This window comes from Pantoea sp. ACRSB (assembly GCF_022346905.1).
In the GTDB taxonomy this organism is placed as follows: Bacteria; Pseudomonadota; Gammaproteobacteria; order Enterobacterales; family Enterobacteriaceae; genus Pantoea; species Pantoea piersonii.
Genome location: NZ_JAKRNL010000001.1, coordinates 111484 through 337719 on the forward strand (window position 1 = coordinate 111484; position 226236 = coordinate 337719).

Consider the following 226236-nt stretch of genomic DNA (forward strand, 5'->3'; position numbering starts at 1 on the left):
AGATCTCAATTACAAGGAGATCTTATGGAAAGTAAATATGTAAAAGATGCAATTCACATTTGTCGCCTGATGTTTGGCCAGGCGGTGCTGGAGCTGCTTCAGGATAATCAATTTGTAACGAACACCGCTATTGAAGAGAAAGTAAAGAAAATGCTGCCTGACCGAAAACCAGAACTGGTTTATAAAATTGCCATGGAGTTGCTTAAACATGATATTCATTGATGCCCTTCATTTTTAAGTAAAAAAATCCCGGCAGAAAACCTGCCGGGCTATGCCCTGGTGAGGCGTGTGTAATCAGTGTGTTTACTTTTCGCGCCGCTTATTGCGAACGCTGGTAAAGTTCTCTCCCTTGATAAAGGTATTGCTAAAGCATAGTTGCAGGTAAAATATTAATTAATGAAGCATAACAATGAGTAATTATCTGCGGCTGTATCTTTGGGGCTATAAAATAGAGATCTTATATGTAGGCACTATTATTTCGGTAAAGGTGATTTTTCGATGAGGTTATCAATACGCCTGCCGATACGGAGAGAAAGTGGAGTAGCCGCGTTATCAGGTAGTAAGTTTCTGTTTAGCGCCATCTGCTTAATCCTTAAGTCAGTGTAAAGGGTGTTAACCGTTCGCCAGGCAATATGTAAAGAAATTGCCTGAGGGAGGGCAGAACGGTTAACCGCTTTTATATTAGAGAATTTGTATATTAAGTAAATGTTTGCGGCTCACGGATTGCGTCTCATTTGGCTATGAATGTGATTTGATACAATCTGAGTATAATGGCGCAAAATTTTTACTCTCTGTTTTGAAAGCATTAATTCTGGCACGCAAGTACCCAAGTCACAGGTCTCCTTTAATATCATCAGGGGCATGAATGCGGATAAAAACATAGCGCCGTTCAATCTGGTGCGCTTCTGCCAGCAACTTTTTGTTATCCGCTAAAGCAGTGCCACCAGACCAAAGGAAAGAATTTGATCAGCCAGAACCCATTGAGTTAGCGGGTATTGCGGTTATTATCATGGGCCTGCTGCTGTTGACCTTTACCTGAAGGAACATCTGTGACTGATATTACTATTTACCACAATCCGGCCTGCGGGACGTCCCGCAACGCGCTGGCGCTTATCCGCAACAGCGGCGTTGAGCCATCAGTTATTCTGTATCTGGAAACGCCACCGACGCGTGACCAGTTAAAAAAACTGATTGAGGATATGGGCATAAGCGTGCGGGAACTGCTGCGTAAAAATACTGACCCTTATGAGCAGCTAGGGCTGGCAGAAAACCGGTTCAGCGATGACGAACTGCTCGATGCCATGCTGGATTATCCCATTCTTATTAATCGACCTGTGGTGGTTACGCCGCTCGGTACGAAACTCTGCCGTCCGTCTGAAGCGGTTCTGGATATTCTGCCTGACCCGCAGCAGGGAGCCTTTACCAAAGAGGAAGGCGAAGTGGTGATTAATGCGCAAGGTAAACGCGTCTGCCTCTGATTTTGCGCTGACAGCGGTGGCTGTTGCCGCTCTGATAAACCTGCCATTCGTGAGGCGTGCGGTTATGGGTATCTCAACACCCCGTTGAAATCGCTTATACTCTCCCTCCCTTACTGTGCAGGAATCGTCACTTGACCATTGAAACTCAACGGCTGGCTAATGAACTGCGCCAGGTTATCAGCGCTTTTGTGCGCAATGCGCGCGTGGCAACCGCCACCGTACGAACTTCACAGCATGAAACCCTGGATCTGCTTGATACGCATCAGGCACTCTCTATCGCGGAGCTTGCCCGTCTGCGCGGTGTTAAACATCAAAGTATGCGTCTGGTCATCAATGAGCTGGAGCAGCAAGGTCTGGTACAGCGGCAAAAAAGTCCGCAAGACGCGCGGGCGCAGCTGATCGTACTTAGTGAAAGCGCTCGCGCATCGCTGGCAGACGCGCGGGCACAACGTAGCGAGTGGATAGCAAAGCAGATTGCCGACAAGCTTGATGCTGCTGCATGTGAGGATCTCCAGAAAGGCCTGGCGGCGCTGCGTAAACTGCTTTAATCCTGCTTGAGCTGGTTTACCACTTGCGCGAGCGTATTTAATCCCCAGTGCTCGACGTACTGCCCATTCTCAATGCGAACCATATCCATTACCGCAATGGTTAGCTTTTTGCCGGTGGGCGCCACGCCCAGCAACTCTCCGTTGTGCACGCCTGCTATCGTCTTACGCGTAGTAACCCAGTCGCGTTCGGCAATCTGATCTTCGATGCTGACCTGCAAATCAGTCAGCGCGGGAAAGAGGATCTGATTAAAGGTACGCCACAGACTTTCACGATCGTTGGCCGTACCCGCTGGGGCAGATCGATTGATGAAACGGGGCGCAACCAAATCCTCAAACGCCTGACGATTGCCTTCGGCAATCACCTGCTGGTTAAAGCGCTGCACAACGATTTTGTTCTCTTCAGACATACCAGGCTCCGCAATATATACAGTTAGACTGTATATAATTAAGCAGTACGGAGCTTTAACGCGATAGGTAAGTTGTGCGGTGGGATGAGAAGAGCCTAAACGGCCGCGCTTTTCACTTCACTATCCAGCGCATAGTTATTTCAGTTAACTCTTTCTCTGAATACTGCCCCGCAAGGCTCTTTCCGCCGCGCCGCCATCTCGCCTCTGGCCGCCGAGACGACACGCCTCACATCAGTCAAAGCAATCACACTAATCGCTGAAGCTATGGCCGCGTTAGTCGATAACCCAGGTACAGCTCATCTCTGAAGATGAGTATGGATCATGAGTTCTGATTGCGAACGGACCTGCTTTTAGCCCTCCCTTTTTTCTACACCAGCACACGCACTCCTTTTAATCGCAGAGGAAACAATAATATGTCTGCCATCAAGACAATAAGTCAGCTCTTTACAGGTTCCCGCATTACAGGTGCGTCTCAGCCTGCGGACGGCATTTTCAACTGCGGAAATCTGCCCGCTTCTCTCTCTGCAGCAGGCCTCAGCAATCGCGCTGCGGGCATTTTGTTGACGTTCGTACCGCCCGAGGCGGATTTTCAGAAGGTCAGCCAGGCATGGCAACGTTTTACCTCGGCAGATTTAACCGTCGTAACGCTCTCTTCTAACGGCGCACTCAGCGCCAGCGGCAGGCAGACAACATACTGCAAAGGGGATGGACAGGAAGGTAGCTGGCTCTGGTTGCCCCGTACTCTGATTGCGCAACATGAAACGCATATTGTCGATCTGCATCTGCAAGACACCTACACCGCGACCGATCGCATCAGCGCCATTGAGCGGGAGCTGGCAGCCCTGAAAGTGCGTATGCCGCTCTCTGCTGACCGCACCTTCGCCATGATCTACTGCGACGGACTTTCAGCATCGGAAGGCTTTTTGATGCAGGCCTGGTATAACAGCGGTCGTTTTCCCTGCCTGGCCATTGGCGGTTCTGCAGGCGGGCGCGTGACCTTTGACGGCACCTGGATCGGCGTAGGCGGCCGCGTGTTGCAGGGGAAAGCGGTAATCGTTTTCTGCCAGATGGCAGCAGGCAAATCATTTTCCCCCTTTAAGAGCCAAAACTTCGAGCCGCTTAACAAAAGCTGGTTAATTGCGGAAGCCGATCCGGTTACGCGCACCCTGACCTCGGTGTTTAATGAGCAGGGGCAGCAGCAGCCCTTTATCCGCGCGCTGACAGAGCACCTTAACTGCAACGAAACGCAGCTTAATGAGCGACTGAAAGGCCTGACCTTTGCGGTAAAGGTAGGCGAGGCGTTTTTTATTCGTTCTGTGGCGAAGATAGACAGCCAGAACGTGCATTTTTTCTGCGATCTGGAGTTTGGCGACCGGCTCTTTTTAATGCGGGAGACCGACTTCAAACAGGCGACGCTCCGTGACTGGCAGGCGTTTACACAGCGCCACGGTAAACCCGCGGCAATCCTGATGAACGACTGCATACTTCGTCGCGTGGGGAATGCCGACAAGCTGCATGATGCCCACTTTTTTAAAGGCATTCCCGCGGCCGGCTTCTCCAGCTTCGGTGAAATACTTGGCGTGCCGATTAACCAGACGCTCTCTGCGCTGGTGTTTTTTAATCACAATGTCAACGCGATGGCGCAGTTTCCCGTGGAGTATGCCAGCTATGCCGCGCATTACGCTCAGCGTGCGCTGCGTCGCTGGGAGGCACTGAACAGAGTCCAGTCGCGCGTGCTGGCTCGCGTCGTGAATTATCAGCAGGAGCTGGCTCCTATTGTTCAGGCGCTGCCGGTGCTGGAAGCGGCAACGCAGAGCCAGAGTGAGGCGCTGGTGATGGCCGAAAGCAGTATCCGCGCCATCAGCGATATCGCGAAAGAGAGCCAGCAGGCGCAGAGCCGTTTAGGCGAGGGGCTGGACGATCTGGAAGAGATCTCAAATGGCATCAACGTCATCACGCTTGGCATCAGCAATATCGCTTTCCAGACCAATATTCTGGCGCTCAACGCGGCAGTTGAAGCAGCGCGGGCGGGCGAGGCGGGCAGGGGATTTGCCGTTGTGGCGGGGGAAGTGCGCCGTCTGGCTCACTCTTCTAAAGAGCAGGCGGAAGCCACGGCGAGCAACATCAACGATGCAGTCAGCACCATTTCGCGTATTCGCGACGTGGCGACCGGTACGGTACAAACCGCTACGGATATGGCGGAGCGCAGTATTCACGCGGCCGATAAGATTGCTGAGATGAGTCATCAGACGCGGCATGAGCGGGCAGATATAACAAAACAGCTGAACAGCCTGCGCACGCTGACGGCTGGCATGGATGCCATGCAGGAAGCGGTGGCCGAACTGAAAGTGCTGCAAACCCTCTCAACAGGCCGTTAAGGTCTGTCCGGCGTGACCCGCTCAGGCGCGCCGTTCCTGGTAGTAAAGCATCCCGGTGACTCACTGTGTCATCGGGATTTTTTTAGCTAACGCCACGCAGTGACAAAGCGCGCTCATCCTGTAAAACGAGCGGGTGCGCTGTTTCAGCGCGCGCTGCACCAGCGGCGAGCGCTGCTCCTTTGTTACCCTTTTTCCCTGCTGACGCCTTTCATGCAGGCAACCGGTTGCGCACACGATACCGTTTTTCTGACCGGCGCATTAAGGCCTCATTTACATAACATATTGATATTCTATATTTTCTGGCATGCGGGTTGCAGTTTATCGCTTACTGTCCGACTGTTAATTGCGCCAGCGAGCGCGGAATCAAGGAGCCTTTATGCCGTTAACCTCTACTGCCATTCGCGCCAGCTTTTTCGATTTTAACGATATTGCGCACGAGCCTGAGGAGATTATGGCGCAGGCGCGCTATATCGAAGATGGCGTTCTGCTGCTGGAGGCGGGGCGTATCGTCGGGCTGCACGCCTGGGAGACGCTGCCGCATCTGCCGGGCAGCCTGATCGATCTGCGTGGCAGCCTGATTGTGCCGGGCTTTGTCGATACGCATATCCACTATCCGCAAACGGAGATGATTGGCGCTTATGGCGAACAGCTGCTGACGTGGCTGAACCAGTATACGTTTCCGGTGGAAAGCCAGTATCACTGCGTGGAGCACGCCACCGCCATGTCCGCCTTTTTCCTGCAACAGCTGCTGACAAACGGCACCACCAGCGCGCTGGTATTCGGCACCGTTCATCCACAGTCAGTCGAGGCGCTGTTCAGTGCGGCGGAAGCGATCGATATGCGGCTGATTGCGGGAAAGGTCATGATGGATCGCAACGCGCCGGAGGAGCTGCTGGAAACGCCGGAGCAGAGCTATGCCGAGACGCGGGCGCTGATTGAGCGCTGGCACGGACGCGGACGGCTCAGCTACGCGCTGACGCCGCGCTTTGCGCCTACCTCAACGCCGGCGCTGCTGAAAAAGGTGCAGCAGCTGCGCCAGGAGTTCCCCGATGTCTGGCTGCATACGCACCTCAGTGAAAACCCGCAGGAGGTCGCCTGGGTGAAATCGCTGTTTCCGCAGTACGAGGGCTATCTCGACGTTTATCATCGCCACCAGCTGACCGGACGACGCAGTATGTTCGCGCACTGCCTGCATCTGGAGGAGAGCGAGTGGCAGTGCCTGCACGAGACCGACTCAGCCATCGCCTTTTGCCCGACATCAAACCTGTTCCTCGGCAGCGGGCTGTTCAACCTGAAGCGCAGCTGGCAGCAGAAGGTCAAAATTGGCATCGGTACAGACATCGGCGCCGGCACCACCTTTAATATGCTTAAGACGCTGGGGGAAGCCTACAAGGTGGGGCAGCTACAGCAGTATCGGCTGAGCGCCGCGGAAGCCTTCTACCACGCCACGCTCGGCGGCGCGCACGCGCTCGATCAGCATGACAAAACAGGGAATTTCGCGCCGGGCAAAGAGGCGGATTTCGTGGTGCTGGATCGAGCCGTTTCACCGCTGCAGCAACTGCGCATGGGCAACAGCAAGGATATCTGGGAGCAGCTTTTCGTGCTGATGACGCTGGGCGACGATCGTAATATCGCCGAGACCTGGATAAACGGACGCGCGGTATGGCGGCGCGACGACGCTAAGAGGCAGAGCTGAGTTGTTCCGGGCGCGGCAACCTGCCAGGATAATCTTTTGTACGGTAATCAGGAGTGAGGCATGAACGTCAGACAAAATCCGTTTTTTCAGGTGAGCACGTTACCTTACCAGGCGCCACCGTTTGACCAGATTCAGGAAGAGGATTTTCTGCCCGCGCTTCAGGCGGGCATCGAGGAGAAGCGTAAAGAGGTTGAGGCGATTGCGCAAAATCCCGAGGCGCCTACCTTCGCCAACACCTTTGAGGCGCTGGAGCGCAGCGGACAGCTGCTCGAACGCGTTAATCTGGTCTTTGGTGCCATGACCTCCGCCAATACCAGCGATTACCTGCAGCAGATCGATGAAGAGATTGCGCCGCAGCTGACCGCGCTGAACGATGAGATTGTCCTGAACAGCGCGCTGTTCGCGCGTCTTGACGCTGTTTATCAGCAGCGTCAGTCGCTGGCGCTCGATCCTGAGTCGCTGCGGCTGGTGGAAGTGACCTGGCAGCACTATCAGCTGTCCGGCGCCAGCCTGGACGAAGAGGCTAAACAGAAGCTTAAGGCGCTGAACCAGCAGGCGGCGCGCCTCAGCACGCGCTTCACCAATAAACTGCTGGCCGCCACCAAAGCGGGCGGGCTGGTGGTACAGAGCGCCGACGCGCTTGATGGCCTGAGCCCGGCGGATCTCGCAGTGGCGCAGGCGGCGGCGAAAGCACGCGGGCTGGAGAATGCCTGGCTGCTGGTGCTGCAGAACACCACTCAGCAACCGGCACTGCAGGCGCTGCGTTCACGAGCGACGCGGCAGGCGCTTTTTTCCGCCTCGACCGGCCGCAGCGAAAAGGGCGATGAGAATGATACCCGCGCGCTGGTGCTGGAGCTGGCGCAGCTGCGCGCGCAACAGGCGCAGCTGCTGGGTTTCGCCAGCTTTGCCGAATGGCAGCTGAAAGATCAGATGGCAAAAACCCCGGACGCGGCGTTCGCCTTTATGCGCCATATCGTTCCGGCCGCCCGCGGGCGCGCCGAACGCGAAGCGGCCGCTATTCAGCAGACCATTGACCAGCAGCAGGGCGATTTTACCCTGGCCGCCTGGGACTGGAACTTCTACGCCGAGCAGGTGCGTAAAGCGCAGTACGATCTGGATGAGAGTCAGATTCGGCCCTATTTCGAGCTGAACACCGTACTGGAGAAAGGGGTGTTCTGGGCTGCCAGCCAGCTCTACGGCATTCGCTTCACCGAGCGTCACGATCTGCCGGTGTACCACCCTGACGTGCGCGTATATGAGATTTTCGATGTGGACGATGCGCCGCTGGCGCTGTTCTATACCGACTACTTTAAGCGCGATAACAAAGGCGGCGGCGCGTGGATGAGCAACTTCGTTAACCAGTCCAGGCTGCTGGCGACGCGTCCGGTCATCTATAACGTCTGCAACTACACCCGACCACCGGAAGGCGAACCGGCGTTGCTCAGCTGGGATGAGGTCGTGACGATGTTCCATGAGTTTGGCCATACGCTGCATGGGCTGTTCGCCACCCAGCGCTATCCCAGCCTCTCCGGCACCGCTACGCCGCGCGATTTCGTTGAGTTTCCTTCTCAGTTTAACGAACACTGGGCAAGCGAGCCGCTGGTCTTCCTGAACTATGCCCGCCACTATCAGAGCGGTGAGGCGATGCCGGAAGCGCTGCATCAGAAAATCGTACGCGCCAGCCGCTTTAATAAAGGCTATGACATGAGCGAACTACTGGCCGCCGCGCTGCTGGATCTGCACTGGCACAGCATCCGCGTTGGCGAGGCACCGCAGTCAGTAGAGGGCTTTGAGCAGCAGGCGCTGCAGAGCGATAACCTGGCGCTGGCCGCCGTACCGCCGCGCTATCGCTCCAGCTATTTCCAGCATATCTGGGGTGGCGGCTACGCGGCCGGTTATTACGCCTATATCTGGACGCAGATGCTGGCGGACGACGGCTATCAGTGGTTTGTGGAGAACGGCGGGCTGTCGCGCGAGAACGGCGACCGCTTCCGCCAGATGATCCTGTCGCGCGGCAACAGCAGCGACCTGAAGCAGCTCTATGAGAACTGGCGCGGCGGTGAGCCGCAGCTTGAGCCGATGCTGAAAAATCGCGGTCTGGAGGATTAACCATGAGCGGGCGCAATGCCCGCTTTTTTATCCCAGCGGGCCGCCCTCGATGGTTTCGCACATACCCGCCAGCACCCGCTCGCCGGTTTCCTGCCGCAGTTCCTGATACCAGGCCGCGGTCGCCTGCTGATCCTTGCCATGGGTTATGTCGCAGCGTTTGCGCGCTTTCAGCACCAGATCGCGGGTGCGGCTGACGCGTCTCGCCTCATAGCGCAGCAAGGCGTCCTCAATGCCCAGCGAGTGGGCGGCAAGAGAGGAGGCCAGCACCAGCGCGTCTTCCATCGCCGCGCAGCCGCCCTGACCAATATCGGGCGTCGTGCTGTGCGCCGCATCGCCCAGCAGCGCGATACGGCCGTTGACGAAACGGCTGAACGGCTCGATATCATGGATCTCAACGCGGTTGGTGGTAGCGGGATCAATAGCCTCAATCAGTCGCTGCACAGGCTGCGCCCATCCGTGGAAGTAACGGCGTAAATCCGCTTTGAGCGTGCTGCGATCCTCCGCCAGCCCCTTCGGTAAGGGCACGTCAAAGAAGAAATAGAAGCGGTTGCCGCTGACCGGCATTAACGAGACGCGCTTGCCTTCGCCGACGAAAGTCGTCCACTGGTCGTCGGGCGCCAGCGACGCATCGATCTCCACCAGCCCGTTCCAGTTCACATAGCCGGCATAGCGGCGCTCGACTGTTTCGCCCAGCACGCTATGACGGATAACTGAATGCGTGCCGTCGGCGGCGACCAGCAGATCGCCGTGTGCCAGCGTGCCATCTTCAAAGGTGGCGGTAACACCGTTGCTGTGCTGGGTGACCTGCGTCACGCGTTTGCCAAAGCTGACGCGTTCGCGGCCATAGCTCTCTATCAGCATCGCCTGAAGTTCGGCGCGCGCTACCGGAGAGGGATATTCGCCGACCTGGCGTACCAGCGGCTCCATACTGAAACGCGTCAGGGTCGTGCCGCTGGCGAAATCCTGGTAGGCCATATAGGCCATATTTCCGCTCAGCGCGCGCAGCTGCGCTTTCAGACCCAGCGCATTAAGGCATTTCACGCCGTTCGGCCAGACAGAGATGGCCGCGCCGACCGGCTTCATCTCCTTTACGGCTTCAAAAACGGCGGTTTCGATGCCCACTTTTTCCAGCGCGATAGCCGCGCACATTCCGCCAATACCGGCGCCAGTGATAATCGCTTTCATACCTTCCTCCTTGTTGATGGGGTAAAAGCTGCAACTTTTGTACCAACACGACAGGGGCATATAGCGGGGCGATAGCAGAAATAAGGAAGGGTGGACGCGCCAGTAACGGGCAGAGAGGCCAGTAAAATGCCTTATTCTGGTGCGTAGTGATATGGATGAATCTTTCGTTTCATACAGCAGCTGTAACCAGCAGAGGCTTTTGTATTCCGCGCACAGACATTTGCCCGTTCGCCAGCCATACTTAGCCGGTGTCGAACCCAGGGAGAGTAAAGATGAAAACTCGTTACATCATACTGATGCTGAGCGCCTTGCTGCTGGGGCAGAGCGCCGTTGCGCAACCGACCGCCTCTCAGGCGTTGTTTACCCCACGCGCGCCTGTTGTTCAGCTGACGCCTGTTGCGGCTAAATGCGATCTCGCCAGCTGCCAGCAGAACTGCTACGTAGAGCGTTCACACTGCAATACGCGCGGAAACGGCTCCTGTAGCAGCGAAGCGCAAATTTGCGTGCAGAACTGCGCCAGCCAGTGCAGATAAGGCATAAACGGCAAATCCTGCGGTTTGCCGTTTATTGATTCAGGTCAAACCATCCTGTCGCCGTTTCCCTGTCCGGCCTGCCATCACCTAAAATAGTCATTTTTCTGTCACCTGAACCGGCTTTACTGCCGGGCAGTCTCGGCGCGTTTTTAGGAATGTTATGTCTTACGTTTATCTGTTTATCGCTATAGTGGCGGAAGTGATCGCAACCAGCTGTCTGAAAGCTTCCGAATCTTTTACCCGCCTGTGGCCCGCGGTGGCAACGGTGACAGGATATGCCATCGCATTCTATTTCCTGACGCTGGTGCTGCGCACCATGCCGGCCGGTATCGCCTACGCCATCTGGTCGGGCGTCGGGATTGTGCTGATTTCCGTGGTTGGCTGGGTGGTGTTCAAACAGAAGCTGGACCTGCCTGCCATTCTGGGCCTTGGATTGATTATTGCCGGGGTGCTGGTGGTAAACCTTTTTTCCAAAACGGTCGGGCATTAAGGTACCTTATTTCACTTTCATCGACGGGAGAAGAACGTGAAAAAACAGCTCACCGAGGCGGATATTCACGAGGTACAGACCCTTTATCATAACCCCTGGTTTAGCGTGCAGAAGGCGAGTATTGCGCTTAGCGAACAGGAACGTCGTGATTTCTATGCCGTCCATCATGAACGTCCCGCGGTAGGTATTGTGGCGATGCAGCAGGATAAGATCCTGCTGATCAAACAGTATCGTTATCTGATCGACCGCGTGGTCTGGGCGATCCCTTCCGGCGGCGTTGATGTTGATGAAACGCCCTTATGCGCCGCGCGACGCGAGCTGCTTGAAGAGAGCGGCTATCGCGCGAAAAGCATCCGTGAGCTTATTCGTTACAACCCCTCCTACGGAAGCAGCGATCAGCTGTTTATTACCCATCTTGCCACCGATCTTGAATATGTCGGCATGGATGAGGATCAGGATGAAGTGATGGATACCGGCTGGTTTACCCGTGAGGAGATCCGGCAGCTCATCGCCAGCGGCGAAATGCCAGACGGCCTCTCGCTGGTACCGCTGCTCTTGTTGCTGGCGGATCCTTCTCGCTGAAAGGGCGTCGCGCTACTGCGCTGCGTGATACTCGGTTATCAGGATCTTAACCAGCTCTGCCGCGGCCATTTCCCGCGCCAGCATCGCGCCCTGGCCCGCCCACTGCGCGCCAAAGCCGTGTTCGCCCTGAGCGGCGGCCGCGGCGGCCAGATCTTTGCCCAGCGAGTAGGCCAGCGGATAATCAGGGATCGCCTCGCGAGGGATACCGCGCGTATAGCGGCAAAAGGCGTTGCTGAGACAGCGCGCCGGTCGCCCGGAAATCGCGGCGGTCATTTCGGTCCCGGCGGCTGCGTGGTTTTTTAACGCCGCGCGATAAGCGGCATTAGCGGCTGATTCCGGGCAGAGCACAAAGGCCGTTCCCAGCTGCACGCCCGTTGCGCCCAGCTTCATCATGGCGGCGATGGCGTTGCCGTCCATAATGCCGCCTGCGGCGATAACGGGAAGATCGCACGACCTGACTATCGCCTGCACCAGCGTCATGGTGCTCATTTGCGTATCCGTTTTTTGCGGATCGAAAAGGCCGCGATGGCCGCCCGCCTCAATGCCCTGTGCCACCACGAAATCGATGCCTGCGGCAGCGGCCAGGCGCGCTTCGTCAACGGAGGTAGCGCTGGCCAGCGTCACTATGCCTTGCCTTTTCAGCTGGTCGATAACTTTCTGTTCCGGCAGACCGAAGTGAAAGCTTACCGCTGCGGGAGCCGCGTTCAGGATTGGCTCAAGCAGCGGGGAGTCGGTATTAAAAGTGGGGTAGATCTCAGTCAGCGACAGAGGCGGCGACGCGCCATACTGCTCAAACAGCGGTGTAAACCGCGCCAGCCAGGCGCTTTCACGCTCAGTATCGCGCTGCGGCGGCGCGTGGCAGAAGAGATTGATATTAACCGGTCCGGTGGTCAGCTGGCGCAGACGGCTCAGCATGGCGCTGGCCTGCGCCAGATTTGACGCGCCGAGGCTAATCGAACCCAGCGCGCCAGCGTTGCTTACGGCGGCGGCCAGTTCCGGGGTGGAGACGCCCGCCATCGGGGCCTGAATCAGAGGGAACGCTAGCTGTAGCGCGCGGCAGAGCGGGTTTTCCATCATTTCTCCTGCTGGTGGAAATAACAGCGCCCAGCATCGCGTCGCAACGGCCAAAACACAACCCTGCCGCTTAACTCTGTGGCTCAGGCAGCAAAAAACCATATTGCAGCAGCATCGTCTGCGCCGTTGCCGAGTGCAGAAAACGCGCCAGCGGCTGGGCCGATGGCTGACAGATCGCATAGCCATAGTGCGCAAAAATATTGTCAGCGGCAGGAATGTCGAACACCCTGAGGGCAGGGAACATCGCCAGACGCGGCGCATAGCTGGCGTAGCCAATAAAGAGATCGGCGTAACCATTGCTCAACAGCCAGTGCGCGGCCAACGCGCCTGCGGGCAACGGAAGGCTGTCGGTGCCGCCTACCAGCGTCTGCGCGCGCTGGCGAAGATTGTCACCCAAACCTGGATAACGCCTCTCCAGCGCGGCGAACATCTGCCAGGTGTAATCGCCTGAAGGATCGCTGAGCGGCGTTGAAGTCGCCAGCCGCAGTTCCGGGCGCTGTAGCAGAGTGAGCCAGCTGTCCGCAGCATTCACCACTTCGGCTCTGGCGGTCAGGCAGAGGCGGTTAGCGGTAAAAACCCGGCTTTCGCTTGCCATCCCTTGCCGTACCAGCGCATCCGCATGCGCCAGACTGGCGGAGGCGAAAAGGGCACACGGCTCGCCCTGCTCAATACGCTCACGCAGCAGCCCGGCCGGGCCGAATAGCGTTTCAGCCGCGAGGCCGCTTTGCGCGTTAAAAGCGGTCATCAGCTCCGGCCAGACGGGCCGCAAACTACCGGCTGCCAGTACGCGCAGCATCGTCGACATAATGGGTGCGGTAGAAGCGCTGATACCAGCGATCGGCCTGCTGCTGCATGTCGATATCGCGGAACTTTTCCGGGTAGAGCTTTTTCGCCATCCACAGCTCGCCCAGACCTATTGCCTCCGGCATGGGATAACCCCACGCCTTAGCGTAGGCAGGCATCAGCCAGACGCGATGGTTTTTCACTGCGTCGATGGATTGCCACTGCGCATCCTGGTTGATTTCACCGACGACCTCAGGGTAGCGGTCCTGCACAAAAATCACCTGTGGATTCCAGGAGATAACCTGCTCCATGCTGACCTGCTTAAATCCCTGTACGGTTGCTGCCGCAACGTTTAAGGCACCGGCATGGGCCATCATCAGGCCCGTATATTTGCCCGAGCCGTAGGTGGTGAGCGACGGGTTAGCCATATAGGCGCGCACCCGCTGTTGTTGGGGCAGGGAACCCAGGCGGTCGCTGACCAGCTTGCGGCCGGCGAAAGCAGCGTCAATCAGGGCTTTCGCCTCCTGCGGCTTATTGACCACCTCGCCGATCAGCGTAATACCTTCTTTCAATCCGAGGTTATAGGCCCGTTCTTCATTCTGCATACCGGGGTTTATCTTCCCCTGCTGGCCGGGGTCGTCATGGCGTAAAGAAATCGCGATAACCGGGATGCCCAGCGCGGAAATTTTATTAATCATCTCCTGCGGGGCGTAGTTGGTGACAAATACCGCCTGAGGATGCAGCGCCACCAGGCTTTCCACGTCAACGTGGGTGAGGTCGCCGAGCATTGCTTTATGCGTCAGTTCCGGCACCAGCTGCGCATAGCTGTCGCCAAGCTGCTGTTTCCAGTTAGCGAGGATACCGACAATTTTGTCGGTGGCGTTAAGCTGAACCAGCAGGTTCAGCGTCTGATGCTGCAACACGACGACGCGGTCAACGCGATCGGGCAGGGTGACCTGACGACCAAGCTGATCGGTAATTACGCGGCTTGCCTGGCTGTTAAAAGCGCTCAGCGCGAGCAGGCCAGCAAAGAGAGAATGGCGCAAAAAGCGGGACATAATGAACTCCACAAAACGATATGTCGCGGAGTATATAGCGCTGAGAGGAGTGATGAACAGAACAATCCTTATTAGTTACATCATACAAATGATGTTTAATAAAACCAGTTAACAACAGCGCTAACACATCAGTGTCTCCAGAATGAAAGCGCCGGTTCGCTAAACTATCCGGAAGCGCAGGGCTTCCGGATGATTTTTCGCTTAAAGACCATGCTCCAGCCAGGCCGTAATCTGCGTCACCATCGCCTCGGTGGAAATACCGTAGCGGTCGTGTAGCGTCGGCAGCGCGCCAGCCGCCAGAAAGGCATCGGGCAGGGCGATCTGACGGAAGCCAGGCGTTATGCCGTGGCGCAGCAGCAACGCCGCAATGGCTTCGCCCAGGCCACCGGTAATCGAGTGGTTTTCCGCCGTAATCACCAGTCTCCCCGCGCTGGCGGCTTCGCCAGCCTCACGCAGTATGGTCGTCTCATCCAGCGGCTTGATCACCGGGGAATGCACCACGCCTACCTCAATGCCGCAAGTTTCCAGCTGTTCCGCCGCTTCCAGCGCGCGCATCGTCATTAAGCCGCTGCTGATAATCACCGCATGTTTGCCCGAGCGCAGGCGCTGCGCTTTGCCGTGTTGATAGCGGTAGCCATACTTATCCAGCACCAGCGGGACTTTGCCGCGCAGCAGCCGCATATAGACCGGCCCCTGATGTTCGGCGATAGCGGGCACCACCTGGCTGATCTCCCGTGAATCGCAGGGATCGATAATCGTCAGGTTGGGCATACCGCGAAATATCGCCAGATCTTCCGTCGCCTGATGGCTTGGGCCGTAGCCGGTTGTCAGGCCGGGCAGGGCGCAGGCGATTTTTACATTAAGGTTCTCTTCGGCTATCGCCATACAGATAAAGTCATAGGCGCGGCGCGAAGCAAACACCGCATAGGTTGTCACAAAGGGCGTAAAGCCTTCGCGCGCCATACCGGCGGCGGCGCTCATCAGCAGCTGCTCCGCCATTCCCATCTGAAAGAAACGATCGGGAAAAGCCTCGGCGAAAAGATGCAGATCGGTATATTTGCTCAGATCGGCGGTTAGCCCGACGATATCCTGACGCTGACGCGCCAGGCTGACCAGCGCATGGCCAAAGGGCGCGGATTCCGTGGGCTGGCCCTCAGCGGCAATCGAGGCGATCATCGCCGAGGTGGTCAGACGTTTTTTTAACGCAGAAGTATTCATCTTATTCTCCCTGTTCCAGCGCTGTAAGGGCTTTATCCCATTCATCGGCGTCAACGCGGATAAAGTGGGTCTTTTCCCGGGTTTCAAGGAAAGGCACGCCTTTGCCCATTCGGGTATCGCAAATAATCACGCGCGGCTGCGGCTGCGACCAGTTGCGCGCGGCATCAAAAGCGGCGACCAGTGCATCAATGTCGTTGCCGTCCACCCGCTGCGTATACCAGCCGAAAGCCTGCCAGCGCGCCTCAACCGGCTCAAACGCCAGGATTTCGCTGCTGTGGCCATCCGCCTGCTGGTTATTGATGTCGATAATGGCGATCAGGTTATCCAGCTGCCAGTGCGACGCCGACATTGCCGCTTCCCAGGTTGATCCCTCGTTCAGTTCGCCATCAGAAAGCAGGTTATAAACCCGCGATGACGATCCTTTCCGCTTCAGCCCAAGGCAGGTGCCAACCGCAATACCCAATCCATGCCCCAGCGAGCCGCCGGTAATCTCCATGCCGGGCGTATAAGCTGCCATACCGGACATCGGCAGGCGACTCTCGTCGCTGCCGTAAGTTTCGCGCTCCGCTTCAGGGATAACGCCCGCCTCCAGCAGCGCCGCGTAAAGCGCGATAGCGTAATGACCAATTGAGAGATAAAACCGATCGCGGCCTTCCCATTCGGGATCGGCGGCGCGATAGTTCAGCGCATGGAAATAGCTCACGGCGAGCAGATCGGCGGTGCCAAGGGCCTGGCCGATATAGCCCTGGCCCTGAACCTGGCCCATCAGCAGCGCATGGCGTCGAATACGGGCGGCGCGCTGGCGTAGCGTCAGCGGCGAAGTTTCAGTATGCATAGAACCTCCTGATTAACGATTAACGTCCGCTGCCCGGATGCGCAGCACGCAGAGCGCACCCAGCAGCAGAACCGCAGCGATAAAGTACATGCCCGAGGCGGGTGAACCGGTGAGCGTGGTAATCCCCCCGATAAGCCAGGGCGAAAAGAATCCGGCGAGATTGGCGATGCAGTTCACCGCCGCAATACCGGCCGCGGCAGAGACGCCACCCAGCAGATTGGTTGGCAGCATCCAGAACAGCGACGAGGCGGAGAGAATGCCCGCCGCTGCAACGCAGAGGAAGGAGAGCGACAGCGCAACGCTATGGCCCAGCAGGGTTGCCAGCGTCAGGCCCACCATGCCAAGCAGCATCGGAATGATAAGGTGCCAGCGGCGCTCGCGATGACGATCGCCGCTGCGGCCCGCTATCAGCATAAAAACGATGGCGCACAGATAGGGCAGACTGGTAAGCAGGCCAATATGCAGCGGTTCGCGGATGCCAGCGTTTCTTACCAGCGTCGGCAGCCAGAAGGTCAGGGCGTACTGACCCATCACCACGCAAAAATAGATAGCCGCCAGCGTCCAGAGTCGCTTGTCCGCCACGAAAGCCTTAATGGTGCCGTGGTGCGACTTTTGCTGGTTATCTTCTTCCAGATCGGCGCGCACCATGTTTTTTTCGCTTTCGTCGAGCCATTTCGCCTGTTCAACGCGATCCTTGAGCACCACCAGCACGACCAGTCCCATCAGGATCGTCGGGATCGCTTCCAGCATGAACATCCATTGCCAGCCCGCCCAGCCGCGCGATCCGGCGAAGGTCTCCATTATCCAGCCAGAGAGCGGGCCGCCGATCATGCCGGAAAGCGGAATGGCGACAAACCAGAGCACCGTCATGCGCGCCCGTCGCTGGGCAGGGAACCACCAGGTAAGATAGAGCAGCAAGCCCGGGGCCAGACCGGCTTCCGCCACGCCGAGCAGGAAGCGCAGCAGGTAGAACTGCCAGGCTGTCTCGACAAAGGCGAAGGCGCCAGAGATCAAGCCCCAGGTGATCATAATACGAGCGACCCAGCGGCGAGCGCCGACGCGGTGCAGGATCAGATTGCTGGGCACCTCAAAGAAAAAATACCCCAGGAAAAAGATCCCGGCGCCAAGCCCATAGACCGTTTCGCTCAGCGCGAGATCGTCCATCATCTGCAGCTTGGCGAAGCCGACGTTGACGCGATCCAGATAGGCGCAGAGGTAACAGAGCATCAAAAACGGCATCAGACGCCAGGCGATTTTTCGGTAGGCGCCGTCGCGCGCAGCGACGGCCGCACTGATATTCAGCGTTGTCATAATAATCACTCCGGGAGTGACCAGCAGCCGGGCTGCTGGCGAAAAGGGGGCCGATCAGTGGATCAGCATGCCGCCGTTCACGTCTAAGGTGATGCCGGTGAGGTAGCTGGAGAGATCGCTGGCGAGAAACAGCGCGGCGTTGGCCACATCGTCAGCCTCGCCGAGGCGTCCAAGCGGGATACCGTCAATAATGGCGTGGCGACGTTCGTCATGCAGTAGCCCGCCGGTGATATCGGTCTGGATCAGGCCAGGCGTCAGCGCGTTGACGCGGATCCGATCCGGGCCGAACTCGCGCGCCATCGCTTTTGCCAGGCCAAGCACGCCCGCCTTTGCCGCGCTGTAGTGCGGGCCGCCAAAGATGCCGCCGCCGCGCTGCGCCGATACCGATGACAGGCAGACGATACTGCCGCCGCCCTGACGCTGCATAATGGGGATCACCGCCTGCGACATCAGCAGCGTGCGGCGCAGGTTAACATCCAGGATGCGGTTGTAATCCTCGATGCCGATCTCCAGCGTTTTGACCGGCTGCGTAATGCCGGCGTTATTGACCAGCACGTCGATGCGGCCATATGCCTGCATCACCTGAGCGACAGCACGCTGAATAGCCTCACCGTCGGTGACGTTGGCGGCGAGGCCCAGGTGCCCGGATCCCAGCGCCAGCGCGGTGCGCTGCGCCGCGGTTTCATCCAGATCCAGCACCACGACGCGTGCGCCGTGGCGGGCGAAGCAGGCGGCCGTTGCACGTCCAATACCGCGCTGAGATGCGGCGCCGGTAATAATCGCAACTTTTTCTTTCAGCAACATAAATAACTCCAGTTTCTTTTTTATTAGGTTCGGTATCGCTACCGGTAGGGTTCATCTTCAGCATTAGAAAAGGCGACAACGTTGGCAATGCAAAAAAATTCATTTGATGCTGAATGAAATTGTTGGTTTGATGCAGTTAACATTTTTTATTTTTTAAAACGGATATAAATCACAAAAATGTGAGCGGAAATGTTTATGGAAAAGCCTGTCAGTCAGCTTCCTTCTTTAAAATCGCTGCGCGTATTTGAAGAGGTGGCGCAAAACGGAAATGTGGCCCGGGCGGCGGAAAAATTAAATATCACGGCGTCAGCGGCGAGCCACCAGCTGGCGAAACTGGAGAAAGAGCTGGGCTCAATTCTATTTCACCGCTCGGCGAAAGGCGTGGTATTAACTCTGGCGGGAGAACGCTATTTAGAGGAAATCCGGCCGCTAATCCTGGGGCTGACGCAGGCGACGGCGCGTCTGCGTAATGAGAAAGATCGCAGCGCGCTGCGTATTCACTGTGCGCCCAGCTTTGGGCTGTTATGGCTGCTGCCGCGTCTTCATAAATTTCGCGAGGCGCACCCGGAAATACAGGTTACGCTCTCCTGTTCTTATGAAAATCTCTCTTTTAGCCGAGATAATATTGATATTGCGGTGCGCCATGGGTTTCCAGAATGGAAGGCATTTGAAATAAAAACCATTCGCCATGAAAAAATGTCGGTGCTGGCATCGCCCGCGTATCTGGAAAAATATCCGCTGCGCGAACCCGCTGAATTAAACAACCATGCGCTGATCCTTTCCGAGTCGCCGCTTATTCAGTGGCCGCAGTGGTTCGCCACGCAGCAATTGCCGCAGCCCGCCAGAGAGTGGCTGTTTCGTTTCGATCGCTCTTATATGAGTCTTGAAGCCGCCATGCTCGGCCACGGACTTATCTTTGAAAGCGAACTGCTGGCCGCTGATTATCTACGCAGCGGCAAACTGGTAACGGTATTTGACGCCGCCCTGAGCTTGCCGGTCAGCGCCCATCACCTGGTCTATCCGCGCGGCTATGCGCAGTTTCCGCGCGTGAGTTATTTTTTGCAGTGGATTCAGGCGCAGCTGGGTGAGTAAGCGGACGGATTCAGCCGCGGTATCTGATGGCTTCCACAAAAGCGGCAAAGGCGGAGGAGGTGTTCCGTCGGTTAGGATAATAAAGGTGAAACCCTTCAAATGTTGGACTCCAGTCGGCAAGCACTTCAATCAGACGGCCCGCGTCAATATGAGGCCGCGCCATCTGCTCCGGCACATAGGCCAGGCCGATGCCGTCCAGCGCGCCGTTCATGACGTGAATAATACTGTTGGATAGCAGCGGGCCATTTACCCGGATAGTTAATTTGCGATCGTCCTTTTCAAATTCCCAGGCGTAGACGCTGCCGCCGACCGAGTGTCGGATATTAATACAGCGATGCGCCGTGAGATCCTGCGGAATAACGGGAACGGGATGCGCCTTAAAATAGTCAGGCGTGCCGACCACCGCCAGCCGCCAGTCTGGCCCCAGTCGAACCGCAATCATATCGCGGCCGATCGATTCGCCCAGCCGGATGCCGGCGTCAAAACGCTCCGTGACAATATTGGTAAAGCCGTAGTCGATACAAATTTCCACGCTGATATCAGGATATCTGGAAAAAAAGGCGGGCAGCGCGGGACGAAGCAGGCTTTCGGCGGCATCGTCGGAACAGGTAATGCGAATATTTCCGGCAGGGGTATCGCGCAATTCGCCAATGCGCGCAATTTCGCTATTAATCTGTTCAAACAGCGGTGCAACCGACTGCAACAAACGTTCGCCCGCTTCCGTTGGCGCGACATTCCGCGTGGTGCGTGCCAGCAGACGCACGCCGATACGCTCTTCCAGATTGCGAATAGTATGGCTGAGCGCGGAAGGACTCACTCCCAGGCCTGCCGCTGCTTTGGTAAAGCTCTGCTCCCTCGCCACAGCGATAAACGCCTGAATATCATTCATCTTATCCATACCTTATTAATGATTTTAATTCACAGAGAGTGGAAAATTATCTTATTGAGGCGGGCGAATCCAATCGCATTTAACCAATCGCACAGATCATTAAAACCCGCCACGCCCAGAAAAAAGCCTCTGCGCGGGCGTTTAGTTAATTACTGAATTTTATTCAGCAGCGTATGCGGCGCTGGCAGGTTAATCATTCCACTTATCTCTGTAAGGATAGAGTGAAATCGTTAGCCATTAAGGCCGGAGCTCAATGGAAATTCAAATTAACAATAAAACCCTTCAGGTCGATGCCGAAGGCGACACGCCGTTATTGTGGGTGTTGCGCGACGACCTGGGCATGACCGGAACAAAATATGGCTGCGGTCTGGCGCAGTGCGGCGCCTGCTCGGTCATGATCGACGGAAAGATAGCGCGATCCTGCGTCACCCCGATCGATAAGGTCATCGGTAAGCAGATCACTACCATCGAGGCGATCGAAGCGGATGATACGGGCAAACGTGTCGTCCAGGCCTGGATAAAGCATCAGGTGCCTCAGTGCGGCTATTGCCAGTCTGGTCAGGTGATGGCGGCGACTGCGCTGCTAAAGCAGAACGCGCGCCCATCCGACCAGGAGATTGCCGCGGCGATGGTGAATCTCTGCCGCTGCGGCACCTATAACGCCATCAGCGCAGCCATCCACGAGGTAGCGAGTCAGGGAGACCCACAGTGAAAGCCTCTTCCAGCGCACCAGATATTACCTTCGGGGATGAACCTGTCAGTTTGTCGCGCCGCCGCTTTTTGCTCGCCTCGGGCAGCGTAGCAGGCGCGTTCGTGCTGGGGATTGGTCTGCCTGTGGGACAGGCTCGCGCGCAGGCGGCTGAACAGACGCTGCCGCCCGGTACGCGCGTCCCGGCGTTTCTTGAAATCCGGCCAGACGGCAGCGTGCGTTTTCTGTCGCCGTTTATCGAAGGCGGACAGGGCATTTTTACTGCTATGGCGCAGATCGTCGGTGAAGAGCTGGATGCCGATCCCGCCACGTTCCTGGTAGAGAATGCCCCGGCTGGCGAACAGTACAAGGTGATGGATAGCGGCATGCGCATTACCGGCGGCAGCCAGTCGGTGCGAACCAGCTACGCGACGATGCGCCGCCTCGGTGCGCTGGCGCGTCAGATGCTGTTGCAGGCGGCGGCAGAAGCGCTGGGCGTGCCGATTGCGGCGCTGCGCACCGAGCCAGGAAAAGTCGTGCACGACGCCTCAGGGCGTACGCTGACTTACGGCGAGCTTGCCAGCCGCGCGCGCGATCTGCCGGTCCCGCCCGCTGACTCAGTGGTCTTAAAAGATCCTGCTCAGTTTCGCTGGATCGGCAAACCCGTTAAGCGCGTCGATGTTTATGAGAAATCGACCGGGCAGGCCATCTACACCATCGACTGCCGCGTCGACAATATGCTGCACGCGGCGGTGCAGCACGCGCCGCGCCTGGGAATGGAGGCCGGTGAGCTACGCAACGCGGCGCAAGTTAAGGCCATGAAGGGCGTACACTCCGTTCACCGGTTATCAGGCGCGGTGGCGGTAGTCGCCGAGCGTTGGTGGCAGGCGAAACGCGCCGTTGAGGCATTGCAGGTCGACTGGCAGGCCGCGACAGACGCCGATGCGATGTCGGCGGATTTCTCCTCCGACGATTTTGCCCAAACGCTGGCTAACGAGCCGGGCGAGGGCAAAGAGGCAGAGGTCAAAGGCGATCTGCCGACGGGCATGTCTGCGGCTAAAACCACGCTAAGCGCCACCTACCACAGCCAGTACCTTAACCATGCCCAGCTGGAGCCGCCTTCGGCGCTGGCGCGCTTCAACGATAACGGCACGCTGGATCTCTGGATCCCTAATCAGGCGCCGGAGATGTTTCAGGGCGAGGTAGCGAAACGCACCGGGCTGGCCGCCGATAAAATTGTGATCCATTCGCCGTTGCTGGGCGGCTTTTTCGGTCGTCACTTTGTTTACGATGGCGCGATGGCGTGGCCGCAGGCGATTGAACTGGCGAAGGCAACAGGTCGCCCGATCAAACTGATCTGGAGCCGCGAAGAGGAGTTCCTGCGCGACACCCATCGCCCGATGGCGGCGGTGCGCTTCCGCGCCGGGCTGGATGACGAGGGGTATCCGCTGGCGCTGGAAGCGGTCAGCATTTGCGAAGGCCCGACCGAAGGCATCTCAGGTAAGCAGGGCGATAAGCTCGATCCGACCGCCACCGAGGGCCTGACCGGCAAAGCCTATGATATTCCCCATGTGCGCATCGCGCAGATCTATAAAAAAGGGCCGGTGAAACTGGGCTACTGGCGTTCCGTCGGCAATTCGATGAACGATTTTCTCTATGAGAGCTTCCTTGATGAAATTGCGGATAAAGGCAAGTTAGATCCCTATGAACTGCGGCTGCGCCTGCTGAAAGGCAATCCGCGCCTGACGACGCTGCTGGAAGCGGTAGCAGAGCTGTCGGGCGGGTGGAAACCGGGCCCCTATACCGCCGAAGATGGCACCCGACGCGCCCGGGGCGTGGCGATGGCGTCGCCGTTCGGCACCGAAGCGGCCGCCATTGCGGAGGTTTCGATTGAGAACGGGCAGGTCAGGGTGCATCGGGTCTGGGAGGCGATCGATCCCGGCAGCATCATCAATCCGGCCATCGTTGAAGCACAGGTCAACAGTGCGGTTGCGCTGGGGTTATCACAGGTTCTGCTGGAAGAGAGCCTGTTTGAAAAGGGCCAGCCGGTCGCGCGCAACTACGACCTTTATCCCATTCTGCCGCCATCACGCATGGCGCAGGTTGAGGTACGCATTATCGAGAGCGGCGCAAAAATGGGCGGTATCGGCGAACCGCCGTTGCCCGCTGTGCCGCCTGCGGTCGCAAATGCGGTCTCCAGGCTGACCGGCCAGCGTATTCGCTCTATGCCGCTCTCACGCTACAACTTTACCTGAGCCGCCGATTTTTAGGGAAAACATCATGACTATAAAAAGGCTCTGCCTGTTGCTGACGGCAACGCTGATCGTTGTGGCTGGCGTGCTGCTGTGGACGCTGCGCACGCCAGCGTCGCCTTTCGATAAGGCGACCTCGACTGAGGCGTCCGCATCGCCCGATCTTATCCGGCGCGGCGAATATGTCGCCAGACTCGGCGACTGCGTCGCCTGCCACAGCACGCCAGGGAACGCCCCCTTTTCCGGCGGTCTGCCAATGGCGACGCCGGCAGGAAAAATCTATACCACCAACATTACGCCTGACAAAGAGACCGGCATCGGCCGCTATTCGCTGGCCGACTTTGATCGGGCGGTACGTCAGGGCGTAGCGCGCGACGGGCATCGGCTCTATCCGGCGATGCCGTTTCCCTCTTATCAAAAGCTGAACGACGAGGATATCCGCGCCCTTTATGCCTTTATGATGCATGGCGTTCAGCCCGCCGCGCGGCAAAACCAGCCGACGGAAATCCCCTGGCCGCTTAATATGCGCTGGCCGCTGGCCTTATGGCGCGCCGCATTCGCCGCTGGCGCGCCTTATCAGACGGTGGAGAATCGCGACGAGCGCTGGAACCGGGGCGCTTACCTGGTCGAAGGCCCAGGGCACTGCGGCAGTTGCCATACGCCGCGCGGTCTGGCCTTTAACGAAAAAGCGCTGGACGCAACCAGCCCGGACTATCTGGCAGGCGCGCTGCTTGATGGCTGGTACGCCCCCAGCCTGCGAGGCGACGCCAGTAGCGGCATTAGCCGCTGGAGCGAAGATGACGTAGTGGCGTTTCTGCAAAAGGGTCGCAACCAGCACGCCGTGGTTTTCGGCTCGATGGCCGATGCGTTTAACAACTCAACGCAGTTTATGCGCGACGACGATCTGCGTGCCATCGCACATTATCTCAAGTCGCTGCCGCCAGGCAGCAATGACAGCGGCAAAGCCTGGCATTATCCGGCGCAGAATGAACAGGGCGCGAACCGCCTTCCCGGCGAGCAGACCTTTATCGCGCGATGCAGCAGCTGCCATGGCGCTGACGGTCGCGGACAGGCGCCCTGGATCCCGCCGCTGGCAGGCGCGACCTCTATGCAGGTAGAGGCCTCTTCGGCGATCAATATCGTGCTTAACGGATCAGCCCGCATTGTTGCCGATGGCGTTCCGGATGCCTACCGGATGCCGCCATACCGTAAACAGCTTTCCGACCAGGAGACGGCGGACGTGCTTAACTATATTCGATCCTCCTGGGGCAACGGCGGCGCGCAGACAACGGCAAAGGCGGTGGGAGAGATGCGTCAGCATACCGATCCCGCCAGCAGCAACGTTATTATTCTGCAAATGCGGTGAGGCTGGCTGATGCGCGCTGTTCAGACACCTGCGGCAGCGCGCATCAGTTATTTCCGTCCTGACTGTGACATTCGCGCCAGACGGACTAATTTTTATTGTCGGCCGCGCGCCGGTAAAGCGACACTATCTTCACCAACGTGCCAGACGTTAACAGGGCATCGTTGACTCTTTAACCGCCAGGGCACACCCTGGCTTAATCGCAGCCGGAGAGATCGGGTCATGCACAACCTTGATATGCAGGTATTGAACGCAGGATTGCAGTGGGTTGAGACGCATGAGGTATGGCTCTGTACGGTACTCTCTACCTACGGTTCTTCGCCGCGTCCGCCCGGTGCGATGATGATCATCCGCAAAGAGGGGCATCACTGCGGTTCGCTTTCAGGCGGCTGCGTTGAAGAAAGTTTTATTGAGCGCATCAATCAGAACGCGTTCCCGGCATCCAGTCAGGTGGTACGCTACGGCGAAGGGGGCTTTGAACCGGACAAGGCGCTTCCCTGTGGCGGCGTGCTGGATATTCTTGTTGAAAAGCTGCCGCCCGGCGCAGCCAGCCGCGCCTATCTGCAAAAAATGTATGATGCGCTGGTCGCCGCTACGGCGGTTAAAAAGAAGATTATTTTGCCGCATCCCTGTCATGCGCTGGAGCCAGCCGCCTATACCAACAGCACGCTCACTTACCGCGATGGCGCGGCGATAACGCTGACGCTCTCTACCGCGCCCAGACTGGTGATTGGCGGACTTTCCAGCGTAGCGGTGTTTTGCGCGAATTTTGCCGTCGCGCTCGGCTTCGAAACCATTGTTTGCGAACACCGGGAAGAGGCGCTGCAGAATATGGCTGCTTCGCTGGATGCGAACGTTACGCTGATTAAGCAGTTTCCCGCTGTTTATCTGGAGCGGGAAGGTTGCCATGCCGGTACGGCGATCCTGTCGCTCACTCACGATCCGCGCATTGACGATCTCACCATGATGGAAGCGGTGAATTTGCCTGCGTTCTATATCGGCGCGATGGGATCGAAAAAAAACAGCCTCAGAAGAAAAGAGCGGCTGGGCCAGTATGGGGATGTCGCGCCTGAGCAGATAAGCCGCATTCACGCGCCGGTAGGGCTGGATATCGGCAGTAAAACGCCCTCGGAGATCGCGCTGTCCGTTCTGGCGGATATTGTGCGCTATAAAAACGGCTGCGTGGAGGCGAGTGCGCCTTTAGCTGAGCAGACGTGGGAGCAGGGAAGTTTAATATGAGGATCGCCGTTCTGGTTCTGGCTGCCGGATTCAGCCGCCGCTTCAGAGAGAGCGGCGGCGAACATAAGCTGCTGGCTTCGCTCAACGGCAAGCCGGTCTTGCAGCACACGCTGGAACATGCCGCTGCTACGGGACTGGATCTCTTTGTGGTAACGCGGCCTGAAGAGACGGAAATAGCAGCGCTTATCAGTGCGGGACGCACCGTTATCTGCAACAGTCAGGGCACTGGCGACTCTATCGCAGCGGGCGTTAAAGCCAGCGCGAATTATGATGGCTGGCTGATTACGCTGGGCGATATGCCGTTTTTAACGGTTGAGAGTTTACTGGCCGTTGCTGATGCGCTGCGTCATGCGCCGCTGGTTCGCGCTGAAGTGAATGGCACGCCCGGCCATCCGGTGGGGTTTCAGCGCACGTTTTATCCTGCGCTTATTACGCTGTCAGGCGATACGGGCGCACGCGCTTTGCTACAGCGCGCGCCGTGTCAGGCAGTAAAACTCAAGGATCAGGGGTGCGTGCTGGATATTGATACCCGGTCAGATCTTCAGCGTTTTCTTCGCGCCCCGTAAGTTCGGGAAAAGGACCGGAAGATTACACATTTTTTATACAAGTGACAGGGGTATCATGATAGAAATCGTAAGTGGCTCAAGAACATTGCGTCTTTCGTCATTCGAAAGACAAAACACCCCAGATGCCCCCGCATATGACTGGATAAGCACATATGTTGAATATCAACTTCCTGAGTTAAAGACACAATATCAGGCATCATTTTGTGCTGGGGAGTTAATTGATTTTAGGAAAAATATAGCCTCTTTATATCAGGGATTGATTGATGGGAGTAAATTGCCTGATGTGGTCTTTGACAGCACTGAAAATCAGTTAAATCTTCGTTTTATTCCTGTGCCTTATAATTCTATCGTAGTTGAGTTAACGCTCAGACCTGAAAATCCCGCTGAAAGTGTCATCATAAAAGATTCATTTGGCATAGATCAGAGCTACTTTCCGGCATTACTGTCCGGCCTTGACGAGATGATTAACTGGCAGAACTGAACAGCTTTAATCAGATTTTGATTCAGTCGCTAATGTTTGAAACCAATTGATTTAGTTCGGGAACCTGTACTATGGCCTTAAAACTAACAGGATATGAGCAGCAAGACATCTTCTAGGTAATTCATTTACTTAGAGGATTAATTATGGCTGTAAAAAGCAGGGTGCGCGATCGGCTTCCCGATGGTCGCATGAAATCTTATCGTCGTGTTGGTTCACGTTTTACCAGCTGTTCCAGATGGTTTGATAAATCTCCATCCTGGTATCGCAATATGATGATGACCCGGCCAGAGCGTCGTGAAGTAAAAAAACTTCTTAATCAGGTCTTGCGTGGCCGTGATGCTGACGGTATCGCATTTCCAGTCAGCAACAAGCCGTTTGCTTGGTGGTGGTGAACATTTTTAGCCGCTAAAAAACGCCGGGCAGTGACAAAACGTGTTTTTGTTGCTGTCCGGGATTGAGCAGGCCAGGTAACAGACTCAGCGAATCATTTACCATCATGAGTAAAAATCGTGGCAGGCTATCCAGCGATGAGATGACCAGTGTGGTGGTATCAGCGCTTGAGAAGGAGCTTAATAACCAGGGAAATGACGACCGCTAAAACTGGGTTCTTCCTGATTCTATATAGGTGCACATAATGTATATTATGTTAAATGAGATATCAGTAACAGGCAGCGTAGGCTGTTCTGGATGCTTCCCTCTCGCCTTTTCTCCCTGAACGACCAGGCCCCCGTTTCAGAGTGAGCGTAAATTTGCGGGCCGCCTCGGCTGCTGCATGCTTTTCTCTTTCGCCGCGTATTGGGCTTCTGCTAAGGTCCGGCAGACAAAACGCTGGCGGAGGCTTCAGGATGAAGACCACTCACACGCCGCACGATGCGGTGTTCAAAACTTTTCTGTCGCACCCGAAAACCGCTCGCGACTTTATCACGCTGCATCTGCCGCCCGCACTGCTGGCCATCTGCGACCTGTCGACGCTCAGGCTTGAATCCGGCAGCTTCGTCGAAGATGATTTACGCCCTTACTACAGCGACGTGCTTTACTCCCTGAAAACGCGCAATGGCGATGGCTACGTGCAGGTTTTGATTGAGCACCAGAGTTCGCCGGATAAACATATGGCCTTTCGCCTGATGCGCTACGCCGTTGCCGCCATGCAGCGCCATCTCGACGCCGGCCATAAAAGATTGCCGCTGGTGATCCCCATTCTGTTCTATCAGGGCAAGCGCAGCCCTTACCCTTATTCTCTCTGCTGGCTCGATCTATTCAGTGAAACTGAGCACGCCGCTGCGCTGTATAGCGGTACGTTCCCGCTGGTTGACGTAACCGTCATTCCCGATGAAGAAATTATGCACCACCGCAGCATGGCCGCGCTGACCCTGCTGCAAAAGCATATTCGCCAGCGCGATTTAGGCAGCCTGCTCGATCGGCTGATAACGCTGATGCGGACTGAATTTATGACCAGACAGCAGGTAATCGCGCTGGTAAACTACATGCTTCAGGTCGGCGAAACGCCGAATCTGGAATTAACCCTTAGCGAACTGGCGCGGCATGTGCCACAGCATGAGGAACAACTGATGACCATTGCGGAACAGCTGGAGCAGCGAGGCATGGAAAAAGGACGTCAGCTGGGCAAGCGTGAAGCTAGCCTGGAAATTGCCAGAAATATGCTGAAAAGCGGTCTGGATAATGCCTTAGTGATGCAAATGACCGGCCTGACCGAACAGGAGCTAAAGCAGCTCCAGCACTGATCGGGCACGGAGAAGAACCGCGAGCTTACGCGGTTCTTCTTATATTCATCCTTCCCGCTACTTATTAACGCTCACAATACTCACCCAGTTGGCATCCCGACCAACCGGCGCTTCGGCGACGCGTCGCAGCGCTCCGCTCTCTTTTGCAATGGCGTAGCTGCCAATCACCGCGCTCTTTTCGCCGCTGGCGATTAACCAGCGCCCGTCTGGCGTCACCGCGATGCCGCGCGGCTGTTTTTCTACCGGCCAGCTGTCAATAAGCTGCAACTTCCCATCCTGCTGGCTGACGCGATAGCCCGTTACCGTACTGCTGGTACGTTCCGAAACATACAGAAAGCGCCCGTCTGGCGTTATCTTGATATCGGCGGCCCAGATACGCGGCGTCGTGTCGTTATAGCTGGCCGTACGTTCCACGCCGTACTGCAAATGATATTTTTCCGCCACCGCGCTGGGATATTCCGCGATTTTCTGCAGCGCGCCGTCCGGCTGGCGGGCAAACTGGGTAATCCTGCCGCTCATCTCTCCGATGTTATAGAGGTAGCGATTATCCGGTGAGAGCGCTGAATGCCGCGGCCCGCTTTTCTCTTCCGTCGCGGCAAAACCTTCGCCAACAGGCGTCAGCTGGCCATCCTGATGCAGCGCGAGCTGCAGGACGCGATCGGTGCCCAGCACCCCAACATAGGCAAAGCGGCTGGTCGCATCGACAATCACCGAATGCGCGGCATGGCCGGTTTTAACCTCGTCGACGAAAGGCGCGACGACCTTCCCGGTCGCACTCAGGCGATACACATGCACCACGCCGCTATCGTAAGAGGCTGCCAGTAAAAAGCGCCCTTGCCTGTCCAGGCTAATATAGGGATAGCTTGCAGCGGCGGCACTCTCTGACGCAGGCGTTAACGCGCCGGTCTTGCTGTTAACAGACCAGCTCACCAGCCGCATCGGCTCGCTGCGCACAGCGGCATAGAGCGTTTTATTATCGGGGCCGATCGCCATCGGCATAACCTTGCCGCCCGCTGGCGTTTCGCCAAGGCGCTTCAGCGCGCCGGTTTGCTCGTTTAAGGCGTAACGCGCGATATTGCCATCGTCCGCTGCCGAAACGTAGACGAAGGTCTGCGCCAGCAGCGAACCGCTACAGGCCATGCCCAGCAGGAGAAGCGAGTGGCGCAGCGCCAGAATTTTATTCATTTGTCACCTCAGTAGAGTCAGGATTACCGCTCCAGATATACGCAGCCGGATGCAACGTGGTGATGTGTAGCTGCCTGAGGCATATTGTGTGTTTGCCCAAAACGCCAGCGCATTCAAAATGTTGCACAATTGTAACATTTTGCCGTTAATGCAGAAATGTGTGCTGGCTCACTGCCGGTAAATCCTCTAATCCTCTAAAAACCCTTCAATTATCAGCAATGACCAATGCGGTTAAATCTGGCCCTGCCCGAACCTGCTACTCTTAGCCTCCACATCTGGAGGATCCATGAATTCACTAATTGATATTTTTACCAGCCATAAAAGCGAACGCAGCTTTACTGAACAACCGGTTGACGACGCGATTCTGGATCGCATTATCAGCACCGCTTACCGCGCGCCGACGTCAGTCAACTCGCAGCAGGTTTCCGTTGTGGTGACCCGAGATGCAGCGAAACGAGCAGAGATTTCGCGGATCGCCGGTGGCCAGCCGTGGATCGCTAAGGCGCCGGTGTTTCTGACGTTCGTGCTGGATATGCATAAATCCCGCGTAGCGATGGAGGCAATCGGTCGCGAGCAGATCGCTCAGCAGAGTATCGAGAGCATCGTTTCCGGCTCTACCGATGTGGGTATCGCGCTTGGCTCCGTTATGGCTGCAGCGCGCGCGGAAGGCCTGGGCATTGTGCCGATTGGCGGCATCCGTCGCGAGCCTGAGGCGCTGATTGAGCTGCTGCAGCTGCCGGAATACACCTTCCCGGTGGCGGGCGTCGTGATCGGCTATGTCGATGAGCCGTCGCACCAGAAGCCGCGTCTGCCGCTGGAGACCTTCCGTCACGAAGAGACCTACCGCAGCGAAGGTCTGGCGGAGAAAATTGCCGGCTACAATCAGGAGATGGTGCAGCACTGGCAGAATATCGGCCGTTCCGACGGCGAAAGCTGGAGCGAAAGCGTCAGCGGCTATTATCAGAACATCTACTTCCCGCACGTGCTGGGCGCGCTGAAAAAACAGGGCTTCGGCACCGACAAATAATTATCGCCGCGCTCAGGCATACCGCCTGAGCGTCGCCCTCCTCTGCGCTCGCTCTTTTTTCGATCTCCGCCTTTCGCAATCATCAGCATTCTGCTACGGCAGACATGGGATTCTTAACTACGCTTAATCATTGCTATATCCCTATAAAAATGGAGAGAACCCATGAGCAATGATGAGCGTAAACCGACAACGACGGATGCTGGTATTCCCGTTGCCAGCGATGAACATTCACTGTCGGTCGGCCCTGACGGCCCGCTGGTATTGCATGACCACTATCTCATTGAGCAGATGGCGAATTTCAACCGCGAACGCATCCCGGAGCGTCAGCCGCACGCGAAAGGTAGCGGTGCGTTCGGCTACTTTATCGTGACCGATGACGTCAGCAAATATACCAAAGCCGCCCTGTTCCAGCCCGGCACGCGCACTGACGTGCTGCTGCGCTTCTCTACCGTCGCGGGCGAGCGCGGCAGCCCGGATACCTGGCGCGATCCGCGCGGTTTCGCCCTCAAGTTTTATACCACCGAAGGCAACTACGACCTGGTGGGCAACAATACGCCGGTCTTCTTTATTCGCGATCCGATGAAGTTCCAGCACTTTATTCGTTCGCAAAAGCGCCGCGCTGACAACAACCTGCGCGATAACGACATGCAGTGGGATTTCTGGACGCTTTCGCCGGAGTCCTCGCATCAGGTAGCCTGGCTGATGGGCGACCGCGGCATTCCGAAAACCTGGCGCCATATGAATGGCTACTCCAGCCACACCTACATGTGGGTGAATGCCGAGGGCGAGAAATTCTGGGTGAAATACCATTTTCACACCGACCAGGGCATTGAGTTTTTGACGCAGGAAGAGGCCGATACGCTCGCCGGAAAAGATATCGACCACCACACGCGCGACCTCTTCTTCTCCATTAAGGAAGGCAATTTCCCGAGCTGGACGCTCTACATGCAGATCATGCCGTTCGCCGAAGCGGAAACCTATCGCTATAACCCGTTCGATCTGACCAAAGTGTGGCCACACGCCGACTATCCGCTGATTAAAGTGGGCAAGCTGGTGCTGAACCGCAACCCGACCGATAACCACGCGCAGATCGAACAGGCGGCCTTCGAGCCTAACAACCTGGTGCCCGGTATCGGCCTCAGCCCCGATAAGATGCTGCTGGGACGCGTCTTCTCCTACGCTGACGCGCACCGCCACCGCCTTGGCGTCAACTATAAGCAGATACCGGTTAACGCGCCGCAGTCTCCGGTCAACAGCTACAGCAAAGATGGCGCAATGCGTATTCACCCGGTTTCCGATCCGGTCTATGCGCCGAACAGCAAAGGCGGCCCGGCGGCGGACGGCGAGCGCTATCCAGATGACGCCACCTGGCACGCCAGCGGCGATATGGTGCGTTCGCCCTACACGCTGCGCAAGGATGACGACGATTTCGGTCAGGCCAATACGCTGATCAATAAAGTGATGGATGATGCGGCGCGCGATCGGCTGGTCAATAATGTGAGCGGGCATCTGCTTAACGGCGTAGAGGAGCCGGTGCTGTCACGCGCGTTTGAATACTGGCGCAATATCGATCAGGCGATTGGCGACAGGATCGCGCTGCGGGTGCTGGAGGAACGTTCGAAGCGACAGGCGCAGGCGTAATTCTGCATAAAAAAAGCGCCCGAACGGGCGCTTTTTCGTTATCTGCGCGATGCGTTACTGCTATTTCAGGCGGAACGCCACCACGCTGTCACCGCTCTGGGTTCCCATCGAACCGTGGCCGCCAGCGGCAATCACCACATACTGCTTGCCATCTTTACCCATAAAGGTTGAAGGCGTGGCCTGCGCGCCTGCGCTCAGTTCGGTTTGCCACAGCAGCGCGCCGGTGGTGCTGTCATAGGCGCGGAAGAAGTTATCCGCCGTCGCGCCGTGGAACACAACATCTCCCGCCGTCACCAGCGGACCACCGTGTGCCACCATGCCCATCGGGAAACCGATCGGGAAACGACCCGGCAGGAAGGTGGTATTCAGGTTTTTCGTGTTGCCGACGCGGCGCAGCCATTCGGTTTTGCCGGTTTTCAGATCGACGCCAACCATACGGCCCCACGGCGGCGCGATACAGGGTATGCCCAGCGCTGACGAAAACTGCTGAATATGGATAGCGTAGTCGCCATGGAAGTTTTCGTTCCAGTAAGGCGAGCCATCCTTTGTAAACAGACGCTCGGTTTCGGTCGAGGGCGTGCGTTTAATCAGGTTGTACTTATAGGCCAGACGCACCGGCGCGGCAATCAGCAGCTGACGCTCTGGATCAACCGCGACGGAGCCCCAGTTAAATACGCCGAAATTGCCCGGAAAAATCAGTGAGCCCTTCTCTGTCGCTGGCGTCCACGGATTGCCGTCGTAGCGCAGCTCGTGGAAGTCGATACGGCAGCTCATCTGGTCAAACGGCGAAATACCCCACATCGCCTTTTCCGTCAGCGGCTGCGGAATAAAGTTCAGGCTGGAGACCGGCTGCGTGGCTGCGAACTTCTCGCCCTCGACGCCGCCTTCGGTCGATACCTTCACCTGGTTAACCGGATAGATCGGCTGACCGGTCAGGCGATTGAGCACGAACAGGTTGCCGGTTTTGGTCGGCAGGATGACCGCCGGCTGCTGGCTGCCCTGGTAGTCGATATCCACCAGCGACGGCTGAGACGGGTTATCGCGGTCCCAGAGATCGTGATTAGCGCTCTGATAACGCCATTTAAAGGCGCCGGTTTTCAGATCCAGCGCCACCAGCGCATCGCGGAATTTCTCCGTATTGCTGTTGGGGTCGCGCTCGATGCCCACTTCATCCGGCGAAGCGTTGCCGAAAGGCACGTAGACCAGGCCATTCTTCAGGTCGGCGCTCAGCGTCGCCCAGGCCACAGGCGTATCCTGCGGATAGATCGCATCCGCCGCAATCGGCTGGGTTTGCTCAGGATTGGCGGGATCGAAGTTCCACACCAGACGGCCCGTGGTCACGTCATAGGCGCGGATGACGCCGGACGGGTTGCCGCGGTTAAAGCCGTTGTCCATTACCGAGCCGCCGACAATCACCAGATTGCCTGCAACCAGCGGCGCTGACGTTTGCATCAGCGCATGCGGGCGCACTTCGCCCATATTGGCATGCAGATCGACCACGCCGTTCTGGCCGAAATCAGCGCATGGCTTGCCGCTGTCGGCATCCAGCGCCACCAGCTGCGCATCGGTTGTGGCGTTAAAGATACGCTTACGGCAGATGGCAGGCTGCGAGGCGCTGCTCTCCGCCACCGCGCTGCTGCCGTCATAAAAGCCGACGCCGCGACAGGTCTGGTGCTGCTGCATATAGGAGCGATCCTGCGGCGGCGCATATTTCCATTTCACCGCGCCGGTTTCAGGATCAAGCGCATGCACCTCGTTATGAGGCGTACAGAAGTAGAGCATGCCGTTAGCCTTCAGCGGCGTCGCCTCGAAGGTATACTCGGTAGCGTCATCACTTTTACGCAGATCGCCGGTGTGATAAGTCCAGGCCACCTCAAGGTTTTTCACATTGTCTTTGGTGATCTGATTCAGCGAAGAGAAGCGCTGCCCATTGGTTGAGCCGCCATAGGCCGTCCAGTCATTGCCTGCACCGGTCGAGGCTGAAGGCGCGCGCGCATTGGTAATGGTTCCCTGCTGCGGCAGCGGATCGTAAAAGCAGAGACCGATAACCAGGGCGATCATAATCACCACCGTGGAGCCCAGGAAAGGATGGAACTTGCGCTGGGTAAGCGGACGCACCACCCAGGGCAGCGCCAGCCACACGCCGAACAGACCAAACAGGTCGCCGCGCGGGATCCACTGCCATTTATCGAAGCCGACTTCCCAGACCGTCCAGAACAGCGTGATCCACATCAGCAGCGCGTACAGCGTTAAGGCGCTACGTTTATTGAGAAACAGCAGTATCGCCGCGAGCAGTAAGCCTGCGGCCATCAGCGCATAAAACGCACTGCCCCCCAGCAGCAGAAGCTTTCCGCCCATATAGAGCATCGCAACGGCGACAATCGCCATCACGATACTGGTTAGCTTGTTAACCATGATCCTTCTCTTCCTCATTCAAGGGTCGAAATAAAATAAATACACATAACTTCAACGTTATTTTAACTTAGGTAAATTTTTCGTAAAAACTGTTTATATACCAGATCTTAAGCAAGGCTAACGAATGAGGGACTGGCGAAGTGGGGACAAGCTCTCTGTCCAGAGGCGGGATGACCAGTACGCTACTGATATTGATAGCGCGCGGCTAATTAATTCCCCTGCTTTACCGCATCTTTTGTTCAGGCTGCTGTCAGAAAACTCACATTTACTTAACGCTGACCGGGCCTGGCAGGCATTCCCGACCTCAGAAAGCGGCTTTTTTGCACCCAGATGATGCGCCGACGCGTTTATTTCAACGCCAGATAAAGCCTCAGCCGCCTGAAACAGCCTGCCAGCCCGTTGTAAGAGATTCGGCATCAATCTTGCTTGTCTCATGCTGACCTTATTCATGCAGGAGAAGCAGTATGCAGCCGAGTCGCTATCGTTACGTTATTTTTTCACTGTTGTTCTTTGTCGCGCTGATCAACTACGTCGATCGCGGGGCGCTGTCGTTCGCCGCTAACGCCATCTCGCAGGAATATCACTTCAATAAAGTGCAGCTGGGTGCGGTGCTGAGCTATTTCGGGTTTGGTTATCTCTTCGGCTCGCTGTGCGGCGGATTCCTCGCGGATCGGCTTGGCACTCGAAAGGTGTGGCTAATGGCAGGCGTGCTCTGGTCGCTGCTGGAGATCGCTACTGCCTGGGCAGGCGATCTGGGTATGGCGCTGTTTGGCGGCTCGGCAATTATGGGGTTTGCCGCCCTGCGCATTCTGTTCGGCTTTTCCGAAGGCCCCGCCTATGCGCTGATGAACAAGGCGATCGCTCACTGGGCGCCGGATAACGAGCGCGGTTTCGCGCTGGGCATTGGCCTACTCTCTACGCAGGCCGGCTCGCTGTTAACTGCGCCGATTGCGGTCGGCCTGCTGCTGCTGACCCACGACTGGCGCATGATGTTTATCCTGCTGGGCGTTTTCTCGCTGCTGGCGATGCTGCTGTTTGCGCGTACCTTCAGCGACTCTCCCGATCAGCAGCCAGCGGTGAACGCGGCGGAGCGTGCGCTGATCCGTAGCGGCCAAGGCCAGGACGCGCATGACGATGCGCCGCTGCCCTGGTGGCGCTTCTTTACCAGCCGTACCCTGGTGTGTAATGCGCTGGGCTATTTCTCCTTTCTCTATATCACCTTTACGCTGGTGACATGGCTGCCGAAATACCTGCAGGATAGCTTCCATTACGATCTTCATTCGCTCTGGTACGTCGCCATGATCCCCTGGAGCGGAGCCTGCATTACCGTCCTGTTCGGCGGCCGCCTCGCCGATCGCCTGCTGACACGCTTTCGTAACCTGCGCGTGGCGCGCAACCTGTTTGCCGCCGTCACGCTGCTGGGCACCGCCTGCTGTTTTATGGCCATCCCTTACGTTGGATCGGCAACAGCGATTATTGCGCTGATGACGCTTGGCAACGCGCTGAATGCGATGGTCAATAACGTTTACTGGTCTGTGGTGATCGACGTGACGCCTAAAGCGTCCGTCGGCGCCTTCAGCGGCATGACGCTGGCTATCGCCAATCTTGCCTCGATTGTTTCGCCGATGCTGTGCGGCTGGCTGGCGGAGTATTACGGCTACAATGCGATGTTTACCGTAACCGCAGTGGTTGCGCTGGGCAGTATGCTGGCGATGACGCTGCTGCAGCCGGAGAAACGTCTTCAGCCGCAGAACGCGCCCGGCGTCGCGCAGCAGGCGCTGTAACAGCGGGAGCTACAGATGGTTGCGTGCGATCACGGTCTGTAGCTCTTCCCGCCTCTTGACGCGCTGCGCAATCGCCCACAGCTTCGGCGTGTTGGCCTGAAACCAGGCCTCGCGCGGTTGCCAGCTCACCAGCACCGGCAGATAAGCGTCGAGCAGCGTAATCTTATCGCCCAGCAGAAAAGCGCTCTCGCCGAGCTGCGACTCAAGCCAGCGATAGCCGCTTTCGCGATGGGCGTCAGTGCTCTGTTTCAGCTCCTCCGCGCCGGAAGCAGTCCAGCGTTGCGGGTAGTCGCCATAGGTAAAGGTGGGATAGATAGCGGCCACCAGCCACACCAGCCAGTGGTAAAAGCGATCGCGCTGCGCGCTGCCGACCGGCGGGAGCAGCGCAGGGTTGCGATCCGCCAGCATCAGCGCAATGGCAGCGCTCTCCGTCAGCACCGCGCCATCCTCTTTCTGCAAGACAGGTATCTGCCCCAGTGGATTAAGCGCCAGCAGCCGCGCGCGCGCTTCGCCTGGCTGGTCAAAACCGGACACATCCACCCAGTGATAAGGCTCGCGGCAAAGGCAGAACATCAGTTCGCTGATAGCCGATCCCCAGCCCGGTACGCCATAGAGCGTAAACATAGCGCTCTCCTGTTTGGGTTGCGATCGGTTAAGTGTAGTCAGCCGTGGCGTTCGCAGAAACGCTCAATGTCGCCAGACTGAAAATCAGCCAGGTTCGCCATCAGCTTCTCCAGCGGCCACTCCCACCAGGCGATCTGTTGCAGACGCGCGGCGATAGCGGGCGTAAAGCGCATGCGGATCGGTTTCGCCGGCACGCCGCCCACTACGCTGTAGGGCGCGACATCTTTTGTCACCACCGCGCCTGCCGCCAGCACCGCGCCGTTGCTGATCGTAACGCCGGGCAGCACGATCACGCCGTGACCAATCCAGACGTCATGGCCGACAATCACGCGTGCGGCGCGCCGGTCGGCAAAAAATCCGCTGTCTCGCGCGGCGCTGGCGTCGTAATACTCCGGGCAATAGGTGAAGCGGTGCTGCGAAGCGCGCTCCATTGGATGATTCGGCGCGCCCAGTCGCACATGGTTGGCGATAGCGGTAAAGCGGCCTATTTGCGCGTCCGCCACGTTGCAGTGTTCACCAAGGTAGGAGAAGTCGCCCAGCGTGCTGTATTCGAGATAGCTGTGCGCCAGGATCTCGCACTGCTGCCCGACAGTGGTGTCGCGCATACGTACGCTGTCATGGATAAAGGTTTGCTGCAGTCTGGCGGAAGAGATGGCGTGCAAAGACATAAAAGCCTCGTCTGGTCAGATGTCTGGATAAGCCGCGCGCCCGGCGCGCCGGAAACAGCGCTGACGGTAACGGTCGAAGATGACATCCAGAAGACAGAGAGGTAAACCCGACGAAAAAGGCGGAGTGGTCAGCTCCGCCTTTATTCAAGTTCCGGCTAGTGAGCCTGGCCGGTCAGTTGCAAAAGGGCAACGATGATCTGCAAGATGACCCGGATAAGATCCAGGAGCAATCTAATCAGTTCCATCACTTTCCTTCTCCTTCAACAGGAGCGCGCTGTTCGGCTACCGAGGCTTTGACTCTACCCGCCGGGCGCCTAAGCACATCTTGTGGAGAGCGCTGAGCGGCACTCGTTGCTAAAGCCACAGGCCAGCACCACCTGATGCCTGCCGGGATTTTCAAAACTGTGCCCCTGGGAGCCGCCAGTCAGCTGGAGGTCCGCTTCGCGCTCAACACCTGTATAACCATACAGTATTTTGGCGAAACTTGAAATATTTCTCTGCGCTATTTAGAATCGCACTTGTGGAGAGTGCTGAGCACCTCGTTCGCAGCGCGGTCACCAGCCGTTAAGCGAACAAAAAAAGAAAGGATTTGGCCATGACGCCAAATCCTTTTTTTATGCCTGCGATTTATTACTTCGCGCTAACGCGCCACACCGTATTGCCGGCGTCATCCGCAATTAACAGCCCGCCCTGACGATCGGCTGCCAGCCCTACCGGCAAGCCCCTTACCTGCTTCTGATCGTCGGTAAGAAACCCGGTCACGACCGGCTGCGGCATACCGACCGGCTTGCCATTTTCAAATTTCACCCACACCACCTGATAGCCGTTAAGCGGCGAGCGGTTCCAGCTGCCATGCTCGCTGACGAAAGCGCCGCCGCGATACTGCGGCATATTATCCGCCTGATAGAAGAGCAGGCCCAGCGGCGCGACGTGCGAGCTGAGCGCATAATCCGGCTTAATCGCTTTCGCCACCAGATCGGGACGCTGCGGCTGCGCGCGCGTATCCACATGCTGACCGAAATAGCTGTAAGGCCAGCCGTAAAAACCGTTCTCCTGTACGGAAGTCATATAGTCCGGCACCAGGTCGGAGCCGATTTCGTCGCGCTCGTTGACAACAGCCCACAGCCGGTTGCTCTGCGGCTCCCACTGCAGGCCGGTCGGGTTGCGCAGCCCGGTGGCGTAAAGGCGGCTTGCGCCGGTCGCAGCGTCCACTTCCAGCACAGCGGCGCGATGGTATTCAGCGCCGATACCGTTCTCGGTAATATTGCTGTTGGAGCCGATGCCGACATAGAGCTTGCTGCCGTCGGGGCTGGCGACCAGCGATTTAGTCCAGTGGTGGTTAATGGGGCCGCCTGGAAGATCGGTAACCCGCTGCGGCGGGGTGCGGATCTCGGTTTCGCCTTCCTGATAAGGGAATTTCACCAGGCTATCAGCATTGGCGACATAGAGCGTATTGCCGATGAGCTGCATGCCAAAGGGCGAAAAGAGATTTTCAATAAAGGTGTGCTGCTCCCATTTGCCGTTCACGTTGCGCAGCAGCGTAATGCGGTTGCCACCCTCGCCGCCTTTTCCAGAGGCTTTCTGCACGATGCCCATAATCAGCTGTTTGGGCCGCGTGGTCGGTTTAGCCGGGCCGTTTGCCTCCGCCACCAGCACGTCACCGTTCGGCAGCGTCAGCACCTGGCGCGGATGTTTGAGATTCTCGGCGATCTTCTCAATCTTCAGCCCCTGCGCGACCTTCGGCATCTCACCCTGCTTCCACGGCACCCCTTCCGGCACCTGCATCGGCGGCATAAAGAAGTTCTTCGCTTCCGGCAGCTCCGGGTTCGGCCCCGTCTGTTTCTGCGGATCGAGCTGCGCGCCACTGTCGCAGCCAGCGAGAAGCGCGGTCAGCGCCATAGCGATAAGCGTTTGCTTTTTCATCGATGCTTCTCCTTAAGCTGTGCGCTGACGCAGCGCAAGTTGAACGTTGGCGATCAGCATCAGCGCCACCACAAGCGTCGACAGCGTTACGCCGGACGGCACCACGGCGTAAGCGTCGCGGCTGTGAACAAAGGCGTTCACAATCGCCAGCGCTATCGCCAGCAGAGTGATCCAGAAATGCACCTTCTCCGCGCGGCTGCTGCCGCGAAAGAGGTCAATCAGGGCGATAAGACGCGGAACAATGGCGATGACCAGCCCGATGGCGATCAGCCAGCTGGCGGCGTGCGTCCACTCCACGACGAAACTGTTAAGGTAAATGATGTCGAAGATCCATGCCGCCACAAAAAAGCCGAGCGGCACAGGTTCGAACAGCGTGTAAAGCGCCACGGCGAAAGCCGATCGTCCCGAGGTTCTGGTCATTATCATCTCCATGTCATTGAGCGATAGAGCGCGTAAAACGCGCCGCGCCTGTAAAATATTAGTAAATATGAAGAAAGATGACGGAAAGATTCAGGAGATGATGCCGCGGCGTCCCTGCCGCAGCCTGAGACTCAGCTTTTGTCCGCGGGCAGCGTTACCCAGTAGCCCGGCTGATAAGGCAGCGGTAAAAACTTCTCGTGAAATTCGCGGAACGTGGCGTCCGGATCGAGATCGGCAAAGAGATCGGGATGCAGCCACTTCGCCAGCGCCTGGATGGCGACGAACTGGTAAGGGCTGTCATAGAACTGATGCCAGATAGCGTGCGCGTGGCCGTTATGCGCGACCGGCAGGGTTTTAAAAGCGTCGCGCATCATCAAGGTGCGCAGGCGCGCTTCGGCTTCCTTCGTGTCGGCGCCCGGCCCAACGCCGACCCATTTGCCGACGGTATTGTAGTTCTTCCAGTTGGCGCCGGTTACCACCACGACGTCGGGACGGCTGGCGATAATCTGCTCCGGGTTAAGCGTGCCGAAGGTACCGGGGATCAAATCCTTCGCAATATTGCTGCCGCCCGCGATCTCTACCATCTGGCCAAAGTTTTCATTGCCGAATGACATGCAGCATTCATCGGTATAGCCGCCTGCGCGGTCAATCATCACTTTCGGGCGCGGGCCGTGGAAATTCTGAAGCCGCGCGGTAACGCGTTCGATCTGCTGGCGGCGAAAATCGATAATCGCCTGCGCGCGCTCCGGTTTATTCAGCAGTTCGCCCATAATGCGAATGCTTTTTTCCGCGTTAACCATCGGCGCTTCGCGAAAGTCGATAAAGACGACCGGAACGCCAACCGCCTGCAGCTTCTCAATCAGCTTCCCTTCATCGGTCGCCGCTCTGGATTCCAGGTTCATCAGCACCAGATCGGGCTTCAGGGTCAGCGCCTGCTCGACGTTAAAGGTGCCGTCTTTCGCGCCGCCAAAGGTCGGCAGCGCCTTAATTTGCGGATAACGCGCCTCATAAGCCCGATAGCCATCCCAGTCCGCTTTGTGAAAGTCGTCGCGCCACCCCACTACGCGCTGAAATGGCGCGTCGGTGTCGAACGCCGCCAGCAGATAAATTTGCCGCCCCTCGCCTAAGATAATACGTTTCGACTCGGCGGCGACCTCAACCTGACGGCCCGCCACGTCGGTAATAGTTTTGGCCGCAGCCGTTCCCGCTATGCATAACAACCCCAGCGCTAACATCCATTTTTTCATTCAGCTAACCCATACAAATGATAATGATAATTATTTATGTAAAGCGCCGTTACTATCACGCAAAATGGGTTAAAGGAGAAGAGGCGAAGAAAAAATGTTTTTAACGGCCGTCGAGCAGGCCCAGCTCGCGCCGGTCATGGCTGCAAAACAGCGTCACTTTCGCGTCGGTTTGCAGAGAAAGCGCGCGCAGCCGCTGTTGATTAGTACGCCAGGCTTCGCGATCGCTGCACATCATCCACTGGTAGAACCGCAGCCCAGGCGTACAGTGACGCTCCGGCTGGCGCATCTCCTCGCGGTAAAACCAGGCGTCACCGCCGTGCAGCAGCCAGCCGTCGCCCTGGCGCACCGCGACGCCCGCGTGACCCAGCGTGTGGCCGGGCAGCGGCACCAGCAGCACCTCGTCGTTAAGATCGTCGAGCGCCCTCACCGCATCAAAGCCGAACCAGCGCTCGCCCCCGCTGGCATAGCCGCGCCAGCCGCTGTGATTGCCCCACTGCTGCGGACGAAAACGCTGCCGCTGCAGCCAGCTCTGCCGCACTGGTGCCGTATCCAGCTCCCGCTGCAGCAGATGCACGCGCGCGTGGGGAAAGTCGCTGATGCCGCCCGCATGGTCGAAATCGAGATGCGTCAGGATAATATGGCGCACATCCTCTGGTTTAAAACCGAGATCGACAACCTGCTGCCATGCGCTGAGTTTGCGGTCGAACTGAATATTGTTAAACAGCCGAAAAAAGCCTGACAGCCGATGGCCGGGACGTGCCATATCCTGCAGGCCAAAGCCGGTATCCACCAGCACCAGCCCGTGCGCGTCTGTCTCCAGCAGCAGACAGTGGCAGCTGAGATGCGCCATCGGCGAGCGGCTGAATCCGTCATAGAGCGCGCCGCCAAAGGGACACATACAGCCGCAGTTAAGGTGATGAACGCGCATTTCTTCCTCCTTGCCTTTCGCCCTGTCGGTCAAAAGCTGGTTAATGATGAACGGGTTAATTAACAATAATGGTCAGCCCTGCCGCATCTGCAAGCGTGAGCGGCACAATCGTCTGAGTAATTCTTTATTGCGTGCTTATTCTCACGTGCAAGGAGCGGGAAAATCAGGCGCGGCGCTGGCGAGGAGGTTCGGAGGAAGAGAGAGGCGCGCGGTGGACACCGCACGCCAGCAAAAGCGTTACTGCGCGATCTGACGCACGAAGTCGGCAATTTCCGGCACCTGGCCGTGTTCGAACAGGCAGTGTTGCAGACGTGGGCCGCTGAGCGCGGTGCGCACCAGTTCTGGATCCAGCGCGCGCAGCGTATCGAGATAGTTCTCTTTCAGCATCGCCGCTTTTACCTGATTAAGGATACCGGCGTTACGCACCTGCGGCTCTTTCCGCTCTGGTGGATAACCCAGCCCTTTTTCGCCGGTGAAGGCTTTTTCGAAAATAAAGCGCAGGTTAAGCTCCGCGCCCCAGCCGAAGCCTTTGGCGAACGGCAGTGCCAGCGCGTTGCCGTTGTTGATCTGGGCAAACAGGTAGGCGTCCGCCGGATCGATACAGTAGCCGCAGACCACGCCCGGATGCAGGTTAAGAGAGATCAGCGCGCCCTGTCCGGTACCGCAGCCGGCGACAACAAAATCGACCGCCTTGCTGTTCAGCAGCACGCTGGCCATGATGCCGAGGTGAATATAGGTCAGATGGTGATCCTGCTCGTCGCTCATGCCAACGTTAAAGACCTGATGGCCCAGCGGCTGCGCCACATTTTCCAGCTCCTTGCGCACAACAGCGTTTTTAGCCGCCTGGCTGTTTTCCATCATTAATGCGATTTTCATGATCTGCCCTTAATTATTTATGAAACACTGTTTCATTTTAATCAAAAGCGGCTAAAGTGCATGCGTTAATCGCACGTCGCGCCGTGAGGAAAGTCACAAAAACGGCAGGCAGCAACCTGACCTGAATGAGGAGCGCATATGTTTGTATACCGATCGCAGACGCAGCCGGAAGATTTAGGCAATGGCGTAACGCGCCGCGTGCTGGCGCATGGCGGCACAATGATGGCGGTGGAGGTCACCTTTGAACGGGGCGCAGTAGGCCCGCTGCATCATCACCCGCATGAGCAGCTGACCTTTGTTTTGAGCGGTCGCTTCGCCTTTACTATCGCTGGCGTTACTCAGGAGGTCAGTGCGGGCGATACCCTCTATAAAGGCCCGAACGTCGAACACGGCTGCGTCTGCCTTGAGGCAGGCACGCTGCTGGATACCTTTACCCCGCAGCGTGCTGACTTTTTGTTGCCGAAGTGACGTTATCAGGAATGCAAAAAACGTCCCGGGTAGTCGGCGGTTACCGGAAGCTGCGCCTCGTAGCAGCCAAACAGCCGGTAGCGGTTGACGGCGATGCGGTTGTAGAAATAGTTGCTGATAAAGTCGGGGATAATGAACCTCAGCAGCGAGATCAACCCCCAGGGAAAAGGCATCAGTCGCATAACGCGCAAAATCGCCTGGGCGCGGATCCAGTGACGGTCGCCGTCAATTAGTACGATAGTGCGTATGTTTTCATCCGGCAGTCCGGCAAAGCGCAGCAGCGCCTTACCCTCTTCGCTCTGAACAGCTGCAAAGCGGATGCGATGAGAAAGCTTCCTGCGTAGCAGAAACTTGACCCAGCCATTGCACAGTTTGCAGATGCCGTCATAGAGCACAACTTTTTCGCCTGGCTTGAGGAAGGGTGGCAGTGACATAGTGCTCTCCTTTAATGGCAATTTATTGATTAAGTACGGTCATTAATTGCGCAGACGTCAAGCGGCAGGCGGGTATAAAATAACCGACCCTGCGGCCGGTTTCAGTTTAGCCCTGCCTATACAGGGCGTTACCAGAGGTGAAAGATGTTATGCGCGGCGGCTGTAATTGCTGCTTTAGCCAGCGTTCGGCGCCCTCCGTATCCGGCATGCTGGCGTCAACCTGATATATCGGGCCAGCCGCCATCGGCCTCGCCTGCTCCGCCAGCCGCCGCAGCTCCGGCAGATATTCCGCACCAGGATGCCCTGGCATCCGGTTCGACAGCCGCGCCTGGTAGCGCGCTGCCGCCTCGTCCGGAGATATCGCCATCCACAACTCCAGCGCCCGGCTGACGCCCGCGCTCGCCAGCCCCTCCTCCAGTACGCTTTTCGGCTGAAAGCCGAACCAGGCGTCAATCAGGTAGACGCACCCTGGCGGCGCCTGCCCGACGATTTCCCATATCGCCTGATAGGCGGCGCAGCCCAGCTGGCGATTGCGCTGGCGATCCACCGGCGCGAAGCTCGCCATAAAGGGCTCTTTTATGCTGTCGAGCGTCAGTACCGGCAGGCTCAGCCGCGCGGCAAGCGCCTGGGTCAGCGTGCTTTTGCCGGAGGCGGGAATGCCGTTTACCAGCACCACCTGTTTGGGTTGGGTTGCGAGCGTCATAAGATATCCATTACCTCCGCCACGCTGTTCGCCTGGCGTAAGCGCGCCAGCGTTTCCGCATTATCCAGCAGCGAGACAATGGCGCGGATACCCTCTTCGATATGCGCGTTGCTGTCGCGCGCGCCAAACATAATGACGATATCCGCTTTGTCGCTGCCATCGAACGAGATCGGCTCCTGTAACAGGAGCAGGCTAAAGCAATCTTTAACCACGCCGCTCTCCGGCCGCGCGTGAGGAATGGCAATCCCCTCTTCAAACACATAGTAAGCGCCATGCGTCAGCGTGTTAGCGATAACCGCTTCGGGATAGGAGGCTTTCACATAGCCGCCGCGCACCAGCGGCTGCGCCGCGAGCGCAATCACCTGTTGCCAGTTGCTCGCCCTGACGCCGACCTGAATGGCGTTGGCCTCCTGTAATACCTGTTTAATACTCATCAGGTCTCCTCAGATCGACTTGCGCATAATATTGCGCAGCGTATCCATTTTGACGAACAGCGCATCCATTTCAGTGCGGTGATGTTTACTTTTGGCAAATAAGCTCAGCGCCCGGTTATAGGCCTGCATTAATTGCTTTTGCGCTTCGCCGTCGCGGGAATTTATCTCCAGACGCTGTTCCAGCACGCTTATTTCCCTGTTCACTTCGCCGGCCTGCTGATTAATTTCCGCGTCATCCACGCTTTTATCTGGCGTAGCCTTTTTCATAAATCCAAACATAGCCTCTCCTGCCCCGAATCGCGCCGGGCAATGATATTTTCATGGTGGAGAAAAGAAATTAACGGAACAGCTGGATCTTCTCGACTAACACATCCGTCACGGCGTCATTCGCCGGAACGAGAAAGTTTCGCACGCTGTCGTTCACTTTGCCTTTTTCAAACGTCTGCTTGCAACGCGCCACCCACTGCACGTTCATTTCAGTGCCGACATTGACCTTTTCGATACCGTTGCGCACCGCCAGCCGCATATCTTCATCACTGACGCCGGTACCACCATGCAGCACCAGCGGCGTGCCGGTTGCCTGGGTGATCTCCGCCAGCCGCTGATGCTGGATATGCGCTTTGCCGGTATAGAGGCCATGAACGGTGCCGATGGAGATAGCCAGCATATCGACGCCGGTTTCATTCACGAAGCGTCTGGCGTCTTCTACGGGCGTAAAGGCGATCTCCTCCAGCGCCACTACTTTGCCATCCTCCGAGCCGCCTATTGCGCCAAGCTCCGCCTCTACTGACACGTTGCGCGGGCGCGCCATATCAATAACGCGACGCGTATTCGCAATATTTTCATCAATCGGCAGATGCGAGCCGTCATACATCACCGAACTGAACCCGGCATCAATGGCGGTCTGAATTGCCGCTAAATCTGAACAGTGATCGAGGTGCAGACAGGTCGGCACATTTTTACTGGCCGACAGCGAACAAATAGCGTCTACCAGCAGCCGGTAGCCTAAATATTTCGCGGTGCCGGTCGAAATCTGGATCATTAATGGGCTGTTGGTCTTCTCCGCCGCCTTAAAAAACGCGGGCAGCATTTCCAGGCAGTGCAAATTAAATGAGCCAAGCGCTTTAAACTCGCGTTGTTTAGCCACCTGCAGCAGATCGATAAAGTTATACAGACTCATGGATATTTTCCTCACGGGGCTTAGTGGATTTTCCGTTAACAAACCAAGCGATCAGGGTAATAAAGAGCACGAACAGCGCGACGAACAGCCAGTTGCCCTGGAAGGCGTGGCCTAATACCAGGCCGGTGCTGATAACGTCGGCATCGCTGAAGGTGACGCCGGTGAAACCGTAGCTTTCCAGCATCGGCACCAGAATGGCGGGCAGAAAGGTGATAAACAGCCCATGCACCACGCCGCCGATCATCGCGCCGCGACGACCGCCGAGCGCGTTGCCGAACACGCCAGCCGCGCCACCGGCGAAGAAGTTGGTGAGCAGACCGGGCAGGATCATCGCCAGGCCAAACATGGGGAAGACGATCATGCCGATGATCGAACCGAGCGTAGTGGCGAGAAAGCCGACAATCACGGCGTTGGGCGCATAGGGAAACAGCACCGGACAGTCGAGCGCAGGCCTGGCGTTCGGCACAAGCCGCATCGCGATGCCGCGAAACGCCGGCACCAGTTCATTGAGCAGCAGCCGCACGCCGCTGTAGAGCACAAACACCCCGGCGACAAACTGCATCGCCTGCATAAAGGCATACATCAGGTAGTTCATGCCGTTGCTGTAAGAGGCGATAAACGCGGGTCCGGCGGCCAGTGCCGGGATGAGATACATTGGCACCATCACGATGCCCATCGCCAGATAGGTATCCTGCAGGAATTTGAAATTGTCCGGCAGCTTGAGATCTTCCGTAGATCGCGAGCCTTTGCCGACCACTTTCGCCACCGCCGCCTGCACCAGATAGCCGATAGTACAGAAATGGCCGAGCGCGATATCGTCAGAGTCGGTGATGCGCCGTACCACCGGCTGTGCCAGCGCAGGCATCACAACCGCCATAATGCCGCCGAAAATGCCGCCGGTAAGGATCAGCGGGAGTCCGGTCAGTCCGGCCTTATAGCCAATCACGGTGCCGATAGTGGCCATCCACAGCAGCGCCTGCCCGGTCAGGAAAATATATTTAAAGGGCGTAATGCGCGCGATGATGATATTCACGATAAAGATCACCAGCAGCGTCAGCGCCACTTCCGATCCCAGCTCGCGGTTCGCCAGTCCGGCAATTGCGGCCACATCGGTGATATAGCCCTGCATGCCGAAACCGTGGGTAAATATGGTATTCAGGAAGGTTAGCGCGCCGACAATAATATTGATACCGGCCATCATTATCAAAAAGCCCAGCAGGGTTTTAAAGGTGCCTTCCACCACTTTACCCGCCGATTTACGCTGCAGCAGCAGACCGATCAGCGCAATAAAGGCGATCAGAATAGATGCCTGCCCTAACAGATCCCTGACCAGGAAATTAATCACGCTATTCATGATTCGCGACCTTTACATTATGCTCTTTTAAAAACGCCAGGATCTTTTCTTCAATTTCGCCTTTATCGGTAAGCCGGTTAAGCACAATAACGCGCTTCATCTCTTCCGGGCTGGCGTCGGCGTTTAATACGTCGGCAAAGGCTTTTTGCGTTAAAATAATATCGGACTTAAAGGCATTCGCTTCCGATATGGTGGTGTGATCGATGTCGGCTTCAATTTCCAGCTTCTTTAATACCGCCTTTGCGCTCATTTCGATGGCGAAACTGGAACCCAGTCCGCAGCCGCAGACACATAAAATTTTAAGCATGGCTATCTCCTCAGACTATATTCAGTTGTTTAGCGAGTTTGTAATAATGCCCTTCAGTATCGACAAGACGTTTTTTCATGCTCAATAAATCAATCGGAATAGGTTTATTGCTGCCATTAATAATGACCGCTTTATTCCGCATACCCGACTGAATACAACGCACCACTTCCTCCGCCATAATGGCGCCCTGATAAATCTCCTCGCAGGTGGGAGCGCCGTTACGCAGGCCGTAACCAATAATCGTTTTACGAATGCGCACGTCCGTCAGCGGCTCCAGCTGTTTGATCAGGGTGTCGATTGCCCCCTGAAAGCCAGGCGAGTATTCGCGCGTGTAGCCCTCTGAGCAGAGGATCACTACGCTGTTCTGCCGCTCCAGCCGCGCCCGGATACGTTCTGCCAGCTGCGGTACCGGGATCTGGCACTCCGGGATCAGCGCGAAATCAGCGTTGCTTTTAATCGCCGAGCGTAGCGTCAGCTCGCCGCAGAAGCCACCCAGCAGCTCCGCCATAAAAACGCGTCCGGCGAGCGCCCGGCCGGTATTGCGCAGCTTCGCCACCTCTTTCAATACCTGCTCGCAGGCGGTGGAAAAACCAATGGTGTAATCACTGCCGAAAACATCGTTGTCGATAGTCATGCCGACGCCGAAACAGTTAATGCCGAATTCGCTCAGCGTATGCAAAAACTGCAGTGAACCATCGCCGCCTGCCATAATGACTATTTCTACGCGCAGCGCTTTAAGCTGCCTGGCTATTTGCTCATATTCGCTGCGTACTAATTTCTTTTCGGTTCTGCCTGACTGCATTAAAGGAATGGAGGCGACGGAATAATCAACCAGGTCACGCCAGGCGATCTCCTGATGATGGTTATTAAGCAGACCCGCAATGCCGCCGTTAAATAACACCATCTCCGCCTGAGACAGTCGCGCCACCTGAAAGATAAAATTATTAATTCCGGCGACATCCCCTCCGCTTATCACCATGCCAATTCTCATTGTAACAACCTCTCCGCTTAATCCGCTCTGAGGTTATTGTTCCGGTGGACGCCTTTTAAATTTGCAACGAATATCACAAAGTGAGCAGAGACAGAGCGAGGATGAGGCTTGACATGTTCCGTATGGAGGCAATATTTGGGAGGTTAATCACAGTAGCAAAAAAGAAAGAAATCTCTTTTTTTGGCTATTATTCATTAAGTTGAGATAAAAAACGCTGTGCCATTTTAGTTGCGTACGCTCAGCGAATTTCGCATTTTTCACCATGATGCAGAATTGTGATTTCTACCTCATTTTTACGGCACATTCACTTATTTAAAGGTTAATTTATGCAAGGGGTGATAATTTCTGGCGAAATGATTCTTCAGCAGAGAACAGACTTTAGCGCCAGTAAAAAAGAGAGAATATGCGGTTAACTGATAAGGCGGATTAAGGCGGGAAATAACCTCTCTCTTGTTAAAGAGAGAGGTCTGACATTATTTCGCGTAGGCTTCAGTTGAAATAGTCAGCGTCACGTCGTCGCCGACGGCTGGCACATATTTATCCAGCTTAAAGTCGGAACGCTTGATGGTGCCGGTGGCGTCAAAGCCGATAGCCTGCTTTTTCACCATCGGATGCTCGCCCTGTTTGTTCAGGGTAGCGTGCAGCGTGACCGGCTTAGTGATGCCCTTCAGCGTCAGGTTGCCTTCCACGTCGAACTTGTTATCGCCCTTCGCAACCACTTTGGTGCTGTGGAAGGTCGCGGTCGGATATTTCGCGGTATCAAAGTACTCCGCGCCTTTAAACTCTTTCGTCAGCGCAGGAACATGGCTGTCGATGTGGCTCACTGGCAGCGTAACGTCAACGCGAGAAGCCGTTGCGTTTTCACTGTCAAACACCAGCGTTCCTTTACTGTCAGGAATATCAGCGGTGGGATGGGAAAAGCCAAAATGGGTCCAGGTAACGATAACGGAGGTATGTTCCGGGTTAAGCTCGTACTGCTGAGCGGCCGCCTGTGACAGCGGGACGTAGAGAGCGGTGGCAGCCAGCAGCGGCAGCGCAAGACGTTTAATATTTTTCACTTAGGGTTCCTTTTAAAACAGCCGAATCCCGTTGAGTGTCTCCGAAACGCTTGCGCAGATATAGTGAAGAGTTTTGGTCTTAATTTTCAAATAAATTCAGCAATATCCTGGCGTGATTATTGTCAATGCGCTTAATGCGTCGCCACCACAATGGCGTGATGCCACTGGCTGAGGAGCTGCGCCTGCGCCTGATGTAGCTGCGTCAGCGTAAGGCTCTCTGTTGAGGCCTTATCAAGATTGCGCAGCCCATGTGCCTGGCGTAGCGCGGACTGCAACGCGCTCGTGGCGTCCGGCGCGGCGTTAAGCTGTGCGTTAAGACGCGCGCTCAACGTTTCCAGCGTTTCAGCATCATCAGGTATCCGCAGCTGCTGTAAAAAAAGATGGCACTGCTCCAGCAGCGCATCGGGCATCATCTGCGGCGACTGCAAGGCAAAGAGAATGCCGTCGCGGTCGACGCAGCGATGATAGCGGCAGCTGACGACGTAGCCGATCTGCTGTTCGACGCGCATACGCTGGAAAAAACGCGGCTCCATCAGCAGCGCCAGCGCGCGCAGCGCCGCCAGCGATACCTCTGGTGGGCAAGGCAGAAACAGCAGCAGTGCGCCGTCGCGGCTGTGATGTTTCACGGTCAGCCGGTTGCCCTGCACCGGCTCTGCGGCTTTTTCGTCTGTTGTCCCAGGCAGCGGCGAGAGCCACCTTGCGATAAGGTCATGCTGCGGTGGCGAGCCGCCATAAAGCGCCGCGCACCAGCCCTCCGCAGGCGCAGCGCTCGCCACAGCCTGTGGCAGGCGTCGCAGCAGCTCGCGGATCGCCACATCATCCGGCGGCGGCTCGGCGGTCAGGCTGTCTCTCTGATGCAAGGCGTCCGGCAGTGACGCCAGCCACGCTTCGCTCTCCGGCGGCAATTGCGCCTCCAGCTGCCAGATGCCTTCAATCTCTCGCCAGCTTCCTCTGCCGCCCTGATGACGCAGCAGCGCGAAAAGCGGACGCAGGCAGCGGTCGATAGCGACGGCCGCCGTACGGCTAAGCGTGGTGAAAAAAGGGGGCCGCAGCAGCAGCGTGACCGGCTCTTTGCCCGGCGCCAGGTGCAGCAGCGGCGCGCGGGCAGCGGGCGGCGTCAGATGTGGGGCGTGCGTCGCCTGGGGATGAAACCGCAGCGTCGGCAGCGCGCCGTTAAAGTGGCCAGGCGTCCAGGGTTGCAGCGCCAGGGTAAACCCCTGCGTTTCCACCGTTTCGCCCTGCACCGCGGGCGAACTCCAGAGCCTTGCCTGCGGCGCGCTCATCAGCTGGCGCAGCAGCGGGATAAAACCTGCGGTATGGGTGGGCGGCGCAAACCCGAACGCCCGCTCGCGTAGCTGATCGAGCGGCGTAAGCGCGGCGAAACGCTGCTGCGCCAGCCGCAGATAGTGGTGCTGCTGCGCCAGAGATGTCTGCGCCAGCGCGCGCAGCGCCTGCGGATACCAGGCGCAGAGCGCCTCTGGCTGTTCCGTTTCGAACTGCAGCGCCAGCCAGCCGCCTGCGCTTTCCAGGCTAAGCCAGGTAAACTCAAGCTGCTGCGCCCACGCCTGCTGGCGCAGGGCGTGCATCGCGCCACCAGGCGCCTCATCCTGTAAAAACTCGCGCATCAGGGTGACGTTGTCACGTATTGTGGCTGTATCGCCGCGCAGAGCGGCGGTGATGCGCAGTTCTCCCGGCCCCTGAGTCGCCAGCGCGATATCCGCATCCCCGGCAAAATGAATAGCTTCTGCTGGTGGCTCCGCTCTCCCCAACGCCAGTTGCCGGGCAACGCTTTGCGCCAGCTGTTCCAGCTCCTCCAGCGTCTGCGGCCCCTGCAGCCATAGCTGCGTCTGACCCGCCTGAAAGAAGCGCTGATGAAACTGATGCAGCGCCTGCTTAAGCGCCCCGACATCGTCGCCAAAAGCGTCGCGGCTGCCGATATGAAAGCGCTGAAATGCAGATGGCGCGCTGACGCGCGTATTCAGCGCGGCTTCCCGTCTGGAGGGCGTGTGCTGCTGGATCAGCCGATACTCGGCATCAATGACCGCCGACTCCTGCGCGATCGCGTCAGGCGTAAACTGCGGCGCGGCCAGCATATCCGCCAGCCGCGCTACGCCTTCGGCCAGCAGGCTCGCCTCGGCCTCGAAAAACCAGGCGCTGCTGCGCGTCAGCGTGGTGGCGTTGACCCGCCCGCCCGCGGCCTGCACCCAGGGCATCAGCCGCGCGTCGCCCTGAAACCGGGCGCTGTCGCTGAACAGCAGATGCTCCAGCAGGTGCGCCAGCCCAGGCCATGCTTCGGGTTCGTCATGGCTGCCCGCCGCAACCTGCGCCAGCGCGGCGGCCTGCCGCGCGTCGGGCTGATGGATCAGCGTCACGCGCAGGCCGTTCAGCTGCAGCTGACGGATATTCAGCACCATCAAAAGGTCCGGGTTTTATAGATAAGCTGCGAATTGGTGCGGTTACGGAACTGCAGCTGCCCTATCTTCACATCGCTGCACGCCGCCTCGCGCCTCGCCTCGAGTATTACGTCGTGGTGCGGCGACTTGCTGCACACCGGATCGGCGTTGTCGGCATTGCCGGTCAGCATAAAGGCCTGACAGCGACAGCCGCCGAAGTCTTTCTCTTTCTCGTCGCACGAGCGGCAGGGTTCAGGCATCCAGTCGAAGCCGCGGTAGCGGTTAAAGCCGAAGGAGCGATACCAGATATCCTCCAGCGACTGTTCCAGCACCGACGGAAACGCCACCGGCAGCTGGCGCGCGCTGTGACACGGCAGCGCGGTGCCTTCCGGCGTGACGCTGAGGAAGATCGCCCCCCAGCCGCCCATGCAGGGTTTGGGACGCTCTTCATAATAGTCCGGCGTAACAAACAGCAGATTAGTCAGGTTGCCAGTGCCGCTCATGCGTTCGCGGTAGCGGCTGACGACCGCTTCCGCCTGCGCAATCTGCTCGCGCGTCGGCAGCAGGCCCTGGCGATTCAGCTGCGCCCAGCCGTAGAACTGGCAGGTGGCCAGCTCTACATCGTCCGCTTCCAGCTCAATGCAGAGGTCGATAATCTTGTCGATCTGATCGATGTTGTGACGGTGTAACACAAAGTTCAGCACCATCGGATAGCCATGTTTCTTCACCGCTCGCGCCATCTCAAGCTTTTGCTGGAACGCCTTTTTCGACCCCGCCAGCGCGGCGTTTAGCGTCTCGTCGCTGGCCTGGAAGCTAATCTGGATATGGTCCAGACCCGCCTCGGCGAACGCGTCCAGCTTCTTCTCGGTCAGGCCGATGCCGGAGGTAATCAGGTTGGTGTAGAAACCAAGATCGCGCGCGGCGCGGATCAGCTCCGGCAGATCTTTACGCGTCAGGGGTTCGCCGCCCGAAAAGCCGAGCTGCACGCTGCCCATGGCGCGCGCCTGGCGAAACACCTCAATCCACTGCGCCGTGGTCAGCTCTTTCTCCTGCTGGGCGAAGTCGAGCGGATTTGAGCAGTAAGGACACTGCAGCGGACAGCGGTAAGTCAGCTCCGCCAGCAGCCAGAGCGGCGGATTGACGGCAGGTTTATTCTGGGTCACGAAATATTATCCACTTTTGTTCATGCGCCGCGCGCAGAAACTCTTTAACGTCTTCGCCGACGCCGCCCGCTTCCGGGAAGCGCGCGTCGAGGTCGGCGATAATAGCGGCCACACTCTCTTTTCCGTTTACCCGTTCCAGAATGGCGGCAGCCGTTTCATTCAGCTTCGCCATGCCTTCCGGATAGAGCACCACATGGCTCTCCTGCGCGGCTTCCCACTGCATACGATAGCCGCGGCGGAACGCGGGGATAGAGTTTTCATTCATGGGGTTATACCAGTCGTGTAGTGTGCCAGGCCGCCTTATCGGTGACCGTATGGTAAGGCGGACGATTCAGCGCGTAGGCCATGGTCATGGCGTCCAGCATGGTCCAGAGAATATCGAGCTTGAATTGCAGGATCTCCAGCATTCGGTTCTGCTTCTCTACCGTATCGCAGAACTCAAGCGCCAGCGCCAGGCCGTGTTCGACATCGCGGTTCGCCTGGCTCAGGCGGCTGCGGAAATAAAAGTAGCCCTCTTCCTTGATCCAGGGATAGTGCTGCGGCCAGCTGTCGAGACGCGACTGGTGGATCTGCGGCGCGAACAGCTCGGTCAGCGAGCTGCAGGCCGCTTCCTGCCAGTTAGCGCGGCGCGCGAAGTTAACATAGGCGTCGACGGCGAAGCGCACGCCCGGCAGCACATGGCGCTCTGACAGCAGCTCCTCGCGCGTTAACCCTACCGCTTCACCCAGCTGCAGCCAGGCTTCAATGCCGCCGTCATGGCCGTTGCTGCCGTCGTGATCGAGAATACGCTGCACCCACTTACGGCGCGTTGCGGGATCGGGGCAGTTCGCCATGATCGCCGCATCCTTGAGCGGGATGCTGGTCTGGTAGTAGAAACGGTTCGCCACCCAGCCCTGGATCTGCTCGCGCGTCGCGTCGCCGTTGTGCATCGCGATATGGTAAGGATGATGAATATGGTAATACGCGCCTTTATCGCGCAGCGCCTGTTCAAACGCCTGCGGCGTCAGCGTCTCGGTTATCTGCATCACTCACTCCTGGAGATGAATCGCCATGCCGTCCCAGCTTACTTCTATGCCCTGCTGCGTCAGGAACTGACGCTGCGGCGACTGCTCGTTAAGGATCGGATTGGTGTTGTTAATGTGAATAAGAATTTTGCGTTTCGCCGGCAGCGAGGCGAGCAGCGCCATCAGCCCCTGCTCGTCGGAGAGCGCCAGGTGGCCCATCGCCTTGCCGGTGTTGGTGCCGACGCCGGTCGCCTGCAGCTCGTCGTCTTTCCAGACGGTGCCGTCGATCAGCAGGCAGTCCGCCTTCTGCAGCCAGGGCATAATCACCGCGTCCGGCTCGCCGAGGCCCGGCGCATAGAGCAGCGTCTGTTTAGTGGCGATATTTTCAACAAACAGCGCCACGTTGTGCCCCGGTAGCGGGCGGTCGCGGTAAGGAGAATAAGGCGGCGCGTTGCTGAGGATCGGGATAGCGGTAAAGCGCAGACTGGGACAAACATCGACGCTGAAAGCCTCCAGCGGCGCGATCGGACGATGCTGCAGCCCGCCGTTCCAGTGTTTCAGCATGGTGAAGACCGGAAAGCCGCTGGTGAGATCGGCATGCACTTCTGGCGTGCACCACACCTGATGCGGGCAGCCTTCGCGCAGGCTAAGCAGACCGGTAGTGTGATCGATCTGGCTGTCGGTAAGAATAATGGCGCCGATAGCGGTGCCGCGCAGCACGCCTTTTTTTATCAGTTCCGGCGTATGGGCGATCTGCTGGCTGATGTCCGGCGAGGCGTTACATAACACCCAGTTTTCGCCGTCGTCGCTGAGAATAATTGAGGACTGGGTACGCGCGCTGGCCTGAATCGTACCGTTGCGCACGCCCTGACAGTTGGCGCAGTTGCAGTTCCATTGAGGAAAGCCACCGCCGGCGGCGGAGCCAAGAACTTTGATGTACATAGGGAAACCCGGTGTTGAAACAAAATGCCCGCGCACTGGCGGGCATAAATATTAACGGTTGGAGATGTACAGCGTTACTTCCAGACCGAGACGTAAATCAACAAATTCAGGTTTTTTCCACATAATAGTCTTCCTCTAAGGTGAATGAACAAAGCGATACCCGTCAGGTATCATTACGTAAACAATCAAATGATTATGCACGCAATTTTGAGCCGGCTGATGGTGCGCTAACGGCGCAGCGAGATCAACCCGCAAATGTTATGGAAATGAATCAGCCTCGCCAGATCGCCTGCAGCACGCGTTGCCAGTTGCCTGAAGCGAGTTTCTCCAGCCGATCCTGATCATAGCCCGCATCGCGAAATGCTGCGAACAGCCGCGGCAGACCTGACACATCTTTTAGCGCCTCTGGCGTGGAGATGCCGTCAAAATCAGAGCCAAATCCGACATGATCGCTGCCCATTATCATTATGAGCCGTTCATAATGCCTGACAATTTCGCTCAGCGGCGTGTCGCCGTCGCGTTTGCCGTCGGCGCGCAGAAACGCATTGCCGAAGTTAATGCCGACCATGCCGCCGCTGTCGCGAATGGCGATAAGCTGCGCATCGGTAAGATTTCGCGGCTGGGCGCAGAGGGCATGGGCGTTGGAGTGAGTGGCGACCAGCGGCGAGTCAGAGAGCGCGGCGGTGTCCCAGAACGCTTTTTCGTTCATATGCGATACGTCGATCAGCATATTGAGCGCGTTAGCCTGCTTAATCAGCGCTTTACCGGCATCGGTAAGGCCCGGTCCGCTGTCCGGCGAGCCGGGAAACGCGCCGGTCACGCCGACGCCGAAGCGGTTAGGCAGGTTCCAGAAAGGACCGATGCTGCGTACGCCCGCGTCGTAAAATGCCTGCAGCTGTTCGCCCTCTTCATCCAGCGCATCCGCGCCTTCAATATGGGCTACCAGCGCCAGCACGCCCTCGGCACGACAGGCGGCAATATCAGCGGCGCTGCGGCACAGGCGCGCGCGCCCCTGCGACTGTTCGGCGATCTGCTGCAGAATAGCCAGCTGCTGCCACATGATCTCCAGCGGCTGATAAGGCGTATCGGCAAGGTGCGGCGTCGTCTGGGCGATATAGGCCTGAGGCGGCACAAAGATCGCGAACAGGCCGCCGAAAAAGCCGCCCTGCTGCATGCGCGGAAAATCGAGGTGGCCGCGTTCAATACCGTTAAAGAAGGCGTCGACCGGCGCATCACGATGATTCAGCCACAGGTTGAGCAGCAGATCGTTATGGCCATCAAAAGTTAACATCGGAGAAATAAGCGCTTAAAAAACTCGACATCGGGCTATGTTACGCGCCCGCAGGGTAAACGCCAAACCAGAGGGCACGAATGGTTACTCCGACTCCGGCGTAACAGAGAAGCGATCGAAAATTTTATAGGTGGCGACATCGAACAGCGAAACCGCCTCGACCTCCGCCATGGGAATAAGATGACGGAAGTGCTGCAGGTTGAGCGGCTCAGAATCGGGAGTGATATTCTGCGCCAGGTAGAGTTCGTAATAGCGATGCTGCTCGCAGAAGCGCAGCGTCTCTTTGTCGCGGTAGCCGCTGATATAGGGGATAAGCGCCAGATGCTGCGTTTGCGTATGTTCAATGCGCGGCGCCGCGACGTAGCCGATATAAACCTTGCGCGATTTCAGCGTCACGAACACCAGTTTCTCCTCTTCTATCGCCTGCAGCAGCAGCGACTCCATACCATCTTCTCTGGCGACTTTACGGTATTCCGCCATGCTGCTTTTCCCGTCTCGCATCGATCGTCGAGCCGCCTCGCCCGCTCGCCAGGCGCGCAGGCAGGCGAGCGCCAGACCCAGCTCGAAAAAGAGCGGATAGTTCATCAGGGTGGTGCGGGTCAGCCAGGAGTAGTAATCCCGGACGGCGTAATCGGGGAAAAAGAGATGAGGAACAGAGAGAAGCAGACTCAGAAGAAACAGCGCGGCATAGATAAGCGCCACGCCGAAAAAGCCCTGAAGTGCGAATTTCGCGCCATGCATCGCCACGTAAAAATAGGCGATCCAGCCGCTTGAGCGGGCCTGACGCGTGCGCGAAGGGTAATGGTTTTCCGTATACCAGTAGCCGCAGACCAGCACGACCATAATGACCAGCGGTCCCATCGCGCGCCCTTAACGTTTTTGCGCCAGCTCTTCCATACGCGCGCGCATCGCTCTGCCCACGTCGGGGTTATTCATGTTCAGTCGGGCGTTGCCGTTAACGTCGAGGATAAGCTTGTCCTGATCGGAGTAACGCAGATCTTCATTGGTTAATCCGCGCATAAACTTATCTGGCTCGGCGAACCACTTGCCCATAAACCTTTGCAGCCTGTTCATTTTACCTCCTCGCCTTTACATCGCGCTGATGTATGCGGTTGCGCTCTGTTGAGTATACGCCAGACGCAACGAACATTCCTTGTTCAGCTTTCTACGCTGTTTTGTGTTGCCGCGCAACCGCATCCTGCTTTAACCGCCCTGCGCCACCGTCAGGCCGCGATAAAAGGTGGGTTTCACATCAAGCGTTTTCTGGATCAGGCCATATTTATGGTAAAAGTCGGCGGTCTCCTGCTGCTGTTGCACCGTATTATCGTCGATGCTTTGCCAGTGCGACCGGCGACGGGAGAACGATTTTTCCGCTGCGGTGGGCGGGAAGCCGATAATCTTCGCCAGCGTCTGCGCGTAGTCGCTGACGTGGCTGTTGGCCCAGCGATCCGCCGCCGCCAGCCGATTGACGTAATCCTGCAGCGCGGCGCGTTTATCGTCATCATTGAGGGCGGCGTCGGTGGCGGCCAGGAAGCTGTTGCCGGTAGCCAGCCCCACGCCGTTTACCAGTACGCGGCCCGTCTGCGTGACTTCCGCCAGTGCGGTGTAGGGATCCCAGGTTGCCCAGGCGTCTACCGAAGCGTTAGAGAGCGCGATACGCGCATCGGCAGGTTGTAAAAAGCGCCAGGTGACCTCTTTATCGCTTAACCCGGCCTGCTCAAGCGTTTTTAACGCCTGCAGGTGGCCGATGGAGCCGCGCCCGGTGGCGATGCTTTTTCCTTTCAGCTCGGCGGCCGTTTTAATCGGCGAATCGGGGCGCACCAGCACCGCCAGCCCGGCGGGCACCGATTTGCTTACTGCAACCGCTTTCACCTGCGAACCGGCGGCCAGCGAGAAGAGTAGCGGCGCGTCGCCGATAATGCCGGCGTCAACCGCGCCCGCGTTAAGCGCTTCCGCCAGCGGCGCGGCGGCGGGAAACTCCGCCCATTCTATGGTGTAGTTCAGATTGTCGAGCTGATGCGCTGACGCCATCTCGGCGCGCATATTACCTTTTTGATCGGCGATGCGCAGCGTGACGGCCTGTGCAGACGTCGCGGCGGCCAGCGCCAGCGCGATATAAACGGCGTGATATTTCATGCGGCTTCCTCCCGGCGCAAAACATCCAGAGTAAAGCGAACGTTGAAAATCACCGATGCCGATTCCGCATGAGGATAGCCGCCGGACGCATAAGGCTGAGGCTTTTGCGCCAGCGGTTGTCACCTCGCAGGGAAATACCGCGCCGTTACGCGCTATCCCTTCAGATAATGATGGATCGACGCCAGATCTTTTTCGCCGTAGCCTGCGTCAACCGCCTGCTGCCACAGTTCGGCGATATGCTCCAGCGCCGGCAGTTTCGCGTCGCCCTTCGCCTCTAACGCCAGCTTCGCGTCTTTCAGCGCCCAGACCAGATGCATCTGCGGGGTAAAATCTTCGCTGGCGATCATGCCGAGTTTCACTTTAGCGTAAGGGGCTGCCAGCGGGCCGCCATCCAGCACCTTCCACAGGTCCTCGGTGGTGAAGCCGAACTCCTCCGCCAGGCGCGTACTCTCCGCCAGGCTCTGCATCAGGCCGATCAGCCAGCTGTTGACCACCAGCTTCATGCGTGACGATTTCCCCGCCTCGCCCAGCCATTGGGTACCTTTGCCGATAGCGGCGAAAACCGCTTCCGCTGCCTGCGCGCGCGACTGGTCGCCGCTGGCCATCACCAGGATCTGCGCGTTTTCAGCCGGCGCTTTGGTGCCGGAGACGGGCGCGTCGATAAAGAGCACGTCCGGACGCTGCCCGGCGCACCAGGCGATCAGGGCATCGGTTTTCTGGACGCCGATGGTGCCCATCTGCGCGATAGTCGCCCCCTGCTTCAGCGCGTCTTTAACCTGGTGCAGCGTCTTTTCCGTGGTCTCGCCGTCGGCGAGCATGGCAATAACCACATCTGCGTCGCGCACCGCCTCTGCCGGGCTGTCGCTCAGCTTCAGGCCAGACGCGACCAGATCTTCGCCGCGCGCCCGCGTACGGTTCCAGCCATACACGGTAAATCCTTTTTTCAGCAGGTTGGCGGCGAAGGCATGCCCCATGGCACCTAAACCTAATACGGCGACTGCAGGTTGTTGACTCATACTGATTCCTCTGGTTGTCGTGACGGACAGATGTTTGCGGCGCTGCGCCCGGATGGGCGTTATCATTAACGCGTCCTGGAAAGTAAACATTTAAGACTGAAGGGAAAGTCAGTAAAAATCCAGCCTGGGAAAACATTTTTCGACGCTGAATTTCGCATAAAACCACCTTATTATTTACGCTTTTCAAATAATCGTAAAAAGCCTTAACATACGCGCCTAATGTTCCATTTGGTTCATTTCATCTCTTTATTACGGTCTTTCACTCATGAAAATTGCATCACTGCGTCAGGTCAGCGTGCTGTTGCCTGCCATACTGCCGCTGCCCCTGCTGGCGGCTGACGATACCGGCAGTACGATGGTCGTCAGCGCCGCGCCGGCGCAAACCGGCCTTTCCGAACTTGATACGCCCGCCGCCGTCAGCGTGGTGAGCGGCGAAGATATGCGTCAGGCCGCGCCGCGCGTCAACCTGTCGGAAAATCTCGGCAGCGTGCCGGGACTGCAAATCCAGAACAGGCAAAATTACGCTCAGGATTTACAGCTCTCGGTGCGCGGTTTTGGTTCGCGCTCTACCTACGGCGTGCGCGGGCTGCGCATGTACGTGGACGGCATTCCCGCCACCATGCCCGACGGACAGGGACAAACTTCCAATATCGATATTGGCTCCATTGACCATATCGAAGTGCTGCGCGGCCCCTTTTCCGCGCTCTACGGCAACGCCTCAGGCGGCGTGATCAACGTCGAGACCCAGACAGGCCAGCAGCCGCCGACGCTGGAAGCGAGCAGCTGGTACGGCAGCTACGGCAGCTGGCGCAACAGCGTTAAAGCGAGCGGCGCCACCGGCGATGGCACCCATGCGGGCGACGTTAACTACACCGTTTCCGCCTCGCGTTTCACCACCCACGGCTACCGCGACCACAGCGCGGCGCAGAAGAACCTCGGCAACGCGAAGCTGGGCGTTCGCATCGACGACGTCAGCAGCCTGACGCTGCTGTTTAACAGCGTACATATCGACGCGCAGGATCCTGGCGGCCTGACGCCGGATCAGTGGCGCGCGAATCCGCGTCAGGTGGTCAGCAACGTAACGCTCTATAACACGCGCAAAACCGTGGATCAGACTCAGGGCGGCCTGCACTACCAGCGCCAGATGAGTGAGAACGACGATCTCAGCGTCATGATGTACGCCGGGATCCGCGAAACTACTCAGTATCAGTCGATCCCGAAAAGCGTGCAGCTCAACCCTAAACATCCAGGCGGCGTAATCGACCTGACGCGCCACTATCAGGGCATCGACACGCGCTGGACGCATCGCGACACCCTGTTCAGCGTGCCGGTAACGCTGACCGGCGGACTCGACTATGAAACCATGACCGAGCGCCGCAAAGGTTTTGAGAACTTCAACGCGACCGACTACGGCGTGAAAGGCGATATTCGCCGCAACGAACGCAACCTGATGTGGAATCTCGATCCCTACCTGCAGACCGCCTGGCAACTGACCGACAAATGGTCGCTGGACGCCGGGCTGCGCTACAGCACAGTAAACTTTGATTCCAACGACTATTACATTACCTCCAGCAACGGCGATGACAGCGGCGACGCGCGCTATCACAAATGGCTGCCCGCTGCGTCGCTCAAGTACGCTATCGACAACAGCTGGAACGCCTATCTCTCCGCGGGTCGCGGCTTTGAAACGCCGACCATTAACGAACTCTCCTATCGCGCCGATGGCGAAACCGGCCTCAATACCGGACTGAAACCGGCGACCAGCGATACGGTGGAGCTGGGGACGAAAAAACGCATCGGCAACGGCCTGATCACCGCCGCGCTGTTCCAGACCGATACCAAAAACGAAATCGTCACCGACACCAGCAGCGGCGGCCGCACAACCTATAAGAACGCCGGAGAGACCCGTCGGCGCGGTCTGGAGCTGGGCGTGGATCAGCAGTTCGCCGCAGACTGGCGAGTGAAGGCCGCCTGGACGCTGCTCGACGCGCGCTATCGCAGCAACGCATGCGGCGATGAGAGCTGCGACGGCAAACGCATCCCCGGCATTGCGCGCAATATGCTCTACACCGGTCTGGAGTATGCGCCGGAACAGGGCTTCTATGCGGGCGCGGAGATGCGCTATATGAGCAATATCGCCGCCGATGACCAGAACGAGGTGAAGGCGCCCTCCTATACCGTCGCGGCGCTCAACAGCGGCTATAAATGGCTGGTGCAGAACTGGACGCTGGATCTCTTCGGTCGCGTCGATAACCTGTTCGACCGCAACTATGTCGGTTCCGTTATCGTTAACGAAGGCAATGGACGCTATTTCGAACCGGCGCCGGGACGCAATTACAGCGTCGGGCTGACGGTGAGCTACGCGTTTCAGTAAGGAATATCGCCCCGGCCAGCGCCGGGGCGATCGTTATTTCTCGCGCCGCGCCATCCAGCTGGCGATCCAGCGTGACAAAATCGGGCCGGTGAACATCACCACGATAAAACGCCCGGTCTGCATCGCCATCACAAAAGGCATATTAACGTTGCTCGACGCGGCAATAATCGCCACTGAATCGGCGCCGCCCGGACTGGTCGCCAGATAGGCGGTCAGCGGATCGATACCGGCAAACTTCACCAGTAAAAAGGCGAACAGGCCGCAGATGGCTATCAGTGTCAGCACTGACAGCAGCACGCGCGGGAAGGCGTGCGCCGCATAGCGCAGGATCTCGGCGCTGAAGCGCAGGCCGATACCCCAGCCGACAAAGGCGTAAGCCAGCGCCAGCAGCCATTTCGGCAAAGTAATGTCGACCCAGCCGACATCCTGCACCACTGAGGCAACAATCAGCGTCATCAGCATCGGGCCGGCGGGAATACGCAACAGCCGCGCCGCCAGCACGCCTGCGGCAATGGTCAGTAAGGTAAAGAGAAAGGATAACGGCGCAAAAGGCGCGAAGAGATTGAGCGCGGGCGACGCAGCTGGCGCGCCGTCGCCGCCCGCCCAGAAGCGCGTCACCAGCGTCGCGACCAGCGCCACCATCATGACGCGCAGATATTGCATAAAGGCGACGAGGCGCACGTCGGCACCAAAACTCTCCGCCATCAGGGTCATGGCCGTTGCCGCGCCGGGCGACGATCCCCAGATGGCCGTGGAGCCTGGCAGCACGCGAAAACGCGCCAGCAGGCCACCGAGCACCAGGCTGGCGACAATTACCGAGCCGACGCACAGCACAAACAGCGGCCAGTCGTCGGCGATTTCATGAAATATCGAGGCGGGGATCGCCGCGGCGATCATCGCGCCGACCGTCGCCTGGGCGCAGTTGAACAGCGGCCGCGATATTTTCAGCGCGCGGCCGGAGGCGGCAAAGCCGATGGCCGCGAACATCGGGCCAAGCAGAAGCGCAGCCGGAATATGCAGCCACTCCAGCGCCGCAACCAGCGCCGCCGAGCTGACAATCAGCCCGGCCCAGCGCATCAGGCCCGCCTGCGCGATAGCCATTTTAGCGCGCGTTGATCAGCGCCAGCACGTCGGCGGCGGTGCCCGTCTCGCCAAGACGCGGGAATATCAGGCTGACGCTGTTGTTGTGGGTATCGAGGTTAAGATCGGTCATGGCGTCGGTGGCCAGCGTGACGTTGTAACCTAATTCATACGCCTGACGCGCCGTGGATTCCACGCCGATGCTGGTGGCGATGCCGCATACCACTACCTGCGTTACGCCGCGCTTCTGCAGCTCGGCGTGCAGTTCGGTATTATGAAACGCGCCCCAGGTTTTCTTGGTCACGGTGATATCGCCCGGCTGCGGCGTCATCTCAGGCACCAGCGTCGCCCAGTCGGCGGGCAGCTCGCCGCTGTGGCGGCCCTGTTCGTTACGGCCCGGCGCGCCGCCGGCGACGTTCACCAGCACGACCGGCAGCTGACGGGCGCGGAACCCTTCGGCAAGTTGTGCGCACAGGTCGATCACCGGCTGCGGCTCGTGCACCACCGGCAGGCGGACAATGCCGTGTTGCAGGTCGATGATAATCAGTGCGGTTTGGGTATCAAGGGTCGTCAGAGCCATGGAAAGTCCTCTCAGGATGCGTTGTCGGCGAGTCGTTGCAGTAAGGGTATAGCGGAGAGCAGCAGTTGCTGCTCGCTGGCGCTGAGCTGCGTATCGATAGCGCGCACCAGCCAGTCATCGCGCATGGCGCGGTTAGCGGCAATCAGCGCGCGGGCGGCTGGCGTCGGCGAGTAGCGGGTTTTGCGTCCGTCGTGCGGATCCGCTTCGCCCTGCACCATGTCCACCGCCAGCAGGCTGGCGACGGTTGCGCCCATCGACTGGGTGCGTACTCCTTCCGCCGTGGCCAGCTCGGTAATGGTCATCGCGCCATCGCGCACCAGATACCCCAGCACCGACACCTGCGACCAGGTGAGATCGCCCGGCGGCGCAGATTCGCGCAGCCGGCGGCTTAGCTTGCCTGTCACCATGCGCAGCATCGCGGCGGCTTCAGTCAGTTCGCTCATCGCCTTTCTCCTTACGTTAGCGCAAGTATAGAGATACGAAGGTAAACTGTGTAGTTTACCTTCGTATCAATTTGTAAGGTCAGGGACGCTTCAGGTAGTGGATCAGGCTGTGAAAACGCAGCGGCGTGGCAAGCGGATTGCGATAGCTGTGCGCCACATCGGCTTCGAACTGCAACGCTTCCCCCGCCTGCAGCCTGCGCCAGACGCCGCGCATACCGAGCAGCAGCTCGCCTTCTATCACCACCACCTGCTCTATGCAGCCGCTTTCATGAGGGGATGAATCGCTCTGCGCCCCCGCCGCCAGCTCTACCGCCAGCAGATCGAAACGCAGCTGCGCATCGTAAGGCAGCAGCGGCCGCACCGTCATCTGCGCGTTGAGCTGGCTGAAGCGCGCGGAATCGCCGCTCTGCAGCCCGTTGCCCTGAATAAAAAAAGAGAACGGAACGTTAAAACCGGTGGCGATTTTCCATAGCGTCGCCACCGTCGGGCTGGACTCGCCGCGCTCGATCTGGCCGAGCATCGCTTTGCTGACGCCGGTGCGCTCCGCAGCCAGCGTCAGGCTCCAGCCGTTCGCCTGGCGCAGCTGTTTCAGCGCCTCGCTGAGATGCTGATGCAGATTTTCCATAGGCTTCTCCTGAAAACATGGCGGCAGTGTAGCACTTGAGCGCTATAGCGCACAGTGCTACGATGTGCGCTATAACGCACAAGGGAGGTTTTATGCAGCGCAGCATGGCGCGATCCGCCTTTTCATTTCCGATTGTGGTCTCTGGTTTCGTCGCCGTCCTGGTCGGCTACAGCAGCTCAGCGGCCATTATTTTTCAGGCCGCGCAGGCGGCGGGCGCCTCTGCGACGCAGATCGGCGGCTGGCTGTCGATGCTGGGCATTGCGATGGGGCTATGCTCGCTCGGCCTCTCCTTCTGGACGCGGATGCCGATCCTCTGCGCCTGGTCGACGCCAGGCGCGGCGCTGCTGGCAACCAGCCTGCAGGGCCTCTCCATTAATGAAGCGGTCGGCGTGTTTATCTTTGCCAACGCGCTGATTGTACTGAGCGGCGTTACCGGGCTGTTTGCACGCCTGATGAATATCATTCCGCCCGCGCTGGCGTCGGCGATGCTCGCCGGCATCCTGCTGCGCTTTGGCCTTGCGGCGTTTACCGGCCTGCAGAGCGATTTCGCGCTGTGCGGCGCAATGTGTCTCGCCTGGCTGCTGGCGCGACGCTGGCTGGCGCGCTACGCCATTTTAACCACGCTGGCGGTGGGCGTTGCGGTCGCGCTGGCGCGGCACGCGATCCATTTCCCGGCAGATGCGGCGAGCTTCGCGCTGCCGCAGGGCATTATGCCGCACTTTAGCCTGACCGCGCTGCTGGGCATCGGACTGCCCTTTTTCCTGGTGACCATGGCGTCGCAAAATGCGCCAGGCATCGCCACGCTACAGGCACACGGCTATCGGCCGCCGGTCTCCGCGCTGATGAGCTGGACCGGACTGGTCGCCCTGCTGCTGTCGCCGTTTGGCGGATTTTCCGTCTGTATCGCCGCGATTACCGCCGCCATCTGCATGGGCGAAGAGGTAGACGCCGACCCGCGCCGCTGCTGGATGGCCGCCGCGCTGGCTGGCGTTTTTTATCTGCTGGCCGGGCTTTCTGGCGCGCTGATCGCCGCGCTGTTTGTCGCGCTGCCGCCACCGCTGATTGCCACCCTTGCCGGCCTGGCACTGCTGTCGACCTTCAGCGGCAGCCTGACGCGCGCGCTGGCGGAACCCGATACGCGCGATATCGCCGCGATCACTTTTCTGATTACCGCGTCCGGCCTCTCGCTGTTCGGCATCGGCGCCGCCTTCTGGGGGCTGGTCGGCGGTCTGCTGGCACATACCGTACTGAAACGTCGCGCCGCTTAATCACCTGGGCGCGCTGCATATTTTTCATCGCAGCGCGCGAAAAACGCCCTTAATTATCGTTTTTTCCGGCGTTTGATTTGCACTTGCTCCGCGTAAAATCACTCCAATCGCCGATAACACACGATTTTCTGCCTCAGAACTCGACCGATAAGGGCCCAACAGGTGGCAAAAACTTTTCTGCGCAGCGGCAATCTTGACGCGGTGCTGGCGCTGGGTGAAAACGGCCAGCCGGTCTACGCATCCGCCCTGCAAATTCGTGAAACCCTGCGTCTGCGCCGTCAGACGGCACTGGCAAACTGCCTGGCCATTCCCCAGCCAAACGAGCGCGGTGACCGCCTCGACTGGTACGCGCCGTTCAGCGGCAAAGTGAAATCCTGGCTCGGCGCCAGCGATTATGAGCGCCGTCAGGCGCTGGATCAGCTGACGGCGACGCAGCAGGAGATGCAGGCGCTTAGCGTACGCGCGCGCGAGGCTGACAACCCGGCGATGCGTCTGTTCGGCGCGCTGCTGGCCAAAGCGCTGCAGTTTCCCGATCAGCAGTATGTCTTTCTGGTGGACGGCAAGCCGGTGATCACCTTCTGGGGATTTGTCGACGCACAGGCGCGCACGCGCGACGATGCGCTCGCCTGCCTGCGCGATACGCTCGATGAATCCCTGCCGTCGCTGCTGCCGGAACCGGTGGCGGTCGAGCCGCAGCCGGAGATGCCGCAGATTATCGCGGAGCCGGCGCCACAGCCAGAGCCAGAGCCGCAGCCTGAACCCGCCGTTGAAACGCCGCCGGTCATGGCGCCGCGTCGCGCCTTCCGCATCGGCTATCTCGCCCCGGTTGCGCTGGCCGTTGCCGCCGCGGCCGCTTTCTGGCTGCATCAGCCTCAGCCGACCCCTGTCGCCGCGCCGCAGCCTGCCGCGCCAGTCGCCGCGACTATCGCGCCACCTGCCGCGCTGATCGCCGCGCAGAAACTCGCCTCAACCCTGCCGCAGACGCCAGCAAGCGTCGCCGCGCCCGCTGAACCCTCAGCCCCTTCCGCAACGCTCGCCAGCGTAGTGACGCCTGCCGTACCTGCCGCAGACGCCGCGCTGAAAATGAGCGTGGACGATGTGCGTAACGGTGCGATTAACGTCGTTGACGGCCGCTGGCGCGTAGTAATGCAGAATTCCTTGCCGGGCGGCGCTTCGCCGGTGCTGCACTATGAGCTCAGCGCAGGCAAAGGCAGCGCCACGGTCACCCAGGGCAACAATCTGCGCTGCACCGCCGACGAGGTGACTGCCGCCATGCTCGGCAGCGGCCAGCTGTCGGTTCGCAGCCGCTATACTGCCAAATGCAGCGACGGTTCGCGCTATCGCATGCCGCAGCTGATGTGTAAACCGGGAGACGGCGCCGCCGTGTGCGAAGCGCTGTTCAGCGACAACAAATCCTTCCCGATGACGATTAAGCGTGAGAGTAAGTAACCATGTTGGCTCCCCTGATCGATGACAAACAAAAAATCACGCTGATTGAAGAGAGCGGCGTACAGTTTCTGGATTTTGGCCTGCGCATCGCCGCAGGCCAGGCGCGCCGCCAGTTTGTGCGCCAGACGGCGAATGGCCCGCTGCTGCGCCTGAACGTCGACGGCAACAGCGGCAAGTTTTTGCTCTATCCACAGGACGGTGGCGCGCCGGAAGTGGTGCGTCCGGAATCGGACGTGGCGCTGGCTGACTCGCTGACGCTGCTGGCTGACTGCTGGCTGCCGCTGCCGATGCTGCGCTGCGCCAGCGGCCGTCGTTTTATCGGCGGCCCGGAAAACTGGGCGCGTCTGCGCCTCACGGCGCTGGCGCAGCCCGACGCGGCGGGTAATACCCATCGCGTGACGCTGGCATTCGATACCCGCTGCGTAGCGGAAGAGGATGGCGGCGAGCAGCTCGGCCTCACCTCCGCCGACGCGCAAAACGGCGTAACCTTCTCTCTCGCCTGGCATAACTACGAGCTGGGCGAATTTCTCGATCATATCTGGGTCGATGGCTGGCTGCGCGAGGCGTTCAGCGACCGCGTCGGCGATCGCCGCGAACAGGCGATTGCGCAGGCGCTGCGCGAGTTTGAGTATCAGGCGCACTACCTCAATCTGCTGGAGCTGCTCGGCGAGCAGCTCAACCTCAGCGATATTCATCTTCAGGCCGCCACCCAGCAGACGCCCCCGGTAAATGTCGATATTATTCTCGACGTCGGCAACTCGCATACCTGCGGCATTCTGGTGGAGGATCATCCCGAAGAGAGCAATGGCCTGAAGCAGACTTACGAATTGCAGCTGCGCGACCTCTCGCAGCCGCATCAGGTCTACAACGAACTGTTCGACAGCCGCCTGGAGTTCGCGGAAGCCCATTTTGGCAAGGCGAGCTTTTCGCTCCAGAGCGGCCGCGAAAACGCCTTTATGTGGCCGTCGCTGACGCGCGTCGGCCGCGAAGCGAGCCGCCTGGCGCTGCAGCGCGCCGGTCTTGACGGCAGCACCGGCATCTCCAGCCCGCGCCGCTATCTGTGGGACGAGGCGCGCTATCAGCCGGGCTGGCGCTTTAACCAGCCGAACGGCGCGAACGAGCCGCAGGCCAACGCCGCGCCCTTCACGTTTCTGCTCAATGATGAAGGCGAGCCGCTGCACGCGCTCTCCGCCGACGACCGCCTGCCGGTTTTTTCCGCGCACTACAGCCGCAGCTCGCTGATGACCTTTATGCTGTGCGAACTGCTGGCGCAGGCGCTGATGCAGATGAACAGCGCGGCCCAGCGTCAGCGTATGCCGCAGAGCCACGCGCCGCGTCAGCTGCGTCACGTTATTCTTACCCTGCCGTCGGCGATGCCGAAGCCGGAGCGCGAGATTTTCCGTCGCCGCATGCAGCAGGCGATCGCGCTGGTGTGGAAAGCGGAAGGCTGGCACGCCGCCGACGAGCCGTTCGACGCCGATGCGCCGCCAGCATGCCGCAAGCCGGTGCCGGACGTGCAGATGGAGTGGGACGAAGCGACCTGCGGCCAGATGGTATGGCTGTTTAACGAAACCCAGGTCAATTTCGCCGGCCGCGCGCAGGATTTCTTCAGCAGCACCGCGCGCCCGGATCGTCCGCGTGAAACGGATGAAGTGCCGGGCAAAAGCCTGCGCATCGCCTCAATCGATATCGGCGGCGGCACCACCGATCTGGCGATCACCCACTACCGCCTTGATGACGGCCAGGGCAATAACGTCAAAATCACCCCTCGCCTGCTGTTCCGCGAGGGATTCAAAGTCGCGGGCGACGATATTCTGCTGGACGTCATTCAGCTCTGGATCCTGCCCGCTCTGCAGCAGAGCCTGCAAAAGGCGGGTCTTGCCCTTGCCGAGCCGCTGCTGAACAAGCTGTTCGGTCATGATGGCCGCCTCGACGGTCAGGCCACGCTGCGTCAGCAGGCGACACTGCAGCTGTTTATTCCGCTGGCGCAGGCGGTGCTGGAGCGTTATGAGAACTGGGACCCGCTGGAGAGCCATGCGGAGATCAACGCCCTGTTCGGCGAGCTGGTGGCCAGCCCGCCGGCCGACGCGGTGCTCGCCTTTATCAACGGCGAAATCCAGCGTGCGCTGGGTGCGGGCAGCGGTTTCGATCTGCTGGAAGTGCCGCTGATCGTCAGCCTGGCGCAGCTGCACGCCGAGTTTATGCAGCACCGCATGGCGATTATTCCGGCGCTGCGCTCGATGTGCGAGGTGGTGTCGCTCTATCAGTGCGACGTGCTGCTGCTCACCGGTCGGCCGTCGCGCTTCCCCGGCATTCAGGCGCTGGTGCGCCATCTGCAGCCGCTGCCGGGCAGCCGCATTCTGTCGCTGGAGGGCTATCACACCAGTGACTGGTATCCCTTCAACAAACATGGCCGTATCGACAACCCGAAATCCACCGCGGCGGTTGGCGCGATGCTCTGCCTGCTGGCGCTGGATCTGCGTCTGAACAGCTTCTGGTTCCGCGCGGGCGATTTCGAGCCCTACTCAACCATTCGCTACCTCGGCGTGCTCGACGAGAACCAGGCGTTGACCGACGATAACCTTTGCTACAGCGATATCGATCTCGACGATCAGAGTTTCGCGCTGGATCGTAAGAGCAGCTTCCGTATTCGCGGCAACGTCTGCCTTGGCTTCCGCCAGCTGGATAATGCCCGCTGGCCCGCTTCGCCGCTCTACAGCCTGACGCTGAACGACGCCCAGCTGGCGCGTAAAGTCGCCGGGGAGAGCGTGCTGCGCGTGAAGCTGGCGGTAGCGCCGGGCCCGACGCTGCCCGGCCCGGAGCGTCTGGTGCTGAGCGACGCGCGTCTTGACGACGGCACGCGCGTACCGCTTGAACAGCTGAGCCTGAAGCTTAATACTCTCTCGCCGACGGGCAACGCCAACGCCCAGTACTGGATTGACAGCGGAAGCCTTTGTAAACGATGAGAACTGTAAAGCCCCGCCAGCCGCAAACGCTGGCAAAACGTCTTGGCCTGCTGCAGGAGGCGCTTAACGCCAGCCTGGAGTGGGTTGCCGAATACCGCGACGCCTCGCCGCGTCTGGCGCTGGAAGCGGATACCTTTACGCGCCAGCTGCGCCGCGCCCGCGCGCAGAGCGATGCGCTGGCCCAGCAGGTGGCGCGCCCGGTTACGCTGGCGCTGTTTGGCCAGTCGCAGGCGGGCAAAGCCTGGCTGCTGAACGAAATGGTCGCCGACGCGCAGGGCCAGATGCTGACGCGCCTCGGCGAAAAAACGCTGAACGTTTTTCAGCAGATCAATCCCGGCAACCTCGACTTTGCCGCCGCGACTCGCTACTGCCACCAGCGCGAAGCGCTCTCCGGCGAATGGCCGGTAGAGCTGGCGCTGCTGAACGAGGCGGAAATTGTACGTCTGGTGCTGAGCTGCCGCGGCGAAGCGCCGCAGCCGGAAAGCGCGCATCTCGATCAGCAGCTGCAGCGCCTGCAACGCCAGCGCCTCACTACGCCGGTCGGCGGGCTCGACAGCGACGCGCTGGTCACGCTCTGGGCCTGGAGCCGCCGTCACCGCTGTCATGACGCGCGGCTCGATCGCCATTTCTGGCCGCAGGCGGTAGAGCTTGCCCCCGCGCTCAGCGTGGACGACCGGGTACAGCTTTTCGCGCTGCTGTGGCCAAACCAGCCAGAGCTGAGCGAGGCGCTGCGCGCGCTGCTGCATTTACGTCATCAGCTGCGCAGCGCCAGCCGCGTGCTTGCGCCGCTCAGCCTGCTGGTCGACGACGCGCTGCTGCCGAGCGAGCAGCTGATCGCACACGCCAGCGAGCAGGATCGCCAGATGAAGGTGGAAGTCTGCCCGCTTAACGGCAACCGCATCGGCAAGCCGCAGCAGGTGCCGCTCGGCTGGCTGGCGCTGCTGACGCTGGAGCTGGTGCTTCCTCTGAGCTCGACGCCGCGCACCGCCCTCTATGACGATGCCGATATGCTGGATCTGCCTGCGCCCGGCATGCCTGCCGATGCAGCAGCGCAGGAGGAGCGTCAGCGGCTGGAACAGCAGGATCCGCTGCGCGCCCGGCTGCTCGAACAGAAACGCGCCCTGCTGCCCGGCCTCTACGCCGCGCGCCAGGGGATCGATTTAATGCTGGTCTGTACCGCCGCCAGCCAGCGGCAGGATGCCGATCTCGCCAGCCGCGCCCTGCGCGAATGGCAGCTGCATCAGCCGCCGCGGGAAAGCGGCGAAAAGCCGCGCCTGATTTGGGCGATTACCCCTTACGACGCGCGACATCAGCAGATCAACGTGGATGAGGCGGTGCAGCGCCAGATCGGACAGCCCGGTCAGCGCTGGGGCTCGATGCTGGCGCTCGATCGCGCCGGCGTCGATCGGATGGCGGAGTGGCTTCAGGAAGAGATGCAGCCTGATGCGCGCCGCGACAGGCTGCTGACAGAGCTGCGCGCCCTGCAGCACAGCGTGCTGGAACGTCGCCTGCTGCCCTGGACCGAAGCCGACGCCAGCCCTGAGCAGGCCGCGCGCAAGCAGACCATCGCCGATTCGCTGCTGAAATGTCTGCAGCACCGCACCGGCCTGCATGGCGAACTGCTGGAGCGGCTGCAGCCGCCGCGGGAAGCGCTGCGTCAGCTCTGGCTCAGCCAGCATGACGCGCCCGCCACCGCTGCCGCGATCCGCACAGAGGCGCCGGCGCAGCACTTCGGCGTCGGGTTTGAATTCGATCTCTTTAGCGATACGCCGCTGGCAGAGCCTGCGAGCGTGCCGCATCACGTCAGCGCCGCCGGTCAGAGTTTTGCCCGTCAGGTGATGGCGCTGTGGCTCGATCACCTGCGCGAACTGCCGGAGAACCGCAGCCTGCTGACGTTGCTGAATGTGGATCGCGTTACGCTGGAGTGGCTGGTAGAGGAGTTAATTGTCGCCAGCTTCCGTCTCGATATGCTGACTTCGCTGGAGCAGGCGCTGCATGAGCCGGAAAACCCGTCCGTTAGCCATGAGTCGCGCGCCGATCGCCAGGTGTCCCGCGCGATGACGGTGCTGGGCGATTTTGTCGCCTGGCTGGGTTTTTTACAGCGCGACGACGCCGAGCGGCCGCCGAGCCGCGTCAATCGCGGTCAGCCTGTTTTTGCGCGTCCGCCCGCGCCGAGCGTCAACTTTTCCGCCGGGCAGCGTCTGACGCGCTTATCCGCCGCTCCCGCCAACCATACCGCCTACTATATTTATGACTGGCTGGTGGGACTGAATTCGGTGATCCTTGAGAACAACGGGTACGCCGGCGGCCGCGATGTCACGCCTGCGGCGCGCGAGGCCCTGGCCGCCATCCTCAAGACGCTGCGCAGCTAATCCCGCTTCAGGTGCAGGTCGCCGTCCAGCGCCTGCGCCGCCTCTTCCAGCAGTTCCAGTACGGCGGCGAACTCGTCGCTCTTTTCCAGACCCGCCGCATGGCGCAGATGAATACGCGCCGGCAGCGCCATGCCGCCGGTTAGCCAGTCCCACAGCGCATCGAGATTATTGCCGAAGGCGAACGGGCAATGGCTCTGCTGCGCCAGCGTCTGATAGAGCGCGTCGCGATTCGGCAGGCGCTGAAAATCGAGCGTAATCTTCAGCATCTTCAGGGCACCTGCTTAAAGCTGCGATAGTGATCGGTGGTGATATAGACCAGACCGTCTGAGGAGTAGACCAGCCGGTCCGCCTCACGGTGGCCGCAGCGATAGTTGACGTCCGCCTCATACCATAAGCGTCCGCTGCGCTGCGGCAGGCGCTTTTCACGGTTGCCGAAGCGATCGCCGCCGATCGCCTTGCCCGGCAGAACTTCGCACAGGTTGCCTTTGGCTGGATCCCAGCCGAGGCGCCGCGCGTCGTTTTTGCTGATGTAATAGGCTGGCAGCTGCTGATGTTGCAGCAGGTAACGCGCCACGGTGCGCGCATCCGTCAGCGAGCTGATATCGCTGGCGTTTGACGAAAGTGATGAATTCAGATGGGGTTTAAAACCGGCCCAGGCGGCCGCAAGCACGATAACCAGTGCAATCCAGAGTTTTTTCGACATGATGGCATCCCAGACAACAGGACGCTGATGATACCAGCTTTAACGTTCAGATACAGCGCGGGCCAGCATTGCTGGCCCTGCGGGGATCACTGCATCGCTTGCATCTGCGACCCATGGCGACGCCATGCGCCTGGCGCGACGCCATACTGGCGTTTAAAGCTGCGGTTGAAGGATTGCTGCGAGTCGAAGCCCAGCGAAATCGCTACGTTGAGGATAGGCTCGTTGGTGGTAGTCAGACGATCCGCGGATTTCTTCAGTTTCTTGATGCGAATGTACTCACCCAGCGGGTAGCCGGTGTGCTCTTTAAACATACGCTGCAGGTGCCATTTAGAATAGCCTGCGCGCTCCGATACGGTGTCCAGATCCAGACGTGCTTCGATGTTGTTATCAATCCAGTCGATTAGATCGTGAATAAATGCGTCGCTCATCATCCCATTTTCTCCCGTCGCCGTTGCGAACAGTATCAGTATCAGTTGCAATTACACTTTAAGGGTGACTGACTTTGCCATTTAATGCAAGTTGAATTGATACATTAAATGCCGCACTCGCCGTAAGGTCATTCTGCGCCCCGCTACGCCTGCGCATGGCATCAGCCAAAACCGCACATAAAGTGTATCAGATATTCTTGCAGTTGCTGGATACCCGAGCCTACACTCCTCGCGATAAATTGCAATCTTAAAAGTTGCAAATATTGGCCCGCCCTTGTGGGCTCTTTTTTAACGCTATGCGGAATAACAATAATGAACAGACAAACGAAGTGGGTTCGTCAGGGTTCAACCCTTCTGGGCGCGGTGCTGCTAAGCAGCATACTCAGCGGATGTGACAAAGGCGTGGCGCAAAACGCCCCGCCGCCGCCGCCTCAGGTCAGCGTCGCTGATGTGGTGGTGAAACCGGTCAGCCAGTGGGACAGCTTTAACGGGCGCATCGAGGCGGTGCAGAGCGTGCAGCTGCGTCCGCGCGTCTCCGGCTATATCGACGGCGTAAACTACCGTGAAGGCGACGAGGTGAAGAAAGGACAGGTGCTATTCACTATCGATGACCGCACCTACCGCGCCGCGCTGGAGCAGGCGAAAGCCGAACTGGCGCGCGCCCGCAGTCAGGCCGCGCTGGCGCGCAGCGAATCGGCGCGTACCGAAAAGCTGATCGGCACCCAGGCGATTTCGCGCGAGCAGTGGGAGCAGCGTCGCTCTGCCGCCAGCCAGGCGCAGGCGGACGTGCTCTCTGCCGAAGCGGCCGTGGATATGGCGCAGCTCAATCTTGACTTTACCCGCGTGACCGCGCCGATCGACGGACGCGCCAGCCGCGCCATGATCACCACCGGCAACCTGGTGACCGCCGGCGACAGCGCCAGCGTGCTTACCACGCTGGTGTCGCAGGATCGCATGTATGTCTACTTCGATGTCGATGAAACCACCTTCCTCCACTACCAGGCGATGGCGCGTCAGGGAGAGCAGCGCGGGTCGCTGCCGGTCGAGATCGGCCTGGCGGGCGAAAACGGCTATCCGCACCGCGGCATGGTTGACTTTACCGACAACCAGCTTACCGCCAGCACCGGCACCATCCGCATGCGCGCCCAGCTTGATAACCGCCAGCGTCAGTTTACGCCCGGCCTCTTCTCTCGCGTACGCCTGCCGGGCAGCGCGCAGTTCCAGGCGCTGCTGATTGACGATAAAGCGGTACTCACCGACCAGGACCGCAAATATGTCTATGTGGTGGACAAAGACGGCAAGGCGCAGCGCCGCGATATTCAGCCCGGCGCGATGGCCGAAGGGTTGCGCATCGTGAAAAGCGGGCTGCAGTCGGGCGATCGGGTGATTGTCGATGGGCTGCAAAAAGTGTTTATGCCCGGAATGCCGGTAACGGCCCAGCAGGTCGCGATGCGCGCGGCTAACGCCAACTAACTGAGGCTACTGCCGCTATGGACTTTTCCCGCTTTTTTATCGACCGGCCGATATTTGCCGCCGTTTTGTCGATTTTGATTTTTGTGACCGGCCTGATCGCCATTCCGCTGCTGCCGATCAGCGAATACCCGGACGTCGTGCCGCCCAGCGTGCAGGTGCGCGCTGAATATCCCGGCGCGAATCCGAAGGTCATCGCCGACTCCGTGGCGACGCCGCTGGAAGAAGCGATCAACGGCGTTGAAAATATGATGTATATGAAGTCGGTGGCCGGTTCCGACGGCGTGCTGGTGACGACCGTCACCTTCCGCCCGGGCACCGATCCCGATCAGGCGCAGGTGCAGGTGCAGAACCGCGTTGCGCAGGCGGAAGCGCGTCTGCCGGAAGATGTGCGCCGCCTCGGCATCACTACCCAGAAGATGTCGCCGACGCTGACGCTGGTGGTGCATATGTTCTCGCCACACGGCAAGTATGACTCACTCTACCTGCGCAACTACGCCACGCTGAAGGTGAAGGATGAGCTGGCGCGCCTGCCGGGCGTCGGTCAGATCCAGATCTTCGGCGCGGGCGAATATGCGATGCGCGTCTGGCTCGATCCCAATAAAGTGGCCGCGCGCGGCCTGACCGCCGCCGACGTGGTAACGGCGATGCAGGAGCAGAACGTGCAGGTTTCGGCTGGTCAGCTCGGCGCTGAGCCGCTGAAAAAGCAGTCTGACTTTCTGTTATCCATCAATACCGCGGGCCGCCTCGAAAACGAGCAGCAGTTCGGCAATATCATTCTGAAAACCTCGGACGACGGCTCGCTGGTGCGGCTGCGCGACGTGGCGCGCATTGAGATGGGTTCCGGCAGCTACGCGCTGCGTTCACAGCTCAATAATAAAGATGCGGTCGGTATCGGTATTTTCCAGGCGCCGGGCGCAAACGCCATCGATCTCTCTAACGCGGTGCGCGCCAAAATGAACGAGCTGGCGACGCGTTTCCCGGATGATGTGCAGTGGGCCGCGCCTTACGACCCGACGGTGTTCGTGCGCGACTCTATCAGCGCGGTGGTGCATACGCTGCTGGAAGCGGTCGCCCTGGTGGTTCTGGTAGTGATCCTGTTTCTGCAGACCTGGCGCGCCTCGATTATTCCGCTGTTGGCGGTACCGGTCTCGGTGGTCGGCACCTTTAGCGTGCTCTATCTGCTCGGCTTTTCGCTCAACACCCTGAGCCTGTTCGGGCTGGTGCTGGCTATCGGCATTGTGGTGGATGACGCCATCGTGGTGGTGGAAAACGTTGAGCGTAATATCGCGCTGGGCCTCTCGCCGCAGGCAGCGGCGCATCAGGCGATGCGCGAGGTCTCCGGGCCGATTATCGCTATCGCGCTGGTGCTGTGCGCGGTGTTTGTGCCAATGGCGTTTCTCTCTGGCGTTACCGGTCAGTTCTATAAGCAGTTCGCGGTAACCATCGCAATTTCGACGGTGATCTCCGCCATTAACTCGCTGACGCTCTCGCCTGCGCTGGCGGCGAAGCTGCTGAAAGACCACCACGCGCCGAAAGATATTCCAACGCGCATTATCGATCGCCTGCTCGGCTGGCTGTTCCGTCCGTTTAACCGCTTCTTTAACAGCAGCGCACACGGCTATGAAGGGCTGGTCGGCAAAACGCTGCGTCGACGCGGCGCGGTCTTCGGCGTCTATGTGCTGCTGCTGGCGGGCGCGGCCTTTATGTTCCACGCTGTGCCGGGCGGGTTTATCCCGACGCAGGATAAGCTCTACCTGATCGGCGGCGTGAAAATGCCGGAAGGCTCATCGCTGGAGCGTACCGACGAGATGATCCGCAAGATGAGCGAAATCGGTATGAACACCGAAGGCGTTGCCTACTCCGTCGCCTTCCCCGGCCTGAATGCGCTGCAGTTCACCAACACGCCGAATACCGGTACGGTGTTCTTCGGCCTGAAGCCGTTCAGCGAGCGTAAGCACAGCGCGGCGGAGATCAACGCTGAAATCAACGCGAAAATCTCTCAGCTGCAGCAAGGGTTCGGCTTCTCGATTATGCCACCGCCGATTTTAGGTCTTGGCCAGGGTTCAGGCTATTCGCTCTACGTGCAGGATCGCGCGGGTCTGGGCTACGGCGCGCTGCAGACGGCGATCAATACCCTTTCCGGCGCGGTCATGCAGACCCCAGGCATGCACTATCCGATCTCCTCTTACCAGGCGAACGTGCCGCAGCTGGATGTGCAGGTCGATCGCGATAAAGCCAAGGCGCAGGGCGTGTCGCTGACCGATCTTTTCAGCACGCTGCAAACCTATCTCGGCTCCTCGTATGTTAACGACTTCAACCGTTTTGGTCGCACCTGGCGCGTGATGGCGCAGGCGGACGGTGAATTCCGCGACAGCGTGGAAGATATCGCCAACCTGCGCACCCGCAACGATCGCGGCGAAATGGTGCCGGTCGGCAGCATGGTACATATCACCACCACTTACGGCCCCGATCCGGTGATCCGCTACAACGGCTATCCGGCGGCGGATCTGATTGGCGATGCCGACCCGCGCGTACTCTCTTCCGCGCAGGCGATGACCCAGCTGGAAGCGATGTCCGGTCAGCTGTTGCCGAACGGCATGAATATCGAGTGGACCGATTTGAGCTATCAGCAGGCGACGCAGGGCAATACCGCCTTTATCGTCTTCCCGGTGGCGGTGCTGCTGGCGTTCCTGGTGCTTGCCGCGCTCTATGAGAGCTGGACGCTGCCACTGGCAGTAATTCTGATTGTGCCGGTGACGATGCTGTCGGCGCTGGTCGGCGTCTGGCTGACGGGCGGCGATAACAACGTCTTCGTACAGGTCGGCCTGGTGGTGCTGATGGGGCTGGCGTGTAAGAACGCCATTCTTATCGTGGAGTTCGCCCGCGAGCTGGAGATGCAGGGCAAAGGCATCGTGGAGGCAGCGCTGGAAGCCTGTCGCCTGCGTCTGCGTCCTATTGTGATGACCTCTATCGCCTTTATCGCCGGTACTGTACCGCTGATTCTGGGCGAAGGCGCGGGCGCCGAAGTGCGTGGCGTTACCGGTATTACCGTGTTCGCCGGGATGCTGGGCGTCACCCTGTTCGGCCTGTTCCTGACGCCGGTGTTTTACGTGACGCTGCGTAAGCTGGTGACGCGCAAAGCGCCGAAAGAAACGCTGCAGACTGCGTAATGAATAAAGGGCAATCTCTGGGTTGCCCTTTATCGCTCTCTTACTGCAGAAATAAAAAAAGCCGCTGATGCGGCTTTTAATCATTTTGCATGATAAGGCTTTTTGTTACGACTTAGGACGCGTCAGGAAAACCAGGATGCCGATGATAATATCGCCGACTACCCAGAGAATACCTAGCATCATCGCTCCCATGCCCGCGCCTAAAGCAGCCCCGGCCCGCTCAGCATCAGAAGCCGCATTGTTAACTACCTCTCCGCTTGCCCCCAGCCCTTTGAAAACGGCGTAGATCATAAAAATATTGAAGACAATAAAGAGTATCTTCACGATTTTTCCAAACAGGGACCGCTTTGGCTTTTTAACCTGGTGTCCGCAGGATGGACATTTAAAAGCTGAATCGCTGATTCCCGCTTTGCATTCCGGGCAGTTGATTAACGCCATTTCTCTCTCCTTAGAAATTAATAATCAGCCGGAATAATACTATTATCCTGAATTATCAATCGAATAAAAAACCCGCCATTTGGACGGGTTATTTTGCTATAGCACCAGATTCAGCGGTTCTAACCGCAGGGCATCGCCCCGGCAGGCATAAAAAAAGCCGCATCAGCGGCTTTTTTTACAGAGGTCCTCTATCGCACCCGGCTCCAGTACCGCTGCACACTCGGTTTCATTGCCTTTTTTTAGCTCTTCGAGCGCGTCGGCAACGGTGCGTTTTTCCAGAACTTCCAGCGACGCCTGTTCGGCCTCATCCGCAATGGATTTAAAGTACCAGCAGAGATTGGCGCTGACCAGGCAGCGCGGCGCAACGTCTGGACGCGACGCCCAGAGCTTTTTGTCTTCAATCACTGAGGTGTAAATATCGCGCAGCGTGATTTCGCTGGCCGGACGACCTAAATGGATCGAACCGGTGCGGCCAAGCGTCGAGACGATAATGCCGTCGCGGGTTAGCGGAACCATTAGCTTACGGATGAAACTGGGGTTCGCCTCAAGGCCGTATGCCAGAATGGCGCTGGTCGAGCGTTTACCCATTTGCTCCGCCATCGCTACGCTAAGAACCATTTGCAAAGCTGTCGGGAAGCGGTAATCAAGCATTTCTTTATCCTGAGTTGCGGTGCATCTTATTGTTTTATTGCCGCGTAAGTGAACATTCAGTGAGCAATAAATATAACAAACACTGTTGCTTTTTAGAAGCAAGGCTACTGCGCCAGGGCACGTATTCATTAAAACCCGGCTGCCGACAGCACAAGCTGTTCAGCCCGCGCCTTACCGGCTTTCGCCCTGCCCTTAACGCGGCTCTGCCGGCGCCAACGGCAGCCGCTGCTTAAGCGCCATAACCAGCGCGACGTTAAGCAGCGCCAGCGCGCAAAGTATCCACAGCGTAGCGGAAGCGCCGAGCGTTTCAAACAGATAGCCGCCCGCTACCGGCGTCAGCGCCTGACCGATAAGCGCCGGACGCGCCATACGACCCATGACAACGGCGTACGCCTCCGGTTTGACCATCGCCAGCGGTAAAGTTCCCCGCACGATAGCGCGCAAACCATTCCCCGCGCCGTAGAGCACCATGCTGAGCAGCGCAAACTGCGGCAACAGCGCCAGCGCCAGCAAACCGAGCGCCACCAGTCCCACCGAGAAAAACGCCGTCCAGATGGGATGGCCGCGCTTAAACAGAATATCCACTACCCGCGATCCTACCTGGCAAGGCCCGAGTATGGCACTGATCCCCAGCGCAGAGGCCAGCGTATAGCCGCTCGCCTGCAGCAGAGCGATCAGCTGTACTGAGATAGCCGTCATGATCACTGAGGCGAGCGTGAAAATAGCGCATAACAGCCAGAACAGCGACGGCGCGATATCACTCTGCTGCGCACGCGCGGCAGGCGCTCTCGGCTTCAGGGCCAGAGACTTATCTGGCAGCGCATAAAAATAGGCCGGCAACACCAGCAGCAGCATCATCGCGGCAATAGCGAAACAGGCGTCGCGCCAGCCAAGCAGATGAATAAGCAACGCGGTGCCGGGCCAGACCAGCGTGGTGCAAAACCCAGAGATAAGCGTAATGCTGGTAATGGCGCTGCGTGCCTGCCCGCCGTAGCGCGTGCCCAGCGTGGCAAACAGCGCATCGTAAAGCCCCATCGCCATACCCACGCCAATAATCGTCCAGGCGCCAAGAAACAGCGGCAGCGAGTGGCTTAATCCCATAATAACGAGTCCGGCCGCCATTACTGCCCCGCTCAGCGCCAGCAGCATGCGGCCGCCGGTACGCGCGATAATGCGTCCGCTGAGCGGCGCCAGCAGGCCGGAAACCAGAATACCGGTCGACAGCGCACCATAGACCCACTGCTGCGACCAACCGGTTTCAGCGACGATGGGGGCCGCCATCACGGCCATCAGGTAAAACGACCCGCCCCACGAAAGTATCTGCACCAGTCCCAGCACCACTACCGCCAGCACGCCGGGTTTATTCTGTTGATTCACATCCATCACCGTTTTGTACAGGTAGCGGCTTTTATAACATGTTATGACATAAGGAAAAAACCGAAACGGCGCTCTACGGCCTGCTTTTCCTGTCAGGCTGGCAGACTGCACTGTTTTTATAATACATCCCATATGTATGTTGTAACTATTTAAGCAGATTGCGGAACAGGTGATCCTCTGCCACAGTAAGGTATGTTGTAACTATGGAGACAAATAATGCGTTACGACCTGATTTCCGACCTGCATGACTGCGCTAATAGCCTCGAACGTTCGCTGGCCGAGTTACGTGAGATGATCATGGCGCAGCCGCTCTTGATTGCGCGGGTGTTCTCGCTGCCGCCAGTCGAAAAAGGCCACGAACATGACGCGGTGACCGAAATCGCCGTTGAACAGCATCTGGGCGAAACCGCGCGCGAGATGGCGCTGGCGCACTTCTGTCGACTCTTTATGCAGCATCAGTCCGAGAAGCTGAGCACCAAAGCCGCCGTCCGCCTGCCCGGTGCCATCTGCATCGAAGCGGAAGGCGAACGCGAAGCCGCCCTCACCGCTCAAATCGCGCAGGTGAATCAATGCAAGGCGCGGCTGGAGCAGATCATCACGGTGGAGTCCGGCCTGCCGAGCGAGGCGCGGTTTGAGTTCGTGCATCAGCATCTGCGCGGCCTGATTACGCTCAACGCCTATCGCGCCATTACCCTGCTGCAGGCGCCGGACAGCCTGCGATTCGGCTGGGCTAACAAGCACGTCATTAAAAACGTGAAGCGAGAAGAGATTATCGCGCAGCTGGAGAAGAGCCTGAGCGCTAACCGCGCGCAGGCGCCCTGGACGCGCGAACAGTGGGCGGAAAAAGTGCAGGATGAGCTGGAGAGCGTCCGCGCCCTGCCCGCCACCGCGCGGCTGAAGATAAAACGTCCGGTAAAAGTACAGCCGATCGCGCGCGTCTGGCGCGCCGAGGAGAAAAAGCAGACCCAGCTCGCCTGCCCGTCGCCGATTATCGTGCTCTGCCGCGACCGCACTCAGGTGCCGGTGCTGGGAGAGTTGCTGAACTACAATGCGGATAACGTACAGCATCGCTATAAGCCAGCGGCGGAGCCGCTCAACCTGCTGATCCCGCGACTGCATCTGTGGGTCGACTGCCCGATATAACGCAACAAGGCCAGCAGCGCTGGCCTTGTTTGACTTTGCTGGTTACGACTTCATGCTGCCGACCATATCTTCCGGACGCACCCAGGCGTCAAACTCCTCTTCGGTAAGATAGCCCAGCTTCAGCGCCGAGCCTTTCAGCGTCAGCCCCTCTTTGTGCGCTTTTTTCGCGATTTCAGCCGCTTTGTCATAGCCGATATGGGTATTCAGCGCGGTTACCAGCATCAGCGACTCATTGAGCAGCTGCGAAATGCGGTCGCGGTTCGGCTCGATGCCAATAGCGCAATGATGATTAAAGCTGTCCATACCGTCAGCCAGCAGACGCACCGACTGCAGGAAGTTGTGAATGACCATTGGACGGAAGACGTTCAGTTCAAAGTTGCCCGAGGCGCCGCCGATATTGATAGCCACGTCGTTGCCCATCACCTGACAGCAGAGCATCGTCATCGCTTCGCACTGGGTCGGGTTCACCTTGCCCGGCATGATGGAGCTGCCCGGCTCGTTCTCGGGAATAGAAAGCTCGCCGATGCCGCAGCGCGGCCCTGAGGCCAGCCAGCGCACGTCATTAGCGATCTTCATCAGCGAGGCCGCCAGCCCTTTCAGCGCGCCGTGTGCGTGCACCAGCGCATCGGTTGTTGCCAGCGCCTCAAACTTATTCGGCGCGGTGACGAACGGCTGCCCCGTCAGCTCGGCCAGCGCTTTCGCCACGCGCACCGCATATTCTGGATGGGTATTCAGGCCGGTACCCACGGCGGTGCCGCCCAGCGCCAGTTCCGCAACGTGAGGAATGCTCTGCTCAATATGTTTGAGGTTATGCTCCAGCATCGCCACCCAGCCAGAGATCTCCTGGCCCAGGGTCAGCGGCGTCGCATCCTGCAGGTGGGTACGACCGATTTTGACGATATCTCTAAAGGCGCTGGATTTCTCGCTCAGCGTTTTTTTCAGCACTTCAATCTGCGGGATGAGCTTTTCGCGCAGCGCGATAACCGCCGCTACGTGCATCGCGGTCGGGAAGACATCGTTAGAACTCTGGCTTTTGTTCACATCGTCATTGGGGTGCACCAGGCGCGACATGCCGCGCTCGCCGCCGAGGATTTCACTGGCGCGGTTGGCCAGCACCTCGTTCATGTTCATATTGGTCTGGGTGCCGGAACCGGTTTGCCAGATAGCCAGCGGAAACTCGCCGCTGTGCTGATCGGCCAGCACTTCATCGGCGGCTTTGATAATCGCTTCGGCCCGATCGGCAGGCAGCAAGCCGAGATCGCGGTTCACGGTGGCGGCGGCGCGCTTGGTCTGCGCTAACGCATAGACCAGCTCGGTGGGCATTTTTTCTGTCGAGATACGGAAGTGTTCCAGCGAGCGCTGCGTTTGCGCGCCCCATAACTTGTCTGCGGGTACATCAATGGGCCCCATTGAATCTTTTTCAATGCGAGTGGCTGCCATGTCTACGTCTCCTTTAGCACAGGTTGTGGTGATTGTTCGTCCAGTGCGGCAAGCCTCCTGGACGCGCAGAATCCTTACATACAAGAATTTAACATTATGCGAGTCTGAGACGCTGTTTGCACTTGATATGTATTCTCTGCGCCATTTTCTGCTTTAATAGGTGTCATAACTTCCCGTGATTAAAGGGTTAATCATGCAAAAAATGGTCAATTCGCTGCAAAATTACGCGTGGGGCAGTAGAACCGCCTTAACAGAACTCTATGGCATCCCTAATCCCACCGGCGCACCAATGGCGGAGCTGTGGATGGGCGCGCACCCTAAGAGCCCCTCGCAGGTTGAGGTTAAGGGCGAGCGCCGCTCGCTGCGCGAGGTGATCGACGCAGCGCCAGAGGCGACGCTGGGCTACGCGGTGGCGAAGCGCTTTGGCGAACTGCCTTTTCTGTTTAAGGTGCTGTGTGCCGATCAGCCGCTGTCGATTCAGGTGCATCCGAGCAAAAGCGCGGCTGAAGAGGGTTTCGCGCGCGAAAACGCCGCGGGGATCCCGCTCAACGCGGCGGAACGCAACTACAAAGACGCCAACCATAAGCCGGAACTGGTCTATGCGCTGACGCCCTTTCAGGCGATGAACGGCTTTCGCGAGCTGACGGAAATCGCCTCGCTGCTGCAGCCGGTCGCGGGCGCGCATCCGCAAATTGCCCACTTTTTGCAGCATCCCGACAGCGAAAACCTGGCCACGCTCTTTACGACTCTGCTCTCGCTGCAGGGCGAGGCGAAGTCGCTGGCGCTGGACGTGCTGAAAGCTGCGCTCAACGCGCGCGAAGGCCAGCCGTGGGAAACCATCAAGGCGATCGCGGTGGATTATCCCGACGACAGCGGGCTGTTCTCTCCGCTGTTGCTGAATGTAGTTACGCTGCAGCCGGGCGAAGCGATGTTTCTTTATGCAGAGACGCCACACGCCTACCTTAACGGCGTGGCGCTGGAGGTGATGGCCAACTCCGACAACGTGCTGCGCGCCGGTCTGACGCCAAAATATATTGATATTCCCGAGCTGCTCGCCAACGTTAAGTTTCAGTCAAAACCGGCCGCGCAGCTGCTTACGCAGCCGCAGCTGCAGGATCGCGCCCTGAACTTTCCCATCCCGGTGGATGATTTCGCCTTTGCTATCCACACGCTGGACAGCGAACCGCAAACCCTCTCTCAGGAGAGCGCGGCGATCCTGTTTTGTATCGAAGGTCAGACGACGCTGACGCTGGGCCAGCAGCAGCTGGTGCTGCAGCCAGGGGAGTCCTGCTTTATTCCCGCCAGCGACGGCGCGCTGAAAGCCACAGGAAGCGGCCGTCTGGCGCGTGTTTTTAACGCATTGCGCTGATTCGGCTGACGAAACTGGCCCTAACTGCTATTATTTCAATCTATTAGCGAAAAACGCCTGCGGGCGTTTTTCTTCCCTCGCCGGACGTCGGAGAGCGGCGTAAGCGGATACAAGGATAAGGACGACTCAGCAATGAAAAAGACCAACGTTGCCGTAGGTGTGATTATCGCCCTGGGCGTAATCTGGACCGGCGCGGCATGGTTTACCGGTAAGCAGCTGGAAAGCCATATGGATGAACTGGTGCAGAACGCCAATACGCAGCTTAACGCTTATGCGCCCAACAGCCGACTCAAGCTCAGCTATCAGGATTACCAGCGCGGCGTTTTTAGCAGCAAAGCGAAGCTGGTACTGCAGGCCAGCTCGCAGACCGAAGATAACGCCTTCCTGAAACCGGGCCAGAGCATCGTCTTTAACGAAACCATCGATCACGGCCCCTTCCCGTTTGCGCAGCTGCGTCGCTTTACGCTGATCCCGAGCATGGCGTCGGTGCATACCGAGCTGGAAAATACCGATGCGCTGAAAAACCTTTTCGCCCTGACCGACAATAAATCGCCAGCCAATGCGGACACCCGCATCGGCTACAGCGGCGCGACCGATACCGCGCTGCACTTTTTGCCGGTTAATTACCAGAACGCCCAGACCGGCCAGCGCGTGGCGACCAACGGCGGCACGCTGAACGTCAGCGCAGACAGCAAAGGCGATAAAGTCTCTCTGGACAGCGATATCGACAGCATCGCCATTACCAGTAAAAACGAGATGGGTCTGCCGGTGCTCTTCACCGCCAACGGCGTCCGCGTAAGCGGCAATACCCATCTGACGCCGGAAGGCGTGCGCATCGGCGATCAGAAAGTCGAGCTGGATAAATTTAATGCCAGCGCGAACGGCAAAGATGTGCTGACGCTGCAAAAACTCAACGGCACTTCATCGTTCGATAACAAAGCGGGCAAAATCAGCGGTAACATCGATTATCAAGTCGATAACGTACACCTGCAGAGCAATGATTTTGGCGCAGCGAAGCTGAGCATGAAGCTGGCGCAGTTTGATGCCCAGGCGGTGAAAACCTTCTCCGATAACTACCATGCCCAGATGCAGGATCTGCTGAATCAGCCCGGCCTTGCCAGCGATCCGATTCGCTATCAGGCAGGCGTTAACACCATTCTGATGAACAATCTGCCGACGCTGCTGAAAGGCGCGCCGATGGTGAGCATCGCGCCGCTGAGCTGGAAAAATGATAAAGGTGAAAGCACCTTTAACCTGACCGCCAACTTTAACGATCCCGCTACCGTCACCGGCCAGCCGCAAAGCCTGGCAGGCATGGTGGATCGCGTACTGAAGGGGTTAACCGCCAAACTGGTTATCAATATGCCGATGGCGACAGAAGTGATGCGCAACGTCGGCCTGGCCGAAGGTTACTCTGGCGACGACGCGCAGAAGCTGGCGGATCAGCAGGTGAAAGGCCTGGCGGCAATGGGTCAGATGTTCCGTCTGACCCAGCAGCAGGACAACAATATCGTTACCAGCCTGCAGTACAACGGCGGCCAGGTAAATATGAACGGCGATACGATGACGCTGGAGCAGTTTATGTCGCGCTATATGCTCGGCCTGCCAACCAGTGAAGGTATGCCGCAGTAAGCAGCAGCCTGACAAAAGCGACCTGCGGGTCGCTTTTTTTATCTCCTTTCGCTGGTAATAAGGCTCGGCGTCAGGATCATATGCTGACTGGCCGTCTCCGGCGCGCTGAGACGCAGCAGAATACGCGCCGCCGCGGCCCGTCCCATCTCACGCGCCGGGCTGCAGATAAAGGTCAGCGGCGGATCGCTCAGGTTCGCCTGTGGCTCATCGCTAAATCCCACCAGCGCCATCTGCTGCGCGTAATAGCTGTCAACCGCGCCCTTGCCCAGCGTACGGCCGCTGCGCAACAGGGCAAAGTAACTGCCCAGCGCGGTTGCGCCATTAGCGGCGATAATGGCCGTCAGGCGCGGATAGCGCTGCAGGAGTTGCGTGGTCGCCTCAGCCGCCGCATTCTGGCTCTCTTCGCATTCGATAATCCATTCCGGCTTAAAGGGTAAACCGTACTGCAGCAATGTGGCGCAGTAGCCGCCGATGCGCTCGGCGCGCGTCAGCGACGCACCGCTGCCGCCCAGCCAGGCGATATGCTGATGCCCCTGGCGGATCAGATACTCCGTCGCCATGCGAGCGCCCAGCGCATTGTCAGGCCGCAGGCTGTCCGTCCCCTCCAGATAGCTGGCGCGCGACGCGCAGATTAACGGCAGCTCCAGCTCTGCGGCACGCGCCGCCAGCGCCGCGCCATTGCCCGCATCGCCGCCCAGCACTATTCCATCCACCCCCTGCGCCACCAGCGCATCAAAGCAGCGCGTCAGATACTTGCCCTGCGCGCCGCTCTGGGCCAGCACCAGCATCTTATCCTGCGTCTCCAGCGCCTCGCTGAGGCCCGCGGTCATTTCAGCGTAAAACCGCTGACTGAGATCGCGCACGATCAAACCGATCACGCCGCTGGCGCCGCCGCGCAGCGAGGCCGCCGAACGGTTACGCACGTAGCCTGACTGTTCGATCGCCTGATTAACCCGCGCCACCGTGGCGGGAGAGATGCGCCCCTTGCCGGAGAGCACCAGAGAAACGGTGGTAACGGAGACGCCAGCCGCTTCAGCGACGTCGTTAATGGTGACTTTTTGCTGCGTCATGATGCTCGCCTGCGAAACACTATCTAATCGCCTTATCATATAGGTAAAACGTTAAACCTGACGAATAAAGTTAGCTGTCACTGCCACGCTCACATTGTGACGGCCCGCTCATAAAGCGTTGGTAAAACGTTTTATCATCATTTTACCTTAATACCCGTCCGCTTTCTTTCCAGGAGAAAATATGTCTGCTCCGCTTCCTCGCCTGTCGCTCTGGGAGTTTTTTCAGAGCCTGGGCAAAACCTTTATGCTGCCTGTCGCCCTGCTCTCCTTTTGCGGCATTCTGCTCGGCATCGGCAGCTCCCTCAGCAGCCGCGACGTGCTGACGTTAATCCCGCTGCTGGACCAGCCGCTGCTGCAGCATCTGTTTGTCTGGATGGCGACAACCGGCGCATTCGCCTTTCGCTTTCTGCCGGTGATGTTCGCTATTGCCATCCCACTCGGCATGGTGCGTGAAAATAAAGGCGTCGCCGCCTTTGCCGGTTTTGTTGGCTATACGGTGATGAACCTCAGCACCAACTTCTGGCTCACGATTAAAGGCATTTTGCCCACCAGCGATGCCGCGCTGTTGAAAGCTAACAATATCCAGTCGGTTCTCGGCATTCAGGCGATCGATACCGGCATTCTTGGCGCGGTAATTGTTGGCGTTGTGGTGTTCTGGCTGCACGAGCGCTTCCATAACGTGCGGCTGCCGGACGCGCTGGCATTTTTCGGCGGCACGCGGTTCGTGCCCATCATCACGCTGCTGGTGACGGGGCTGCTTGGCCTTGTGGTGCCGCTGATCTGGCCTTTTTTCGCGCGCGGCATTGCCGGACTTGGCTGGATGATTAACGGTGCGGGCGACTTTGGCCCGATGCTGTTCGGCACCGGCGAGCGCCTGCTGCTGCCGTTTGGTTTGCAGCATATTCTGGTGGCGATTATTCGCTTTACCGATGCGGGCGGCACAATGGAGGTGTGCGGCAAGAGCGTCAGCGGCGCGCTGACCATTTTCCAGGCGCAGCTCGCCTGCCCGGAAGTGCATGGCTTCTCGGAAAGCGCCACCCGCTTTCTCTCGCAGGGAAAAATGCCCGCGTTTCTTGGTGGCCTGCCCGGCGCGGCGTTAGCCATTTATCACTGCGCGAGGCCTGAGAATCGTCACAAGATTAAAGGACTGCTGATTTCGGGCGTGGTGGCCTGCGTGGTTGGCGGCACGACCGAACCGATCGAATTTCTGTTTCTGTTTGTCGCCCCGGCGCTCTACCTGCTGCACGCCCTGCTGACCGGGCTCGGCTTTACGCTTATGGCGGTGCTGGGCGTCACCATCGGCAACACGGACGGCAATATTATTGATTTTGTTGTGTTCGGCATCCTGCATGGCCTTGCAACGAAGTGGTACTGGGTGCCGGTCGCCGCCGCGATCTGGTTTGCAGGTTATTACCTGCTGTTTCGCTTCGCCATTATCCGCTTCAATATCGCCACGCCGGGACGTGAAAGAGAGAGCGGCCTGGAGCAGCAGGTCAGCCGCGCGGGCATTGGTAAATCTGGCTACAACGCGCCAGCCATCCTCGACGCGCTGGGCGGCGTGGAGAACATTACCTCACTGGATAACTGCCTGACCCGTCTGCGTCTGCGCATCGTTGATATGGCGAAGGTCAATGACGCCGCGCTGAAGGCCAACGGCGCCATCGGCGTGGTGCATCTCAGCCCTGTTACGCTACAGGTGGTTATCGGGCCGCAGGTGCAGTCCGTTAAGGAAGAGCTGGCGCAGCTGATGAATGTGACGGTGTAACGAGTATGAGTGAATCTTTTGATTTTGACGAAGTTATCGACCGGCGCGGTAGCTACTGCACGCAGTGGGATTTTGTCGCGGACCGCTTCGGCGAGCCGGATCTGCTGCCCTTTACCATCTCGGATATGGATTTTGCCGTTGCGCCCGCTATTCGCGCGGCGCTGCAGCAGCGGCTCGATCACGGCGTCTTCGGCTACAGCCGCTGGCAGCATCACGACTTTCTGTCGGCGGTTTGCCACTGGATGCAGACGCGTTTTCACACGACGCCGGATGAGCGGTCAGTGGTATACGGCCCTTCGGTGATTTATATGGTGGCGCAAGCGATGCGCCGCTGGACGGTGCCGGGCGACGAAGTACTTATCCACACCCCTGCCTATGATGCTTTTTATGCCTTGTTGACTCAGAGTCAACGGCAGATTCTTGCCCAGCCGCTGCTGCGCGACGCACAAGGCTGGCGCTGTGATATGCAGGCGCTAGAGAGGCAGCTCGCCCGCCCAGGATGCAAGCTGATGCTGCTGTGTAGTCCGCATAATCCCACCGGCAAAGTCTGGACGCGGGAGGAGCTGACGCAGATGGCCGCGCTGTGCGAACGTTATCAGGTACGCGTCATCAGCGATGAAATCCATATGGATATGGTGTGGGGCGACATTGTGCATTTGCCCTGGAGCGAAGTTGCGCGCAGCGACTGGGCGCTTTTTACCTCCGCATCGAAAAGTTTCAATATCCCTGCGTTGACGGGCGCATGGGGGATCATTAGCGATCAAGAGGATCGAGAGGCTTTTATGCAGCAGATAAAGGCAGATGGCCTCTCCTCACCTGCAGTGCTCGCCGTGGTGGCGCATATCGCCGCCTATCGCGAAGGCGCGCCCTGGCTCGACGCGCTGCGCGCCTGTTTGCAGGCGAATCTGCAGCACGTAGCCCAGCGGCTTAATGCAGCCTTTCCTGTGCTTAACTGGCAGCCGCCGCAGGCGACTTACCTGGCGTGGCTCGATCTTAATCCGCTTGGCGTCGACGAGGCGGCGCTGCAGCAGCAGCTTATTCAGCAACAGAAAGTGGCGATGATGCCCGGCTCGACCTATGGAGAAGCGAGCCGGGGCTTTTTGCGCCTGAACGCTGGCTGTCCGCGCAGCAAGCTGGACGAGGGTCTCAACCGCCTGATTGCGGCGCTACAGGCGCTCGGCGCATAAAACCGGGCGGCTTCTTAGCCGCCCTTTCGCTTAATATCGCAGCAGACGCGGCGCAGGTTGCGCAAATGACTCGCTATGTTGCGCAAGATGTTTCTATAATGGTCTGCACTTTTATCCCTGTCAGAGAGTGCAGCATGTTCGATCCCAGCCTTCCCGTTACCGATATCCATCGCCATCTTGACGGCAATATCCGCGCGCAGACCATTCTGGATTTAGGCCGCCAGTTTAACCTTGCCCTGCCCGCCACCACGCTGGAATCGCTGCGTCCGCACGTTCAGGTGGTTGAAAATCAGCCCGATCTGGTGAGCTTTCTTAATAAGCTCGACTGGGGTGTAAAGGTGCTGGGCGATCTTGATGCCTGCCGCCGCGTTGCGCTGGAGAATGTTGAAGATGCGGCGCGTGCCGGCATTCACTACGCCGAACTGCGTTTTTCGCCGGGCTATATGGCGATGAACCATAACCTGCCGGTGGCGGGCGTGGTGGAAGCGGTAATCGACGGGATCAAGGCGGGATGTCAGAAATATAACGTCGATGTGCGCCTGATTGGCATTATGAGCCGCACCTTCGGTGACGAAGCCTGCCTGCGCGAGCTGGAAGGCTTACTGGCGCACCGCGATCATATCACCGCCGTCGATCTGGCGGGCGATGAGCTGGGCTTTCCCGGCAGCGAGTTCCTCAGCCACTTTACGCAGGCGCGCGACGCCGGTTTCCGCGTAACGGTGCATGCGGGTGAAGCGGCCGGCCCGGAAAGCATCTGGCAGGCGATCCGCGAGCTGGGCGCCGAGCGTATCGGCCATGGCGTAAAAGCAATTGAAGACCGCGCGCTGATGGATTTTCTTGCCGAGCATCGTATCGGCATTGAGTCCTGCCTCACGTCCAATATCCAGACCAGCACCGTTTCGTCGCTGGCGCACCATCCGCTGAAACAGTTCCTGGAACACGGCATTCTGGCGACGCTGAACACCGACGATCCGGCGGTTCAGGGGATTGAACTGGCGCATGAATATCAGCACGCCGCCCCAGCCGCCGGGCTGAGCGCCGCGCAGATCCGCCAGGCGCAGGAGAACGGCCTGACCATCGCTTTCCTGAGCGACGCGGAGAAAACCGCTATTCGCAATAAAGTGAAGGCGTAAAAAAGACTGAGGGTGCAGCGTCAGGCAGCTGATGAACGTAAAACGTGGGTGATAAGGACCGAAGAGCAAAGCGTCCCGCGCAAGGGAATGCGCGGGCCGAGCCGCCAGGGATGGCGCTTTTTGCGTCTTTGCGATCGGGCCTTGTCACCCGCGTCAGCACCTTGCTGACAGAGAGAGGCCCACGGCAGCCTTATGAATAAAAAGGTCGGCGCGTAGCCGACCTTTTTTGTTACTTCAGCGACAGCGTCTGTCGCTTCTCAGCCGACTGTAGCCCCAGCTCGATCAGCTCCATTACCTGGATCGCCTCTTCCGCCGTGACCGGGTTGTTGCCGCGTCCGCTAATGGCGTCGCGCACCGCCGCATAATAAGCGGGATAGTTGCCCGGCTGCGTCATCAGCGTCTCTTCTGTGACGCCGTCACCTTCCGCCAGCGTCAGCACGCCGTCGCGCATATCGTAGCCCCACTCTTCGCCCGGCGGGAAATCGCCCGCTTTCAGCCGATCTTCCTGCGGGTCCAGACCATATTTCACGTAGCTACCGCGCGTGCCGTGTACCACATAACGCGGCGACTCGGCAGCCACCAGCATACTGGCGTGCAGCACCACACGGCGTTGCGGATAGGTAAGCGTGGCGTGAAAATAGTCGGTGGTCTGCGCGCCCGGACGCATCTCCGCCATATCGACATTAATGGCGACCGGTGCGCCAAACAGCTGCAGCGCCTGATCGAGCAGATGCGGTCCCAGATCGTACCAGATGCCGCTGCCAGCGCCTTTCATCTCGCGCCAGCGCTGACGCACTTCCGGACGGAAACGGTCGAAATGCGATTCAAAATAGCGCACCTCGCCCAGCGTGCCATCCTTCAGCAGTTGCTTAAGCGTCAGGAAATCGCTGTCCCAGCGACGGTTATGGAAAACGGAAAGCAGCAGACCTTTGGCCTTCGCCAGCGCTTCCAGCTCACGCGCCTGTGACAACGTCACGGTAAAGGGCTTATCCACCACGACGTGCTTACCGGCATTCAGCGCGGCCTTAGCCAGCGGAAAGTGGGTATCGTTAGGCGTGGGGATAACGATCAGCTGCAGCGTAGGATCGTCCAGCAGCGCCTGCGGTTCGGCCACCACCTTCACCTGCGGCCAGTCGGCGTGCACTTTCGCTTCGTCGCTACTGGAGACAGCGGCCAGCTCGACGTCCGGCGTGCCCGCAATCAGCGGCGCGTGAAACGTCTTACTGGCAAAGCCGTACCCCATCAATCCAACACGAAGTTTGTCGCTCATTATCACTCCTCTTATTCGCATACCCGACTGATTTAAGACCATAGCGTCGGTTAGAACAAGCAGGATTCCCCCGAAAAATCAGGAGATAGCACTCTGCGCCATCGGCCAGGGGGTTTCAGCGAGCAAGGTATCCTGCGCATCCTGGTTGCGTCGGCGGAAGTCGCTGGGGCTGACGCCGACGCGTTTGCGGAACACGCGCGAAAAATAGAGCTGGTCGTCATAACCCACTTCCCGCCCGACGCTGGCGATAGGTTCCTGCGTGGTTTGCAGCAGCAGCTTGGCGCGGATCACGCGCTGGTCTTCGCGCCAGCGCAGCAGATTAACGCCCATCTGCTCGCGGAACAGGTGCGCCAGGCGCGACGGCGAAAGGCAGACGTGGCGCGCTACCTCTTCGATTTTCACTTCGCTGGCCAGATGGTTGGTGACGTACTGGCAGGCTTCGATGATGCGCGGATCGCGCACCTGCTGATGACTGCGCGGATCCTCTTCCACCGCGCGCAGCAGCAGACGCTCCAGCAGGTTCATCGCCAGCTCTTCGGCGAAGCGGCGACCTGAATTATGGGTTTGCTCAATGCTGGCGAACAGGCGATCAAATTCGGCGCGCAGCGTCTCGTTGAGATGCAGCCGCCCTACGCCTTCGCGCGCGTCCTGCCACTGCAGCCAGTCGTTCCAGTAGGCGCGCGGACGAAAGTAGACCCAGCGGTGATGCCATTCGGGACTGTCCGGCGCGCGCCCGTAGTAGTGCGGGGTTTTCGGCTGGAACAGCAGCATATCGCCCGGCAGACAGTCAAAGCCGTTCTCACCGTCGAAAACGCGACCTTTGCCTTTAATGGTGAGGTTAAGAATAAAACCTTTCATACCGTGGGGACGGTCAATAAAGAAGTCGAGCGGGCCATCGGCCGCGATAGGCGTCAGCCCGGCGACCAGCCAGGCGTTAAAAGGATAACCGGGCAACAGAGGATTTTGCTGCGCCGCTGTGGATTCACGGTGGTACATAACGCCCTCACTCAGTCATGGTTAATCAGTGCGCGGCGCCAGGCGCCGCGTCTTTTTGCCGTCAGGCTTTATGCTTTTGTTTATAGCGGTCGAAAATCACCGCCGCTAACAGTATCAGACCACGCACCACATACTGTGAGAATGGCGAGATATTCAGTAAATTCATTGCATTTTCAACGGTGCCGAGGATCAGCACGCCAGCCACTACATAAGAGATTTTGCCGATGCCGCCCTTCAGCGAGACGCCGCCCAGCACGCAGGCGGAGATCACCACCAGCTCATAGCCCAGCGAGGTCATCGGCTGGCCGCTGGTCATACGCGAGGCGAGAATAATGCCCGCCGCCGCCGACACCAGCCCGGAGAGAATAAAGATGATGATGCGGGTGCGCACCACCGGCACGCCCGCCAGACGCGCCGCCTCCTCATTGCCGCCGATCGCCAGCGTGTTGCGGCCAAAGGTGGTTTTGTTCAGCAGGAAGCCGAAAATCAGCATGGTCGCAATGGTGAGCCAGATAGGCGCAGGCACGCCGAGCCAGTTGGCGAAGCCAAGGGTAAAAAAGCGCTCATCCTCAATGCCGACCGCTTTACCGTCGGAGAAGATATAGGCCAGGCCGCGCACGATCTGCATGGTCGCCAGCGTGGTGATCAGCGCGTTGATTTTCAGGCGCGCAATCACAAAGCCGTTGATAAAGCCGGTGGCAACGCCGATCAGCAGGCCGGCGAACACGCCGATCCACAGGCTTTCGGTCATATTGATCACCACCGCGGTGACCACGCCAGCGCAGGCGATTACCGACGCGACCGAGAGGTCAAAATCGCCGGAGGCGAGGCAAAACAGCATGCCGCACGCCACCATGCCCGACATCGACATCGCCAGGCCCAGACCTTTCATATTGATAAAGGAGCCGAAGTTCGGCACGAACACGGCGCAGGCGACGAACAGCAGCGCGAACACCACCAGCATGCCGAAGTTATCCCAGATACGCCCAAAGCGCATGCCGCTGCGCTGCTGAACCGGCGGCGTACCTGAAGTTGTGGATGAAGACATAATATTTTCCTCTGTCAGGCCACAGCGGCCGCTTGGGTGGTTTTAGGCATCGCCAGGCTCAGCGTCTGCTGCTCCGTGGCGTCGTCATGCAGCAGTTCGCCAGCGATGGCGCCTTCGCGCATCACGACGATGCGGTCGGCAAGGCCCATGACTTCCGGCAGGTCGCTGGAGGCGAACAGCACCGCGATGCCTTTGCTCGCCAGCTGATAGATCAGGTTGTAGATCTCATGTTTCGCGCCGACGTCGATGCCGCGCGTCGGTTCGTCCAGCAGGATCACCTTCATCTCTTCCGACAGCCAGCGGCCCAGAATCGCCTTTTGCTGGTTGCCGCCGGAAAGATTCATAATCAGCTGCCCGGCATGGGGCGTTTTGATATTGAGCGAGCGAATATGGCTGTCGGCGTTGCTCGCCTCCCACTGGTTTTTTATCAGGCAGCCGGCGGTCAGGTTGTGGCGCCGCGCGCTGATATTGATATTGTCGCGCACCGAGTGCACCGGAATAATCCCTTCCGCTTTACGATCTTCCGGGCAGAGCATGATGCCGGCGCGAATCGCGTCGATAGGCTCGCGCAGCTTCACCACTTCGCCGTCCAGCAGGATGCGTCCGCCGCGCAGTCGGGTCGCGCCGAATACCCCTTTCATCAGCTCGCTGCGTCCGGCGCCCACCAGCCCGAACAGGCCGACGATTTCACCGGCGCGCACCTCGAGCGAAATGGGTTCGCGTACCCCCTTCGCCTCCACCTTCTCCAGCACCAGGCGCACCGGCCCGTGTGGACGCGGCGTATAGCCATAAATATCGCCGAGGTTGCGTCCCACCATCGCCTGCACCAGATCGTCATGATGGGTATTGGGCATATCGGTAAAGGTGCGAACGTAGCGGCCATCTTTAAACACGGTTATGGCGTCGCTCAGCGCGAAAATCTCCTCCATGCGGTGCGACACGTAGAGCACCACGCGCCCTTCCGCGCGCAGCTGGCGGATAACGCGGAACAGGTTGTCGATCTCGCGCGCTGAGAGCGAGCTGGTCGGCTCGTCAAAGGCGATAATGCGCGCGTTGCGCGCCAGCGCCTTGGCGATCTCCACCATCTGCCACTGGCCGAGCGAGAGATATTTCAGCGGCATATCGGGATCGATATCCATGCCGAGGTTTTTCAGCTGCAGGCCCGCTTCGTAGCGCAGCAGCTTGCGGTTCACCAGGCCACGCTTGTGCGGGATCTGGCCGAGATAGATGTTCTCCGCCACGCTCATTTCCGGCACCAGATGCAGCTCCTGGTAGATGATGGCGACGCCCGCATCCAGCGCGTCGCTGGTATGTTGAAAACTGACCGGCTCGCCTTTAATACGGATTTCGCCGCCGCTGGGCTGATAGCTGCCGCTGAGAATTTTCAGCAGCGTGGATTTGCCCGCGCCGTTCTCGCCCATCAGGGCGTGCACTTCGCCGCCGCGACATTCGAACGAGATATCCTGCAGCGCTTTAACGCCGGGAAAAGTCTTGCTGATGCCATGAAACGACAGAAAGGTTGGCTCGCTATTCATGGTAACTCCTCTGGGTTTACCGTTAAGGTGCCGCCGCAGGCGCGGCGACACGGTACGCGGGTTTACATCAACCCTTTCTTCGCCAGTTCGGTTTTAAAGTTGTCGCGGGTAATCAGCACTACGTCGGTGACTTCGGTGAATTTCGGCGGCTCAGCACCTTTGCTCACCCATTCGTAGAGCATCTGGCTGCTCTTGTAGCCATGCACGTCCGGGCTGGGCAGCAGCGAACCGTAGAAGCCGGTCGCTTTGTCTTTCGACAGTTCGCTTATCGCGTCGACGCCGTTGATGCCGATACCGATCACGTCGGCCGCCTTAAAGCCCTGGCCTTCGGTGGCGCGCACGCCGCCCAGTACGGTATTGTCGTTCATGCCGACGATAAGCCAGTGTTTCACTTCCGGATGCTGCACCAGCAGCGAGTTGCCTGCGTCAAACGCGCCGGGAATATCGTTGGATTTGGTAGGAACCTGATAGATCTGCGCCGCCGGGAATCCGGCTGCTTTCAGCGCCTCCATCGAACCGCCGGTGCGGCGGCGCGCGGTGTCCAGCTCGTTGGCGGTAATCGCCATCACGCCGGTCTCTTTGGCGTTCCAGCCGCGCTTCTGCATCTCTTTATACAGCTCCTGGCCCTGACGCTCGCCGATTTTGGTCGCGGCCATCATCACCAGCGGCACGCTGTCCATCGGTTTGCCTTTGGCGTTAACGAACTGATCGTCGACGGCGATCACCTTCAGATCGTAACCGCGCGCCTTGGCGACGATAGCGGAGCCGAGCTTGGGATCGGGGGTGCAGATAACGAAGCCTTTCGCACCGCTGGCGGCGAGGCTGTCGATGGCGTTAAGGGTTTTCTCGCCGTCGGGAATGGCGATTTTGATCACTTCAAAGCCTAAATCCTTCCCGGCTTTGTCCGCGAATTTCCATTCGGTCTGAAACCAGGGTTCTTCAGGCTGCTTGACCAGAAATCCCAGCTTCATGGTCTCGGCGATAGCGGAATGTGACATAACCGCTGCCAGGCCGATGGCCGCGAACGCTTTAGTGAATTTATGCATGATGCTCTCCGGCGCTAGGGTATTTTTCACTGCTGTTAACGAATCGGTGTAAACGCTACCAGTCAATTTTCTTTTTTGGGTACGGATGAAAATCAGCGCGTTAGGCGGACGATTGAGTAAAGCCTGCACAAACGCAGGGCTAGTTGTAGCGGGAAAGTCGATGAAAAATGTAGAGCGGTATCACACCCTGAAATCACGACAAAATTTTCCATATATTCAGCAATTTTAACCGAGAGGTAACTTTTGTCGGCGATCACAAAATCGCTGCTCATGGCAGAAAAGTGCATATTCTCAGCGATCGGTGAATAACGTTTCCTGCGCCGCCGCCACAGGATGTAGAGACGATTATTCATAACAGGAGATTTCCGATGCGTGCTGGAGCCATCACTCTGGGTCTCGATTTTGGCAGTGATTCGGTACGTGCGCTGGCGGTGGACTGCGACAGCGGCAGCGAGCTGAAAACCGCCGTAGTGAACTATTCGCGCTGGCAACGAGGCATGTACAGCGATCCTCATGCCAACCGCTTTCGTCACCATCCGCTGGACTATATAGAGGCGATGGAGCAGGCGTTGCTGGGCGTGCTTGAGGCGCTGACGCCGACACAACGTGACAGCGTCACAGGAATTGGCGTCGATACCACCGGCTCGACGCCTGCCCCCATTGACCGCGACGGCAACGTGCTGGCGCTTCGTCCCGACTTTGCTGATAACCCCAACGCGATGTTTGTGCTGTGGAAAGATCACACCGCTATTGAAGAAGCGGAAGCGATTAATCAGCTGTGCCGCAGCGGACGCTTCACCGACTACAGCCGCTATATCGGCGGCATCTACTCCTCTGAATGGTTCTGGGCAAAAATCCTGCACGTTTCGCGCGCCGACGCCGCCGTTCGCGACGCCGCCGTCTCGTGGGTTGAGCTGTGCGACTGGGTGCCGGCGCTGCTGAGCGGCACTACCGCGCCCGCCACTCTGCGCCGCAGCCGCTGCGCCGCCGGTCATAAGGCGCTGTGGCATCCCGACTGGCAGGGCCTGCCCGATCCCGACTTCCTGAACGCGCTCGACCCGCTGCTGACGCAGCAGCTCGACTCGCCGCTGTTCAGCGACACCTGGACCGCCGATATCCCGGTCGGTACGCTCAGCGCCGAATGGGCGCAGCGTCTTGGCCTGCAGCAGAGCGTGACTATTGCTGGCGGCGCGTTCGACTGCCATATGGGCGCGGTCGGCGCTGGCGCCCAGCCCTATACGCTGGTGAAAGTGATCGGCACTTCAACCTGCGACATCCTGATCGCTGACGCGCAGCGAGTCGGCGATCGCGCCATTAAAGGCATCTGCGGTCAGGTAGACGGCAGCGTCATGCCGGGCGCTATCGGTTGTGAAGCGGGTCAGTCGGCGTTCGGCGATATTTACGCCTGGTTCAGCCGCCTGCTCGGCTGGCCGCTGCAGCAGGCGGCGGCGCAACATCCCGAACTTCAGCCGCAGCTGGCTGAGCTGCAGCGCAACCTGATCCGCCAGCTGACCGAGGCCTGGGCCGCCGATCCGCAGCTGGATCATCTGCCGGTGGTGCTCGACTGGTTCAACGGTCGACGTACCCCCAACGCCAACCAGCGCCTGAAAGGGGTTATCACCGACCTTAACCTCGGCACCGACGCGCCCGCCCTGTTCGGCGGCCTGATCGCCGCGACCGCCTTCGGCGCGCGCGCCATTATGGAGTGCTTTGAACAGCAGCAGATCCCGGTAGAGAACATCCTGACGCTGGGCGGCATCGCGCGCAAATCACCTGCCATCATGCAGGCGTGCTGCGACGTAATGAACCGCCCGCTGGATATCGTCGCCTCGGATGAGTGCTGCGCGCTGGGCGCGGCGATTTTCGCCGCCGTCGCCGCAGGCGTTTACGCCACGGTGCCCGAGGCGCAGAAAGCGATGGCCAGTCCGGTCGCCGTCACGCTACAGCCCGACGCCGCGCGAGTTGCGCGCTATCAGCAGCTTTATGAACGTTATCAACTCTGGTGCGCGGCGGCTGAGCCGCAGTATGCGTCGCGCCCCGCCAACGCTAATTAAGGAGTGGTTTTATGGATCAGTACAACGCGCACAGCGTATGGTTTGTGATCGGCACGCAGCATCTTTACGGCCCGGAAACCCTGCGTCAGGTCGAAGCGCACGCGCGCCAGGTGGTGGAAGGACTGAACGCCTCCTCCGCCTTGCCGTTAAAGCTTATCGTCAAGCCGCTGGTGAAGTCGCCGGATGAAGCGCTGGCACTCTGCCGCGATGCCAGCCACGACGACAGCTGCGTCGGTATCATCACCTGGCTGCACACCTTCTCGCCCGCCAAAATGTGGATCGGCGGGCTGAGCGTGCTGAACAAGCCGCTGCTGCAGTTCCATACCCAGTTCAACGCGGAGATCCCGTGGGACAGCATGGATATGGACTTTATGAACCTGAACCAGACCGCACACGGCGGCCGCGAATTCGGCTTTATCGGCGCGCGCATGGGCCTGCAGCACAGCGTGGTGACCGGCCACTGGCAGGACCCGGCCAGCCAGCAGCGTATCGGTAACTGGATGCGCGCCGCATTCGCGAAGCAGAGCAGCCAGCAGCTGAAAGTGGCGCGCTTCGGCGACAATATGCGCGAAGTGGCAGTTACCGAAGGGGATAAAGTAGCCGCGCAGATCCAGTTCGGCTATGCGGTCAACGGCTGGGGCGTCGGCGATCTGGTCGAGGTGATCAATCAGGTCAGCGACGGCGAGGTCAACGCCCTGATCGATGAGTATGAAAGCCTCTATCGCTTCAGCGACGTGGCGGCCAGCGGCGGCGAAAAGCGCCAGAACGTGCTGGACGCGGCGCGGATCGAGATCGGCATCAAGCGCTTCCTTGACGACGAGGGTTGCAAAGCCTTTACCACCAACTTCCAGACGCTGCACGGCATGACGCAGCTTCCCGGCCTGGCGGTACAGCGTCTGATGGGCCAGGGCTACGGCTTCGCCGGCGAAGGCGACTGGAAAACCGCCGCGCTGCTGCGCATTTTCAAAGTTCTTGCGGGCGATCGTCCCGGCGGCACCTCGTTTATGGAGGATTACACCTATCACTTCTCGCCCGGCAATGACCTGGTGTTAGGCTCGCATATGCTGGAAGTGTGCCCCTCTATCGCTAAAGAAGAGAAGCCGCTGATCGACGTACAGTTCCTCGGCATCGGCGGCAAAGCCGATCCGGCGCGCCTGATCTTCTCCACGCCGGCCGGACGCGCGGTTAACGCCAGCGTCATCGATATGGGCGACCGTTTCCGCCTGCTGGTAAACGTGGTGGATGCGATTGAGCAGCCGAAACCGCTGCCGAAGCTGCCGGTGGCGCGTGCGCTGTGGCGCGCCCAGCCGTCGCTGGCTACCGCATCGGAAGCCTGGATTCTGGCGGGCGGTGCGCACCATACGGTGTTCAGTCAGGCGCTGACGCTGGACGATATGTACCTCTACGGCGAGATGAACGATATCGAAGTGCTGGTCATTGACGAGCATACGCGGCTGCCGGCGTTTAAAGACGCGCTGCGCTGGAATGAAGTTTATTACCGTTCGAAACGCTAAGTTTTTATTAGAAAAAATCAGCGCCGACGTTTAAAGTCGGCGCTGTTGTTTACGAAAGACCGAACTGCCCATCCCCCTCCTTGATTAACCTCTGTGCGGTTTGTTTAAAACAGCAATGCAATAGCCAATGCGTGCAAGGGTTCTGCCCCAAGAGCAACGCGTCCGAGCCATGCACAAAACGGCGGGAGCGTTTTTGAACAACGTATAGCGCTGGCCCGCTTCAGTACGTTCTCACCGCCACAAAAAAGCCGCCCGCAGGCGGCTTAGTCAACAACAAACCCTCAGGTCGCTATTCGCTTCACCGGCGCATTTTTCTGCCGGTCCCACATCACCGTCAGCAGACGCTGCAGCGCGATAAAGGCGAACAGTAAAATCCCAATGGCGATCTTGGTCCACCAGGAACTCAGCGTGCCGTCAAAGTTAATCCAGGTCTGGATCAGACCCTGAATCAACACCCCGAACAGCGTGCCGAGCACCGTACCGACGCCGCCGGAGAGCAGCGTGCCGCCAATCACCACTGAGGCGATAGCATCCAGCTCGACGCCCAGTCCCGCCAGCGCATAGCCCGCCGAGGTATAAATGGAAAAAACGATACCCGCCAGCGTCGCCAGCGTGGTCGACAGCATATAAATGCGGATGGTGGTGGCGCGCGTAGAGATCCCCATCAGCTGCGCTGAGGTCACGTTGCCGCCTATGGCGTAGACCTGATTGCCGAACCGCGTACGGTGGGCAAGCAAAATCCCGCCCGCCACCACCAGCAGCATAACCAGCGCCAGCAAACTCAGGCGACCGCCGCCCGGCACTTTCCACGCCAGGCTGGAAAGCGTGGCATAGAGCGGATGATCGATAGGAATCGAGTTCTCCGATACCAGATAGCTGCAGCCGCGCAGGAAAAACATGCCCGCCAGCGTAATAATAAAGGCCGGGATCTTCAGCGCGTCGATCAGCCAGCCCATCATCGCGCCGAACAGCGCGCCCGCCGCCAGAATAATGGCGAACGCCAGCAGCGGATGGATATGCAGATCGCCAATGGCGCGCGCCAGAAACACGCCGGTGAAAGCGATCACCGCGCCCACCGACAGATCGATACCGCCAGAGAGGATCACAAAAGTCATGCCGACGGCGATAATGCCGAGAAAAGCGTTATCAGTCAGAATATTGCAGATTACGCGCGTTGAGGCGAAGCCGGGAAACTGGCTCAGACAGAAAAGATAGCCAGCGACAAACACCAGCAGCGTAATCATCAGAGGAAGATGACGTTTAATCATTGGGAGCCTCTCCGTTTCAGCATCGCCAGAAAGCGCGGCGACTGCAGCAGCAGCACGCACATGACGACCACCGCTTTCACCACCTGATTAAGCTCCGGCGGGAAACCGGACAGCAAAATGCCGGTATTCATCGCCTGAATAATCAGCGCGCCGATCAGCGACAGCACCAGGTTAAAACGGCCGCCCATCAGCGACGCGCCGCCAATTACCACCGCGAGGATCGCGTCCAGCTCCAGCCATAAGCCGGCGTTATTGGCGTCTGCGCCGCGAATATCGGCGGTCACGATCAGGCCAGCTATCGCTGCGCAGAGTCCGCTAATCACATAGGTGGACATCACCACCAGCCAGCCGTTTACGCCCGCATTGCGCGCCGCGCGCAGGTTAATCCCTACCGCCTCGATAAACAGCCCGAGCGCGGTCTTGCGCGTCAGCAGCCAGACCAGCAGCGCCGCCGCCAGCGTAATCCATACCGGCACCGGCAGCAGCCACAGCGAACCGCTGCCCAGCCATCCCAGCGTCGCGCTGTCAAAGGTGACGATCTGCCCCTGGGTAATCAGCTGCGCGATGCCGCGCCCCGCCACCATCAGAATCAGCGTGGCGACAAAGGGCTGAATGCGCAGCAGCGCCACCAGCACGCCGTTCCATAACCCGCACAGCAGACCTGCGCCCAGCGCGGAAAAAATCACCATTGTCAGGCTGTGACCCGCCACGGTTAAGGTCGCGGCGGTCGCGCCCGCAATCGCCATCACCGCACCCACGGAGAGATCGATGCCGCCGGTGGCAATCACCAGCGTCATGCCGATGGCCAGCAGCGCGACCGGCGCGGCGCGGTTAAGGATATCAATGGGGCTGCCGAACAGGCGGCCATCCTGCAGATGCACAGCGAAAAAGTTATTCGCTACCAGGCTATCCACCAGCAGCACCAGAATCAGCGCGGCGACCTGCGGCAGCCCCGGCGGCAGACGGAATTTACGGCGTTCTGGCTTTGTCATATGGGATTCAAGCATGTTGTGCCCCTCCATCCGCGATAGCATTAACAATCGACGCCACCGACAGTTGCTCAAGCGGGATCTCCGCCACCTGTTTCAGGTCGCGCATAATCACCACGCGATCGGCATAACCCACCAGCTCCTCCAGCTCAGAGGAGATCACCAGCAGCGCCAGACCATCGGCGCAGAGGGATTCGATCAGGCGAATAATCTCGGCGTGCGCGCCAACGTCGATGCCTCGGGTCGGCTCGTCAAGGATCAGAAACTGCGGTCTGGTCACCAGCCAGCGCGACAGCAGCACCTTCTGCTGATTGCCGCCGGAAAGCAGCTCTACGGCCTGCTCGGCGTGCGGCGTGCGAATGCCGAGGCTCTTAATAAAACGCTCCGCAATCGCCTGCTGCTCGCGCCGCTTAATCGGCCGCAGCCAGCCGCGCTGCGCCTGCAGCGCGAGAATAATGTTTTCACGCACCGAGGCGGCGCCGATAATGCCGTCGGTTTTGCGATCTTCCGGACAAAAACCGATGCCGAGACGCGACGCTTTCGCCGGGGAGCGAATGGTCTGCTGCTTGCCCTTAATGGTCGCCGTACCGCGATCGGGACGGCGAATGCCGAACAGCACCTCGGCTGTTTCGGTGCGACCGGAACCGAGCAGGCCAGCCAGACCGACCACTTCCCCAGGCCGCACCTCAAGGTCGAAAGGTTCAATGGTGCCCTTCTTGCCGTAGTCGCGAAACGACGCCACCGGCTGGTTGCTGCGCAGCGTGCTGCCCTGACGCTGCAGCGCGGTTTCCAGCAGTTCGCGCCCCAGCATCAGCTTGATCAGCTCAATCTGCGGCAGCGTCGCGGTATCGCGCGTGGCGATAAACTGGCCGTTGCGCAATACCGTAATACGGTCGGTAATCCGATAGACCTGATCGAGAAAATGGGTGACGAAGATCAGGCTCATGCCTTTGGCTTTCAGCTGCGCCATCAGGCCAAAGAGCATCTCCACTTCGCTGGCGTCGAGACTGGCGGTTGGCTCATCCAGGATCAGCACCTGCGCCGACAGATCGACGGCGCGACAGATGGCGATAATCTGCTGCATGGCGACCGAGTAGTGTCCCAGCGGACGCGTTACGTCGAGAACAAATCCGTAATTGCGCATCAGCGCGTCGGCGTCGCGCACCATGCGTCGACGATCGACCATGCCGAAGCGGCGCGGCTCGCGGCCGATAAACAGGTTGTCAGCCACCGACATATTCGGCAGCAGATTGACCTCCTGATAGACCGTACCAATGCCCATCTTTTGCGCGTCGGCGGTGCTGCGCGGCGCAATGGTCTGCCCGTTCAGCGTCAGCGTGCCCGCGTCGCGGCTGTACACCCCGGTCAGCACCTTGATCAGGGTCGATTTGCCCGCGCCATTCTCGCCCAGCAAGGCCATGATCTCGCCCTTGCGCACGCTAAACGACACGTTGTCCAGCGCCTTAACGCCGGGAAAACCTTTGCTGACGCCGCTGATGGTGAGCAGCGCATCATCATTGTGCCTAATCATCTTGTCAGCTCCGCCTCAACAGATAAAAAGCCGCTCCGGAGAGCGGCTCGCGGCTCAATAACCCATGCCTTTTTTCAGATCCAGCTGTGCCTGCGCATCAGCAGGCAGATAGAGCCGGGATTCGGTTTTGGTGATTTTCGGCGGCAGCGTGCCATCCTTTTTGAACTTCTCCAGCGCGTCGAAAGCCGGGCCAGCCATATTCGGCGTCAGCTCGACGTTGGCGTTTGCTTCCCCTGCCAGCATCGCCTTATAGATATCGGGCACGCCGTCGATAGAGCCGGTGAGGATATCTTTACCCGGCTTCAGGCCAGCTTCTTTAATCGCCTGAATCGCGCCGATCGCCATGTCGTCGTTGTGCGCATAGACCATACAGATGTTCTTGCCGTTGTTTTCCGCCTTGATAAAGCTCTCCATCACCTCTTTGCCCTTGCTGCGGGTGAAGTCGCCAGACTGCGAACGAACCAGCTTGATATTGGGATGGCCAGCGATCGCCTCGGCAAAGCCTTTTTTACGGTCGATAGCGACGCTGGCGCCGACGGTGCCCTGCAGCTCGACGACGTTACACGGCTTGTTGCCAACGGTTTTCACCAGCCAGTCGCCAATCAGTTTGCCCTCCAGCACGTTGTCAGCGGTCACCACCGTCATATAGAGCGATTTATCTTTTACCACGATGGCGCGATCGAGCAGGAACACCGGAATTTTGGCATCTTTGGCCTCTTCCAGCACCGGCTCCCAGCCGGTCTGCACCACCGGCGCAATAAAGATCGCGTCCACGCCCTGAGCGATAAACGACCTCACCGCTTTGATCTGGTTCTCTTGTTTTTGCTGACCGTCAGCGATTTTTAGCGTGATGCCGCGCTTCGCCGCTTCACTTTTCGCCACGTTAGTTTCCGCTGCACGCCAGCCAGATTCGGAGCCGACCTGAGAGAAGCCGACCGTCAGGTCAGCCGCCATTACCGGCGCTGCTAACGCGGCGCTGACCAGGGTGGTCAAAAGTAAACGTTTCCACATAGTTTGCATTCCTCTGAAGGGCTTTTGCGAGTAAGGGTAAAGAGCCCGTTTAGCCTGGCGTAAATCGCTATGAATAAGGGCGACGCGCCTCACAAATTAGTTCAAATTAAAGGGGTTACGTGCAGGTATGGCAGTTGCTCGCCTTATCAGGCATGGACAAAACGACTGGTTATTTTAAAAATGCCGGTTAAATAAATGTAATAAACAGAATCGCTTATGAAATCTGCTCCTGAAAGCGATTACAATAATACGTAAACTTTGGTCATCGGACGTGGCGCAGGTGAGATGATAAATTTGTGATTTTCCGCACAGAAGCGAGGCATAGACAGCGTTGCCCGACGCGCCGCCGGACGGCAAGAGAGTGATGCAGATTTGTTAAAAGCGCTGTTATTAACCGCTTTCATTCATCTGCACCACGGGGAGCGTAATAAATAAGGTTTTATAACCCTAAGCGAAGCGGATTCAGGGCCACAAAAATGTAATGGCGGTCGCGGTAAGGCTTGAACAGCTTTAGCGCAGCGGCGAGCGGCTGACGGCGACCAAGCACTTTTTAGCCGTTTCGCTTTAGGCTTCGCAAATAGTAATAACTGGCGTTTTTAGCGCATTGATTAGAAAAAATAAATAATTTGTCTTTTTTTCAGCATAAGACGCTGGACAGCGTGCAGTTGCTCCCTATACTGACCTCTCCTCTGTTCTCTTCATTTATGGCAATCATGACCGCGCAAGATTACCTGCTCAAATTCCGCAAAGTGAATAATCTGGAAAGTCTGGAAAAACTCTACGATCACCTCAACTACTCGCTCACCGATGATAACGAGATCATCAGCATGTACCGCGCAGCGGATCATCGGCGCGCTGAACTGGCGTCGGGCGGTCGGCTGTACGATTTAGGCCGCGTGCCGAAAACCGTGTGGCGTTACGTCGTCTGATCCGCGATTAACGGGCCTGCTGGCGCCGCTTCTCTTCTGCGCAGGCAGGCTCTGTTTGAACGTGTTATTCTCTCCCGCTTTCCTTGTCGCAACAGGATCATCCTTATGACTGAATCGGTAACCCCGCCGCGTCTGGGCGGCTGGCTGCTTGTCCCGCTCGCCTGGCTGATTATGATGCTGCTCACCAGCGCTCTGGTAGTGGCGATGTATCTCAGCCCGCTGTTTAATCCGGCGTGGCGTGCGACGCTGTTTTCTCACGGCGGCATGCTGGTGACCAACTGGGCGATCTCTCTGCTGACCGCGCTCGCCGTCTGGTTTTACAGCCTGTGGGTATGCTGGATTTTCTGCAAACGTTCGCGCCGTCTGCCGCGCCACTATATTATCTGGCTGCTGGTCACGCTGCTGCTGGCGCTAAAGACCTTCGCCTTTACGCCAGTCGCCGACGGTAAAGCGTCCCAGACGCTGCTGCTGGCCCTGCTCGCCGCCGCGGTTTTTGTGCCCTACTTCAAACGTTCCCAGCGGGTGAAAACGACGTTTATCCGGCCGTAACGCCGTGAGTTTCGTCAACAATTTAATACTGAGTGCGATACAGCCTGCTGCCTTTCGCGCAGTGGTTGAGATAGCGTCACAGATCACAGATAATGAGCCGCTTTCCGAATCAATGGCGAAAAAATGACCGATTATCTGCTGCTGTTTGTAGGCACTGTGCTGGTGAACAACTTCGTTCTGGTGAAATTCCTGGGCCTCTGTCCTTTTATGGGCGTTTCCAAAAAGCTGGAGACGGCGATTGGCATGGGCCTTGCCACCACCTTTGTGATCACCCTGGCGTCGATTTGCGCCTGGCTGGTAAACCACCTGATCCTGGTGCCGCTCGATCTCGTTTATCTGCGCACCATGGCTTATATCCTGGTGATCGCCGTCGTGGTGCAGTTCACCGAAATGGTGGTGCGTAAAACCAGCCCGTCGCTCTACCGGCTGCTCGGCATTTTTCTGCCGCTGATTACCACCAACTGCGCGGTGCTCGGCGTGCCGCTGCTGAGCGTCAACCTCAACCACACCTTTTTGCAGGCGGCTCTTTATGGCTTTAGCGCCTCGCTCGGCTTTTCGCTGGTGATGGTGCTGTTTGCCGGGATGCGTGAGCGTCTGGTGCTGGCTAACGTGCCTGCTCCCTTTAAAGGTTCCTCTATCGCGCTGGTAACCGCCGGCCTGATGGCGCTGGCGTTTATGGGCTTTACCGGTCTGGTGAAATTCTGATGTCCGCTATCTGGATTGCAATTATCGTTCTGAGCGCGCTGGCCCTGGTGTTCGGCGCGCTGCTGGGCTACGCCTCTCGCCGCTTCGAAGTAGAAGAAGATCCTATCGTCGAACAGATCGACGAATTACTGCCGCAAAGCCAGTGCGGCCAGTGCGGCTACCCCGGCTGCCGTCCCTATGCGGACGCGGTGGGCAATAACGGCGAGGCGATCAATAAATGCGCGCCGGGCGGCGAGCAGACCATGCTCAAGCTGGCGGCGTTGCTGAACGTTGATCCCCAGCCGATTGATGGCGACGAAACGGCGAAAGAGCCGGTGCGCACCGTGGCCTGGATTGACGAAGCGAACTGTATCGGCTGCACCAAATGTATCCAGGCCTGTCCGGTGGACGCCATCGTCGGCGCGACGCGCGCCATGCATACCGTGTTGAGCGACGTCTGTACCGGCTGCGATCTCTGCGTCGCGCCCTGTCCTACCGACTGCATCGAGATGCGCCCGGTGGCGACCACTACCGCTAACTGGAAGTGGGATCTCGAAACCATTCCTGTACGGGTGATCCCGGTAGAAAGTCATGCTTAATCTGTTGAATATCTTTCGTAAAGAGAAGCTGTGGGATTTCCAGGGCGGCATCCATCCGCCCGAAATGAAAACCCAGTCTAACGGCACCCCGCTGAGCCAGCTGCCGCTGCCGGACCGTTTTATTATTCCGCTGAAACAGCATATCGGCCATGAAGGCGAGATTTGCGTCGCGCCGGGCGATCGCGTGCTGCGCGGTCAGCCGCTGACCTTCGGCAACGGCCGGATGCTGCCAGTGCATGCGCCGACCTCCGGCACCATTGATGCGATTGCGCAGCATATGACCGCGCATCCCTCTGGGCTGTCGGAACTCTGCATTTTTATGTCGCCGGACGGCGAGGATCGCTGGGCAACGCTGGAGCCGATGGCGGACTACCGCCAGCGCGAGCGCGCCGATATCGTTCAGCGCATTCACGACGCGGGCGTCGCCGGCCTTGGCGGCGCGGGCTTCCCGACCGGCACCAAGCTGCGCGGCGGACTGCGCGGCGTGAAAACGTTGATTATCAACGCCGCCGAATGTGAGCCCTATATCACCGCCGACGATCGCCTGATGCAGGATTATGCCGCCGAAGTGCTGGAAGGCAGCCGCATCCTCGCCTGGGTATTGCAGGCCGAGCGCGTATTGATCGGCATTGAAGATAACAAGCCGGAAGCGATTGCCGCACTGAAGCGGGCGCTGGGCGGCGAACGCGATCTGCAAATCCGCGTTATCCCGACAAAGTATCCCTCCGGCGGCGCGAAGCAGCTGACCAAAATACTTACCGGTCTGGAAGTGCCACACGGCGGACGCTCTACCGACATCGGCGTACTGATGCAGAACGTCGGCACCGCCTGGGCGGTGAAGCGCGCGGTGATCAACGGCGAGCCCCTGACCGAACGCGTGGTGACGCTGACCGGCGAGGCGATTGCGCAGCCGCGCAACGTCTGGAGCCGGATCGGCACCCCAATCAGCCACCTGCTGCACCAGGTCGGCTTTACGCCCGCTCCGCGCCAGATGGTGATTATGGGGGGGCCGCTGATGGGCTTTACCCTGCCGTCGCTTGACGTGCCGGTAGTGAAAATCACCAACTGCATTCTCGCGCCCTCCGCCAGCGAAATGGGCAACAGCGACGAAGAGCAGTCCTGCATTCGCTGCTCCGCCTGCGCCGATGTCTGCCCGGCGAAGCTGCTGCCGCAGCAGCTCTACTGGTACAGCCAGGGCGGCGATCACGATAAAGCGCGCGCCCACCATATCGACGACTGCATTGAGTGCGGTGCCTGCGCCTATGTCTGCCCGAGCAATATTCCGCTGGTGCAGTATTACCGCCAGGAGAAGGCCGAGCTGCGCGCTATCGACCTTGAGGCGAAGCGCACCGCTGAGGCGAAAGCGCGCTTTGAGGCACGCCAGGCGCGTCTGGAGCGTGAAAAGCTGGCGCGTGAAGCGAAACATGAGCAGGCGAAGCAGCGCGTCGCGCGCAGCGACGAAGGCGAACTGGCCGCAGCCCGCGAACGCGTCATGGCGAAGCGGCAGGCGGCAGGCGAAGTCGATCCGGCGGTAGAAGAAGCACAGCGTCAGGCGCGACATGCTCAGGCGCATTTGCGCCAGGCAGAGGCGCAGGCGGAAACCCAGGCGCTGAGCCGTCAGGCAGAGGATCCGCGTAAGGCGGCGGTAGAGGCCGCTATTGCCCGCGCTAAGGCGAAGAAAACTACGCAGCCTGAAGTAGTAGAAGAAACGAAAACGGAGGCAGCCGATCCGCGCAAAGCGGCGGTAGAAGCTGCCATCGCCCGCGCGAAGGCGAAGAAAGCTGCCGCCGCGCCGACGGAAGAGGCGCAGCCGGTCGAGGATGCGTCATCGGTCGATCCGCGCAAGGCAGCGGTAGAAGCCGCTATCGCCCGCGCTAAGGCGAAGAAAGCCGCCGCCGCGCAGGCTACAGCCGATGCGCCGACGGAAGAGGCGCAGCCGGTCAAGGATACGTCATCGGTCGATCCGCGCAAGGCGGCGGTAGAAGCCGCTATCGCCCGCGCGAAGGCGAAGAAAGCTGCCGCCGCGCAGGCTACGGCCGATGCGCCGACGGAAGAGACACAGCCGGTCAAGGACGCGCCGTCAGTTGAAACTGCTTCGCCGGTTGATCCGCGCAAGGCGGCGGTGGAAGCCGCCATCGCTCGCGCCAAAGCTAAAAAAGCCGAAGCCGCGCAGGCCGCTGCCGGTACGCTGACCGAAGAGGTGTTGCCGGTCGAGGACACCCCGCCGGTCGATCCGCGTAAGGCGGCGGTGGAAGCCGCCATCGCTCGCGCCAAAGCGAAGAAAGTAGCCGCGCAGGCTACGGCCGATGCGCCGACGGAAGAGACGCAGCCGGTCGAGAATACTCCGCCGGTCGATCCGCGCAAGGCAGCAGTAGAAGCCGCTATCGCCCGCGCCAAAGCCAAAAAAGCCGAAGCCGCGCAGGCCGCTGCCGGTACGCTGACCGAAGAGGTGCTGCCGGTCGAGGACACCCCGCCGGTCGATCCGCGTAAGGCGGCGGTGGAAGCCGCCATCGCTCGCGCCAAAGCGAAGAAAGCGGCCGCGCAGGGATCAGAAAAGGACGTCGTGAATCTCGACGTTGAAAACAGTGATGCGCCTCCGTCGGAAGACGCGCGCAAGGCAGCTATCGCTGCCGCCATCGCCCGGGCAAAAGCGCGTAAAGCGCAGACGCCGTCGACGTTTGAGGAATAAATGGCTTTTCGTATCGCAAGTTCTCCTTATACCCATAACCGCCGCAGCACCGGCAACATTATGCTGCTGGTGGTGCTGGCGGCCGTACCTGGCTTTGCCGCGCAGTGGTATTTCTTTGGTTACGGCAGCGTATTGCAGGTGCTGCTGGCAGTGCTGACCGCCTGGCTGGCGGAAGCGGCGATTCTGCGTCTGCGCAAGGCGCCGATTGCTCCCAGCCTCGCGGATAACTCCGCGCTGCTGACCGCTGTGCTTATCGGCATCAGCCTGCCGCCGCTTGCCCCCTGGTGGCTGGTGGTGATCGGCACCCTTTTCGCTATTGTGATCGCTAAACAGCTCTACGGCGGACTGGGACAGAACCCCTTTAACCCGGCGATGGTCGGCTATGTGGTGCTGCTGATCTCTTTCCCGGTACAGATGACCAGCTGGCTGCCGCCCGACGCGCTGCAGGTGGTTAAACCGGGCCTGCTCGATTCACTGAGCATGATTTTTACCGGCCATACCCTGGCGGGCGATACCATGCAGCAGCTGCAGCTGGGCGTGGACGGCATTAGCCAGGCGACGCCGCTGGATAATTTCAAAACCGGACTGCGCGCCGGCCATAGCGCAGAACAGCTGCTGGCGCAGCCGATCTATACCGGCGTCCTGGCCGGTCTCGGCTGGCAGTGGATCAATATCGGCTACCTGGCGGGCGGGCTGTTCCTGCTGTGGAAGAATGCGATTCGCTGGCATATTCCCGCGGCGATGCTGCTCTCGCTGGCGTTTTGCGCCACGCTGGGCTGGCTGATCTCGCCGCAAAGTTTGAATACCCCGCTGATCCACCTTTTCTCCGGCGCGACCATGCTCGGCGCGTTTTTTATCGCCACCGACCCGGTTACCGCCTCCACCACCAACCGCGGGCGCCTGCTCTATGGCGCGCTGATTGGTCTGCTGGTGTGGCTAATCCGCAGCTTCGGCGGCTATCCCGACGGCGTGGCTTTTGCCGTCCTGCTGGCGAATATCTGCGTGCCGCTGATCGATTACTACACGCAGCCGCGCGTCTACGGCCATCGCAAGGAGTGATCGATGCTTGAGACTATCCGCAAAAACGCCGTCACCCTGGCGCTGTTCGCCGTCTTTACCACCGGTTTAACTGCCGTAGTGAACTACGTCACCAAACCCACTATCGCGCACCAGACGGCGCTGAATCAGAAAAACCTGCTGGATCAGGTGGTGCCTGTGGATCTGTACGATAATCAGATCCAGCGCGAATGTTACCTTGTCACCGATCCAGCGCTGGGGACGGCCTCGCCGCACCATCTCTATCTGGCGCGTAAAGGCGATACGCCGGTTGCGGCCGCCCTTGAGACCACCGCGCCGGATGGCTATTCTGGTGCGATACAGATGCTGGTTGGCGCTGATTTTCACGGTAAAGTGCTGGGCGTGCGCGTTATTGAACACCACGAGACCCCTGGCCTCGGCGATAAGATCGAGCTGCGTATTTCCAACTGGATTAACAGCTTTAATGGCAAAGTTGTACACGGCGCTGATGATAAAGCCTTTGCGGTGAAGAAAGATGGCGGCGAATTTGATCAGTTTACCGGCGCGACAATTACTCCGCGCGCGGTGGTCAACGCCACCCGACGCACCGCACTACTGATTGAAACTTTGAGCGGCAGGCTCTCGTCGCTGCCCGAATGTGGAGATGCAAATGAGTGAAGCCAAAAATCTGCTGGTTGGCGGCCTGTGGAAAAATAACTCGGCGCTGGTGCAGCTGCTGGGGCTCTGTCCGCTGCTGGCAGTAACCTCGACGGCGACCAACGCGCTGGGCCTCGGTCTGGCGACTACGCTGGTGCTGACCATTACCAACAGCGCTATTTCCGCCTCGCGCCGCTGGGTGCCGTCGGAGATCCGCATCCCAATTTACGTCATGATTATCGCCTCGGTGGTGAGCTGCGTGCAGATGCTGATCAACGCCTACGCCTATGGTCTCTATGAGTCGCTCGGCATCTTTATTCCGCTTATCGTGACTAACTGTATCGTGGTCGGCCGCGCCGAAGCGGTCGCCTCGAAAAGCAGCATTCCCCTTGCCGCGCTCGACGGCTTCGCTATCGGCATGGGCGCGACATGCGCCATGGTCACGCTCGGCTCGATTCGTGAGCTGATCGGTAGCGGCACGCTGTTTAACGGCGCAGATCAGCTGCTCGGCCCCTGGGCGAAGGCGCTGCGCATCGAGGTGGTGCATTTCGATTCGCCGATGCTGCTGGCGATGTTACCGCCGGGCGCCTTTATCGGGCTGGGCATGCTGCTGGCGGCGAAGTACGTTATCGATCAGAAGATGAAACAGCGCGCTGTACGTCGCGCCGCTGAAGCGGCGGCGGCTGAACCGCACGCCCATGCCGGGAAAGCAGTGTGAATCAGGCAAAGCGCGTAGAAATTCTCCGTCGGCTGCGGGATAACAACCCGCACCCTACGACCGAACTTAACTTCACCTCGCCTTTTGAGCTGCTGATCGCCGTTCTGCTGTCGGCGCAGGCGACCGACGTCAGCGTCAACAAGGCAACCGCCAGGCTCTATCCCGTCGCGAATACCCCCGCCGCCATGCTGGCACTGGGCGTAGAAGGCGTGAAGGAACATATCAAAACCATCGGGCTCTATAACAGCAAAGCTGAGAACGTCATCAAGACCTGCCGTATTCTGCTGGAGCAGCACAGCGGCGAAGTGCCGGAAGATCGCGCCGCGCTGGAGGCGCTGCCAGGCGTAGGCCGCAAAACGGCCAACGTGGTGCTGAATACCGCTTTTGGCTGGCCGACCATCGCCGTTGATACCCATATTTTCCGCGTCAGCAACCGCACCCGCTTTGCGCCGGGAAAAAACGTGGAAGAGGTTGAGGCGAAGCTGCTGAAGGTGGTGCCCAGCGAGTTCAAGGTCGATTGCCATCACTGGCTGATCCTGCATGGCCGCTATACCTGCGTTGCGCGCAAGCCGCGCTGCGGCGCCTGTCTGATTGAAGATCTGTGCGAGTTCCCCGACAAGACGGAGATTTAACGGGCGCGAAAACGCCCGTAGCAAGCTAGCGGCGCGCCAGTGCCGCCTGCAGCCAGGCGATAGCCAGCGGCGAATTTTTATTTTGCAGCGCGGCCCGCTCCGACTGAAACAGCGTCGCGATAAAGAAAGGGTGATCGTTCAGTTCGATGCCGCGTACATCGCCCGATGCGTCCCAGGAAGTAATGCGCAGGTTTTTCCCTTCCAGCGCCTCGCTGAAGGCGGGGTTAACGCCGAAGTTGCAGTGGTAGCCCTCATCGCTTGACTGCGCGCCATAGGCCCCGGCAATGCGCGATCCCGGCGCGAATCTCACTTCTCCACGCTGTTCCACCAGCGAACAGCTCAACGGCGCGATCACCATGCGGCCACCTTCGTCGGTCTCGGCGTGATTCGCATCCTGCCAGCCCAGCACGTTACGGGCATACTCAATCACCGCATACTGAAAACCGCCGCAGGAGCCAAGAAACGGGTGTTGCTGCTCTCGCGCCCAGCGGATGGTCTCAAATACCGCGTCATCATTTTTATAAGGGCTGCCAGGCACCACCCAGACGGCATCACTGCTGCGTACCGCCTCTGAAACGCCAGGCTGGTCGGTAGCAAGCCAGCTGAAGCTAGCGGAAACGCCCAGGTGTGCGGCGGCGCGCTCAATAGCCAGCGGAATGGCCTGATGCGCAACGGCGCTGGCGCGGTAATCGCCCACCAGCGCCAGGTTTAAACAAGCTGTCATGGTAATGTCCTGCAAAAGGAAATTTCGAGGTTACCGGATCGATAATTTGTTGTCGAGACGGTAAATATCGCAATTTTCATCTGGCTGCGAAGGAATTTTCGCTCACTCTTCCGGCATCTGTTCCACGGCATGGCGAGGCGCGATTAACCGCTCCCGCCTGGCATTTTCAGAGCGTTTTTAACGCCCTTTTCAGCTATGCAAACGCTTTCTTCTTTTACATATTGAATTAATTAGTGATTGTGTGCGCAGGATCAACTTTCGCGCCTGGCTTATAATAGCGCGAAGCTTTTTTGCCGCTTTGTTGTTCACATTAGCTGATAAGTCGATCACATACGAAACAATAAACTGGCTAATTAACCAACTACGACACCTTGGCCTGCAAAATAAGGCAAAAGCAGCTTATATGGTTATTGTTGTTACCCATAGCTGAAAAACAAATGTTTATTCTGATAAAATCATCCGCACTGAAATTAAAATCCATTTAACAAACGCCGTTCGGGTTTTAAACCTTACGCAACCCTGGCTTTACAGCACTGAAAAAATTCTTGCCCTGATGCGCGTTATCAGCCACATTAGGCGCCGCTTTTCCCTACTAATAACAATGTCGCGCATGGAAACCTGACATGACGCGGACTTATTTCCTGTCGTAAAACAGGGTACGAGAAAAACTGAGGTACACGTGTCAACTGCAAACAAACACACTGATGAGGCCGTCAGCCTCAATGCGTTCAAACAGCCGAAGGCGTTCTACCTGATCTTCTCAATTGAGTTGTGGGAACGTTTCGGCTTCTACGGCCTGCAGGCCATTATGGCTGTTTACCTGGTGAAACAGCTGGGCATGTCGGAAGCGGACTCTATTACCCTCTTCGCCTCTTTTAGCGCGCTGGTCTACGGCCTGGTGGCTATCGGCGGCTGGCTGGGCGATAAGGTGCTCGGCACCAAACGCGTCATTATGCTGGGCGTGCTCGTGCTGGCGCTGGGTTATGCGCTGGTCGCCTTCTCCGGCCATCACGTCGGCATGGTCTATATCGGCATGGCGACCATCGCGGTGGGCAGCGGTCTGTTTAAAGCTAACCCCTCGTCGCTGCTCTCGACCTGCTATGAGAAAGACGATCCGCGTCTCGACGGCGCCTTCACCATGTTCTATATGTCAATCAACGTCGGCTCGCTGTTCTCTATGATGCTGACCCCCTGGCTGGCGGCAAAATATGGCTGGAGCGTGGCGTTTTCGCTTTCAGTGGTCGGCCTGATCATCACCCTGCTTAACTTCCTGTTTTGCAAAGGTCTGGTTAAGAACTACGGTTCTAAGCCCGATTTCGCGCCGCTGAACGTTGGCAAGTTGCTGATGACGCTGGTCGGCGTTGTGGTGCTGGTCGCCATCGCGACCTGGCTGCTGCATAACCAGACTATTGCGCGCATCACCCTGGGCGTAGTTGCGCTGGGCATTATCCTGATCTTCGCGAAAGAAGCCTTTGCCCTGCATGGCGCAGCGCGCCGTAAAATGATCGTGGCGTTCCTGCTGATGGTTGAGGCGATCGTCTTCTTCGTGCTCTATATGCAGATGCCGACTTCGCTTAACTTCTTTGCGATTCGCAACGTCGGGCACACCATTCTGGGCATTACCTTTGAGCCGGAACAGTTCCAGGCGCTGAATCCCTTCTGGATTATGCTGGCGAGCCCGCTGCTGGCGGCGGTCTATAACAAGCTGGGCGACAAGCTGCCGATGCCGTTTAAGTTCGCTATCGGCATGGTGCTCTGCTCGGCCGCCTTCCTGGTGCTGCCGATGGGCGCGAAGTTCGCTTCAGATGCTGGTATCGTCTCGGTTAACTGGCTGATCCTCAGCTATGCGTTGCAGAGCGTGGGCGAGCTGATGATCTCCGGGCTGGGCCTGGCGATGGTCGCGCAGCTGGTGCCGCAGCGTCTGATGGGCTTTATTATGGGTTCCTGGTTCCTCACCACCGCTGGCGCAGCGATGATCGCCGGTAAAGTGGCGGGTCTGATGGCGGTACCTGAAAACGTAACCGACCCTGTCGCCTCGCTGAGCGTCTACAGCAGCGTCTTCCAGCAGATTGGTATCGTTACCGGCGTGATTGCCGTACTGATGCTGCTGACGGCACCGCTGCTGAACCGCATGACGCAGACGCCGCAGGCGGAGCTGGAAAAAGCGCAGGCCTGATTATTCAGCTTCTATGCAGCCGGGCCATGCGCCCGGCTTTTTTTTATCCTTTTTCGGACCAGACAGAACGCTTGACCGCGGTCACTGGCAAATCCGCGGCGACGCATTAAGCTGCAATGATGCTGTCGCAACCCGGAGGTCCAAAATGAAACTGTTCTGTAAGGCTGGCGCCTGCTCTCTTTCGCCGCATATCGTGCTGCGTGAGTGCGGGCTCGACTTCACCCAGGTTAATGTCGACCTGATGAAGAAAGTCACTGAATGCAGCGAAGATTACTGGCAAATCAACCCCAAGGGTCAGGTGCCGGCGCTGGAGCTGGATGACGGCACCGTTCTGACCGAAGGCGTGGCGATTGTGCAGTATCTGGCGGATCTGAAGCCCGATCGCCAGCTGCTGGCGCCGGTCGGCAGCCTGACGCGCTACCATACGCTGGAGTGGCTCAGCTTTATCAGCAGCGAGCTGCATAAAACCTTCACCCCGCTGTTTAAACCCGACACCCCTGACGACTATAAACCTCTGCTGCGCGCCCGGCTGGAACAACAGTTCCGCTACGTCGATAAGGCGCTGCAGGATAAGCAGTGGCTGATGGGGCTGCGCTTTAGCGTGGCGGATGCCTATCTCTACGTGATGGTGCGCTGGGCGCATGCCCTGAAGCTGGAGCTGGATGGGCTGTCCGCGCTGGAAGCCTGGTTCCAGCGCGCCTCCCAGCGGCCCGCGGTGCAGGCGGCGCTGAAGGCGGAAGGGATAGCGTAACAAGCGGGGCCGACAGGATATCGGCCCGGTGCGAGCTTACAGAGGCTCGGCGGTAAAATGCTGGGTCGGCTGCGCGATAGCGTCCTGCGCCGCCACCAGCTGGAGTTCATATTCGCCCATGGCATGGGTCGTCAGCATCACTTCGTAGACGGCGGCGGTGACATGCTCCAGAGCGCTTTTCAGATCCTTGCCGTGTAGCAGATTCACCAGCAGCAGGCCGCTGGTCAGATCGCCTACGCCGACCGGTTGCCGCACGCCGAAATCCACCAGCGGGCGGCTGATATGCCAGGCCTCTTCCGCCGTCACCAGCAGCATCTCGAAGCGATCGCTGCGGCGTCCGGCGCGCGCCAGGTGTTTCACCAGCACCACGCGCGGCCCCTGCGCAATCAGCGCGCGCGCTGCCGCCGTCGCCTCTTCTACGCTGGTCACGCTGCGCTCGCTGAGCATCTCCAGCTCCAGCAGATTGGGCGCAATAATGTCGCTGGCGGGCATGGCGTATTTGCAGTGATACTCCGCCACGCCGGGCGCCACGATACACCCTTTTTCAGGATGGCCCATCACCGGATCGCAAAAGAACCAGGCGTCGGGGTTAGCGGCCTTTACCATACGCACGATTTCAAGGATCTGTTCGCCCTGCTCAGCGGAGCCAAGGTAGCCGCTCAGTACCGCATCGCAGGTTTTCAGGCGATCGATATCGCTGATGCCCTTGACGATATCCGTCAGGTGCGTCGCGGGCATCACGGTGCCGGTCCAGTGACCATACTGGGTGTGGTTGGAGAACTGTACGGTGTTAAGCGGCCAGACATTGGCCCCCATGCGCCGCATCGGAAACTCGGCGGCGGCGTTGCCAGCGTGGCCGAATACCACATGCGACTGAATTGCGAGAATATTTTTCATTATGTTCTGTACTGCCTTGCCCTTGCCGTCCATAAAAAAGGGCCGGAGACCGGCCCTGAAGCGCTTACTGCCAGACAATCAGGCAGTAGTGTTTTTTACCGCGACGCAGCAGCGTGTAGCGACCAAACAGCTTATCGCTCTCGCTAAAGCGGTATTCCGCGTTTGACTGCTTCTCGCCGTTGATGGTGACGGCGTTTGAGCCGATCATGGTGCGCGCCTGACCGCGTGACGGCACCAGCTCAGCATTCACCAGCGCCTGCTGCAGATCGTCTTCCGCGCCCAGCTCAACGGTCGGCATGCCATCCTGCGCCAGCTGTTCGAAGTCCGCTTCGGTCATGTCGCTCAGCGCGCCGGAGAAGAGGCTTTCGGTAATACGCTTCGCCGCGGCGAGACCCGCTTCGCCGTGTACCAGGCGCGTAACGCTCTCGGCGAGCACATACTGCGCGCGCGGCGCTTTGCCGCTGTTCTTGTCTTCTTCTTCCAGCGCGTTGATCTCTTCCAGGCTCAGGAAGGTGAAGAACTTGAGGAAACGGTAGACATCGGCGTCCGCAGTATTGATCCAGAACTGGTAGAACTTATACGGGCTGGTTTTCTTCGCATCGAGCCACACCGCGCCGCCTTCGGTTTTACCGAACTTGGTGCCGTCCGATTTGGTGATCAGCGGCACCGTCAGGCCAAAGACCTGATTCTGGTGGAGGCGACGCGTCAGGTCGATGCCGGAGGTGATGTTGCCCCACTGATCGGAACCGCCAATCTGCAGCGACACGCCGTGACGCTTGTTCAGCTCGGCGAAGTCGTAGCCCTGCAGCAGGTTGTAGGAGAACTCGGTGAAGGAGATCCCCTGGTCGTCGCGGTTCAGGCGCTGTTTCACCGCTTCTTTGTTGATCATCTGATTCACAGAGAAGTGTTTGCCGATATCGCGCAGGAAGGTCAGCACGTTCATGCCGCCGAACCAGTCGTAGTTGTTAGCGGCGATAGCGCTGTTGTCGCCGCAGTCGAAATCGAGGAAAGGCGCAACCTGCTTGCGGATCTTCTCGACCCACTCGCCTACGGTTTCGCTGGTATTGAGTTTACGTTCTGCTGCTTTAAAGCTGGGATCGCCAATCAGACCGGTGGCACCACCCACCAGCGCGACCGGCTTGTGTCCGGCATCCTGAAAACGTTTCAGGCAGAGCAGCGGCACCAGATGGCCCAAATGCAAGCTGTCAGCGGTCGGATCGAAGCCGCAATAGAGGGAGATCGGCCCTTGCGCCAGTCGCTCTGCTAACGCTTCCTCGTCCGTTACCTGGGCGATTAAGCCCCGTTCCTGCAATTGTTGTATCAGGTTACTGCTGGTCATCACTGACTCCAAATTGATCAGACTGCACCTATGCTGGTACACAGCTCTCCGCTGAGTGCGGAAAAAAAAGAGGGCTATAGCATAAAGCGCTGGCGACTTCTGTGCCAGCGCTGAGAGAGGAGAAAAACGCTGTTTTACGGGGCTAAGCGGTCGATTTTCCAGCCGTTGTCGTCGCGCTGGTAGAGGAAACGGTCATGCAGGCGATGTTCGCCTCCCTGCCAGAACTCCATGGTATGAAATTTAACGCGATATCCGCCCCAGAAACTCGGCAGCGGCACCTCTCCCTGCTGGAACTTCTGCTTCAGCTCGAGGAACTTGCCCTCCAGCACGCCGCGCGCCGAGATACGGCTCGACTGACGCGATACCCAGGCGCCGATCTGGCTGTCGCGCGGGCGGCTATGGAAATATTTCAGCACTTCCAGCGCCGACAGTTTCTCCACTTCGCCCAGCACCATCACCTGACGCTCAAGGAAGTGCCACGGGAAGTGCAGCGAAATGCGCGGATTGCCGGCAAGATGCTGCGCTTTGCGGCTGCCCAGGTTGGTATAAAACACCAGGCCGTTGTCATCGTAGTGTTTGAGCAGCACGATGCGCTGGTAAGGCTGGCCCTGCTCATCCACCGTCGCCACGGTCATGGCGGTGGGATCGGGCAGCTGCGCCTCGCACGCCTGCTGCAGCCAGGTTTCAAACAGCGCCAGCGGCTGGTCCGGCAGATCCTTGCGGCGCAGCCCGCCGCGCGTATATTCGCGACGCAGGCTGGCGATATCTTGCAGAGTAAAATTAGTGCTCATAGGGGTCACTCAACATGAACCGACTGGCTGGCAGGCTGCAGCGCACAGTCGTTAACGACGATTTTATCGTCACGCTCGATAAAGGCGGTTTCGCCTTTGCTCCAGAATACATATTTCCCGTCGCTGTAGCGCGCGCCTGAGGCGGAAATCGCTCGCTTCAGCGTTAATGGCTGGCCGTCCATAATAAAGCTGACCTGTTCGCTGGCGTTGTCGAGCGTGACGGTCAGCGGCAAGGTTCCACAGCGATAGTGCAGCGTTTGCGGCGCTTCAGCCTGCTTGTGCATCAGGCCGCAGCCCGAGAGCAGCAGCGCGGCGGCAAAAATTAACCCCTGTTTCATCATGATTCTCCTTACGGTCAAAAGAGCGGATTAGCCGGATAGATAGCGCCGAGCACGCTTTTTTCGGCCGCGCCGGTTACGGCGGGCAGATTGCCCGGCAACCCGGAGAGCGTCCGGCTGGCAAGCCAGGCGAACGCCAGCGCCTCCATATCGTCGCCGCGAATGCCCGCCGCATCGGTGGTGGTGACTTCGGTTCCGGCCAGCAGCGCGGCGAGGCGCGCCATCAGCAGCGGATTGCGGCCACCGCCGCCGCACACCAGCAGCCGATCGCAGCCGTCGTTGAGCTGTACCTGCTGGGCGATAGAGACGGCGCTCAGTTCCGTCAGGGTCGCCTGCACGTCCTGCGGCGCCAGACCCGGGAAATTCTGTAGCTGGCGTTCAACCCAGCCCAGATTGAAATATTCGCGACCGGTGCTTTTCGGCGACGGCAGCGCAAACCAGGGATCGCGCAGCATCTGCTCCAGCAGCGCGGGCACCACTTTGCCGCCGCGCGCCCAGCTGGCATCCTGATCGAAAGGCTTGCCCTGATGGCGCCAGATCCACGCATCGATCAACATATTGCCGGGGCCCGTATCGAAACCGCGCACCGGCTGGCCGGGCAGCAGCAGAGAAAGGTTGGCGATGCCGCCGATATTGAGCACCATGCGGCGCTCCACCCCATCCATCAGCAGCGCCTGATGAAACGCGGGCACCAGTGGCGCGCCCTGACCGCCCAGCGCCATATCACGGCGGCGGAAATCGCCCACCACCGTAATGCCCGTCGCCGCGACAATCTGATTATTATCGCCAATCTGCAGCGTGTTGGGCGCGTCGCTTTGCGGCTCGTGCCAGACGGTCTGGCCATGACAGCCGATCGCGACGATATCGCTCGGCTCCAGCGCCTCGCGTCGCATCAGCGTATTCACCGCTTCGGCGAACAATCGGCCAAGCCGCGTATCAAGCTGGCCAAGCTGCGAGAGCGTCAGCGTCTGGCCCTGGCAAATAGACAGAATCTGCTGGCGCAGCTCGCCCGGCATGGGATGGCAGTAGCTGGCCTGTTGCGCCACCATATTCTCATCAATGGCGGCCAGCACCACGTCAACGCCGTCCAGGCTGGTGCCTGACATAACGCCGATATAACGTCCTGATTTCATTTCGGGTCCTTAAGGCGATTCAACTTTGTTAAGTCTGGCAAATTCTTACGCCTGATTCGACGATTACCTGATGTTTTTCACCGACTTTATGTAACAGGTAACATTGCAGGGCTTTTTTTACCGTCCGGTTGAATTTTTGTTGATCGCCAATAGTCTATGCTTGGGTTCACCATGTTTTACTCAGACTAAGATTAATTTGCTTTGTGTCTTATACTGTTTGCAGGATTTCGCGATACACATGGCGCATTGCTTAAGAAAGGAGTGACAAATGATCAAGCGTTTCGTTGCGGTCGCACTGGCTGGTATTACCCTGGCCGGGTGCGCAAATAACAGTACCCTGTCAGGCGATACCTACAGTGCCAGTGAGGCCAAACAGGTTCAGAGCGTCTCTTACGGCACGCTGGTGTCGGTTCGCCCGGTTAAAATTCAGGGCGGCGATGACAGCAACGTGATCGGCGCTATCGGCGGCGCGGTGCTGGGCGGTTTCCTCGGCAACACCATCGGCGGCGGCACCGGTCGCAGCCTTGCTACCGCAGGCGGCGCTATTGCAGGCGGTCTGGCGGGCCAGGGCGTGCAGGGCGCAATCAATAAGACCGACGGCGTTGAGCTGGAAATTCGTAAAGATGACGGCAACACCATTATGGTGGTGCAGAAACAGGCGGCTACCCGCTACTCTGTTGGCCAGCGAGTGGCGCTGGCGTCTAACGGCAGCCAGATTACCGTTTCGCCACGCTGATCGCCTCAGCAAAAAAAACCGACGCCGCTGCGTCGGTTTTTTTATTTTTCCCGATTCTGTAGTTCGAGAATATTTTTTTCCAGACGGGCGATCAGCGTCACCATCTGGTTGATCTCCTCGCGGCTGATGCCGGCCAGGATATCGTCGCGGGTCGCGTCGATAACGCTTTCCACCTGCTCAATAATCGGTTCCGCCTGACGCGTCAGCTTGATGCGCTTTGCACGACGGTCGTTAGCGCAGGTCGAGCGGGTAATCAGGCCTTTCTCTTCCAGCTGATCCAGCGTACGCACCAGCGACGGTTGTTCAATGCCGATGGCCTTCGCCAGCTGGATCTGCGACTGTTCTGGCGGCAGCTGATGAATATTATGCAGCGTGACCCAATGGGTCTGCGTAAGCTCAAGCGGCTTTAAGCGCTGATCGATCAACGCGCGCCAGATGCGCACCAGCCGAGACAAATCCGTTCCAAGGGGCGTATCCATTTCATCTCCTTATAATTAGCTTGCTAGCTATCAAGCCAGATTTTACACTATTCTGCGAGTTTAAAGGACAAATTACAAACCCCAGGCGAAGCCGCAGCGCTTCATCTACGCTTTTTGAGACCGATGCCCGGGTGATATCAGAAGGACGATACGTGACAATTTCTCCCTTTCATGCGGCCAGCCCCCTGACTGACCTGGTGTTCGGCGCTTCGCTGTTTTTTCCACCGCTCTTTAAAGCTGTCCTGCTCGGCTTCTTTTTCTGGTTGATTCTCCATCCGCTGCTGCGCGGCTGGATTTACTCGGGCGATATCTGGCATCCGACGCTGCTGGATCTCTCTCTTTTCGTGCTTTGCGTCGCCGCCGCGCTTTTGCTGCTGGGACAGGGATACTCGCCATGAAATTTAACGCAGTGAAATACTTTTCGACCTTGATTGTCTTCGCGGCCGCCCTGCTGGCGGGCTGGTGGATGTGGAACTACTACATGCAGTCGCCCTGGACGCGCGACGGCAAGGTCCGCGCCGAGCTGGTGCAGATTACGCCCCAGGTTTCGGCGCGCATCGTCTCCGTGGCGGTGAAAGATAATCAGTTTGTGCATCAGGGGCAGACGCTGCTGACGCTGGATACCGTACCCTTGCAGATTGCGCTGGACAACGCCGAGGCGCAGCTGGCGAAAGCGCAGGCCGATCTGGCCAAAGCGCAGCATGAGGCCCGCCGCCGCGCCAGCCTGCCGCGCAATGTGATCTCCGCGGAAGATCTTGACGCCGCGCAGCTCAACGCCGCTTCGATGGCCGCCAGCGCCAAAGCAGCGCAGGCGGCGCTGGACCAGGCGCGCTGGAACCTGCAGCAAACCACCGTGGTCGCGCCGACCGACGGCTGGGTCAGCAACCTGACGCTGCGCGTTGGCGATTACGCCACGACGGGCACGCCGCTCTTCGCGCTGGTCGACAGCCATTCCTATTACGTCATGGGCTATTTCGAAGAGACCAAGCTGCGCCATATTCGTCCCGGCGCGCCGGCGCAGATCGTGCTCTACAGCAATGGCGCGCGGCTGCAGGGCGAAGTCGAAAGCATTGGGCGCGCCATCTATGACCAGAGCATCGACAGCGACAGCGGGCTGGTGCCGGATATCAAACCGAACGTGCCCTGGGTGCGGCTGGCGCAGCGCGTGCCGGTACGCATTCGCTTAGCCCAGATACCGGATAGCGTGCCGCTGGTGGCGGGCACCACCTGCACTATCTCCGTACAGCCGTGAGCGCGTCATGAATCTGCAATGGCTGGCATGGGATCAGCTGCCCTGGGTTAAGGCAGACGCGAACCAGTGGCGCTACGCGCTGCGTAACGCTATCGCGATGTGCCTGGCACTCAGCATCGCCTACGCGCTCGATCTGGATGAGCCTTACTGGGCGATGACCTCAGCGGCGGTCATCAGCTTTCCCACCGTCGGCGGCGCGATAAGCAAAAGCCTGGGGCGTATCGTCGGCAGCCTGATGGGCGCGGGCGCCGCGCTGCTGATCGCCGGTCATACCCTTAACGATCCCTGGCTGTTTACCTTTTTTATCGCCGGCTGGCTGGCGTTCTGTACCGGCATCGCCAACCACTATCAGAATAACGTGGCCTACGCCTTTTCGCTGGCGGGCTATACCGCCGCGATTATTGTTTTCAGCAGCGTTGATCTGACCGACGCGACGGATCTCTGGACCCTGACCCAGGCGCGCGTATGCGAGGTGATTTCAGGCATTTTGTGCGCCGGTTTTATGATGATGGTGCTGCCGAGCACCTCGGACGGCGAGGCGCTGATTACGTCGCTGCAGAAGATGCATACGCGCCTGCTGGAGCACGCCGGGCTACTGCTGCAGCCCACCGACGTCGAGAATGTGCGCGCCGCGCATGAAGCGGTCATCAGTCAGATTCTCACTATGAACCTGCTGCGCATCCAGGCGTTCTGGAGCCACTACCGTTTTCGCCGTCAGAACAATGTCCTTAACTATGTGCTGCACCAGCAGCTGCGCCTGACCAGCGTGCTCTCCAGCCTGCGCCGCATGCTGCTTAACTGGCCCGATGCGCCGCAGGCGCTCTACGACGCCATCAGCGCGCTGATGCAGGAGCTGGCCAGCGCGGAGTGCAACAAATACCGGCTGGCGCAGATTCTGCGCAGCGTGACGCCCGCTGCCGACGGCGATTACCGTCAACGCGCGTTTTGCCAGCGGCTGCGCTATTTCTGCTGGATGTATCTGAACGTCAGCCGCTGGATCCGTCTGCTCGCCCGCGCCGATGCGGATACCCGCTTTCAGCCGCCGCGCGTGCCCTCGCTGGCGCGGGAGAGCGACAGCGCCGAGGCGGGCTGGAGCGCGCTGCGCACCTTTTGCGTGGTCGTCGCGGGCTGCGCCTTCTGGATTACCACCCAGTGGTCTTCCGGAGCGGCGGCATTGACGCTCACCGCCATCGCCTGCGTGCTTTACTCCTCTGCGCCCTCACCGAGCGGCAGCGTAACGCTGCTGTTAAAAACCCTGCTCTGGCTGTCGCTGTTCAGCTTTGTGGTAAAGTTCGGCCTGATGGTGCAGATCTCCCAGCTGTGGCAGTTTTTACTGTTTCTGTTTCCGTTATTGCTGACGCTGCAGCTGTTTAAGCTACAGCAAAAGCAGCGCGCCGCGCTCTGGGGCCAGTTTATCGTTTTTATGGGATCGTTTATCGCGGTCACCAACCCGCCCAGCTGGGATTACGCCGATTTCCTCAATGATAATATCGCCAAAGTCTGCGGCGTGATGCTCGCCTGGCTGGCGTTCCAGATCCTGCGCCCCAGCTCCGACGCGCGCCGCAGCCGCCGCCATATCCGCGCGCTGCGCATGGCGTTTCTCGATCAGCTGCGCCGCCGTCCGCGTCTGAGCGAAAGCCGCTTTGAATCGCAGATCTACCATCGCATCAGCCAGCTGAGCAGTAGTCGCGATGAACAGGCGCGCGTCTGGCTGCTGCGCTGGGGCGTGGTACTGCTTAACTGTTCGCATATCGTCTGGCATCTGCGCGACTGGCAGCCTGCGTCGGCCACGCTGGCGCAGATGCGTGAGGCGAGCCTGCAGGATTTGCAGCGCATTATGAGCGCGCGCGGCGTGCGGCACAGGTCGCTCGACCAGACGCTGACGAAGCTGGATGAGATGATCCGCCAGCTGGTGGCGGATGGCGATACGGAGGCGAATACGCTGGCGGGCATTTTGTGGCGCTTGCGCTGTTCGCTGGCGCAGCTGAAGCAGGCGGTGCCGGAATAGCTATTTACAGTACTGCAGCTGCTGGCGTTCAAAATCGGCCTGCAGCTGCGCCAACGTTTTACGCTGCTCGAAACGGGTTTTATCATTGGGGGACATCGGCTCAATCACCAGCTCGCGCTCTTCCGGCGAGTAGATAAAACGACGCCGGATTTCGCTGCCGGTAAAGCTCTTGCCGACAATGCTGCCGCACACCATGGTCATGCTGGTGTGATAGACCGCCGTTTGCTCGAAGTTAGTCTCGGTTGCGCTGCGCAACACAAACTGGCAGCCCTTCTCTTCAAGCCGCTTACGCGCGCTGTGGCTCAGCCACTCACGCCCTTTCGCAATATCTTCACACTCGCCGCGCGCCGGGTTGACGTCAATGGTGCGCTGCAGCTGACGTCCTGTTTCGGTCATAAGCTGGGTCGCATTGGGTTGATCGCAGCCCGCCAGCAGCAGACAGAACAGCAGTACGCCTGTTCTTCTCATTCCTTTTCTCCTTTGACCGCACCAGATGAAAGTGTCCAGAATCAGTATCATAGGCGGTAATTTATCAGGAGAATATAGCTATAAACTAAATGATAATTAAACGGCTCTCTTACGGAGCCGTCAGCAGGCGAGCATTCAGATAACCCCACAGGCGTAGCGCCCGCCGCCGCCACCCAGCGGCTGTGGATGGTCGGCATGGTTATCGCCGCCGATATGCACCATCAACGCCTTGCCCTTGATCTCATCCAGAGATTTCAGGCGCGGCGCCAGCACCGGATAGGTGGCGTTGCCCTTATCGTCAACGTAGATAGCCGGCAGATCGCCGAGGTGTCCCTCTGCATAAGGGCCAAGGTGCTTGCCGGTTTTTTGCGGGTCGAGATGCCCGCCCGCCGCGCCTGCCGCAACCTTCTTGCCTTCAGAGACGGCTGGCTCGCAGCTGCCGTTAGCGTGAATATGAAAGCCGTGTACGCCCGGCGTCAGGCCACTGAGCTTCGGCGTAAGCTGCAGGCCATATTTTGTCTGCTCGATATCGACCGAGCCGATCGCTTCACCAGCCCCCTCGGCGCTCACTTTATGCAGCGTCACCTCTTGCGCCTGCGCGCTGGCGGCCAGCCCGCCGCCCGCCAGTAATAACAACGCTAAGACCGATTTTTTCATTATTGCCTCTTATCTTTCCCACAGGATGTGATAAGCCTGGCCGCAATTTCCGATCCCTGCTCCTGCTTGACACAGTTTTACGCTTCAGGGTACATCGTAACCCAGCGCCGCTTTGCGAATGCGGAACCACTGCTGGCGGTCCAGCCGGACGCGCAGCGCGGCCGCCGCTTCGCTGACGCGCTCAGCGTTGCCGGAGCCAATAATGGGCAGCGGCTGGCTGGGCAACATCAGCACCCAGGCGTACACCACCTGCGCCAGACTGGCGGCGCCGGTCTCAAGGCGTACCTTTTCCAGCTCATCGCGCAGCGGCTGGTAGTGCGGATCATGAAACAGCTCGCCGCCGCCCAGGCAGGACCATGCCATCGGCCGCAGGCGAAGCTGTTGACACTGGTCGAGCGTGCCGTCCAGCAGCACATTTTGCTGAACGGGCGAGATCTCTACCTGATTGGTCACCAGCGTAAAGGGCAGACGCGACTGCAGCAGCGCAAACTGCGACGGGGTAAAGTTCGATACGCCGAAGTGCAGCACCTTGCCGCTCTGATGCAGCGCCAGAAACGCCTCGGCGACCGCATCGGCGTTCATTAACGGATCGGGACGGTGAATGAGCAGCAGATCCAGGCGATCGGTGGCGAAGTGACGTAGCGAATTCTCCGCGCTCTGTACGATATGCGCTTTGTCGGTAATGTAGTGTCCGATGTGATGCTCTGGCTTAGCGCGCGTAGCGATACCGCATTTGGTCACAATTTGCAGGCGGTCGCGCAGGCCGGGTGACAGCTTAAGCGCCTCGCCAAATGCAGCCTCGCAGCGGTAATCGCCGTAGATATCGGCGTGATCGACCGTGGTAATGCCCAGAGAGAGATGGTGCTCGATAAAGCTGACGCGCTGCTGCGGCGTCATTCCCCACTCCATCAGGTGCCAGTAGCCCATGATCAGCGGAGAGAAATCGGGTCCCTGTGGCGAGACGGGTTGCGGTTGCAGCATAGTGATATCCCTGTGTGCTATCTCAGTTAGTGTCAGGGAGTATAACGAAAAGCGATCAGAACAGGGATGGCTGTTGCGGTTCCTGATCCTCATCCTGTTTCTGCGTGCGCAGCATGCGCAGACGGCGCTGATGGCACAGGCGCAGCACTTCACGCTTCTGCGCATCGCTGAATTTCATCCAGTGAAAACGTTCGTCACGGCTGCGCAGGCAGCCAATGCAGTAGCCGCGCGCATCTACCTGGCAGATGCCACGACAGGGACTGGGTACAGGAAAAAACTCAAGTTGCTCCGCCACAGCATCTCCGTATCGGTCAATATCTCCTGTAAAGATAGCTCATTCTCTGTGCCTTTTACGGCAGCACAAGCGGGTCTGGTCACTAAATGTAACTAATTAGTTTGGCTTATCTGGAAATTCCCCGCATAGTGTTGACCTTTTGTTAAGGCTTCATAAAGTTGTTGGCGTTATTCTCCTCTGGCGACTCTTTATTTTTTTACTGGATACTCATGCTGTTGAAAAAGTTACGCTGTCACGAAAGCACCTTTAATCTGGCTGTTTCTCTGTTCTTCGCGTTAGTTTTAAATGGACTGTTTGTGTTCCGCGCCTGGGAACGTATCCCTTATACCTCGCTGCACGATTACTTTTTTGCCTTTAGCCTTCCGGTGGTGCTGACGGCGGCGTTCTTGCTGATCTTTAATCTGATCGCCTGGCCTTATTTGCGTAAGCCGCTGCTGGCGGTGCTGATCCTGTCGAGCGCGGCGGCAAACTACTTTATGTATAGTTTTGGCACCATTATCGATACCAATATGGTGCAGAACGTTTTCGAAACCGATCTGCAGGAGTCCACCGCGCTACTCAGCCCTAACGCCGTCATCTGGGTTACCCTAATGGGCGTGGTGCCCACTCTCCTCATCTGCCTGGTGCGTTTTAAACGCCGCGACTCCTGGTGGATGAATCTGGCCTGGCGTGCGCTGTTAATGGCGGCGTCGCTGGGCGTTATCGTACTGATGGCGCTACTGTTTTATAAAGATTACGCGTCGCTGATCCGCAACAATAAAGGATTGGTCAAGATGGTGACGCCTGCCAACATCGTCAGCGGTACGGGTCACTACGTTAACAATCGCTGGATGAAAGGCAGCCAGGAGTGGGTGCATATCGGTCAGGATGCGCATAAGGGGCCGACTATCGCGGCGGAGCAGAAAAAAACGCTGGTAGTGCTGGTCGTGGGCGAGACCGCGCGCGCGGAAAATTTTTCGCTGGGCGGCTATGGACGAGAGACCAATCCACAACTGAAGAAGCAGAATGTTATCTACTATCCGCAGGCGACCTCCTGCGGTACTGAAACAGCCATCTCCGTACCCTGTATGTTCTCTAATATGCCGCGCGCCCATTACGATGCTAATCTGGCGCACCACCAGGATGGCGCGATGGACGTGCTGGGACATGCGGGCATCAACGTACTGTGGCGCGAAAATGACGGCGGCTGCAAAGGCGCCTGCGACCGTGTGCCGCATACCGATATGACGCTGTGGAAACTGGATGCCTGGTGCCAGCAGGGTTCCTGCCTGGACGATGTATTGCTGCACCGGCTCGATAACTATACCGACAGCCTGCATAACGACGGCATTATCGTGCTGCATCAGATGGGCAGTCATGGCCCCGCCTACTATCGCCGTTATCCGCCGCAGTTCCGCAAGTTTACCCCGACCTGCGACAGCAACCAGATTCAGGACTGCGATCATCAGGCGCTGATGAATACCTACGACAACTCTCTGCTCTACAGTGACGATATGATCAGCCGCACCATCGATAAGCTGAAAGGCCTCAGCGACCGCTTTAACGTGGCGCTGATCTATCTTTCCGATCACGGTGAATCGCTGGGTGAGCATGGTATGTATCTTCACGGCGCGCCTTATCTGTTTGCGCCGTCTCAACAGACGCATATCCCTTTTCTGCTGTGGATGTCGGACGATTACGCCAAAACCTACGGTATCGATCAGGCCTGCCTGCGCCGTCAGGCGCCTGCGGCAGAGGTGTCGCAGGACAACCTTTTCCATACGCTGCTGGGTATGTTTGACGTACAGACCAGCGAGTATCAGCCGCAGCTCGACATGATCAGAACGTGCCGTAAAACGGGCTAAGCGTTGCATTCGACCGATCGGTCTACTACCTTAAGCGCCATGAACAAGACGCTGCAACGCAATGAAACTCGTGAACATCTGCTCGCCACCGGCGAGCAGCTCTGTCTGCAGCGGGGGTTTACCGGAATGGGACTCAGCGAACTGCTGACGCTGGCGCAGGTGCCGAAAGGCTCGTTCTACTACTACTTCCGCTCGAAAGAGGCGTTTGGCGTGGCGTTGCTGGAGCGCTACTTCCTCCATTTTCATCAGCAGGTCAACGCGCAGCTACAGCATAACAAAGCGACGCCGCGCGAGCGTCTGCTGGCCTTCTTCCGTCAGGCTGAGCGGCTGTTCAGCGAACAGGGGCATATCGTTGGCTGTCTGGTGGTAAAACTCTCCGCCGAAGTCTGCGATCTCTCTGAACCGATGCGCGACGCGCTGCAGCAGGGCGCCAGCCGTATTATCGCGGCCTATGCGCAAACGCTGGAGGCGGCCCTGCAGCAGGAGAAGCTGGTGTTGCCTCATGCGCCGCAGGAGATGGCGAAAGTCATCTATATTTTGTGGCTGGGCGCAAGCCTGCAGAGCAAGCTATCGCGCGAGCCTGAGCCGCTGCGTCTGGCATTACGCACTCTCGAACAGTGGTTACAAGCCCACTGATTTTAAAAACGCCGTTTTATAGCAGACCGGTCTACTACAGGAGTTGTTATGGCAAGTACCCAGCTGTTTAGCCCGCTTAAAGTGGGTGCGATTACCGTACCGAACCGCGTATTTATGGCGCCGCTGACGCGTTTGCGCAGCATCGAGCCTGGCGATATTCCTACTCCGCTGATGGGGGAATATTATCGTCAGCGCGCCAGCGCCGGGCTGATTATTACCGAGGCAACCCAGGTCTCTTTCCAGGCGAAAGGCTATGCCGGCGCGCCGGGGCTGCATACCCAGCAGCAGATTGCCGCCTGGAAAGCGATTAACGCAGGCATTCACGAGGCGGGTGGCCACAGCGCCGTTCAGCTGTGGCACACCGGCCGTATTTCGCACCACAGCGTCCAGCCGGAAGGAAAAGCGCCTGTCGCGCCCTCTGCTATTGCCGCCGGCACGCGCACCTCGCTGCGCGCGGAGGATGGCAGCGTTTATCGTGAAGAGACCTCAACGCCGCGTGAGCTGACCGTTGCCGAGATTAAGCAGATTGTGGCGGACTTTGGCCAGGCGGCCGCCAACGCGCGCGAGGCGGACTTTGATCTGCTTGAGCTGCACTCGGCACATGGCTACCTGATGCACCAGTTCCTGGCACCCGACTCCAACCGTCGCACCGACGAATATGGCGGCAGCATTGAGAAACGCGGCCGCTTCGCGCTGGAAGTGGTCGATGCCACTATTGCCAACTGGTCCGCCGACCGCATCGGCATTCGCATTTCGCCCATAGGCAGCTTCCAGAATCTGGATAACGGCCCTGAAGAAGAGAAAGCCGCGCTGTGGTATATCGGCGAGCTGGCGAAGCGCAATATCGCCTACCTGCACCTTTCCGAGCCGGACTGGGCGGGCGGCAAGCCCTACAGTGATGCCTTCCGCGAAAAAGTGCGCGCGATCTTCCCTGGCGTGATTATCGGCGCTGGCGCCTATACCGTCGAAAAAGCGGATAACCTTATTTCACGCGGTCTGATCGATGCCGTGGCGTTTGGCCGCGACTTTATCGCCAACCCCGACCTGGTGGCGCGTCTGCAGCAGGATGCCCCGCTCAACCCGCAGCGTCCCGAGAGCTTCTACGGCGGCGGCGCGGAAGGCTATACCGACTACCCGACGCTCTAAGCGAAGCGCTGGCGTAACGACGGTTACGCCAGCGGCCGTTTTTTGCTATTTTCATCGCTATACTTAGCATTTGCGTCATCAGAAGATGACCGTTTAATACAAGAGGAAGTTATGCGTTTACTCCACACCATGTTACGCGTTGGCGATCTGCAACGCTCCATCGACTTTTACACCCGCGTTCTCGGTATGCGCGTGCTGCGTCAGAGCGAAAACACTGAATACAAATATACGCTGGCATTCGTGGGCTACACCGAAGAGAGCGAAGGCGCGGTGATCGAGCTGACCTACAACTGGGGCGTAGACAGCTACGATCTCGGCAACGCCTACGGCCATATCGCGCTGGGCGTGGATGACGTGGCGGCGACCTGCGACCGCATTCGCAACGCGGGCGGCAACGTAACGCGTGAAGCGGGTCCGGTTAAAGGCGGCTCAACCATTATCGCTTTCGTTGAAGATCCAGACGGCTACAAAATCGAGCTGATCGAAAACAAAGACGCCGGTAACGGCCTGGGCAACTAAGTTTGCCGCTTCAGTCTGTTGTTTGCGGCAGGCTGAAGCCTTCCCTTCTGCTGCACCCTCACCTTTTTTTTGCCATAATGCGCGCTGCCTAATTTCTGCTATGAGATGCTGATGTCTGAAACGAACTCCCTGAACGCGCTGAATCAACGTTTCCGAGGTTTCTATCCTGTGGTAATCGATGTCGAGACCGCAGGCTTTAACGCGCAGACCGATGCGCTGCTGGAGATCGCCGCCACCACGCTGAAAATGGATGAAGAGGGCTGGCTGCACCGCGACCAGACGCTGCATTTTCACGTCGAGCCTTTCGAAGGCGCACTGCTTCATCCGGAAGCGCTGGCCTTTACCGGCATCGATCCCAGCAATCCGCTGCGCGGCGCGGTCAGCGAATATGAGGCGCTGCACGCCATCTTCAAGATGGTGCGCAAAGGCATCAAGGATCATCACTGCAATCGCGCCATTATGGTGGCGCACAACGCGACCTTTGATTTGAATTTTATGATGGCTGCCGCCGGACGCGCCGGGCTGAAGCGCAACCCTTTCCATCCGTTCGCCACCTTTGATACCGCCGCGCTGAGCGGGCTGGTACTGGGGCAGACGGTGCTGGCGAAAGCCTGTAAAGCAGCAGGTATGGATTTTGACAGCACGCAGGCGCACTCGGCGCTTTACGATACCGAACAGACGGCGACGCTGTTCTGCGAGCTGGTGAACCGCTGGAAACGACTGGGGGGCTGGCCTTTGCCGCTGGCCGCAGCGGACGACGAGGATGAACCTGCGTCGGAGTAGTGATAAAAAAGGCCGACTTGCGTCGGCCTTTTTGTTTATTCCGCTTCTTTATGCTTTTCTGCCGTCTCTTTGATCAGAGACTGCAGTTCGCCGCGCTGGAACATCTCAACGATAATGTCGCAGCCGCCAACCAGTTCGCCGTCAACCCACAGCTGCGGGAAGGTCGGCCAGTTGGCATATTTCGGCAGCTCGGCGCGAATATCAGGGTTCTGCAGAATATCCACGTAAGCAAAACGCTCACCGCAGGCAGAGAGCGCCTGCACCGCCTGCGCAGAGAAACCGCAGCTCGGCAGTTTCGGCGAGCCTTTCATATACAGCAGGACCGGGTTTTCTGCGATCTGGCGCTGAATTTTTTCTACAGTACTCATAATTGCCTTCCTTAATTCCTTACTTCGTGTTTGTTTATTGTAGCGACTTCGCCCCGTTACTGAAAACGACAATTTCTCGCTTACCAGGCGAAACCGCCATGTTTGTTAAGTTTTTAAGTAAAGCTCTGACTTTTCCTGACGATAATCAAAACTTAAGCTGTTCATAACTGGTAATAAGTTTGCTGCTATAAGCTTCTGAAATCGCTCATTTATGAGTCAGTTGCAACCCTGTAACAGTTTAATAGAAAAATGGCTTAACTTTTGAAAAAAACCTGGCTTAGAATGGCCCCGGCGCTGATCCTCGATCAGATTTTTCTAACCTCGTTACGGCCTGTCGTCGTAACCGCTAACCCTGTAACCGGACTATGCGATTACTGATTACGCTTTTCATATTAGCTTTCGCGCAGCTGTTTCTGAACATCGCTTCAGCTTCGCCGCAAACGCCGGTTAACGCCAGCCTGCACAAGGCGGAGAAAAAAAGCGCGCGCGAAGATGAGCGACGCAAACGGCGGCCGGTTAAAAGCAGCTCGAAAAAATCGCGCCCTTCTTCTGCTACGCAAAAAATTAAACTGAAAAAACAGAAGAAAATCGAAACGGCTTCACTTTCTCATTCCGCTGGCGAACAGAAAAAATCCCTTAAATCTTCCCGCAAACGTTATGGCCATCAGCGCGAGCTGGGTACGGCCAAAACCGCAAAGCTGCAGCTGCTGGACGCCGATGACGGCACCACCATCAAAATGAGTAAGTCTCATCGCCTGCGTTACCAGAAAGCGCGCGAAACCGCGATGACCAAACTGATGGGACAGCTGGGCAAACCTTATCAGTGGGGCGGCACCTCTCCGCATACCGGTTTCGACTGCAGCGGCCTGGTCTGGTACGCCTATAAGGATTTAGTGAAATTCAGAATTCCGCGCACCGCCAATGAAATGTACCACCTGCGCGACGCCGCGCCGGTGAAGCGCGAATCGCTGGAGAAAGGCGACCTGGTGTTTTTCCGTATCAACGGTCGCGGTACGGCCGATCACGTGGGCGTTTATCTCGGCAACGGCAAATTTATTCAGTCGCCGCGCACCGGAAAAGATATTCAGATTAGCGGGCTGTCGGAAGATTACTGGCAGCGTCACTATATCGGCGCGCGCCGGATGATGACGCCGAAAACCATACGCTAAGCGAGAAAAGAAAAACCGGGGGCTTCCCCGGTTTTTTATTACTGCGTATCAGTGCATCACGGCGGTAAAGCTAAAGGCTACGATCATCAGCAGCGCGGCGCCGGTCGTCATCAGTGCCATTTTCAAATCAGTGCTCATCACTTCTCCTTATCCACACAATCATTATGGTTTTAAGGCATTTTCCCATAGTTACCGGTAAAAATCTCGTTTTATCCTGCAAGCCTTGTTAGAATCTCCGGCTTTGTTGCGCAACTGACGCAACACCGGTTCCGTTCGCACGCAACAGCCTCTGTTTTGTCCCGCCCAGTGAATATTTCACCGACAAAAACTGTAGCGAATTAACAGAAAAGTCTCTTAGCGGACGCAAACGTTTAACATTATGCTTATCAACGGGTTATTGATAAGTTCTGGAGTCTCTTTTTAATGGCAACAATCAAAGATGTCGCGAAGCGCGCGGGTGTCTCCACCACCACCGTTTCCCACGTTATCAATAAAACGCGCTTCGTTGCGGAAGAGACGCGCAACGCCGTCTGGCAGGCGATTCAGGAGCTGCACTATTCGCCCAGCGCCGTCGCGCGAAGCCTGAAGGTCAATCACACCAAGACGCTGGGGTTGCTTGCCACCTCCAGCGAGGCGCCCTACTTTGCGGAAATTATCGAAGCGGTGGAGCACCACTGCTTTGAGCGCGGCTATACCCTGATTCTCGGCAACGCCCACAACGACCTGCAGAAGCAGCGCGCCTATCTGTCGATGATGGCGCAAAAGCGCGTCGACGGACTGCTGGTAATGTGTTCCGAATACCCGGACGATCTGCTGAAGATGCTGGAAGAGAATCGCAATATCCCGATGGTCGTGATGGACTGGGGCGAATCGCGCGCGGACTTTACCGATACCGTACTGGATAACGCTTTCCAGGGCGGCTATCTGGCGGGGCGCTATCTGATTGAACGCGGACACCGCGACATCGGCGCCATACCGGGTCAGCTGGAGCGCAACACCGGCGGCGGACGCCACGCAGGCTTTTTAAAAGCGCTGCAGGAAGCAGGCATCGTGGTGCGTCCCGAGTGGATTGTGCAGGGCGATTTTGAGCCGGAATCGGGCTATCAGGCGATGCAACAGATCCTGCAGCAGAAACAGCGCCCAACGGCGATCTTCTGCGGCGGCGATATTATGGCGATGGGGGCGATCTGCGCTGCCGACGAGATGGGTCTGCGCGTGCCGCAGGATATTTCAGTGATCGGCTATGATAATGTGCGCAACGCGCGCTACTTTACGCCAGCCCTGACTACCGTCCATCAGCCCAAAGCCCAGCTGGGCGAGAAGGCGCTGGAGATGCTGCTGGATCGCATCACCAGTAAACGCGAAGAGTCGCAGACCATTGAGGTGCATCCGACGCTGATTGAACGCCGCTCGGTCGGTGATGGCCCTTTCCGCGACTACCGCCGTTAATCCTCGCTTAACCACTCCTGATTGAGCGTTTGCGCATCGCCGAGATAGCTGAGCAGCCAGCCCAGCGCCGGCGATGCGTGCGCTTCCGACCAGCTCACGCAGCAGGGACTTTCCGGGAACGGCGCAGGCAGCGTCAGCTCCGCCAGATCCCCCTTGTCCAGCAGCGGACGCGCCAGATGGCCCGGCATCATCGCCACGCATAATCCATCCAGTACGCACGCCAGCCCCGCCTGCCAGTCCGGCACCACCAGACGCCGCTGATTATCGAGCGTCCAGGTCATGCGGCGCGGCAGCGCGCGCGAGGTATCTTCCAGCACCAGCGATGGCCAGACGCGCAGGGCGTCGTCGTCGAGCCGCGACTGCTGCGTAAGCGGATGCTGGCGCGCCACGACGCAGCGCCAGTTCAGCGCGCCCATATCGCGAAAGGAGAAGCGCCCGCCGACCGGAATCGCCTGGGTTGCGCCGATAGCCACGTCTACGCGTCCGTCAGCCAATGCGTCCCAGACGCCGTTAAAAACTTCATAGCTGATATGCAGCTCCATATCGGGAAAATGGCGATAGAAGTCCGTGACCAGCTGACGGCTGCGCGACAGCTTCACGATGCGGTCAACCGCGATGCTCAGCTGACCGCGCCAGCCGTTTGCCAGCTGCTGACACTGCCTGCGGGTGGCGAGCATTTTTTTGATAACCTCACGCCCTTCGCGTACGAAATGTTCGCCCGCAGCGGTCAGCGCTACGTCGCGGTGCTGCCGCTCGAAGAGCGGTACCGCCAGCCAGGTTTCCAGCTGGCGCACCGTATAGCTGATGGCAGAAGGCACGCGATGCAGTTCCTTAGCGGCGGCGCTGAAGCTGCCGGTACGCGCAACGGCATCCACCACCTCAAGCGCATGTTCAGACCACATAATTATTCCCTTCAAAATTTTTCATAGCATTCTGCAAATATTAACGTTTCACAGTTGTGGGCGCACCCTTTTACACTTTGCCGCGTTCAACCTGCCTGACAAATATGAGAATGAGTAAAACCATGCTGTCATCAAAAGGATTTATGCCTTACCTCGCCCTGCTCAGCATGCTGGGTTTCCTGGCGACGGATATGTACCTTCCCGCTTTCGGCGCGATGCAGGAGAGCTTCGCCACGTCGCCCGGCGTCATCAGCGCCAGTATGAGTCTGTTCCTGGCGGGCTTCGCCGTGGGTCAGCTTTTCTGGGGACCGCTTTCCGATCGCATCGGCCGCAAGCCTGTGCTGCTGATGGGGCTGGCGCTCTTCGCGCTTGGCTGCGCTGGCATGCTGTGGGTAGAAAATGTGGCGCTTATGCTGGCGCTGCGCTTTCTGCAGGCGATCGGCGTGTGCGCGGCCGCGGTGAGCTGGCAGGCGCTGGTAGTGGATCGCTATCCCAACGCCCGCGCCAGGAAGATATTCGCCACCATTATGCCGCTGGTTGCGCTTTCGCCTGCGCTTGCGCCGCTGCTCGGCGCCTGGCTAATCAGCCATTTTCACTGGCGTTCAATTTTTCTGGTGCTGACGCTGATCGCCATCGCGCTGATGCTGGCGACGCTACGCCTGCCCGCCAGCCGCCGCGCGACGGCGAAAGAGAGCGCCGATCAGCCTGGCTTTTTCGCCCTGTTGCGCTCCGGGGTGTATAGCGGCAACGTCTTGATCTACGCTGCCTGCTCCGCCAGTTTTTTCGCCTGGCTCACTGGGTCGCCCTTTATCCTCGCCGACGCAGGCTTAACGCCGGCGGATATCGGCCTGAGCTATATTCCGCAAACCATCGCCTTTTTACTCGGCGGATTTGGCTGTCGCGCGCTGCTTAACCGCTTCTCCGGCACGCTGCTGCTCCCCTGGCTACTGACGATCTACAGCCTGAGCGTAGCAACGCTGTTTGGCGTGGCGCTGACCGGCAGCCATCACCTCATCGCCCTTCTGCTGCCTTTCTGCGGCATGGCGCTGGCGAACGGCGCGATTTACCCTGTTGTGGTGTCAAATGCGCTGCTGCCTTTCCCGCACGCCACCGGCAAAGCCGCGGCGCTGCAAAACACGCTGCAGCTGGGCCTCTGCTTTCTTGCCAGCCTGGCGGTCTCTGCAGGTTTACAACAGCCGCTGCTAATGACTACGCTGATTATGGTGATAACGATTGCGCTGGCGATAGCAGGCTATGTCTGGCAGCGACGCGCCTGCGCACGAATGGATATTGTTCGCCCCGCTGCTCCCTGCCAGGATCAGCACTAAGGCGACCTGCATAGTTAGCTGCCTAACAATAAGTCGTTGAATATTGACCTGGTTGAGCTTATACTCAGTCAGGCCAATAAATCTGCAACAAATCAATAACATAATTGTTTTATTATTAGGCGAAGCTTATCGCCCGGATGGTGTCTGCACGCGCTTCCCATTCCGTTGCGTCAGACCATGATTTTCAGATTCAATCCTCTGTTAAACGTCGGATATCAGGCGCACGGAGCAATCCGTGACTTTTCTCACAATCCTTGAGAAATTGACTATTCTTTTTCTCAGGTTCAAAGCGGACAGGTGATGGAGAAGCTATGAGTTCATCGTGTATAGAAGAAGTGAGCCTTGAAGAAAACCACTGGTATCGAATTGTCCACGAAATGCTGGAAAAAGCGGACATCGAAATCAACGGCAGCCGCCCCTGGGATATTCAGATTAAACATCCTGACTTTTTTAAGCGCGTGATTCAGGAAGGCTCACTTGGTCTTGGCGAAGCTTACATGGATGGCTGGTGGGAGTGCGAACGGCTGGATATGTTTTTTCACCGCGTGCTGAAGCACAAGCTGGATAAGCAGTTGCCGCACCACTTTAAAGATACGCTGCGCGTGGCCGCCGCGCGCCTTACCAACCTGCAGTCAAAAAAACGCGCATGGATAGTAGGCAAAGAGCACTACGATCTTGGGAACGATTTGTTCTCGCTGATGCTCGATCCCTATATGCAATACTCTTGCGCCTACTGGAAAGAAGCCGACACGCTGGAACAGGCGCAGGAAGCGAAGCTGGATATGATCTGCCGCAAACTGCAGCTTGAGCCGGGTATGACGCTGCTTGATATCGGCTGCGGCTGGGGCGGTCTCGCCGCATACGCTGCCCGTCATTACGGCGCTGTTGTGCATGGCGTGACTATTTCGGCCGAGCAGCAAAAGCTGGCGCAGCAGCGCTGTGAAGGGCTGGACGTGACTATCCTGCTGCAGGATTATCGCGATCTCAATCAGCAGTTCGATCGTATCGTTTCCGTCGGCATGTTCGAACACGTTGGCCCGAAAAACTACGCGACCTACTTTGACGTGGTGGATCGCAACCTGAAGCCTGACGGCCTCTTCCTGCTCCACACCATCGGCGCCATCCGCACCGATATGAATGTCGATCCCTGGATTAATAAATATATTTTCCCTAACGGCTGCCTGCCGTCGGTACGGCATATCGCGGATGCCAGCGAGCCCCACTTTATTCTTGAGGACTGGCATAATTTCGGCGCTGATTACGATACCACGCTGATGGCCTGGTATGAGCGTTTCACGCAGGCATGGCCGCAGCTGGCTGAGAAGTATGGCGAACGCTTCAAACGGATGTTCAGCTACTACCTCAACGCCTGCGCCGGAGCGTTTCGCGCCCGCGATATTCAGCTGTGGCAGGTCATGTTTAGCCGCGGTGTGGAAGGCGGTTTGCGCGTTGCACGCTAAACCGAGCAGATAAATAAGGCGCCTGGAGCGCCTTTTTTTATGCTTATTCTGCGTCTTGACTAAGCGCGGCGGCTTCGCGCTGCGCCAGCACGCGTTCGACGGTATCGACAATTGCCTGGGTGTGCGGATCGATCTCGATATTGACGCGGTGGCCAAGCTTTTTAGCGCCAAGCGTGGTGCGCTCCAGCGTTTCCGGGATTAAATAGACGCAAAATTTGCTTTTCGTCACTTCGCCCACGGTCAGGCTAATGCCGTCAATACCGACAAAACCTTTATGCAGAATATATTTCATCTGCGCGGCGTCCTGAATTTTAAACCAGACTTCGCGGTTATTTTCTGACTGAATAATTTTGCAGATTTCCGCAGTGGTCATAATATGGCCAGACATCAGGTGGCCGCCGATCTCATCGCTGAATTTCGCTGCGCGTTCAATATTGACGACATCGCCTTCCTGCAGATCGCCTAAATTGGTGACGCGCAGCGTTTCTTTAATCAGATCGAAACTGACGCGATTGCCCTCAATCGCGGTGACGGTCAGACAACAGCCGTTATGCGCCACCGACGCGCCCAGCGCCAGCCCCGGCAGCAGCTCTTCCGGCAGCTCCGCGACATGGGTGCGAAACAGATCTTTTTCTTCAATGGACACAATCTTTGCGGTGCCCTGCACAATTCCGGTAAACATAGTTTTGGCCTCTGCGAAGTTTGCCCTAGCTTATCACAGCTTAGCGCGCGGATATTATTTCCGCGTCGCGTCCGCTTTACAGCCGCAATATAACGCACAGCGTGACAAAACTTGGTGAATTCGGTTAATGCCGCTACACTAACCGCGCATTTCTTCGGGATTACTCCCCTTTCTTTTTTAAACAGGTGTTAACGTGCAGAAGTATTTAACAGAAGCGCGTCAATTGCTTGCCCTTGCGATTCCGGTCATCCTTGCTCAGGTGGCGCAGACCGCAATGGGATTTGTGGATACCATTATGGCCGGCGCAGTAAGCGCCACGGATATGGCCGCCGTCGCAGTCGGCACCTCTATCTGGCTTCCGGCCATTCTTTTCGGCCATGGTCTTCTGCTTGCATTGACGCCAACCGTTGCGCAACTCAACGGCTCAGGCCGCCGCGAACGCATTGCCGAACAGGTTCGGCAGGCTTACTGGCTGGCGTTTTTCGTCGCTATCCTGATTATGGTAGTGCTGTGGAATGCCGGTTACGTTATCCGCGCCATGCATGATATCGACGAACAGCTGGCGCTGAAGGCGGAAGGCTATCTACACGCCCTGCTGTGGGGCGCGCCTGGCTACCTCTTTTTCCAGGTGATGCGCAACCAGTGCGAGGGCCTCTCTAAAACCAAGCCCGGTATGGTGATGGGTTTTATCGGTCTGCTGGTCAATATCCCACTGAACTGGATCTTTATAAACGGCCACTTCGGGATGCCAGCGCTGGGCGGCGTCGGCTGCGGCGTAGCGACCGGCTCGGTATACTGGGTGATGTTCCTGGTGATGCGTTTCTGGGTGCGCCGGATGGGCGGCTTGCGCGATATTCGTATGCAAACCCGCTGGTCGCCGCCGTCGCGCGCTGTGCTGCAGCGGCTGTTTTCGCTGGGGTTACCGGTGGCGTTGGCGCTCTTTTTCGAGGTGACGCTGTTCGCTGTGGTGGCGCTGATGGTTTCGCCGCTGGGCATTGTGGATGTCGCCGGTCACCAGATCGCGCTTAACTTCAGCTCGCTGATGTTCGTTCTGCCGCTTTCTCTGGGTGTGGCCACTACTATTCGCGTCGGCTACCGTCTGGGACAGGGATCGGCGGAGCAGGCGCGCGTCGCCGCCTGGACCGCACAGGCGGTCGGCGTCTGTATGGTCGCCATCACCGCGCTGTTTACCGTCACCTTCCGACATCAAATCGCCCTGCTCTATAACGACAATCCGGAAGTGGTGGCGCTGGCGGCGCAGCTGATGATGCTGGCGGCTATCTATCAGTTCTCCGATTCGATTCAGGTGATCGGCAGCGGCATTTTGCGCGGCTATAAAGATACGCGTTCGATCTTCTTTATTACCTTTATCGCTTACTGGATCCTGGGGCTGCCAAGCGGCTATACGCTGGCGATGACCGACTGGGTCGTGCCGCGTCTCGGCCCTGCGGGCTTCTGGTGCGGTTTCATTATCGGCCTGACCTCGGCGGCGATCATGATGCTGTGGCGTATCCGCCGTCTGCAGCAGCTGCCTGCGCAGGTGATCCTCGCCCGCGCGGCGCGCTAACGCCCCCATGCGGAAAAAGTGCTTATCTCTCTGAACGGGCCTGTAAAGGCCCGTTGCGCCTAAAAAAACGACGCATAGCGCAGTTGCTGGTCAGTCAGACGGAAAAATACGTTTTTCCCCTTGCCAGCGTTGCTGCCTGTCGTTAATATTCGTCCCCGCTGTCGCCCTGACAGCCGTTGCGTTCTTAGCTCAGTTGGTTAGAGCACCACCTTGACATGGTGGGGGTCGATGGTTCGAGTCCATTAGAACGCACCAAGTGCGTCCGTAGCTCAGTTGGTTAGAGCACCACCTTGACATGGTGGGGGTCGGTGGTTCGAGTCCACTCGGACGCACCATTTCTTCAATGCGTTCTTAGCTCAGTTGGTTAGAGCACCACCTTGACATGGTGGGGGTCGATGGTTCGAGTCCATTAGAACGCACCACTCTCTTGCAGCATCCGCCCCTTGCGCAACTTCACCTTTTATTGATCTCCATCGTTTCCCCTTCTGCTTTTTAATTGGTTTTCGGATACTTAGCGACTATACTATCCCGCGTTGTTTCACTTGAAAGGTTTCAGCGCGGCGTGCCTATGGCGATAACTTATACTCTTTGCGCAACACGCTCCTGGCGGTTTCCAGACGTAACCGCACAACTTCCCTGCACGCTCAGCCTTCGTCACCTATTCTTATTCTGTATCGTCCGTTTCGCTATCAACCAGAATTCTCATTTCGATGCGCTGTCATCGAACTCCGACCTTTATCATCCATCACAACTTACAGATAACCTGTCATGAAAAAGACCAAGATCGTTTGTACTATCGGCCCGAAAACCGAATCTGAAGAGATGCTGACTCAACTGCTGGAAGCCGGCATGAACGTTATGCGTCTGAACTTCTCGCATGGCGATTACGCCGAACACGGTCAGCGCATCACCAATATGCGCGCGGTCATGCAGAAGACCGGTCGTCAGGCCGCTATCCTGCTCGACACCAAGGGGCCGGAAATCCGCACCATGAAACTGGAAGGCGGTAACGACGTTTCGCTGAAAGCGGGTCAGACCTTCACCTTTACCACCGACCAGAGCGTAATCGGCAACAGCGAGCGCGTAGCCGTCACCTATGCGGGTTTTACAGAAGATCTGAAAATCGGCAATACCGTACTGGTAGATGATGGTTTGATCGGCATGGAAGTAAAAGAAGTGACGGAGAACACCGTGGTGTGTACCGTCCTGAACAACGGCGACCTTGGCGAGAATAAAGGGGTTAACCTGCCGGGCGTCTCTATCCAGCTGCCTGCGCTGGCTGAAAAAGACAAACGCGACCTGATTTTCGGCTGCGAGCAAGGCGTTGATTTCGTGGCGGCCTCGTTTATTCGTAAGCGCTCTGACGTGCTGGAAATTCGTGAGCATCTGAAAGCCCACGGCGGCGAACATATTCAGATCATCTCCAAGATTGAAAACCAGGAAGGCCTGAACAACTTCGACGAAATCCTAGACGCCTCTGACGGCATCATGGTGGCGCGCGGCGATCTGGGCGTAGAAATCCCGGTCGAAGAGGTCATTTTCGCGCAGAAGATGATGATCAAGAAGTGCAACAAGGCGCGCAAAGTGGTGATCACCGCCACCCAGATGCTCGACTCAATGATCAAAAACCCGCGCCCCACCCGCGCTGAAGCGGGCGACGTGGCTAACGCCATTCTCGACGGCACCGACGCGGTTATGCTGTCAGGCGAAAGCGCCAAAGGTAAATACCCGCTGGAGTCGGTGACCATTATGGCCACCATCTGCGAGCGCACCGACCGCGTGATGAAATCGCGTATCGATACGCTGGACGATTCCCGCAAGCTGCGCATCACTGAGGCCGTCTGTCGCGGCGCAGTGGAAACCGCAGAGAAACTGGAAGCGCCGCTGATCGTGGTAGCAACGGAAGGCGGCAAATCGGCGAAATCCGTACGTAAGTACTTCCCGGATGCGACTATCCTGGCGCTTACCACCAACGAGACCACGGCACGTCAGCTTATTCTGAGCAAAGGCGTTGAAACGCGTCTGGTTAAAGAGATAGCTTCTACCGATGATTTCTATCGCATCGGTAAAGAAGTGGCGCTCGAAAGCGGCTACGCGCAAAAAGGCGACGTTGTGGTAATGGTGTCAGGCGCATTAGTACCAAGCGGTACCACAAATACCGCGTCAGTACACGTCATTTAATTACGAGAAGCATTTATTTAAAAGCGCCTTTAAAGGCGCTTTTTTTATTCCGTCACTAATACAAAACCAAAAAATTTCCAATCGATAATAACTATTCAATATCCTCTGAAATTAAGGTTAACCCGATTAAATCTCTCTGTTTTCGCTAAATATTTTTATCATATGCGGTTAAGCGCTGCTTCTTTGAGCGAACGATCAAATTTAAGCATCTTCTCATCAAAAATTTATTCTCAACTTAAAAAGCTTTGTGTAATACTTGTAACGCTACATGGAGATTAACTCAATCTAGAGGGTATAAATAATGAATCGTACTAAACTGGTACTGGGCGCGGTAATCCTGGGTTCAACTCTGCTGGCTGGTTGCTCAAGCAACGCTAAAATCGACCAGCTGTCTTCAGACGTTCAGACTCTGAACGCTAAAGTTGACCAGCTGAGCAACGACGTGAACGCAATCCGTTCTGACGTGCAGGCTGCTAAAGATGACGCAGCTCGTGCTAACCAGCGTCTGGACAACCAGGCTCACTCTTACCGTAAGTAAGAGTTCTGGTATTAAAAATGGCGCCCATGTGGCGCCATTTTTTTTGCCCTGATTTAGCGCCTAGGGCGTGTCAGCCGCCGCCTGGCTCACAGATGTCGTCTGGATACTCTGCGCCTGCTCTGGGACCGTCTCAGCCCCCTCTCCGACCGCTTCTCCGTTTGATACCAGCACAGGCATCCCGGAACGGCGTTCAAGCGCCGCTTTAATCAGCTTGCTGTCGCTGTGCGGGTTTTTGATAAACTTCTTCAGCGCAGGGCTGAGCGCTATCGGCATCGTTTGCGGATCGTCTTTGTCGCTGTGCGACAGCGGCTGATGTACCTCGACGTAGCGTTTTCCGTCCGGCTCAACGGCAAATTTTACCGGCTGGTTGATAACCTGCACGCGCGTCCCTTTCGGCACGCTGTTAAACAACGCTTCGATATCCTGCGGCCGTAAACGTATACAGCCGGAACTGACGCGCATACCGATACCAAAATCCGCATTGGTGCCGTGGATCAGGTAGTTGCCACTGCCGCGCGCCAGACGCAGCGCAAACAGCCCCATCGGGTTTTCCGGGCCTGCAGGCACCACTGCCGGCAGCGTAATGCCATCTTTGGCGTAGCGCTTGCGTATATTGACGGTCGGCGTCCAGGTCGGGTTAGGGATTTTCTGGCTGACGCTGGTCACCATTACCGGCGTTGCGGCACCGAGCTGGCCGATGCCGATCGGATAGACGATGACCTTCTCCTCTCCCTTGGGATAGTAGTAGAGGCGCAGCTCGGCCAGATTGACGACAATACCCTCACGCGGCGTGTCCGGCAGCAGCATCTGCTGCGGCACCACTAGCTGCGTCCCGGCCTTCGGTAGCCAGGGATCGGTGCCGGGATTGGCCTCCAGCATGCTCAGTAGCCCAATCTGGTACTTTGCAGCAATGGCTTCGAGGGGGCGTTTGTCGTCGGGAACGGTGGTTAACTGGTTTTCGCCGATAAGGCGGCTGTCAGCAGGAGGTAGCGGATATTCCGTGGAGAAAGCAGGTGCGGCAAGTCCAACGCTTAGCAGCAGCGCACCGGCGAAACGTAAGGCTGATTTCATGCAATCTTCTCTTTCAGATAAAAAAACAGACGCCTGTTGGCGTCTGCTAGTTTAACTCAGAGGAGATTTTGAGCGTTATGGCGAATTGCCCGAATCATCGCCTCAAGGCCTTGCGACCGCGAGGGGGTCAGATGCTGGGTCAGCGCCAGCTCTTCGAACCAGTGACGCACGTCCAGCGCGACGATATCCGCCGCAGTCAGGTTTTGATAAAGGCTAAACACTACTGCAATCAAGCCTTTAACGATCGCTGCATCGCTGTCGCCCTCAAAGGCGAGCGTACCGTCGCTCTGAGGCGTCATCTTGATCCATACCTGGCTCTGACAGCCGGAGATAACGTTTTCCGGCTGGTGCAGGCTTTCGGATGATTCTGGAAGTTTCGCCCCCAGCTCAATGATGTAAAGGTACTTCTCTTCCCAGTTGGCGCAACGGTTAAAGTTGCGCACCAGCTTCTCTTTATCTGGCAACGTGGCCATGACTTACTCCTGAACTCTGCTCAACCGCCCAGCAGACGATGAACACGGGTCAAACCAGCCGCCAGACGATCGGCCTCTTCTTCGCTGTTGTAGAAGGCGAACGAGGCGCGGCACATAGCCGGTACGGCGAAATGGCGCATCAGCGGCATCGCGCAATGATGGCCGGTGCGAATGGCGATACCGTATTGATCAAGGAAGCTGCCGACGTCGTAAGCGTGATGCTTGCCCAGGTTGAAGGCAATCACGCCTGCGCGCTCCTGTGGACCATAAATCACCAGGTCCGGCACCGAAGCGAGCTTGTCGAGTGCGTAGCGCATCAGCGCCTGCTCGCGTTGCTGAATCGCATCAAGCCCAATCTCTTCCACATAGCGCAGCGCAGCGCCGAAGCCGATAATACCGCCAGTATTAGGCGTACCCGCCTCGAATCGCCAGGGCGCTTTATTCCATGTGGTGCCAGTCGGCAGCATGACCTGATCGATCATGGAGCCGCCGCCTTCCCACGGCGGCATCTCGTCGAGCAGCGCTTTGCGCCCGTAGAGAATGCCGACGCCGTTAGGGCCGTAAATTTTATGGCTGGAGAAGACATAGAAGTCGCAGTCGATATCCTGCACGTCGACTTTGCCATGCATAACTGCCTGTGCGCCATCCACCAGCGTAACCAGGCCAGCGGCTTTCGCCTGCGCCACCAGCGCCTTGACCGGGTTAACGGTGCCAAGCACGTTTGAGACGTGCGTCACCGCCAGCAGCCGCGTACGGCTGTCGATCAGCCCCGGCAGCGCGTCGATCGCCAGCTCTCCGCTGTCGTTCAGCGGCAGCACGCGGATTTCCGCGCCGGTGCGCTGCGCCACCATCTGCCACGGCACGATATTGGCGTGGTGCTCCATCTCGGTAATGATCAGGTTGTCGCCAGCTTTCAGCTGGCTTGCGCCCCAGCTGTTCGCCACCAGGTTAATGCCCTCGGTGGTGCCTTTAACGAACACGATCTCTTCCGGCGAAGAGGCGTTAAGAAAACGCGCCGCCTGCAGGCGGACGTTTTCCATATCGGTAGTGGCCTGCGCGCTCAGGCTGTGAATGCCGCGATGCACGGCCGCATAGCCGTACTGATAAAAATGACTTTCGGCGTTAATCACCGCCAGCGGACGCTGGGCGCTGGCCGCGCTGTCAAGGTAGGCCAGCGGATGACCGTTGACCTCACGCTTCAGGATCGGGAAGTCGGCCCTGATACGTTCGAGATCGAAGTTCATCATGAGGCATCTCCAGGGAAACGCGCCGCGATACGCTGCAGAACCGCCTGACGCAGCGTCTCATCATCCAGCGCTTCGGTCAGCTCGGCTGCGAAAGCGTGAATAATCATCTGCTGCGCCGCGTCCTCTGCAATACCGCGCGAGCGCAGGTAGAACATCTGCTCATCATCAATGCGGCCGATAGTCGCGCCGTGGCTGCACTTCACGTCGTCAGCGTAGATTTCCAGCTGCGGTTTGGTGTCCACTTCCGCCAGACGACCCAGCAACAGGTTGTTGTTGGTCATCTGTCCATCGGTTTTCAGCGCGTGCTGCGCCACTTTGATGTGGCCGTTAAACACCGCGCGGCCTTTGTCGCGCGAAATTGTTTTATGCAGCTGACGGCTCAGGCAGTAGCCTTTGTTGTGCTCCAGATAGCTGCGGGTGTCCGCCACTTCTGAATTCATCGGCAGCACCAGGCTGTTCAGCGACAGCTGGGTATTTTCACCGTTGAGCTGCACGCTGGTGTTATGACGAGAGAGGCCAGCGCCCAGCAGGAAGCTGGTGCTGCTCACCTGCGCATCGCGTCCGATAACGATATCGTTATGGGCGAAGTGGTAGCTGCTGCTCTCTTCAAACGCCAGCTTGATGTGTTTCAGCTGGGCATTGTCGCCGACCGCGAAGGTAAAGCGCGCGCCGGTAAAGTGCTGCGCGCCGTTCAGCGTCACGTAGTGCTCGATAACCTGCGCCTGCGCGCTCTCTTCCAGCTCGAAATGGTGGCGATGATGCACGGTATTAAGCGCATCCGCCTGGCCGCTGGTGATATGCAGCAGGTAGAGCGGACGCGCCGCCGCCTTGCCGCGCGCCAGGCGAATCGAGGTTACCTCTTCCGCCAGGCTTTCGGTCAGGTGCAGGAACACTTCCGGCTGAACCGGCGCAGGCAGCGGGCGACGCTCGGCAGCGCGGCTGTGCTGGATCGCGAACAACTCCGTATCGGCCGCGCTCAGCGAGGGCTGGAACAGGCCGTCGACAAACACCAGACGGATGGCGTCCAGCGGCAGCGCCAGCGCATCGACCTGCGCCTGACTCAGGCTCTGCGCCTGCGGCAGTACGAACTGGTGGGCGAATAGCCCGTCCAGCGCGGTGTATTTCCAGTTTTCATGCTTACGCGTCGGCAGACCGACGCGCATCAGCTGCTGCCAGTGCTGCTGAGCCTGCAGCGAGCGTGACTCGCCGCGCGATTCAAACAGGTGGTGCCACTGCTGCAGGGCGTTATCACTCTTCGTCGGTAAGCCAGCCATAGCCTTGCTCCTCCAGCTGTTTCACCAGAGTAAAGTCGCCAGATTTGACGATCTTGCCTTTGTACAGCACGTGCACGAAGTCTGGCTTGATGTAATCCAGAATGCGCTGGTAGTGGGTAACGATGATAAAGGCGCGCTTATCGTCGCGCAGGCTGTTAACGCCTTCCGCTACGATTTTCAGCGCATCGATATCAAGACCAGAGTCAGTTTCATCAAGAATGCACAGCTCCGGCTCCAGCGCCGCCATCTGCAGGATGTCGTTGCGTTTCTTTTCGCCGCCGGAGAAGCCGACGTTGACCGAACGGGTCAGCAGGTCTTCCGGCATCTTCAGCAGATGAATTTTATCTTCGATAAAGTCCTGGAAGTCGAAACGATCCAGCTCATCCTGGCCGCGATACTTACGCACCGCGTTGACCGCAGTCTGCAGGAAGAACTGGTTGCTGACGCCTGGGATCTCTACCGGATACTGAAACGCCATAAAGATGCCTTCGCCCGCGCGATCTTCCGGGTCAAGCTCCAGCAGATCTTTGCCTTTGAAGCTCACGGAACCGCCGGTGATTTCGTAATCTTCACGGCCAGCCAGCGTTGCAGAGAGCGTACTTTTGCCTGAGCCGTTCGGGCCCATAATGGCGTGTACTTCGCCCGGTTTCACTTCGAGGTTAAGACCGCGCAGAATCTCTTTATCTTCAACGCTAACCTGTAAATCTTTAATGCTTAACATACTTATTCCTTCACATTGCTTCCGGCAACGCGTGTGACGGCATCAGCCCACACTGTGCTCAAGGCTGATGGCTAACAGTTTTTGTGCTTCCACGGCGAATTCCAGTGGCAGCTCAGAGAAAACGTCTTTACAGAAGCCGTTAACGATCATTGAGATCGCATCTTCTTCGCTGATACCGCGCTGGAGGCAGTAGAACAGCTGATCTTCGCCGATGCGCGAGGTGGTCGCCTCATGCTCCAGCTGAGCGGTGTTATTGCGGGTTTCCACATACGGGAAGGTATGCGCGCCGCAGTCAGGGCCGATCAGCATCGAGTCGCACTGGGTAAAGTTACGCGCGTTGGTCGCGGTCGGCATGATTTTCACCAGGCCACGATAGGTGTTCTGGCTCTTGCCAGCGGAGATACCCTTGGAGATGATGGTCGATTTGGTGTTTTTACCAATGTGGATCATCTTGGTGCCGGTATCGGCCTGCTGGCGACCGCTGGTCAGTGCGACCGAGTAGAACTCGCCAATCGAGTTATCGCCGCGCAGGATGCAGCTCGGGTATTTCCAGGTGATGGCGGAACCGGTCTCAGACTGCGTCCAGGACATTTTGCTGTTCTCGCCTTCGCACAGCGCGCGCTTGGTAACGAAGTTCAGGATACCGCCTTCGCCTTCGCCGCCCGGGAACCAGTTCTGGACGGTGGAGTACTTCACTTCCGCGTTTTTATGGATGATGACTTCCACCACCGCTGCGTGCAGCTGATAGCTGTCGCGTACCGGCGCGGAGCAACCTTCGATATAGCTGACGTAGCTGTCTTCGTCCGCAATCAGAATGGTGCGCTCGAACTGACCGGTTTTCGCCGCATTGATACGGAAGTAGGTCGACAGCTCCATCGGGCAGCGCACCCCTTTCGGGATATAGACAAAGGTGCCGTCAGAAGCGACCGCAGAGTTCAGCGCCGCAAAGAAGTTGTCGTTAGCCGGAACCACGGTGCCCAGGTATTTCTGCACCAGTTCAGGGTGTTCCTGAATCGCTTCGCCGAACGAGCAGAAAATAATGCCCTGCTCCGCCAGCTTGCCGCGATAGGTGGTAGCAACGGAAACGGAGTCGAAAATCGCATCAACCGCCACTTCACGCCCTTCACGCACCGGCACGCCGAGCTGATCAAAGGCTTTCTCAACTTCCTGCGTCAGGTAGTTGTTGGTCTCTTCGATGCCCGATGACTGCAGCGCGCCCGGCTCTGAAGCGCAGCTGTCGTCGCAGTTGCCGCATGAAGGCGCCGAATAGTAGCTGTAATCCTGATAATCCAGCTTGTCGTAATGCGCTTTCAGCCAGTGTGGCTCTTCCATTTCGAGCCAGGCGCGAAAGGCTTTAAGACGAAACTCCAGCATCCACTCTGGCTCGTTACGTTTAGCCGAGATCGCGCGCACCACATCCTCGTTGATGCCGTGCGCCATTTCGTCGGTTTGCAACTGGGTAAAGAAGCCCTCTTTGTAATTGAGCTTGCCTTCCCACATTTGTACATCGTCAGATGTTTCGCTGTGTCGTGACATATTTCACTTACTCGACGCCAAAGCTTTCACCGCACCCGCAGGCGTGCTGAGCTTTAGGGTTATTGAATTTAAAAATCTGGTTCAGGCCTTCGCGGACATAATCCACTTCGGTGCCGTCGATAAACGGCATCGCCTGAAGCGGCACGTAAAGCGTTGCGCCGTTATGGGTAAACTGCAGATCGTCATCGGCAGGCTCTTTCACCAGATCCATGACGTAACCGAAACCGGCGCAGCCGGATTGTTTCACACCCAGGTGCAGTCCCTTGACTTCAGGGTCTTGCGCCACCAGGTTAAGAATTTGCTTTGCCGCGGAATCAGTCAGCGTGACCCCTTTCCAGACAAAATCATCAGGAGAGAACGTTGCTGCATTTACAGATGCCATGTTGATACCTCGTAAGTCCGGACCTTTTCAGGCTATCCCCCTATGGTAAGGATCTGGGCGATCACTTCAACCTCTTGTTTTGCAGGGATAATCATCTTGTGCTGTTTTTAATCGGTGCTTTATTAAGCATAGCTGCTTCGCAGACCTTTGCGGCGAGGCAGTGCGGGCGTCAGAGGTCGCCCTAACTTGTTAAAATTACGTAAAATTTTTTTCGGCTAGTTATTAATAACTTCTTATTAATAGGTTACGCCTTTATCGCCTGTCCGGGGATTGTTCTTGCCGATTTTATTAACAGGCTAAGTAAATCGTAAAATTTTTCGCCTTACGTAATTGCAATCCTCATCCAGTTGAATATGATAATTATTATCATTAACCACTTGAGGTGGCGCCATGACGCTTTCCGTCTCCGCCTGGTTACAGCGCAAAATCGACGATTATAAATTTTCCGTTCGCGATATCACCGTTGACTTTTATCTGGCTCAGGCAAAGCTGAACCGGGCTGACTGCACCATTCATCAGCTTCGTCAGTTTAACGATACCTGTCTGGATATGGCCGAAATCTGCCAGATCAACGGAGACGATCAAAGTTATCTGCACGCCATGGGCAAACTGCATCATCGGCTGGTGCAGGAGATGGGCAACAGCGAGCGCGACAGGCTGTTCCGCATCCAGGCCTATCAGCTGGCGCGCCTCTCCCTCACCCGCCTGTGCCATCAGCTGGCGCTGGTCGGAGAGTGGGACAAAGCCACCGCGCTGCAGAGCGACTTCGTGCGTCACGCGGGCTGGATATTCTAATCCAGCCGCGCCGTGACGTCGCGCACAATTTTGTTACATCAACTCCAGCAGCGCCTGTAGCGGATGACGCATGCCGTTGCCTTCCAGCCTTTTGACCTGGCTGCGGCAGGAAAACCCGGTCGCCAGGCAGCGCTGGCGCGGCAGTTTCTGCAGCTGCGGATGCCACGACAGCCCGTAAATCCCCAGCGAGTTGTCGAGGTTTTTGCTTTCGTGCCCGTAGGTGCCCGCCATGCCGCAGCAGCCGACGTTAATATTCTCCAGCCTCGCGCCGAAGCGTGCAAAGATCGCCTGCCACTGATTCGGCGTGTCTGGCAGCGCCGTCACTTCGGTACAGTGCGCAAACAGATACCAGCTTTCGCCGCTGCCCGGCTGGACGGCGCGCGGGCTGACCACGTCGCGCAGCCACTCATGTACCAGCTGTACATGAAAGTCGCCGCGCTTCTCACCGAGCGTCTGTCGGTATTCATCGCGATAGCAGAGCACCGTCGCCGGATCGACCCCGACCATCGGCATACCGAGCTTCGCCACGCGATTAAGAAAGTCAGCGGTTTTTCCGGCGGTGCGGGCAAAGCGCTGCAGAAAGCCTTTAACATGCTGCGCCTTGCCGTTGGGCATAAAGGGCAGCAGCACCGGCCGCAGGCCCAGCTTCTCAATCAGGCGAATAAAATCAGCGATCAGCTGCGCCTCATAGAAGCTGGTGAAGGGGTCCTGCACCACCAGCACATAGTCGGCGCGCTGGTCGGCGCTCAGCGCTTCCAGCTTCTCCAGCGTCATATTCATTGCCGGATGACCGCTCAGCTCCTGCTTGAGCGAAGGCGATGACAGCAGCGGCAGATCGACCATGCCGATATGGTTTTTGCTCAGCTCGCGCATCCAGGGCTGTTTAAGGAAGAAGTTAAACGCCTTCGGCGCTTTCGCCATCAGCGGCGCATAGCTCTCCACCGCCGCGACCAGATGGTCGCTTACCGGCCGCAGGTAGCGCGTATGGTAGAGCTGTAAAAAGCGCGCGCGAAAATCGGGTACGTCGATTTTGATCGGGCACTGGGTCGAGCAGGCTTTACAGGCGAGGCAGCCGGACATCGCCTCATGCACTTCATGGGAGAAATCATACTCGCCCTTGCTGGCGTGCCAGCTGTTGCGCACGCGGCCAATCAGGGCGCGCAGCGACAGGCTGTTCTCCGGTATCTGCTTCTCCAGCTGCTGCGGATCGACCCCCTGCTCCGCCAGCAGACGCAGCCACTCGCGCGTCAGAGTGGCGCGCCCTTTCGGTGAATGGATGCGGTTGCGGGTAATTTTCATCGAGGGACACATCGGGCTGCGCGCATCGAAGTTGAAGCAGAGACCGTTGCCGTTGCACTCCATCGCGCCGCGCCAGTCGCTGCGTACCGTCAGGGGGATCTGGCGGTCATAGCTGCCGCGCTTGACCGCGTCGACCTGCATCATCGGCTCGTTGCTGTCGATGGGGGTACAGATTTTGCCAGGGTTCATGCGGTTGTCGGGATCGAACGCCGACTTGATACGCCGCAGTTCGTTGAACAGCGTTTCGCCGAAGAACGCCGGGCTGTACTGCGCGCGGAATCCCTTGCCGTGTTCGCCCCAGAGTAATCCGCCATAGCGCGCGGTGAGCGCCACCACCTCATCTGAGAGGGTTTTCATCAGCATTTCCTGCTGCGGATCGCACATGTCCAGCGCGGGGCGCACATGCAGCACGCCCGCGTCAACATGGCCGAACATGCCGTAGCTCAGGCCGTGGCTGTCGAGCAGCGCGCGAAACTCGACGATATAATCGGCGAGGTTCTCCGGCGGCACCGCGGTGTCCTCTACGAAAGGGATCGGCTTGGCGCGGCCTTTGGCGTTGCCCAGCAGCCCCACCGCTTTTTTACGCATGTTATAGATGCGCTCGATGCCGTCGAGATCGTCACAGAGCTGATAGCCGATCACGCCGCCCTGTCGCTGCGCCATCAGCAAATCCAGCCGCGCACAGAGCGCGCTTACCTGCTGCTCGATCAGCGCGCCATCGTCGCCTGCGAACTCCACAATGTTCAGGCCGAGCATCTCTTTATCCGGCACGTCGGTAATCAGCTCGCGCACCGAATGCCAGACGATATCCTCACGCGCCAGATTCAGGACTTTAGAGTCCACCGTTTCCACCGACAGCGCCTTAGCCTCCACCATAAAAGGCGCGTTGCGCAGCGCGGAGTCGAAGGAGTCATATTTGATGTTTACCAGACGGCGCACTTTCGGGATCGGCGTAATGTCGAGCCGCGCCTCGGTGATAAAGGCCAGCGTGCCCTCAGCGCCGCACAGGATGCGCGTCAGGTCAAAGGTCTGCATATCGTCGCTAAAGACATGACGCAGATCGTAGCCGGTCAGGAAGCGGTTCAGCTTAGGAAACTTCTCCAGAATTAAGTCGCGCTGCTCGCGGCATCGCGTCAGCACCTGCTGATAGATACGCCCTTCCGGCGTCGCCGTCTGCGCCAGCGTCTCCGCCAGCGCGGTGGCCATCGGCCGGGTATCGAGAATATCGCCGCCGAGCAGAACCGCGCGCAGCCCCAGCACATGGTCGGACGTTTTACCGTACACCAGCGATCCCTGACCCGAGGCATCGGTATTGATCATACCGCCCAGGGTCGCGCGGTTGCTGGTAGAAAGCTCCGGCGAGAAGAAGAAACCGTAAGGCTTAAGCCAGGCGTTAAGCTGATCCTTTACCACGCCCGCTTCGACGCGTACCCAGCCCTGCTCCGGGTTGATCTCCAGGATGCGGTTCATATGGCGTGACATATCCACCACAATGCCCTGATTCAGCGACTGCCCGTTGGTGCCGGTTCCGCCGCCGCGCGGCGTGAAAATCAGCTCGCGGAAGCGCGCCTCGCCCGCCACGCGCGCAATCAGCGCGACGTCGGCGGTAGAGCGCGGAAAGAGCACCGCATCCGGCAGTAGCTGGTAGATGCTGTTATCCGTGGACATTAACAGGCGGTCAGCATAGCTGGTGGCGGTATCGCCGGTGAAACCCTGCGCCTTTAGCGCGTCGAGGAATGTCAGCACCCGTTGAACGAGGCCGGGCGCCTGAGAAATCTGTGGGATCATTGTTGGGAGACCAGATGTTGTAAACGTTTGCGTTGTCTGTTTTGTCTGAACGTTCCGTTTTAACACATTTTTTTCGCGCTCGCTGTTTTTTCAGGAAAGGGAAAAAGCCTCTCTTCCGCCCCTGTTTAAAGCCCTGAAAATAGCTCATCATTAAGCCGGGCCTGATTGCCCCCCATGAAGGATTATTTGAGGTCGTTGTTCCTTATGAAAAACCTGCACCGCACCACGGATATGCCGCAGATGCTCTTTACGCTGATGTTTATCCTGTTGATGATCGTCGCCTGTATCTGGATAGTTCAGCCTTTTATCCTGGGCTTCGCCTGGGCGAGCATGGTGGTGATCGCTACCTGGCCGCTGATGCTGCGCCTGCAGCGCCTGCTGTGGAACCGGCGTTCGCTGGCGGTCATCGTGATGACGCTGCTTTTACTGCTGCTGTTTATTATTCCTATCGCGCTGCTGGTCAACAGCCTGATCGACAACAGCGCCCCGGTGATCGCCTGGGCGACTCAGGGTCATATGGAGATGCCGTCGCTGCTCTGGCTGAATGATATTCCGGCCATTGGCGACAAACTTTTTTCCAGCTACCACAAGCTGATTGCGGGCGGCGGCTCCGCCATTATGGCGAAACTGCAGCCCTACGTTGGCCGCACCACCGGCTTTTTCGTCGCGCAGGCGGGCCACTTTGGTCGGCTGATGATCCACCTCGGCGTGATGCTTCTGTTCAGCGCCCTGCTGTTCTGGCGCGGCGAACAGGCGGCGCATGGCATCCGTCACTTCGCCTTTCGTATGGCGGGCCGCCGCGGCGATGCGACCGTGTTGCTGGCCGGCCAGGCGATCCGCGCCGTGGCGCTCGGCGTGGTGGTCACTGCGCTGGTGCAGGGCGTGCTCGGCGGCATTGGGCTGGCGCTTTCCGGCATCCCCTATGCCACGCTGCTCACCGTCCTGATGATCCTCTGTTGCCTGGTGCAGATTGGGCCGCTCATCGTGCTGGTTCCGGCCATCGTCTGGCTCTACTGGAGCGGCGACACTACGTGGGGAACGGTGCTGTTGATCTGGAGCTGCGTGGTCGGCACGCTCGATAACGTGCTGCGTCCGATGCTGATCCGCATGGGCGCCGACCTGCCGATGATCCTGATCCTCTCCGGCGTTATCGGCGGGCTGGTGGCCTTTGGCCTGATCGGCCTGTTTATCGGCCCGGTGGTGCTGGCGGTCTCTTACCGGCTGGTTTCCGTCTGGATGCACGAGGCGCCGCCGCCGGCGGACGATCCCGCCAGCGTGGTCGATATCCTCGCCGATCACGACGAAGAACATCTGCCTTCCTGAATCCAGGCTCAGGGCGGTTAACCGCCCTGATTCATTTGCGTCACGTTAATATTTTTTTCCATTAGCGCTTTTTAAGAAAAAACGCAGTTTTTAGCCATGAGGCCGCATATCAGCGGCGAATACTTTATTTTTCGCACTGGTTTACCCGGAATTTGCGGCAAAATACGTGACAAAAGTTTACTGGCTTTAAACTAATAAGAGGATTCTTAAAGACTCAGAACGGCGCGATGAATAACATGATTCCTATGTTTGAAATCAAGCTACTGATTTTTAAACAACCTTTTCCCCTGAGTAAAGTGAAGAATTGCTGTGTGTAGTCTTTGCCCATCCCCTGTGATGGGCTTTTTTTTGTCCCAGATAAAGTAAAAAGGCCAGCAAAGCTGGCCTTTTGTCTGCATTTTAGCTTAAACAATCATGCGCTTTTGCTTAACTCAGCGAGCGACAGCCAGGTCTCAACCACGGTGTCAGGGTTAAGCGACAGGCTATCAATACCCTCTTCCATCAGCCAGGCCGCGAAGTCCTGATGGTCAGACGGCCCCTGACCGCAGATGCCGACATATTTGCCCTGCTTCTTCGCTGCCTGAATCGCCATCGACAACAGCGCTTTGACGGCCTCATTGCGCTCGTCGAACAGCGCCGACACCACGCCTGAATCGCGATCCAGCCCCAGCGCCAGCTGCGTCATATCGTTCGAGCCGATAGAGAAGCCGTCGAAATGCTCAAGGAACTGCTCGGCCAGTAAGGCGTTGGAGGGAATTTCGCACATCATAATGATCTTCAGGCCGTTCTCGCCGCGCTTCAGGCCCTGGCGTTCCAGCTCTTCGACCACGGCCTGCGCCTGCGCGACGGTGCGCACAAAGGGAACCATAATTTCGACGTTGGTCAGCCCCATTTCGTTACGCACGCGCTTAACCGCTTCGCACTCCAGCGCAAAGCAGTCGCGGAAGCTATCAGATACATAGCGCCCCGCGCCGCGGAAGCCCAGCATCGGGTTCTCCTCTTCCGGCTCGTATCGCTCGCCGCCGACCAGGTTGGCATACTCGTTCGATTTAAAGTCCGAAAGGCGCACAATTACCCGCTTCGGCGCAAAAGCGGCGCCCAGCGTCGCGATCCCTTCGGTCAGGCGCGCAATATAGAATTCTACCGGATCATCGAAGCCTTTCATCATGGTGCGAATTTGCTGCTGCAGCTCTGGCGTCTGCTGATCAAATTCCAGCAGCGCTTTCGGATGCACGCCAATCATACGGTTGATGATGAACTCCAGACGCGCCAGGCCGACGCCTTCGTTCGGCAAGCAGGCGAAGTCAAAGGCGCGATCGGGGTTGCCGACGTTCATCATGATCTTCAGCGGCAGCGCGGGCATTTCGTCTACCTGCGAGCTGGTGACCTCAAAATCGAGCAGATCGTTATAGACATAGCCGGTATCGCCTTCGGCGCAGGAGACGGTTACTTTATTGCCATCTTTCAGGCGGTCAGTGGCGTCGCCGCAGCCCACCACCGCCGGGATACCTAACTCGCGCGCGATAATCGCCGCGTGACAGGTGCGTCCGCCGCGGTTAGTAACGATCGCTGAGGCTTTCTTCATGATCGGTTCCCAGTCCGGGTCGGTCATATCCGTTACCAGCACGTCGCCTTTTTCAATGCGGTTCATCTCGCTAATGTCGTGGATAACCTTCACTTCGCCGGCGCCGATGCGATGGCCGATAGCGCGTCCTTCCACCACCACGCTGCCTTTGCCCTGCAGGTTATAACGCTCCATTACCTGCCCATTGGAGCGCACCGTTTCCGGGCGCGCCTGGACAATAAAGAGTTTGCCAGTGTGGCCATCTTTGGCCCATTCGATATCCATTGGGCGCTTGTAGTGCTGTTCGATCAGTATGGCCTGACGCGCCAGCGCTTCTACTTCCTCATCGGTCAGCGAGAAGCGGTCGCGCTCAGTTTCCGGCACGTCTTCAATACGCACCTGTTCACCATGAGACTGCGAATCGGCGTAAACCATACGAATCTTTTTCGAACCCATATTGCGGCGCACGATAGCGGGACGATCGGCGGCCAGCGTCGGCTTATGCACGTAGAACTCATCCGGGTTAACCGCGCCCTGCACCACCATCTCGCCAAGGCCGAAGGCAGAGGTGATAAATACCACCTGATCAAAGCCCGATTCGGTATCAATGGTGAACATAACGCCCGACGACGCGAGATCCGAGCGCACCATGCGCTGAATGCCCGCCGACAGCGCCACGCCGCGATGGTCGTAACCCTGGTGCACGCGGTAGGAGATAGCGCGATCGTTAAACAGCGAGGCGTAAACATGCTTCACCGCGATCATAACCGCGTCAAAGCCCTGTACGTTAAGGAAGGTCTCCTGCTGGCCGGCGAAAGAGGCGTCCGGCATATCTTCCGCCGTAGCGGAGGAGCGTACGGCGAAGGACGCTTCGGCATCGTCGGCGGAGAGCTGCTCGTAGGCCTCGCGAATAGCCGTTTCCAGCTCTGGCTGGAACGGGGTATCGACGACCCACTGACGGATCTGTTTACCGGCTTTCGCCAGCTCATCAACGTCGTCAATGTTGGTCTTGTCCAGTAAATCGTAAATGCGCTGGTTGAGGCCGCTCTGATCGAGGAACTGATTAAAGGCATAAGATGTGGTCGCATATCCGTTAGGCACTGAAACGCCCAGCGACGACAGGTTCGTAATCATTTCACCCAGGGAGGCATTCTTCCCTCCCACGCGATCGACATCATGCATGCCAAGCTGGTTATACCAGAGCACTAACGGCTGTTCGCCTGTAATGGACATCGAGATTATCCTTTTAAGAATGAATGGGCACATGGAAAATTTAGCTATTCGCAAAATTAGCCTGGCACAACGCGCAATTAATGACTAAGTGTTGAATCGTTAAAGCGCGCAAGATTTCGCAAATTAAGAATTATTCCATTAATTTGCTCAGGTTGCGCAAATGCGTTATTTTCCGCTAAGGCTATGATGGCTTTGATTTTTGAGGCTATTCATTGATTTAGCGCTGATTTTGTTGCGCAACGATCGGAGGCTTTATTTGCTCTTATCCCCTTGCCCACCTGCCAGAAAAAGATTTCAAAACGTCATTTCATTATTTCAACGGCAACCTGCATGATTAAAACGGGCAAAAAAAAATAAATAGTTCATAAATTTAAAATATGGATTTTTTATTTTGCTTTAACCGCTATTTAAAGCTGCTAACCTAAGCAATATCTCTGTACGCATAAGGTAAAAAAGCCATGAGCAGCGAAAGAAGCGTTTTTTATATTTCAGACGGCACCGCAATTACCGCCGAAGTGCTGGGACATGCTGTGCTCTCGCAGTTTCCGGTAGGTTTTAACAGCCTGACGCTGCCTTTTGTCGAGAATGTTCAGCGCGCGCAGGCAGTGAAGGCGCAGATTAACGCGCTCTATCAGAAAAGCGGCGTTCGCCCGCTGGTGTTTTTCTCTATCGTGACGCCGGAGGTGCGCGACATCATTATGCAGAGCGAGGGTTTCTGTCAGGATATCGTGCAGGCGCTGGTGGCACCGCTGCAGGAAGAGCTGGGTCTGGCGCCCGCGCCGGTGGCGCACCGCACCCACGGCCTCGATGCCAGCAATCTGGGTAAATATGACGCGCGCATCGCCGCTATTGACTACACCCTGGCGCACGACGACGGCATTTCGCTGCGCGGCCTGGAGGATGCGCAGGTTATCCTGTTAGGCGTATCGCGCTGCGGTAAAACCCCTACCAGCCTCTATCTGGCGATGCAGTTCGGCATCCGCGCCGCCAACTACCCATTTATCGCCGACGATATGGATAATCTCCGGCTGCCCGCCGCCCTGCGTCCGTTTCAGCATAAACTGTTCGGCTTAACCATCGATCCGGAACGGCTTTCCGCCATTCGTCAGGAGCGAGCGGAAAATACCCGCTACGCCTCGATGCGCCAGTGCCGGCTCGAAGTGGGCGAAGTCGAAGCGCTGTTCCGCACTCACCAGATCCGCTATCTCAACAGCACCAACTATTCGGTGGAGGAGATCGCTACCAAAATTCTCGACATTATGGGCCTGACGCGCCGCATGTACTGAACTGCCCTCGGCAACGGCTTGTAAACCGCCGCTGCCGTTGGGCAAAAATCATTTTAGTTTAGAGGGTTGCATTCGCAGACTAATAATTTATTGTGATCATCATCACTTCCCGGTATGTCACCGTTGCGAAGAAAAAGTTTTCGAGATGCTCATGAATAAAACTGATGAACTGCGTACGGCACGCATCGGCAGCCTGATCACGCCTGCCGCGTTAGCCGCTGCCCATCCTCTCTCCGCCGACGTGGCGGATAATGTCACCCGCGCGCGCCAGCGCATCGCCCGGATTCTGACCGGCGAAGATCCGCGCCTGCTGGTGATTATCGGCCCCTGCTCTCTGCACGATCCGCGTGCCGCGCTCGACTATGCGCAGCGGCTGAATGCGCTGCGCGAGCGCTACGCCGATCGCCTGGAAATCGTGATGCGCACCTATTTTGAAAAGCCGCGCACCGTGGTGGGCTGGAAAGGATTGATCTCCGATCCCGATCTGGACGGCAGCTTTAACGTTAACCGCGGCATTGGCCTGGCGCGCCAGATTCTGCTCGATATTAACCGCCTCGGCCTGCCCACCGCGACGGAATTTCTGGATATGGTCACCGGCCAGTTTATCGCCGATCTGATCAGCTGGGGCGCTATTGGCGCGCGCACAACAGAGAGCCAGATTCACCGCGAAATGGCCTCGGCGCTCTCCTGTCCGGTAGGCTTTAAAAACGGCACCGACGGCAACGTGCGCATTGCGGTGGATGCCATTCGCGCCTCGCGCGCCAGCCATATGTTTCTCTCCCCCGACAAAGATGGCCAGATGACGATTTACCAGACCAGCGGTAACCCACACGGTCACGTTATCCTGCGCGGCGGCAAAACGCCGAACTATCACGCCGACGATGTCGCCGCCGCTGCCGCCAGCCTGCGCGAGTTTAGCCTGCCGGTGCAGCTGGTGATCGATTTCAGCCACGGAAACTGCCTGAAGCAGCATCGTCGTCAGAAAGAGGTGGCGGCCGAGGTGGCGCAGCAGATCCGCGCCGGGTCACGCGCGGTCGCAGGGGTAATGATCGAAAGCTTTATCGAAGAGGGAAATCAGAAAGTGGTCGCGGGCGAGCCGCTGGTTTACGGCCAGTCAATTACCGATCCCTGCCTCGGCTGGCAGGACAGCGAAGAAGTGCTGTCGCTGCTGGCCGAGGCGGTGAACAGCCGCTTCTGAGCCGCCTAGCTGGAGCAACTCACCTCCAGCGTTTTACCCCAGTCCGGCGGCCGCTGACGATACTCAGCGGCCGTTTCGTCGCTAAAGGGTTGCTGCAGCGCCTGATGCAGCCGCGCCAGCGCCCCGCTTTCGCCCTTTTCCGCCTCGTCAATCGCCTGCTGCGCCAGGTAGTTGCGCAGCACCAGCGCCGGGTTGGCGGCCTTCATGAGCTGCTGTCGCGTCTCATCGGCAACCTCTTCCTGCAGCAGACGCGTGCGGTAGCGCTGATACCAGCGGTCAAAGGCGTCGCGATCCATAAATTCGTCGCGCAGCGGCGAGCGCGCTTCCTGCGGCTGCGTGTCGCTGAGCAGACGGAACGTCAGGGTATAGTCGCTGCGCTCCTGCGCCATCAGCGACAACAGCTCCACCAGCAGCTCATTATCGCCGCTGTCGGCCTGCGTAAAGCCCAGCTTCGCCCGCATACGTTCGCCCCATACCCGCATCAGCTCCGGCTCGTAACGACTCAGCGCCTGTTTAAGCTGATCGACGTTAAGCAGGCCAGAAAGCGCATGCGCCAGACGGTTCAGGTTCCACAGGCCGATCATAGGCTGATTTTCAAAGCTGTAGCGCCCCTGATAATCGCTGTGGTTGCAGATAAAGCCGGGCTGATAGTCGTCAAGGAAGCCGTAAGGGCCGTAGTCGATGGTGAGTCCCAGCAGTGACATATTGTCGGTGTTCATTACGCCATGCGCGAATCCCACGCTTTGCCACTGGGCGATCAGCCGCGCGGTGCGCTCAACGACGTCGGTAAACCATAAAAGATATTTATCCGCCTCGTTAACCAGATGCGGCCAGTGGTGACGCAGCGCATAGTCCGCCAGCTGCTCTACTTTTTCCTGCTGCTGGCTGTAGAAGAAATGCTCGAAATGGCCGAAGCGCAGATGGCTTTCAGCGATGCGCATCAGCGTCGCGCCGCGCTCTGGCGTTTCACGATAGACCGGCTCGTCGCCGATGGCGATAGCGAGGGCGCGCGTGGTAGGAATGCCCAGGTGATGCAGCGCCTCGGAGGCGAGAAACTCGCGCACCGTGGAGCGGATCACGGCGCGTCCATCGCCCATGCGCGAGTAAGGAGTGAGTCCGGCGCCTTTCAGATGCCAGTCAACTTTGCTGTCCGCGCTGAGACGCTGTTCGCCCAGCAAGATGCCGCGGCCGTCGCCCAGCTGGCCGGCCCAGACGCCAAACTGATGCCCGCTATAGACCTGCGCCAGTGGCTGCATGCCGGGCAGCAGCGCGGCGCCATGCCATACGCCATGGCCTTCGCCAGCAAAAAGCGCCGGATCAACGCCCAGCGTCTGCGCCAGCGGCGCATTGTGATAAAACAGACGGCCGCCCTTGAGCGGGGTCGGCATCTGAGCGGTATAGAATCCCGGCAGCTCGCGCTGCCAGCTGTTATCAAACAACATATACTCTCCCGAGCGGTAGCCCGGCGAAACCAGGGCCGCCGTCGCTGTGAAAAACCGGATATCGGGCCGTCCCGCCGCAGTCGCGCGAGACACCGCAAGTATAGTTGTGGGAAATCAAATACAACAGGCGGGCTTAATCGGGAGCGCAGCATTCGCTCGCAATCAGGCGTTTTAGCGCCTCGGCTTTAACCGGCGGAAAAAGTGCGCCCTGCAGCACAGCATTCTGCAGCGTTGCCGTTTTATCGAGCAGCGTTTTGTCGTCAATGCCGCAAATAATCATCAACTGCGTATGGCTGCAAAAGTTATCGATGATGCTCTGAATAAAAGGCTGAAAAGAGGCACGTTTCGCCAGCGCCTGAATAAATTGTTTATCGAGTTTGATGCAGTCGAACAGATTATCGTAGACAGCGCGGGTCGAAGATTTACCGGCACCAAAATGAGATAATGATAAACGGAACTGTTGTTTTAGCGCAGAAATAAGAGGATCGTTAATTCCGTTTAAAAGCTGCGGAAACGTTTCACTAAGGTCCAGTAATAAAAAAGGGAGCTGCTTAATTTTACGTATCAGCAATTCACTCGCCAGCAGCGTTTGCGCCAGATTTTCATCAATTCGCATTAATGCCAGCACATGATTTTTATTGAAGAATTCGTAATGTTGCTCCAGTAAACCAATCTGGCGCTGCAGCAGACGCAGCCGCTGCGTCTCATTAAGCTGCGGCAACAACAAGTCCTGCGGCAAGGTTACAGGCGCAGTATCATGCACGAACTGGCTAACCAGCTCGACGGCCACCAGCTGCCCGCTAATTGTACAGGCAGGATAAAACCAAATTTCCGACTGATAGTCGGCAGATAAATGAACTTTCATTTTTACAGCCAGATAAAGTGGCGACTGGCGCATCGTATATCATCGAAATCAGGCAGGCAATAGTACCAAAGCCAGGAAGAGATGGACATATTTGCCGTTAAATTTCGCTTTGCCCGCTGCGCCAGATCCCTAAGCCAAATAACGGTAGCGTAAATACCCTTTACCAGATAATTAAATCTCTGTCTTATTGATATAATTATTTTTCGGCAGCGTAAAGTGCCATTTTAAATAAGAGCTAAATTATGCCGGTTTTTTTTGCCGCTATTTACATCACTATTAGGACGAACCGCGATCCAGGCGTCCGTTAATTTGCCTTAAATGCGCCGCGCCTGCCAGAAGGCTTTGCGCCAGTAAGCGTTGTCCAGCGAGGAGCGTATCACCCCCTGGCTGGTGGAAGCGTGAATGAAGGCGTTGTCGCTGTCGTAAATGCCAACGTGCAGGCCGTTTTCGCCGCGGCCGGTTTTGAAAAATACCAGATCGCCCGGCTGCAGCTCATCCTTGCTGATACGCGTGCCGATATCGCTTTGCGCCCGCGTGCTGCGCGGCAGCTGCAGATCGAACCGATCGCGCATGGTGAGATAAACAAAGCCGGAGCAGTCGACGCCGCCGCGACTCATACCGCCGTAACGATAGGGCGTGCCGCGCCACTGGCCCAGCTGTTCGTTAAGCTGCGCCACTACCATAATGGAATCCGACAGGCGGCCGTTGACCGGCGGCGCGCGATGGCCGCTGCATCCTGCCAGGATCAAAACCAGTAAAATCACGCCTGCCCGCATTCGCGCACATCCTCTGTTAATCGCAACGGCCACACTCTAGCGTCAGGCGCGCAGCCTGGCAAGAAGTGGCCGTCAGGGCTGTGCAGTCAGCAGCGGCTGGCCGTCCAGCTCCAGCAGGCGAAACGGGATAGCATAGAGATCGCTGAGACGCTCGGGCGTCAGGATTGCCGCAGGCGCGCCTTGCGCTATCACGCTGCCCTGCGCCATCAGCCAGACGCTATCGGCATGGCGCAGCGTATGGTTGAGATCGTGGCTGCTGGCGATAATGCAGACGCCGGCGCGCTGCAGCCCGACAATCAGGCTGTGGACGGCGTTCTGCTGGGCAATATCCAGCCCCGTCATTGGTTCGTCCAGCAGCAGCACTTTCCCCTGTGGATTAAGAGCAGGGTCGATCTGGGCGAACGCCGCCGCCAGCCTGACGCGCTGCCACTCGCCGCCTGACAGCTGCGCCAGCGGACGCGCCAGCTTGTCCTGCAGCTGCAGTTTCTCCAGCAGCGTTACCAGCGGCGCATCCGACTGCGCCTCGCTCAGATGAAGACGCAAATAGTGATAAACCGGCATAAAACCCGGCGCGATCTGCTGCGGCAGCCAGGCGCGCACCCGCGCCAGCGCCGGACCGCGCCATTCGCGTAGCGGACGCCCCAGCAGCCGGATCTCTCCCTCGCCCGGCAGCATCCCCGCCATTAGCGCCAGCAGTGTGCTTTTGCCCGCGCCGTTTGGCCCTACCAGATGCAGCAGCGAGCCAGCGGCCACTTCGGCGGAGAAAGACGCCAGCCGTCCGGGAACGGCGGCGTCCCTGAGGCTTATGATCACTGTTACGCCAGCGCCTGCTGAATACTTTGCTGGATAATGGCATCGTCCGGCGTCATATCCGGTGCGAAACGCTTCACTACGTTGCCCTGACGGTCGATCAGGAATTTCTCGAAGTTCCACAGAATATCGCCCGGCGCTTTCGGCCCGCGGCCTTTGCTGACCTGACGCTCGTAAAAGCCGCTGCCTTCGGGACGTACCGCTTCCGGCTGCGCCGCGATCAGCTGCGCATAGAGCGGATGGCGCGCCGGGCCGTTGACGTCCCCTTTGGCCAGCATGGGAAAGGTCACGCCCCAGGTGGTGCTGCAGTAGGTTTTAATCTCTTCATTGCTGCCCGGTTCCTGTTCAAGGAACTGATTGCAGGGAAAACCCAGCACGCTGAAGCCCTGCGCCTGATACTGCTGCTGCAGCGCCTCCAGCTGTTCATACTGTGGGGTAAGACCGCATTTTGACGCCACGTTCACCACCAGCAGCACCTTGCCCTGCCACTTTTCCAGCGTGGTTTTTTCGCCGTCGATCGTCATCAGTTCAGTTTGATAAAGGCCCATAGAAGTCTCCTGTCGTGGATGCGGAAAGCCAGCCGAAGCTAGCGCGAAGATTTGAGTAACAGCGCGATAAACAGCGGCGCGCCCAGCGTGGCGGTTACCACGCCGATTGGCAATTCCGCCGAGGTAAGCGCCAGACGCGCAATAATGTCGGCGGCGAGCAGCACGCCAGCGCCCGCCAGCGCCGACGTCGGCAGCAGATAACGATGATCGCTGATGCCGTTCAGCCGCAGCAGGTGCGGAATAACTAAGCCGATAAACCCGATCGCGCCCGCCATAGCGACGCTGACGCCGACCAGCCAGCCCATTGCCAGCACCAGCGTATTGCGCCAGAAAAAGAGCGACAGGCCCAGCTGCTGCGCCGGGGTTTCGCCAAGCGCCAGCAGATTGAGCACGCGCGCGGTGGCGATCAGTCCAGCGGTGACCGGCAGCAGCGCCAGCATCATCCAGCCATAACGCCAGTCGATACCGCTGAAGCCGCCCATCATCCAGTACATAAGCTGGCGCAGATCGAGGCTGGTGCTGAAGTAGACCGCCCAGGTCATGATGGCGCTACAGATAATGCCCAGCGCCACGCCGGTAAGCAGCAGTCGCGTTACGGAGAGCTGCCGGTGGGCGAAATGGAGCAGGATGAGGGTGATCAGCAATGCGCCCGCCATCGCCGCCAGGCTCAGGCTCCAGAGCGACCCGCTGCCAAACAGCACGCCCAGCACCAGCCCGATGCCCGCGCCGTTAGAAACGCCGAGCAGGCCCGGCTCTGCCAGCGGATTGGTAAACAGCGCCTGCATCACGACGCCGCAGACCGCCAGCGCCGCGCCGACCAGCACCACCGCAAGGGTGCGCGGCAGACGCAGCTGCCAGACGAACAGCTGACCGCTGTCGCTCAGCCACCGGGCCGGGGCGATCCAGCTATCGCCCGCGCACAGGCTGAGAACAATTAACGCCAGCAGGATAAGGCACAGCGCCAGCAGCACGCGACGGCTGCGGCGATCCGCCTGATGAGCAAGCTGCTCCAGCAGGGACATAATTGAGGATTCGCTGAGAAAACAGAGATTTGATTGTAGAGAGATTGGCGGAAAAAGAAAGGCTGGCGTTTGCGGCGCCGCAGGGCGCCGCAAAGAGGATCAGTTGTGGTTAGAACGCGGCGGCACCGGCTCGCGGTCGTTGCGCGTCGGGTGGTCATTATGCGCCGGGTTGTCGCGCTTCGCCATCGGCTTGCCCTGCTCAGGACGCTGTGCCTGCCAGCCGTTGCCGTTCCAGTAGCCATGCGGCCCTTTCAGTCCGACATTGCGGCCATGGTGCGCCTGCCACCATTTCGCCGGACGCCAGTCATAGCCGTCCCAGTAGTAGCCGCGATGATCGCGATCGCCGATATGGACATCAGGGCCCGGCGCGTTGTCATGATGCGGAGCATGAGCGCTCGCCAGCAGCGGCATCCCCAGCAGGACGCTTAAAAGCAGTGCGGTTTTTTTCATCAGGGTAGTCTCTTGTTATCCGTGGGCGCTGTTATAACAAAAGCCTTTTGTGGGTCACTATCGGCGCAGGCGGATTTTCAGCTTATTTCCCGTATGCTTACAAAAAGCTGACAGAGTGAAGAGAGCGTGGAGAGTGAAAAACAGCGCGCGCGGCGCAGAAATGAAAAAGGCCGCTTGCGCGGCCTTTTTAGAACACTGAAATCGGTCAGTCGTTATCTTTCGGAGAAGCATTTTCGACACGGCTTTTCAGCTTCTGACCCGGGCGGAACGTTACCACGCGGCGCGCGGTAATCGGAATATCTTCCCCCGTTTTTGGATTCCTGCCTGGACGCTGATTTTTATCGCGCAGGTCGAAATTACCAAACCCAGACAGTTTTACCTGTTCACCATTTTCCAGAGCGCGGCGAACCTCTTCAAAAAACAGCTCCACCAGCTCTTTCGCGTCGCGTTTGCTCAGCCCAAGCTTCTCAAACAGGTACTCTGACATTTCAGCTTTTGTAAGCGCCATAGGTTCAATCCCTCAAGGTTGCCTGGAATCGCTCTTTTAATGCCGCAACACATTTGCCAACGGTCGCGGCAATCTCCTCTTCTTCGAGTGTCCGGCTGGTATCCTGCAAAATCAGGCTGATGGCGAGGCTCTTGAAACCCTCTTCAACACCCTTACCGCGGTACACGTCAAACAAGTTTACGCCAACTACCTGATTTACGCCAACTTTCTTACACTCGGCGATGATATCTGCTGCGGGGACGTTTTCAGCCACTACCACGGCGATATCGCGACGGTTCGCCGGGAAGCGTGAAATCTCGCGCGCATCAGGCAGGACGCGGTCTGCGACCTTATTCCAAAGCAGTTCAAAGACTAAGGTGCGACCATTGAGATCCAGCTTACGTTCCAGCTCAGGATGAACCACACCGATAAATCCGATTCGTTCATCATGCAAATAAATCGCTGCGCTCTGCCCCGGATGGAGCGCTGGATTGGCTTCGGCGCGGAAGCGAATGTCGTCCAGCTTGCCGGTTAAATCGAGCAGCGATTCTAAATCACCTTTCAAATCATAGAAGTCAACCGTCTGACGCGCCAGATCCCAGTGCTCTTCGTTGCGGTTGCCGCTCAGCACGCCCGCCAGCATAAGATCCTGACGGATGCCTAAATCCGCCTGGGTATCAGGTACAAAGCGCAGACCGCTCTCAAACAGGCGCACGCGGCTCTGCTGGCGGTTCTGGTTGTAGACCACGGCGCTCAGCAGGCCGGTCCACAGCGACAGGCGCATCGCCGACATATCGCTGGAGATGGGGCTTGGCAGGATCAGCGCCTCTTCGCCCGGGTGCAGCAGCTGCTGCATTTTCGGGTCGACGAAGCTGTAGGTGATCGCTTCCTGGTAGCCTTTATCCACCAGCAGGTTTTTCGCGCGCTTCAGCGACAGATCCGCTTCGCGATGCTGAGTCATCACCAGACCAGCCTGTACCGGCACGTTCGGGATATTGTTGTAACCGTAGACGCGCGCGACCTCTTCAATCAGATCTTCTTCAATCGCCATGTCGAAGCGCCAACTCGGCGCGACCGCTTTCCACTCGCCCTGGCCTGGCGTCACGTCGCAGCCGAGACGCGTCAGAATGTCGGTCACCTGCTCGTCGGTAACAACGTGGCCAATCAGGCGATCCAGCTTCTCGCGGCGCAGCGTAATGGTGGCGCGCGGCGGCAGCGCCGCTTCGTGCGTCTGGTCGATAACCGGGCCAGCCTGGCCGCCGCAGATCGCCAGCAGCAGCTGAGTAGCGCGTTCAATAGCTTTGTACTGCAGCGCCGGATCGACACCGCGCTCGTAGCGGTGCGAGGCATCGGTGTGCAGGCCGTGACGACGCGCGCGGCCAGTAATCGCCAGCGGTTCGAACCAGGCGCACTCAAACAGGATGTTCTGCGTCTCTTCATTCACGCCGGAATGCTCGCCGCCGAATATGCCGCCCATCGCCAGCGCTTTATGGTGGTCGGCGATAACCAGCGTATCGCTGCTGAGCTTCGCTTCGCTGCCGTCGAGCAGCGTCAGGGTTTCGCCCTCTTCCGCCATGCGCACCACGATACCGCCGTCAATGCGGTCAAGATCGAAGGCGTGCATCGGCTGGCCCAGCTCAAGCAGCACGTAGTTGGTGATATCCACCACCGGATCGATAGAGCGGATGCCGCAGCGGCGCAGCTTTTCACGCATCCAGAGCGGCGTGGCAGCCTTGACGTTGATACCTTTTACCACGCGGCCCAGATAGCGCGGGCAGGCATCGGTGGCGTCGACGCGGATCGGGAAGGTGTCGCTGATGGTTGCGGCTACCGGCTCGATAGCGGGCGCGGTGAGCGGCAGGCTATTCAGCACCGCTACATCACGCGCAATGCCGATAATGCCGAGGCAGTCGGCGCGGTTCGGCGTCACGCTGATTTCGATGGTGTTATCGTCCAGCTTCAGGTAGTCACGGATATCCATGCCGATCGGCGCATCGCCCGGCAGTTCGATAATGCCGCTGTGATCGTCGGAAATGCCCAGCTCGGAGAAAGAGCAGAGCATCCCTTCCGAAGGTTCGCCGCGCAGCTTCGCCGCTTTAATCTTAAAATCGCCCGGCAGTACGGCACCGACGGTGGCGACCGCCACCTTCAGTCCCTGACGGCAGTTCGGCGCGCCGCAGACGATATCCAGCAGACGATCGCCGCCGACGTTAACTTTAGTCACGCGCAGTTTATCGGCGTTCGGGTGCTGGCCGCACTCTACGACTTCACCGACGACTACGCCGTGAAACGCGCCGGCAACCGGCTCCACGCCGTCCACTTCCAGACCGGCCATGGTGATCTGTTCAGAAAGGGCAGCGCTGTCCAGAGCCGGGTTTACCCATTCGCGTAACCAGAGTTCACTGAATTTCATTGGATAACCTGCCCTTATTTAAATTGTTTGAGGAAACGTAAATCATTTTCGAAGAAGGCGCGCAAGTCAGTCACGCCGTAACGCAGCATGGTAAGACGCTCCATGCCCATACCGAAGGCGAAGCCGGAGTAGACTTCTGGATCGATGCCGACGTTGCGCAAAACGTTCGGGTGCACCATGCCGCAGCCCAGCACTTCCAGCCATTTGCCGTTTTTGCCCATCACGTCCACTTCCGCCGAAGGTTCGGTGAACGGGAAGTAGGAAGGACGGAAACGGATCTGCAAATCTTCCTCAAAGAAGTTGCGCAGGAAGTCGTTCAGCGTGCCTTTCAGGTTGGTAAAGTTGATGTTCTTGTCGACGATCAGCCCTTCCATCTGGTGAAACATCGGGGTATGCGTCTGGTCGTAATCGTTGCGATAGACGCGGCCCGGCGCGATGATGCGAATCGGCGGCTGCTGATTTTTCATGGTGCGGATCTGCACGCCGGAGGTCTGAGTACGCAGCAGACGCGTGGCGTCGAACCAGAAGGTGTCGTGATCGGCGCGCGCCGGGTGATGGCCGGGAATATTCAGCGCGTCGAAGTTGTGGTAGTCATCCTCGATTTCCGGACCGGTCACCACCGCGAAACCCAGTTCGCCGAAGAAGGTTTCGATGCGATCGATGGTGCGCGTTACCGGATGCAGACCGCCGTTTTCGATGCGGCGGCCCGGCAGGGAAACGTCGATGGTCTCGGCGGCCAGCCGGGCGTTAAGCGCGGCGGACTCCAGCGTCTCTTTGCGAGCGTTAAGTCGCTCCTGCACCTGCTGCTTGGCGTCGTTGATCACCGCGCCCGCAGCCGGACGCTCTTCCGGCGGCAGCTCGCGCAGCGTCGTCATCAGCTGCGTCAGATGGCCTTTTTTACCGGTATATTCGACGCGCACCGCGTCAAGGGTGGCGATATCCGTCGCCTCGTCGATAGCGGCTGTGGCGCGGGCCACCAGTTCTGCGAGTTGGGACATGGTTTCCTCTTCTTCCAGGCGGGCTGGTCAGTTCTCGTTGGGACGTTGCCGTCCAATATGCTTCGCCAGAAACACAAAAGCCTCCACGAGGGAGGCTTTCGGCGCGATTTTTCGTTTCTTTTCTATGCGCAAAAGCCCCTGAGATTCAGGTGCTAAAGTAAAAAAAGAAACGGAAAATAGCAGCATTCATGCTTGCGTTACCTTGCTGGGATTCTGAGGGTACTATTGAAAAGCCCAGCGATGAAAATGTCAATCTTTTGCTTGAGTTACAGGCAATAAAAAAGGGAGCAAGCTCCCTTTTTCATCTGACTTACGCCAGAGCTGATTTTGCTTTTTCGACCAGTGCAGTAAATGCCACTTTGTCGAATACAGCGATGTCAGCCAGGATTTTACGGTCAATCTCAATGGACGCTTTTTTCAGGCCATTGATGAAACGGCTGTAAGAGATGCCGTTCTGACGCGCTGCAGCGTTGATACGCGCAATCCACAGTTGACGGAACTGACGCTTACGTTGACGACGGTCACGGTAAGCATACTGACCAGCTTTGATAACAGCCTGGAAGGCAACGCGGTATACACGTGAACGTGCACCGTAGTAGCCTTTAGCTTGTTTTAAGATTTTCTTGTGACGTGCGCGAGCAATTACACCACGTTTTACGCGAGCCATGTGAGCTCTCCTGTATCAATATTCTGTGATGCCCTTATCCCCTGCTGGCCAGCGGCCGTTATGCAAAGGTTTCAGGCAGATTTATAAAAAAGTTAACTTATGCGTACGGCAGGCAGGCAACAACCAGACCCAGATCGCCTTTAGACACCAGGCCTTTCGGACGCAGGTGACGTTTACGCTTAGTTGATTTTTTAGTCAGAATATGACGCAGGTTTGCGTGCTTACGCTTGAAGCCGCCAGAAGCGGTCTTCTTGAAGCGCTTAGCCGCGCCACGTACAGTTTTAATCTTTGGCATTTTAAAAATATCCACTTCGCATTGTTAATAAAACGAATCAGACAGGCGAACAAAGAACCGCACAGCGCGAACGCTGCGCGGTCATTGTTACTTGAAAGCCTACTGTTTCTTCTTGGGAGCGAGCACCATAATCATCTGGCGGCCTTCGATCTTCGATGGGAAGGATTCGACTACTGCCAGTTCTGTCAGATCTTCTTTCACGCGGTTAAGCACTTCAATACCGATCTGTTGGTGCGCCATCTCACGACCGCGAAAACGCAGCGTGATTTTGGCTTTATCGCCTTCTTCCAGAAAACGAATCAGGCTGCGGAGTTTTACCTGATAGTCGCCTTCATCGGTACCAGGACGGAATTTAATTTCCTTAACCTGGATAACTTTTTGCTTCTTCTTCTGTTCCTTAGAAGATTTGCTTTTTTCATAAAGGAACTTGCCGTAATCCATAATACGGCACACCGGCGGTTCGGCGTTGGGGCTGATTTCTACTAAATCAACACCCGCTTCTTCAGCTTTTTCAATAGCTTCGCGAAGGCTGACAATACCAATCTGTTCGCCATCCACGCCAGTTAAGCGTACTTCAGTGGCACGGATTTCACCGTTGATTCGATTCGGACGCGTCGGTTGTACTCGTTTTCCGCCTTTAATAACCTTATTCCTCTAATTGGTGAAGATTGCGGCTGCGAATCTCTTGTTGCAGCTTCTCAACAAACACATCGACATCCATCGTCCCGAGGTCTTTACCGCGGCGGGTGCGAACGGCAACTTTGCCTGCTTCCACCTCTTTGTCACCGCAAACCAGCATGTAAGGGACGCGACGTAATGTGTGCTCGCGGATTTTAAAGCCTATCTTCTCGTTTCTCAAGTCTGCTTTCACACGAATGCCAGCATTCTGCAATTTGCGTGTCAACATGTCGACATATTCTGCCTGTCCATCGGTGATATTCATCACCACCGCCTGCATCGGCGCCAGCCACGTCGGGAAGAAACCGGCGAACTCTTCGGTCAGGATGCCAATAAAGCGCTCCATAGAGCCGAGAATCGCGCGGTGAATCATAACCGGCGTCTGACGATCGTTATTTTCGCCCACATATGTGGCGTCCAGACGTTTTGGCAGGGAAAAGTCTAGCTGAACTGTGCCGCACTGCCAGGCGCGATCGAGACAGTCGTAAAGCGTAAATTCAATTTTCGGGCCGTAGAATGCACCTTCTCCGGGCTGGAATTCAAACGGAATTTCGTTTTCATTCAGCGCAGCGGCTAAATCTTCTTCAGCACGGTCCCACATTTCATCGGTGCCGATACGCTTCTCAGGACGCGTGGAGAGTTTCACCACGATCTTTTCGAAGCCGAAGGTGCTGTACATGTCATAGACCATGCGGATACAGCTGTTCACTTCGTCACGCACCTGATCTTCAGTACAGAAGACGTGGGCGTCATCCTGGGTGAAGCCGCGTACGCGCATCAGGCCATGCAGCGCGCCTGACGGCTCGTTGCGGTGACAGCTACCGAACTCCGCCATGCGCAGCGGCAGATCGCGGTAGGACTTCAGCCCCTGATTAAAGATCTGCACGTGGCCCGGACAGTTCATCGGCTTGATGCAGTATTCACGGTTTTCTGAAGAGGTGGTAAACATCGCCTCTTTGTAGTTTTCCCAGTGCCCGGTTTTTTCCCACAGCACGCGGTCCATCATAAACGGACCTTTTACTTCCTGGTACTGGTACTCTTTCAGCTTGCTGCGCACGAACACTTCCAGCTCGCGGAAGATAGTCCAGCCGTCATTATGCCAGAAAACCATGCCGGGCGCCTCTTCCTGCATATGGTAGAGGTCGAGCTGCTTACCGATTTTACGGTGGTCGCGCTTCGCCGCCTCTTCCAGACGCTGCAGATAGGCGTTGAGCTGCTTTTTATCCGCCCAGGCAGTGCCGTAGATACGCTGCAGCATTTTGTTATTGCTGTCGCCGCGCCAGTAGGCGCCCGCGATTTTCTGCAGCTTGAAGTGGTGGCAGAAACGCATATTCGGCACGTGCGGACCGCGGCACATGTCGATATATTCTTCGTGATGATAAAGGCCAGGACGATCGTCGTGGCTGATGTTCTCATCCAGAATAGTGATTTTATAGCTCTCGCCGCGCTCGGCGAACACGTCGCGCGCCTGCTGCCAGCTGACGACCTTTTTCACAACGTCGTAGTTGGTTTCGGCCAGCTGGTGCATACGTTTTTCCAGCGCGTCGATATCTTCCTGCGTCAGGGTATGATCGAGATCGACATCGTAATAGAAGCCGTTGTCGATAACCGGACCGATCGCCATTTTGGTGTTAGGCCACAGCTGTTTAATAGCGTGCCCCAGCAGATGCGCGCAGGAGTGGCGAATAATCTCCAGACCCGCTTCATCTTTTGCGGTAATGATGGCCACAGAGGCATCTTCAGTGATGGGATCGACCGCATCCACCAGCTGACCGTTAACGCGTCCGGCAATACAGGCTTTCGCCAGGCCAGGCCCGATATCCAGCGCAATATCCATCACGCTTACCGGACGATCGTAGGTGCGCTGGCTGCCATCAGGAAGAGTAATTACAGGCATTTAATATCCTTAATTGCAGTGGTAAGCCACACGAAAGCTTACATACAACATTGAGTAAAATTGATTGCCTGGCGTAATGTCAGACCCACGTTGTCGGAATGACGCCAGGAATTGTAGTGCGCCGACGATGATAACAGCTTTGAGCGGCCAGCAAAACCCGTGGCCACGCCGCTAAGTCGAGGAGCAGGCGAAAAAAAACCGCAGACGGGCTGCGGTCAGGAAGCGATTTTTGCAGGCAATTACATCGCGTAGGTCAGCATAATGCTGGTTTTGGTGTCGGTGCGATCGGGCGCGGACTCCGGCGGATTGTTGTTCCAGGTGACGTTGTAGGCCAGCTTCAGCGCGAAGTGGTCGTTAATGCCAACCTGCAGCCCGGTTTCTGAGTTGATAGTGGTATCTTCGCCGAAGCTGCTCAGCACCGAAACACCCTGGATAAATTTGGTGTTATCGGTCAGCTGCCACTGATAGCTCAGCGCGCCGTAGCCCAGCGCTTTGGTTTCGCTGCCGCCGTCATGGAAATCGTCATAGCGCACACCCGGACCAAATTCAGCGCGCAGCGAATGAATGGGGCCGCTCAGGATCTGGCGACCGTAACCTGCGGTCAGCACATCGCGTGAATCGTAGCCGTTAAAGCGGTCGCTCAGCCAGCTCGCCTGACCAAACAGGTAATCGAAGCTGTTGAGGTTGTAACGCGAACGGCCGCCGATATTGTAGGTTTCCGAAGAGCGCTCATCATTAGATGAGGTGTTCGCCGCGTTGCCCCACAGGCTGTACGCCATAGAGCTCTGATACCACGTCATATTAGTCTGCGCGGTCAGCGAGGAGCTGGTGGTGTTGCCAGTCTGCGCCAGATAGCCTGCGGAGGCGCTGCCGTCAAACGGCTTCTTTGCCGTTGAAGGATCGTCCATCGCGGTAAAAACGTTGTTGTCCGCCAATGCCTGGTGGCAAAACGCGCCAGCGGAGAGCAAAAGAACGGCTGAGAGCTTGTTAAGCACTTTCATTTATTGTGACCCGTACGACAGTTTAAAAAACGAAGAGTGTGAAGGGTTTTACGGACCGATCAATGCAATTTACGGTAAGTATTGTAAATAAGTATTAACCTCCATAAAACAGGCTATTCAGACTCAATCGCGCTTGATTATTGGGAATTTTCTCATTAACGCCGCACATTATAGGGGGCAGCCAGTAAAACATCAGCTCAGTTGCGACAAAATTTTTCTGAACCCGCAAACCCCGCCTTTACCCAGCTTTACTTTTATGCCTGTGATAAATAATGCCTTTATCCTGTTCATTATTCGCGCGCTTTTTCGCCATGGTCTACGCTGTGCTCAGTCAAGCCGAACAGAGGTGAAAAATGAGCGACGGACTTAAACGTTACATTGTCACGTTTCACTATCAGGAATCGGGCCTCAGCGACGTCCAAACGCTCAACAGCGCGATGATCGCAGGAGGGTTCAGCACCACGCTTAATGACGATCAGGGTCACGCTCACGAGCTGGGCACTAACAGCTTCGGTCTGGTCAGCGCCCTGTCGCAGGAGGATCTGCAACGCCAGGCCGTCGCCGCCGGCGAGAGCGTGCTGCATCAGACGCCCGACGTCACCGTAACGACGCTGGAGGCGTTTTTACGTGACGCTGCGCAGTAAACGCACCCGCCATTCGTTCCGGTAAGCTGTGCGCAAGCGCGGGTTTTGAGCGATATTCACGCGATATAATCGTCAATGGGTCGTAGAGCGTGCTGCCCGACACCGCAGCCTGACAGGTTAAAAGAGGATCGCCCAATGTGGAACGCTATTAGTCGTTTATTAAGCGAACAGTTTGGCCATGCCGATATTACCGAACGCCACGAACTTCCTGGCGGCGACATCCACCCCGCCTGGCGCATTCGCTATGGCGAACATGACGTTTTCGTGAAGTGCAACAGTCGTGAAATGCTTACCCTTTTCGCCTGGGAAGCCGATCAGCTGGCGCTGCTGGCGCGCACGCAAAGCGTACGCGTACCGGCGGTTTATGGCGTGGGCCATCACCGCGACCAGAGCTTTTTGCTGCTGGAATATATCACGCCTCAGCCGCTGGATGCGGAGAACGCCTTTCAGCTGGGACAGCAGCTGGCGCACCTGCATCAGTGGAGCGAACAGGCGCAGTTCGGCCTCGACTTTGACAATAACATCACCACGACGCCGCAGCCCAACAGCTGGCTGCGCCGCTGGTCGGTCTTTTTTGCCGAACAGCGCATCGGCTGGCAGCTTCAGCTCGCCGAAGAGAAAGGCCTCACCTACGGCAATACGGAAGAGATTATAAACTGCGTGCAGCGCGCCCTCGCCACGCATCAGCCCCAGCCTTCCCTGCTTCACGGCGATCTCTGGCCAGCCAACTGCGCTGGCAGCGCCAACGGCCCCTGGCTGTTCGACCCCGCCTGTTACTGGGGCGACCGCGAATGCGATCTGGCGATGCTCGGCTGGTTCCCGGATCTGCCGCGGCAGATCTATGAAGGCTATCAGTCGGTCTGGCCGCTGCCGGACGGCTTCTCGCAGCGCCAGCCGGTCTATCAGCTCTACTACCTGCTTAACCGCGCCAACGTATTCGGCGGCAGCTGGTTAAGCGAGGCGCAATTCGCCGTCGGGCGTCTGCTGGATGAGGACGCGCTGGCGCAGCGTCAGGCCAGACCGGCCTGACCTGTTACAGAAAGCCGAGCAGCGACAGCACGAAATAACCGGCAACGGCGATCACCACCGGCAGGATATAGAGCGGAAAAATCTGCAGGAAGATGGTGTGGTGCGGCACGCGGATCTTCTCTTCCAGCTGCTGGCGCGTACGGGCATCGCCGCCTTTTGCCTGCTCCAGAATCAGCTGATCTTCAACACCCTCTTTTATATGGCGCGCCTGACGCGCCATTCGCGAACCGGACGCTTCCAGCGCCAGACCAACAAAAATCAGAATATAGATGATCCAGAAGCCGAGATTCATCTGACCGTGGAACTCCGGCACCGGCGAGTTCTGCCAGAAGAAGCCAAGGAAAGGCGTGTTGAAGCGGATCATATCGACGATTACATGGACAAAGTCGAGCATCACGGCGTCAATGCCCGGCTGTTTTTCACTGTGTCTGAACATAAAGCTCAGCACTGAAATCACGGTCGACAGCAGCGCGAGCAAAAAGATTGCCCAGCCAGCCACTCGCTTAAGGATGGCGATGCGGCCAGCCTGTTGATAAGTCATGGTATCTCCTGTACCTGAATCCAGATTGCAGCCAGTCTACCTGCCTGTGGTTTTTATTTCCTGTAAAAAGCGTAGCCTGCGTCCCTTTCGCGACGCGAGCCAGCCCATGATAAGGTAGCGCAAATTCTACAAGGAGCCAGCCGATGAGTTATACCCGCCCTGTTTATGCCGCCCTGTTTGATATGGATGGCCTGATAATCGACTCCGAACCGCTGTGGGATCAGGCTGAAATGGACATATTCGCCACGCTGAACGTTGATTTATCACGCCGCAGCGAGCTGCCGGACACGCTGGGCCTGCGTATCGATCAGGTGGTGCGCATGTGGTATGAAACCCTGCCCTGGACAGGCCCGGATCAGCAGACGGTCACCGCGCGTATTATCGCCCGCGCGCTGGCGCTGATTGAGGAGAAGCGCCCGCTGCTGCCGGGGGTTAAGCAGGCGCTGCAGCTGTGTCGCCAGCGCGGGCTGAAAACCGGCCTGGTTTCCGCGTCGCCGTTGATGATGCTGGAGCGCGTGCTGGCGCTCTTTGACCTGCGCGACGATTTCGACGTGCTGGTCTCCGCCGAGGCGCTGCCCTACAGCAAACCGCATCCGCAGGTCTATCTGGATGCCGCCGCGCGGCTGAACATCGACCCGCTGAACTGCGTGACGCTGGAAGACTCGTTTAACGGCATGATCGCCACAAAAGCGGCGCGTATGCGCTCCATCGTGGTGCCGCCCGCGGCGCTGCGCGATGACGCGCGCTGGTCGCTGGCGAACGTCAGGCTGGACGATCTTACCCAGCTCACCGCAGCCCATCTTCTGGGCAACTCTGCGCCCTGACTCGCGTGTGGGCCTTTGATGGCGCCTTTATCAGACCCGACCCGCCGCTGGCGGGTTTTGTTTATGGCATGATCCCCTTCGCAAAAAAAATAAAACAACGTTTCATTTTTATTGAATTGATCTTCCACTCCTCCTAAGATGCCCTCAGACGCCCTGCGGGGCACGTACGCCTTTTTTGCCAGAGGGGATCAGAATGGACGTTCGACAAAGCATTCACAGCGAGCATGCCAGACAGCTCGACACCGCCGCGCTACGCCGCGAGTTCCTGATTGAAAACATCTTTGAAGCTGACCGCTACACCCTGACCTACAGCCATATCGATCGCATTATTATCGGCGGTGTGATGCCGGTTGCCGCCAGCGTCTCTTTCGGCAACGAGATGGGCAAACAGCTGGGCGTAAGCTATTTTCTGGAGCGCCGCGAACTGGGCGTGATCAATATCGGCGGGCCGGGCACCATTGAGGTGGACGGCAAAGTCTGGGAGATCGGAACGGAAGAGGCGCTCTATGTCGGCAAAGGCGCCCAGACGCTGAGCTTTCGCAGCAGCGATGCGGCCCATCCGGCGAAGTTCTATTTCAACAGCGCGCCCGCGCACAGCCGCTTTCCCGATAAAAAAATAGGTAAAGAGGAGGCGGTACGCACCACGCTCGGCGATGCGGCGACCTCTAACCGCCGCACCATCAATAAATACCTGGTGCCGGACGTGCTGCCGACCTGCCAGCTCACCATGGGGCTGACCCGCCTGGATGAAGGCAACCTGTGGAATACCATGCCATGCCATACCCACGAGCGCCGTATGGAAGTCTATTTCTATTTTGATATGAATCCGGAAAGCGCGGTGTTTCACATGATGGGTCAGCCGCAGGAGACGCGTCATCTGCTGGTGCACAACGAGCAGGCGGTCATTTCGCCCAGCTGGTCGATTCATGCCGGCGTCGGCACCGAACGCTACACCTTTATCTGGGGCATGGTCGGCGAGAATCAGGTATTCGACGACATGGATCATGTCAAAATCCGCGATCTGCGCTAAAAAAGGAGGCGCTCTCATGATACTCAACGCATTTAATCTGGAAGGTAAAATCGCGCTGGTCACCGGTTGCAATACCGGGCTCGGTCAGGGCATGGCGCTGGGACTGGCGCAGGCCGGTTGCGATATCATCGGCGTCAATCGCGAAGATCCCGCAGAAACGCAGCAGCGCGTCGAAGCGCTGGGCCGCCGCTTCTGGTCTCTGCAGGCGGATCTTATTCGTACCGAGCAGGTGCCGCGCGTCGTGGAGCAGGCGATCGACGCCGCGGGCAAAATTGATATTCTGGTCAATAACGCCGGGATTATCCGCCGCGAAGACGCGCTTAACTTTAGCGAGCAGGACTGGGACGATGTGATGAACATCAATACCAAGAGCGTCTTCTTTTTGTCGCAGCAGGTAGCGCGTCATTTTATCGCGCAGGGCCAGGGCGGCAAAATCATCAATATCGCCTCAATGCTCTCTTTCCAGGGCGGCATTCGCGTTCCCTCTTACACGGCGTCGAAAAGCGCGGTGATGGGGCTGACGCGCCTGATGGCGAACGAATGGGCGAAACACGGCATTAACGTTAACGCTATCGCGCCGGGTTATATGGCGACCAATAATACCGAGCAGCTGCGCAGCGACGAGGGCCGCAGCGCAGAAATTCTTGGACGCATCCCGGCTGCGCGCTGGGGCGTGCCGGAAGATATGATGGGTCCGGTTGTTTTCCTCGCCTCTTCGGCGTCAGATTATGTGAATGGCTATACGCTGGCCGTTGACGGCGGCTGGCTGGCGCGTTAAGCGCAGGAAGGCGCGCCAGCAGCCCTTCGGCGCGCGCTCACCCCGAAAGGCTTTCTGTGGCGAAACGGCAGCCTGGCGGCGCCGTTTCGCTAAAAAAAATTCACGCTTCGTTACAGCGTCACAACTTCTCATTCACTGGATAAATCCCTATACTGGATGCATCGACAGTTTGCAGCCAGGTTTTATCATGACGGGCGAAGGCCACGTAATTTTCGCTATTGCTACCGCTATTTTTGCCAAGCGCGCAGAGCTGACGCCTGTGCTGGCGCAGGCCGACTGGTGGCACCTTATTTCCGCCTCGCTGCTTACCTGCCTGCTGCCTGATATCGATCATCCTAAATCCCTGCTCGGCCAGCGCTTAAAGTGGTTGTCGCATCCTATCGCGCGCGCCTTTGGTCACCGGGGGTTCACGCACAGCCTGCTGGCGGTAGCCGCCAGCCTGTGGCTGTTTCAGATTAATGTCCCCAAAGACTGGCTGCTGCCTGCCGATGTGCTGCAGGGTATGACGCTGGGCTATCTCAGCCATATTGTGGCGGATATGCTGACTCCTGCCGGGGTGCCGCTGCTGTGGCCGTGTCGCTGGCGTTTCCGTCTGCCCATCCTCAGAAGTCAGAAAGGCAACCAGCTGGAGCGTACGCTCTGCCTGGCGCTGGTTGGCTACGCGCTCTGGTTTCCACCCGGCTCGCCCTCTTTTGGTGCGAATGGCTGGCCTTCTCAGCTCTTTGATACGCTGCAAAATGGTGTTTCCCGCTTGATTTCCACGCAAAAAGCGCATTAAACCAGCAGAAAACGCTGTCTGGTTATAAGCCATTCCATTTGGATATAAGTCGATACCCGGGGTAACTGTTAACATACCGGCACTTAATTCGTGCATAACATTATCTGGCGTCCCGACACCACAGCTGTCGTGGGGTGCCTCTCTCGGGAGCCAATATGGATCTACCTCTGATTCTTAATCTCGCGGCCTTCGTCGCGCTGCTGCTGCTGCTGTCGCGCCTCGGCCGTCAAGGCTGGAGCCTGTCGAAAAAGGTGCTGGTCGGTCTGGTGATCGGCGTGCTGTTCGGCCTGGCGCTGCAAACCATCTATGGCCAACAGAGCGAAGTGCTGAAGACCTCAATAAGCTGGTTCAATATCGTGGGCAACGGCTACGTACAGCTGCTGCAAATGATCGTGATGCCGCTGGTGTTCGCCTCTATCCTCAGCGCCGTTGCGCGCCTGCATAATGCCTCGTCGCTGGGTAAAATCAGTCTGCTGACGATCGGCGTGCTGCTGTTCACCACCGCTATCTCCGCGCTGGTCGGCGTGCTGGTTACTGGCCTGTTCCACCTCAGCGCTGAAGGTCTGGTGCAGGGTGCGCAGGAGAGCGCGCGCCTCGCTGCAATACAGAGCAACTACGCGGGCAAAGTAGCGGATCTGACCGTTCCTCAGCTGCTGCTCTCGTTTGTGCCGAAAAATCCGTTCGCCGATCTGACCGGCGCCAGCCCGACATCGATTATTAGCGTAGTGATTTTCGCCGCCTTCCTCGGCGTTGCGGCGCTGCAGCTGCTGAAAGATGACGAAGCCAAGGGCCAGCGCGTGCTGGTCGCGATAGATACCCTGCAGTCCTGGGTCATGAAGCTGGTGCGTCTGATTATGAAGCTGACGCCTTACGGCGTGCTGGCACTGATGACCAAAGTGGTCGCCGGGTCGAACCTGCAGGACATCATCAAGCTGGGCGGCTTTGTCGTTGCCTCCTATCTGGGCCTGGCGATTATGTTCGGCGTGCACGCGCTGCTGCTGTCGGTGAACGGTATTAATCCGCTGCGTTTCTTCCGCAAAGTCTGGCCGGTTATCACCTTCGCCTTTACCAGCCGCTCCAGCGCCGCGAGCATTCCGCTTAATGTGGAAACCCAGACGCGTCGCCTGGGCGTGCCGGAGTCGATCGCCAGCTTCTCTGCCTCTTTCGGTGCGACCATTGGTCAGAACGGCTGCGCAGGACTCTATCCAACGATGCTGGCGGTGATGGTTGCGCCAACCGTAGGTATTAACCCGTTCGATCCGGTCTGGATCGCTACGCTGGTGGGCATCGTTACGCTCAGCTCCGCTGGCGTGGCGGGCGTAGGCGGCGGCGCGACCTTCGCCGCGCTGATCGTACTGCCGGCAATGGGTCTGCCGGTGACGCTGGTTGCCCTGCTTATTTCTATCGAACCGCTGATCGATATGGGCCGTACCGCGCTCAACGTCAACGGCGCGATGACCGCCGGTTCCCTTACCAGCCGCTGGCTCGGCCTGACCGACAAAGCGGTGCTGGAGAGCGAGGAGCACGCGGAGCTGGCGCACCGTTAATCGCCTTTTACGCCACCATAAACCGGGCCATTGCGCCCGGTTTTTTTATGTCTGCGCTTCATAATCTGGTGGCTTTATGGCGGCCTCGTTAAGAAAGCGTTAAGCGTGGTAAAGAGAGGAAAAAGTCGCGCTTCTGCGCTTGTTTTCAACGCGGAAAAGGAGAATGCTTCAGTGAGTTATCGCAGGAGAAAACCCATGAAAAAAGTTATCGCCTCACTGCTGGCGTTAACGCTGTTGTCGCCAGCCATTGTCTCTGCTCACCCCGGCGGTTGGGGCCCAGGCCCGGGTCCGCACTGGGGCGGTCCTGGTCGCGGCTGGGGTGGTCCCGGCCCGCTGCGCTTCCTGCCTGAAGCGGCTACCGCAGTGCTGATCGGCGGCCTGACCTACTATATGCTCAACGGCGCTTACTATCAGCGTCAGGGCGAGAACTACGTGGTGGTGCAACCGCCAGCCGAACCGGCCAGCGCGATGCGCGTGCTCGACTTCAACGGACGACGCTTTTACGTCCAGGAGGGGCACTACTATCAGCGCGATATTAATGGCGAATATATTGAGGTGCCGCGTCCCGCCGGGCTGTAACCCATCGCGCGAGCAGCTTTATCTGGCGCTGAGCCAGCCAATGAAAAACGGCCCGTCACTGACGGGCCGTTTGTTGTTCTCTACCGCTTTTGCTCAGCTTACTGGGCAGCCTGCGGATCGGTATCGTACTCTTTACAGCTCTGGAAACCGTAGTTCATTACGCGACCGGTGTCGTTGTAGCTGACGAAATAGGTCTGCTGTTTACCGTCGCGCTCGCCCAGCACATAGGTCTGGCAGGTGCCGCGCGCGTGAACCATCGTGATTTCAGTTGAAGCCGGTCCGGCAATCTGGCGCACCTGATCGCGCGTCATGCCTTTTTTCACATCCTTAACTACAGGCTTGCTCACGTAGCTCTCAGCACGATCGTAAGCCGTACAACCAGACAGTGCGGCCAGCGTCAGCGCCGCAGCGATACATCCCATTGCTTTTTTCATCTTGTTGTTCCTCGTTGTATTGTCCATGTAAGCTTAAGCCTGGAACAGAAATGCAGATTAATCAACTTTATGGCGCGTTTTTAAGGTGAGTCTGAAACGTCAGGTTAGCGTAAAAAAGCTGTTCTTATCGCGATCGACTCGTATAATCCAGCGCGAGAATAAACACTCTCAAAACTAACGTCAGGAGGCAGGATGAGCAAACAGCGTGAAGCGCGCGATGCGCGGCATCGTATGCGCCAGGATGAGATCATCGCGGCGGCGCGGCGCTGTTTCCGCCAGTCCGGCTTTCACGGCGCCAGCATGGCGCAGCTTGCCAGCGCCGCCAGCCTGAGCGTCGGGCAAATCTATCGCTATTTCCCCAGCAAAGACGCGCTGATCGAAGAGATGGTGAAACGCATCGTCGACGGCCGCGTGGCGGCGATGAGCGAGCAGGCCGACGCCAGCCATCTCGCCGATATGATCGCCCGCCGCGAAACCCTGAACGAAGAGGATGAGATACTGATGCTGGAAGTCGCCGCCGAGGCGAGCCGCAATCCGCGCGTCAGCGCCATCCTGCAACATGCCGAGGCGCGACTGTTTCACAACGCCTGTGAAAAAATGCGCGCTGACTATCCGCATCTCAGCGAGGCGCAGCTCACCGCATGCGTCGAAGTGCTGGCGGTGCTGGTAGAAGGCACCGCTTTTCGTCGACTGACGACGCAGAAAGCGTCAGCGGAACTGCTCAATACCCTCTACAAAAAGATGATCCACGACTTAGTAAAGCCCTCAGAGGACAAATGACACCTGCACATAATAACCGACTGGTCTATGCCATAACGCTGGGCCTGCTGGCGGCGCTCGGCCCGCTCTGCATCGATCTCTATCTTCCCGCGCTGCCTGAACTGGCGCGCGATCTTCAGACGTCAACCGCAACGGCGCAGCTTAGCCTGACCGCCGGTCTGCTCGGCCTGGGCGCCGGACAGCTGCTGTTCGGGCCGATGAGCGATAAGTTTGGTCGCCTGCGGCCGCTGGCGCTTTCGCTGGTGCTGCTGTTTGTCGCCTCGATTGGCTGCGCGCTGGCGCAGGATATCCACCAGCTGCTGCTGGCTCGCCTGTTCGAAGGCCTGGCGGGCGCAGGCGGCGCGGTGCTGTCGCGCGCGGTGGCGCGTGATATGTACAGCGGCCATGAACTGACGCGTTTCTTTGCCTTGCTGATGCTGGTGAACGGGCTGGCGCCGATCGGCGCGCCGGTGCTTGGCGGCGTGCTGATGACGGTGCTTAACTGGCGCGGCATCTTTGTGGTGCTGGGCGCGACGGCGCTGCTGCTTATCCTGCTGGCGCGCTGGAAGCTGCACGAAACCCTGCCCCCGGAACGTCGTAGCCAGGGCTCGGTGTTTTCCGCCTGGGCGGCGCTGGGCCAGGTTATCGTCCATCGTCCTTTTATGGGCTTCTGCCTGACGCAGGCGTTTATGATGTCGGGCATGTTCGCCTATATCGGTGCCTCGCCGTTCGTGCTGCAGCAGATTTACGGCCTGTCACCGCAGGCGTTCAGCTTCTGCTTTGCGGCGAACGGCATCGGACTGGTCATCGCCTCGCAGACCAGCGCGCGTCTTTGCCCGCTCTGGGGTGAGTATCGCGTCCTGAAAGGCGGCCTGACGCTGGCGTTCGTTGCCTCCAGCCTGCTGCTGCTGGCGGGCGTTACCGCCGCGCCGCTGCCGCTGGTGCTGGTAGCGCTCTTCTTCACTATCGCGAGCAACGGGGTCATCGCCACTACCGCCTCGTCGCTGGCGATGCAGAGCCAGGGGCATCGCGCCGGCAGCGCCTCAGCGGTGATCGGCGTCTGCATGTTCTCGCTTGGCGCCATTTCAGTACCCATCACCGGCCTTGGCGGCACCTCGCTGCTCAGCATGACCGGCACGATCTTCGGCTGCTTTATGCTGGCGATTCTGATGTTTATTTTCCTGGCGCAGAAGCCCGCGCCGCGCACATAAACTGCCTGATATCGCAACACTTAACTGGAAACAACTGGCGCTTTGGCTTGTTGTTTTCAGCGATGCGCGTTAGCTTTAATAGATGGTTCGCTCGGGCCGACAGGCCACCGTCTTGAGGAGAAATTCATGTCACTGCAGCAGGAAATCATTACAGCACTCGGCGTTAACCCGGTTATCGACGCGCAGCAGGAAATTCGCCGCAGCGTTGATTTCCTCAAAAGCTATCTGAAGCGCTACCCGTCTCTGAAGACCCTGGTGCTGGGCATCAGCGGCGGTCAGGACTCCACGCTGGCGGGCAAACTGTCGCAGATGGCGATCAGCGAACTGCGCGAAGAGACCGGCGACAAGGCCTACGCCTTTATCGCTGTGCGCCTGCCCTACGGCGTGCAGTCGGATGAGCAGGATTGCCAGGACGCGCTGGCGTTTATCCAGCCGGATCGCTCGCTGGCGGTAAATATCAAAGAGTCGGTGCTGGCCAGCGAACGCGCGCTGCGGGAAGCGGGCATTGAGCTTTCCGACTTTGTGCGCGGCAATGAAAAAGCGCGCGAGCGCATGAAGGCGCAGTACAGCATCGCCGGTATGACGCAGGGCGTAGTAGTCGGCACCGACCATGCGGCGGAAGCGGTGACCGGCTTCTTCACTAAGTATGGCGACGGCGGCACAGATATTAACCCGCTGTTCCGCCTCAACAAACGTCAGGGCAAACTGCTGCTGAAGACGCTGGGCTGCCCGGAACATCTCTACCTGAAACGCCCGACGGCGGACCTGGAAGACGATCGTCCTGGCCTTGAAGATGAAGTCGCGCTCGGCGTTACCTACGAGATGATTGACGACTACCTGGAAGGCAAAAGCGTCGCGCCGGAAACGGCAAAAATCATTGAAAACTGGTATACGAAGACCGAGCACAAGCGTCGCCCGCCGATTACGGTATTCGACGACTTCTGGAAATAACCCTTTTTCCCCTGCCCTCCGGCAGGGGAAATTTTCCCTGCCGCTGTGTTCACTCGCTAACCCGCTGGCGAAAGCCTGAACAGACTGATATGCTGTATGAATACACAGTTACAGGAGTCTGTCTTGGTTCGACGTGCCGCCACGCACCGCCTCGAGTTCGATGCGGCTGCTATCTACGAATATCCCGAACATCTGCGCGAATGGCTGGAAGGTTTACCAAATCAGCCGGGCGTCTATACCTTCCACGGTGACAGCGAGACGCTGCCGCTCTATATCGGGAAGAGCATCAATCTGCGATCGCGCGTGATGTCCCATTTCCGTACGCCGGAAGAGGCGCGCATGCTGCGTCAGGCGCGGCGCGTCAGCTGGATCCCGACCGCTGGCGATCTCGGCGCGCTGCTGCTGGAAGCGCAGATGATCAAGACGCAGCAGCCGCTGTTCAATAAGCGCCTGCGTAAGAATCGCCAGCTCTGTTCGATTCGCATCGCCGACGGCAAGCCTGAAGTGGTCTACGCGCGCGACGTCGACTTTTCCCACTCTCCCGATCTGTTCGGTCTCTACCGCAGCCGCCATAAGGCGCTGGAGACGCTTAAGTATCTCGCTGACGAGCATCAGCTCTGTCACGGGCTGCTGGGGCTGGAAAAGCTGAGCGCCAACCGCGCCTGTTTCCGCGCCGCCCTGCGCCGCTGCGCAGGCGCCTGCTGCGGCCGCGAGACGCTAAGCGAACATCAGGCGCGTCTGGCGGAGGCGCTGGAGAGCGTACGGGTGATCTGCTGGCCGTGGCAAGGCCCGGTGGCGCTGATCGAGGAAGGGAAACTGATGACGCAGATCCACGTTATCGATCACTGGTTCTATCTGGGATCGGTCAACGATATGGAGGAGGCGCGCCAGCTAAAACGCGCGCCGAGCGGCTTTGACCATGACGGCTATAAAATTTTGTGTCGGCCGCTGCTTTCCGGCCACTATCCTGTCGAACCCTTATAAAAAAACCGCCTGCGCTGCCCAGCATTTTGCTTATCTGGACAACGCAGGCGGTCTCACTGCCTTAATTCAGCCTGATTATTCAGCCGGCGGTGGAGCCATTTTATCGTCGTGCGGGCCTTTCTCAGTCAGACGCTTCTCAAAATTAGCGTTGTACTGCTTTTTCTGCTCCGGCGTCAGCACGTTGTAGAGCTTGTTCTGCGTTTCCATCATCGCCACCGCGCGCTCTTTCGCGTCTGCGGTCATTTTCTCTGCCTGCGCTTCCGCTTTCGCACGGTCGAAGGTGTCAGAGGCGATAATGGCGTGACCGGCGCGGCGCTCTTCCAGCGACGGACGCTTAAAGTCTTTGTGGCTCTCTTTCAGGATCTCATGGATCTGTTTTTTCTGCGCCTCGGTCAGATTGAGATCTTTGAACATCATGTTCATTCCGTGCGGCATCGGCGGCTTATGCATCGGCTTTTCGCTACCGGCCGGCGGCGGCGTCAGGTTGTCAGCTGCGGCATGAACCACGCTTGCCGCACCGAAAGCCAGAGTAGACGCCAGAATCAGGGAAGTCAGTTTACGCATAATAGTTGTCCTTATCATTCAGTTAATAACGACAGCAGCCTGTCGCGTCTTCGAGAACAAGATTACGCTGCTGAATGTCAACTACTCAGAGAGTGAGTAAAGCCGTGAAAGCATAAAAGACAAAAATCGCGCAATCATGAAGAGAATGAGAAGAATTAAGTGAAGAATTGCAAAAGAGTATGAAATCAAAGCGGATTTGGCAGGAATTATGGAGGAGTGTAAGGGTTCTGGCAGCAAAGCGGAAGGAAAATCCCGCGCTCTGCCGCCCTTTATGAGGTCAGCGCGGCAGCACCTCGTTCTGCGCGCTCTCTTCCACCAGCATCAGCCCGGCGCGCAGCCCCAGCGCCACACCCGGATTGGGAAACAGCACATATTCGCGCGCCTGCTGCACAAAGTAACGCGTATCCCCATCCTCGGCCAGCAGTGCGCCCTGCGGAAACGCGGTGAAGTTACGCGTTTCTGCGTCCATATGCAGCCGGAACTGCTCGCTGAGACGGGTAATCTGCTGCACTACCCGGTAGCGGCGCGGCGTCTCCTGCGCTTGCGGCAGCGGCTCGCCGCTCAGCAGCGCCGCCAGCGCCTGCTGCGCGGCGGAAAACTGCGTCAGATCGTTGGCGCCGAACGGCAAAGCCTTACCCAGTTCCAGCGTACAGCTGGCGGCATTAAAGTTCGCACAGCTGAAGTGGGTAAAGGTGCCGCCTGGCGCGGTGTGGAAGACCAGCGCCTCCAGCCCTGCTGCCGCTAGCCAGTGGATAAAATTATCCGGCCAGGGCTGCGGGTTAAGCGGCAGCACGCCAAAGCGTGTATGCCAGGAGCCGCGAATGGCCGTATGCAGGTCAAGATGCCAGCGAGTCTGTGCTTCTCTGGACTCCTGCTGCCAGAAGGTTTCTGTCGCCTGCTCCAGACGCAGCGCGCGTCGCGCCTCGTCGCAGTCGTCGATGCGCTGCCAGCGACCGCCGAACAGGCGATTAACATCATGGCGCAGATAGCGCTTTCCGGCACGCAGCGCGGCCGGGTTGCCGAGGATCGCCAGTACGCGATGCCGCAGCTTCATTTCGCCGCGCAGCAGCGCGCTGATAAGCGTATTCAGTATCTCTACCGGCGCGGTCTCATTGCCGTGAATGCCTGCTGACAGCACCAGCGCCTGCTGTGGCTCGCTCAGAGGCTCCAGCTGTAAAATGCCGTGATCGAGCCACTGCCAGCGTAAATAAGGGGTTTCGCCGCGCTGACGTTGCGGAGCGTCGCCTGACAGCGTTTGCTGAAGAAAATCCTGCATTGCTACTCCTGTCTGCGAGAAAAAGAGCCGTTCCCGCTACTGCTGGAACGCATAAACGCTGCCCAAGTCCAGCAGGCGCGTCAGTTCGTCCAGCGCTTCGCGCCCCTCTCTTAACAGCTGCGGGTCAGCCAGATCCGCCTGCGTCAGGCGATCGCGATAGTGGCGATCCACCCAGCGATTAAGCGTGGCGAACAGGCTGTCGTTCATTATTACCGCCGGATTCAGCGCCTGCTGCTCCTGCGGCGTCAGCACCACGCGCAGCCGCAGACAGGCCGGACCGCCGCCGTTTTGCATGCTTTCACGCAGATCGAAACTGACCAGCTCGCGCACCGGGCCGCCCTGCTCCACCAGTTCGGTAAGATAGCGCCAGACGCCGGGATGCTGGCGCGACTCTTCCGGCAGCACCAGCAGCATGCTGCCGTCATCGCGGCTCAGCAGCTGGCTGTTGAACAGATAGGTACTGACCGCGTCCGCCACGGACACGCGACTGTCGGGCACTTCGATTGCGGTAAAGCCGGGCACGCGGCGCGCCAGCGTCGCCAGCAGCGCAGGCTGGTCGACAAACGCCTGCTGATGGCAGAACAGAACCTCGCGATTGCTCACCGCGATAACGTCGTTATGAAACACGCCCTGATCGATCACCTGCGGATTTTGCTGGGCAAACAGCACCTGGCTGTCATCAAGCTGATGCAGCCTGGCCACCGCCTGGCTCGCCTGCAGCGTCTGACGCGCAGGATAGCGCCCCGGCGCGCTGCCGCCATTATCGTCGCGTCCATAGACAAACAGCTGCAGGCTGCGTTCACCATACGCCGCGCCGAGGCGGTTATGGTTCGCTGCCCCTTCGTCGCCGAACAGCGCCACCTGCGGCAGCGCGTCGTGGACGGCGAAATGCTGCGGATCGCGGAAGATAGCGCGCAGCAGCCGGGCGGTTTGCGGCGCTTCCATCGCGCGATGGAATTTATTATTCAGGTTTGCCGCGGTGAAGTGCACGCGTCCGTCGGCGCTGTCGGCCGAGGGCGAAACCGTCGCCGCGTTGGCAACCCACATCGCCGAGGCGGAGCTGACCGCCGACAGCAGGCCAGGGGAAGCTTTCGCCGCCTGCGCCAGCACCTGCTCGTCGCTGCCGCTGTAGCCGAGCTGGCGCAGCAGCGGCAGGTTTGGCCGCTCGTGCGGCGGGATCACGCCCTGTACAAAGCCGCGGTCCGCCAGCGCTTTCATCTTCAGCAGCCCCTGCTTCGCCGCCAGGCGCGGATTTGACGGCTGATGCTGGTTACGCGTCGAGGCCTCATTGCCGAACGATAATCCGGCATAGTGGTGCGTCAGGCCGACCAGCCCGTCGAAGTTCGCTTCAATCGCTTTCATCATTGACCCTCGCCCGCAGAGAAATCGAGTCCCGGCGAGAGCGCGGCAGGCAGCGTCAGATCAGGCGTCTCCAGCGACGCCATCGGCCAGGCGCAGTAATCCGCCGCGTACCAGGCGCTGGCGCGATGATTGCCGGACGCGCCGATACCGCCAAACGGCGCGCTGCTCGCGGCGCCGGTCAGAGGCTTGTTCCAGTTCACAATCCCGGCGCGCGCCTCCAGCAGCAGCTGATCGAACTGCGCGCGCGACGGCGAAATAAGGCCACATGAAAGACCGTAGCGCGTGTCGTTGGCGAGGCGGATCGCCTCATCGAAGCTGTCATAGCGGATAACGTTAAGCAGCGGCCCGAAGACCTCTTCATCCGGCAGGCCGCTGACCTGGGTGACATCGATAATGCCGGGCGTCAGCAGCGCATTGCCGCGCTGCGGCCAGCGCATCTTCAGCAGCGGCTTGCCGCCAAGCGCGACGCGCTGCTGCCAGGCCTGATAGATTTTTTCCGCCGCGCCGACGGAGATAGCGCTTCCCATAAAGGGCTGCGGGTCGGCGTTCCACGCGCCGGGCTGCAGCCGCGCGCTCACCTCGACCAGACGCTGTAAGAAAGCGTCGCCCGCCGCGCCGCGCTTCACCAGCAGGCGACGCGCGCAGGTGCAGCGCTGCCCGGCGGTAATAAAGGCGGACTGAACAGCGATATGCACCGCTGCGTCGATATCAGCCGGATCTTCGACGATCAGCGCGTTGTTGCCGCCCATCTCCAGCGCCAGCATTTTTTCCGGCTGACCGGCGAACTGGCGATGCAGCTGATAGCCGGTTCCCGCGCTGCCGGTAAAGAGCACGCCGTCAATCTGCGCTTCAGCCGCCAGCGCCTGGCCGGTTTCGCGCGCGCCCTGCAGCAGCGCCAGCACACCGCGCGGCAGCCCCGCCTCCAGCCAGAGCCGTACGGTCTTCTCCGCCGTCAGCGGCGTCAGCTCGCTCGGCTTAAACAGCACGCAGTTGCCCGCCAGCAGCGCTGGCACAATATGGCCGTTGGGCAGATGGCCGGGGAAGTTATAAGGGCCGAAGACCGCCAGCACGCCGTGGGGACGATGGCGCAGCGAGCTTTCGCCCTCGTGCTGTTCGCCGGTGCGCGTGTGGAATGCCTTTACCGAGATAGCGACTTTGTTGATCATCGCCTGCACTTCGGTCAGCGCCTCCCAGCGCGGCTTGCCGGTTTCGGCGGCGATGGTTTCCGCCAGTTCGGTTTTGTGGCTCTCCAGCAGTGCGGCGAAACGTTCAGCTATCGCCTGACGCTCGGCAAAAGGCCGACGTGCCCAGCCGGGAAAAGCTTCGCGGGCGGCGGCGGCGGCCTGCGCGATCTGCTCTGCGGTAGCGGCCTCGCCCTGCCACAGGGTCTCGCCGAAGACCGGATCGATTTTACTTAAGGTGTCGCCACGGCCCGGCAGCCATTCGCCGTTAATCATTTGCGTCATGCTTTTTTCTCCTCGCCGCTCAGCGTCACCACGCGCAGGCTGTCGCCTGGCTGAACGTGCAATGCCCTGAGCTGATTCTCATTAAGTACCACGTCGTGTTGCTCAATACGCGCAGGCAGCAGCGCGACGCGAAAATGGTGATAGTCCAGATTCGCCACCAGGCAAAGCGGCGCATGGTCGTCCGGCTCGCCGAGTACGGCGCTGCGCACATGACTTTTACGGATAGCGCGAATATCGTCGATCTCGCACTCCAGCGTCGGGCCGCCGTCGAAAATGTCGATATAGTTGCGGTAGCGGAACCCCTCCGCCTCAAGCACCGCGCGCGCAGGCGCGGTCTTCTCATGCACCTGGCCGATAACCGCTTTCGCTTCTGGCGACAGGTAGTCGATATAGAGCGGATGCTTCGGCATCAGCTCGGCGATAAACGCCTTTTGTCCGGTGCCGCTGAGGAAGTCAGCCTTGCGAAACTCCATAGAGAAGAAGCGACTGCCGACGCTCTCCCAGAAGGGCGAATGCCCCGCTTCATCGCTGACGCCGCGCATCTCCGCCACCACGCGATCCATGAACAGATGGCGAAAGTTGGCCATAAACAGAAAGCGCGATTTCGACAGCAGATAGCCGTTTTTGCCGTCGCGGTAGTCGGGGTCAAGAAACAGGGTGCAGAGTTCGCTGCTGCCGGTATGGTCATTACTCAGCGACAGCGTCGGCAGTGCCGCATAGACGTTAAGCTCTTTTGAGGCATGTACCTGGGTGCCGACGCGAAAGTTATACCAGGGTTCCTGAAGTCCGACCGCCACCTCAATGGCGCAAATGCCCACGGCGCGGTTGTCTTCGCTGTCCGCCAGTACAAAGACGTAGCCCTGCTCGGCGCGCGGCAGCGCGCCCTGCCAGGTTTGCAGCGAGCGTTCAATACGCGCCTGTAAGGTCGGGCTGTCGACCGGCAGCGACGTCAGCCCGCCGCCGGTTTTAGCCGCCAGCGTCAGCAGCTGCGCCAGATCGTCATGTTCAACAGGGCGAATCACCATCATGATGTCGATCCTCGCGCCAGGTGTTCACAGGCGACCGCAAAGCGCGCCATGCCGGTTTTCACTTCCTGTTCACTGATATTCAGCGCGGGCGCGAAGCGCACCACGTTAGCACTGGCGATCAGCACCATCACGCCCTGCTCGGCGGCCGCCAGATTGAACTGTTTCGCTTTACCGGCATAATCTTCATTCAGCACTGCGCCGATCAGCAGCCCCAGGCCACGCACCTCTTTAAACAGATGCAGCCGCTGGTTGATCTCCTCCAGCGCGTCAACGATCCACTGGTGGCGCTCCTTCACGCCCGCCAGCGTTTCGGGCTGGTTGATCAGCTCCAGCGCCTTGCCCGCCACCGCGCCTGCCAGCGGATTACCGCCATAGGTGGTGCCGTGGGTGCCGACGCTCATCACCTGCGCCAGGTCTTCGCGCGTCAGCATCGCGCCGACAGGAAAACCGCCGCCCAGCGCCTTGGCGGTGGTGAGGACGTCCGGCGTCACGCCGTAGTGCATATAGGCGTAGAGCGAACCGGTGCGGCCTACGCCGCTCTGCACCTCATCAAAAATCAGCAGCGCCTGATGTTTATCGCACAGCTCGCGCAGGCCGCGTAAAAAGGCGGGATCGGCGGGCAGCACGCCGCCTTCGCCCTGAATCGGTTCTACAATCACTGCACAGGTATTGTCGTCAATCTGTTGCGCAGCCGCCTCCAGATCGTTAAACGGCGTATGGCGAATATCGGGCGGCAGCGGCGCGAAATCTTTTGAATAGGCGGGCTGGCCGCCGGCGGAAACGGTAAACAGCGTGCGGCCGTGAAAAGCGTTATTAAAGGCAACGATGCCGCTTTTATGCGCGCCGAAACGATCGTGCGCCGTTTTACGCGCCAGCTTCAGCGCAGCCTCGTTGGCTTCGGCGCCGGAGTTACAGAAGAAAACGCGGTCAGCGAAGGTAGCGTCGATCAGCTGCTTCGCCAGGCGCAAAATCGGCTCATTGGTAAAGCCATTGCCGGTATGCCACAGGCGCGACGCCTGCTCAGTCAGCGCCTGCTGCAGCGCCGGATGCGCATGACCCAGCGCGTTAACCGCAATGCCGCCGGCAAAGTCGATATACTCTTTGCCGTTCTGATCCCAGAGTGTCGAACCCGATGCGCGTACCGGTACAAAGCTCGCGGGCGCATAGACCGGCACCATCCATTGATCGAAATCGTGACGCGAAACCTGCAGTGACATAACTGTTTCTCCTGCTTCCCCTCCCGGCGCGCCGGTGAGTAAAGCGAATGTTTTAAATTTGTGAAAGTTGGGTAAACGCAGCCTACTCTAGAGTGCAGCATGCGTGCCAGCCAGAGAAAAAAATGCATAAAACAGTTATCACAACGAAATATCAATAACTTACAATCAGTCATTATTCATTTTAAGTGAATAAATAGTGAATAATTTTGAACGAAGCGCGCCTGCGCCGCAGAATCCGCAGCAGATTTATGCAGTTGCCAGAGTAAATATTGCTTTTGTGATCGCCCCTGACTTTTATGTTCAAATTCGGGCAAAAATTGCACCAGCGAGGCGCATATTGCCTCGCTGGCGGGCAAAAAATCAGAATGAAAAGCGGCCGTTACGTCTTCGGAGAAGCAGGATAACAACAGAACCTCTGAACAAATAAAACCCTCTGGTGGGAAAGCGGGCTATTTATCTTTCAGGGAAGAGGAAATAAATGATGAGCATGGCCATTATTATTTCTGACGTTATTATCATTGTAGAAATAAGATAATATGATGACCAGACTATTTGTAAGCAAGCTAATGGTTAGAGGTTTAATATCAATAAAACCCCATGCTTTTTTCAGTAAAGCTTAATTTCTATATGGAAATAGGTGGCGAAATAAAAATAGCTAAACCCTTTCAAAAAAACCACCGTAGTCTTTTAAAAAGATAATAAAATCATGTGGTTATTAATTAAAAACCTTTATCTCACTGGCAGATATAAATTTACGTCATACAGAAAAGGTTAATAACCAGGCAACACAGATGCAGTAAAAATTAATGAAATATTTATTTACACTTATTGCACTATGTCACTTTATCCTTTTGTGTCATTTTTCTTTCACCCCAGATGGCGGGGAATAATAACAAACAGTGACAGGGTAAAAATAAATGATGAAGCGTGCTTTAGCGGCGGCGATCGTGTCGTCTCTGCTTGGAATATCTGCCGGTCAGGCAGCGGAAATTTATAATAAAGATGGCAACAAGCTCGACCTGGTGGGAAAAATAAACGTCTCGCACCTCTTTTCCAGTGACAGTGCTAACGATGGCGATACCTCCTCCTACACCCGACTCGGGTTCAAAGGCGAAACTAAAATTACCGATCGGCTGACCGGCTATGGCTTCTGGCAGTATCAGTACAGCTTGCGCAACTCGGAAGGCAGCGACGCGCAGAACGGTAACCGAACCCGTCTTGGCTATGCCGGTCTGAAATTCGGCAATGCCGGCTCGCTGGACTACGGCCGTAACTACGGGCTGGTCTACGACGCGCTGGCCTATACCGATATGCTGCCCTTCTTTGGCGGGGATTCAGGCTACACCGACGCTTTCCTGGCGGGCCGCTCAACCGGCGTGCTGACCTGGCGCAACAAAGATTTCTTTGGTCTGGTTAAAGGCCTCAGCCTGGCCGCGCAGTATGAAGGCAAAAACGATCGCGCCGCCAATACCGACGGCGTGCGCCGCTCCAACGGCGACGGCTACGCCCTTTCCGCCAGCTACGATTTCGATTTCGGCCTGAGCTTTACCGGCGCATTCGCCAGCCTGGATCGCACCGAAGCGCAGAACGCAGCGGCGCGCGGCGATGGCGACAAAGCGCAGAACTGGGCGACAGCGGTAAAATATGACGCGAACCAGATCTATCTGGCGGCGATGTATGGCGAGACGCTGAACGCCACGCCGATCAGCGGCGGCTTTGCCAACAAAGCGCAGAATTTCGAAGCCGTCGCGCAGTATCAGTTCCTGAACGGCCTGCGCCCGTCGGTAGGCTACGTCTCCTCGAAGGGCAAAGAGATTGAGAACATCGGCGACGCCGATATCTTCAAATATGTCTCGGTGGGTACGACTTACTACTTCAACAAAAACATGTCTGCCTACGTGGAGTACAAGATCAACCTGCTGAAGGACAACAACCCGCTGGGACTGAAGACCGACGATATCACCGCCGTCGGCCTGATCTACCAGTTCTGATAACCTTCCCCACGCTGCGCCCGGTTGCTGTTAACCGGGCGCACGCAGGCTGTACAGGCGCACTTTTTGCCGGGGCTAATGCATGCCGCCCTCAGGTCAGGCGATAGCGGACGTCCGGCCGCAGCGGCGTCGGCAGCGTCTCCTCTTCGCCCGCCATCTCTCGCAGGCTTATTTCAATATTGGCGCAGATAGCGTCCATCGGCAGATGGTTGTTCTGATAGCCAAAGGGCATCTCCAGCTCCTCCGCTAGCGTATCCAGCGACAAAAAGGTATAGGAGATGAACATCGACACCAGCGGCGTCATCGCGTGCAGATCGGGCGCCAGCGCAAACGGCAGCAGCGTGCAGAAGAGATAGACGGTACGGTGCAGCAGCAGGCCGTAGGCGAAAGGCACCGGCATACTGGCCAGCCGCTCGCAGCCGCCGAGCACCGCCGCCAGCTGATTCAGGCTTTCGTCAATATTGCTCCATACCAGGTCGCTGATTTTGCCCTGACGACGCTGATCCGCCAGCCAGTGTGACAGCTGAAGGTGCAGCATATTGGTCGGCGAGCGGCGCGACAGCACCCATTCGGCATCCTCGCCCAGCAGACGCTCCAGATCGGGGCGCGGATCGCTGCGGCGCAGCTGGTGCTTCAGGCTGTAGCAGAACGCCAGCAGCAGCGCCTGGATACGCGGCGCCTCGTCAGGAAAGAGCGCCAGCACCTGACGCTGTAGCGTGCGGCAGGCGATCAGCAGCGCGCCGAAAAAATGGCGCGCCTCGCTGAAGCGCGCAAAGCAGACGCTGTTGCGAAAGCCGAGAAACACGGCAATTGAAACACCAAGCAGGCTAAACGGCGCCAGCGTCAGCCGGATGCCGAGCGTCTCGTACCAGTTGAGCAGCCAGAGCGCGAGCAGCGACATCAGCAAATTGAGAAACAAGCGAAACGAAATATCGGGCAGCACTGAGCCGTGCCAGGCGAACAAACGAACGAACCAATGGCGATGGGGACGAACGATCATGATGTGCAGGTGAAAAGGGATTTTGCGGCGATTCTGCGACTTTCCCGCCCGCCTTACCAGCGATAAATTGTGACAATTGTCACAATTTATCCTCCCCTGCCAGCGCGGCGCTTTTCCGGTGCTGGCAGGTTATTCCCTGCTACTGCCGCAGCGGGAAATAAGCGCTGCGACGACGCTTTTGGTTTCAGGTTTATCGGGCGCGTAATAGAACTGGGCGCTGGTTTCTCTGTTGCTGAACGGCGCCACCTCTATCCAGGCGACCACCTCTGACTGCGGATTCAGAAGATTGAAGCGGTCTGCTCCGCCCGGCAAGGGGTCATCTCTTTGCAGCTGGTGCTGCTGGCGCAGGGCTTCACTCTCCAGACAGGATTCAACCTCACCACGCTGGGCGGAAAAGTAGCCGGTCGTGGTTTGCGGATGGAGCGAGACCTGGCCCACATCGACGCAGCCGCATAAAAAACAGCTAAACAGACAAAGGGAGATGCGTTTCATTTCATTACCAGCCTGAGAAAAGAGTAAGGCGAAAAGACCCGGCGCCTTCGCTGAGTTGAGCTTTTCTCAGAACAGGCTCAGGGCGCCATGATATCGAAGCGATCGGACGCCTGCCCCGCATCCAGACGCATCGGCGGCTGCACCTTCAGGGTAATCCAGTTCGAGGTAACGCGCTGCTGTTTATCATCCTCCAGCGTCACCGACAGGTGATATTCATTGCTAGCGCCTGGTGAATCGTCCCATGCGGGCACGATCAGGCTCCAGCCCTGCGGCTGGCTGTTATCTGCCGGCGGCGTCAGGCTCAACGCCTGGGTATCGCCCTGCCAGCTCACCGCCTTAATGGGATTACTGTGGCGGATCTGCAACTTAAGCGGCAGGCTTTCGCCCGGCGTCAGCTGCCAGGGCGGCGTGGCGAGAAATACTGACAACGTTTTACGCTGGCGGAAATCGAGCACCGGCGTATCTGAGCGCGTGACGCGATCGTAGCGGCTGCCGCGCAGCGAACGCGCCTCGGCGACGTTGCTCGCCTCAAGCTGTTTGCTCAGCGCCACGCCGAAGCGATAGTTGAGCTTCAGGCCCAGCTGATCCTGCGTCTCGCCCGCGCTGCTGGTCTTATGGCTGGCGGAGAAGGTCACCAGCGGCACCGGCGTATAGGAGACGCCGAGCGACAGCGCGGAAGGATTGTGATAGCGGTTGCCGCTGTGGAACAGATCGACGTTGTCGCCCAGGTACTGCTCCCAGCTCAGCGAAACGCCCAGCTGACGATAGAACGGCAGATAGCTCTGAGTGGTGATGTCGTAGCCGCGCGCCATGCGCTGCTGCTGCGTTTCGCCGCTGTTTTTCCAGCTGCCCAGCGGGTGATAGTAGTTTGCGGAGAAGCGCAGATTTTCATTCCAGGCTTCGGTACCGAGCGAGGCGCGCTGCTGGCCAATCTCAAAGCTGCGGTCGAGAAATGCGTTATAGCCCAGCAGCCAGTTTGGGGTAACCCAGCGCTGGCCCAGCCCGACATTGCCCACCAGCCCGTCGCTGGTGTCGCGCACCCCCACCTGGCTAAAGGTAAGATGGCTGCGCTCGTCCGCCAGCGCGGTAAAGAGATCGCCGCCGGTGCCGGTAAAGCTGCCCTGCATATCCACCATCAGATCGAGCTGCGCATTGCCATAGGGCGACAGCAGCGACTGCCCTTCGCTCTCGACGCGGTTCGCTACCTCGTCGCGAAAGTGATTAAAGGCCCATACCCCCGCCTGCTGGCCGAAGCTGGTGCTGTTGTCGCCGTTCTGGCTCTCCTCGCCGATACTTTTGGCGATAGCGGCGAGGCGCTTGTTCCACTCGTCGTCGCTCTGAGGGTTGCCCAATGACGGCAGCGCCGCCAGCTGCTGGTTAAAGCGCGTTGGATCGTCGAATGGCGCATCCGCAACGGAGGCGCTGTCGGTGAACGCCTGAGCAGCAGGCACGCTGGAAAGAACCGCCGCAGCGACCAGACAGAAAGGAAAAAACAGACGGCTATTGGGGTGAAAAAACATGGCGTAGTAAGGCGTTTTTCGGCTAATTAACGAGACCTGTCTCACAAAATGCATGAAATTTATTTTAACACAGCAGAATTTATTTGCAGGAAAAGCGGGAAAACAGCGGAAAAAGAAGGGAACAGGCTGGATAAACACGCGGCTTATCCAGCGGGGAGAGCGAATCAGGAGAAAATCAGTCCGCCATCGACGTTGATGGTCTGGCCGGTAATATAGCGCGCATCCTCAGAGGCGAGGAACGCCACCAGCCCGGCGACATCCTCGGGCTGGCCAGCGCGCTTCAGCGGAATGTTTTGTACCCACTCCGCCATCAGCTCGCCCTTGCCATATTTTTTCTGCCCGGTGCTGAGGATTTCGCCCCAGACGCGATCGTTATAATCCCACATCTCGCTTTCGATAATGCCGGGACAGAAGGCGTTCACGGTGATATGCCAGGGCGCCAGCTCCAGCGCCAGGCTCTGGGTAATGCCGATAACGCCCATCTTGCTCGCCGCATAGTGCGGCGTGTAGATAAATCCCTGTCGCCCCTGGCCCGACGAGGTATTGATCAGGCTGCCGCCGTTCTGCTGCACCATATACTTCGCCGCTTCGCGACAGCAGAGCCAGACGCCGGTGGTATTTACCGCCAGCACCTTCTCGAAATCCGCTTTCGGCATGGCATCGAAGCGATCGATGGTAATCACACCTGCGTTCTGAATCGAAACGTCGATCCGGCCAAAGCGCTCAAACGCCTGCTGGTAAAGCTGCCGCACCGCCGCTTCATCGGTGACATCCGCCTGCAGCGCGAGGATCTCGCTGCCGTACTGCCCCTTCAGCGCCTCGGCGGTGGCGAATACCCGCTCGGCGTTAGACACCATCACCAGGTTCGCGCCGTCGCGCGCAAAGCGCTCAGCGATGCCCGCGCCGATGCCGCGACAGGCGCCGGTTATCACTACGGTTTGTCCTTGAAAATTACGCGTCATATTGCCCTCCGCTTATCCATGACTGACTTCAGATACCGATGTCGACTGCTGCTTTTTTTCATGGCGACGCAGCAGCACCACTTTGCTTTGCAACCGTTGCTGGAACTGGTCGATCACCACGGCGGTGACAATCACCAGCCCCTTGATCACCATCTGCCAGAAGTCGCTGACGCCCATCATCACCATGCCGTCGGCAAGGAAGACGATAACGAACGCGCCGATAATCGAGCCGGAGACGCGCCCGCGGCCGCCCGCCAGCGCCGTACCGCCCAGCACCGTGGCGCCGATAGCGTCCATCTCAAACATGTTGCCGGTCATCGGGTGCGCGGTTTGCAACTGCGACGCCACCACCAGCCCCACCAGCCCGGCGCAGAGGCCGGAGAAGGCATAGACGAAAATCTTTACCTTTACGATCGGCACGCCAGCCAGCCGCGCGGCCGACTCATTGCCGCCGGTGGCGTAGATATAACGGCCCAGCGGCGTTTTGCGCGTCAGATAGAGTCCGAGCAGCAGAAAGGCCACCATCAGCCAGATCGGCAGATAGACGCCGAGCAGCGTGCCGGAGCCGAGAAAGGCGAAGCCGGTGTTGCCCAGCGCCGGCATGCCGACCAGATTGGCGTAGGTGCTGCCGTCGTTAAAGAGCAGCGCCGCGCCGCGCGCCACGTACATCATGCCGAGGGTGCAGATAAAGGGCGCGACGCCGAGCCGGGTAATGACCGCGCCGTTCACCAGCCCGATAATCACGCCAAACAGCGCCACCGTGAGGATCACCTCCGGCACGTTAAGAAACAGGGTATTGCCATGCCACAGCGGCACGCCGCTGGTGAGCAGCGCGCCCGCTACCATGCCGCAGATGCCCGCCACCGCGCCGACCGAAAGATCGATGCCGCCGGTAAGGATCACCAGCGTCATGCCGATCGCCAGCAGCCCGGTAATGGCGACATGCTGCGTCATAATCAGCAGGTTTGACGGCGTAAGAAAGTTCGGCACCATCACGCTGAAAAAGCCGATGACAATCAGCAGCGCGATAAAGGTGCGCGCTTTCAGCAGGTACATATAGAGCAGGTATTTTTGGTTCATCATCTCTCCTGCAGGCGGTCACAGCCGCCCGTCAACGCGGAAACCCGCGGCTAGTCATGCGGCGTCGAGGCCGTAATCAGTTTCTCGCGCGTCGCTTCGGCGCGGGTTAAGTCGGCGGTGATACGTCCATCGGCCATGACCAGCACGCGGTCCGCCAGCGCCATCACCTCATCCAGTTCGGAAGAGGAGAACATCACCGCCAGTCCCTGCTGCGCCAGCGTGCCGATCAGGTGATAGACGTCGGTTTTCGCGCCGACATCGATGCCGCGCGTCGGCTCATCCAGCAGCACCACCTGCGGCCCGGTCATCAGCGCCTTGCCCAGCACCACCTTCTGCTGGTTGCCGCCGCTCAGGGAGGTAATGGGCAGCTCGGGATCGCTGACTTTAATCGCCAGGTGCTGGATCATCTCGTCCACGCGCCGCTTCTCTTTCGCGGGATGCAGCAGGCGCAGCGCGCGGCGAAAACCGCGCAGGCTGAGATCGGTCAGCGTCATGTTGGCGGTGATCGACATCAGCTGCACCACGCCCTCGCCCTGACGATCCTCCGGCACCAGCGTGATGCCGCGCTTCAGCCGCTGCTGAAAGCTGCATCGCTCCAGCGCGCTGCCCGCCAGCCGTACCTTGCCCGCCTGGCAGTGCATCAAACCGATCAGCCCCTTAAACAGCTCGGTGCGCCCCGCCCCCAGCAGGCCGTAAATGCCGATGACCTCGCCTTTGCGCAGCGAGAAGCTGACGTCGTTCAGCCGATAGCCGCCGTTCTGATGCAGTGCGGTCAGGCCCTCCACCTCCAGCACCGTTTCGCCCTGCGGCGCCGCCTGATAGTCGAAGTGCTTTTTCTTGTCGCCGACCATCTGCTCAATAATCCAGGGCACGCTGGCGTCACGCACTTCGCGCTCGCTGATAAAGCGGCCGTCGCGGAAAATGGTGATGTGGTCGCCGATCTCCATCAGCTCCTCCAGCCGGTGCGAGATATAGATAATGGTGACGCCGCGCCGCTTCAGCTGGTCGATAACGTTGAACAGCACCTTAACTTCCGACTGGCTGAGCGCGCTGGTCGGCTCGTCCATAATCAGCACGCGTGTGTCTTTGGAGAGCGCCCGCGCGATCTCCACCAGCTGCTGGTGGCCGATGCCAAGCTCGCCCAGCGGCGCGCGAGGATCGACATCCAGCTCCAGCCGTTCAAGCAGCGATTTCGCCAGCGCGTACTGGTACTTCTCATTGATCACTCCGCGCTGAAAGAACTCATTGGCGATAAAAATGTTGTCCATCACGTTCATGTTGGGAAACAGGTTCAGCTCCTGAAAAATAATGCTGATGCCCTGTTTTTCCGCCTGATGCGTTGAGGAGAGCGACACCGGCTGACCGTCGAGCAGGATTTCGCCGCTGGAGGGCGTCTCCACGCCAGCCAGCATCTTCATCATGGTGGACTTGCCCGCGCCGTTTTCGCCGATCAGCACGTTGACCTTGTTGCGGTAGACGCGGTAGTTGACCTGATCGAGCGCGGTGACGCCGGGATAGATGCGCGACAGGCCGCGCGTCTCGATAATCACCTCGCTGGCCGTGTCCGTCTGGGAATACTGCATAGCCGCTCCTTACTGCCGCGCGATGGCGACAGGCGTCACGTTGGGGATCTGCTGCGGCACGTCCCAGCTGCTGAACACGCCCGTCAGCTGAACCTTGTCGCCCACTTTCGGTTTGAAGGCGGTCATCATGCTGGAGGCCTGCTGATTGATGGCGCGGCCGTAGTCGCCGAACAGCACCTGATCGTTGAAATCCTGATAGCTCGCCCCTTTAAAGGCGTCGCGCAGCGCGGTGCCGGGGATAATCGGGCCGGTCTGCACCGTTACGTTTTCGCCGGAGCGATCTTTCACCGTCATGCGGCCATTGCGCGACGTGGTATTGACCGCCGTCACTTCGCCGCTGAGGCTGACGCTAAAGACGCAGGGATTTTCCGCCTGGCTGCGGTAGCCGAGGGTGCTGCAGGCGGTATCGAAATCTTTCGCCGACTGCAGCGCCTTCAGCAGCTCGTCCGCCGGTTTTGCGTCGTGCTGCACCTGCGGCACCAGCTGCTCGCGCCACGTCCGGGCGATATTCGCCATTTTTGGATTAGGCGGATTTTTCAGATCCGCCAGCTCCTGCTGCGACACAATGCGGCAACCGCTGAGCACAATCATGGGAAGCAGAAGCCAGAGTCGTCTGTCCATTTGTTTCTCCTGGCGCCCACCGGGCATGGGCGCCGCTGCGATTAATTACGACTTAAAGTTGAAGTCCTGCACGCCGCTGGCGTTATCCGGCGTAATCAAAATGCCGCGGAACATTACGCGCTGCTTCGCCGGTTTAGTGCCTTTCTGAATGAAGTTATCCAGGTCGGTGACGCCCTGCGCGGCGATAGCCTGCGCCTGCAGCATAACCGTGGCCTTCAGCGTGCCGGCCTTCACCGCGTCGCGCTCGTCGTTGCTGCCGTCGATGCCGACCACGGTGACGTCGTCGCGTCCCGCCGCCTTCAGGGCGGCAATCGCGCCCAGCGCCACCGGACCGTTGCCGCAGATCACCCCTTTTACATCCGGATGCGCCTGCAGGATGCTGTCCATAATGCGCTTGCCGTCGATTAGGGTGCCTTTCGCATCCTGCCGCGCCACGCTCTGCATATCGGGATACTGGTCGAGCACCTGATGGAAGGATTTAGATCGCGTCACGCAGTTGTTATCCGCCAGGTTGCAGGTCAGTTCGGCGTATTTGCCCTTCTCGCCCATCTTCTCGACAAACACGGTGGCGACGTCGGAACCGGCCTGGAAGTTGTTATGGGTGATCTGCTCCAGCGCCACGTCATCCACCGGGATTTCGCGGTTGATCAGCACCACCGGAATACCGGCGTCTTTGGCTTTTTTAATCGCGGCGACGCTGGCGGTAGAGTCGGCGTTGTCCAGAATAATGCCCTGCACTTTTTTACCGATGGCGGCGTCAATCAGCTCGCTCTGCTTCTTCACATCCTCGCCGTGGGAGAGCACCGAGGTTTTGTAGCCCAGCGCCTGCGCCTTCAGGTTGGCGCCTTTGGCTTCCGAGGCGTAGTAGGGATTATCCAGCGAGTTAACGAGGATCATAATGGTGCCTTTCTCCGCCGCGAAACCGGCGCTGGAGAAGAGGCTGGCGGCTATGGCGGTGCACAACAGGGAGCGGATTTTCATAATGATGTTCTCTCTTTTAGTTGTAGGGTCGTGACGCTTCAGGGATGAGGTGTTGCATTACCAGATGGTGAAACCGCCATCGATCATCAGATCGGCGCCGGTAATCATGTCGCTGCCGTTGCTGGCGAAAAACAGCACAGCGGCGGCGATTTCGTCGGTGTAGGCGAAGCGCCCTAAGGGGATCAGCTTTTTCATCTGTTCGCCCTTTTCGCCGCGCCAGGCTTTTTCGCCCATCGGCGTCAGCACCACGGTGGGCGAGAGGGTGTTAACGTTGATGCGGTGCGGCGCGAACTCTTTCGCCATCACTTTGGTCATGCCGAGCAGGCCCGCTTTCGCGGAGGTATAGGCGACGTGATTGTCGATAGCGATCGAAGCCGCCTGCGACGCGATATTAATGATTTTGCCGCCGTTGCCCGCCGCGACCATGCGTTTGCCCGCCGCCTGGGCGCAGAGAAAAGGCCCGGTCAGATTGACGGCGATCTGCTTCTGCCATTCGGCGAAATCGGTCTCCAGCACCGGCTGTAACATTACGTAGCCGGCGCAGTTGATCAGAATGTTGATCTGGCCGTAGTGGCGCGCCACCTCGTCAAACGCCTGCTCCACCGAGGACGGGTCGGTTACGTCGCAGGTAACGAACAGCACCTTATCGGCGTCAAAAGTGTCGCGCAGGCTGGCTACCTTTTCCGCTTCGAAAGGGGGATAGAGCAGCGCCAGGCGCGCGCCTTTCGCCAGCAGCATCTCGTTGCTCGCCATGGCGATACCTCCTAACCCGCCGGTCACCACCGCCACTTTGCCGCCAAGATCCAGGTTGCTGTCAACGCCGTAGCGCAGGTTTACGTCATATTCGCTGCTCATCTGTTCCTCTCTTGTCTCTTGCTGGCGACCGGTCCAGTTAAAAACGGATTTTTTCCGGGCTTACGGGATATTTGATTTTCGAACAAAAATATAAGCTATCGAAACGCAATGGTATGTGGGTGAGATCAAATTTTATACACCTCGCAGCAATTATTTTTATCCCCTTGTTTTAGCGTAATATCGTCTATACAGCGCAGGTGTGGCATGGATAAAGACGCTACGCGAACCCAGTGCATTCAGTAACATGCGGCTATATCATTTTCGTTCGAAAACAAAAAGCGCAATGGGTCGTCTCGCATTCGCTAAAAGTGCGGGGTAAACTCAGCGACAGGCGTTTACTCGCCCGGAAAGACCGGGTTTGAGAAGAGGGAGCATTTCGATTGAAAAGCAAAATTGAGCAGCTTGCCGATATGCAGCAGCGTCGTGAAAAGATTCTGGAGATGATCCGTGAAGACGGTACGGTAACGGTTAAGGCGTTGACGGAAGTCTTCGGCCTGACGGAGGCGACCATCCGCACCGACCTGAGAATGCTGCAAAAGCAGGGCTTTGTGCAGCGCTATCACGGCGGCGCGACGCTGATGACCGGCAAGCAAAATACCGGCGCGCTGCTGCTGGAGCGGCAAACCCATCTGGAAGAGAAAGAGGCGATTGGACGTCTGGCGGCGCAGCATATCGAAAACGGCGACACGGTGATTTTCGATTCAGGCACCACCACCACCGCTATCGCCGAGGCGATCGGCCATATTCGCCGTCTGTCGGTGGTGACGACGGCGGTCAATATCGCCCTGAAGCTGGGCGGCGAACCGGGCATCAACATTCTGCTCACCGGCGGCACCTTTAAATTCCCGACACTCTCCACCTCCGGCGAAAAGGCGGCGCGCTTTTTTGAAAACGTGCTGGCACAAAAGCTGTTCCTTGCCACCGCCTGCATTTCGCCGCGCCTGGGCCTCAGCTTTCCCAGCGAGACCGATATCAAAGTGAAAATGGCGATGATCAACTCCGCCAGTACGGTTTATGTAGTGGCGGACTCCAGCAAAATCGACAAGGTGTCGATGTTCGCGCTGCCCTGCGACTGGAGCCATATCCACTATCTGATCACCGATGACGGCATCAGCGCGGCGCAGATCGCCGCCTTTGAAGCGCTCGGCGTTAACGTGCTGGTCGCCTCGCTGCCGCAGGCGCAGCGCCGCGCGGTTTAAGCCTGGGCGACGGCGGCGCTCTGCTGCGCGGCTGACGCGTAGCGCACTACTTCCCCAACAATCAGCAGCGACGGAGAGACCGGCCGCTGCTCCTCTACCGTCTGCGCCAGCCCGGCCAGCGAGGTGATCAACACCCGCTGATCCGCTCGCGTGCCGTTCTCGATAATCGCCACCGGCGTATCCCCCGCGCGGCCCTGGCGCTGAAGCTGCGCGGCAATCGAGGCGCTCCAGCGCAGCCCCATATAAAACACCAGCGTCTCGCGGGCGTCGCTGAACGCCCAATCCGCCAGCTGCGGCTCGCCGAGTTTGCCGTGGCCGGTGATCAGGCGCAGCGACTGGGCGCAGTCGCGGTGCGTCAGCGGGATATTGCTGGCGGCAGCGCAGCCCACGGCGGCGGTAATGCCGGGCACCACCTCGCAGCGCACCTGCGCCTGCTGCAGAAAAGCCAGCTCCTCGCCGCCGCGCCCGAAGATAAAGGGATCGCCGCCTTTCAGACGCACCACCTCGCGGCCGCCGCGCGCCAGATCCACCAGCAGCTGATTGATCTCGCCCTGCTTCAGCCCGTGGCGGCCTGGCTGCTTGCCAACGTCGATACAGAGCGCCGAGGCCGGCACCTCCGCCATCACCGCCTCGCTCACCAGCCGGTCATAGACCACCACCTCCGCCTGATGCAGCAGCCTCAGTGCTTTTACCGTCAGCAGCTCGACGTCGCCCGGCCCCGCGCCCACCAGCCAGACGCGCCCTTCTCCTTCGCCCGGCGACAAAAGTTTATTCAGTGAATCGATCGCGTTGGTCATAGCATTCTCCGTTACGCCGTCGCTGGCGTTGATAACAGCAGTTTCAGTTCAGGCAGGCAGGAGCCGCAGTTGGTGCCGCACTTCAGCGCGACGCCCAGCGCCGCAGGCGAGTCGCAGCCCTGCGCCACGGCCTGCCTGATCGCCGTTTCACCGACGCCGAAGCAGCTGCAGATGATGCGCCCCGCGCCGTTGCCCTGCGCCGCCCGGCCCGCCAGCAGCGCAAAACGTCCGGTGGCGTCGGCGGGCTGCGTGCGAAAGGCGGCGGCGATAAGTTCATGGTCGAGCAGCGGCAGGCGCGGCGCGGCGTAGAACGCCAGCTGCAGTTCGCCCGCGCGCCATGCCAGCAGCCGATACTCTCCCGCCGCGCCCTGCGCCTGCTGGAGCTGCATACCCTGGGTTGCCAGCTGCGCCTGCGCCCAGTCGCGCGCGTTGCCGTCGCCCGCCAGCGTCAGCCGCTGCGCGCCCGATTGCGGCGCGCGCGCCCAGTAGCGCAGCCCGGCCGGCGCAGCAACTTCGCGCTGCCACAGCCAGCCCTGCCAGCCGGTGCGCAGCGGCTGGATACGCACCGCCGTCTGCTTCAGCGCCGGCTGGCCCGACACAGGACAGCAGCGCGCCGTCACCAGCGCATCGACGTTGCTCTGCAGCGCAAACTGGCGGTTCCAGTGCATCGGCGCAAACAGCTCGTTAAGCCGCATACCGCTGTCGAAACGCACCCGCCCGATCATCCAGCCATGCGTCGACTGCACCCGCGCCAGCTCGCCGCTGACAAGGCCCCGGCTCTGCGCCGTTGCGGGATGCAGCGCGATAAAAGGCTCGTCGATATGCTGCATCAGGCGCGGCACGTCGCCGGTGCGCGTCATGGTGTGCCACTGATCGCGAATGCGCCCGCTGTTCATCAGCAGCGGGTACGCCTCGCTGGTCGGGTCATCCAGCGGCGCAGCGCAGGGCAGCAGCCGCGCTTTGCCGTCAGCATGGAAAAAGCGGCGATCGCTGAACAGCCGGGCGCAGCCCTGCGGGAAGCGCGCGTTAACCGGCCACTGCACCGGCTTCAGCCGATCCCACGCCTCGTTACTGAGCTGCGCCAGCCCGCTGATGTCAAAGGCGCGCTGCCCCTGGTTTTCAAAGCCGGAGAGCGCGGCGTGTTCGCGAAAGATTTCCGCCGGATGCTGCCAGCCGAAGGCGTCGCCGAAGCCGAGCCGCTGCGCCACCTGCGCCAGCAGCCACCAGTCCGGCTTCGCCTCGCCGGGCGGCGGGGCAAATGCGCGCTGGCGCGAGATGCGCCGCTCGGAGTTGGTGACGGTGCCGTTTTTCTCGCCCCAGCCGAGGGCGGGCAGCAGAATATCGGCGAACGCCGTGGTGTCGGTATGCGCCATCACGTCGGAGACGATCACCAGCGGACAGGCGGCAAGCGCCTGCGCTACCCGGTTGCCTTCGGGCATCGATACCGCCGGGTTGGTGCCCAGGATCCACACCGCCTTCACCTCGCCGCGCGCCACCGCCTCAAACAGCGCGACGGCGGTCAGGCCAGGCCGACGCGCCACCGTCGGGCTGCCCCAGAAGCGCTGCAGCCGGTCACACTCCGCGTCGCTGAAACCCATATGCGCCGCCAGCTGATTCGCCAGTCCGCCCACCTCGCGTCCGCCCATGGCATTAGGCTGACCGGTCAGCGAGAACGGGCCGCAGCCCGCGCGGCCCAGCTTGCCGCTCAGCAGATGAGCGTTAAGGATAGCGTTGTTGTGGTCGCTGCCGCTCGCTGACTGATTAATGCCCATGCACCAGAGCGTCAGCACGCGATCGCTGCCGGTAAACAGCTGATAGAACTGGGCAAGCTGGTCGCGATCCAGCGCGCAGGCATCCGCCGCGCGCGCCAGCGTCCAGGGCCGCGCGGCCTCCAGCGTCTCCGCCACGCCGTTCAGGTGCGGCAGCATCTCGCTGTCGATGGCGTCATGCTGCGCCAGCCAGTTAAGCAGGCCGCTGAACAGCGCGCCGTCGCTGCCCGGCCGCAGCGGCAGGTGCAGATCCGCCAGATCGGCGCTTGCGGTGCGGCGCGGATCGATAACCACCACGCGCATCGCCGGGCGCTGCTGCTTCGCCTGTACCAGCCGCTGATACGCCACCGGATGCGTCCAGGCGGCGTTAGATCCTGCCAGCACCACCAGATCCGCCTCGGCGAAATCTTCATAGCAGCAGGGCTCCGCATCTGCGCCGAAGGCGCGCTTATAGCCCACCACCGCCGAGGCCATACAGAGTCGGGAGTTGGTGTCGATATTGGCCGCGCCGAGATAGCCCTTCATCAGCTTGTTGGCGACGTAGTAATCCTCGGTAAGCAGCTGCCCGGAGGCGTAGATCGCCACCGCCTCCGGGCCGTGTCGATCGATAATGGCGCGCAGGCGTGCGGCGGCGCTCTCCAGCGCCGCATCGAGCGATACGCGTTCGCCATCCACCTGCGCCCACAGCAGCCGTCCGCTGGCGTGCAGGGTTTCGCCCAGCGCCGCGCCCTTGACGCACAGACGTCCGAGGTTCGCCGGATGGCTGGCGTCGCCCGTGACCGCGCCGTCGGCGCGCACACTGACGCCGCAGCCAACGCCGCAGTAGGGACAGGTGGTATTCATGAGGCCTCCGCCATCAGCTTCATCGGCCGGTTCGCCACCCAGATGCGCCCCGCTTCCAGCTTCACCGGCCAGCAGCGCAGCTGGTGCTGCGGGTTGTCGAGGCTCTGCCCGTCGCGCAGCCGCACGCGCTGTTTATAGAGCGGCGAGATCACCACCGGTTCGCCCGCCACATCGCCAAGAATGCCGCGCGACAGCACGCTGACGTCGCTGCCCGGCTCGCGATCCTCCAGCGCGTAAAGCGCGTCGCCGAAGCGGAATAGCGCGATGCGCTCGCTGCCGAGCCGCGCGCCGATGCCCGCCTGCGGCGGCACCGCCGTAAAGTCACACAGCGCGCTCCAGGGTTCGGCGGGCAGCTGCAGCAGCGGGATACGCGACTGCGCCGCAGGCTGGCGCTGCTCGCGCACCCGGTCGTAGTGCAGCGTCTCGTCCGGCCGATCGCTGTTGACTGCGGCGGTGAAGAGCGCGCGTCGCGACGGATCCGCCAGCGTGGTTTGCCATTCGCACTGGTAGCTTGCGACCACATGCTGCATCTCTGCCTCCAGCGTCGCCGCGATGCCCAGGCTATCTTCAATGACCACCTGACGCAGATAGTCGAGGCCGCCTTCGAGGTTATCCATCCAGACGCTGGTGCGCTGCAGCCGGTCGGCGGTGCGCACATAGAACATCAGGATACGGTCGACGTAGCGGATCAGCGTCTCGTCGTCGAGATCGCTGGCGAAGAGATCGGCATGGCGCGGCTTCATGCCGCCGTTGCCGCAGACGTAGAGATTCCAGCCCTTCTCGGTGGCGATCACGCCAATATCCTTGCTCTGCGCTTCGGCGCACTCGCGGGTGCAGCCCGATACTGCCATCTTGATCTTGTGCGGCGCGCGCAGCCCCTTGTAGCGGTGCTCCAGCGCAATGGCGAAGGCGGTAGAGTCCTGCACGCCGTAGCGGCACCAGCTGGAGCCGACGCAGGATTTTACTGTGCGCAGCGATTTACCGTAGGCGTGGCCGGTTTCAAAGCCTGCCGCCAGCAGCGCTTCCCAGATGGCGGGCAGCTGGTCCAGCCGCGCGCCAAAAAGATCGATACGCTGGCCGCCGGTGATTTTGGTGTAGAGATCGTAGCGCGCCGCCACTTCACCGATAGCGATCAGCCCCTGCGGCGTGATCTCGCCGCCCGGCACGCGCGGCACCACGGAATAGCTGCCATCTTTCTGGATATTGGCGAAATAGCGATCGTTGGTGTCCTGCAGCGGCAGGTGCGCCGGTTTGAGCAGGTAGTCGTTCCAGCAGGAGGCAAGCAGCGACGCCGCCAGCGGCTTGCAGACCTCACAGCCGTGGCCGCGCCCGTGGGCCGCCAGCAGGGCGTCCCAGCTCTTTAGCTCGCCGACGCGGATCAGGTGATAAAGCTCCTGACGCGAACAGGCGAAATGCTCGCAAATATCCTTTTTCACCTCGACGCCGAGGTTCGCCAGCTCGCTCTCCATAACCTGTTTGACCAGCGCCGAACAGCCGCCGCAGCCGGTAGCCGCGCGGGTACACTGCTTCACCGCCGCCAGATCGCCGCAGCCGCTCTGCACAGCGGCGCAGATGTCACCCTTGCTGACGTTATGGCAGGAGCAGACCTGGGCGCTCTCAGGCAGCGCCGCCACGCCCGATGTGCGGGCCGGTGCGCCCGCCAGCGCGGGCAGGATCAGGCTCTCCGGCGCGTCAGGCAGCGCCATCTTATTCAGCATTAGCTGCAGCAGCGTGCTGTAGTCGCCGCTGTCGCCCACCAGTACGCCGCCAAGCAGGGTCTTACCTTCGCCGCATACGACGATTTTCTTGTAGACGCCTTTAGGTTCGTCAGTCCAGAAGTAGCTCTGGCTGCCTGGAGTGCGGCCATGCGCGTCGCCGAACGAGGCGACCTCAACGCCAAGCAGCTTGAGACGGGTGCTCATATCCGCGCCGCTAAAGGCGCTCGCCTCGTCGGCGAGGTACCCCGCCAGCACCCGCGCCATCTGGTAGCCGGGCGCTACCAGGCCGAAGACCTGCCCGTTCCAGAGCGCGCACTCGCCGATGGCGAACACCGCGTCGTCGCTGGTCTGGCAGAGGTCGTTGATCTCAATGCCGCCGCGCGGCCCGAGGGTTAATCCCGCCTCGCGCGCCAGTTCGTCGCGCGGACGGATGCCCGCCGAAAAGAGCAGCAGATCGGTGGGCAGGGTTTCGCCGTCGGCGAAGTGCAGCGTCAGGCTGCCGTCCGCCTCGCGGTCGATGCGCTGCGTCTGCTTAGCGGTATGCACCTGCACGCCAAGCGCGTCGATTTTCCGCCGCAGCATCTGCGCGCCGCCCTCATCCAGCTGCACCGCCATCAGGCGCGGCGCGAACTCGACCACATGCGTCTCCAGCCCGAGCTGTCGCAGCGCGTTGGCCGCTTCCAGCCCCAGCAGGCCGCCGCCGATTACCACGCCGCGACGGCTGCCGCGCGCGCAGGCGGAGATAGCGTCGAGATCGTCCAGCGTGCGGTAGACGAAGCAGCGCGGGTCGTCGTGGCCAGGGATGGGCGGCACAAAGGCGCGCGAGCCGGTGGCGAGCACCAGCTTGTCCCATGCCAGCTCGTCGCCGCGGCTGTCGCGCAGGCTACGCTGCTGACGATCGATAGCGACGACCTGACAGCCGCTGCGCAGTTCTATGCCGTACGCGGCAAAAAAGCTCTCATCAACCAGCGATAAATCCGCCGCGCTTTTGCCGTCGAAAAAGGAGGAGAGATGCACGCGGTCATAGGCGGGCTGCCGCTCTTCGCCGTAGACCACGATGTGATAGCACTGATGCAGCGCGCGCGCCACCAGCTGCTCAAGGAAATGGTGACTGACCATGCCGTGACCGACCACGGCTAATACCGGTTTACTCATCATCGGGCTTCCTGCAGCCTGCGGCTGCGCTTCGGGTTGATTATCAAAAAGGGTGTGAAGAGCGGCGTTTTCGCCCGCCTGTAGTGTTGCCAGCAGCGGCGCGGCCTGCTGGCAGTCGCCGTAGAGCAGCACGCCGCACAGGCGACCGTCGCGCAGAAACAAGCGGCGATAGTCGCCGGAGAGAGGATCGAAGCTGGTGCAGCTCTCCGCCTCGCGAATATCGCCCGCGCTGAACAGCGAGATGCCGCTCACCTTGAGGCGGGTGCCGTTTTCCTGGTAACGGAAATCAGCGATTGGCCGATCGGCCAGCTGCGCTGCCAGCACGTCCGCCTGCGCCAGACAGGGCGCCACCAGGCCAAAGGTTTCGCCGCTGATTTCGCAGCATTCACCGAGCGCGTAAACGTCGGGTCGCGCGCTGCGCAGCTGGCGATCCACCAGGATGCCGCGCCGACAGGGCACGCCCGCCGCCGCCGCGACGGCGATCTCTGGTTCAACGCCGATGGCGATCACCACCTGCGCGGCGGGCAGCGTGCGGCCATCTGCCAGTACGACGCCCGCTGCGGTCACCTCAGCCAGTCCGCTGTTAAGCTCCACGCGCAGGCCGCGCGATTCCAGCTGCCTGCACAGCAGCGCCCCCGCGTGGGCATCCAGCTGGCGATCCAGCAGCCAGGCTTTATGGTGCAGCAGCGTCACCTGGCGCCCCTGCGCGTGCAGCGCGGCAGCGGCCTCGATACCGAGAAAACCGCCCCCCAGCACCACTACCGGCCCCGCGCTGGCCAGCAGCGCATCGACATCCTCTTTCGTGCGAAAGCCGTAGACCTGCGGCTGCGAAATGCCGGGTATGGCGGGCAGCCGCGGGCGCGAGCCGGTGGCGAACACCAGCCGATCCCACGCCAGCGCGCGCCGATCGGTGCGAAGCTGACGCGCAGCGAGATCGACCGCCTGCGCCGTTTCGCCCGCCAGCAGCGTGACGCCCTGTCGCTGGTACCAGTCGTGCGAGTGAATCAGCGTCTCCTCGAAGCTTTTCTCACCCGCCAGCACCGGCGAGAGCAGCACGCGGTTATAGTTGCCGTACGGCTCGCGTCCGATCACCGTGATGGCGTAACGATCCGGCGCGAGACGCAGCAGGTTTTCCACCATGCGCATTCCCGCCATGCCGTTACCCACCACCAGCAGCCGTTGCTTCATATGCGGCTCCTCAGGCTGCCGAGGTCTGTTTTTCATAAAGGAAATGCAGGATCTGCTGGCGTAGCTGGTGGTAGCGCGCGTCATCCGCCAGCGCGACCCGCGAACGCGGCCTGGGGAGATCGATATTCAGTATCTCGCCCACCTTCGCCGCCGGGCCGTTGGTCATCATCAGCACCCGGTCAGAGAGCAGCACCGCCTCGTCAACGTCGTGGGTGATCAGCACGATCGTGGTGTTCAGCTCCTGCTGAATGCGCATTACGCTCTCCTGCAAATGCGCGCGCGTCAGGGCGTCGAGCGCGCCGAACGGCTCGTCGAGCAGCAGGACGCGCGGCTTCATCGCCAGCGCGCGCGCAATACCGACGCGCTGCTTCATGCCGCCGGAGATCTCGCCGGGACGCTTGTGCATCGCATGGCTCATCTGCACGCGGTTCAGGTTGTGCTCAATCCACTCCGCCATTTCCGCTTTATCCATACGGCCGTTGAACACCTGCCGCACCGCCAGCTCCACGTTCTGCCAGGCGGTCAGCCAGGGCAGCAGCGAATGGTTCTGAAACACCACCGCGCGCTCCGGCCCTGGCCCGGCGATTTCGCGGTTATCGCACAGCAGCACGCCGCTGCTCGGCGCGGTCAGCCCGGCGATCAGGTTGAGCAGCGTCGATTTGCCGCAGCCCGAGTGCCCAATCAGGCTGAGGGTCTCTCCTTCATGGATGTCGAACGAAACGTTATCCAGGGCGAGGAAGTCGCCGCCCGCCGTCGTAAAACGCTGACTGACCTGCTGAACGCGAATAATCGGTGACATAGCGGCTCCTTATTTATCCCAGGTAAAACGGCGGGCCAGCAGCATCAGGCCCTGCTCCAGCAACAGCCCCACCACGCCGATAACCAGAATGGCGATGAGGATGTTCTCCACGTTGAGGTTGTTCCACTCGTTCCAGATCCAGAAGCCGATGCCGAGGCCGCCGGTGAGCATTTCGGCGGCGACGATGACCAGCCAGGCGATGCCGATCGACAAACGCACGCCGGTCAGCACCGCAGGCAACACCGCAGGAAAAAGGATGCGGCGCATCACCGTCCACTCTGAAAGCTGCAGCACGCGCGCCACGTTGAGGTAGTCCTGCGGAATACGCTGCACCCCTTCGGCGGTGTTGATCACCATCGGCCAGATGGAGCAGATAAAAATGGTCCAACTGGAGGCAGGCTCAGCGCGCTGAAACAGCAGCAGGCCGATGGGCAGCCAGGCTAACGGGCTGACCGGACGCAGCAGCGCGACGATAGGGCTGAACATGCGCGATACAAAGGTGAAGCGACCCAGCAGAAAGCCCGCGGGGATCCCCACCAGCGCCGCCAGCCCGAACCCGACGGCGACGCGCTGCAGCGAGGCGAGCACGTTCCAGCCGATGCCCTGATCGTTCGGCCCGGCGTTATAAAAGGGATCGGCGAACAGCGTCAGCGCCGCCTGCCAGGTGGCGTAAGGCGTCGGGAAGCCGCTGCTCCACAGCGCGGCGATCTGCCACACCAGCAGCATCAGCAGCAGACCGCACAGCGCCGGGATCAGGCGCTGCATCAGCGGACGCAGACGGGGCGGACGGACCGCGCGTTTCGGTGTCAGGTTGAGGGTGACAACAGTGCCGGGCTCGACGGCCGTCGGCGCGCTTATCTGAGCGATTTTCTTCATTTCTGCTTCTCCTGGCGGTTCAGGGCGAAACCGGCGGCGTAAGCGGCAGGATCGCTGCCGTTCCATACCTTGCCGTCTATCAGGGTGCTGCTGCGCAGTTCGCTTTGCGGCAGCGCGACGTTTCCGACGGCTGACGCCGCCTGTTTGTAGATGTCGATACGGTTGATCTGGCGCGCCACCGCAAGGTAGTCCGGCTCGGCGCTGAGCATGCCCCAGCGCTTCATCTGGGTCAGGAACCACATGCCGTCGGAGAGCCAGGGGAAGCTCACCGCGCCGTCGTGGAAGAAGCGCATCGGATGGGCCTCCTGCCAGCTTTTGCCGAGGCCGTCCTGGTACTGCCCGAGCATGCGTCCTTCGAGGGTTTCAACACGGGTATTGATCCAGGCGCGCTGCGCCAGCACCGCGGCGGTTTCGCGGCGGTTATCGTCGGAGGCGTCTATCCAGCGCGCCGCCTCCAGCACCGCAGCGGTCAGCGCGCGGGCGCTGTTAGGAAAGGTTTTGACCCACTCGGCGCGGGTGGCGAGGATCTTCTCTGGATGATCCGGCCAGATCTGCTGTGAGGTCGCGACGGTGAAGCCGATGTTGTCGCTGATGGCGCGCTGGTTCCACGGCTCGCCGACACAGAAGCCGCTCATATTGCCGATTTTCATATTCATCACCATCTGCGGCGGCGGCACGACCAGGGTGCGCACGTCGTCAAAGGGATGAATGCCCGCGCTGGCGAGCCAGTAGTAGAGCCACATGGCATGGGTGCTGGTGGGAAAGGTATGCGCGAAGGTAAAGGCGCCTTTCGGCTGGGCCGCCACCGCACGCTTCAGGCTGGCGGCGTCGGTGATGCCCTGGGCCTTTAGCTGACTGGAGAGCGTAATCGCCTGGCCGTTGTTGTTAAGCGTCATCAGGCTGGCCATATCATGCTGCGGCCCCGCCACGCCCAGCTGCAGGCCGTAGATCATGCCGTAAAGCGCGTGGGCGGCGTCCAGTTCGCCGGAGGTGAGCTTGTCGCGCACCGCCGCCCAGCTCGCCTCTTTGCTCGGCTGCAGCGTCAGACCATATTTTTTATCGAAGCCCTTCACCGCCGCCATCACCACCGGTGCGCAGTCGGTGAGCGGGATAAAGCCGACGCGCAGGCTGGCCTTTTCCGGCGCGTCTGAACCGGCGGCCCAGACGGCGCTGCGCAGCCCCGGCAGCAGATATGCGCCGCCAGCGACGGCGCTGGCGAGTAATAACTTGCGCCGTGAGGCGGAAAAAGAGGAGTGGCTCATCGCTCGCTTCCTGAAAAAAGAGAATAAAAAAAGGCGTCCGACCGACATGCCTGCGCATGCGGATGGACGCCTTTATCCAGAGCACTTGTTTCGCCGCCGTTGGCGAAACAGGTGCGAATTCATTTAACCAGCTTCATTTAAATCAGAGCAAAGAGCGTGCCAGCTTGCACAGCCCGCGGCGACACGGCTTCTGGCGCGGCTAATCCAGACGAATGCACTCCGCTAACGCAGCGTGCGCACAGCCGTTGTGCATCTACCTCTCATGAGGTAGCGGCTGCGCGCGTTGCTCTCTGACCCGCGCTTTACTCATTGCCCTGCGGGCGGCTGCGCCATTGCGGCGACCGCCAGTACCGCCTGGGCGATATCAATAATGCGCTTATTCTGGTTCATGGCGCTTTTGCGCAGCGCCTGCCACGCGGCCTGTTCGCTGTAGTCATGCTGCTGCATTAGCCAGGCTTTCGCCTGATCGATCACCCGCCGCTCCTCCAGGGTGGCGCGCATCGTCGCCAGCTCGTCCGCCTGGCGCTGCAGACGCTGCGCCTGCTCGCGCACCAGCGACAGAACCGAGCGGCCAAGCTGATGCGCCAGCCCGTCGCTGTGCAGGTGGGTCTGCTCCTCCGGCAGCCAGTCGGCGCCGGCGATATAGAGGCTGAAGCTCTGATCCGCCGCCTGAATCGGCTGTGCGGCCTCGCTTTGCGCGGCATGGATAGCCTGACGGCAGCGGGTCATCAGCGTAGCGGTAAGGTGGTCTTCAAGGGTTTTCATCTGGTCGATGCGGGCGCTGAGCAGAGAGAACCAGCGCAGCGTGCCCGACTCATCCGCCTGGCCAAGCGTGCAGGCGATGCGCCGCAGCCGCTCGACTTCCCGGCTGGCGGCGGCGAGCGGACGCCAGCGGGCCAGCGCGTCGGCGTCGGCAAACTGGCTGAAGGTGGCGAAGCTCTGCTCCTGCGCCGCGATAAGCGCCACCATACGCTGACGCTGCGCCTCGCTGAAGCGTCCGGCGGCGAAACCTGCCGAGCCGGTCGCGCGCTCCTGTCCCGCCAGCTCCTTACCCTGCATAAAACTGAACAGCGCAATCAGCGCGCGGGAAATATCGGGATGGCTGGCGGTATCGGCCGCCTCGAACACCAGGTTCAGCAAGGTACGGATGACCTGGTTGAACGCCTGCATCGCCTGCGCCTGATCGCGCTCGCCCGCCAGCATCTGCGCGCGCAGCGCAGGCAGCGCCGCCAGCGTCTGCAGCGCGGCGGCGATCAGATTGCAGAAGCGGCTGTCGCCAGGATGGGCGGCGGCGGGCGGTAAGGCCTGTGTAAAGTCCCGGATCGCGGCGCCCACCTCCTGCTCGCGCGCCAGGCGCTCCTGGCCAAACAGCCGGCCCTGGGAGCAGATCCAGATATTGCTGGCGCCGCGCTCGCGTTGCAGCTGGTGGATCAGTTCGCTCAGCGCCGCAATCAGCTGGCCGGTCTGCAGCAGTCGTTGCAGGCTGGCGATATCGCTGTCGCGCGATGCCTGGAGGTATGCCAGCGCGTCGGTCATGGGGATCACCTTCTCATTTGAGTCCTGTTTTCAGGGCAAAATGAAGCAAAAGCTGTGCCGCTTTAAGAAAAGAATGCGATCGCCCTCACCCGGATTTTCTGAAAATGATAGGCGTGCAAAAAGTGCCAAGCGTAACCCATAGCGCAGAAGCAATTAAAAAAATTTAATAATTTCCTATTCCCTGAGACGCATGACAAAATAGGCTGCTTCATAATTCATCGCGTTACGTTATTCATTAGTAAATTTCGTTTAACTGAACTACTCAGCGACGTTTTTTGGCATTTTTGCGCGCCGTGCGCCAGGCTTGCTAGCATGGCTTTAGCGTGAGCGCAATGGTTTGAAATCTCAAAAGTCTTAGGTAGACTGGATGCAGTACTATCCTGATGTAATTTGTCCGTTTTTTTAGCTGATGCTGTGAAGGCATGATGCAGCACGCAGGTCGTCACAGGGATGACGATGGCGGCGTATTATGCAGTTACTCTGATGAAATCGAGGAACATGGTGAAAAAGAGTCTTGCGTTAATGCTGCTGGCGACATTGACCCTTGCGGGCTGTAAAGCACCGCCGCCGTCTGTCACCGATGACACGCTGGTCACCAGCGAAGTCAATGGCGTTAAGTTAGTTCATCGTCATGCGGTCGCCGCGCCTGCCGAATTTACCCCGGTTAATGAGACCTGGCGCGCGCTCTACGCAGCTTCGGTGATGACCACGCCCGATTATGGCGGCAAAGTGGTGCGTTACCTTGAAAACGGTAAGCCGTTCGAAGTGCTGGGCAGCGTCGAAAACCACTGGCTGGCGATCGCCGACCAGGCTGACGGCCCGCTGATTGGCTATGTTCCGCTGAAAGCGGGCGTGGAAAGCAGCCGCTACGACGCAACCCTGCGCAGCGATCGCCCTCGCCCGCGCGGTAAGAATAAGCAGGTCTGTGTCGATGTCGGCGGCGCCAGTAAAGCGTGCCGCACCAACGATACCGCGACCTGGATCTTAGACTGATAATGAAATCCGGCGCATATTGCCAGTACGTAATCCCTGAGCTAGCCACTCAGGGATTTGTTCTTGTCTGGAAGAATCCCCGTTAATGACACAAGAATCGCAGGCCGCAGAGGTGAACGCCTCGGGCAACGATAATCTTTTATTACAGGCTGCGGCGCCGCTGCTGAATGCCGTGGTGCAGCTTCGCCAGGCGATCACGCACGACGACCCCGCGGGCCTGCGTCAGTCGCTGATTGATGAAATCCGTCAGTTCGAGCAGCGCTGCAAACAGGCCGGGCTGCCGTTCGAGATGATTATCGGCGCGCGCTACTGCCTGTGCAGCGCGCTGGATGAGGCTGCCGCTCAAACCCCATGGGGCACGCGCGGCGTCTGGTCAGGCAACGGCATGCTGGTTACCTTCCATAACGAAAGCTGGGGCGGCGAAAAATTTTTCCAGCTGCTGTCGCGCATATCGCAGAGTCCGGCCCAGCATCTCTGGCTGCTGGAGATGGTGCACTACTGTCTGCTGCTCGGCTACGAAGGCCGCTATCGCGGCAGCGACAGCGGACGGGTGCAGTGCGACGCCATCCGCAAGCGCCTTGCGAAGCTGATTGAGGAAACGCGGCAGCCGCAAAGCGAGAACGCCAGGCCGCTGGTCGAGGTGCATCCGCTGGTCAGCAGCATCTCCCGCCCGATGATTCCGCTCTGGGCTTGCGCTACCCTCGCCGCGCTGATCGCCTGCCTGCTCTACAGCGCCCTTAACTGGCGGCTGGGCAACGACGCCGAACCGCTGCTGCGTGCGATTTACCAGACGCCGCTGCCGCAGATCACCGTCGGGCGTCGCCCCTCCTCGCCCCAGGCGCTGCTTGATTTGCGTCAGCGCCTCAACGACGTGATTGCCGCCGGTCAGCTTGAAGTCAGCGACGGCGCCTTCGGCAGTAAAGTGATTATCCCCGCCGATAAGCTGTTCGCCGAACAGGGCACCGCCATTAATCCGGTGGGCCGCGCGCTGCTGGCCCGCGTCGCCACGGCGATGAAGAACGTTAAAGGTACGGTGCTGGTGTCGGTCTTTACCGACAATCGTCCGGTAGATAACAGCCGCTTCGCCTCCAGCTATGAATTTTCCTTCGCTCGCGCCCGCGCGGTGACGCAGCTGTTGCAGACGCAGCTTGCCGACGGCCACGCGATCCGTTCTGAAGGACGCGGCGACAGCGATCCGCTGCTGCCCAACGACAGCAATGAAAACCGGACACGCAATCGTCGCGTTGAGATCACCCTGTTTGCCGCGCCGGAAACGCTTGGCAATCATCAAGGAGCTCAGTAATGCGCGCATCCTTACGCCCTGTTTTGACCCATCGCCTGCTCTGGAGCTTTATCGGCGTTACGGCGCTGAGCTGCCTCGTCTGGATCCTCGGCCCGCTCTGGAGCTGGGGGGAAACCCGACCGCTGGAGCCTGAACTGCCGCGCCAGCTGACGGTAGGCGCACTCTTTTTTATCTGGATTTTGTTTCAGTTTATCCCTTCGCTCTATCGCGCCTGGTTTAACAGCAAGCTGCTCACTACGCTACAGCAGACCAGCGCGGAAGATCTCTCTGAGCGGCAGGCGACTGAAGAGCTGCTTACTCAGCGCTTCAGCGAGGCGGTGACGCAGCTAAAACGCATGCCCTTTAGCCGCAAGAGCAACAGCCGCTGGCTGGCGCGCATGCACTCCAGCTATCTCTATCAGCTGCCGTGGTATCTGGTAATCGGCGCTCCTGGCGCGGGTAAAACTACCGCGCTGCTGAATGCCGGGCTCGATTTTCCCCTGACCGACAGCGTCGGCAAAACCGCAATCCGCGGCGTCGGTGGCACCCGCCACTGCGACTGGTGGTTTACCGACCAGGCGGTGCTGATCGACACCGCCGGACGCTATACCCTGCAGGAGAGCCAGCGCGCGCGCGACGCCGGGGAGTGGCACAGCTTTATTAACCTGCTGAAGCGCTACCGCACGCGCCAGCCGATCAACGGCGTGATCATGACGCTCAGCGTGGCCGATCTGCTGAGTGAATCCGCCGAGACGCGCTTTGCCCAGGCGAGCGCCATGCGCAACCGCCTGAGCGAGCTGCACCAGCAGACCGGTATTCACTTTCCGGTTTATGTAATGGTGACCAAGACCGATCTGCTGAAGGGGTTTATGGGCTATTTCGGCGCGCTGGAGAAACGCCAGCGCGACGCTATCTGGGGCTTTACCTTCCCCTGGGAGCCGGGCAAGCCGCATAAAGACGACTGGCATCGCAGCTTTAATCAGCAGTTCCACCGTCTGGAGCGTCAGCTTCAGCAGCAGCTGAGCCACAAAATGGCGCAGGAGCGTGACCTTAACCAGCGCGCCGACTGTTTCCTCTTTCCGCAGGAGTTCGCCTCGCTGCGCCCGCTGCTGAACGAGTATCTCGACGTGGTTTTCTCCGGTCAGCAGGAGTCGATCGCCTGGAGCGCCCGCGGACTCTTTTTTACCAGCGGCACCCAGGAGGGCCTGCCCTTCGACCGCATTATGGGCGAGCTGAGCCGCAAGCTGCAGCTGCCGCAGGCGAGCGGTCAGACCATCGCCGCCTGGGACAGCGTTAACCGCAACAGCCCGATTCCCGGCAATAAGGGGCAGAGCTTTTTTATTCGCGATCTCCTCAGCGATCTGGTGTTTCGCGAAAGCGGCCTTGCCGGCAGCAACCGCCACTGGGAGCACCGTAATCAGCTGTTTCACTGGATTGGTTACGGCGTGCTGGCGGGCGCGCTGACTATCGCCTCGGGACTCTGGCTGATTAGCTTTTTCCAGAATCAGCGTTATCTCAGCCAGGTGGCGGATCGCGTGCCGACCATCGTGAAGCAGAGCCAGCAGGTGATCCATCAGCCAGCCGATAATATTTTTGATCTGCTTCCCTTTTTGAACAACCTGGTGAAATTGCCGCTCTCCGATCATTTTTCTCTGGATAATCCGCCTGTTACTATGCGCGCCGGGCTTTATCGCGGCACCCAGGTCAGCGACGCGGCCTGGGCGCTTTATCAAAATGCGCTAAAGTCTTTGCTATTACCGCGCGTCGCGCAGCAGATCACTAATCTGCTGCGAAACGACAAGGGCGATGATAATGAATACAGCCGCAACGCGCTGCGTGCCTATCAGATGCTCTACCAGCCGCGCAACTATGACGGTGAATTTCTGCGCGCCTGGCTGATGCAGAATTTGCAGCACTCGCTGCCTGAGAACGTCAGCGCGCGCGATCTGCAGCAGCTCGACTGGCACCTCAGCCAGCTGCTGGATCAGCAGATTCAGTCTTCGCCCTATGCGCGCGACAATGCGCTGATGATGCGTAAACTTGCGGAAAATCTTAAAAATGCGGGTCGGGAAGGCAGCGCGCTGGCCGTCACCCCTGCGGTGGCCGCGAAGCGATTGACCGCGCATAGCGAGTAATGATGAGGTGAGAGATGGCTGCGATCGTCGCTCCCGGCTGGTACGGGAAGCTCCCCTCAACCGGCGATTTCCTGCGCCACCGGTTGAGTGAAAAACATATCGCGCCCTGGACCCACTGGTTTCAGCAAGGGCTGATGCACTGGCACAGCCAGGAGCAGGCGGCCACCAGCTGGTTT

At 58.8% G+C, this 226236-nt stretch carries 211 protein-coding genes, 3 tRNA genes, 1 other RNA gene and 1 other annotated feature (1 of these 216 only partly in view); of the genes, 90 read left to right on the forward strand and 125 right to left on the reverse strand.

Features of this window, described 5'->3' with window-relative positions:
• Positions 1-24 precede the first annotated feature (24 nt).
• The 3 genes from MHZ89_RS00555 to MHZ89_RS00565 all read left to right on the forward strand — a co-directional run bounded on the left by MHZ89_RS00555 (position 25) and on the right by MHZ89_RS00565 (position 2026).
• Positions 25-222: a hypothetical protein gene (locus MHZ89_RS00555; RefSeq protein WP_311781421.1), complete on the forward strand. Its 198-nt coding sequence runs from the start codon at positions 25-27 to the stop codon at positions 220-222.
• An 827-nt stretch (positions 223-1049) separates the two neighbouring features.
• Positions 1050-1478 (forward strand): glutaredoxin-dependent arsenate reductase, encoded by a 429-nt coding sequence (gene arsC / locus MHZ89_RS00560; RefSeq protein WP_311781422.1) that lies wholly within the window; start codon positions 1050-1052, stop codon positions 1476-1478.
• A 131-nt stretch (positions 1479-1609) separates the two neighbouring features.
• On the forward strand, positions 1610-2026 hold the full coding sequence (locus MHZ89_RS00565; protein ID WP_311781423.1) for a MarR family transcriptional regulator: 417 nt from the start codon (positions 1610-1612) through the stop codon (positions 2024-2026).
• On the opposite strand, the gene MHZ89_RS00570 is transcribed toward MHZ89_RS00565, so the two are convergent.
• Positions 2023-2433 carry an ester cyclase gene (locus MHZ89_RS00570; protein WP_311781424.1) on the reverse strand — a complete coding sequence of 137 codons (411 nt, stop codon included), beginning with the start codon at positions 2431-2433 and terminating at the stop codon, positions 2023-2025. The two genes, MHZ89_RS00565 and MHZ89_RS00570, sit on opposite strands and share 4 nt — an antisense overlap.
• 413 nt (positions 2434-2846) lie before the next feature.
• Here MHZ89_RS00570 and MHZ89_RS00575 point away from each other — a divergent pair, with 413 nt between their 5' ends.
• The 3 genes from MHZ89_RS00575 (at position 2847) to dcp (ending at position 8616) form a co-directional block, all read left to right on the forward strand.
• The gene (locus MHZ89_RS00575; protein WP_311781425.1) at positions 2847-4811 is read left to right on the forward strand and encodes a methyl-accepting chemotaxis protein; all 1965 of its coding nucleotides are present in this window, start codon (positions 2847-2849) and stop codon (positions 4809-4811) included.
• Positions 4812-5187: 376 nt separating this feature from the next.
• Positions 5188-6507 (forward strand): guanine deaminase, encoded by a 1320-nt coding sequence (gene guaD, locus MHZ89_RS00580; RefSeq protein ID WP_311781426.1) that lies wholly within the window; start codon positions 5188-5190, stop codon positions 6505-6507.
• A gap of 60 nt (positions 6508-6567) precedes the next feature.
• The gene (gene dcp / locus MHZ89_RS00585) at positions 6568-8616 is read left to right on the forward strand and encodes a peptidyl-dipeptidase Dcp (RefSeq protein WP_311781427.1); all 2049 of its coding nucleotides are present in this window, start codon (positions 6568-6570) and stop codon (positions 8614-8616) included.
• Between the two features lie 27 nt (positions 8617-8643).
• On the opposite strand, the gene hpxO is transcribed toward dcp, so the two are convergent.
• The gene (hpxO, locus tag MHZ89_RS00590) at positions 8644-9801 is read right to left on the reverse strand and encodes an FAD-dependent urate hydroxylase HpxO (protein WP_311781428.1); all 1158 of its coding nucleotides are present in this window, start codon (positions 9799-9801) and stop codon (positions 8644-8646) included.
• Between the two features lie 272 nt (positions 9802-10073).
• Here hpxO and MHZ89_RS00595 point away from each other — a divergent pair, with 272 nt between their 5' ends.
• The 3 genes from MHZ89_RS00595 (at position 10074) to MHZ89_RS00605 (ending at position 11406) form a co-directional block, all read left to right on the forward strand.
• Positions 10074-10334, forward strand: a complete 261-nt coding sequence (locus tag MHZ89_RS00595; RefSeq protein ID WP_311781429.1) for a hypothetical protein — start codon at positions 10074-10076, stop codon at positions 10332-10334.
• A gap of 160 nt (positions 10335-10494) precedes the next feature.
• A complete protein-coding gene (locus MHZ89_RS00600; RefSeq protein ID WP_311781430.1) occupies positions 10495-10824 on the forward strand; it encodes an SMR family transporter in 330 nt (109 codons plus the stop codon).
• 36 nt (positions 10825-10860) lie between these two features.
• Positions 10861-11406, forward strand: coding sequence for an NUDIX hydrolase (locus tag MHZ89_RS00605; RefSeq protein WP_311781431.1), 546 nt, complete (start codon positions 10861-10863; stop codon positions 11404-11406).
• Positions 11407-11418: 12 nt separating this feature from the next.
• Here MHZ89_RS00605 and MHZ89_RS00610 read toward each other — a convergent pair whose 3' ends face one another.
• The 7 genes from MHZ89_RS00610 to MHZ89_RS00640 all read right to left on the reverse strand — a co-directional run bounded on the left by MHZ89_RS00610 (position 11419) and on the right by MHZ89_RS00640 (position 18489).
• The gene (locus MHZ89_RS00610) at positions 11419-12480 is read right to left on the reverse strand and encodes a nitronate monooxygenase (RefSeq protein WP_311781432.1); all 1062 of its coding nucleotides are present in this window, start codon (positions 12478-12480) and stop codon (positions 11419-11421) included.
• A 70-nt stretch (positions 12481-12550) separates the two neighbouring features.
• The gene (locus tag MHZ89_RS00615) at positions 12551-13285 is read right to left on the reverse strand and encodes a substrate-binding domain-containing protein (protein WP_311781433.1); all 735 of its coding nucleotides are present in this window, start codon (positions 13283-13285) and stop codon (positions 12551-12553) included.
• On the reverse strand, positions 13251-14321 hold the full coding sequence (locus MHZ89_RS00620; RefSeq protein ID WP_311781434.1) for an ABC transporter substrate-binding protein: 1071 nt from the start codon (positions 14319-14321) through the stop codon (positions 13251-13253). Before MHZ89_RS00620 ends, MHZ89_RS00615 begins: the two co-directional genes overlap by 35 nt.
• A 201-nt stretch (positions 14322-14522) precedes the next feature.
• Positions 14523-15539 carry a transketolase family protein gene (locus MHZ89_RS00625; protein ID WP_311781435.1) on the reverse strand — a complete coding sequence of 339 codons (1017 nt, stop codon included), beginning with the start codon at positions 15537-15539 and terminating at the stop codon, positions 14523-14525.
• A gap of 1 nt (position 15540) precedes the next feature.
• Positions 15541-16374, reverse strand: a complete 834-nt coding sequence (locus tag MHZ89_RS00630) for a transketolase (RefSeq protein WP_311781436.1) — start codon at positions 16372-16374, stop codon at positions 15541-15543.
• A 12-nt stretch (positions 16375-16386) separates the two neighbouring features.
• A complete protein-coding gene (locus MHZ89_RS00635; RefSeq protein WP_311781437.1) occupies positions 16387-17685 on the reverse strand; it encodes an MFS transporter in 1299 nt (432 codons plus the stop codon).
• 54 nt (positions 17686-17739) lie between these two features.
• Positions 17740-18489 (reverse strand): glucose 1-dehydrogenase, encoded by a 750-nt coding sequence (locus MHZ89_RS00640; RefSeq protein WP_311781438.1) that lies wholly within the window; start codon positions 18487-18489, stop codon positions 17740-17742.
• Between the two features lie 195 nt (positions 18490-18684).
• On the opposite strand from MHZ89_RS00640, the gene MHZ89_RS00645 reads away from it, so the two are divergent.
• A complete protein-coding gene (locus MHZ89_RS00645) occupies positions 18685-19581 on the forward strand; it encodes a LysR substrate-binding domain-containing protein (protein ID WP_311781439.1) in 897 nt (298 codons plus the stop codon).
• 10 nt (positions 19582-19591) lie between these two features.
• On the opposite strand, the gene MHZ89_RS00650 is transcribed toward MHZ89_RS00645, so the two are convergent.
• Positions 19592-20470 (reverse strand): LysR family transcriptional regulator, encoded by an 879-nt coding sequence (locus tag MHZ89_RS00650; RefSeq protein ID WP_311781440.1) that lies wholly within the window; start codon positions 20468-20470, stop codon positions 19592-19594.
• Between the two features lie 253 nt (positions 20471-20723).
• Between MHZ89_RS00650 and MHZ89_RS00655 the strand changes: the two genes are divergently transcribed.
• From MHZ89_RS00655 to MHZ89_RS00690, 8 genes are all read left to right on the forward strand, one after another.
• Positions 20724-21182: a 2Fe-2S iron-sulfur cluster-binding protein gene (locus tag MHZ89_RS00655; protein ID WP_311781441.1), complete on the forward strand. Its 459-nt coding sequence runs from the start codon at positions 20724-20726 to the stop codon at positions 21180-21182.
• A complete protein-coding gene (locus MHZ89_RS00660) occupies positions 21179-23413 on the forward strand; it encodes a molybdopterin cofactor-binding domain-containing protein (RefSeq protein WP_311781442.1) in 2235 nt (744 codons plus the stop codon). Before MHZ89_RS00655 ends, MHZ89_RS00660 begins: the two co-directional genes overlap by 4 nt.
• A gap of 25 nt (positions 23414-23438) precedes the next feature.
• Entirely contained in the window at positions 23439-24776 is a 1338-nt protein-coding gene (locus tag MHZ89_RS00665; protein WP_311781443.1) for a cytochrome c, read from the forward strand.
• A gap of 219 nt (positions 24777-24995) precedes the next feature.
• Entirely contained in the window at positions 24996-26012 is a 1017-nt protein-coding gene (locus MHZ89_RS00670; RefSeq protein WP_311781444.1) for an XdhC family protein, read from the forward strand.
• Positions 26009-26578: a nucleotidyltransferase family protein gene (locus MHZ89_RS00675; protein WP_311781445.1), complete on the forward strand. Its 570-nt coding sequence runs from the start codon at positions 26009-26011 to the stop codon at positions 26576-26578. Before MHZ89_RS00670 ends, MHZ89_RS00675 begins: the two co-directional genes overlap by 4 nt.
• 55 nt (positions 26579-26633) lie before the next feature.
• Positions 26634-27059: a hypothetical protein gene (locus MHZ89_RS00680; protein ID WP_311781446.1), complete on the forward strand. Its 426-nt coding sequence runs from the start codon at positions 26634-26636 to the stop codon at positions 27057-27059.
• 143 nt (positions 27060-27202) lie between these two features.
• A complete protein-coding gene (locus MHZ89_RS00685; protein WP_311781447.1) occupies positions 27203-27451 on the forward strand; it encodes a hypothetical protein in 249 nt (82 codons plus the stop codon).
• Between the two features lie 453 nt (positions 27452-27904).
• A complete protein-coding gene (locus MHZ89_RS00690; RefSeq protein ID WP_311781448.1) occupies positions 27905-28801 on the forward strand; it encodes an Rpn family recombination-promoting nuclease/putative transposase in 897 nt (298 codons plus the stop codon).
• A 57-nt stretch (positions 28802-28858) separates the two neighbouring features.
• Here the strand turns inward: MHZ89_RS00690 and MHZ89_RS00695 are convergent, their stop codons facing one another.
• Complete coding sequence (locus MHZ89_RS00695) at positions 28859-29986, reverse strand: beta-propeller fold lactonase family protein (RefSeq protein WP_311781449.1); 1128 nt, start codon at positions 29984-29986, stop codon at positions 28859-28861.
• Between the two features lie 286 nt (positions 29987-30272).
• On the opposite strand from MHZ89_RS00695, the gene MHZ89_RS00700 reads away from it, so the two are divergent.
• Together MHZ89_RS00700 and MHZ89_RS00705 are read left to right on the forward strand one after the other, a co-directional pair.
• Complete coding sequence (locus tag MHZ89_RS00700) at positions 30273-31013, forward strand: nitroreductase family protein (RefSeq protein ID WP_311781450.1); 741 nt, start codon at positions 30273-30275, stop codon at positions 31011-31013.
• A 162-nt stretch (positions 31014-31175) separates the two neighbouring features.
• On the forward strand, positions 31176-32654 hold the full coding sequence (locus MHZ89_RS00705) for a catalase (protein ID WP_269949049.1): 1479 nt from the start codon (positions 31176-31178) through the stop codon (positions 32652-32654).
• A gap of 60 nt (positions 32655-32714) precedes the next feature.
• Here the strand turns inward: MHZ89_RS00705 and MHZ89_RS00710 are convergent, their stop codons facing one another.
• Positions 32715-35069, reverse strand: coding sequence for a membrane-bound PQQ-dependent dehydrogenase, glucose/quinate/shikimate family (locus MHZ89_RS00710; RefSeq protein ID WP_311781451.1), 2355 nt, complete (start codon positions 35067-35069; stop codon positions 32715-32717).
• Between the two features lie 464 nt (positions 35070-35533).
• Here MHZ89_RS00710 and MHZ89_RS00715 point away from each other — a divergent pair, with 464 nt between their 5' ends.
• Complete coding sequence (locus MHZ89_RS00715) at positions 35534-36853, forward strand: MFS transporter (RefSeq protein WP_311781452.1); 1320 nt, start codon at positions 35534-35536, stop codon at positions 36851-36853.
• Between the two features lie 9 nt (positions 36854-36862).
• On the opposite strand, the gene MHZ89_RS00720 is transcribed toward MHZ89_RS00715, so the two are convergent.
• From MHZ89_RS00720 to MHZ89_RS00750, 7 genes are all read right to left on the reverse strand, one after another.
• Positions 36863-37477 (reverse strand): glutathione S-transferase family protein, encoded by a 615-nt coding sequence (locus tag MHZ89_RS00720; protein WP_311781453.1) that lies wholly within the window; start codon positions 37475-37477, stop codon positions 36863-36865.
• 38 nt (positions 37478-37515) lie between these two features.
• Positions 37516-38145, reverse strand: coding sequence for an acetyltransferase (locus MHZ89_RS00725; protein WP_311781454.1), 630 nt, complete (start codon positions 38143-38145; stop codon positions 37516-37518).
• 630 nt (positions 38146-38775) lie between these two features.
• Positions 38776-40068 carry a sorbosone dehydrogenase family protein gene (locus tag MHZ89_RS00730; protein ID WP_311781455.1) on the reverse strand — a complete coding sequence of 431 codons (1293 nt, stop codon included), beginning with the start codon at positions 40066-40068 and terminating at the stop codon, positions 38776-38778.
• Between the two features lie 12 nt (positions 40069-40080).
• Positions 40081-40488 carry a DUF2231 domain-containing protein gene (locus MHZ89_RS00735; protein WP_120452568.1) on the reverse strand — a complete coding sequence of 136 codons (408 nt, stop codon included), beginning with the start codon at positions 40486-40488 and terminating at the stop codon, positions 40081-40083.
• 131 nt (positions 40489-40619) lie between these two features.
• Positions 40620-41735 (reverse strand): ABC transporter substrate-binding protein, encoded by a 1116-nt coding sequence (locus tag MHZ89_RS00740; protein ID WP_311781456.1) that lies wholly within the window; start codon positions 41733-41735, stop codon positions 40620-40622.
• Between the two features lie 100 nt (positions 41736-41835).
• Complete coding sequence (locus tag MHZ89_RS00745; protein WP_311781457.1) at positions 41836-42663, reverse strand: MBL fold metallo-hydrolase; 828 nt, start codon at positions 42661-42663, stop codon at positions 41836-41838.
• A 237-nt stretch (positions 42664-42900) separates the two neighbouring features.
• Positions 42901-43539, reverse strand: a complete 639-nt coding sequence (locus tag MHZ89_RS00750; protein ID WP_311781458.1) for an RpiB/LacA/LacB family sugar-phosphate isomerase — start codon at positions 43537-43539, stop codon at positions 42901-42903.
• Positions 43540-43677: 138 nt separating this feature from the next.
• Here MHZ89_RS00750 and MHZ89_RS00755 point away from each other — a divergent pair, with 138 nt between their 5' ends.
• Entirely contained in the window at positions 43678-44007 is a 330-nt protein-coding gene (locus tag MHZ89_RS00755; RefSeq protein ID WP_311781459.1) for a cupin domain-containing protein, read from the forward strand.
• A gap of 5 nt (positions 44008-44012) precedes the next feature.
• Here MHZ89_RS00755 and MHZ89_RS00760 read toward each other — a convergent pair whose 3' ends face one another.
• From MHZ89_RS00760 to MHZ89_RS00855, 20 genes are all read right to left on the reverse strand, one after another.
• Entirely contained in the window at positions 44013-44441 is a 429-nt protein-coding gene (locus tag MHZ89_RS00760) for a thiol-disulfide oxidoreductase DCC family protein (RefSeq protein ID WP_311781460.1), read from the reverse strand.
• Between the two features lie 106 nt (positions 44442-44547).
• A complete protein-coding gene (locus tag MHZ89_RS00765) occupies positions 44548-45144 on the reverse strand; it encodes a glucokinase (protein ID WP_311781461.1) in 597 nt (198 codons plus the stop codon).
• Entirely contained in the window at positions 45141-45578 is a 438-nt protein-coding gene (locus MHZ89_RS00770; protein ID WP_311781462.1) for a PTS sugar transporter subunit IIA, read from the reverse strand. The genes MHZ89_RS00765 and MHZ89_RS00770 overlap by 4 nt, the downstream gene beginning before the upstream one ends.
• Positions 45579-45587: 9 nt before the next feature.
• Complete coding sequence (locus tag MHZ89_RS00775; protein ID WP_311781463.1) at positions 45588-45857, reverse strand: hypothetical protein; 270 nt, start codon at positions 45855-45857, stop codon at positions 45588-45590.
• A 58-nt stretch (positions 45858-45915) separates the two neighbouring features.
• The gene (locus tag MHZ89_RS00780) at positions 45916-46758 is read right to left on the reverse strand and encodes a class II fructose-bisphosphate aldolase (RefSeq protein ID WP_120452552.1); all 843 of its coding nucleotides are present in this window, start codon (positions 46756-46758) and stop codon (positions 45916-45918) included.
• Positions 46745-48112, reverse strand: a complete 1368-nt coding sequence (locus tag MHZ89_RS00785) for a PTS sugar transporter subunit IIC (protein WP_120452551.1) — start codon at positions 48110-48112, stop codon at positions 46745-46747. The genes MHZ89_RS00780 and MHZ89_RS00785 overlap by 14 nt, the downstream gene beginning before the upstream one ends.
• Positions 48105-48419 (reverse strand): PTS sugar transporter subunit IIB, encoded by a 315-nt coding sequence (locus tag MHZ89_RS00790; protein ID WP_120452549.1) that lies wholly within the window; start codon positions 48417-48419, stop codon positions 48105-48107. The genes MHZ89_RS00785 and MHZ89_RS00790 overlap by 8 nt, the downstream gene beginning before the upstream one ends.
• A 10-nt stretch (positions 48420-48429) precedes the next feature.
• On the reverse strand, positions 48430-49410 hold the full coding sequence (locus MHZ89_RS00795) for a 6-phosphofructokinase (protein WP_311781464.1): 981 nt from the start codon (positions 49408-49410) through the stop codon (positions 48430-48432).
• 473 nt (positions 49411-49883) lie between these two features.
• On the reverse strand, positions 49884-50468 hold the full coding sequence (locus tag MHZ89_RS00800; RefSeq protein WP_311781465.1) for a YceI family protein: 585 nt from the start codon (positions 50466-50468) through the stop codon (positions 49884-49886).
• Between the two features lie 131 nt (positions 50469-50599).
• Positions 50600-52882 carry a pyrroloquinoline quinone biosynthesis protein PqqF gene (gene pqqF, locus MHZ89_RS00805; protein ID WP_311781466.1) on the reverse strand — a complete coding sequence of 761 codons (2283 nt, stop codon included), beginning with the start codon at positions 52880-52882 and terminating at the stop codon, positions 50600-50602.
• The gene (pqqE, locus tag MHZ89_RS00810) at positions 52882-54024 is read right to left on the reverse strand and encodes a pyrroloquinoline quinone biosynthesis protein PqqE (RefSeq protein WP_311781467.1); all 1143 of its coding nucleotides are present in this window, start codon (positions 54022-54024) and stop codon (positions 52882-52884) included. The genes pqqF and pqqE overlap by 1 nt, the downstream gene beginning before the upstream one ends.
• Positions 54011-54289 carry a pyrroloquinoline quinone biosynthesis peptide chaperone PqqD gene (gene pqqD / locus MHZ89_RS00815; protein WP_120452539.1) on the reverse strand — a complete coding sequence of 93 codons (279 nt, stop codon included), beginning with the start codon at positions 54287-54289 and terminating at the stop codon, positions 54011-54013. Before pqqD ends, pqqE begins: the two co-directional genes overlap by 14 nt.
• Positions 54290-54293: 4 nt before the next feature.
• Positions 54294-55049, reverse strand: coding sequence for a pyrroloquinoline-quinone synthase PqqC (pqqC, locus tag MHZ89_RS00820; RefSeq protein ID WP_269949064.1), 756 nt, complete (start codon positions 55047-55049; stop codon positions 54294-54296).
• 3 nt (positions 55050-55052) lie between these two features.
• On the reverse strand, positions 55053-55970 hold the full coding sequence (gene pqqB, locus MHZ89_RS00825; RefSeq protein ID WP_311781468.1) for a pyrroloquinoline quinone biosynthesis protein PqqB: 918 nt from the start codon (positions 55968-55970) through the stop codon (positions 55053-55055).
• A gap of 51 nt (positions 55971-56021) precedes the next feature.
• Positions 56022-56093 (reverse strand): pyrroloquinoline quinone precursor peptide PqqA, encoded by a 72-nt coding sequence (gene pqqA / locus MHZ89_RS00830; protein WP_010617686.1) that lies wholly within the window; start codon positions 56091-56093, stop codon positions 56022-56024.
• A gap of 148 nt (positions 56094-56241) precedes the next feature.
• Positions 56242-57261, reverse strand: coding sequence for a dipeptidase (locus tag MHZ89_RS00835; protein ID WP_311781469.1), 1020 nt, complete (start codon positions 57259-57261; stop codon positions 56242-56244).
• 84 nt (positions 57262-57345) lie between these two features.
• Positions 57346-58122 carry a hypothetical protein gene (locus MHZ89_RS00840; protein WP_311781470.1) on the reverse strand — a complete coding sequence of 259 codons (777 nt, stop codon included), beginning with the start codon at positions 58120-58122 and terminating at the stop codon, positions 57346-57348.
• Positions 58123-58131: 9 nt separating this feature from the next.
• Positions 58132-58335, reverse strand: a complete 204-nt coding sequence (locus MHZ89_RS00845) for a hypothetical protein (protein ID WP_311781471.1) — start codon at positions 58333-58335, stop codon at positions 58132-58134.
• A 129-nt stretch (positions 58336-58464) separates the two neighbouring features.
• The gene (locus tag MHZ89_RS00850; RefSeq protein ID WP_311781472.1) at positions 58465-59397 is read right to left on the reverse strand and encodes an ABC transporter substrate-binding protein; all 933 of its coding nucleotides are present in this window, start codon (positions 59395-59397) and stop codon (positions 58465-58467) included.
• Positions 59398-59549: 152 nt separating this feature from the next.
• Complete coding sequence (locus MHZ89_RS00855) at positions 59550-60413, reverse strand: NAD(P)-dependent oxidoreductase (protein ID WP_311781473.1); 864 nt, start codon at positions 60411-60413, stop codon at positions 59550-59552.
• Positions 60414-60678: 265 nt separating this feature from the next.
• Between MHZ89_RS00855 and pqqU the strand changes: the two genes are divergently transcribed.
• Positions 60679-62787: a TonB-dependent receptor PqqU gene (pqqU, locus tag MHZ89_RS00860; RefSeq protein WP_311781474.1), complete on the forward strand. Its 2109-nt coding sequence runs from the start codon at positions 60679-60681 to the stop codon at positions 62785-62787.
• A 33-nt stretch (positions 62788-62820) separates the two neighbouring features.
• On the opposite strand, the gene MHZ89_RS00865 is transcribed toward pqqU, so the two are convergent.
• From MHZ89_RS00865 to MHZ89_RS00880, 4 genes are all read right to left on the reverse strand, one after another.
• On the reverse strand, positions 62821-63888 hold the full coding sequence (locus tag MHZ89_RS00865) for an AbrB family transcriptional regulator (protein WP_311781475.1): 1068 nt from the start codon (positions 63886-63888) through the stop codon (positions 62821-62823).
• Between the two features lies 1 nt (position 63889).
• Positions 63890-64447 carry an isochorismatase family protein gene (locus tag MHZ89_RS00870; protein WP_311781476.1) on the reverse strand — a complete coding sequence of 186 codons (558 nt, stop codon included), beginning with the start codon at positions 64445-64447 and terminating at the stop codon, positions 63890-63892.
• A gap of 11 nt (positions 64448-64458) precedes the next feature.
• A complete protein-coding gene (locus MHZ89_RS00875; RefSeq protein WP_311781477.1) occupies positions 64459-64890 on the reverse strand; it encodes a MarR family transcriptional regulator in 432 nt (143 codons plus the stop codon).
• A 79-nt stretch (positions 64891-64969) separates the two neighbouring features.
• Positions 64970-65515 carry an XRE family transcriptional regulator gene (locus tag MHZ89_RS00880; protein WP_311781478.1) on the reverse strand — a complete coding sequence of 182 codons (546 nt, stop codon included), beginning with the start codon at positions 65513-65515 and terminating at the stop codon, positions 64970-64972.
• A 92-nt stretch (positions 65516-65607) separates the two neighbouring features.
• Here MHZ89_RS00880 and MHZ89_RS00885 point away from each other — a divergent pair, with 92 nt between their 5' ends.
• From MHZ89_RS00885 to MHZ89_RS00900, 4 genes are all read left to right on the forward strand, one after another.
• Entirely contained in the window at positions 65608-66783 is a 1176-nt protein-coding gene (locus MHZ89_RS00885; protein ID WP_311781479.1) for a benzoate/H(+) symporter BenE family transporter, read from the forward strand.
• Between the two features lie 162 nt (positions 66784-66945).
• Positions 66946-68232 (forward strand): SrfA family protein, encoded by a 1287-nt coding sequence (locus tag MHZ89_RS00890; protein WP_311781480.1) that lies wholly within the window; start codon positions 66946-66948, stop codon positions 68230-68232.
• 2 nt (positions 68233-68234) lie between these two features.
• Complete coding sequence (locus MHZ89_RS00895; RefSeq protein ID WP_311781481.1) at positions 68235-71198, forward strand: virulence factor SrfB; 2964 nt, start codon at positions 68235-68237, stop codon at positions 71196-71198.
• Complete coding sequence (locus tag MHZ89_RS00900) at positions 71195-73570, forward strand: virulence factor SrfC family protein (RefSeq protein WP_311781482.1); 2376 nt, start codon at positions 71195-71197, stop codon at positions 73568-73570. The genes MHZ89_RS00895 and MHZ89_RS00900 overlap by 4 nt, the downstream gene beginning before the upstream one ends.
• Here the strand turns inward: MHZ89_RS00900 and MHZ89_RS00905 are convergent.
• The 3 genes from MHZ89_RS00905 to MHZ89_RS00915 form a co-directional block, all read right to left on the reverse strand.
• A complete protein-coding gene (locus MHZ89_RS00905; protein WP_311781483.1) occupies positions 73567-73836 on the reverse strand; it encodes a barstar family protein in 270 nt (89 codons plus the stop codon). The two genes, MHZ89_RS00900 and MHZ89_RS00905, sit on opposite strands and share 4 nt — an antisense overlap.
• A 2-nt stretch (positions 73837-73838) precedes the next feature.
• Positions 73839-74273, reverse strand: a complete 435-nt coding sequence (locus MHZ89_RS00910; RefSeq protein ID WP_311781484.1) for a ribonuclease domain-containing protein — start codon at positions 74271-74273, stop codon at positions 73839-73841.
• Positions 74274-74359: 86 nt separating this feature from the next.
• The gene (locus MHZ89_RS00915; protein WP_311781485.1) at positions 74360-74704 is read right to left on the reverse strand and encodes a helix-turn-helix domain-containing protein; all 345 of its coding nucleotides are present in this window, start codon (positions 74702-74704) and stop codon (positions 74360-74362) included.
• Positions 74705-75013: 309 nt separating this feature from the next.
• Between MHZ89_RS00915 and MHZ89_RS00920 the strand changes: the two genes are divergently transcribed.
• Both MHZ89_RS00920 and oqxB read left to right on the forward strand, forming a co-directional pair.
• A complete protein-coding gene (locus tag MHZ89_RS00920) occupies positions 75014-76174 on the forward strand; it encodes an efflux RND transporter periplasmic adaptor subunit (protein WP_311781486.1) in 1161 nt (386 codons plus the stop codon).
• Positions 76175-76191: 17 nt separating this feature from the next.
• Positions 76192-79344 carry a multidrug efflux RND transporter permease subunit OqxB gene (gene oqxB, locus MHZ89_RS00925; RefSeq protein ID WP_311781487.1) on the forward strand — a complete coding sequence of 1051 codons (3153 nt, stop codon included), beginning with the start codon at positions 76192-76194 and terminating at the stop codon, positions 79342-79344.
• A 105-nt stretch (positions 79345-79449) separates the two neighbouring features.
• On the opposite strand, the gene MHZ89_RS00930 is transcribed toward oqxB, so the two are convergent.
• The 3 genes from MHZ89_RS00930 to MHZ89_RS00940 all read right to left on the reverse strand — a co-directional run bounded on the left by MHZ89_RS00930 (position 79450) and on the right by MHZ89_RS00940 (position 81810).
• Positions 79450-79782: a hypothetical protein gene (locus tag MHZ89_RS00930; protein ID WP_311781488.1), complete on the reverse strand. Its 333-nt coding sequence runs from the start codon at positions 79780-79782 to the stop codon at positions 79450-79452.
• Between the two features lie 162 nt (positions 79783-79944).
• Positions 79945-80433 carry an Rrf2 family transcriptional regulator gene (locus MHZ89_RS00935; protein ID WP_311781489.1) on the reverse strand — a complete coding sequence of 163 codons (489 nt, stop codon included), beginning with the start codon at positions 80431-80433 and terminating at the stop codon, positions 79945-79947.
• A 192-nt stretch (positions 80434-80625) separates the two neighbouring features.
• Positions 80626-81810 (reverse strand): MFS transporter, encoded by a 1185-nt coding sequence (locus MHZ89_RS00940; RefSeq protein ID WP_409373186.1) that lies wholly within the window; start codon positions 81808-81810, stop codon positions 80626-80628.
• A gap of 213 nt (positions 81811-82023) precedes the next feature.
• Here MHZ89_RS00940 and tus point away from each other — a divergent pair, with 213 nt between their 5' ends.
• Entirely contained in the window at positions 82024-82953 is a 930-nt protein-coding gene (gene tus, locus MHZ89_RS00945; RefSeq protein ID WP_311782235.1) for a DNA replication terminus site-binding protein, read from the forward strand.
• A gap of 42 nt (positions 82954-82995) precedes the next feature.
• Here tus and fumC read toward each other — a convergent pair whose 3' ends face one another.
• Positions 82996-84393, reverse strand: coding sequence for a class II fumarate hydratase (fumC, locus tag MHZ89_RS00950; RefSeq protein ID WP_311781491.1), 1398 nt, complete (start codon positions 84391-84393; stop codon positions 82996-82998).
• 193 nt (positions 84394-84586) lie between these two features.
• Between fumC and manA the strand changes: the two genes are divergently transcribed.
• Positions 84587-85762 carry a mannose-6-phosphate isomerase gene (gene manA / locus MHZ89_RS00955; RefSeq protein WP_311781492.1) on the forward strand — a complete coding sequence of 392 codons (1176 nt, stop codon included), beginning with the start codon at positions 84587-84589 and terminating at the stop codon, positions 85760-85762.
• A 132-nt stretch (positions 85763-85894) separates the two neighbouring features.
• Positions 85895-87394, forward strand: a complete 1500-nt coding sequence (locus MHZ89_RS00960) for a YdgA family protein (protein WP_311781493.1) — start codon at positions 85895-85897, stop codon at positions 87392-87394.
• 38 nt (positions 87395-87432) lie between these two features.
• Here MHZ89_RS00960 and malI read toward each other — a convergent pair whose 3' ends face one another.
• Entirely contained in the window at positions 87433-88464 is a 1032-nt protein-coding gene (malI, locus tag MHZ89_RS00965; protein ID WP_311781494.1) for a Mal regulon transcriptional regulator MalI, read from the reverse strand.
• Positions 88465-88645: 181 nt separating this feature from the next.
• On the opposite strand from malI, the gene malX reads away from it, so the two are divergent.
• From malX to add, 3 genes are all read left to right on the forward strand, one after another.
• Positions 88646-90229, forward strand: coding sequence for a maltose/glucose-specific PTS transporter subunit IIBC (gene malX, locus MHZ89_RS00970; RefSeq protein WP_271151999.1), 1584 nt, complete (start codon positions 88646-88648; stop codon positions 90227-90229).
• A gap of 5 nt (positions 90230-90234) precedes the next feature.
• Positions 90235-91416 carry a MalY/PatB family protein gene (locus MHZ89_RS00975; protein WP_311781495.1) on the forward strand — a complete coding sequence of 394 codons (1182 nt, stop codon included), beginning with the start codon at positions 90235-90237 and terminating at the stop codon, positions 91414-91416.
• Positions 91417-91550: 134 nt separating this feature from the next.
• A complete protein-coding gene (gene add / locus MHZ89_RS00980; protein ID WP_311781496.1) occupies positions 91551-92549 on the forward strand; it encodes an adenosine deaminase in 999 nt (332 codons plus the stop codon).
• Positions 92550-92778: 229 nt separating this feature from the next.
• On the opposite strand, the gene MHZ89_RS00985 is transcribed toward add, so the two are convergent.
• The 6 genes from MHZ89_RS00985 to MHZ89_RS01010 all read right to left on the reverse strand — a co-directional run bounded on the left by MHZ89_RS00985 (position 92779) and on the right by MHZ89_RS01010 (position 98797).
• Positions 92779-93819: an oxidoreductase gene (locus tag MHZ89_RS00985; RefSeq protein WP_311781497.1), complete on the reverse strand. Its 1041-nt coding sequence runs from the start codon at positions 93817-93819 to the stop codon at positions 92779-92781.
• A 78-nt stretch (positions 93820-93897) separates the two neighbouring features.
• The gene (araC, locus tag MHZ89_RS00990; protein ID WP_120452490.1) at positions 93898-94815 is read right to left on the reverse strand and encodes an arabinose operon transcriptional regulator AraC; all 918 of its coding nucleotides are present in this window, start codon (positions 94813-94815) and stop codon (positions 93898-93900) included.
• A 61-nt stretch (positions 94816-94876) separates the two neighbouring features.
• Complete coding sequence (gene araH / locus MHZ89_RS00995; RefSeq protein ID WP_103795668.1) at positions 94877-95863, reverse strand: L-arabinose ABC transporter permease AraH; 987 nt, start codon at positions 95861-95863, stop codon at positions 94877-94879.
• 14 nt (positions 95864-95877) lie between these two features.
• Positions 95878-97398 (reverse strand): L-arabinose ABC transporter ATP-binding protein AraG, encoded by a 1521-nt coding sequence (gene araG, locus MHZ89_RS01000; protein WP_311781498.1) that lies wholly within the window; start codon positions 97396-97398, stop codon positions 95878-95880.
• A gap of 62 nt (positions 97399-97460) precedes the next feature.
• Positions 97461-98444, reverse strand: a complete 984-nt coding sequence (locus MHZ89_RS01005) for an arabinose ABC transporter substrate-binding protein (RefSeq protein ID WP_311781499.1) — start codon at positions 98442-98444, stop codon at positions 97461-97463.
• Between the two features lie 92 nt (positions 98445-98536).
• Complete coding sequence (locus MHZ89_RS01010) at positions 98537-98797, reverse strand: hypothetical protein (protein WP_311781500.1); 261 nt, start codon at positions 98795-98797, stop codon at positions 98537-98539.
• 15 nt (positions 98798-98812) lie between these two features.
• Between MHZ89_RS01010 and MHZ89_RS01015 the strand changes: the two genes are divergently transcribed.
• Entirely contained in the window at positions 98813-100498 is a 1686-nt protein-coding gene (locus MHZ89_RS01015) for a ribulokinase (protein ID WP_126688829.1), read from the forward strand.
• A gap of 11 nt (positions 100499-100509) precedes the next feature.
• Positions 100510-102012 (forward strand): L-arabinose isomerase, encoded by a 1503-nt coding sequence (gene araA, locus MHZ89_RS01020; protein WP_311781501.1) that lies wholly within the window; start codon positions 100510-100512, stop codon positions 102010-102012.
• Between the two features lie 281 nt (positions 102013-102293).
• On the opposite strand, the gene yjfF is transcribed toward araA, so the two are convergent.
• Genes yjfF through ytfQ form a run of 4 tightly spaced genes read right to left on the reverse strand, consistent with a single transcriptional unit; the run spans position 102294 to position 106811 of the window.
• Positions 102294-103280, reverse strand: a complete 987-nt coding sequence (yjfF, locus tag MHZ89_RS01025; protein WP_120452480.1) for a galactofuranose ABC transporter, permease protein YjfF — start codon at positions 103278-103280, stop codon at positions 102294-102296.
• Complete coding sequence (ytfT, locus tag MHZ89_RS01030; RefSeq protein WP_120452478.1) at positions 103277-104287, reverse strand: galactofuranose ABC transporter, ATP-binding protein YtfT; 1011 nt, start codon at positions 104285-104287, stop codon at positions 103277-103279. The genes yjfF and ytfT overlap by 4 nt, the downstream gene beginning before the upstream one ends.
• On the reverse strand, positions 104280-105800 hold the full coding sequence (locus MHZ89_RS01035; protein WP_311781502.1) for a sugar ABC transporter ATP-binding protein: 1521 nt from the start codon (positions 105798-105800) through the stop codon (positions 104280-104282). Before MHZ89_RS01035 ends, ytfT begins: the two co-directional genes overlap by 8 nt.
• A 54-nt stretch (positions 105801-105854) precedes the next feature.
• A complete protein-coding gene (gene ytfQ, locus MHZ89_RS01040; RefSeq protein WP_311781503.1) occupies positions 105855-106811 on the reverse strand; it encodes a galactofuranose ABC transporter, galactofuranose-binding protein YtfQ in 957 nt (318 codons plus the stop codon).
• A 713-nt stretch (positions 106812-107524) separates the two neighbouring features.
• Between ytfQ and ydgT the strand changes: the two genes are divergently transcribed.
• From ydgT to nth, 9 genes are all read left to right on the forward strand, one after another.
• Positions 107525-107740, forward strand: a complete 216-nt coding sequence (gene ydgT / locus MHZ89_RS01045; RefSeq protein ID WP_033747384.1) for a transcription modulator YdgT — start codon at positions 107525-107527, stop codon at positions 107738-107740.
• Positions 107741-107845: 105 nt separating this feature from the next.
• Positions 107846-108289, forward strand: coding sequence for a DUF2569 domain-containing protein (locus MHZ89_RS01050; protein WP_311781504.1), 444 nt, complete (start codon positions 107846-107848; stop codon positions 108287-108289).
• A gap of 123 nt (positions 108290-108412) precedes the next feature.
• Positions 108413-108994: an electron transport complex subunit RsxA gene (gene rsxA / locus MHZ89_RS01055; RefSeq protein ID WP_033747388.1), complete on the forward strand. Its 582-nt coding sequence runs from the start codon at positions 108413-108415 to the stop codon at positions 108992-108994.
• Positions 108994-109572 carry an electron transport complex subunit RsxB gene (gene rsxB, locus MHZ89_RS01060; RefSeq protein ID WP_311781505.1) on the forward strand — a complete coding sequence of 193 codons (579 nt, stop codon included), beginning with the start codon at positions 108994-108996 and terminating at the stop codon, positions 109570-109572. Before rsxA ends, rsxB begins: the two co-directional genes overlap by 1 nt.
• Positions 109565-112261, forward strand: a complete 2697-nt coding sequence (gene rsxC, locus MHZ89_RS01065) for an electron transport complex subunit RsxC (RefSeq protein WP_311781506.1) — start codon at positions 109565-109567, stop codon at positions 112259-112261. The genes rsxB and rsxC overlap by 8 nt, the downstream gene beginning before the upstream one ends.
• Positions 112262-113320: an electron transport complex subunit RsxD gene (rsxD, locus tag MHZ89_RS01070; RefSeq protein ID WP_311781507.1), complete on the forward strand. Its 1059-nt coding sequence runs from the start codon at positions 112262-112264 to the stop codon at positions 113318-113320.
• A gap of 3 nt (positions 113321-113323) precedes the next feature.
• Complete coding sequence (gene rsxG / locus MHZ89_RS01075; protein WP_311781508.1) at positions 113324-113956, forward strand: electron transport complex subunit RsxG; 633 nt, start codon at positions 113324-113326, stop codon at positions 113954-113956.
• Complete coding sequence (locus MHZ89_RS01080) at positions 113949-114653, forward strand: electron transport complex subunit E (protein WP_311781509.1); 705 nt, start codon at positions 113949-113951, stop codon at positions 114651-114653. The genes rsxG and MHZ89_RS01080 overlap by 8 nt, the downstream gene beginning before the upstream one ends.
• Complete coding sequence (gene nth / locus MHZ89_RS01085) at positions 114650-115285, forward strand: endonuclease III (protein WP_311781510.1); 636 nt, start codon at positions 114650-114652, stop codon at positions 115283-115285. The genes MHZ89_RS01080 and nth overlap by 4 nt, the downstream gene beginning before the upstream one ends.
• 25 nt (positions 115286-115310) lie before the next feature.
• Here the strand turns inward: nth and MHZ89_RS01090 are convergent, their stop codons facing one another.
• A complete protein-coding gene (locus MHZ89_RS01090) occupies positions 115311-116009 on the reverse strand; it encodes a CTP synthase (protein ID WP_311781511.1) in 699 nt (232 codons plus the stop codon).
• A gap of 679 nt (positions 116010-116688) precedes the next feature.
• On the opposite strand from MHZ89_RS01090, the gene dtpA reads away from it, so the two are divergent.
• Together dtpA and gstA are read left to right on the forward strand one after the other, a co-directional pair.
• Positions 116689-118185: a dipeptide/tripeptide permease DtpA gene (gene dtpA / locus MHZ89_RS01095; protein ID WP_311781512.1), complete on the forward strand. Its 1497-nt coding sequence runs from the start codon at positions 116689-116691 to the stop codon at positions 118183-118185.
• Between the two features lie 145 nt (positions 118186-118330).
• Complete coding sequence (gene gstA, locus MHZ89_RS01100; protein WP_271152007.1) at positions 118331-118936, forward strand: glutathione transferase GstA; 606 nt, start codon at positions 118331-118333, stop codon at positions 118934-118936.
• Between the two features lie 36 nt (positions 118937-118972).
• Here gstA and pdxY read toward each other — a convergent pair whose 3' ends face one another.
• The 5 genes from pdxY to anmK all read right to left on the reverse strand — a co-directional run bounded on the left by pdxY (position 118973) and on the right by anmK (position 123434).
• Positions 118973-119833, reverse strand: coding sequence for a pyridoxal kinase PdxY (pdxY, locus tag MHZ89_RS01105; RefSeq protein ID WP_120452879.1), 861 nt, complete (start codon positions 119831-119833; stop codon positions 118973-118975).
• Positions 119834-119897: 64 nt separating this feature from the next.
• Positions 119898-121172 carry a tyrosine--tRNA ligase gene (gene tyrS / locus MHZ89_RS01110; RefSeq protein WP_311781513.1) on the reverse strand — a complete coding sequence of 425 codons (1275 nt, stop codon included), beginning with the start codon at positions 121170-121172 and terminating at the stop codon, positions 119898-119900.
• 134 nt (positions 121173-121306) lie between these two features.
• Positions 121307-121963, reverse strand: coding sequence for a pyridoxamine 5'-phosphate oxidase (gene pdxH / locus MHZ89_RS01115; RefSeq protein ID WP_269949090.1), 657 nt, complete (start codon positions 121961-121963; stop codon positions 121307-121309).
• Between the two features lie 5 nt (positions 121964-121968).
• The gene (locus tag MHZ89_RS01120; protein ID WP_311781514.1) at positions 121969-122301 is read right to left on the reverse strand and encodes an MliC family protein; all 333 of its coding nucleotides are present in this window, start codon (positions 122299-122301) and stop codon (positions 121969-121971) included.
• 17 nt (positions 122302-122318) lie between these two features.
• Complete coding sequence (gene anmK, locus MHZ89_RS01125) at positions 122319-123434, reverse strand: anhydro-N-acetylmuramic acid kinase (protein WP_311781515.1); 1116 nt, start codon at positions 123432-123434, stop codon at positions 122319-122321.
• Between the two features lie 268 nt (positions 123435-123702).
• Here anmK and slyB point away from each other — a divergent pair, with 268 nt between their 5' ends.
• Positions 123703-124170 (forward strand): outer membrane lipoprotein SlyB, encoded by a 468-nt coding sequence (gene slyB, locus MHZ89_RS01130; RefSeq protein WP_311781516.1) that lies wholly within the window; start codon positions 123703-123705, stop codon positions 124168-124170.
• 41 nt (positions 124171-124211) lie between these two features.
• On the opposite strand, the gene slyA is transcribed toward slyB, so the two are convergent.
• Positions 124212-124649 carry a transcriptional regulator SlyA gene (slyA, locus tag MHZ89_RS01135; protein ID WP_311781517.1) on the reverse strand — a complete coding sequence of 146 codons (438 nt, stop codon included), beginning with the start codon at positions 124647-124649 and terminating at the stop codon, positions 124212-124214.
• Positions 124650-124801: 152 nt separating this feature from the next.
• On the opposite strand from slyA, the gene MHZ89_RS01140 reads away from it, so the two are divergent.
• Genes MHZ89_RS01140 through MHZ89_RS01150 form a run of 3 tightly spaced genes read left to right on the forward strand, consistent with a single transcriptional unit; the run spans position 124802 to position 127909 of the window.
• Positions 124802-125047 carry a DUF1656 domain-containing protein gene (locus tag MHZ89_RS01140; protein WP_311781518.1) on the forward strand — a complete coding sequence of 82 codons (246 nt, stop codon included), beginning with the start codon at positions 124802-124804 and terminating at the stop codon, positions 125045-125047.
• Positions 125044-125901: an HlyD family secretion protein gene (locus MHZ89_RS01145; RefSeq protein WP_311781519.1), complete on the forward strand. Its 858-nt coding sequence runs from the start codon at positions 125044-125046 to the stop codon at positions 125899-125901. Before MHZ89_RS01140 ends, MHZ89_RS01145 begins: the two co-directional genes overlap by 4 nt.
• 7 nt (positions 125902-125908) lie before the next feature.
• Entirely contained in the window at positions 125909-127909 is a 2001-nt protein-coding gene (locus MHZ89_RS01150) for an FUSC family protein (RefSeq protein ID WP_311781520.1), read from the forward strand.
• Here MHZ89_RS01150 and MHZ89_RS01155 read toward each other — a convergent pair whose 3' ends face one another.
• The 4 genes from MHZ89_RS01155 to MHZ89_RS01170 all read right to left on the reverse strand — a co-directional run bounded on the left by MHZ89_RS01155 (position 127910) and on the right by MHZ89_RS01170 (position 130310).
• Positions 127910-128377, reverse strand: a complete 468-nt coding sequence (locus MHZ89_RS01155) for a hypothetical protein (protein WP_311781521.1) — start codon at positions 128375-128377, stop codon at positions 127910-127912.
• A gap of 135 nt (positions 128378-128512) precedes the next feature.
• A complete protein-coding gene (gene sodC, locus MHZ89_RS01160; RefSeq protein WP_311781522.1) occupies positions 128513-129034 on the reverse strand; it encodes a superoxide dismutase [Cu-Zn] SodC in 522 nt (173 codons plus the stop codon).
• A gap of 84 nt (positions 129035-129118) precedes the next feature.
• Positions 129119-130015, reverse strand: coding sequence for an aldo/keto reductase family oxidoreductase (locus MHZ89_RS01165; protein ID WP_311781523.1), 897 nt, complete (start codon positions 130013-130015; stop codon positions 129119-129121).
• Between the two features lie 55 nt (positions 130016-130070).
• A complete protein-coding gene (locus tag MHZ89_RS01170; RefSeq protein WP_311781524.1) occupies positions 130071-130310 on the reverse strand; it encodes a DUF1289 domain-containing protein in 240 nt (79 codons plus the stop codon).
• A 209-nt stretch (positions 130311-130519) separates the two neighbouring features.
• Here MHZ89_RS01170 and eptA point away from each other — a divergent pair, with 209 nt between their 5' ends.
• The 5 genes from eptA (at position 130520) to rnt (ending at position 135238) form a co-directional block, all read left to right on the forward strand.
• Positions 130520-132154, forward strand: coding sequence for a phosphoethanolamine transferase EptA (gene eptA, locus MHZ89_RS01175; RefSeq protein ID WP_311781525.1), 1635 nt, complete (start codon positions 130520-130522; stop codon positions 132152-132154).
• A gap of 39 nt (positions 132155-132193) precedes the next feature.
• Positions 132194-132790 (forward strand): TetR/AcrR family transcriptional regulator, encoded by a 597-nt coding sequence (locus MHZ89_RS01180; RefSeq protein WP_311781526.1) that lies wholly within the window; start codon positions 132194-132196, stop codon positions 132788-132790.
• A 48-nt stretch (positions 132791-132838) separates the two neighbouring features.
• Positions 132839-133936 (forward strand): alkene reductase, encoded by a 1098-nt coding sequence (locus tag MHZ89_RS01185; RefSeq protein ID WP_311781527.1) that lies wholly within the window; start codon positions 132839-132841, stop codon positions 133934-133936.
• Between the two features lie 111 nt (positions 133937-134047).
• Positions 134048-134455, forward strand: coding sequence for a lactoylglutathione lyase (gene gloA, locus MHZ89_RS01190; protein WP_120452425.1), 408 nt, complete (start codon positions 134048-134050; stop codon positions 134453-134455).
• Between the two features lie 111 nt (positions 134456-134566).
• Entirely contained in the window at positions 134567-135238 is a 672-nt protein-coding gene (gene rnt / locus MHZ89_RS01195; protein ID WP_311781528.1) for a ribonuclease T, read from the forward strand.
• Positions 135239-135273: 35 nt separating this feature from the next.
• Here the strand turns inward: rnt and MHZ89_RS01200 are convergent, their stop codons facing one another.
• A complete protein-coding gene (locus tag MHZ89_RS01200; protein WP_179256429.1) occupies positions 135274-135609 on the reverse strand; it encodes a Grx4 family monothiol glutaredoxin in 336 nt (111 codons plus the stop codon).
• Between the two features lie 362 nt (positions 135610-135971).
• Here MHZ89_RS01200 and MHZ89_RS01205 point away from each other — a divergent pair, with 362 nt between their 5' ends.
• Entirely contained in the window at positions 135972-136775 is an 804-nt protein-coding gene (locus MHZ89_RS01205) for a C40 family peptidase (protein ID WP_120452423.1), read from the forward strand.
• A 48-nt stretch (positions 136776-136823) separates the two neighbouring features.
• Here MHZ89_RS01205 and MHZ89_RS01210 read toward each other — a convergent pair whose 3' ends face one another.
• On the reverse strand, positions 136824-136913 hold the full coding sequence (locus tag MHZ89_RS01210) for a YnhF family membrane protein (RefSeq protein WP_311781529.1): 90 nt from the start codon (positions 136911-136913) through the stop codon (positions 136824-136826).
• Between the two features lie 285 nt (positions 136914-137198).
• Here MHZ89_RS01210 and purR point away from each other — a divergent pair, with 285 nt between their 5' ends.
• Positions 137199-138224 (forward strand): HTH-type transcriptional repressor PurR, encoded by a 1026-nt coding sequence (gene purR, locus MHZ89_RS01215; RefSeq protein ID WP_311781530.1) that lies wholly within the window; start codon positions 137199-137201, stop codon positions 138222-138224.
• Here the strand turns inward: purR and punR are convergent.
• Positions 138221-139126 (reverse strand): DNA-binding transcriptional activator PunR, encoded by a 906-nt coding sequence (gene punR / locus MHZ89_RS01220; protein ID WP_311781531.1) that lies wholly within the window; start codon positions 139124-139126, stop codon positions 138221-138223. The genes purR and punR overlap by 4 nt on opposite strands.
• Positions 139127-139248: 122 nt before the next feature.
• Between punR and punC the strand changes: the two genes are divergently transcribed.
• Together punC and cfa are read left to right on the forward strand one after the other, a co-directional pair.
• Positions 139249-140454, forward strand: a complete 1206-nt coding sequence (gene punC, locus MHZ89_RS01225) for a purine nucleoside transporter PunC (RefSeq protein ID WP_311781532.1) — start codon at positions 139249-139251, stop codon at positions 140452-140454.
• A 311-nt stretch (positions 140455-140765) separates the two neighbouring features.
• Positions 140766-141914 (forward strand): cyclopropane fatty acyl phospholipid synthase, encoded by a 1149-nt coding sequence (gene cfa / locus MHZ89_RS01230; RefSeq protein ID WP_311781533.1) that lies wholly within the window; start codon positions 140766-140768, stop codon positions 141912-141914.
• A gap of 43 nt (positions 141915-141957) precedes the next feature.
• Here cfa and MHZ89_RS01235 read toward each other — a convergent pair whose 3' ends face one another.
• Complete coding sequence (locus MHZ89_RS01235; RefSeq protein ID WP_311781534.1) at positions 141958-142596, reverse strand: riboflavin synthase subunit alpha; 639 nt, start codon at positions 142594-142596, stop codon at positions 141958-141960.
• Positions 142597-142789: 193 nt separating this feature from the next.
• Here MHZ89_RS01235 and MHZ89_RS01240 point away from each other — a divergent pair, with 193 nt between their 5' ends.
• The 6 genes from MHZ89_RS01240 to MHZ89_RS01265 all read left to right on the forward strand — a co-directional run bounded on the left by MHZ89_RS01240 (position 142790) and on the right by MHZ89_RS01265 (position 146882).
• Positions 142790-144163: an MATE family efflux transporter gene (locus MHZ89_RS01240; protein WP_311781535.1), complete on the forward strand. Its 1374-nt coding sequence runs from the start codon at positions 142790-142792 to the stop codon at positions 144161-144163.
• A gap of 178 nt (positions 144164-144341) precedes the next feature.
• Positions 144342-144418, forward strand: a tRNA-Val gene (locus MHZ89_RS01245).
• A 3-nt stretch (positions 144419-144421) separates the two neighbouring features.
• A tRNA-Val gene (locus MHZ89_RS01250) sits at positions 144422-144498 on the forward strand.
• A 10-nt stretch (positions 144499-144508) separates the two neighbouring features.
• Positions 144509-144585 (forward strand) — tRNA-Val (locus MHZ89_RS01255).
• A 346-nt stretch (positions 144586-144931) separates the two neighbouring features.
• Complete coding sequence (pykF, locus tag MHZ89_RS01260) at positions 144932-146344, forward strand: pyruvate kinase PykF (RefSeq protein WP_311781536.1); 1413 nt, start codon at positions 144932-144934, stop codon at positions 146342-146344.
• A gap of 301 nt (positions 146345-146645) precedes the next feature.
• Positions 146646-146882, forward strand: a complete 237-nt coding sequence (locus MHZ89_RS01265) for a major outer membrane lipoprotein (protein WP_007374746.1) — start codon at positions 146646-146648, stop codon at positions 146880-146882.
• Positions 146883-146942: 60 nt separating this feature from the next.
• Here MHZ89_RS01265 and MHZ89_RS01270 read toward each other — a convergent pair whose 3' ends face one another.
• Genes MHZ89_RS01270 through sufA form a run of 7 tightly spaced genes read right to left on the reverse strand, consistent with a single transcriptional unit; the run spans position 146943 to position 153586 of the window.
• Complete coding sequence (locus MHZ89_RS01270) at positions 146943-147953, reverse strand: L,D-transpeptidase family protein (protein WP_311781537.1); 1011 nt, start codon at positions 147951-147953, stop codon at positions 146943-146945.
• A 56-nt stretch (positions 147954-148009) separates the two neighbouring features.
• Positions 148010-148426, reverse strand: coding sequence for a cysteine desulfuration protein SufE (gene sufE / locus MHZ89_RS01275; protein WP_120452406.1), 417 nt, complete (start codon positions 148424-148426; stop codon positions 148010-148012).
• A 20-nt stretch (positions 148427-148446) separates the two neighbouring features.
• Positions 148447-149670, reverse strand: coding sequence for a cysteine desulfurase SufS (gene sufS, locus MHZ89_RS01280; protein WP_311782236.1), 1224 nt, complete (start codon positions 149668-149670; stop codon positions 148447-148449).
• Complete coding sequence (gene sufD, locus MHZ89_RS01285; protein WP_269949100.1) at positions 149670-150947, reverse strand: Fe-S cluster assembly protein SufD; 1278 nt, start codon at positions 150945-150947, stop codon at positions 149670-149672. Before sufD ends, sufS begins: the two co-directional genes overlap by 1 nt.
• On the reverse strand, positions 150922-151668 hold the full coding sequence (gene sufC / locus MHZ89_RS01290; RefSeq protein ID WP_311781538.1) for a Fe-S cluster assembly ATPase SufC: 747 nt from the start codon (positions 151666-151668) through the stop codon (positions 150922-150924). Before sufC ends, sufD begins: the two co-directional genes overlap by 26 nt.
• 42 nt (positions 151669-151710) lie before the next feature.
• Positions 151711-153204, reverse strand: a complete 1494-nt coding sequence (gene sufB / locus MHZ89_RS01295; RefSeq protein ID WP_120452401.1) for a Fe-S cluster assembly protein SufB — start codon at positions 153202-153204, stop codon at positions 151711-151713.
• Between the two features lie 7 nt (positions 153205-153211).
• A complete protein-coding gene (gene sufA, locus MHZ89_RS01300) occupies positions 153212-153586 on the reverse strand; it encodes a Fe-S cluster assembly scaffold SufA (protein ID WP_120452399.1) in 375 nt (124 codons plus the stop codon).
• Between the two features lie 390 nt (positions 153587-153976).
• Between sufA and MHZ89_RS01305 the strand changes: the two genes are divergently transcribed.
• Positions 153977-154381, forward strand: coding sequence for a hypothetical protein (locus MHZ89_RS01305; protein ID WP_120452397.1), 405 nt, complete (start codon positions 153977-153979; stop codon positions 154379-154381).
• 33 nt (positions 154382-154414) lie between these two features.
• Here MHZ89_RS01305 and MHZ89_RS01310 read toward each other — a convergent pair whose 3' ends face one another.
• Positions 154415-157468 carry an FAD-binding and (Fe-S)-binding domain-containing protein gene (locus MHZ89_RS01310; RefSeq protein ID WP_311781539.1) on the reverse strand — a complete coding sequence of 1018 codons (3054 nt, stop codon included), beginning with the start codon at positions 157466-157468 and terminating at the stop codon, positions 154415-154417.
• A gap of 204 nt (positions 157469-157672) precedes the next feature.
• On the opposite strand from MHZ89_RS01310, the gene ydiK reads away from it, so the two are divergent.
• Positions 157673-158791 carry an AI-2E family transporter YdiK gene (gene ydiK, locus MHZ89_RS01315; RefSeq protein WP_311781540.1) on the forward strand — a complete coding sequence of 373 codons (1119 nt, stop codon included), beginning with the start codon at positions 157673-157675 and terminating at the stop codon, positions 158789-158791.
• A gap of 245 nt (positions 158792-159036) precedes the next feature.
• Positions 159037-159143: antisense sRNA RprA (gene rprA, locus MHZ89_RS01320), an RNA gene on the forward strand.
• A 60-nt stretch (positions 159144-159203) separates the two neighbouring features.
• Here rprA and ppsA read toward each other — a convergent pair.
• On the reverse strand, positions 159204-161588 hold the full coding sequence (gene ppsA, locus MHZ89_RS01325) for a phosphoenolpyruvate synthase (protein ID WP_311781541.1): 2385 nt from the start codon (positions 161586-161588) through the stop codon (positions 159204-159206).
• Between the two features lie 458 nt (positions 161589-162046).
• Between ppsA and MHZ89_RS01330 the strand changes: the two genes are divergently transcribed.
• Positions 162047-162874, forward strand: a complete 828-nt coding sequence (locus MHZ89_RS01330; RefSeq protein WP_311781542.1) for a pyruvate, water dikinase regulatory protein — start codon at positions 162047-162049, stop codon at positions 162872-162874.
• A 151-nt stretch (positions 162875-163025) separates the two neighbouring features.
• Positions 163026-164072 (forward strand): 3-deoxy-7-phosphoheptulonate synthase, encoded by a 1047-nt coding sequence (locus tag MHZ89_RS01335; protein ID WP_311781543.1) that lies wholly within the window; start codon positions 163026-163028, stop codon positions 164070-164072.
• 5 nt (positions 164073-164077) lie between these two features.
• Here the strand turns inward: MHZ89_RS01335 and MHZ89_RS01340 are convergent, their stop codons facing one another.
• The 16 genes from MHZ89_RS01340 to MHZ89_RS01415 form a co-directional block, all read right to left on the reverse strand.
• On the reverse strand, positions 164078-165514 hold the full coding sequence (locus tag MHZ89_RS01340; RefSeq protein ID WP_311781544.1) for a protein adenylyltransferase SelO family protein: 1437 nt from the start codon (positions 165512-165514) through the stop codon (positions 164078-164080).
• A gap of 133 nt (positions 165515-165647) precedes the next feature.
• The gene (locus tag MHZ89_RS01345; protein ID WP_311781545.1) at positions 165648-166379 is read right to left on the reverse strand and encodes an EAL domain-containing protein; all 732 of its coding nucleotides are present in this window, start codon (positions 166377-166379) and stop codon (positions 165648-165650) included.
• Between the two features lie 314 nt (positions 166380-166693).
• The gene (locus MHZ89_RS01350; RefSeq protein ID WP_311781546.1) at positions 166694-167155 is read right to left on the reverse strand and encodes an NlpC/P60 family protein; all 462 of its coding nucleotides are present in this window, start codon (positions 167153-167155) and stop codon (positions 166694-166696) included.
• Positions 167156-167227: 72 nt separating this feature from the next.
• On the reverse strand, positions 167228-167968 hold the full coding sequence (gene btuD, locus MHZ89_RS01355; protein WP_311781547.1) for a vitamin B12 ABC transporter ATP-binding protein BtuD: 741 nt from the start codon (positions 167966-167968) through the stop codon (positions 167228-167230).
• Between the two features lie 2 nt (positions 167969-167970).
• Positions 167971-168513, reverse strand: a complete 543-nt coding sequence (locus MHZ89_RS01360; RefSeq protein WP_311781548.1) for a glutathione peroxidase — start codon at positions 168511-168513, stop codon at positions 167971-167973.
• A gap of 38 nt (positions 168514-168551) precedes the next feature.
• A complete protein-coding gene (gene btuC / locus MHZ89_RS01365) occupies positions 168552-169535 on the reverse strand; it encodes a vitamin B12 ABC transporter permease BtuC (RefSeq protein ID WP_311781549.1) in 984 nt (327 codons plus the stop codon).
• A 99-nt stretch (positions 169536-169634) separates the two neighbouring features.
• Positions 169635-169985, reverse strand: coding sequence for a DUF2502 domain-containing protein (locus MHZ89_RS01370; protein ID WP_311781550.1), 351 nt, complete (start codon positions 169983-169985; stop codon positions 169635-169637).
• A 205-nt stretch (positions 169986-170190) separates the two neighbouring features.
• On the reverse strand, positions 170191-170493 hold the full coding sequence (ihfA, locus tag MHZ89_RS01375; protein WP_033747517.1) for an integration host factor subunit alpha: 303 nt from the start codon (positions 170491-170493) through the stop codon (positions 170191-170193).
• A 4-nt stretch (positions 170494-170497) separates the two neighbouring features.
• Positions 170498-172885 carry a phenylalanine--tRNA ligase subunit beta gene (pheT, locus tag MHZ89_RS01380; RefSeq protein WP_311781551.1) on the reverse strand — a complete coding sequence of 796 codons (2388 nt, stop codon included), beginning with the start codon at positions 172883-172885 and terminating at the stop codon, positions 170498-170500.
• Positions 172886-172899: 14 nt separating this feature from the next.
• Entirely contained in the window at positions 172900-173883 is a 984-nt protein-coding gene (pheS, locus tag MHZ89_RS01385; RefSeq protein WP_311781552.1) for a phenylalanine--tRNA ligase subunit alpha, read from the reverse strand.
• Positions 173884-173953: 70 nt separating this feature from the next.
• Positions 173954-174078 (reverse strand) — a sequence feature (Phe leader region).
• Positions 174029-174073, reverse strand: coding sequence for a pheST operon leader peptide PheM (gene pheM, locus MHZ89_RS01390; RefSeq protein WP_001386830.1), 45 nt, complete (start codon positions 174071-174073; stop codon positions 174029-174031). (Overlaps the previous feature by 45 nt.)
• A 115-nt stretch (positions 174079-174193) precedes the next feature.
• Positions 174194-174550, reverse strand: coding sequence for a 50S ribosomal protein L20 (gene rplT / locus MHZ89_RS01395; RefSeq protein ID WP_010616241.1), 357 nt, complete (start codon positions 174548-174550; stop codon positions 174194-174196).
• Positions 174551-174647: 97 nt separating this feature from the next.
• A complete protein-coding gene (gene rpmI, locus MHZ89_RS01400; protein WP_081137701.1) occupies positions 174648-174845 on the reverse strand; it encodes a 50S ribosomal protein L35 in 198 nt (65 codons plus the stop codon).
• Positions 174846-174944: 99 nt separating this feature from the next.
• Positions 174945-175487: a translation initiation factor IF-3 gene (infC, locus tag MHZ89_RS01405; protein WP_033747527.1), complete on the reverse strand. Its 543-nt coding sequence runs from the start codon at positions 175485-175487 to the stop codon at positions 174945-174947.
• Positions 175488-175491: 4 nt separating this feature from the next.
• Complete coding sequence (gene thrS / locus MHZ89_RS01410; protein WP_311781553.1) at positions 175492-177420, reverse strand: threonine--tRNA ligase; 1929 nt, start codon at positions 177418-177420, stop codon at positions 175492-175494.
• Between the two features lie 239 nt (positions 177421-177659).
• Positions 177660-178421 carry a DUF481 domain-containing protein gene (locus MHZ89_RS01415; RefSeq protein WP_311781554.1) on the reverse strand — a complete coding sequence of 254 codons (762 nt, stop codon included), beginning with the start codon at positions 178419-178421 and terminating at the stop codon, positions 177660-177662.
• Between the two features lie 353 nt (positions 178422-178774).
• On the opposite strand from MHZ89_RS01415, the gene ghoS reads away from it, so the two are divergent.
• Both ghoS and MHZ89_RS01425 read left to right on the forward strand, forming a co-directional pair.
• Complete coding sequence (ghoS, locus tag MHZ89_RS01420; RefSeq protein ID WP_311781555.1) at positions 178775-179065, forward strand: type V toxin-antitoxin system endoribonuclease antitoxin GhoS; 291 nt, start codon at positions 178775-178777, stop codon at positions 179063-179065.
• A gap of 135 nt (positions 179066-179200) precedes the next feature.
• Positions 179201-180094 (forward strand): fructosamine kinase family protein, encoded by an 894-nt coding sequence (locus MHZ89_RS01425; RefSeq protein WP_311781556.1) that lies wholly within the window; start codon positions 179201-179203, stop codon positions 180092-180094.
• Positions 180095-180098: 4 nt separating this feature from the next.
• Here MHZ89_RS01425 and MHZ89_RS01430 read toward each other — a convergent pair whose 3' ends face one another.
• Complete coding sequence (locus MHZ89_RS01430) at positions 180099-180635, reverse strand: YniB family protein (protein WP_311781557.1); 537 nt, start codon at positions 180633-180635, stop codon at positions 180099-180101.
• A 143-nt stretch (positions 180636-180778) separates the two neighbouring features.
• Between MHZ89_RS01430 and hxpB the strand changes: the two genes are divergently transcribed.
• From hxpB to MHZ89_RS01460, 6 genes are all read left to right on the forward strand, one after another.
• Positions 180779-181459: a hexitol phosphatase HxpB gene (hxpB, locus tag MHZ89_RS01435; protein ID WP_311781558.1), complete on the forward strand. Its 681-nt coding sequence runs from the start codon at positions 180779-180781 to the stop codon at positions 181457-181459.
• Between the two features lie 193 nt (positions 181460-181652).
• Positions 181653-182489, forward strand: a complete 837-nt coding sequence (gene kduI / locus MHZ89_RS01440; RefSeq protein ID WP_311781559.1) for a 5-dehydro-4-deoxy-D-glucuronate isomerase — start codon at positions 181653-181655, stop codon at positions 182487-182489.
• 16 nt (positions 182490-182505) lie between these two features.
• Positions 182506-183267 carry a 2-dehydro-3-deoxy-D-gluconate 5-dehydrogenase KduD gene (gene kduD / locus MHZ89_RS01445; protein ID WP_311781560.1) on the forward strand — a complete coding sequence of 254 codons (762 nt, stop codon included), beginning with the start codon at positions 182506-182508 and terminating at the stop codon, positions 183265-183267.
• A gap of 187 nt (positions 183268-183454) precedes the next feature.
• The gene (locus MHZ89_RS01450) at positions 183455-184045 is read left to right on the forward strand and encodes a metal-dependent hydrolase (protein WP_311781561.1); all 591 of its coding nucleotides are present in this window, start codon (positions 183455-183457) and stop codon (positions 184043-184045) included.
• Positions 184046-184200: 155 nt separating this feature from the next.
• Complete coding sequence (locus MHZ89_RS01455) at positions 184201-185592, forward strand: L-cystine transporter (protein WP_311781562.1); 1392 nt, start codon at positions 184201-184203, stop codon at positions 185590-185592.
• A 195-nt stretch (positions 185593-185787) separates the two neighbouring features.
• On the forward strand, positions 185788-186171 hold the full coding sequence (locus MHZ89_RS01460; protein ID WP_311781563.1) for a DUF6515 family protein: 384 nt from the start codon (positions 185788-185790) through the stop codon (positions 186169-186171).
• Positions 186172-186269: 98 nt separating this feature from the next.
• On the opposite strand, the gene osmE is transcribed toward MHZ89_RS01460, so the two are convergent.
• A complete protein-coding gene (osmE, locus tag MHZ89_RS01465; protein WP_311781564.1) occupies positions 186270-186605 on the reverse strand; it encodes an osmotically-inducible lipoprotein OsmE in 336 nt (111 codons plus the stop codon).
• Between the two features lie 192 nt (positions 186606-186797).
• Here osmE and MHZ89_RS01470 point away from each other — a divergent pair, with 192 nt between their 5' ends.
• From MHZ89_RS01470 to cho, 4 genes are all read left to right on the forward strand, one after another.
• On the forward strand, positions 186798-187385 hold the full coding sequence (locus MHZ89_RS01470; protein ID WP_311781565.1) for a helix-turn-helix domain-containing protein: 588 nt from the start codon (positions 186798-186800) through the stop codon (positions 187383-187385).
• Complete coding sequence (locus MHZ89_RS01475; RefSeq protein WP_311781566.1) at positions 187382-188575, forward strand: multidrug effflux MFS transporter; 1194 nt, start codon at positions 187382-187384, stop codon at positions 188573-188575. The genes MHZ89_RS01470 and MHZ89_RS01475 overlap by 4 nt, the downstream gene beginning before the upstream one ends.
• Before the next feature lie 126 nt (positions 188576-188701).
• Complete coding sequence (nadE, locus tag MHZ89_RS01480; protein WP_311781567.1) at positions 188702-189526, forward strand: ammonia-dependent NAD(+) synthetase; 825 nt, start codon at positions 188702-188704, stop codon at positions 189524-189526.
• A 123-nt stretch (positions 189527-189649) separates the two neighbouring features.
• Positions 189650-190510 carry an excinuclease Cho gene (gene cho / locus MHZ89_RS01485; protein ID WP_311781568.1) on the forward strand — a complete coding sequence of 287 codons (861 nt, stop codon included), beginning with the start codon at positions 189650-189652 and terminating at the stop codon, positions 190508-190510.
• Between the two features lie 75 nt (positions 190511-190585).
• Here the strand turns inward: cho and spy are convergent, their stop codons facing one another.
• The 6 genes from spy to MHZ89_RS01515 all read right to left on the reverse strand — a co-directional run bounded on the left by spy (position 190586) and on the right by MHZ89_RS01515 (position 197423).
• Positions 190586-191074, reverse strand: coding sequence for an ATP-independent periplasmic protein-refolding chaperone Spy (gene spy, locus MHZ89_RS01490; protein WP_126688799.1), 489 nt, complete (start codon positions 191072-191074; stop codon positions 190586-190588).
• A 277-nt stretch (positions 191075-191351) separates the two neighbouring features.
• Positions 191352-192350: a succinylglutamate desuccinylase gene (gene astE / locus MHZ89_RS01495; protein ID WP_311781569.1), complete on the reverse strand. Its 999-nt coding sequence runs from the start codon at positions 192348-192350 to the stop codon at positions 191352-191354.
• A 36-nt stretch (positions 192351-192386) separates the two neighbouring features.
• Positions 192387-193712 (reverse strand): N-succinylarginine dihydrolase, encoded by a 1326-nt coding sequence (gene astB, locus MHZ89_RS01500; RefSeq protein ID WP_311782237.1) that lies wholly within the window; start codon positions 193710-193712, stop codon positions 192387-192389.
• Positions 193712-195178: a succinylglutamate-semialdehyde dehydrogenase gene (gene astD / locus MHZ89_RS01505; RefSeq protein WP_311781570.1), complete on the reverse strand. Its 1467-nt coding sequence runs from the start codon at positions 195176-195178 to the stop codon at positions 193712-193714. The genes astB and astD overlap by 1 nt, the downstream gene beginning before the upstream one ends.
• Positions 195175-196206 (reverse strand): arginine N-succinyltransferase, encoded by a 1032-nt coding sequence (gene astA / locus MHZ89_RS01510; RefSeq protein ID WP_311781571.1) that lies wholly within the window; start codon positions 196204-196206, stop codon positions 195175-195177. The genes astD and astA overlap by 4 nt, the downstream gene beginning before the upstream one ends.
• Positions 196203-197423 (reverse strand): aspartate aminotransferase family protein, encoded by a 1221-nt coding sequence (locus MHZ89_RS01515; RefSeq protein WP_311781572.1) that lies wholly within the window; start codon positions 197421-197423, stop codon positions 196203-196205. Before MHZ89_RS01515 ends, astA begins: the two co-directional genes overlap by 4 nt.
• A 917-nt stretch (positions 197424-198340) precedes the next feature.
• On the opposite strand from MHZ89_RS01515, the gene MHZ89_RS01520 reads away from it, so the two are divergent.
• Positions 198341-199414: a porin gene (locus tag MHZ89_RS01520; RefSeq protein WP_311781573.1), complete on the forward strand. Its 1074-nt coding sequence runs from the start codon at positions 198341-198343 to the stop codon at positions 199412-199414.
• A gap of 91 nt (positions 199415-199505) precedes the next feature.
• Here MHZ89_RS01520 and MHZ89_RS01525 read toward each other — a convergent pair whose 3' ends face one another.
• From MHZ89_RS01525 to MHZ89_RS01565, 9 genes are all read right to left on the reverse strand, one after another.
• Complete coding sequence (locus MHZ89_RS01525) at positions 199506-200414, reverse strand: bestrophin family ion channel (protein WP_311781574.1); 909 nt, start codon at positions 200412-200414, stop codon at positions 199506-199508.
• 129 nt (positions 200415-200543) lie between these two features.
• Positions 200544-200906, reverse strand: coding sequence for a hypothetical protein (locus MHZ89_RS01530; protein ID WP_311781575.1), 363 nt, complete (start codon positions 200904-200906; stop codon positions 200544-200546).
• Between the two features lie 77 nt (positions 200907-200983).
• Positions 200984-202426 (reverse strand): YchO/YchP family invasin, encoded by a 1443-nt coding sequence (locus MHZ89_RS01535; protein ID WP_311782238.1) that lies wholly within the window; start codon positions 202424-202426, stop codon positions 200984-200986.
• Between the two features lie 164 nt (positions 202427-202590).
• Positions 202591-203388 carry a glucose 1-dehydrogenase gene (locus MHZ89_RS01540; RefSeq protein WP_311781576.1) on the reverse strand — a complete coding sequence of 266 codons (798 nt, stop codon included), beginning with the start codon at positions 203386-203388 and terminating at the stop codon, positions 202591-202593.
• Between the two features lie 12 nt (positions 203389-203400).
• Positions 203401-204468 (reverse strand): ABC transporter permease, encoded by a 1068-nt coding sequence (locus MHZ89_RS01545; protein ID WP_311781577.1) that lies wholly within the window; start codon positions 204466-204468, stop codon positions 203401-203403.
• Between the two features lie 50 nt (positions 204469-204518).
• Positions 204519-206051: a sugar ABC transporter ATP-binding protein gene (locus MHZ89_RS01550; protein WP_311781578.1), complete on the reverse strand. Its 1533-nt coding sequence runs from the start codon at positions 206049-206051 to the stop codon at positions 204519-204521.
• A 9-nt stretch (positions 206052-206060) separates the two neighbouring features.
• Positions 206061-206672 (reverse strand): DUF2291 domain-containing protein, encoded by a 612-nt coding sequence (locus MHZ89_RS01555; RefSeq protein WP_311781579.1) that lies wholly within the window; start codon positions 206670-206672, stop codon positions 206061-206063.
• A 45-nt stretch (positions 206673-206717) separates the two neighbouring features.
• Positions 206718-207653: a D-ribose ABC transporter substrate-binding protein gene (locus tag MHZ89_RS01560; protein WP_120452318.1), complete on the reverse strand. Its 936-nt coding sequence runs from the start codon at positions 207651-207653 to the stop codon at positions 206718-206720.
• A gap of 57 nt (positions 207654-207710) precedes the next feature.
• Complete coding sequence (locus tag MHZ89_RS01565) at positions 207711-208508, reverse strand: GolD/DthD family dehydrogenase (RefSeq protein ID WP_311781580.1); 798 nt, start codon at positions 208506-208508, stop codon at positions 207711-207713.
• 380 nt (positions 208509-208888) lie between these two features.
• On the opposite strand from MHZ89_RS01565, the gene MHZ89_RS01570 reads away from it, so the two are divergent.
• On the forward strand, positions 208889-209707 hold the full coding sequence (locus MHZ89_RS01570) for a DeoR/GlpR family DNA-binding transcription regulator (RefSeq protein ID WP_126688793.1): 819 nt from the start codon (positions 208889-208891) through the stop codon (positions 209705-209707).
• Here MHZ89_RS01570 and cobA read toward each other — a convergent pair.
• The 7 genes from cobA to MHZ89_RS01605 all read right to left on the reverse strand — a co-directional run bounded on the left by cobA (position 209704) and on the right by MHZ89_RS01605 (position 221650).
• Positions 209704-210504, reverse strand: a complete 801-nt coding sequence (cobA, locus tag MHZ89_RS01575) for a uroporphyrinogen-III C-methyltransferase (protein WP_311781581.1) — start codon at positions 210502-210504, stop codon at positions 209704-209706. The genes MHZ89_RS01570 and cobA overlap by 4 nt on opposite strands.
• An 11-nt stretch (positions 210505-210515) precedes the next feature.
• Positions 210516-213116 (reverse strand): nitrate reductase, encoded by a 2601-nt coding sequence (locus MHZ89_RS01580; protein ID WP_311781582.1) that lies wholly within the window; start codon positions 213114-213116, stop codon positions 210516-210518.
• Positions 213113-217177: a nitrite reductase large subunit NirB gene (gene nirB, locus MHZ89_RS01585; protein ID WP_311781583.1), complete on the reverse strand. Its 4065-nt coding sequence runs from the start codon at positions 217175-217177 to the stop codon at positions 213113-213115. The genes MHZ89_RS01580 and nirB overlap by 4 nt, the downstream gene beginning before the upstream one ends.
• A 10-nt stretch (positions 217178-217187) precedes the next feature.
• Positions 217188-217976: an ABC transporter ATP-binding protein gene (locus MHZ89_RS01590; protein WP_126688789.1), complete on the reverse strand. Its 789-nt coding sequence runs from the start codon at positions 217974-217976 to the stop codon at positions 217188-217190.
• Between the two features lie 9 nt (positions 217977-217985).
• Positions 217986-218852 carry a nitrate ABC transporter permease gene (ntrB, locus tag MHZ89_RS01595; RefSeq protein ID WP_311781584.1) on the reverse strand — a complete coding sequence of 289 codons (867 nt, stop codon included), beginning with the start codon at positions 218850-218852 and terminating at the stop codon, positions 217986-217988.
• Entirely contained in the window at positions 218849-220114 is a 1266-nt protein-coding gene (locus MHZ89_RS01600) for a CmpA/NrtA family ABC transporter substrate-binding protein (protein WP_311781585.1), read from the reverse strand. The genes ntrB and MHZ89_RS01600 overlap by 4 nt, the downstream gene beginning before the upstream one ends.
• A 306-nt stretch (positions 220115-220420) precedes the next feature.
• Positions 220421-221650 carry a nitrate- and nitrite sensing domain-containing protein gene (locus MHZ89_RS01605; RefSeq protein WP_311781586.1) on the reverse strand — a complete coding sequence of 410 codons (1230 nt, stop codon included), beginning with the start codon at positions 221648-221650 and terminating at the stop codon, positions 220421-220423.
• A gap of 498 nt (positions 221651-222148) precedes the next feature.
• Here MHZ89_RS01605 and MHZ89_RS01610 point away from each other — a divergent pair, with 498 nt between their 5' ends.
• The 4 genes from MHZ89_RS01610 to tagF all read left to right on the forward strand — a co-directional run.
• Entirely contained in the window at positions 222149-222643 is a 495-nt protein-coding gene (locus MHZ89_RS01610; RefSeq protein ID WP_311782239.1) for an SH3 domain-containing protein, read from the forward strand.
• Between the two features lie 85 nt (positions 222644-222728).
• Positions 222729-223946: a type IVB secretion system protein IcmH/DotU gene (gene icmH, locus MHZ89_RS01615; protein ID WP_311781587.1), complete on the forward strand. Its 1218-nt coding sequence runs from the start codon at positions 222729-222731 to the stop codon at positions 223944-223946.
• On the forward strand, positions 223946-226060 hold the full coding sequence (tssM, locus tag MHZ89_RS01620) for a type VI secretion system membrane subunit TssM (protein WP_311781588.1): 2115 nt from the start codon (positions 223946-223948) through the stop codon (positions 226058-226060). The genes icmH and tssM overlap by 1 nt, the downstream gene beginning before the upstream one ends.
• Positions 226061-226074: 14 nt before the next feature.
• On the forward strand, positions 226075-226236 hold the beginning of the coding sequence (gene tagF, locus MHZ89_RS01625) for a type VI secretion system-associated protein TagF (protein ID WP_311781589.1). Its footprint extends 537 nt past the window's final position; 162 of the gene's 699 nt are visible here — the first part of the coding sequence; the start codon lies at positions 226075-226077; its stop codon lies off the right edge, out of view.

Excerpts from the sequence above, each read along its gene's own strand:
- MHZ89_RS00555 (WP_311781421.1), top strand. The coding sequence starts at position 25 with ATGGAAAGTAAATATGTAAAAGATGCAATTCACATTTGTCGCCTGATG.
- MHZ89_RS00570 (WP_311781424.1), bottom strand. The coding sequence starts at position 2,433 with ATGTCTGAAGAGAACAAAATCGTTGTGCAGCGCTTTAACCAGCAGGTG.
- MHZ89_RS00575 (WP_311781425.1), top strand. The coding sequence starts at position 2,847 with ATGTCTGCCATCAAGACAATAAGTCAGCTCTTTACAGGTTCCCGCATT.
- guaD (WP_311781426.1), top strand. The coding sequence starts at position 5,188 with ATGCCGTTAACCTCTACTGCCATTCGCGCCAGCTTTTTCGATTTTAAC.
- dcp (WP_311781427.1), top strand. The coding sequence starts at position 6,568 with ATGAACGTCAGACAAAATCCGTTTTTTCAGGTGAGCACGTTACCTTAC.
- hpxO (WP_311781428.1), bottom strand. The coding sequence starts at position 9,801 with ATGAAAGCGATTATCACTGGCGCCGGTATTGGCGGAATGTGCGCGGCT.
- MHZ89_RS00595 (WP_311781429.1), top strand. The coding sequence starts at position 10,074 with ATGAAAACTCGTTACATCATACTGATGCTGAGCGCCTTGCTGCTGGGG.
- MHZ89_RS00600 (WP_311781430.1), top strand. The coding sequence starts at position 10,495 with ATGTCTTACGTTTATCTGTTTATCGCTATAGTGGCGGAAGTGATCGCA.
- MHZ89_RS00610 (WP_311781432.1), bottom strand. The coding sequence starts at position 12,480 with ATGGAAAACCCGCTCTGCCGCGCGCTACAGCTAGCGTTCCCTCTGATT.
- MHZ89_RS00615 (WP_311781433.1), bottom strand. The coding sequence starts at position 13,285 with ATGTCGACGATGCTGCGCGTACTGGCAGCCGGTAGTTTGCGGCCCGTC.
- MHZ89_RS00620 (WP_311781434.1), bottom strand. The coding sequence starts at position 14,321 with ATGTCCCGCTTTTTGCGCCATTCTCTCTTTGCTGGCCTGCTCGCGCTG.
- MHZ89_RS00625 (WP_311781435.1), bottom strand. The coding sequence starts at position 15,539 with ATGAATACTTCTGCGTTAAAAAAACGTCTGACCACCTCGGCGATGATC.
- MHZ89_RS00630 (WP_311781436.1), bottom strand. The coding sequence starts at position 16,374 with ATGCATACTGAAACTTCGCCGCTGACGCTACGCCAGCGCGCCGCCCGT.
- MHZ89_RS00635 (WP_311781437.1), bottom strand. The coding sequence starts at position 17,685 with ATGACAACGCTGAATATCAGTGCGGCCGTCGCTGCGCGCGACGGCGCC.
- MHZ89_RS00640 (WP_311781438.1), bottom strand. The coding sequence starts at position 18,489 with ATGTTGCTGAAAGAAAAAGTTGCGATTATTACCGGCGCCGCATCTCAG.
- MHZ89_RS00645 (WP_311781439.1), top strand. The coding sequence starts at position 18,685 with ATGGAAAAGCCTGTCAGTCAGCTTCCTTCTTTAAAATCGCTGCGCGTA.
- MHZ89_RS00650 (WP_311781440.1), bottom strand. The coding sequence starts at position 20,470 with ATGAATGATATTCAGGCGTTTATCGCTGTGGCGAGGGAGCAGAGCTTT.
- MHZ89_RS00655 (WP_311781441.1), top strand. The coding sequence starts at position 20,724 with ATGGAAATTCAAATTAACAATAAAACCCTTCAGGTCGATGCCGAAGGC.
- MHZ89_RS00665 (WP_311781443.1), top strand. The coding sequence starts at position 23,439 with ATGACTATAAAAAGGCTCTGCCTGTTGCTGACGGCAACGCTGATCGTT.
- MHZ89_RS00670 (WP_311781444.1), top strand. The coding sequence starts at position 24,996 with ATGCACAACCTTGATATGCAGGTATTGAACGCAGGATTGCAGTGGGTT.
- MHZ89_RS00675 (WP_311781445.1), top strand. The coding sequence starts at position 26,009 with ATGAGGATCGCCGTTCTGGTTCTGGCTGCCGGATTCAGCCGCCGCTTC.
- MHZ89_RS00680 (WP_311781446.1), top strand. The coding sequence starts at position 26,634 with ATGATAGAAATCGTAAGTGGCTCAAGAACATTGCGTCTTTCGTCATTC.
- MHZ89_RS00685 (WP_311781447.1), top strand. The coding sequence starts at position 27,203 with ATGGCTGTAAAAAGCAGGGTGCGCGATCGGCTTCCCGATGGTCGCATG.
- MHZ89_RS00690 (WP_311781448.1), top strand. The coding sequence starts at position 27,905 with ATGAAGACCACTCACACGCCGCACGATGCGGTGTTCAAAACTTTTCTG.
- MHZ89_RS00695 (WP_311781449.1), bottom strand. The coding sequence starts at position 29,986 with ATGAATAAAATTCTGGCGCTGCGCCACTCGCTTCTCCTGCTGGGCATG.
- MHZ89_RS00700 (WP_311781450.1), top strand. The coding sequence starts at position 30,273 with ATGAATTCACTAATTGATATTTTTACCAGCCATAAAAGCGAACGCAGC.
- MHZ89_RS00705 (WP_269949049.1), top strand. The coding sequence starts at position 31,176 with ATGAGCAATGATGAGCGTAAACCGACAACGACGGATGCTGGTATTCCC.
- MHZ89_RS00710 (WP_311781451.1), bottom strand. The coding sequence starts at position 35,069 with ATGGTTAACAAGCTAACCAGTATCGTGATGGCGATTGTCGCCGTTGCG.
- MHZ89_RS00715 (WP_311781452.1), top strand. The coding sequence starts at position 35,534 with ATGCAGCCGAGTCGCTATCGTTACGTTATTTTTTCACTGTTGTTCTTT.
- MHZ89_RS00720 (WP_311781453.1), bottom strand. The coding sequence starts at position 37,477 with ATGTTTACGCTCTATGGCGTACCGGGCTGGGGATCGGCTATCAGCGAA.
- MHZ89_RS00725 (WP_311781454.1), bottom strand. The coding sequence starts at position 38,145 with ATGTCTTTGCACGCCATCTCTTCCGCCAGACTGCAGCAAACCTTTATC.
- MHZ89_RS00730 (WP_311781455.1), bottom strand. The coding sequence starts at position 40,068 with ATGAAAAAGCAAACGCTTATCGCTATGGCGCTGACCGCGCTTCTCGCT.
- MHZ89_RS00735 (WP_120452568.1), bottom strand. The coding sequence starts at position 40,488 with ATGACCAGAACCTCGGGACGATCGGCTTTCGCCGTGGCGCTTTACACG.
- MHZ89_RS00740 (WP_311781456.1), bottom strand. The coding sequence starts at position 41,735 with ATGAAAAAATGGATGTTAGCGCTGGGGTTGTTATGCATAGCGGGAACG.
- MHZ89_RS00745 (WP_311781457.1), bottom strand. The coding sequence starts at position 42,663 with ATGCGCGTTCATCACCTTAACTGCGGCTGTATGTGTCCCTTTGGCGGC.
- MHZ89_RS00750 (WP_311781458.1), bottom strand. The coding sequence starts at position 43,539 with ATGAAAATCGCATTAATGATGGAAAACAGCCAGGCGGCTAAAAACGCT.
- MHZ89_RS00755 (WP_311781459.1), top strand. The coding sequence starts at position 43,678 with ATGTTTGTATACCGATCGCAGACGCAGCCGGAAGATTTAGGCAATGGC.
- MHZ89_RS00760 (WP_311781460.1), bottom strand. The coding sequence starts at position 44,441 with ATGTCACTGCCACCCTTCCTCAAGCCAGGCGAAAAAGTTGTGCTCTAT.
- MHZ89_RS00765 (WP_311781461.1), bottom strand. The coding sequence starts at position 45,144 with ATGACGCTCGCAACCCAACCCAAACAGGTGGTGCTGGTAAACGGCATT.
- MHZ89_RS00770 (WP_311781462.1), bottom strand. The coding sequence starts at position 45,578 with ATGAGTATTAAACAGGTATTACAGGAGGCCAACGCCATTCAGGTCGGC.
- MHZ89_RS00775 (WP_311781463.1), bottom strand. The coding sequence starts at position 45,857 with ATGTTTGGATTTATGAAAAAGGCTACGCCAGATAAAAGCGTGGATGAC.
- MHZ89_RS00780 (WP_120452552.1), bottom strand. The coding sequence starts at position 46,758 with ATGAGTCTGTATAACTTTATCGATCTGCTGCAGGTGGCTAAACAACGC.
- MHZ89_RS00785 (WP_120452551.1), bottom strand. The coding sequence starts at position 48,112 with ATGAATAGCGTGATTAATTTCCTGGTCAGGGATCTGTTAGGGCAGGCA.
- MHZ89_RS00790 (WP_120452549.1), bottom strand. The coding sequence starts at position 48,419 with ATGCTTAAAATTTTATGTGTCTGCGGCTGCGGACTGGGTTCCAGTTTC.
- MHZ89_RS00795 (WP_311781464.1), bottom strand. The coding sequence starts at position 49,410 with ATGAGAATTGGCATGGTGATAAGCGGAGGGGATGTCGCCGGAATTAAT.
- pqqF (WP_311781466.1), bottom strand. The coding sequence starts at position 52,882 with ATGGTGCTGAATATCCGTCAGCTGCAGCTGAACGGCCTGCGCGTGACG.
- pqqD (WP_120452539.1), bottom strand. The coding sequence starts at position 54,289 with ATGAATGAAAACTCTATCCCCGCGTTCCGCCGCGGCTATCGTATGCAG.
- pqqC (WP_269949064.1), bottom strand. The coding sequence starts at position 55,049 with ATGCAGATAACCGAGACGCTGACGCCGCAGGCGTTTGAACAGGCGCTG.
- pqqB (WP_311781468.1), bottom strand. The coding sequence starts at position 55,970 with ATGTACATCAAAGTTCTTGGCTCCGCCGCCGGCGGTGGCTTTCCTCAA.
- MHZ89_RS00835 (WP_311781469.1), bottom strand. The coding sequence starts at position 57,261 with ATGTTAACTTTTGATGGCCATAACGATCTGCTGCTCAACCTGTGGCTG.
- MHZ89_RS00840 (WP_311781470.1), bottom strand. The coding sequence starts at position 58,122 with ATGGGACCGCTGGTCATTATGGTCGTGCTGGTCTGCGGCTACTGGTAT.
- MHZ89_RS00845 (WP_311781471.1), bottom strand. The coding sequence starts at position 58,335 with ATGAACAGGCTGCAAAGGTTTATGGGCAAGTGGTTCGCCGAGCCAGAT.
- MHZ89_RS00850 (WP_311781472.1), bottom strand. The coding sequence starts at position 59,397 with ATGAAATATCACGCCGTTTATATCGCGCTGGCGCTGGCCGCCGCGACG.
- MHZ89_RS00855 (WP_311781473.1), bottom strand. The coding sequence starts at position 60,413 with ATGAGTCAACAACCTGCAGTCGCCGTATTAGGTTTAGGTGCCATGGGG.
- pqqU (WP_311781474.1), top strand. The coding sequence starts at position 60,679 with ATGAAAATTGCATCACTGCGTCAGGTCAGCGTGCTGTTGCCTGCCATA.
- MHZ89_RS00865 (WP_311781475.1), bottom strand. The coding sequence starts at position 63,888 with ATGGCTATCGCGCAGGCGGGCCTGATGCGCTGGGCCGGGCTGATTGTC.
- MHZ89_RS00870 (WP_311781476.1), bottom strand. The coding sequence starts at position 64,447 with ATGGCTCTGACGACCCTTGATACCCAAACCGCACTGATTATCATCGAC.
- MHZ89_RS00875 (WP_311781477.1), bottom strand. The coding sequence starts at position 64,890 with ATGAGCGAACTGACTGAAGCCGCCGCGATGCTGCGCATGGTGACAGGC.
- MHZ89_RS00880 (WP_311781478.1), bottom strand. The coding sequence starts at position 65,515 with ATGGAAAATCTGCATCAGCATCTCAGCGAGGCGCTGAAACAGCTGCGC.
- MHZ89_RS00885 (WP_311781479.1), top strand. The coding sequence starts at position 65,608 with ATGCAGCGCAGCATGGCGCGATCCGCCTTTTCATTTCCGATTGTGGTC.
- MHZ89_RS00895 (WP_311781481.1), top strand. The coding sequence starts at position 68,235 with ATGTTGGCTCCCCTGATCGATGACAAACAAAAAATCACGCTGATTGAA.
- MHZ89_RS00900 (WP_311781482.1), top strand. The coding sequence starts at position 71,195 with ATGAGAACTGTAAAGCCCCGCCAGCCGCAAACGCTGGCAAAACGTCTT.
- MHZ89_RS00905 (WP_311781483.1), bottom strand. The coding sequence starts at position 73,836 with ATGCTGAAGATTACGCTCGATTTTCAGCGCCTGCCGAATCGCGACGCG.
- MHZ89_RS00910 (WP_311781484.1), bottom strand. The coding sequence starts at position 74,273 with ATGTCGAAAAAACTCTGGATTGCACTGGTTATCGTGCTTGCGGCCGCC.
- MHZ89_RS00915 (WP_311781485.1), bottom strand. The coding sequence starts at position 74,704 with ATGATGAGCGACGCATTTATTCACGATCTAATCGACTGGATTGATAAC.
- MHZ89_RS00920 (WP_311781486.1), top strand. The coding sequence starts at position 75,014 with ATGAACAGACAAACGAAGTGGGTTCGTCAGGGTTCAACCCTTCTGGGC.
- oqxB (WP_311781487.1), top strand. The coding sequence starts at position 76,192 with ATGGACTTTTCCCGCTTTTTTATCGACCGGCCGATATTTGCCGCCGTT.
- MHZ89_RS00930 (WP_311781488.1), bottom strand. The coding sequence starts at position 79,782 with ATGGCGTTAATCAACTGCCCGGAATGCAAAGCGGGAATCAGCGATTCA.
- MHZ89_RS00935 (WP_311781489.1), bottom strand. The coding sequence starts at position 80,433 with ATGCTTGATTACCGCTTCCCGACAGCTTTGCAAATGGTTCTTAGCGTA.
- fumC (WP_311781491.1), bottom strand. The coding sequence starts at position 84,393 with ATGGCAGCCACTCGCATTGAAAAAGATTCAATGGGGCCCATTGATGTA.
- manA (WP_311781492.1), top strand. The coding sequence starts at position 84,587 with ATGCAAAAAATGGTCAATTCGCTGCAAAATTACGCGTGGGGCAGTAGA.
- MHZ89_RS00960 (WP_311781493.1), top strand. The coding sequence starts at position 85,895 with ATGAAAAAGACCAACGTTGCCGTAGGTGTGATTATCGCCCTGGGCGTA.
- malI (WP_311781494.1), bottom strand. The coding sequence starts at position 88,464 with ATGACGCAGCAAAAAGTCACCATTAACGACGTCGCTGAAGCGGCTGGC.
- malX (WP_271151999.1), top strand. The coding sequence starts at position 88,646 with ATGTCTGCTCCGCTTCCTCGCCTGTCGCTCTGGGAGTTTTTTCAGAGC.
- MHZ89_RS00975 (WP_311781495.1), top strand. The coding sequence starts at position 90,235 with ATGAGTGAATCTTTTGATTTTGACGAAGTTATCGACCGGCGCGGTAGC.
- add (WP_311781496.1), top strand. The coding sequence starts at position 91,551 with ATGTTCGATCCCAGCCTTCCCGTTACCGATATCCATCGCCATCTTGAC.
- MHZ89_RS00985 (WP_311781497.1), bottom strand. The coding sequence starts at position 93,819 with ATGAGCGACAAACTTCGTGTTGGATTGATGGGGTACGGCTTTGCCAGT.
- araC (WP_120452490.1), bottom strand. The coding sequence starts at position 94,815 with ATGTACCACCGTGAATCCACAGCGGCGCAGCAAAATCCTCTGTTGCCC.
- araH (WP_103795668.1), bottom strand. The coding sequence starts at position 95,863 with ATGTCTTCATCCACAACTTCAGGTACGCCGCCGGTTCAGCAGCGCAGC.
- araG (WP_311781498.1), bottom strand. The coding sequence starts at position 97,398 with ATGAATAGCGAGCCAACCTTTCTGTCGTTTCATGGCATCAGCAAGACT.
- MHZ89_RS01005 (WP_311781499.1), bottom strand. The coding sequence starts at position 98,444 with ATGCATAAATTCACTAAAGCGTTCGCGGCCATCGGCCTGGCAGCGGTT.
- MHZ89_RS01010 (WP_311781500.1), bottom strand. The coding sequence starts at position 98,797 with ATGAATAATCGTCTCTACATCCTGTGGCGGCGGCGCAGGAAACGTTAT.
- MHZ89_RS01015 (WP_126688829.1), top strand. The coding sequence starts at position 98,813 with ATGCGTGCTGGAGCCATCACTCTGGGTCTCGATTTTGGCAGTGATTCG.
- araA (WP_311781501.1), top strand. The coding sequence starts at position 100,510 with ATGGATCAGTACAACGCGCACAGCGTATGGTTTGTGATCGGCACGCAG.
- yjfF (WP_120452480.1), bottom strand. The coding sequence starts at position 103,280 with ATGATTAAACGTCATCTTCCTCTGATGATTACGCTGCTGGTGTTTGTC.
- ytfT (WP_120452478.1), bottom strand. The coding sequence starts at position 104,287 with ATGCTTGAATCCCATATGACAAAGCCAGAACGCCGTAAATTCCGTCTG.
- MHZ89_RS01035 (WP_311781502.1), bottom strand. The coding sequence starts at position 105,800 with ATGATTAGGCACAATGATGATGCGCTGCTCACCATCAGCGGCGTCAGC.
- ytfQ (WP_311781503.1), bottom strand. The coding sequence starts at position 106,811 with ATGTGGAAACGTTTACTTTTGACCACCCTGGTCAGCGCCGCGTTAGCA.
- ydgT (WP_033747384.1), top strand. The coding sequence starts at position 107,525 with ATGACCGCGCAAGATTACCTGCTCAAATTCCGCAAAGTGAATAATCTG.
- MHZ89_RS01050 (WP_311781504.1), top strand. The coding sequence starts at position 107,846 with ATGACTGAATCGGTAACCCCGCCGCGTCTGGGCGGCTGGCTGCTTGTC.
- rsxA (WP_033747388.1), top strand. The coding sequence starts at position 108,413 with ATGACCGATTATCTGCTGCTGTTTGTAGGCACTGTGCTGGTGAACAAC.
- rsxB (WP_311781505.1), top strand. The coding sequence starts at position 108,994 with ATGTCCGCTATCTGGATTGCAATTATCGTTCTGAGCGCGCTGGCCCTG.
- rsxC (WP_311781506.1), top strand. The coding sequence starts at position 109,565 with ATGCTTAATCTGTTGAATATCTTTCGTAAAGAGAAGCTGTGGGATTTC.
- rsxD (WP_311781507.1), top strand. The coding sequence starts at position 112,262 with ATGGCTTTTCGTATCGCAAGTTCTCCTTATACCCATAACCGCCGCAGC.
- rsxG (WP_311781508.1), top strand. The coding sequence starts at position 113,324 with ATGCTTGAGACTATCCGCAAAAACGCCGTCACCCTGGCGCTGTTCGCC.
- MHZ89_RS01080 (WP_311781509.1), top strand. The coding sequence starts at position 113,949 with ATGAGTGAAGCCAAAAATCTGCTGGTTGGCGGCCTGTGGAAAAATAAC.
- MHZ89_RS01090 (WP_311781511.1), bottom strand. The coding sequence starts at position 116,009 with ATGACAGCTTGTTTAAACCTGGCGCTGGTGGGCGATTACCGCGCCAGC.
- gstA (WP_271152007.1), top strand. The coding sequence starts at position 118,331 with ATGAAACTGTTCTGTAAGGCTGGCGCCTGCTCTCTTTCGCCGCATATC.
- pdxY (WP_120452879.1), bottom strand. The coding sequence starts at position 119,833 with ATGAAAAATATTCTCGCAATTCAGTCGCATGTGGTATTCGGCCACGCT.
- tyrS (WP_311781513.1), bottom strand. The coding sequence starts at position 121,172 with ATGACCAGCAGTAACCTGATACAACAATTGCAGGAACGGGGCTTAATC.
- pdxH (WP_269949090.1), bottom strand. The coding sequence starts at position 121,963 with ATGAGCACTAATTTTACTCTGCAAGATATCGCCAGCCTGCGTCGCGAA.
- MHZ89_RS01120 (WP_311781514.1), bottom strand. The coding sequence starts at position 122,301 with ATGAAACAGGGGTTAATTTTTGCCGCCGCGCTGCTGCTCTCGGGCTGC.
- anmK (WP_311781515.1), bottom strand. The coding sequence starts at position 123,434 with ATGAAATCAGGACGTTATATCGGCGTTATGTCAGGCACCAGCCTGGAC.
- slyB (WP_311781516.1), top strand. The coding sequence starts at position 123,703 with ATGATCAAGCGTTTCGTTGCGGTCGCACTGGCTGGTATTACCCTGGCC.
- slyA (WP_311781517.1), bottom strand. The coding sequence starts at position 124,649 with ATGGATACGCCCCTTGGAACGGATTTGTCTCGGCTGGTGCGCATCTGG.
- MHZ89_RS01145 (WP_311781519.1), top strand. The coding sequence starts at position 125,044 with ATGAAATTTAACGCAGTGAAATACTTTTCGACCTTGATTGTCTTCGCG.
- MHZ89_RS01150 (WP_311781520.1), top strand. The coding sequence starts at position 125,909 with ATGAATCTGCAATGGCTGGCATGGGATCAGCTGCCCTGGGTTAAGGCA.
- MHZ89_RS01155 (WP_311781521.1), bottom strand. The coding sequence starts at position 128,377 with ATGAGAAGAACAGGCGTACTGCTGTTCTGTCTGCTGCTGGCGGGCTGC.
- sodC (WP_311781522.1), bottom strand. The coding sequence starts at position 129,034 with ATGAAAAAATCGGTCTTAGCGTTGTTATTACTGGCGGGCGGCGGGCTG.
- MHZ89_RS01165 (WP_311781523.1), bottom strand. The coding sequence starts at position 130,015 with ATGCTGCAACCGCAACCCGTCTCGCCACAGGGACCCGATTTCTCTCCG.
- eptA (WP_311781525.1), top strand. The coding sequence starts at position 130,520 with ATGCTGTTGAAAAAGTTACGCTGTCACGAAAGCACCTTTAATCTGGCT.
- MHZ89_RS01180 (WP_311781526.1), top strand. The coding sequence starts at position 132,194 with ATGAACAAGACGCTGCAACGCAATGAAACTCGTGAACATCTGCTCGCC.
- MHZ89_RS01185 (WP_311781527.1), top strand. The coding sequence starts at position 132,839 with ATGGCAAGTACCCAGCTGTTTAGCCCGCTTAAAGTGGGTGCGATTACC.
- gloA (WP_120452425.1), top strand. The coding sequence starts at position 134,048 with ATGCGTTTACTCCACACCATGTTACGCGTTGGCGATCTGCAACGCTCC.
- rnt (WP_311781528.1), top strand. The coding sequence starts at position 134,567 with ATGTCTGAAACGAACTCCCTGAACGCGCTGAATCAACGTTTCCGAGGT.
- MHZ89_RS01205 (WP_120452423.1), top strand. The coding sequence starts at position 135,972 with ATGCGATTACTGATTACGCTTTTCATATTAGCTTTCGCGCAGCTGTTT.
- MHZ89_RS01210 (WP_311781529.1), bottom strand. The coding sequence starts at position 136,913 with ATGAGCACTGATTTGAAAATGGCACTGATGACGACCGGCGCCGCGCTG.
- purR (WP_311781530.1), top strand. The coding sequence starts at position 137,199 with ATGGCAACAATCAAAGATGTCGCGAAGCGCGCGGGTGTCTCCACCACC.
- punR (WP_311781531.1), bottom strand. The coding sequence starts at position 139,126 with ATGTGGTCTGAACATGCGCTTGAGGTGGTGGATGCCGTTGCGCGTACC.
- punC (WP_311781532.1), top strand. The coding sequence starts at position 139,249 with ATGCTGTCATCAAAAGGATTTATGCCTTACCTCGCCCTGCTCAGCATG.
- cfa (WP_311781533.1), top strand. The coding sequence starts at position 140,766 with ATGAGTTCATCGTGTATAGAAGAAGTGAGCCTTGAAGAAAACCACTGG.
- MHZ89_RS01235 (WP_311781534.1), bottom strand. The coding sequence starts at position 142,596 with ATGTTTACCGGAATTGTGCAGGGCACCGCAAAGATTGTGTCCATTGAA.
- pykF (WP_311781536.1), top strand. The coding sequence starts at position 144,932 with ATGAAAAAGACCAAGATCGTTTGTACTATCGGCCCGAAAACCGAATCT.
- MHZ89_RS01265 (WP_007374746.1), top strand. The coding sequence starts at position 146,646 with ATGAATCGTACTAAACTGGTACTGGGCGCGGTAATCCTGGGTTCAACT.
- MHZ89_RS01270 (WP_311781537.1), bottom strand. The coding sequence starts at position 147,953 with ATGAAATCAGCCTTACGTTTCGCCGGTGCGCTGCTGCTAAGCGTTGGA.
- sufE (WP_120452406.1), bottom strand. The coding sequence starts at position 148,426 with ATGGCCACGTTGCCAGATAAAGAGAAGCTGGTGCGCAACTTTAACCGT.
- sufS (WP_311782236.1), bottom strand. The coding sequence starts at position 149,670 with ATGAACTTCGATCTCGAACGTATCAGGGCCGACTTCCCGATCCTGAAG.
- sufD (WP_269949100.1), bottom strand. The coding sequence starts at position 150,947 with ATGGCTGGCTTACCGACGAAGAGTGATAACGCCCTGCAGCAGTGGCAC.
- sufC (WP_311781538.1), bottom strand. The coding sequence starts at position 151,668 with ATGTTAAGCATTAAAGATTTACAGGTTAGCGTTGAAGATAAAGAGATT.
- sufB (WP_120452401.1), bottom strand. The coding sequence starts at position 153,204 with ATGTCACGACACAGCGAAACATCTGACGATGTACAAATGTGGGAAGGC.
- sufA (WP_120452399.1), bottom strand. The coding sequence starts at position 153,586 with ATGGCATCTGTAAATGCAGCAACGTTCTCTCCTGATGATTTTGTCTGG.
- MHZ89_RS01305 (WP_120452397.1), top strand. The coding sequence starts at position 153,977 with ATGACGCTTTCCGTCTCCGCCTGGTTACAGCGCAAAATCGACGATTAT.
- MHZ89_RS01310 (WP_311781539.1), bottom strand. The coding sequence starts at position 157,468 with ATGATCCCACAGATTTCTCAGGCGCCCGGCCTCGTTCAACGGGTGCTG.
- ydiK (WP_311781540.1), top strand. The coding sequence starts at position 157,673 with ATGAAAAACCTGCACCGCACCACGGATATGCCGCAGATGCTCTTTACG.
- ppsA (WP_311781541.1), bottom strand. The coding sequence starts at position 161,588 with ATGTCCATTACAGGCGAACAGCCGTTAGTGCTCTGGTATAACCAGCTT.
- MHZ89_RS01330 (WP_311781542.1), top strand. The coding sequence starts at position 162,047 with ATGAGCAGCGAAAGAAGCGTTTTTTATATTTCAGACGGCACCGCAATT.
- MHZ89_RS01335 (WP_311781543.1), top strand. The coding sequence starts at position 163,026 with ATGAATAAAACTGATGAACTGCGTACGGCACGCATCGGCAGCCTGATC.
- MHZ89_RS01340 (WP_311781544.1), bottom strand. The coding sequence starts at position 165,514 with ATGTTGTTTGATAACAGCTGGCAGCGCGAGCTGCCGGGATTCTATACC.
- MHZ89_RS01345 (WP_311781545.1), bottom strand. The coding sequence starts at position 166,379 with ATGAAAGTTCATTTATCTGCCGACTATCAGTCGGAAATTTGGTTTTAT.
- MHZ89_RS01350 (WP_311781546.1), bottom strand. The coding sequence starts at position 167,155 with ATGCGGGCAGGCGTGATTTTACTGGTTTTGATCCTGGCAGGATGCAGC.
- MHZ89_RS01360 (WP_311781548.1), bottom strand. The coding sequence starts at position 168,513 with ATGGGCCTTTATCAAACTGAACTGATGACGATCGACGGCGAAAAAACC.
- btuC (WP_311781549.1), bottom strand. The coding sequence starts at position 169,535 with ATGTCCCTGCTGGAGCAGCTTGCTCATCAGGCGGATCGCCGCAGCCGT.
- MHZ89_RS01370 (WP_311781550.1), bottom strand. The coding sequence starts at position 169,985 with ATGAAAAAAACCGCACTGCTTTTAAGCGTCCTGCTGGGGATGCCGCTG.
- ihfA (WP_033747517.1), bottom strand. The coding sequence starts at position 170,493 with ATGGCGCTTACAAAAGCTGAAATGTCAGAGTACCTGTTTGAGAAGCTT.
- pheT (WP_311781551.1), bottom strand. The coding sequence starts at position 172,885 with ATGAAATTCAGTGAACTCTGGTTACGCGAATGGGTAAACCCGGCTCTG.
- pheS (WP_311781552.1), bottom strand. The coding sequence starts at position 173,883 with ATGTCCCAACTCGCAGAACTGGTGGCCCGCGCCACAGCCGCTATCGAC.
- rplT (WP_010616241.1), bottom strand. The coding sequence starts at position 174,550 with ATGGCTCGCGTAAAACGTGGTGTAATTGCTCGCGCACGTCACAAGAAA.
- rpmI (WP_081137701.1), bottom strand. The coding sequence starts at position 174,845 with ATGCCAAAGATTAAAACTGTACGTGGCGCGGCTAAGCGCTTCAAGAAG.
- thrS (WP_311781553.1), bottom strand. The coding sequence starts at position 177,420 with ATGCCTGTAATTACTCTTCCTGATGGCAGCCAGCGCACCTACGATCGT.
- MHZ89_RS01415 (WP_311781554.1), bottom strand. The coding sequence starts at position 178,421 with ATGAAAGTGCTTAACAAGCTCTCAGCCGTTCTTTTGCTCTCCGCTGGC.
- ghoS (WP_311781555.1), top strand. The coding sequence starts at position 178,775 with ATGAGCGACGGACTTAAACGTTACATTGTCACGTTTCACTATCAGGAA.
- MHZ89_RS01425 (WP_311781556.1), top strand. The coding sequence starts at position 179,201 with ATGTGGAACGCTATTAGTCGTTTATTAAGCGAACAGTTTGGCCATGCC.
- MHZ89_RS01430 (WP_311781557.1), bottom strand. The coding sequence starts at position 180,635 with ATGACTTATCAACAGGCTGGCCGCATCGCCATCCTTAAGCGAGTGGCT.
- hxpB (WP_311781558.1), top strand. The coding sequence starts at position 180,779 with ATGAGTTATACCCGCCCTGTTTATGCCGCCCTGTTTGATATGGATGGC.
- kduI (WP_311781559.1), top strand. The coding sequence starts at position 181,653 with ATGGACGTTCGACAAAGCATTCACAGCGAGCATGCCAGACAGCTCGAC.
- kduD (WP_311781560.1), top strand. The coding sequence starts at position 182,506 with ATGATACTCAACGCATTTAATCTGGAAGGTAAAATCGCGCTGGTCACC.
- MHZ89_RS01450 (WP_311781561.1), top strand. The coding sequence starts at position 183,455 with ATGACGGGCGAAGGCCACGTAATTTTCGCTATTGCTACCGCTATTTTT.
- MHZ89_RS01455 (WP_311781562.1), top strand. The coding sequence starts at position 184,201 with ATGGATCTACCTCTGATTCTTAATCTCGCGGCCTTCGTCGCGCTGCTG.
- MHZ89_RS01460 (WP_311781563.1), top strand. The coding sequence starts at position 185,788 with ATGAAAAAAGTTATCGCCTCACTGCTGGCGTTAACGCTGTTGTCGCCA.
- osmE (WP_311781564.1), bottom strand. The coding sequence starts at position 186,605 with ATGAAAAAAGCAATGGGATGTATCGCTGCGGCGCTGACGCTGGCCGCA.
- MHZ89_RS01470 (WP_311781565.1), top strand. The coding sequence starts at position 186,798 with ATGAGCAAACAGCGTGAAGCGCGCGATGCGCGGCATCGTATGCGCCAG.
- MHZ89_RS01475 (WP_311781566.1), top strand. The coding sequence starts at position 187,382 with ATGACACCTGCACATAATAACCGACTGGTCTATGCCATAACGCTGGGC.
- nadE (WP_311781567.1), top strand. The coding sequence starts at position 188,702 with ATGTCACTGCAGCAGGAAATCATTACAGCACTCGGCGTTAACCCGGTT.
- spy (WP_126688799.1), bottom strand. The coding sequence starts at position 191,074 with ATGCGTAAACTGACTTCCCTGATTCTGGCGTCTACTCTGGCTTTCGGT.
- astE (WP_311781569.1), bottom strand. The coding sequence starts at position 192,350 with ATGCAGGATTTTCTTCAGCAAACGCTGTCAGGCGACGCTCCGCAACGT.
- astB (WP_311782237.1), bottom strand. The coding sequence starts at position 193,712 with ATGAAAGCGATTGAAGCGAACTTCGACGGGCTGGTCGGCCTGACGCAC.
- astD (WP_311781570.1), bottom strand. The coding sequence starts at position 195,178 with ATGACGCAAATGATTAACGGCGAATGGCTGCCGGGCCGTGGCGACACC.
- astA (WP_311781571.1), bottom strand. The coding sequence starts at position 196,206 with ATGATGGTGATTCGCCCTGTTGAACATGACGATCTGGCGCAGCTGCTG.
- MHZ89_RS01515 (WP_311781572.1), bottom strand. The coding sequence starts at position 197,423 with ATGTCACTGCAGGTTTCGCGTCACGATTTCGATCAATGGATGGTGCCG.
- MHZ89_RS01520 (WP_311781573.1), top strand. The coding sequence starts at position 198,341 with ATGATGAAGCGTGCTTTAGCGGCGGCGATCGTGTCGTCTCTGCTTGGA.
- MHZ89_RS01525 (WP_311781574.1), bottom strand. The coding sequence starts at position 200,414 with ATGATCGTTCGTCCCCATCGCCATTGGTTCGTTCGTTTGTTCGCCTGG.
- MHZ89_RS01530 (WP_311781575.1), bottom strand. The coding sequence starts at position 200,906 with ATGAAACGCATCTCCCTTTGTCTGTTTAGCTGTTTTTTATGCGGCTGC.
- MHZ89_RS01535 (WP_311782238.1), bottom strand. The coding sequence starts at position 202,426 with ATGTTTTTTCACCCCAATAGCCGTCTGTTTTTTCCTTTCTGTCTGGTC.
- MHZ89_RS01540 (WP_311781576.1), bottom strand. The coding sequence starts at position 203,388 with ATGACGCGTAATTTTCAAGGACAAACCGTAGTGATAACCGGCGCCTGT.
- MHZ89_RS01545 (WP_311781577.1), bottom strand. The coding sequence starts at position 204,468 with ATGAACCAAAAATACCTGCTCTATATGTACCTGCTGAAAGCGCGCACC.
- MHZ89_RS01550 (WP_311781578.1), bottom strand. The coding sequence starts at position 206,051 with ATGCAGTATTCCCAGACGGACACGGCCAGCGAGGTGATTATCGAGACG.
- MHZ89_RS01555 (WP_311781579.1), bottom strand. The coding sequence starts at position 206,672 with ATGGACAGACGACTCTGGCTTCTGCTTCCCATGATTGTGCTCAGCGGT.
- MHZ89_RS01560 (WP_120452318.1), bottom strand. The coding sequence starts at position 207,653 with ATGAAAATCCGCTCCCTGTTGTGCACCGCCATAGCCGCCAGCCTCTTC.
- MHZ89_RS01565 (WP_311781580.1), bottom strand. The coding sequence starts at position 208,508 with ATGAGCAGCGAATATGACGTAAACCTGCGCTACGGCGTTGACAGCAAC.
- cobA (WP_311781581.1), bottom strand. The coding sequence starts at position 210,504 with ATGACCAACGCGATCGATTCACTGAATAAACTTTTGTCGCCGGGCGAA.
- MHZ89_RS01580 (WP_311781582.1), bottom strand. The coding sequence starts at position 213,116 with ATGAATACCACCTGTCCCTACTGCGGCGTTGGCTGCGGCGTCAGTGTG.
- nirB (WP_311781583.1), bottom strand. The coding sequence starts at position 217,177 with ATGAAGCAACGGCTGCTGGTGGTGGGTAACGGCATGGCGGGAATGCGC.
- MHZ89_RS01590 (WP_126688789.1), bottom strand. The coding sequence starts at position 217,976 with ATGTCACCGATTATTCGCGTTCAGCAGGTCAGTCAGCGTTTTACGACG.
- ntrB (WP_311781584.1), bottom strand. The coding sequence starts at position 218,852 with ATGAAGAAAATCGCTCAGATAAGCGCGCCGACGGCCGTCGAGCCCGGC.
- MHZ89_RS01600 (WP_311781585.1), bottom strand. The coding sequence starts at position 220,114 with ATGAGCCACTCCTCTTTTTCCGCCTCACGGCGCAAGTTATTACTCGCC.
- MHZ89_RS01605 (WP_311781586.1), bottom strand. The coding sequence starts at position 221,650 with ATGACCGACGCGCTGGCATACCTCCAGGCATCGCGCGACAGCGATATC.
- MHZ89_RS01610 (WP_311782239.1), top strand. The coding sequence starts at position 222,149 with ATGGTGAAAAAGAGTCTTGCGTTAATGCTGCTGGCGACATTGACCCTT.
- icmH (WP_311781587.1), top strand. The coding sequence starts at position 222,729 with ATGACACAAGAATCGCAGGCCGCAGAGGTGAACGCCTCGGGCAACGAT.
- tssM (WP_311781588.1), top strand. The coding sequence starts at position 223,946 with ATGCGCGCATCCTTACGCCCTGTTTTGACCCATCGCCTGCTCTGGAGC.